The following is a 166543-nucleotide window of genomic DNA, read 5'->3' as shown; positions in this document are numbered from 1 at the left end:
GCTGTCACATACCCAATTTGCTGAAGCGAGGCCAACCGGTCACGACTCAGTACCCGAATTTCTTGACGACCATAGAGCGTTGGAACCACCTGATCCCATCCCGAACTCAGCAGTGAAACGATGCATCGCCGATGGTAGTGTGGGGTTTCCCCATGTGAGAGTAGGTCATCGTCAAGATTAAATTCCGAAACCCCTATCTGCGTATGCAGGTAGGGGTTTTGTTTTTGTCCGCCGTGTAGGAGCGAGCTCGCGATGGGCTTCAGGACGGCGCGGGGCATCAGCAAGTTAGCGTCAGCGTTGACGACCATCCTCGGAACGCCGCTCGGAGCAAGCTCACTCCTACAGCAAGTCGCCTTCAATGCTAAAGTCGTCCCTCGATTTGTGTTTTCCAAGGAAGCCTTTATGCCGGACGCGACGTTCCTCAGTGCTGGTTTTATGGTGGTTCACGGCAACCGCCTGGACGAGTTGCGCAGCCTGGTGGTCAGCTGGATGCGCCGCTACCCGCTGGCTCCCCTGGAGAATGAAATCGCGTTGGTGCAAAGCAATGGCATTGCCCAATGGCTGAAGCTGGCACTGGCGGAAGATTCTGAAGAAGACGACATGGGAGGCTGCGGCATCGCTGCCGCCATCGACGTGCAGTTGCCCGGCAGCTTCATGTGGCAGCTCTATCGCATGGTCCTTGGCCGCGACGAAATTCCGGTCAAGTCCCTGCTCGATAAAGCCCCGCTGACCTGGCGCCTGATGCGCCTGCTGCCGCAGTTGATCAACCAACCGCACTTCGAGCCGCTGCAGCGTTTCCTGACCCATGACACCGACCTGCGCAAACGCTATCAACTGGCTGAGCGTCTGGCGGATCTGTTCGACCAATACCAGGTGTACCGAGCTGACTGGCTCGAAGACTGGGCGCAAGGTCGCCATCAAACAAGAAGCGCCAGGGGCGAAGCCAAACCCCTGACCCCGGCCAATTGCTGGCAAGCAGAGCTATGGCGCGCACTCTTGCTGGATGTGGGAGCAGAAGGCATGGCGCAAAGCCGTGCCGGTGTCCATCAGCGGTTCGTCGAACGTATCAACCATCTCGAAACAGCCCCCAAGGGATTACCCTCGCGAGTGATCGTTTTCGGGATTTCTTCCCTGCCTGCTCAAGCCCTGGAAGCACTGGCGGGACTGGCACGATTCAGTCAGGTTCTGCTGTGCGTCCATAACCCGTGTCGTCACCATTGGGCGGACATCGTCGCCGATAAAGACCTGTTGCGGCATCAATACAAGCGTCAGGCCCGCAAGAGCGGCATGCCGGTAGTGATCGATCCGCAAACCCTCCACCAGCATGCCCACCCGCTGCTGGCCGCATGGGGCAAGCAGGGGCGGGACTACATCAACCTGCTCGACAGTTATGACGATCCCAACAGCTATCGTTCAGCATTCCGCGACGGGCGCATCGACCTGTTCAGTGACGGTCAGCCGCTGAACGTGCTCAACCAGTTGCAGGACGACATCCTTGAGCTGCGCCCTCTCAACGAGACAAGGGAGCGTTGGCCGGCTATCGATCTTGAGCAGGACGAATCGATCCGTTTTCACATCGCCCACAGCGCCCAGCGAGAAGTCGAGATCCTCCACGATCAACTGCTCGCGCGCTTCAGCGCCGAGCCGACACTGCGGCCCCGGGACATTATCGTGATGGTTCCGGACATCGACAGCTACGCACCGCATATTCGTGCCGTGTTTGGTCAGCTTGACCGCCAGGATCCACGCTTCATTCCGTTTACCCTGGCTGACCAGGGCCAGCGTGGTCGCGATCCATTGCTGATTGCAGTCGAGCACCTGCTCAAGCTGCCTGACAGCCGATTCCCCGTCAGTGAGATTCTCGATCTGCTGGACGTCCCGGCACTGCGCGCTCGCTTTGCTGTCGAGGAGCGTGACCTGCCGACGCTGCACCGCTGGATCGAAGGTGCCGGCATTCGCTGGGGCATGAATGCCGAGCAACGTGCCGGGCTCGGGCTGCCTGATGAACTTGAGCAAAACAGCTGGCGTTTCGGCTTGCGACGGATGTTGCTCGGTTATGCCGTTGGCGGCGCCGATGCTTATGCGGGTATCGAACCCTACGACGAGATCGGTGGTCTGGACGCTGCGCTCATCGGTCCGCTGGTTGCGTTGCTGGACGCGCTGGAAGTGGCTCACCACGAACTCTCTCAGCCTGCATCGCCGGGGCAATGGGGCTTGCGCTTGCAGGCATTGGTGCAGTTGTTCTTCCTTGCCGGTAACGAACACGATGACTACTTGCTGGCCCAGCTCGAAGAGCTGCGTGAGACCTGGCTCGAGACCTGCGATTCCGTCGGGTTGCAGGATGAGTTGCCGCTGACTGTCGTCCGTGAAGCCTGGCTTGCAGGTCTGGATCAGGGCCGTTTGTCCCAGCGTTTTCTGGCCGGTGCGGTCAACTTCTGCACCTTGATGCCCATGCGCGCGATCCCGTTCAAACTGGTGTGCCTGCTGGGCATGAATGACGGCGATTATCCGCGCGCGCAACCGCCGCTGGATTTCGATCTGATGGGCAGTGATTACCGTCCGGGCGACCGCTCCCGGCGCGAAGATGACCGCTACCTGTTGCTGGAAGCCTTGCTGTCGGCAAGGGACCAGCTCTACATCAGTTGGGTGGGCCGCAGCATCCGCGACAACAGCGAGCGGCCTGCTTCGGTGCTGATCGGCCAGTTGCGTGATCACTTGGCCAGCGGTTGGCGATTGCTGCAAGGCGACGAGGATCTGCTGGAAGCCATGACCCGCGAACACCCATTGCAACCCTTCAGTGCTCGCTACTTTCACGAAGGGGATGAGTCGTTCAGCTACGCCACCGAATGGCAGGTCCTTCATCAAGCGACAGAGCAACAGGCAAGCGCCGAAGTGCTCGGCCCCCACGTTCAGGACGAACCACTCAGTCTCGGTCAACTGCAGGATTTCCTGCGCAATCCGGTACGGCACTTTTTCACCCAGCGACTGAAGGTCTTCTTCGAGGCGGCCGAAGTGCCGTTGGCCGATGAAGAGCCTTTTGTCCTGGATGCGTTGCAGCGTTACAGCCTCAGCGACCGTTTGCTCGAAGCGGCGCTGGCAGATCCGGGAAATACCGGACAGGCATTGGAGGATCAGGCGAAACGTTTGCAGAACAGCGGGCTGCTGCCCATGGCCGGATTCGGTGAGTGCCTGCAACGCGAGTTGATCGAGCCATTACCTGACTTGCTGCAACGCCACCAACAGCTCCTGGCGTTGTGGCCAACACCGCTCAGCAGCGCGTTGCCCGTCAGTCTTGAGCTGCAGGGCCTGCACATCGAGGGCTGGCTCAGCGGCCTGCATCAGCGTGCTGATGGCGGTTTGTTGTCTGTCACAACGATCCCCAACAGTATCGGCTCGATCAAGTCGCGCAAATGGCATCGACTGACGCGCCCCTGGGTCAATCATCTGATGGCTTGTGCCAGTGGCATGGCGCTGACCACCGCATTGGTGGCCAGCGACGACAGCCTGTTGCTCGGTCCACTGGACCAGTCCACTGCGCAGACAATTCTCGGTGACCTGTTGATGGCCTGGCAGTCGGGGATGCGCCAGCCTCTGCCGATCGCGGTCAAGACAGCCTTCGCGTGGCTGGGGCAAACCGACCCGGTCAAAGCCGAGGCCGCTGCGCGCAAGGCCTATGAAGGTGATGGGCAGACGATGGACGGAGAGCGCCGCGAAAGCCCGGCACTCGCGCGTCAATTCGCCGATTACGATGCCTTGGTCGCCGACGAGACGTTTCCCCAGTGGTGTGACGCGCTCTATCGCCCGCTTCTTGAAGCACCCTGGCGTTCACTGTCCAGCGAGGAGTCGCGCTGATGAGCAAGAAGACACCTCTGGCCCTGGCATTCCCGCTGCGCGGCAGTCAACTGATCGAAGCCAGCGCCGGGACCGGCAAGACGTTCACCATTTCCGCGTTGTACCTGCGCCTGGTGCTGGGCAATGGCGGGGAGGACAGTGGCTTCGGACGTGAACTGTTGCCGCCGCAGATCCTCGTCGTGACGTTCACCGACGCTGCGACCAAAGAGTTGCGCGAGCGCATTCGCACGCGGCTCGCCGAGGCCGCGCGATATTTCCGCGATGAAACACCAGCCCCCGACAGCCTGATTGCCGAGTTGCGTGATCAGTACCTGCCCGAGCAATGGCCGGGGTGCGCAAACCGCCTGGATATCGCCGCCCAGTGGATGGACGAGGCGGCGGTGTCGACCATCCACAGTTGGTGCCAGCGCATGTTGCGCGAGCATGCGTTCGACAGCGGCAGCCTGTTTACCCAGACCCTGGAAACCGACCACAGCGACTTGCTGGGGGAAGTCCTGCGCGATTACTGGCGGCTGTTCTGTTACCCGATGCAAGGTGACGCCTTGAATTGGGTGCGCAGCAATTGGGGCGGGCCGGCGGCGCTGCTGCCGCGGATTCGTGCACTGTTCGCCAGCGAGCGGGATGCGCATGAAGGGAAAGAGCCCGCCGAAGTGATTTCGCAATGCTTGCAAGAGCGACGGGCGGACCTGATCGAACTCAAGAAGCCCTGGCTGCAGTGGGCGGACGAGTTGCTTGCGATCTGTCACCAGGGCGTTGCCGGCAAGGCGGTCGACGGTCGCAAGATGCAGGCACGCTATTTCGAGCCCTGGTTTGAAAAGATCAAAGCCTGGGCCGAAGACGAATCCTTCGAGCAACTGGATATCAGCACCGGTTTCACTCGCCTGACCCCGGATGGCATGGCTGAAGCCTGGAAAGGTGAGGCTCCTCGACATCCGGGGCTCGATGCGATGGCCGGCCTCAAGGCCTGTCTCGATGGGTTGCCAACGCCTGATGCCCCCGTACTGCAACATGCGGCCCGCTGGGTCGGGGCGCGATTCGAGGAAGAGAAACGCCGCCGCGCGGAAATGGGTTTTGACGACATGTTGCTGCGCCTTGATGCGGCCTTGCAGTCCGATGGCGGCGAACGACTGGCAACCCTGATTCGTGAACAGTTTCCGGTCGCCCTGATCGATGAGTTCCAGGACACCGACCCGGTGCAATACCGAATCTTCGAGAGCATCTACCGCATTGAAGAGAACAGCCCCGAGTGCGGTCTGTTCCTGATCGGCGACCCGAAACAGGCGATCTACGCTTTTCGCGGTGCCGACATCCATACTTACCTGCGCGCCCGCCAGGCCACCACCGGCCGCCTGCACACCCTGGGCACCAACTTCCGCTCGAGCCATGGCATGGTCAACGCGGTGAACCATGTGTTCGAGCGCGCCGAAGCCCGGGAGTCAGGACGCGGCGCTTTCCTCTTTCGGGAGAAGAATGGCGACAACCCAGTTCCGTTCACGCCGGTTGCCTCCCAAGGCCGCAAAGAAGTCTTGCGCATCAATGACCAGGCAATCCCGGCCTTGAACATCTGGCACTTGCCGGCCGAACAACCGTTGTCCGGTGCGGTGTACCGGCAACACCTGGCGGCGGCCTGCGCCAGTGAAATCACGGCATTGCTCAACGGCGGGCAGCAGGGGCAAGCGGGGTTCACCCAGGACGGCAAAGCCTTCAGGGGCCTGCTGCCGGCGGACATCGCCATCCTGGTTCGCGACGGCAAGGAAGCGCAGGCGGTTCGTGCGCAATTGGCCGCCCGTGGCGTGCGCAGTGTTTACCTGTCGGACAAGGACTCGGTGTTCGCCGCCCAGGAGGCGCATGACGTGCTGACCTGGCTCAAGGCCTGCGCCGAGCCGGATGTCGAGCGACCGCTGCGAGCCGCGTTGGCCAGCATCACGTTGAACCTTTCGTTGACGGAACTGGAGCGGCTGAATCAGGACGAGTTGGCCTGGGAATCCCGGGTCATGCAGTTCCGTGGCTATCGCGAAGTCTGGCGCAAACAGGGCGTACTGCCGATGCTGCGACGCCTGCTGCACGACTTCCGCCTGCCCCAGGCGTTGATCGCCCGCAGTGACGGCGAGCGCGTGTTGACCAACCTTCTGCACCTTTTTGAACTACTGCAACAAGCCGCCGCCGAACTCGATGGCGAGCAAGCCCTGATCCGGCATTTGTCCGAGCATCTGTCGTTGTCCGGGCAGGCTGGCGAAGAGCAGATCTTGCGTCTGGAAAGTGATGAGCAATTGGTCAAGGTCGTGACCATTCACAAGTCCAAAGGCCTTGAGTACCCCTTGGTGTTCCTGCCGTTCATTTGCTCGGCGAAACCGGTGGATGGCAGCCGCCTGCCGTTGCACTACCACGATGAATCCGGCAATGCCCAGGTCACGTTGAAGCCGACGACAGAATTGATTGCCCTAGCTGACGATGAGCGTCTGGCCGAGGATCTGCGCTTGCTCTATGTCGCCCTGACCCGGGCGCAACACGCCTGCTGGCTGGGGGTGGCCGACCTCAAGCGCGGCAACAACAATGGCTCGGTGCTGCATCTGTCGGCATTGGGTTATCTGTTGGGCGGCGGTGCACCGTTGGCCGACTCCCCTGCGTTGCAGCTTTGGTTGCGGGACCTGCAACAGGACTGCCCGGCGCTGGCCTATGCCGAGATGCCTGAAGCAACAGCAGAGCATTACCGGCCACCGCAAAACGACGCAGCGCTGCTGGTTCCGCTGGTTCCGAAACGCAAGGCCAGTGAAAACTGGTGGATTGCTTCCTACAGCGCATTGCGCATTGGCGACACCCTGAGTGTCGGCACGGACGAGGCGCCGGAGAGCCCGCAGGCGCAAAAACTGTTCGATGACGAACGCCTTGACCCGCTGGCCCCCAGGGAAGTGGTGGCCGGTGGCGGCGATATCCATCGCTTCCCGCGCGGCCCGAACCCCGGCACCTTCCTCCATGGCTTGCTCGAATGGGCGGGGGGCGAGGGTTTTGATGCGGCACCACAAGAGGTGATCGACGCCATTGCCCGTCGCTGCAACCGTCGAGGCTGGGAGGGCTGGATCAGCACCTTGAGTGACTGGCTGCAGCATCTGCTCAAGTCGCCGTTGCAACTGGGCGCCGGTCAGGCACCGGTGGTATTCAGCCAGTTGACGCAGTATCAGGTCGAGATGGAGTTCTGGTTCGCCAGCCATAAGGTCGATGTGCTCAAGCTCGATGCGCTGGTGTGCCAATACACCCATAACGGCGTGGCCCGGGTCGCCGCCGAACCGGTGTTGCTCAACGGCATGTTCAAGGGCTTCATCGACCTGACGTTCGAACATGACGGCCGCTACTACGTTGCCGACTACAAATCCAACTGGCTCGGCGTCGATGATGCGGCCTACACCGCGCAGGCCATGGAACAATCGATTCTCGACAACCGTTATGACCTGCAATACGTGTTGTACCTGTTGGCCCTGCACCGCCAGCTCAAGGCGCGGCTCGCCGATTACGACTACGACCGGCATGTCGGCGGTGCGTTGTACCTGTTTTTGCGGGGGACGCGTGCGGCCAGCCAGGGGGTGTTTTTCGCCCGGCCGCCAAGAGAGCTGATCGAGCGTCTGGACAGACTGTTCCAGGGCAAGCCAGAACCCAAGGCCGAGCCCGCCTGGGAACAGGGAGTACTGTTATGAATCGCACATTCGCCGATTTGTTGCCCACATCGCTGGCCGCCGAAAGCCTGGCCGATTTGGCGCCGCTGAGTCGTGCCGACGACTTGCTGTTGTTGCTCACGCGCTGGGTCGAGCGTGGCTGGTTGCGCGCGCTGGACAAAGCCTTTGTGGCGTTTCTGCATGAACTGGCTCCGGAGGATGATCCACTGGTCTTGCTGGCAGCCGCGCTGACCAGCCACCAATTGGGCCACGGGCATGTCTGCCTCGACCTGTTCGAAACGCTGAAAGAACCGGATTTCGCCCTGTCGTTACCACCCGAAGGTGACGTGCAAGGCGGCACGATGCTGTTGCCCTCGCAATTGCTGGGATCGCTGGACGGTGCTCATTGGTGCAAGGTGCTGGCCGCCAGCAACCTGGTCGCACTGGCCGCTGACAGTCGTGACAACGTGCGCGACCGGCCTATGGTTTTATCGGGCAAGCGCTTGTACCTGCGCCGCTATTGGGCCTACGAGCGGCGGATCGACCTTTCGTTGCGCGAGCGTTTGACGGAACACGAATCCACGCCGAATGACTTGCTCCAGCGCCTCACCGGTTTGTTTGGTCCTGCCCGCTCCGGTGAGGTGATCGACTGGCAGAAGCTGGCCTGCGCCCTGGCGACGCGCAGCGCCTTCAGCATCGTCACGGGGGGGCCGGGAACCGGCAAGACCACCACCGTCGTGCGCTTGCTGGCGTTGCTCCAGGCGCCGGCGGTCGAGGCCGGCATGCCCCTGCGCATCCGCCTCGCCGCACCGACCGGCAAGGCCGCGGCGCGTCTGACTGAATCCATCAGCCAGCAAGTCCGGACCTTGAAGGTCACCCAAGACATACGAGACAAGATCCCCTCCGACGTCACCACCGTTCACCGCCTGCTCGGCAGCCGGCCCGGGACTCGTCATTTCCGGCATCACGCGGGCAATCGCCTGCCGCTGGATGTGTTGGTGGTGGACGAGGCCTCGATGATCGACCTGGAAATGATGGCCAACCTGCTCGAAGCCTTACCGGCCCATGCACGCCTCGTGCTGTTGGGTGACAAGGATCAACTGGCTTCGGTAGAAGCCGGTGCGGTATTGGGGGATCTTTGTCGCGACGCGGAGGCTGGCTGGTACAGCCCGCAGACGCGCCAGTGGCTGGAAACCGTCAGTGGCGAAAACCTGCAGGCCAGCGGGTTGCAGGAGGACGCGCAGGGCACTCATCCATTGGCCCAACAGGTCGTGATGTTGCGCCATTCCCGGCGATTCGGTGAAGGTAGCGGCATTGGCCAACTGGCTCGCTGGGTCAACCAGCAGCAACCTGAAGAAGCCCGCAAGTTGTTGTCGGCGCGCAGCCATGACGATGTGTATTGCCTGTCCCTCAAGGGGGAGCAGGATCGGGCGCTGGAACGCTTGCTTCTCGACGGCCATGGTGAGGGGCCGCAGGGGTATCGACATTACCTGAGCGTGTTGCGCAATCAGCGGCCGCCGTTGGACAGTCCGCTGGAAGATTCGCGCTGGATTGATTGGGCTCGACAAGTGTTGCAGGCCTTCGACGCATTCCAGTTGTTATGTGCCGTGCGCAAGGGGCCGTGGGGTGTCGAGGGCTTGAACCAGCGGGTGACGGAGGCATTGCTCAGGGCGCGCCTGATCGACAGCGACCAGCAGTGGTACGAAGGTCGCCCTGTCCTGATGACCCGCAACGATTACGGGCTGGGTTTGATGAACGGCGATATCGGCATTGCCCTCAAGCTCCCGGAGCAGGAAGGCCACGGGGCTGGAAAACAGGTTTTGCGCGTGGCATTCCCACGCAATGATGGCCAGGGTGGCGTGCGATTTGTCCTGCCCAGCCGCCTGAATGATGTCGAAACCGTGTACGCCATGACCGTGCATAAATCCCAGGGCTCGGAGTTCGCGCATACCGCGCTGATTCTTCCCGATGCCTTGAATCCGGTACTCACCAAGGAACTGATCTACACCGGAATTACCCGGGCCAAGGACTGGTTCAGCTTGATCGAGTCGCGTGCAGGCGTGTTTGAAGAGGCGGTGAAACGCCGGGTCAAACGCTTGAGCGGGCTGATGCTGGAGCTAAAGGAAGCCAGCGAGCCGACAAGCTGAAAGGTCAGTAATCGGCAAACAGCATCTCCCGGCTTTCTCCCATCAGCAGGCCCTGATTCTGCTCGGTGACCTCGCGGATGTAATCCCACAACAGGGTGATCCGCTTGAGCTTGCGCAGGTCTTCGCGGCAGTACATCCAGAATTGTCGGGTGATATTGATTTCCTGCGGCAACACCGGCAGCAAGCGCGGGTCCTGAGTGGCGAGGAAGCACGGCAGGATCGCCAGTGAGCGTCCTTGCTGCGCCGCCACGAACTGCGCGATCACGCTGGTGCTGCGCAGGTTGGCACTGGCACCGGGCAATACGTTGGCCAGGTACAACAGCTCCGAGCTGAACGCCAGGTCGTCGACGTAACTGATAAACGAATGTTTGGCCAAGTCCGCCGGGCGGTGGATCGGCGGGTGGTTGTCCAGATAATCCTGGGTCGCGTACAGCTGCAATCGGTAGTCGCACAGTTTGCAGCAGACGTACGGGCCATGCTCCGGACGCTCCAGGGCGATGACGATGTCGGCCTCGCGCTTGGACAGGCTGATGAAGTGCGGCAGCGGCAGGATATCCACCGAAATGGCCGGATAGGTGTCGACGAAGTGGCTGAGTTGCGGCGTGATGAAAAAGCTGCCGAAGCCTTCGGTGCAGCCCATGCGCACATGACCGGACAGCGCCACGCCGGATCCGGAAACCTGCTCGCACGCCATGTGCAAGGTACTTTCGATCGACTCGGCATACCCCATCAACCGCTGGCCTTCGGCGGTCAGGACAAAGCCGTTGGTCCGGGATTTTTCGAACAGCAAAGTACCCAACGCGGTTTCCAGGGAACTGATGCGTCGCGACACCGTGGTGTAGTCCACCGCCAGGCGCTTGGCCGCGGTGCTGGCCTTGCGGGTGCGGGCGACTTCGAGGAAAAACTTGAGGTCATCCCAGTTCAATGAGCCGAGGGAGGTGATGTTTTTTTGCATGTTGGACCGGTTTTTATGTGCGTTCTTATTAGAAGTTTGCACATCTATACTCCAAAAACAGTCCGTTAACCAATTCGCGGCACACGCCTCATCTCAAGGCGACTTTCTCGCCTTGGCTCCCAAGATAAAAACAAAGATCTGGAGACCCACATGAACGCATCGCTCACGCCCAACGAAACCACCGTGCAAAAGGTCAAACTGTTGATCGACGGTCAGTGGGTCGAATCCAAGACCACCGAATGGCACGACATCATCAACCCGGCGACCCAGCAAGTGCTGGCCAAAGTGCCGTTTGCCACCGCCGAAGAAGTCGATGCTGCCATCAGTGCCGCTCATCGTGCTTTCCAGACCTGGAAGCTGACCCCGATCGGCGCCCGCATGCGCATCATGCTCAAGCTCCAGGCGCTGATTCGCGAGCACTCCAAACGCATCGCCGCGGTCCTCAGTGCAGAGCAGGGCAAGACCATTGCCGACGCCGAAGGCGACATTTTCCGTGGGCTGGAAGTGGTCGAGCACGCCTGCTCCATCGGCAGCCTGCAAATGGGCGAATTCGCTGAAAACGTCGCCGGTGGCGTCGACACCTACACCCTGCGCCAGCCCATCGGCGTGTGCGCCGGCATTACCCCGTTCAACTTCCCGGCGATGATTCCGCTGTGGATGTTCCCGATGGCCATCGCCTGCGGCAACACCTTCGTGCTCAAGCCGTCCGAACAGGACCCGATGTCGACCATGCTGCTGGTGGAGCTGGCGATTGAAGCGGGTATTCCGGCCGGCGTGCTCAACGTCGTGCATGGCGGCAAGGACGTGGTGGACGGGCTCTGCACCCACAAGGACATCAAGGCGGTTTCCTTCGTCGGTTCAACCGCCGTCGGTACTCATGTCTATGACCTGGCCGGCAAACACGGCAAGCGTGTGCAATCGATGATGGGCGCCAAGAACCACGCTGTGGTGCTGCCGGACGCCAATCGCGAACAAGCGCTGAATGCGCTGGTGGGTGCCGGTTTCGGTGCTGCCGGTCAACGCTGCATGGCCACCTCGGTGGTGGTGCTGGTGGGTGCGGCCAAGCAATGGCTGCCGGATCTGAAGGCGCTGGCGCAAAAGCTCAAGGTCAATGCCGGCAGTGAGCCGGGTACCGATGTCGGCCCGGTGATCTCGAAAAAGGCCAAGGCGCGGATTCTCGACCTGATCGAAAGCGGCATCAAGGAAGGCGCGAAACTGGAACTGGACGGTCGCGAGATCTCGGTTCCCGGTTACGAGAAGGGCAACTTTGTCGGCCCGACCCTGTTCTCCGGCGTGACCACCGACATGCAGATCTACACCCAGGAAATCTTCGGCCCGGTGCTGGTAGTGCTGGAAGTCAATACGCTCGACGAGGCCATCGCCCTGGTCAACGCCAACCCGTTCGGCAACGGCACGGGCCTGTTCACCCAGAGCGGCGCGGCGGCGCGTAAGTTCCAGAACGAAATCGACGTCGGCCAGGTCGGTATCAACATCCCGATTCCGGTGCCGGTTCCATTCTTCAGCTTCACCGGTTCGCGCGGTTCCAAGCTCGGTGACCTCGGCCCGTACGGCAAGCAAGTGGTGCAGTTCTACACTCAGACCAAGACCGTCACCAGTCGCTGGTTCGATGACGACAGCGTCAACGACGGTGTGAACACCACCATCAACCTGCGTTAAGGAGCCGGACATGAAAATCGCTTTTATCGGTCTGGGCAACATGGGCGCGCCGATGGCGCGCAACCTGATCAAGGCCGGCCATGCACTGCGCCTGGTGGACCTGAACAAAGCCGTGCTGGCGGAGCTGGAACAACTGGGCGGCAGTATCAGCGCATCGGCCCGTGAAGCGGCAGAGGGCGCCGAACTGGTCATCACCATGCTGCCTGCCGCGGTGCATGTACGCAGTGTGTGGCTGGGCGAAGACGGCGTGCTCGCCGGTATTGGCAAAGGTGTACCGGCCGTGGATTGCAGCACCATCGATCCGCAGACCGCGCGGGACGTAGCCACCGCCGCTGCCAAACAGGGCGTGGCCATGGCCGATGCACCGGTCTCTGGCGGCACCGGTGGTGCAGCCGCCGGGACGCTGACCTTCATGGTCGGTGCCACTCCCGAACTATTCGCCACCCTGCAACCGGTACTGGCGCAGATGGGCCGCAACATCGTCCATTGTGGTGAGGTCGGCACCGGGCAAATCGCTAAAATATGCAACAACCTGCTGCTGGGGATTTCCATGGTGGGCGTCAGCGAAGCCATGGCGCTTGGCGATGCATTGGGCATCGACACCAAGGTGCTGGCGGGCATCATCAACAGCTCCACCGGGCGTTGCTGGAGCTCGGAGATGTACAACCCGTGGCCGGGTATCGTTGAAACGGCGCCGGCGTCGCGCGGTTACACCGGTGGTTTCGGTGCCGAACTGATGCTCAAGGATCTGGGGCTGGCCACTGAAGCGGCGCGTCAGGCGCACCAGCCGGTGGTACTCGGCGCGGTGGCCCAGCAGTTGTATCAGGCGATGAGTTTGCGTGGGGAGGGTGGGCAGGACTTCTCGGCGATCATCAATGGTTATCGCAAGCCGCAGTAAAGCGATTCATTGAATGTGGTGAGAGCTGTTGTGGTGAGGGGGCTTGTCGGAACGCCGCACCGCCCCGTTGGTTCGCGTAGCGGACCCTTATCCTGCAACCGAGCTCTGTCAGGTACATCGCATTTTCTGGTTTTGCGGTTGCTGCGCAACCGAACGGGGGCAAGCCCCCTCGCCACACAAGCTCGCTCCCACAGGGTACGGCGTTTACCTATAGCATTTTTGACCGGGAGATCACGTCGGGTGATCCCCCGGTTTTTTTGTATCAGGCAAACACGAAGTATTTGCGCACGGTTTCCACCACTTCCCAGGTGCCTTTCATCCCCGGCTCAACGACGAAAATGTCGCCGGCGCGCAGGTGGATCGGCGCCATGCCTTCCGGAGTGATGACGCAGTAGCCTTCCTGGAAATGGCAGTACTCCCACTTCACGTATTCCACGTACCACTTGCCTGGTGTGCAGATCCAGGTGCCCATGATCTTGCTGCCGTCTTCGCTCGTGTAGGCATTGAGGTTGACGGTGTGCGGGTCGCCTTCGAGTTTTTCCCATTTGCAGGCGTCGAGCACGGGCAGCGGGTGGGTGTCGCGAAGAACGGTAATCGGTGCGGTCATGATGACTCCGGGCAGTGGGCTCAAGAACTGAAGTCGCACCCTATAGCGCCTGTCCAGCGATTAGTTGTCTGTGGTCGACACTGAGGTGTCCAGAAACGCGCTCCCTGCTCAATCTTCTGGCTAGGCCAACGCTTGCAGCAACGCCTTGGCGTAGCCGGGCAGCGCGGCGAAATCGCGGGCGCAGATCAAGAGCCTGCGCTGTGCCCAGGGCTCTTGCAGGCAGAGGCTCTTGAAAGACGGTTCGTTGGACCACCGATCGACCGCCGCCAAGGGCACAATCGCCAGTCCCGCCCCTCGGGCGACCATGCGCATCACGCCATCGAAGCCATCGGCACGGATGCGAATTTGCATGCGCAGGCCGGCATGCAGTGCCTGCTCTTCCAGGTACACCGCCAACGCGCTGTTGGCATTCAGGCCGACGTAGTCGTGATGCAGCGTGTCGGTGAAGCTCACTGAGGTCGCATGAGCCAGGGGATGTTCCCGGGGCATGATCAGCACCAGCGGATCATCGCGGAACGCTTGGGTCTGCAGGTCATCGGTGTCCACCGCGTCGGACACGATGCCGAGGTCCGCCGCCCCCTGGCGCAGGGCGTGGGTGATGCGGGTGCTGGGCAGTTCCTGCAGGTCGATGTCGAGGTTGGGATGGCTGTGCAGGAAATCTGCGAGCAACTCTGGCAGGTACTCGGTGATCGCCGTGGTGTTGCACAGCAGCCGCACCTGGCCTTTGACACCCTGGGCGTACTCGGCCAGTTCCTGTTGCAGGCGTTCGGCCTGTTGCAGCAGAACCCGGGCGTGTTGCGCCAAGACTTTGCCTGCGGCTGTGGGCGTGACGCCACGGCGACCCCGTTCGAGAAACTCGGTGCCCAACGACGACTCCATGGCACGGATGCGTGCACTGGCCGCTGCCAGAGATAGATGACTGCGTGCGGCGCCGGCGGTGATGTTGCCGGTGTCGAGGATATTCAGGTACAGGCGCAGGTCGGTCAGGTCGAAGTGCATTGTCATCCCCGGATTTTTGTTGTCTGGGAGGCCGCCATCGCGAGCAAGCCCGCTCCCACAGGGGATCGCATTTCTTCTGCGAGAACTCGGTCACCTGTGGGAGCGGGCTTGCCCGCGAAGAGGTCAGTCGCTTCAGCGAAATACTCAGCCTCTGTCAAAGCAAGAGACAACCTCAGTATATGGCAGATTTTCAATCGCCCCCCCGCGGGCTCACCATGGACCCATGAACACACTCTCTGCGTTTTATCAGAATCTCGGCTTAACCCTTTCGTTGCTGGTCATCGGCACCTTTGTGCTGGCCGGCATGATCAAGGGCGTGATCGGCCTCGGCCTACCGACCGTTGCCATGGGCCTGCTCGGCCTGGCTATGGCGCCGACGCAGGCTGCGGCGCTGCTGATCATTCCGGCGACCCTGACCAACGTCTGGCAACTGGCATTCGGCGGGCATCTGTCGGGGCTGGTCAAACGGCTGTGGCCGATGTTGCTGGCGATTTTCATCGGCACCGGGGCAGGTACGCTGTGGATCGGCATGAGCGGTGGCCATTGGGTGGTGCGGGGGTTGGGGGCGGCATTGTTGCTGTATGCGCTGAGCGGTTTGTTCCTGCCGACTGTGCGTGTGGGGCAGCGCAGCGAACGCTGGCTCGGTCCGCTGTGCGGCGTGCTGACAGGCGTCATCACTTCGGCCACCGGCGTGTTCGTGATTCCGGCGGTGCCCTATCTGCAAGCGCTGGGTTTGAGCAAGGACGAGCTGGTGCAGGCGCTGGGCCTGTCGTTCACCGTCTCGACCCTCGCGCTGGCCGGTGGATTGCTATGGCGTGGTGCGCTTGGCGGGGGCGAGTTGAGCGCATCGCTGTTGGCGCTGATCCCGGCCATGCTCGGCATGTGGCTGGGGCAATCGCTGCGCCAGCGGATCAGCGCCCCGTGGTTCAAGCGCGTGTTTTTCGTTGGCCTAGGTGTGCTCGGCGGCCATTTGCTGATCAGCGGTTAGCGGACGACGGGCTGATCATCTCGATGGCGCGGATCTCGAAGTCCCGTTCCAGGTATTCATCACGCTGCGCGAGAAACTGCTTCATGTGCGGCAGGTTCGAGTGCACGTCGAGGTGGGCCTGGGATTGCCAGATCTCGTAGAAGATGAACAGGGTCGGGTCCTGTTTGTCGCGCAACATGTGGTATTCGATGCAACCGGGTTCGGCTCGGCTCGCTTGCACGTGGCCGCTGAAAAACGCTTCGAAGGCGTCGGATTTTTCCGCGCGGGTCTTGGCGTGCAGGATAAAACCCTGGATTTCACTCATCTACATCTCTCCTCAAGTCAGAACTGGCGCCAGTCTAAGGCAACAATCGCCTGTTGATTCGTGCTTGTAGGTCAAATGAATTTTGCCAAATCGACGCTTACTCCGTGCGAGGTCGATCGGTACTCTGCCGCCATCCGATTCCCGACCTTCCCGAGACCTCCCATGAAAAAAGTCCTGTTGCTCAATGGCGGCAAAAAATTTGCACACTCCGACGGCCGCTACAACGCCACCCTGCACGAGGCCGCGCTGAGCGTGCTGGATCGCGGTGGTATGGATGTCAAAACCACTTTCATCGACGAGGGCTACGACATCGCTGAAGAAGTGGCCAAGTTCCTCTGGGCCGACGTGATCATTTACCAGATGCCCGGCTGGTGGATGGGCGCGCCATGGACCGTGAAAAAGTACATCGATGAAGTCTTCACCGAAGGCCATGGCAGCCTCTATGCCAGCGACGGTCGCACCCGTTCGGACGCGTCGCAGAAGTACGGCAGCGGCGGCCTGATTCACGGCAAGCAGTACATGCTGTCGCTGACCTGGAACGCTCCGCAGCAAGCCTTCGACGACCCGACCGATTTCTTCGAAGCCAAAGGTGTGGACGCGGTGTACTTCCCGTTCCACAAGGCCAACGAGTTCCTGGGCATGACCGGTTTACCGACGTTCCTCTGCGTGGACGTGATGAAGCGTCCGAACATCGAAGGTGACGTGGCGCGCTATGAGCAGCATTTGGCTGAGGTGTTTGGCCTGAAGGCGTAACTGTCAGCTACTATCGAAAGCCTGAGTCTGTGTGCGGGCTTTTGTGGCGAGGGAGCTTGCTCCCGCTGGTGCGCGAAGCGGACCCAAAACCAGCCTGCTCGGTGGTTCAAGTTGTCTGCGTCAAACCATTTACGACGGCTTCGCCGCCGAGCGGGAGCAAGGGTTCTTCTCAGCTTGGAAGAACCGGTCAGGACTATCGATAAGGGACACACGTGAAAGCCAGATCCGATGAATTGCAGGTTTTCGTCTGCGTGATTGAATGCGGGTCGATTTCCGCGGCGGCCGAGCAGGTCGGGCAAACGCCTTCGGCGGTCAGTCGTACGCTGTCGCGGCTGGAGGCCAAGCTCGACACCACGTTGATCAATCGCACCACGCGGCGCATGGACCTGACCGAGGAGGGCAAGTACTTCTTCGAACACGCCAAGCGCATTCTCGATCAGATGGATGAGCTCGAAGAGCGCCTGTCCTCGCGCCAGCAAACACCGTCCGGGCGGCTGCGGATCAACGCGGCATCACCTTTCATGCTGCACGCCATCGTGCCTTACATCGATGAATTCCGCCGGCTCTACCCCGACATCCAGCTCGAACTCAACAGCAACGATTTGATCATCGACCTGCTGGAACAGAGCACCGACATCGCCATCCGCATCGGCACCCTGACCGACTCGACGCTGCATGCCCGCTCCCTGGGTTGCAGCCCGCTGCACATCGTCGCCAGCCCGGCCTACCTGGAAAAGCACGGCACACCGCAAGCGGTGGCTGACCTGGCCCACCATACGCTGCTGGGGTTCACCCAGAACGAAGGCCTCAACCAATGGCCGCTGCGTTATGTGCATGGCGATCGCTGGCCGATCCAGGCGTCGATCAGCGCATCGAGCGGCGAGACCATCCGCCATCTCGCACTGGACGGCCAGGGCATCGCCAGCCTGTCGCATTTCATGACCATCGAAGACATTCGTGCCGGGCGCTTGAAAGTGTTGCTGGCCGAATTCAACAGCGGTTATCGCCAGCCGATCAACGCGGTGTACTACCGTAACTCGCAACTGGCCCTGCGGATTCAATGCTTCCTGGACTTTATCCAGGGCAAGTTGGTGGATTATGCGAGCGCAGACTTCAAGGGCTGATTCGTGATTCCTGCGCAAAAGTGAATTGGGTCAGAGGGCATTTTTCGGCAGTGATCGCTCCTTGATACTCCTTGCATCACTGATCAATGCAGGGAGTTTCTCCATGAATGTATTCGTTACCGGTGCCGCCGGTTTTATCGGCGGTTCCATCGCCACGGGCCTGGTCCAGGCCGGCCACAACGTCACCGGTCTGGTGCGCAGCGCCGAACAAGCCGATGAACTGCGTGCACTGGGCATCACCCCGGTAATCGGTACGCTGGACGACTGCGCCCTGTTGGCCGATCAGGCGCTTGCTGCCGACGCGGTGATCAACGCCGCCAGCAGCGATCATCGTGGCGCGGTGGAAGCCTTGCTCGATGCCTTGCGCGGTGCTGGCAAAGTGTTCCTGCACACCAGCGGTTCGAGCATCGTCGGTGATGCCTCGGGTGGTAAATCCAGTGATGTCATCTACTTCGAAGACAACCTGCCGAAACCGACAGTCGACAAGGCGGCGCGCGTGGCCATCGACAACCTGATCCTGGCGGCGGCCATGGATGGGGTGAACTCGGCCGTGATCTGTAACACGCTGATCTACGGCCACAGCCTGGGCGTCCATCGTGACAGTGTGCAGTTGCCACGCCTGCTGAAACAGGCGGGTAAAAGTGGTGTGGTGCGTCATGTCGGCCCGGGTCAGAACATCTGGTCCAATGTGCACATCGAGGACGTGGTTGCACTGTACCTGCTGGCGCTGACTGAAAACGTACCGGGCACCTTCTACTTCGTCGAAAGCGGTGAAGCGTCGTTCATCGACATGACCACCGCCATGGCCCAGGCGCTGAACCTGGGCGAGCCGCAGGACTGGGCGCTCAAGGATGCGGAAGCCGAGTGGGGCTATGAGATGGCCAACTATGGTTTGGGTTCCAACAGCCGGGTGCGCGGCAAGCATGCGCGGGAATTGTTGGGGTGGGTGCCGAAGCGCACGTCGGTGGTGGAGTGGATTCGCGACGAGATGGTGTGAGTTCGCTTAAAACCGCGTCATCGTTCTTCGTCGGAACGCCGCCCGGAGCAAGCCCGCTCCCACAATTGATCGCGCTCCGTCAGAAGGAATGCGATCGAATGTGGGAGCGGGCTTGCTCGCGAAGACTTTTTCGATGACACAGATGATGGCCGGTCGGCCCCCAATTCCGTAACATCCGCACGCTCTTTTTCGTCTCTCCCTGTGTGCGGTTCCCCATGAAAGCAAAACGTCTACGCGCCGATGTCCTGGCCGGGCTTACCACCTCCTTCGCCCTGTTGCCCGAGTGCATCGCTTTCGCGCTGGTGGCCCACCTGAATCCGCTGATGGGCCTCTATGGCGCGTTCATCATCTGCACCCTGACCGCGCTGTTCGGCGGGCGACCGGGCATGGTGTCCGGCGCGGCCGGCTCGATGGCCGTGGTGATCGTCGCGCTGGTGGTGCAACACGGCGTGCAGTATCTGCTGGCCACGGTGTTGCTGGGCGGGTTGATCATGATGGCGTTCGGGCTGCTCAAACTCGGCAAACTGGTGCGCATGGTGCCGCACCCAGTGATGCTCGGCTTCGTCAACGGCCTGGCGATCATCATTGCCCTGGCGCAACTGGAGCACTTCAAGAGCGGGGAGGCCTGGTTGAGCGGTACGCCGCTGTACATGATGATCGGGCTGGTCGCGGTGACCATGATGGTTGTCTATGTGCTGCCGCGCCTGACCCGTACGGTGCCGCCGGCGCTGGTGGCGATTCTCGGCGTGGGCCTGGCGGTGTACCTGCTTGGCCTGCCGACCCGCACCCTGGGCGATATGGCGCACATTGCCGGTGGCTTGCCGACGCTGGCTCTGCCGGACATTGCGTGGAACCTGGACACCCTGCGCATCATCGCGCCCTACGCGATCCTGATGGCGCTGGTCGGGTTGCTGGAAACCCTGTTGACCCTGAACCTCACCGACGAAATCACCGAAAGCCGTGGCTACCCGGATCGCGAGTGCGTGGCGCTGGGGGCGGCGAATGTGGTGTCCGGTGCGCTCGGCGGCATGGGCGGTTGCGCGATGATCGGCCAGACTATGATCAACCTCAGTTCCGGCGGGCGCGGGCGTTTGTCCGGTGTGGTGGCCGGGGTGTCGATCCTGTTGTTCATCCTGTTTCTGTCGCCGCTGATCGAGCGCATCCCGCTGGCCGCGCTGGTAGGGGTGATGTTCGTGGTGTCGCAACAGACCTTCGCCTGGGCCTCGTTGCGGGTACTGAACAAGGTGCCGTTGAACGACGTGCTGGTGATCATCGCGGTGACGGTGATTACCGTTTTCACCGACTTGGCAATGGCGGTGCTCTGCGGGATCATCATCGCGGCACTGAACTTTGCCTGGCAGCAGGCCCGACAGTTGTATGCCGACAGTCATCTGGAAACTGACGGCAGCAAGCTGTACCGGGTGCATGGCACGCTGTTCTTCGCCTCGACCACACCCTTTCTCAATCAGTTCGATCCGGCCAATGACCCGGCGCAAGTGACACTTGATTGCCAGCACCTGAGCTTTGTCGACTACTCGGCCATCGCCGCGCTGGGCACCTTGCGCGAGCGCTATGCCAAGGCCGGCAAGCACCTGCGGGTGCAGCATTTGTCCGAGCGTTGCAAGAAATTGCTCAAGCGCGCCCGGATGCAGCACGACTGAAATCAATCAGGCAGGCGCGATGAAAATCCGCCTGCCTGATTTTCATTATTTGCGACAACTCATACCTCTGTACGACGCGCCTTACCTCTGCACGAAAATTACTTTCACCTCGTTTGAAAATCACCTTCCGAAATGTTTTAAGAGTTTCACAAATATTTCGACGTGACCCTCTCGAGGAGTACCGCATGACCCTGTCCTTCGGCTATTGGCTGCTGGTGTATGCCGCTGTTGCCATCATCGCACTGATCGTTCTGATCGCCCGTTACCGGCTCAACCCGTTCATTGTCATCACCCTGATTTCCATCGGCCTGGCGCTGGTCGCCGGGATGCCGCCGTCCGGCGTGGTGGGGGCGTACGAGGCTGGGGTCGGCAAGACCCTGGGGCACATCGCGCTGGTGGTGGCGCTGGGCACGATGCTCGGCAAGATGATGGCCGAGTCCGGTGGAGCCGAGCAGGTGGCGCGGACCTTGATCGACCGTTTCGGCGAGAAGAACGCGCATTGGGCGATGGTGTGCATCGCGTTTCTGGTGGGGCTGCCGCTGTTCTTCGAAGTCGGTTTCGTCTTGCTGGTGCCGATTGCGTTCACCGTGGCGCGGCGCGTGGGCGTCTCGATCCTGATGGTCGGCTTGCCGATGGTCGCCGGGCTTTCGGTGGTGCATGCGCTGGTGCCGCCGCACCCGGCGGCGATGCTGGCGGTGCAGGTGTATCAGGCGTCGGTGGGGCAGACGTTGATGTACGCGATCCTGATCGGCATTCCGACGGCGATCATCGCAGGTCCCCTGTACGCCAAATTCATTGTGCCGCGCATTCAGTTGCCGGCGGAAAACCCGCTGGAACGCCAGTTCCTTGAGCGTGAACCGCGCGACAGCCTGCCGGGTTTCGGCATCACCATGGCAACCATTCTGTTGCCGGTGGTGCTGATGCTGATTGGCGGCTGGGCTAACCTGATTTCCACACCGGGCACAGGTTTCAACCAGTTCCTGCTGTTCATCGGTAACTCGGTGATCGCGCTGTTGCTGGCCACATTGCTGAGTTTCTGGACTCTCGGCCTGGCCCAGGGTTTCAACCGTGAATCGATCCTCAAGTTCACCAACGAATGCCTGGCGCCGACCGCGAGCATCACGCTGCTGGTGGGCGCCGGTGGTGGCTTGAACCGGATTCTGGTGGACGCCGGCGTCACCGACCAGATCGTCGGCCTGGCCCACGAGTTTCATTTGTCGCCGCTGTTGATGGGCTGGCTGTTTGCCGCGTTGATGCGCATCGCCACCGGTTCTGCCACTGTGGCCATGACCACCGCGTCAGGCGTGGTCGCGCCAGTGGCCATTGGTCTGGGTTATCCCCATCCGGAGCTACTGGTGCTGGCGACTGGCGCCGGGTCGGTTATCTTTTCCCACGTCAATGACGGCGGTTTCTGGTTGATCAAGGAATACTTCAACATGACCGTTGCCCAAACCTTCAAGACCTGGACCGTGCTCGAGACGTTGATCTCGGTCGTCGCCTTCGGCCTGACCATTGGCCTTTCTTACCTGATTTAGCCGGAGCCACTTGCATGGACATCCTCTACCAGATCCGCGCCCGTCAGGATTCCTTCAGCGCCGGTGAAGGACGCATCGCCCGCCTGATGCTCGACGACGTAGGATTTGCCGCCTCCGCCAGCCTCGATGAACTGGCGCTGCGGGCGGAGGTCAGCAGCGCCACGCTGTCGCGGTTCGCCCGCACGGTCGGCTGTAAGGACCTGCGTGACTTGCGCTTGCAACTGGCCCAGGCCAGCGGCGTCGGCAGCCGGTTTCTCGACCCGGCGGGCACGCCCGAGCAGTCGGCGTTCTACGGGCAGATCGTGGGCGACATCGAGTCGACCTTGCGCCAACACCTGGCAGCGTTCGATGAGTCACGTTTCGCCGATGCGGTGAAACTGCTGGGCAAGGCGCGGATGATTCACGCTTTCGGCATGGGCGGCTGCTCGACCCTGTGCAGCGATGAACTGCAGGTGCGCCTGGTGCGCCTCGGCTATCCGATCGCGGTGTGCCACGATGTGGTGATGATGCGCGTCACCGCCGCCAGCCTCAGTGCCGAACAGGTGGTGATTGTCTGTTCGCTGACCGGGATCACCCCGGAGCTGATTGAAACGGTGGAGCTGGCGCGCAACTACGGCGCACGCATTCTGGCCATCACCCGGGCAGACTCGCCGCTGGCGCAACTGGCCGACATCGTCCTGCCCCTGCAAAGCGCCGAAACCTCGTTCATCTACAAACCCACGGCAGCGCGCTACGGCATGCTGCTGGCCATCGACGTGCTCGCCACCGAGCTGGCCCTGGCCAATCCTGAAGACAATCAAGAACGTCTGCGGCGGATCAAACTCGCCCTCGACGAATACCGCGGCGGCGACGATCACTTGCCGCTGGGAGACTGACATGCAGTACGACACGCTGATCCGCAACGCCCTGATCATCGACGGCAGCAACAGCCCCGGATACCCCGCCGACGTGGCCATTCTCAACGGGCGCATCGAGCGTATCGGCGACTTGCGCGATGCCCACGCCAGCGAGGAAATCGACGCGCAGGGCCATGTGCTGGCGCCGGGTTTCATCGACGTGCACACCCATGACGACACCGTGGTGATCCGTCAGCCGCAGATGCTGCCCAAGCTCAGCCAGGGCGTGACCACGGTCATCGTCGGCAACTGCGGGATCAGTGCGTCACCGGTGATTTTGCGCGGCGATCCGCCGGACCCGATGAACCTGCTGGGCACGGCCGCTGCGTTCGTATATCCGACCTTCCACGACTACCGCGCGGCCGTCGAAGCGGCGAACACCACGCTGAACGTTGCTGCGTTGGTCGGCCACACAGCGTTGCGCAGCAATCATCTGGACGACCTGTTCCGCACAGCCACAGTGGACGAAATCAGCGCGATGCGTGAGCAATTGCGCGAAAGCCTTGAGGCTGGCGCCTTGGGCCTGTCCACCGGCCTTGCCTATGCCAGCGCCTTCTCGGCGTCCACCGAGGAAGTGATGCAGCTGACTGAAGAGTTGACCGCGTTCGGGGCGGTCTACACCACCCATTTGCGCAGCGAGTTCGAACCGGTGCTGGAGGCCATGGACGAGGCGTTCAAGATCGGTCGCCATGCGCAAAGCCCGGTGATCATTTCCCACCTCAAATGCGCCGGCGCCGGTAACTGGGGGCGTAGTCCGCAGCTGCTGGCATCCCTCGAAGAGGCGGCGAAGACTCACCCGGTGGGTTGCGACTGTTATCCATACGCCGCGAGCTCTTCGACCCTGGACCTCAAGCAGGTGACCGATGCCCATCGCATCACCATCACCTGGTCGACGCCGCACCCGGAGATGGGCGGCCGCGACCTGATGGACATTGCCGCCGAATGGAATGTGCCGTTGCTGGAGGCCGCTCGCCAACTGCAACCGGCCGGTGCGGTGTACTACGGAATGGATGAGGCGGATGTCCGCAGAATCCTCGCGCATCCGCTGTCGATGGTCGGCTCCGACGGCTTGCCGGAAGACCCGTTTCCGCACCCACGCTTGTGGGGCGCATTCCCCCGGGTGCTCGGACATTTCAGTCGTGATGTAGGACTGTTCCCGTTGCACACCGCCGTGCACAAAATGACCGGGCTGTCGGCGGCACGCTTCGGTTTGAAGGAGCGCGGTGAAATACGCGAAGGCCATTGGGCCGACCTGGTGTTGTTCGATCCGGCGACCATCCGTGATGTCGCCGATTTCAACGACCCGCAGCGGGCGGCGCAAGGTATCGAGGGCGTATGGGTCAATGGTGTGTTGAGCTACCGCGATGGCCAGGCCAACGGGCGCAGGGAAGGGCGGTTCCTGGCCCGGGAAGGGGATTTGCGCACGGGTTTTCAGTGAGTTTCGAGGACTGCGTCACAGTGATGGCACTTTGAGGCTAAAGGATGGCATTTTCGCGCCGAAGGACTGATATCAAACCCGACTACCTAACGCTGTTCAATCATGTAGGAGCGAGCCTGCTCCGGGCGGCGATCCGACGATGGAGTCAAAGGCGCCGCGTTTAGCCAGTCAAAACGCGTTATCGTTAACGACCATCGCGAGCAGGCTCGCTTCTACAGGGAGCAACCCGATGAGCTTCGGCAAAACCACTCCGATCCTGCGCATTTTCGACGAAGCCAAGGCAGTGGAGTTCTACGTCGACTTCCTCGGTTTCAAGATCGACTGGCAGCATCGTTTCGAAGCCAGCCTCCCGTTGTACCTGCAAGTCTCGCGGGGTGAGTGCGTGCTGCACCTGTCCGAACACAACGGCGACAGTACGCCGGGTTCGGCCTTGCGCATCGAGACCGATGAACTGGAAGCCTTCCAGGAGCAATTGCTGGCCAAGTCGTATGCGTTTGCGCCTCCACAGATCCAGGCCATGCCATGGGGTAGCCAGGATATGACCATCAGTGATCCGTTTGGCAATCGGTTGGTGTTTACCAATGCGATTTGTGTCTGAGGTTTAGCCAGCCATTGATTCATTCCCACGCATTGCGTGGGAACTGGCCTTGCCCATATCCAGGCTGATGCCACCCACCTGCAACGCCATCCAGTGTTGCGCCAGCACTCGCGCCCCCTCTAGAACTCGACGATATCCAGGTTCCACCAGCAATCATCACTAACAATTGCGTGGGGGCTCAAGGGTAGTCGGAGGTCGGCTGAAATTCGTACAGTCATTCCCTTGAGGTTATATTCCTTGGGTGGCATATTTGTATGAAGTGGGACGTTGAATACACGGATGAGTTTGAGACCTGGTGGGATCAACTCAATGAAGCCGAGCAGGACTCGGTGCAGGCCACGGTCATGTTGTTGGGGGATGACGGACCGCACTTGGGCTTTCCATACACGAGTGATATCAAAGGCTCGCGGCATGGCAATCTTCGTGAGCTACGAGTGCAACACGCCGGCAAACCGCTCCGTGTGCTGTATGCCTTTGATCCACGGCGTTGCGCGATCCTGCTGATAGGCGGTGACAAAACCGGACAGGAACGTTGGTATCAGGTTCATGTTCCGTTGGCCGAACGCTTGTACGACGAGCACTTGGAAACATTAAAGAAAGAGGGCTATGACAATGGCTAAGAAATTTGCTGATTTAGTGGCACGTCGCTCTCCCGAGTCTCAAGCACGTGTCGAGGCCTTGCACAATAAACTAAGAGAAGAAATGCCGCTGCACGAGCTTCGTCAGGCGCAAGCGTTGAGCCAGGAAACACTGGCCAAAGCACTTCACGTCAACCAGGCGGCGATCTCGAAAATGGAACGTCGCACAGATATGTACATCAGCACATTGCGCAACTACATCCGTGCGATGGGTGGCGAGTTGGAAATCATCGCCACCTTTCCTGAAGGCCAGGTAAAGATCGAAAACTTCGCCAAATAAGCAGTTCGACTGCCTGAAATGAGAGAAGCCCTTTATTCAAAGGGCTTCCTGGCAACTCGCTGAAGTGTTCAGCCTAGACTCTGAAGTGACTCACCATCATCTGCAACTGATTGCCCAACCGCGCCAGTTCAACACTCGACGCAGCCGTTTCATCACTCGCAGCAGCAGTCTGTTCAGACACGTCGCGCACGTTGATGATGCTGCGGCTGATCTCTTCGGCCACGGCGCTTTGCTGTTCGGCAGCGGCGGCGATCTGCTGGTTCATCGACTGGATGCTGGACACCGTGCGGGTGATGTTCTCCAGTGACTCGCCGGCCTTGCGGGTCAGGGCCACGCTGCTGTCGGTGAGGACGCGGCTGTTGTTCATCACCGCCGACACTTGTTGCGTGCCGTTCTGCAGGCCGGCTACCAGGCCCTCGATTTCCTCGGTGGATTTCTGCGTGCGCTGGGCCAGGCCGCGGACCTCGTCGGCCACCACGGCAAAACCACGACCGGCTTCACCGGCACGGGCCGCTTCGATGGCGGCATTGAGCGCCAGCAGGTTGGTCTGCTCGGCGACGGACTTGATCACATCCATGACGCTGCCGATCTTGTCGCTTTCCTGTTGCAGCACGCTCATGGCCTCGGTGGAGCGCACCACTTCGCTGGCCAGACGCTCGATCTGGGCGATGGCTTCGTTGACCACCTTGTCACCTTCACGGGCTTCGCCGTCCGCCGCCGCAGCGGCTTGCGAGGCTTCTTCGGCGTTGCGCGCGACTTCCTGCACGGTGGCTGTCATCTCGTGCATGGCGGTGGCCACCTGATCGGTCTCGACTTTCTGGCTGTTGACCCCGGCGCTGGTCTGCTCGGTCACGGCCGACAGCTCTTCAGCGGCGCTGGCGATCTGGGTCACGCCGTCGCGGATACCGCTGATCAAGTCGCGCAGGGTCACACCCATTCGCGCGATGCCTTGCTGCAACACGCCGAGTTCGTCGCGACGGGTGACCAGCACATTGTGGGACAGGTCACCGCTGGCGATGCGATCGACCACCGCCAGGGTTTCGCGCAAGGGGCGGGTGATCTGGCGGGTGATGACCACGGCGGCAATGATGCCCACCAGCAACGCCAGCAAGGTGCTGATCATTTGCAGGGTGCGTGCCTGGGCGCTTTCGGCGTCACGGCGGTCGAGCTGGATCTGGTACAGCTGATCGCTCTGGGACACGATGGCGGCGCCCTGGTCGGTCATTTCCTTGCGCGATTGCACCGCGTCATTGCTGGCGGCCTTGTAGGCCTGCAAGGCGTTGCGGTAGTTGCCCAGCGCAGTTTCCAGCTGACGCAGGGCGTCTTGTTGGGAATCGGCGAAATGCACGTTCAGCGGTTTCAGGCTGGCGATGGCGGCGTCCAGTTGGTTGACGGCTTTTTGCTCGGTCTTGGCATTGGTACTGGCGGTGTAGCCGCGCACTTCGTAGCGGGACAACAGGAACGCTTCCTTGGCCGCGGTGATGGCCTGGAACTGTTCGAAGCGCTGGTCGCTCAACGGCATTTGCTGCACGCGGGTATTGATGTCATTGATCAGCGTGTTGGCGGTTTCGGCGTTGGCACTCATGGCGTCGCGGGCGCTGTTGCCGGCGCGATAGGCGCTGCGCATCTTGCCCAGGGACGTCTTGTAGGCGTCGATAACGGCGCCTTGCTCTCGCAGCAGCTTGAGGTTTTCCGGGCTCTTGAACTTCGCCAGCAGGGCTTGCTGCTGGGCCGAGAAGGCGTCGAGGGTGGTCTGCACGCTCTGTGCGGCGGTTTCGTCGCCGTTGGTCAGCATGTATTGCAGGCGCACCACGCGCAGCTTGGCCAGGCCGGCGTTGAGCTGGGTGATGTCGCTCATCCAGTTGCTACGGTCAATCAACCCGCCCAGGCTGGTCCAGCCGGTCAGGGCGAGGACGCAGGTCAGTGCCAGGACCAGGCCAAACCCCAGGCCCAGTTTCAGGTTCACGCTGATGTTGCCGAACCAGCTATTCATCACATTCCTCCAGGAACTTGGTACTTCTTTATCGTCGGTTGGCTGGAAGATTGTTTTTTTTGGAAGCCGCCAAGCTGTGTAAGCAGGATGTATCGGCAGCAATCCCGGGAGCTGAAAGGTTTTTGTGTGGCGGATTCTGTAACAAGGTTTTTGCAATGCTTTAAGCTTTTTTTCACATGTCTTTCACCCGCCGGCAACGCACGTTTCTTTAGCCTTTCGGGATCTAATGAGGTGTTGTGTGCCGGTGAGGCGGCTTGATGTGGAATTGAGACTGAGTCTTTTCGGGAAAAAACGCTCGATCGATCTGAACCGCTATGCTCGCTATCGCAATACCGCCGTGGTGTTGGCCTCGGCGCTGCTGGTCATCCCTCTGACCGTATTTTTGTTGCGTCCCGCCACCGCACCGGACCTGGCTCACGGCAATGTAGCCGGTGCACAGGCTTTGATGACGGGATGGGCCAAGGGCGACATGATCGTGCTGGTGCGTCACGTCGAGCGCTGCGATCACTCCTCGGCGCCTTGCCTGATCGGCAACGATGGCATTACCGAGCGCTCTCGCAGTGTTGCCGAGAGCCTCGGGGCACAGTTCAAGCACCTGGGCCTGGACAAGGCTGATATCTACAACAGCCCGATATTGCGTACAGCGCAGACCGCCAACTTCATGTTCAACAAGGTTGGCACGGGTGAAAACTGGCTGATCAGTTGCAAGGGCACCATGTTGCGCGACTCCCTGGCGCACAAAGTGGCCGGGCGCAATCTGATTCTTGTCACTCACAGCGAGTGCATGGAGCAACTGGAAAAAGACCTCAAGTTGCCGGCATCGACGCTGGGTTACGGCGCCTCACTGTTTATTTCCGCCGAAACCCCGCAGACTCCGCGCATGCTTGGCTTCATCGAAGCTTCCGACTGGAGCTCGGTGACCACTCGTTGAGCTTTTCCTTCATCTTTCTGAATCAGGATTCACAATGCTGACCGCTTCTCGCTACCGCTTTTACTGGGTGAACTTCGGTATTCCGCTGGCCTGCGCGGTCGTGGTGTTTCTGATGTTCGACATGACCAGCATCGACATCGCCTTCAATAATTACTTTTTTGATCCGGTGACGCAGACGTTCCCGTTGGACCATGTCCATCTGTTCGAAAAAATTACCCATAAATGGGCGCGGATCATCCCGAACTGGACGGGCGAGATCGCGATTATCGGTGCCTTGCTGTCATTTCTCTGGCCGCGCCTGAAGGCTGAAAAGCACTCGAAAATCATCGCCTTCCTGGAAAAAATCAAAGTCGCACCGGTGCTGCGCTTTGCCACCCGGCACCGTCGCGATTTTCTCTACGTGGTGTTCGCGTTCTCCATCAGCACCGGGGTGATTCACTACCTCAAGGGCCACACCAGCGTGTATTGCCCGATCGAGACCACCCAGTACGGCGGCAAAAAGGAGCACGTTGAGTGGTATGAGAATTTCGACCTGCTGAAAGTCGCCGGTAACGGTCGCTGCTGGCCGGGCGGACACGCATCGGGCGGTTTCACCATGCTGGCGTTGTACTTCGTGGCTCGCCGTTATCGCTGGCGCTATTCGAAAGCGATCATGTACGGCTCGCTGACCCTCGGCTTCATCTACGGTACAACGCGGGTGCTGCAAGGCTGGCACTACATGTCCCACACCTTCTGGGCCGGGATCTTCGTGTGGCTGGCGTGTTTACTGACGGCGCTGGCGTTTTACGGACGAGCGAGGCTGGAACAGCCGGTGCTCTCCAAAGCGCAACAACCGGTACCGGCGACTCAGACTCAACCTGTGAATTGAGTTGGCGTTGAACTGAAAAACCCGCAACCCGAAAGGGCTGCGGGTTTTTTTTTGCCCGGGGAAACCTTCAGAAAGCTCAGGGTTTGTGTGCGACTGCGATCAACGGTGCAGCAGGCTCAGCATCAAGCCACAGGCTCAGAGGCACTTTTTCCAGAAACGGTTCGCTGAAAAGCCGCAGGCAACACAGTGCACGACATGACTTCTGGCTACCGGAAAAGGAAGGCCGAAAAAACAGGCTGGAAAAAGTCTAAAGAACGATTTCTTAACAAATCGTGAACAAATGCTGTGATCTATTGGGGGGGTAGATTGATCTTCATTTCGCCACCCTGTCTGGCTTTCCAGGCCCAGTGAGTCCCTGAGTGAAACGCACAAATTCCACCTCGATTTCTGCAAAACGTTTGGTGCTCCGAAGGATCGTACTTGGCTCGGGCATTGCCTTCGCTCTTTTATTGGCGACCGGTGGTTACTGGCTGTTTACGCCACCATCGCCGTACGTTCCGTTGAGCGGTCTGGACCCTGCATCGGTGTCGATGATCGCGGTGGGCGATCAGGGTAGCGGCGACTTGCAACAGTGGCGGGTGGGACAAGCCATGGAGTGGGTTGCGTCCAGGGAGGGGCGCCTGGACATGGTGGTTTTCCTCGGCGACAACTTCTATGGCAAGCCATTGACCAGCACCCACGATCTCCACTGGGAAACCCGATTCGAGCGTGTCTATCGGGGCCATTGGCTCAGCCATGTGCCGTTCTACGCGGTGCTGGGCAACCACGATTACCCGGTGTCGCAAAAATACGAGATCGAGTACGGCCAACAGCACAAGGGATCGGGCCGTTGGCAGATGCCGGCGAATTTCTACGTCAAGGATTTCGGTGACGTTGACGGGCGGCCATTGGTGCGGATGGTGTTCCTCGACACCTCGGCGCCACGTGAGAGTTTGCAGCAGCAAATCGACTTGATCGATCAGGCGTACCAGGCACCCGGACCGGCACCGGTATGGCGAATAGCCGCGTCCCATCACCCGGTGCGCAATCAAGGCAAGCATGACGAGGAGTCGAATCTGCTCACATGGCTCTTGCCAGTGTTGCAACGCAACCACGTCGATCTGCTTTTGTCGGGTCATGATCACAACCAGCAATTGCTGTTGCGTGCAGGCGAACCCGCTTGGGTGATTTCCGGGGCGGGTGGTAAGAGGCTGTCTGCCTTGCAAACGCCAACACCGGATAGCACCTTTACTGACTCGCGGGCTGGTTTTGCCAAACTCGACCTGAGTGCCACTCAACTCAGGCTGGGGTATTACAACGACCGCGGCGATCTGGAGTCCGGCTATCGCTGGGTCAGAGACTGCCAGTGGATGGCCAAAGGCTGTTTGCTACCCGAGCCATCGCCAGGGAGCGTCGCGCAGGTGGCACAGTGATGGGCGCAAACCCGCAGGCAAAAAAAAGCCCGCGGGAGAGCGGGCAAACCGTAGTTTCTTGAATGAGCGAGCGAAATGTACAGGCTCGCGCGGGGTGGTGGGGTGAAGAAAAATTCATCTCGCTCAATGCCCCGTACCAGAGCTTGCGACACCGCTACGGCAAATGATCCGCGGCAAAGTCGGCTTCCGACCGGGCACGCAAGCGGCCCTTGCGGCAGGCTTGCTGGAACTGCTCGAAATCGCGCTCGTTGTGCTCGGTATAGCCTTGGGCATATTTATAGAGCGCATCGGCCAGTGCGTCGCTCTTGCCGATGTAGCCGCTGATCACCGCCGCGTGCCCGGAAGACTTGGCATGGGCGCGAGCCAGGGCCCGGCCGCAGAGCCGGCCATAGGCGGCGAATGCGTCGCCATCGAAGGTCTCGAGTTCGGCGGAGATTTTCATGTCGCGCAATTGCCGCACATAGAAATGTCGCCCGCTGGGGCCGGTGGTCCAGCCGAGGAACAGGTCGCTGGCCGATTGCATCAACCGCTGGCCGTCGACCACCCGTTGCCCCTCATGCCGTATCCGCGACCTGGTCTTCACGTAGCCGGCGAGCACCGAGCGTCGTGCCTCCTTGAATTGCAGGAATAGCGGGAACTCCTGATCGTCGGTCAGCAGCGCCACCAGGCAACGGGTGCCGACACTGCCCACGCCCACCACTTTGAACGCCATGTCCTGAACGTGAAAACGCGACACCAGATCACGGCGGTCCGCTTGCAGGGTGCCGCGATAGTCGCGCATGAAGGTGTCGTAGAGCGGACGCCAGTCCGAGAGGCGTAACCAGTCGTCATCGGCGTCCAGCAGCGTGGTGTTTTTGTGCAGATGGAAAATTTCCGGCAGGTCATCGCGAATGATCAGACGGCCATGGGCGTCGCGTTCGCTGATTTTTGGCAGCAGTTCGGCGTGGGTGCGACGTTCGGCTTTGGCGATGGCGCGTTCCACATGGTCCAGGGTGCTTTTGTTGGCCTGCGCCAGCAGGTCGTCATAGCTGATGGATTCGTACCAGGTTTCCAGCGCACTCTGTTCGGCGCACTCCAGCATGGTCTGCTGATAGGCGTGCACCACTTCGTGGCAGATCGTTTCCTCAACGGATTCCCCATGGCGCAAGTCGCGGGCGGCCACCAGGAAGCTCGCGACCAGGCGTTTCAAATCCCACTCCCACGGCCCGGGATGGGCTTCATCGAAGTCGTTGACGCTGAACAGCAGGTTGCGTTCAGGCGTTGCGAAACCACCGAAATTCATCAGGTGGCAATCGCCGCAAATCGGCGATACCAGCCCCATGTTCGAGGTGCCCGCCAGATCGTGGGCCTGCAGCAGCGCATTGCCGCGATAGAAGGTGAAAGGTGACACCAGCATGCGTCCGTAACGCAACTCCACCAGCGATTTGACGCGTCCTTCACTCGACGCCTTGATCAGCGGTATTGGGTCGCGGTCGACATTGCCCAAGGCTGCTTGCGAACTGCGGGAACACTTCTTGCGCGCATCCTTGCCTTGCTTCAAACGGTCGGTGAGGGTGGTCATGGGGGCCTATTCGACAGGGGTTGTAGGGCGATTGCGAAATGAGTGTAGAAGGGCTTTGCGGGTTCATCCGAAGTGTTTGCCCAGCGACTAATCTGTCTGTCAGGCATCGACTCGCTGCCATCACCCGGAAACAAGGAGCCCCGTGTTTTCATTGCCGGTTTCACTGCTGCTGGCGTTCCTCATTGGCTGGGTGTCCCAGCGCATGGGCATGTGCCTGGTCAATGCCATGGGGCTGCTGCTCAAACGCCGGCCGACCCTGTTCGTGTCGCTGGTCAGTTGCGGTCTGTTCGGTTTGTTGCTCGCACCGCTCTACGCCTTGTCTGGCGTCAGCCAGCCGTTGTTCATTCCCGAGGTCGGCTACTTGTCGCTGGTCGGTGGCGGGCTCTTGTTCGGCCTCGCCTCGGTGCTCAACGACGGGTGCAGCGTCGGCACCCTCACCAAGCTCGCCAGCGGCAACCTCAACAAGGTCTTCACCGTCCTCGGCTGGGTGCTGGGCATCGTACTGTGGCATCACCTGAACATGCTGCCCGAACACCGGGCGCTGCAAATGCCGATGATCACCAGCCGTCATTACTGGCTGGTCATTGGCATCGTGTTGCTGATTTTGCTGTTCCTGATGCGGATTCACGGCGACAGACACCTGGTGCTGTCGAGCCTGCTCCTGGGGGCTTTGACCAGTGCCCTCTACACCTTCGAACCGCTGTGGACGCCCAGCGTATTCTTCTACGATCTCTCGCAAAGGTTCTGGAGCCCGGGCGACACATCATTGACCACCCAGCGTGTGACGGTGTTCGCCATGCTGATGCTGGGCATGCTCTGTTACACCTTGCATCGCCGCACGTTCAACTATCAGCGGTTTGCAGCGATGACAGCGGGCAGGCATTTGCTCGCGGGCGTGTTGATGGGGACCGGTGCATCGATGATGCTGGGTGGGAATGACTCGCAGATTTTGTTGGTGTTTCCGACGCTGACCTGGGTGGGGGCGGTGCCGTTGGTGTCGATTGTGTTGGGGATATTGGTGGGGGTTGGGGTTAAGCGGCTGCGTGCTTGATGATCGCGGCTCTGGAGTTGGACGACCTCAATGAGACCGTCCATTTTTCAAGGATCAAACCTGCATCCGCAACCGCCGTCCAACCACATCCAGCAAATCGCAACCATCGCGCAGGGACGTGACCAGCACCCGCGCCAGTTCGCTGTAAGCACCCTCGTCAGCCGCGAAACTCTCCAGCAATTGCGTCGCGGTTCGAATGCGATAAGCGGCTGTTTCGTGCAGCACATCCAGCGGTGCTTCGGTGTCGATCAGCAGCGAGGCGATGGTGCAGTCGATGCCGGTCATCGGCATGTATCGATCCATCTCAAGCCTCCACTTCGTCGAGTGGCGCAATGTTGTCCAGTGCCCGGTTCACCAGCAATTGCGCCAGCACGGCCAACTGCTGGATCGCCAGGGCGATGTTGCTTGCGAACTCTCAAGCTCGCAAGCAAGGTCAGTGCTCATGACGTTGAGTGAGGCGAGGGTTTCACTGGCGTGGGTGAGCAGGGACGGTGTGTCGATGTTTGGGCGGAGGGTGAATACGTGGCTGATGGGATCGAGGTGATTGGGGTTGCGGAGGCGGGCGCTGATGGTGGGTTCGGTGGTTTTGGAGAGGTTGGATAAGTTGGGTGTTTCGGTAGTTGTATCGGGTGAAGAGTCTTGCGGGGTGGGGCTGTGTCTTTTCATGATGGAGATCCTGGTCTGTTTATAGGAGCTGCCCCGGTTTTCAGCCTGTCAAAGCCGGTCGCTGATGTGCAGCGACCCCTGAAGGCTATCGTCGAGAAGTTGCATCCGCCAGTTCATGAAAGGCGACGCGTTTTGCGGGAAATGTCCTAGGACGCGGTGAAGTCGTTGCACCGATCACAGGTCACTCGATCTCACCGTGTGCTTGAAATGATGCTCCCAAAGCCTGACCCCCAACCCGCCCGTCCGGTCCAGCGAAGACCCCACCGTCAAATCCGTGATCAACGTCGGCTGCAAACCCGCATCAAACAGCGCAAACCCCGCCGCCAGGCAACAGGTTTCGGTCTGCAGGCCGCACACCAGCACGCGTTCGACGTTGAGGCTTTTCAGGTAGTCGATGGTTTCTGGTGTGGGCGCATAGCCGTGCTTGATAAAGATGCGGTCGGCCGGGATCAGGCTGTCATCGTCCGGCGCGGGGTGCCAGCCGAGCTGTTTTTCGAAGGGGGTTATGGATTCGTCATGGCGCTCGACCGTGGCAACACTGGGCAGGGTGCCGATGAGCGCCTGGATACCGTCGATCAGCCACTGCGGCGGGGCGAAGCCGGGTTGTACGTCGATGATCAGGAGGGCTTGGCGCATGGGCTTCTCCGAGGGGATGGCAGTGATAGGGGCGACCGTGGATGCAAAATATTCTGGAGGGTCTCGCTGGCCTCTTCGCGGGCAGGCAGCTGCAAAGCTTAGTCGTTACCGATGCCCATATTGCAACCATGCACATAACAGCCTAGCGCGACTGCCCATGTGACCCTATCGTCAGAATTCACGTACCACAAAGTGCTTTTGTGAGTTGTGAGCGTACGATGTAACTCACGTTTTCGCTGAATTCCTGGGGGCGCGAACGAAGCGACCAAGCGATATGGGATTGGAGAAAAATCATGATTCGCAAGCACTACTTGAAAGCCCTGGCGACGCTGCTCATCGCTGCTGGCGTGCAGTGGGTGACGCTACCCGTCTACGCAACCGAGCAGGGTCAACAACGGCGTGAAGCTCGCGATACCAGGCAGGAAGGGCGCTCCACTGCCCGGCAAACCAAGGATGATTGTAGAAAGGGCAATGACAAGAGCAACGTAGAATGTCGCCAGGACAAGCGCAGTACCAAGCAGGATACCCGTCGCACAGCTCGGGACATCAAGTACTGATCGTTAGCGTGGGTTCTGTTTCAGCCTGGACGGGGATCATCGAAACTCACTGAGTCGCCGTGCCTTGGCTGTCCCTGCTTCAGACTGTTGGAGGACTTGCGATATAGCCAGAAACAAGAAAGCCCGCACTGGGCGGGCTTCGTTGGTGTCTCGATTGGTGGGCCGGGGTAATTTGAATCAGTTCAGTAAGATATTGATTTATAACATTAATATCTGTTTTTATTTTTAGTTGGAATACCAATTGGAATACTGCACTCCACTTGACCACCCGTTTGCATTTGATCTGACCACCGATTGCATCGGAGTTGACCAGCACGCTTCGTAACCATGATAGGCAGAGAACTGCCCGAAGCGGACATCCCGGTGGCATGCTTAGTGTGAGATTACGTCGTCTATTTCCCGAACTTCGCCCGGTCCCTCCCCAGTGATGCGTTTGGTCATGTGGGACCGGGTGCAGTCTTTAGGTCCCCGTCGCGTCATAGTGCTCCTTGATCAACACCAACATCTGCGCCTGGTGCCGGTCGATAGCAGGCGCATCCCATTCCATCTCGGCTTTGCCACTGAAGATGTGAGCAAGTTTGAGCGAGTCGTAACGGGGCTTGCCCTTGAAGTCTTCTCGCTTCTTACCGACGCGCTGGTTGCTATAGGACGAGTTTTCGCCAGGACTCAGCAGCACCAGGTTGCCAAAGCTGTCGAGGTGAACCTTAGCCAACTCAACGCCGAACTCCTCCCGCTGGGGATGGACATGCTCCACAGAGTTCTTCGAGGTGATTCGGTAGGCCGCCAGCTTGGACGCGTCAAAGAAACCGAAACGGCTGCGCTCTCGCCAGAGAATGTATTCCAGTTTCTGGAACCAGTAATGCTCGAAGCGAGTGCCGTTGGGCTCGTTCAAGTCATCGATAACTGTGTCGATGCCCCGCATGGCGAAGTCATGACCGGCCAACAGCGCAAAACTGGCTTCCTTCTGACTGTCTTCGGCCAGGGACAGTTGATTGTCAATGCGCTCCAGCAGCGCCACGACCTGCGCTTGCGTCTTTGCCTCGCCAGCCACCAACGCCCCGAGATACGGCGTCAACCAATACTGCGCGCTTCGCTCGCCGGTGAAGTTGCGCACACTCTGCAACTGGCTCAGGTCGCTGCTTTCCAGCCGGGTGCGGGCAAGCCGCCAGCCGTTGTCGGAGCGGCTTCGGCTGACGCTGGTTTGACGCAGATTCCAGACCTGGCTGTCAGCCTCTGGCAGCCATTTTACTACCCACAGGTCGAACTGATAACGCACCGCCCACAGGCATTCGATGAAGGCCTTAGCCTGTCTTTCGGTGGCGTGGGCGATGAAGTCGGCAAAGTAGTCGTTGAGCCGACTGTCATGCAGGCGCACCTCGACATCGTCCTGGCGGTGCTCCTTGAGATAGATGCGGTAGGCGTGCATCAGCAGGAGGCCAAAACTGATAATCGGGCGACAATAACGCACGGGCTCTTGCCGTGCTTTGGACTCGTCGGATTCGACCACTGACAGTTTGGCTAACTGTGCAATGGTCTTACCCTGCACATCCCCGGCGGGGACGCGTTTGAGCGGGAAGGTCGTCACACAATGCCTGGACAGGTCATCCTGTTTCAGGCGCTTCCAATCCGCGTCCGGGAAGACCTTGCGCAGATTGCGCTCGAAGAAGTCTTCCATGTTTTCACAGGCCTGCCAGATAGCATCGAAGCGCAGCTTCTGCGTCTCGATCACAGCCAGCAGACGCGACTTGAGAATGTCACTGTGCTCCAACTGCACGCCGCTGTTGTTCATGGTCGAAAACAGTCGGTTCAGGTCCATGCCCGGGGGCATGATGTTGTTCACCCATCGCACCTTCGCATACAGGTACTCGGCCACCTCGGCCAGATACGCCTCCCCTCGCAGGCTGCGCAACGCGCCCAACCGATCGGCAAGCGCCTTGCGGGCAGCGGCCAGGTGCTTGATATAAGCTTCGTCCGACTCAGAGGTCCTGCCCCTATTTTCCTCGACTCCAAGCCCGGCCCACGCCGCAAACAGTCGCTGCACTTCGTCACGAATGGCAAAGGTCAGCCGGGGCTGCTTGTTCCATACGATGAACTTCGTCAGCGCGTTGTCGGGCACCACCGCCGTCAGCGCGAGGGCGAGCAGCATCAAGGTGGTCATGCGCTGCTGACCGTCGATCACTTCATAGCGGGTGTGGGTGTGCCCTGAGTCGCGTGTGGTGACGGCAGACGTCAGTACCGTGCCGATATAGTAATGCGGCGCGTCGGTGTCGCAGGCCACCATGATCTGCTCCAGCAGACCAACAACATCCTCGCTCGGCCAGACATAAGGGCGCTGGTAGCTGGGGATGATCAGCGTGATCTCTGCAGCGCACAACAAGGCTGGGGCCTGGACATAGGAACGGACACTGGCACTCATTGCACACCTGCCTGGTTGGAAGAGCGTTTTTCGAGCATGTGGCTGATGACCTGCTTGAGCTCAACATCAAAGTCCGCCTGCAGCGCTTCGCCCGGCTTGCTCAGGCCCATCGAAAAGTACGCCTGCACAGTACGCACGAACCGGTACTTCACACTATTCTTGTCCAGTCGCTCGGCAATGGAATAACTGAACCTCTGCAAAATCTCGATCAGCTCGTCATGGGTGTAGCTGTAGGCGATCCAGTCCAACACCGGATTGTGCTCGGCAAAACTTTGCGCTGTGCTTTCACGCACGGCCTTTTCATTGCTCAGCCGCGGAGAGAAGATCACCCTAAACAACCAGCACCCCGCCTCCAACAGCCCTTGTCGACCAAACTGGCTGACATACAGCAACACCGCACAGTCAAAGAGCTTGCGTAAAAACTCGCTGCCGTTGGCCTTAACCACCAACTCGTCGTAGAGCTGATGAAAAGGCGCAAGGCTATCGTCATCACGCCTGATCAATACCGTCCGACGCAGTTCATGGAAGTAATCGAAGTAGTGAATGGCATTGGTACCGGCATTGATTGGCTGACGCATCGCGTATCCACTGTCCACCTGCAAAGCCTGGCCCTGGCCAAAATGGCTGACCCGCGCGGTGCGATACGCCACATCCAGGCCCTGCCCGGTGCGCTCGGCCAACTCCGCGACGATCTCCTCACGCATCTGCAGCGGCTGGCGGTGGCTCGAGAGACTGCGCCACTTCAGCTGTTGCCAGTGACGCGCCTTCATCAGCGCATCCATAGTGTCGTCCAGCTTGCCCCAGGCCTCCCAGAGCCGTGCGTGCTTGTCCTGCTCCTGCCGCGATACCCCACGCAAGTGATGCGCCTTGAGGATCGCCGGGCCGTCCAGTCGGACCCCGCCGGTGTTCTGCGTCTCGAAAAAGCGGTAGGCGTCATCCTCACTGTGGGTGACGACCAAGGTGATGTTCATCCGAGAGAAGTCCACCGATGGCAACGGCTGTTGCTCAAGCCAGCGCAGATTGCCCAGGGCGCGGGTCTGGGACTCTGGAGAGGCCAATTCGATGCCTTTGGCGAGATCTCGTTGTTTCAGCACATGCGCCAGCAATGCCAGGGTAATCAGGCGCTGCTGGCCATCTATGATGTTCAAGACGTCGGTGCGCATCCTTGGCGGGCGCGATTGGTGGACGATGATGCTGCCCAGATAGAAGTCGTGCTCAGGCGGCGATGCACCCACAGACGGTGAGAAGTATTCGGTGAGATCGTTCAGTAGGCGTTGCAGGTGTTTGATCTGCCAGCGGTAAGGGCGCTGGTATTCGGGAATGGTCAACCGGCCTACTATGTGGCGGTCGTCGCTGCCGCGGATCGACTCGCCACCTAGCAAGGCGGCAACGGAGGTGCTGGCTACGACGATATCGGATGTGACGAGGCCGCTTAGCAGCGTTTGAAGCTCGTCCTTGAGGGGCTGCGTCATGTGTAGCGTTTTCCCTGGAGTTGGCGGAACCTGCGGTAGGGGTGGAATGACAAGTCTCATCCCAAGTGATGGCTTGATGATGTCAGCGAGGCGAGGTGGAAACAAGCAGGCGATGCACGCAGGGGGGGACGCAGCCAGCAAGGGCCAACAAACGTCGACAACATTTTCCGGGGCAGTGCTGCCTCTATGCGTTTGGGCCCATTTGCCAGTGTCTGCCTCAAGCCGATTCTGTTGAAAAAGTCGGCTTGTGGTTAGCTTTTAATCGATCTATGTTTTTTAAAAAAACAATGATTTAGGTGTTGTGGAAAACGCACTGGTCCCCCCTTTTTTTCCCCGCTTTTTGTGTGTACGGCATTTGACCGGCTTTTTTGTCGCAAAACCCGTAGCGTCCTCGTTGGGCGTTTGTGCGTGGCTACGTTTATCAATTATCGGCGCAGGCTGATTATCTGTGCACCAGTATTTGGCTGGCAGATCATCATCCGTTTAGGTGAAGGAAAGGCCGAATTGAAGGGGTTAAGGTGCAGCAGAGACCTTATTGGAGCTGGAGGTCGGCTTTTTGGCCTTGATCGTAGGCCGTTTTGACTTGGCCTTTTTCACCGGAGGCTTCGGCGTCAATTTTTCGATGATTTCCTTACGGACGTTCATTCCAGTGCGTCTAAGCCTGTCGCAGGCGGCCATTAAACTGACCTTACTGAAAAACGGAATGCCGATAGTACCGTCAACATACTTGTGACGCATGATCCCATAAACAACGGTGTACTCGCCCCGATCTACCTCTCGCTTGCGCCCGTCCGGCAGGGTTCCGACGAAGGCAAATCCGCCTTTCGTCGCCGCGACCGTATCCTTTAGCTTTCGGCGAAACTCGCTGTCGGCAACAAAAGCCTCGGCGCTGACGACACCCTGCATCCACAAGTGACTGATCGGCCCAGATGACTCCCCATCTTTAAGATGAATGAAGTGTTTATCGTTTGAATAGAAGTCGCAGGGCTCCAGGTTGGCGGCGACAACGCTTTCCGGATTGATTTTTGTACGATCAAGCTTGATCAGATCTGACCGATTTTTTAACAGGTCTTCGATTAGCTCTTCTTCGTTCAGGCAGTGGGTCGGCCCAATGACTACGATGTCCTCAATACTGTCAAAGTGCTCATCGACCCTGTCCTTGAATTTTTTTGAAATTTTGTACCATTTGCCTGCGAACAATACGTAGTTTGTAGGCGTTGGTGCTGGCAGGGTCGCCTCCCAATTGAGGCAATCATAAACCTTCCATCCGGGCTCAATAGCTCCGGTCTTCAGGTTTTCAGTGCGGATTTTGTGAGAAGTTTTTATCTCCTGAATCGTGTGTGTGCAACCCAGTCGATTAAGCTCGGCGGCGTAATCCTCGATCGAAAGCTTAGTGAATTCAGGCTTGCGGCTGTTGAAGCCCGAATATTGGAGGGCGGCCCCCTCAACGTAGTTTTGGATCTCGGGAGGGGACATATGCAGTAGGCTGATTGAGCCGCTCCGGATGGCTTGAATTTCCTGGAAGAGAAGCCTGTCCAAGCGTCTAAGGCGAGATGGGTTAGTCTCAACTTTGACGTTGTCAAACCAAGCATAGTCTTTCTTATATGCCTTCGATTTGAAGGCATTCAGGATCTCGACGCACTTGCTGTGGAACTGCGACGGCGTGAGGGGAGTGTCCAGGCTGAGGGCATCTTTTCCTGCAACGAATTTGGCGAAAGCGTCGTCTTCGGGTTTGCCTCCTGCAACCCTTGCGAGATCTCGCAGGGTGTCTACCCCGAATTGGCTAAAGTCGGAAAGCTTACTGGCTTGAACCCGCCGCTGAAACGTGACCGCATCCGGAGTCGCGAGGTCGAGACTCAGAAGACTCCCTCGTCTTACAGTATTTAAGGCAACCTTCAGGCCGAATTGATGCACGAAAGCATCCTCGTTCAGCGCGATATGTGCATATCCAAAGCACAGCGCCATCCACCTCTGCTTAACGCTCAAGAACAAAATCGCCGCTGAACCACTCGAATGCAGAGCGTCGAAAGGATCGCTGACAAAGCCCTGAAGGAGGCTCAGCCACTCAGGTACAGTGTCGTAGACTTGGCCATAGTAGACGATGCCTTCACCGTCGCCATCCCAGTCCTGATCTTTCAGCGCTCGCGCGCCACCTGGCCCATAGGTGGAGCTGATTGCATCTGCCGGTATTTTTGTAGGCTTGAGTAGCCTGACGGTGATCGAGTTAACAGCGTTCCGTGCCATCTTGGATCTCTACTGAAGCGTCAATGCCAATATCTTGCGGTGGATCAGATTCTGATGGCCGTGATGGCGAATTGCAATGCAGTTTCATGTGTGTCACGTGATCACTGAGTCCGACAAATCTTGATTTCCCATCGGTAGATGCCCACGTCGCAAAGCTGTGGCGCATTGAGTGTTGGCATCCCTTTGTCGATGACGTGCGCCTTCAAGGGGCTCAATCTGTAAGCGTCCGTCCAACATATTTGCGTGGTTAAACAGGCGCCACTTCTGGGGGAACTGAACGATCAGTTTTTTAGGGGGTAGAAGACGACCTAAGACCAAGCTTTCTAATAAGTGTAGGGGGATTTACTGACCAATCGTCGAGGAAATGGGGATTTGTTCGGCGTCAAGGCACTTTGCCTTTACCTTGCTCCGAGTGCTGGATATTGTGACATCCATCAATCTCCAGGCAGACCGCTGTTTCCCAAGGATGGCATCTTGAGCGCACTGAAAAATCGGCAGCGCCCCTACAAAGCCTCTCTTGTTATCGCGGCCAGCCGAAGCTGAGCATCGGTTTACCGTGCGCAGAAAAAACTCATCAGGCAGTTGCCCCAAAAATTAGCGGTGATCGACGTGAACTCAGGCCCTGAAGCATTGGCTATCCAGCGGTATGAACTTGTTCTGCAATGGATACTGGAACTGGTCCCCGCAGACGGGACGGCCGTTGGCAACAAGTCACTCAGGGACCGGATCGATCGGCGAGCTGAGCTTCAGAATTTTGCCGTCTCTGAGGAAGAGTACTGGAGCCTGCGCGACGAGCTCATTACCCAGGGACTGCTCAATAAAGGCGGCGGCCGGGGAGGGTCGGTTTATCGGTTCGATACCGAGTCCAAGGGCCGTTCAAAGTCCATTGATCCAGCGCCTCTTACCGATTGGGATGACCTTGATACCCCCCCAAGCGAGATACCGGAAAGCCTAGAGAAGCTGAGAAGCAGGCTTCTCGACCTCAGCGCCCGCAATCGGCTGCTAAACTTTTCACATGCGCGCTCCAAACGTTTCGTACGGATTATTGATGAGTTGCCGGATCACCTGTTCGATACCTTGGCAGATGAAAAATCCATGCGATTTGCTGCTGTTCCTGAACCAACGGAAAGGCAGCTACTTACCCACGGCTTTTTGAAACTGGACGAAAAGACAGGCGCAGTTGTTGAGTTAAAGAAACAGCCTACGGCAGAAGTCTGGGCGCAGATCCTTGGTATAGCGACCAGCTATGAGCTACCACTGCCCCCTGAAAGCGGGCAAACAGGTAAGCATTCTGACGACGCGATTCAGACGCTCTATTACCCCGCGGAGATGGAGTCGCGGCTACAGATTCTGTATACCCAGTCGCGATCGGCTCTCGAGGAAACGGGTGCGAACATTCTTTATCTTGCGCTCGGGTTCCTGGAGTGGGATGACTCAGTCGCAGGTAAAGACAGCACCCGCCTAGCGCCGCTGATGCTGGTGCCAGTGAATCTGGAGAAAGGCAAGCTCAATCCTCAAACCGCGACGTTCGAATACCGCGTACATCCTACTGGCGAAGACATTCTTACGAACCTGTCATTGCGGGAAAAGCTTCGCGTCGATTTTGGTATCGCGCTACCGCGGATAACCGACGACAGCACGCCCGAGGAATACTTCGAGCGCATTGTTGAAACGGTGCTGAAGGTTAAACCTGACTGGAAGGTGCATCGTTACGCATCGCTTGGCTTGTTCGAGTTTGGCAAGTTGATGATGTATCTCGACCTTGATCCAGGTCGTTGGAAAGACCAATCATTGCTGGATCACGGTCTGGTTAAACGGCTTACAGGGATGGACGGTTTGCCGGCCGATTCGTCAGGAAAGCAAGGCGCATTTTGCGTCGAGCATTCAATAGACGACATTGAGCAGGTTCACCTGCAGTTTCCTCTAATCGATGACGCCGACAGTTCTCAGCACAGCGCATTGATAGACGTGATTCGCGGGGATGATCTTGTGATCGAGGGGCCGCCCGGTACCGGTAAGTCTCAGACCATCACCAACATGATTGCGGCGGCGCTGGCCCAAGGCAAAAAAGTGTTGTTCGTCGCGGAGAAGCGCGCAGCGCTTGAGGTGGTCAAGACTCGACTTACGAGAGCAGGCTTGGGCGATTTTTGTCTGGAGTTGCATAGCCATAAGAGTCAAAAGAGCGCTGTTATCGATAGCATCCGGCAGCGAATTCAGAACAGCGGTGGCTTTCGCTCGCCCAAGCAGCTTACGGATCTGATTGCCAACTATGAGCGATTGAAGCAGCAACTCAACAAGCACGTGCATCACTTGCATGCCCAGTTCGAAGAGTCGGGAATGAGTGTTCACGAGGTGCTAATGCAGGCAACCCGTTTGCGTGAGGCATTGTCGATTAAACCTTCCGATCTGCATCCGCAGTCGGAGGCGCGAATCGATAAAACGCATTTGCAGGAGCAGGCCGGCTTTTATGCACACATCTATCGCAAGACGGCTGAGGAAGCTGGTCACGCTGGCAAACTTGAAACGCACCCATGGTTTGGTAGCACAAAAACTCGTGTGACTGGCGCTGAGCGCTCCGCACTTCTAGAAAGTCTCTCCCAGGCTCAGCAGGCGCTGCATCGTCTAGCCGCTTTCCGTCCTCGATTAGCAGAACAGCTGCAGGTATCTGTTCTGGAAGCCTACAGCCCAGATCAGCTGCGAAGCTTAGCAGCTTCAATTCCGGTACTTGCATTACCTAAAGGTGATGAGGACTGGGATCTGTTGGGGCGACTGGATATCGAGTCCTGTGAGGCGTTGAAACTGTGGCTGCAAGGTATGGACTCCTTGTTGGACGAGCAAGGCGTACTAGCTCGATCGTTGCGCGCGGATGTCATTAGCTCTGGGCACGCGATAGCCTCTATCAAAAAAGCCTGCGCGGCCATACGTCTCCATAACGGCGATGAGGCCCTATCCCTCAATGCCTTGCTGGATGTGATCGAGGAGGCTGAGGAGTTACTGGAACTGGCCCCACGCGTTCAAATGCTAATTCGGCTGTTAGCGGAAGGGGCTGCGGTTCAAGGCTTACGAAGCGATTTTATCGGTATTGAGCAAGTAGTGCTCTTTCTGCAAATGCTCGCGGCGATGCCTGAGGATTTGGCATCTCTTCGCCATAAACGCTTCGAAGACGAGACCTTGGACAGTTTGCTCGTAGAGTTGGACAACGACATTCCTGTCATCAGGCAGTTGCAGGAGCTGGCTGCGAACCATTTCACTCTGGATCGATTGCCTGGTCATACGCGACTGGAAGACTTGAGTCGGGTTCTGGCAGATAAATCACTTTTTCGCTGGTTCAAGGGACAATGGCGCTCTGCTAAAGCCGAGATCTTGGCTATGGCGCGACCAGGGCTCAAGTTGAACCAGCTTCTGGTGGTCTTGCCAGATGTTATCGCTTATCTGAAAAAACACAGTCAACTGAATGAAAGCAAAGTGCTCACCGAGAAGCTGGGTGAACACTTCCAAGGGCTTGATACTCCGATCGACGCACTCAAGCGCTTGCGGGGCTGGTACAAGTTCCTGCGTACAGAATGCGGACGTGGATTCGGTGCAAAAGTATGGGTTGCGGAGTACCTGCTTAAGACAGATGGGGCGCTACTGGCCGGCATTTCGAGCGATAGCGCAGAGCTCGAGCCCTACCTGTTGGATGTTCTGGAGCATCGACTGGACCTGGAAGAACTGTTGCCCTTTGACAGTCATGATTTGCGTTCGGAAGATTTGCTCGCTCCAGAGGGGCTGTATGCTCGCCTTATCAACGACATCGGAACTGCGCTGTGCTCGTTGTTACCCGTAATCAGCGAAGAGAAGCCCACGATGGGGCAAATACTGCAGCTGATTCAGTCGGTGGAGAGCTGGCAGGCCCGCTCGGCAGCACTGCAAAGCGACTCCGTGCTACAAACCTGCTTGCTGGGTGAAGAGCTTCCTCGGATAGACAATCTTTCAGCGGCCCGACCTCGTTTGACGACCTGGCGGCATACCGTTGCCTTCGTTCAACCCATTTTGGCGTTGCCGATTCGGGATATTCTTATTCCGCAGTTGACCGCGTGCATGCCAAAAGAAGCCGAGGCGCTGATTCTCCATTGGCATCAACAAGGTGCTGCGCTCGCTCTAGCGGTAGAGGCCTGGGAGCAGTCCTTGGAAGCGTTTTTCCAAGGTGCTGCGGTTATTTCCGGTCAGTGGTGGCAGTCCATTGAGAAAGCAGATTTCGAGCCCATGGACAACCGTCTGGCCTGGGCCGCTCAGAACCCCGATCTACTCGACCACTGGTTCGAGTACCGCCGCTTGCGCTTGCACCTGGTCGAGTTGGGGTTCGAGACAGTCGTCGAAGCAATCGAAATGCAAAGATTGGTGTCTGAGCGCTGTATTGATGCCTGTCTGCTCGGGCTTCTTGACAGCTGGGCCTTGCAAATTCTTGAGCTGGATCCCGCGCTGGGTCAGTTTTCGGGCAAAGAACAGGAGGCCATCCGCGCTCGGTTTGCTGATATCGATGAGCAGCTCAAGCATCTTCAGCGTGAGCAGGTTTCGTCACGTATCAGTCAGAACAATATTCCTGTTGGAAATAGTCATGGAGCGGTCAGAGACTTTACGCAACTGGCTTTGCTGCAGCGTGAGGCTGAGAAAAAGACACGGCATGTTCCGATCCGCAGCTTGATGAACCGTGCAGCTGAAGCGCTACAGGGCCTCAAACCCTGCTTCATGATGTCGCCAATGGCCGTCGCTCAATATTTGCCAGCTGGCCACGTCGAGTTCGATTTGGTTGTCATGGACGAAGCCTCTCAAATGCGCCCGGAAGAAGCATTGGGTAGCATCGCCCGAGGTAAACAGTTAGTGGTCGTGGGTGACCCGAAACAGTTGCCGCCGACGAACTTCTTCTCCCGCAACGGTGGCGATTCGGACACCGATGAAGCTGATGTTTCATTGGCCGAGGACTCGGAAAGCATTTTGGAAGCCGCCATGCCGCTGTTCAAACTGCGACGTCTGCGTTGGCACTACCGTTCCCGTCACGAGAGCCTGATTGCCTTCTCCAACAAAGCCTTCTATGAAAGCAACCTGGTGGTGTACCCATCTCCGCACCGTGAGTCCGCAGAGTTCGGCGTCAAGTTTGTCAGAGTGCCCCGCGGGCGTTTTGTCGAACAACGCAACATTGAAGAGGCCGAGGTTGTCGCCAAGGCCATTGAGCACCACGTAATTCACCGCCCTGATGAGTCGCTGGGCGTGGTGGCCATGAACGTCAAACAGGCTGATCAGATCGAGCGGATGCTTGAACAGCTGGCCAAACAAAGCCCGCAACTGCAAGTCGCATTGGACCGTAATCAAAGTCAGGATGAGCCACTGTTCATCAAGAACCTGGAAAACGTCCAGGGTGACGAGCGAGATGTTATTTACATCTCCGGCACCTACGGCCCTATGGAAGTAGGCGGTACCGTTCCTCAGCGCTTCGGCCCGATTAACGGTGCCAGCGGATGGCGACGTTTGAACGTGCTGTATACCCGCGCCAAGAAACGCATGCAGATATTCTCCTCGTTTAGCTCGACCGATGTAGTGGTGACTGGTACTTCCAGCAGAGGAGTGCAGGCACTGCGTGATTTTCTACATTTCGCCGAGTCCGGCCGCATGCCGCACATTAAGGAATCCGAGCGTGTTCCCGACAGTGATTTCGAGGTGGCTGTCATTGAGATGCTGTCTCGCCATGGCTATCAATGTGAACCGCAGGTCGGTGTTGCAGGTTTCTTCATTGATCTGGCTGTGCGTGATCCAGGACAGCCCGGCCGCTACCTGATGGGGATTGAATGCGACGGTGCGGCCTATCATTCGGCTAAGTCAGCGCGTGACCGTGATCGTCTCCGTCAAAGCGTGTTGGAGCAATTGGGCTGGAATATTCGCCGCATTTGGTCGGTGGACTGGTTCCGTAATGCCCGTGTGCAAATCGAACCCATCCTTCAGGAGCTTGCGCGGTTACGAACTGAGCCGGTCGAAGAGGCCGAAGAGCTGATTGAGAAGCCTGAAGAGCTGGCAATCCAGCAGGTAGCCGACGAGCAAAACGAGCATGCCGAGCGCATCACCGCAGACGGTAGCCATAGCCTGCGTGAAAAGCTTATCTGGTTGGACCAGAAGGTAATTCGCCCTGAGCTGCCTCACATACCGGATAATCAGCGCTTGCTTCGCTCCGCCATGATGGAAGCCTTGCTGGAGTTCATGCCAGAGGATCGGACCGAGTTTCAACAACTGATCCCTGGCTATCTGCGTACGGGAACCAATCCGGCGGAAGGCAAATACATTGACGACGTGCTCACCTTGATTAGTGAGCACGAATAATTCGAAGTCCCTGCAACGCGGGGGCCGTTGGAGTAGTAAATGACGGATCTCACCACCCTTCGCGAGGCACTCCTGGCGGCAGTGCCTGCCGATGGCAACACCATTGGCAACCAATCACTTCTAGAGCGTCTGCATGGACAGTTTCCGCTGATGACCGAGGAGGAGTTTTGGATTGCTCGCGATGGGTTGATCGAAGAAGGCGTGCTGGCCAAGGGGCGTGGTCGTGGCGGTGCGGTGAAGCGTGCACAGCAGCCGGCTGGCGGCGTGGTGAGTCTGGCCGAGCAGGCATTGAGCAAGGCGCGGGAGCGTTTCGATCTGGCCCAGCTCGAAGATGTTTCGGTAGCGCAGGTTATTGAGACGATCAAGAAGCCCAAGGTTCAGGCCAGCATGACCCTGCAAGACCTGGAGAAAACCCTCTGGGCCACTGCCGATAAAATGCGCGCCAATATGGATGCCGCCGAGTACAAGCATATTGTTCTCGGATTGATCTTCCTCAAGTACATCTCCGACAGCTTTGCTGGTCGCCGCAGTGAGCTGGAAAGCAAATTTACCGACGAAAGCGACGACTACTACCTGGGAGCAGACGCCTCCGAGCTGCTTGCTGAAGAGCTCGAAGACCGGGACTACTACCGCGAAGTCAACGCCTTCTGGGTGCCTGAAGTTGCTCGCTGGGAGTCGATCCGCGCTGCCGCCAAGCAGGTCGATATTGGCAAGCGCATCGATGATGCCCTGAGCGCGATTGAGGCGGAAAACCCCAAACTGAAGAACATCCTCGACAAGCGCTATGCCCGTGCTCAGCTGCCGGACGGTAAGCTCGGCGAGCTGGTTGACCTGATCTCCACCATTGGTTTTGGTAGTGACGCCAACAAGGCCCGCGACTTGCTCGGTCAGGTCTACGAATACTTCCTCGGCCAGTTCGCCAGCGCCGAAGGCAAGAAGGGTGGGCAGTTCTATACACCGGCCAGTATCGTCAAAACCTTGGTCGCAGTGCTTAACCCTCATCATGGCAAGGTCTACGACCCTTGCTGCGGTTCGGGAGGCATGTTCGTCCAGTCGGAAAAATTCATCGAAGCCCATGGCGGCAAACTCGGTGACGTTTCCATCTACGGCCAGGAGTCTAACCCGACCACCTGGCGTCTGGCGGCGATGAACCTGGCCATTCGTGGCATTGACTACAATCTTGGCCGTGAGCCAGCCGACACTTTTATCCGCAATCAGCACAGCGATCTGCGTGCCGATTTCGTCCTGGCCAACCCGCCGTTCAATATCAGCGACTGGTGGCACGGTAGCCTCGAAGGCGACCCTCGCTGGGTCTACGGCACGCCGCCGCAAGGCAATGCCAATTACGCCTGGCTGCAGCACATGCTGTTTCACCTCAAGTCCAGCGGTCGTGCCGGCATCGTCCTGGCTAACGGCTCGATGAGCTCCAGCCAGAACACTGAAGGTGACATTCGCCGCGCCATGGTCGAAGCGGATGTGGTGGAAGTGATGGTCGCATTGCCCGGTCAGTTGTTCTTCAACACCCAGATCCCGGCCTGCCTGTGGTTTTTGACCAAGCAGAAAGTCGCCCGTCCTGGCGAAGTGCTGTTTATCGACGCCCGTAAACTGGGTACCAATGTCAGTCGGGTGCAGATCGAACTGCTCGACAGCGACATCGAGCGCATTGCGCAGACCGTGGCTAATTGGCGCGGCGAACCGTTGGATGTCGGCGGCGAGATTACTGAGTATGTCGATGTGGCCGGTTTCTGCCACAGCGTGCCCCTCGCGGAAATTGCCGAGCATGGCCATGTGTTGACACCAGGCCGCTATGTCGGTGCCGAAGCCGTTGAGGATGATGACGAAGCCTTTGCTGAGAAGATGCAGAACCTCACCGCCTTGCTGGGCGAGCAGATGGCCAAGGGCGCGGAACTCGATCAGTTGATCCGCCAGAAGCTGGGGGGGCTGGGCTATGAGTTCTGAGTGGCAGCCTTATCAATTGGATGAGCTGTGCGAGTTCATCAATGGTTTTGCATTTAAAAGTACCGATTATGTTGCCTCTTCAGCTGAAACAGTTGAAGTCTTTCGGATGGGTTACATCAGCCGTGGCGGTGGATTTAAAGAGGATAGCACTCCGGTCTTTGTACCAAGAAAATACGGACGTAATCTTGATAAATACTTTTTGAAACCGAATGACGTCGTCATTGCTATGACGGACATGAAGGATAAGGTTGCCATCCTTGGTAATACTGCTTGGATTTCTCACGCGGACAGGTTTGTACTGAACCAGCGAGTAGGTTGCATAAGGGTGAAACGCCCGGATCTATTGAATTCAAGATTTTTTTACTTTTATTCGAACTCGCGCCCGCACGTCACATACCTTCGTACACGAGCAAATAGTGGTGTCCAAGTCAATCTGTCGACTTCGGCTATAAAAGAATCAATGATTCAAATCCCCCCATTACCAGATCAAATTTTTATAGCCGATCTGCTGGGCGCTCTCGACGACCGCATCACCCTGCTACGTGAAACCAGCACCACCCTGGAAGCCATCGCTCAGGCGCTGTTCAAATCTTGGTTCGTCGATTTCGATCCGGTGCGGGCCAAGGCTGAAGGGCTTGAGCCGGAAGGCATGGATGCGGCCACCGCGGCGTTGTTTCCCGATAGCTTTGAAGAGTCCGAGCTGGGGTTGGTACCGAGGGGGTGGCAGATCTGCTCAATACTCGATATTGCAAATCTATTAAGCGGAGGCACTCCAAAGACAGATCATGCTGAATACTGGGGAGGGGATATTCCGTGGGCTAGTGCGAAAGACGTCTCTCAAGCGCCTAACTCAATTCTGACGGGTACGGATCGCACCATTACGGCCCTCGGGCTTCAAAAAAGCGCTACCAGAATGATTCCGGCATTCAGCACTGTGGTTGTAGCGCGAGGCGCTACAACGGGGCGCATGGTTATGTTCGGTATGACAATGGCTATGAATCAAACTTGTTATGCATTGGAATCTAAGGCCGGAACACCAGTTGCCCTCTATTTAGTCTTGAAGAAAGAAATTGATGCGCTTACACAGAAAGCGCATGGGTCCGTATTTGACACGATTACAACGAGTACCTTTTCCGTGTCAAAAACGTTGCAGATCCCGGATGCGTTATTGGCGTGCTTCGAGAGGATTGCTGGCCCTTTATTCCACCGCATCCTCGCGGGCACCCAACAAGCCAACACCCTCACCCAACTCCGCAACACCCTACTGCCTCGCCTGATTTCTGGCCAGTTGCGCCTAGCAGAAGCGGAAGCTAACGTCGAAAACGCCCTGTCGGAGGCTATCTGATATGGCTCTGAATCTGCGCCAACGCGTAATCGAACGCCTGCAAAGGCTGCCCGATACCCAGCAGACCGCCCGCGAACTAGCGCAATGGATATTCGAGCAGTTTCCTGCAGAATGCGCGGTCAAGAAAGCGGGCAGTGCTAGTTACATCCAGACTGACAATGACCTGGTACAGCAACTGGTGGCGGAGATCTCTGGTTCCCGCCCGCGATGGCAGCAGATGCACTCTCAACTGAAAACGACCGAAGGACGGCCACGTCATTATTACTGGTCGGAGATGGATGCCAACGCTGAAGTGGCGGCGGCAGAAGGGGTAATACTCTTCCCGTCAGACCTGCCTGAGCCCTCGCCGTTGCGTGAGCATGCTCTCTATCCGTTCCTGGCGAAATACCTGCTGACTGACGAGCAGCGGGTGTACGCCATGCGGATCAACGAAAAACGTTCGTCCAACCGTGCTGGTAGCGGTGGCAACGAATGGTTGCATCCGGATCTGGTAGGCCTGGAAGACCTGACTGCCGACTGGACGCTAGATTTGCGTGACTGCGTCCGCGTGCTGGGCGAGCGTCGTGCTCGACTGTGGTCATTCGAGGTCAAGCTGCTGCTCAATCGTTCCAATGCACGCAAGAGCTTCTTTCAGGCAGTGTCCAACTCATCTTGGGCGCATTTCGGCTACCTGGTGGCAGCCACGGTGGAAGGCGACGGCACGCTCAAAGAGTTACGCATGCTCGCCGCAGCTCATGGCATTGGTGTGATTCAGCTCGACGTACAGAGTCCCACGGAGAGCCAGATTCTGATCCCTGCTCGCGAGCGCAGCGAAATCGACTGGGATATGTGTAACCGACTGACTGAAGAGAATGGCGACTTCGCCGAGTTCATCGGCCGCATACGTCGCTTCCACCAGACCGGTGAACTATCAACCAGGGAGTGGGAGGCCGGCGAGTGATGACACTAGAGTTATTGCTCGACGGGTTGGCAGGCGGCCCTGAGCCAGAGGCCTTTGCTAAGGAGGCTAGCGTATGAGCAAGGGAACTATTCCCGCACTGCCTGAGGGCTACGCCGACTGGCTGACTCAGCTTAAAGGCGACATTACTCAGGCCCGGCATCGGGCGGCGCTGGCAGTCAATGCCGAGTTAGTGCAGCTGTATCACCGCCTCGGCGGCGAGATTCAACAGCGCCAAGAGGCCCATGGGTGGGGCGCCAAGGTAATTGAGCGCCTGGCCCGCGACCTCAAGGATGCTTTTCCGGATATGAAGGGCTGGTCAGCCAGCAACCTCAAGTACATGCGCTTCTTCGCTCAGCATTGCCCTGATCGCCAATTTGGTCAGCAGCCTGCTGACCAATTGCCCTGGTTCCATGTAGTGACCCTACTGACTAAGCTGGACAGCCCTACCGAGCGCGAGTGGTATGCGCAACAAACTGTCCTGCATGGCTGGTCACGCAGTACATTGGAGCTGAACATCAAGAGCCGACTGCAGCAACGCCAGGGCTCAGCGGTCACCAACTTTGTCGCCCGCCTGCCCGCCGCTGATTCGGCATTGGCCCAGGAAACCCTAAAAGATCCGTACCTGTTCGATTTTCTTGGCCTGGGCCATGACGCTCAGGAACGCGAAATCGAAGACGGGCTGATTCGTCATATCACCCGTTTCTTGCTGGAGTTAGGGGCCGGTTTTGCCTTCGTCGGCCGGCAGTTTCGCCTTGAAGTCGGTGGTGATGAATTCTTCATCGACCTGCTGTTCTATCACATTCGGCTCAAACGCTATGTGGTGGTGGAACTCAAGGCTACGGCGTTCAAACCTGAACATGCCGGCCAGTTGAATTTCTACTTGGCTGCCGTTGACGCGCAGATCAAAGCCGAGGATGACAATCCCACCATCGGGCTGTTGCTGTGCAAGCAGCAGAACCGCTTGGTTGCCGAGTACGCCCTGTCAGGCATCGACAAGCCTATTGGCGTGGCTGAATATCAACTGTTGCGTGATTTGCCCGAAGCTCTGGGCGGCAAACTACCGAGCATCGCTGAGATCGAGGCGGAGCTGGCCGGGGAAATGGACACAGGAAGTGAACTGGAATGACCGAAGACCAGCTTGAAAAAGAAGCCCTTGGGTGGCTAGGTGAGTTGGGATACGCCCATGTCTATGGGCCGACTATTGCCTATGACGGCGACAGCCCCGAGCGCGATAACTACCATCAGGTCATCCTGGTGAAGCGGTTGCGCAGTGCTATCGCCAGACTCAACCCCAAGGTGCCCCTGGCTGCGCGCGAAGATGCATTGAAGCAGGTGCTGGAGTTGGGCGTTCCTGTGCAAATGTCGGCAAACCGAGTGTTTCATCGACTGCTGGTCAGCGGCGTGCCGGTGCAATATCAGAAAGAGGGCGAAACCAGAGGTGACTTCATTCGCTTGATCGATTGGGCTGAGGTGAAGGCCAACGATTGGGTCGCGATCAATCAGTTCAGCATCCAGGGGCCTAAACATACCCGGCGACCGGACATCATCTTGTTCGTTAACGGGATGCCACTGGTATTGCTGGAGTTGAAGAACCCCGCCGACGTGAATGCCGATCTGTGGCAAGCGTTCAAGCAAATTCAAACCTACAAGGAGCAGATCCCTGACCTGTTCCATTACAACGAAATCCTGGTGATTACCGACGGCAGTGAAGCGCGCATGGGCTCGCTGTCGGCGGATGCCGAGCGGTTTATGAACTGGCGGACCATTGATGGTCTGGACCTTGACCCGTTGGGGCAGTTCAACGAGCTGGAGACTATGATTCGTGGTGTATTGGCTCCGGAGATGCTGCTCGACTACCTGCGTTACTTCGTATTGTTCGAGGACGACGGTCGTCTGATAAAAAAGATCGCCGGCTATCACCAGTTCCATGCTGTGCGAGCGGCAATCCAACAGGTCGTCAGCGCATCGCGCCCTGGCGGGACGCACAAAGGTGGCGTGGTTTGGCATACGCAGGGGTCTGGTAAAAGCATCACCATGACCTGTTTCGCCGCCCGGGTGATGCAGGAAGCGGCCATGGAGAACCCGACCATTGTGGTGATCACTGACCGCAATGACCTTGATGGTCAGCTGTTCGGGGTGTTTTCACTCTCTCAGGATCTACTGCGCGAGCAGCCTGTACAGGTAGAGACCCGCGGTGACTTGCGCACCAAACTGGCTAATCGCCCAAGTGGCGGTATCGTGTTTGCCACTATCCAGAAGTTCATGCCTGGGGTTGATGAAGACAGTTTCCCGGTGCTGTCCCTGCGCCCAAACATCGTGGTAATCGCCGACGAAGCCCACCGCACTCAATATGGATTCAACGCCGAACTGAAAGCGCCTAATGGACTTCAGGTCGCCGAAAGTCGGGCTCGCTACCAGGTAGGCTACGCACAGCACCTGCGTGATGCGCTGCCGAACGCCACGTTTGTCGCGTTTACCGGCACGCCTGTGTCTAGTGAAGATCGTGATACTCGCTCAGTGTTTGGCGAGTATATCCACGTCTACGACATGCAGCAGGCTAAGGAAGATGGCGCCACCGTTGCTATCTATTTTGAGTCACGCCTGGCGAAGTTGTCGCTGAAGGCCAGTGAACTTCCGAACATTGACGATCAAGTCGACGAGTTAGCCGAAGACGAAGAAGAGGATCAGCAATCACGCTTGAAGAGCCGTTGGGCGGCCTTGGAAAAAGTGGTCGGTGCTGAACCCCGTATTCAAAGCGTAGCAAAAGACTTGGTTGCTCACTTTGAAGAGCGTAATCAGGCGCAGAGCGGTAAGGCCATGATCGTGGCAATGAGCCGAGAGATCTGCGTTCACTTGTATAACGAAATCGTGGCGTTGCGCCCGGACTGGCATGACGAAGATCCGGAGAAGGGCGCGATCAAAGTCGTGATGACTGGTAGTGCTTCGGACAAGGCATTGCTGCGCCCGCATATTTATCCAGGCCAAGTGAAGAAACGGCTGGAGAAGCGCTTCAAGGATCCCAAGGATCCGCTCAAGCTGGTGATTGTTCGTGACATGTGGCTGACTGGCTTCGACGCGCCCTGCGTGCACACCCTTTACGTGGACAAACCCATGAAGGGCCACAACCTCATGCAGGCCATCGCACGCGTCAATCGGGTGTTCAAGGACAAACAGGGTGGCTTGGTTGTCGACTACATCGGGATCGCCAACGAACTCAAGGCCGCACTCAAGGAATACACCGCAAGCAAAGGCAAAGGCCGTCCGACGGTTGATGCCTATGAGGTCTACTCAGTATTGGAAGAAAAGCTCGATCTGCTCCGTAGCTTTCTGCACGGCTTTGATTACAGCGACTTTCTAATTGGAGGCCACAAGCTGTTGGCGGGCGCCGCTAACCATGTGCTGGGCCTCAAAGACGGGAAAAAGCGATTTGCTGATGCAGCATTAGCAATGAGCAAGGCGTTCTCCTTGTGCTGCACCCTCGACGAGGCAAAGGTTGTACGCGAGGAGGTTGCTTTCCTTCAAGCGATCAAAGTGATTTTGATCAAGCGCGACGTAAGCCAGAAGAAAAAGACCGATGAAGAACGTGAACTGGCGATCCGTCAGATTATCGGTAACGCGGTAGTTTCGGGGGAAGTGGTGGATGTGTTCCAGGCAGTGGGCCTGGACAAACCCAACATAGGATTGTTGGATGACGACTTTCTCGCCGAGGTCCGGAACCTGCCAGAAAAAAACCTGGCGGTAGAGCTGCTTGAGCGCTTGCTTGAGGGCGAGATCAAGAGCCGCTTCAGTACCAATTTGGCGCAAGAGAAAAAATTCTCTGAGTTGCTCGATAACGTTATCAAGCGCTACCAGAATCGCTCGATCGAAACCGCACAGGTCATCGAAGAGCTCATTGAAATGGCCAAGAAATTCGCCTCAGCCAGCAATCGCGGAGATGAGCTCGGTCTGAATGATGACGAATTGGCGTTCTATGACGCCCTGGCGAACAACGAGTCTTCGGTGCGCGAGTTGGGCGACGAAATATTGGCCAAAATCGCTCATGAGTTGACTGACAGCCTTCGGAAGAGTGTCACGGTGGATTGGAGTAATCGAGAAAGCGTTCGGGCTAGACTTCGATTGCTGGTTAAACGCATCTTGCGTAAATATAAGTATCCGCCGGATCAGCAAGAGGAAGCGACCAAGCTGATTCTGGCGCAGGCAGAAGCGCTCTGTGAGACGTGGATGTAGGTTTTTCGGAGGCGATGCTAATACGAAACCGCTAAGCGCGATCTGCCGCTATCGGACAGGAAAGGACACTCAAAGCTTGAAAATAAATCTGTCTCATATTGCCACTATGCGTAGAGAGGGCCGTTGCATGCCCCTCGCGGCAATAGACAACCGATTAGTACAACGATGACGACTAAGTCTTACAGCGTTGGATTCGTCTACGTGCTTACCAATCGCGCAATGCCTGGCCTTGTGAAGATCGGTTTGACGGGGAATTTGCCAGAAGATAGGGCAAAGGATCTATACACGACGGGTGTACCAGCAGCCTTCGACATCGAGTTTCGTACTACAACTTCGCGACCTCGTGACGTTGAATATAGGGTTCATGAGCTTCTGGAAAAGCACCGATACAACAAGGCGCGAGAGTTTTTTCAGGTCGGAGTCGAGGCGGCGATTGAAGCTGTCCGTCGTGCTTTGATCGACGCATCCGGCGTCGATAGTTGGCATAGCCAGAAGCCGCACGTGTTAGCAGATGGGGATCGCCTCTCCTTAGCGCTGAAGGCAGGACAGATATTTGTATTGATCGGCTATAGAAATTTCACGCAAGTCATGGCAGGTAACGCAGAAATTCTCGACCTGTGGCAGGTTCATTCTGAAGGCGATTTTCTTGAGATTTATGCGACCGGGTCATCTAGCCAAGTCGCGGGGTTTAGTGACGGCGATCACGGTAGCACCGACGATCCCGTTCCCTATCTAGACCGTAACAAAACTGTTGCAAATGGGGTGATCAACGGGCGCGAACGGTTGATACCCGGTGAACGGCTCTTATGGCTTCCTGCGCCTGAAGACGCGGATAACTCGGCACACGTAGTTTTCGAGGCAGGCAGCTTTTGCCAGGTTGTCAGCAGAACATGGCGCCCGTTAATTGCTCCCCATGGCCTTCCTCTTCTGATCAACGACTTTCTGTATGAAGGCTCGTGGCCGGCGGCTTCTAATGCAATACGCAAGGCTCTCTCTCTTCCCGCGCCGCGGACCTGGGTTGATGGCAGATCCGATCCGACATTGATTCAAATAGGCACTGAAACTTCGAATCCTGATCACTGGTTGCCACAACTCAAGTCACGCCAGCGGAGACGGTAGCTAATAAACATAAATGGTGGACCACGATCGCAATGCGGGACGTTCAGTCTCTTATGTCCTTACGGCAGCGGCCATGATCTTCCAAGTCGAGACATGATCAACTGGACTGTAAGGCGGTAGTAATAACGTGTCGCTTCACTATGGTTGTCCAAGTAATGTTCCAGAAACCATGCCAGATGTTTTCGCTGCCACGTCCACGGATTGTTTCGTTGCCAGCGATCACTAATAGCTGCCTGGATGATCTTTGCCTGCCGAAGATGCCGAAGGCGGGTGGTATGTGAGCCGACCAGAATTCCATTAAGGAACAGCTTCATGTCGAATGGTTTGCTCATCTCCTTCCCCCTATGTAGGCAGAGACCACATCGATCCGGCCATGCCCCAACTCGTGGCTGATTTGTTGACGAGCTTTTTTATCGAGGGCTCGGTCTTGTTGGTAGCAGTCGCCACCATTGATTGGGGCTAGATAACCGGTGATTCGTTCATAGCGTTCACAGGCATAGACTGCGCGCAGTTCGTGAAAGCCCTTGAGATCTAAGTCATGCAGGATGTCTCGCGCCGGACGCACCGTTTGCCGCATGAACTGCACGTAGCTTTCATCACGGTCCAACAGATTGCGACTACCAATAGGGGAGGCGCTGTGAGCGATCTGCAGCGCAGCTTTGACCTGTTCAGTCGCAATTACCCAGCGCGGTGCTAATGCACCGGACCGACCGCCTTTCGTGCCGTCTTGAATGTTGATACGGCCAAGATTTTTCGCCTCACACTGCAGCCTTGGCAGATTAGCCAAAATCGCTTCACGAAGGCGCATGCCTGTTTCACGAGCCAAGTGCACGATGGCGCAGGCACGGTGTAGCTGTTGAGCGCTGAGCGCCAGAGTAATGCGCTCAATGTGCTGTCGATCCTGTCCTTGTGGCGCGACGGTGCGGATCGTCGAGCGCTGCCGCCCTAACGTCTGGCTCGGGCTCGGGACTTTCACATACTGATCACCGCGCAGCGCCGCCAGCGTTCGGTTGACGCTGGACAATCGGTTTTGCGCGGTGGCGATGCTGAGGTCGCCGTGGTCGATTTGCTGACGCAGGTATTGGGTATAGTCGAGCAGCGTCTGCCGATCGATCTGCCTCGCATCGTTGTAGCCAGGGCCTTGCTCAGACCGGCACCACTTAACGAACGCCTGCCAACGATCACTGTGGGCTTTGACCGTGGCGAAATGGCCGCCGCCGAACAGATCCTTGAGCGCCTGCGGACCGGCGTAGCTCAGTTGGCGACCATAACCAAAGTTGCGACCGTCACGCCTGCTGACCAGGGCCATCCTGGAGCTCCTTCGCCTGTTGGCATAGGTAAGCCAATAGCTCGCGCCACTGGCTGTTCACGGGGGAAAGTTGGCCCCAGTCACTGGGACGAAAACACAGCCGGTTGTCCAGGCAGAACAACTCGGCACCCTCCTGGTGTAGGCGCTCAATCAGATCGCTGATGTGTGAGCTGTCCCCTTGGTATTTGGCGACAGCGGCGACAGTGGCGACAAGCCCCGTGGTATCTGGCTTGGAGCGTGGCGACAAAGTGGCGACAGCAGTGGCGACAAGTTGTAAATGTTGAGTGTTTTTCGCCTGGGCGCGCCGGTTGCGCAGCGCTTCATTGAGTCGAAACATGGCGCACCTCGAACGAGTGGCCGTCGGTGCCCAGCCATTGATGAGTGATCAACTCGACCAGCAGGGCCAACGTGTGATGGCTGCTTTTGCGGGCGAAGCGCGGGCCGTTGCGCAACAGATCTCGAACCGTAAAAGGCGGCCACTGTTTTTCCTGCAGCCAGCGCAGCAGCCGATCAGCTTCTTCCCGCTGGGTGTTGATCGGTTCCTGCTCGGTCAGCCGTTGGATCTCGGTCAGGTAGTAATCCATCAGCGAGGAAGCGCGCTGGATGTGGGTGACCTCGATCAGGTCGCGGTCTTCCAGTACTGCAAAGACGCCGGCGATCCGTAGCAGATTGTCCGCGGCCTTGGAGGCGCTGGGGCGCACGTTGGCCAACTCGTCGAACTCGCCCAGTTGGGCTTCGATGGTGTCGTGCAGGTTGATCCAGGTATGTCGGGCCAGGCTTCTGAGGGGCAGGGCTTTGGGGTGTAACGCGCCATCGCTGCCGATTGCCCAAGGACGTTGCAGCAGGTCGGTGATTCGTTGGGTGTAGCGTTTGAGGCTGATGTCTTTGGTGAGATCCACCGACTGATAAAAACGCTGTCCGACCAAGCTCTGTGGCCAGGTGATTAGGCAACGGGCGAAGATGCCTTGGCCATTGAGCAGCGGGTCCTTGAGCAATTGTCCCGCCAAATAAGGTTGCAGCATCAAGTGCAGGCTCAAGCGTCGGTCATAGGCGCGCAAGCTTTCCCCTGCCATGGACCGAGAGCGATCGATGGGGGTGCCGTCCCAAAGGCACGACAAGGTGGCCACCGCCTTGAGGCGATTGTCCCGGCTCATGGTGCTGCTGCCGAGGAATTGGCCGCCCTCGTCGCTGAACAGCCCCATGCTGGGTAGACCCAAACACAGGCTTTTGGTCAGGGCCTCGATAGTCGGTTCACTGCTGATCAGTCGTGGTGCTACGGGCTCTGGTTCTATCTGGATTGGCGTGTCGGTGTGGCTATCGGTCGTTGCCATCTGCTTCTGCGATTGCGCAAGTGTGGCGCGATAGCGACTGAGTTTTTCGCGGTAGGCCTGCCATTGCAGGCGTTCCCATTCGCGGGCTGGCTGCAAGGCCAGCCTATCCACCGCCGTCTTGCGATCACCGGAAGCCGCAATAGTGAGCAGGTACAGTGACAGCGGATAGACCCGGCCATCCAAATGCACATTGGCATGCCCCTGAGTGGCCAAGGCCGAGGTAGCCAGCACCGATTGCGCCGCCATGGCCTGCGGCACACCCATCACTTCGGCCATGCGCTCGACGGCCGGTCCCAGCAGATCACCGAGGGCAGCCACCGGATAATCTAATGGCGTCGGGTTGGCCTCCAGCAAGGGTTGCGGCGGCAAGCTCCAGGTTGATTGCAGCATCATCTGTCTCCTGTTCAGCAGTTGTTTTCCTCACGCTCCCGCCACGGATGTTGAGTGTTATCAGGGATAAAGGCCCCTGCGACCTGTGAGGGTGTTCACTGACGCGGAACGGACGGCTCTGTACGCCCAAGAGCGCGGGCATTTCCCATCGATCTGGCCTCCTGAACGCATCCGAAGAGGCGGGCGGGTGGAGGCTGCACCGGTTGACGAATCCGGCACCGCGAGATCATGGGCGGGAGGAGGGCATCATCGTCGCGAGCGGGGCATGCCTGACTGTCAGTCTGGTGCAGCCTGTCCTGGGCTGCGGCACCGTCGCCAGCGTTAATGCGAGATGTGTCGAATCGGTTTTGTCACGCCGATTGTCACGCGGTGAGTTGTCGCAGAGCCCGATCAGACGTGGGCTGCAGCAGGGTGATGAGCGCCCGTCTCTTTCCAGAAGAAAGAGACGGGCACAGGTTGGCGCAGTGAAATGGCCAAGCGGATAGGTTGCTGCAGGGCAGCTGGGGAGAGGGATGTATTTGCCGCAATGGCAATGATCTGAAGTGGGCATCCATCACTCGGTGAGTGACCGTGCGAGCCGCCGGACGCTAATCGCATTTTGGGAGAACCACCACGATGTGGCGTAACCTCAAAGGTTCTGGCTACCTGGGTGCTGTCGAGGACCGCGCTTGTACGGTTCTGTTTTAGCGCTCGTTCTGCTAGCGATCAACAGCATTTTGGGGGCGACTCTTGCGCCAATCGGTAGCGCTGGAAGACCTTGGAGACCGATGGCTTTCCATGGCAGGGTGGTCGTTCGTCGGTTTTTAATGTGAGCCCATGCGGGCGGGAATGCGGAGCCTTCCCGCCCGCATGGGCTTAGCCGAAAAGGTCCCAAGAGCGAGGCTTCCAACGGCGACAGTCGCCACCTCTGTCGCCATGCTGCATACCACGGACTACGTGGGTTGTCGCCGGTGTCGCCACTGTCGCCAAAAGAACTATCACTCCATCTGGGGGCGTCATTTTTCGGCTGCCGGCGGCGTTTGGTGAATGCTTAGCGTATCGGCAAGACGTAGCTGTCTCTGATTGATCGCAGATGCCGAGAGGCTACCCGTAGCTGCCTTCTGAATATGCTCACTCCACCAAGCCATCATTGGGCGTCGGCGTTCAATGTAGTCCGCACGGTTATAGGCGCTTCGAACTTCGTCTTTATCGACATGCGCCAGCGCGACTTCGATTAGCTCCGGATCCCACCCATGCTCGTTCAGGATTGTGCTGGCCATGGAGCGCATGCCGTGGCTGACCAAGCGGTCCTGAAAACCCATTCGTTTCAACGCCATGTTGGCGGTCTGGCTATTCGCGTGGGTGTGCGGATTTCTATCTGACGGGAACACATATTCCCTGTGGCCGCTATGGGGCTTAAGCGTTTCCAATAACGAGAGTGCATGTTCGGTCAACGGGATCGTATGCGGACGACGCTTTTTCATTCGCTCCGGAGGGATGGTCCAGATGCGTTTGTCGAAGTCGATGTCTGCCCATCGAGTGGTGGCCGCCTCGACAGGGCGGGTCATGGTATGAAGTTGCCATTCGATCAGGCAGCGGGTCGTCCGCTTGATGCTGGCATTCGCGATTTCCATCATGAGCTCCGGAAGCTCATCAGGTGGTAGCGCGGCCATATTCTCTTTCTTGGGTTTCTTGAATACCGCTCGAATGCCGCTGAGAGGATTGGCAAAGATCATTCCGGAGTTGACCCCGTAGGTCATGATCTCGTTAAGGCGCTGGCTCACTCGCTTAACCGTCTCGAGGCTGCCTTTGGCCTCAATCGGACGAAGCAGCTTGATGACCATCGGGGCGTTCACTTCTGATAACGGCGTTGATTTCATGCTTGGAAAAACATGCAGTGTGAGGGAGCGCCAGATGTCTTCGGCATACGCTGGTGTGACGGAATCCTTCTTCAATTCGAACCAGGCGGTGGCCACGTTCTCGAACGTATGTTCCGTTTCCGCTCGTTTGGCTTCGTCCTGTGCATTGCGTTGCACCTTGGGATCAATGCCTTGTGCAAGCAGCTCGCGCGCTTCCACCACTTTTTTCCTGGCGTTCGCTAGTGAGAGCTCTGGGTACGTGCCCAGCCCCATATTGATACGGTTTTTGGTTACCGGCTCGCGGTAGTTGAAGTTCCACAGCATCGAGCCATTGCTCCTGACTCGGAGCTGAAGGCCATCACCATCGCTGAGGACGTAATCCTTGTCTTTTGCCTTGACTGCCTTGAGCTGGCGGTCGGAGAGGCGAAGGGCTAGAGCAGGCATGAGCGCTACCTCTGACACCGTTTTGGTATTCCAAAAAATAGCACCGGAAGGCTTGGAATACCATTTGGAATACCCAAACGGCTGGAACTCAAAAAACCTCTGCAGAGCCCAGTAGTGCTTAAACCCTTGATTTCACTGGATTTCAGGCACAAAAAAAGACGCCCGTGGACGTCTTTAGATGATGAAGTGGTGGAGCCGGGGGGATTTGAACCCCCGTCCGCCAGTACTCCGCTGTCGGTACTACATGCGTAGCCGTGTCTATTAAGTTAACCCTCAGCGACCCGACGGGCAGGGTGCTTTGGGCGAGTTGTGTAAGTTTTAGCCGCTTCGTCCACAACGTACTGCACGGCGATTCTGTTCTATATGACAATCATTTTGGGTTTACAGACATCCCCTGATGATTGCTGGACCCGAAGGTACCAGGAGGGAAGGGCTAAGGCTGCTTACGCAGCGAGAGCGTATTCCCCGTAGGTTTCGTCATTGGCAACTATAGGAAGTTGCAACAGTGGATTTACGAGTTCTGTTACCAACTCGGCATGCACCTAAAGTTTCGCAACCGGCGTCGAATCCTAAACGGCCCCGAGCCTGGTGCTCTTTGAATCAAGTGAGCAACAAGCCTGTACAGTGTACGCCAACGCGAGCCGGAAGGCCAACCCGAAGGTTGGCCACCACAGATCATGGGTTGGGTTCGTTGCTCTGTTTGTCAGCGAGTGCCAATGCCTGGGTGGCTTCGGTGACGCATTTTTTGTCGTCTCCGGAGGCTTGTGAGGCTTCGGCGCTGGACATCAGTCTTTTGATCTCCATCGTGGTGTTTCCAGAGCTCGCCGGCAGTGCATTCACTCTGCCTTTGAGCTCTTGCAACTTGCTCGTACAAAGGTTGTTGTCCGCTGCAAATACAGGAGAGGCCAACATTGCAGCAGAAATGAACAGACCAGCGAGTGCGGTACGTTTCATGGATATCTCCTTGAGCTGATGGTCTCGATGCTGCCGTATTGGCGGACGGCCAAGCCGAGCCCGAAAAATCAGCCACGATCTGATGTGGCCTACCTCAAAGACTACGATTCAACGCAAGAATTCGGTTTTTTCAGAAAAGGTGTCGAGCTTTTCCAGCGATGCGGACGGTTACACATTTCCAGACCCCGGATGCAACAAAACCCGCAATTGGCGGGTTTTGGTTTGCTTCGTATCGGATGCTGCCGGGCTTTGAACTCCCGGCTGCCAGTACACGGTTGTTGATGTACGCCAACAAGGCCGGGAAGGCCAGCCCGAAGGCTGGCCCTGAGCTGAGCGTTATTTCCCGCCTTTGTGCGCGTTCGTGACGTCCATAATGGTTTGGTTGGTCTCGGCGATGCAATCATCAATACCTGCCTTGGTGCCTTTTGCCTGGTCGGCTTTGGCTTTCTTGATGGAGGCCTCCACCTGGTCAAGCATTTCCCCGGGAATCTGTGCCTTGCCGTTTTCGATGGTTTGCAGGTTGACCGCGCATTGGTCTTTTTCGGCCGCAAACGAAGTGGAAGCCATCATGGAAGCAACAACGAACAAACCTAACAGCACAGAACGATTCATGTGTATCTCCTTGGACTGAAGGACCAGGCATTGCTGGCCATCAAAACGGTCTACCGAGTTTTAGGAGGTCCCACATTAGCGGGACTTGATCAGTGGACTGCGGCGGCACGTCAGGGTTCTGCTTTTCTACTGTAGAGCTGTCGATTCCGGCAAGTAGCGTTAAGGAATGCACGTCTATGCACCTTCCTATAGATCCTGCTATGAGGGCACCCTAGCCTGGGTAACGCGGTCCACCAGATAGACTAGTCCGTGGTAGTCAATGCCGCCATGTTGCGTCAGACCGATCTCACAGGTGCGGCTGGTCGATATCCCCTCGCTGCACTGCTGCACCGCGTCCTTGAGCGTGCGCAGCGAATGGGCGTTCAACTCCGGCGTGGTGAAACCCTTGTCGCCAGCGAAGCCACAGCAGTGAATGCCTTCGGGAATCACCACGGTTTTGCTGCACTTGCGCGCCAGATCGATCAGCGCCTGGCTTTCCCCGAGGTGCTGCGTACTGCACGTCACGTGCACGGCAATCGGTGCGTCCTGTGGCGTGAACGTCAGGCGATCCATCAAGTGTGTGCGGATGAACCGCACAGGGTCGTACAGGTCCAGACGGACTTCACCGAGGTCTTGAACCAGGCGCAAGGTGCAGGGGCTGGTGTCGCAGTAGATCGGGTCGAGACCGCCGCGGCTGGCGTGCAGCAGGGCGCCGATCAGTTCCTGTCGTTTGTGCTCGGCTTGTTCGACATAGCCTTTGGAGGCGAACGGCTGACCACAGCAAAGGCTGTCCAGGTTGTCCGGGAACACCACTTGATAGCCGGCCTTTTCCAGCAGGCCACGGGTCTTGTCGTGCAGCGACATTTGCTCCGTGTCGCCCGCCGCCGGCCCCATGGCGCGGGATACACAGGCCGCAAGATAGACCACGCGCGGGCGCGCGTCCGTCACCGCCGGACTGAAGCGAATGGCTTTTTCCGGTTGCGGCATCGCGTTGGTCCACTGCGGGACCTGACCCTTGGACAGGCGCGTCAACGTCGCCGACAATTTCGCCAATCTTGGTGCCCCCAGCAACATCCGCGCGCCATTGGCCACGTGCAGGGTGAAGCGCGCACCTTGCAGTGCCGTGGCGAAATGTCCTTCAAGCCAGTTGGCGGTTTTCGTATGCGTCGCCTTCCGGCTACGCAGCTTTTTCACCAGCTCGCCGGTATTGATGCCGACCGGGCAACGTTGCGCGCAGAGGCCGGTGGCGGCGCAGGTATCGATACCTTGATAGTCGTAGGCGGCTTCGAGTTCGGACGTATCGATGCCCGCGCGTTTCTTCGCCTGAATGTCGCGCCAGATCACGATGCGCTGGCGCGGGCTCAGGGTCAGGCCTTTCGACGGGCAGACCGGTTCGCAGAAGCCGCATTCGATGCACTTGTCCACAATCTCGTCAGCGGCAGGCAAGGGCTTGAGGTGCTTGAGGTGGATCTGTGGATCTACGCTGAGCACCACGTCCGGGTTGAGAATGCCGTTGGGGTCGAGCAGTCGTTTGAGCTGCCACATCAACTGGTAGGCATCGCTGCCCCATTCCAGTTCAACAAATGGCGCCATGTTGCGCCCGGTGCCGTGTTCGGCTTTCAGCGAACCGCCGAACTCCACCGCCACCAGTTGCGCCACGTCGTCCATGAACGCCTGATAGCGTGCGACTTCTTCTGGGTTGTTGAAGCCTTGGGTGAAGACGAAGTGCAGATTGCCTTCCAGCGCGTGTCCGAAAAGGATCGCTTCGTCGTAGTGATGTTTGTCGAACAGTTCGATCAGGCGGTTGACGCCGATGGCCAGCTGTTCGACCGGGAAGGTGACGTCTTCGATGATCACCGTGGTGCCGGTCTTGCGCACTGCGCCTACGGCCGGGAAGGTGTCTTTGCGGATGGCCCAGAGACGGGCGTTTTCCTGCGGGTCTTCGGTGAAGTCGACTTGTTTCTCCACCGGAAACGGGCTTAGTGAAGCCATGATTTGCGCCAGTTGCTCGTGCAGTAATGTCGACGATGCGGCGCGGGATTCGATGAGCAGGGCGCAGGCATTGTTCGACAGATGCTGTACGAAAGCCGGCATGCCGGGTTTGTCCTGCACTGAACGCAGACTGCGCCGGTCCAGCAGTTCCACGGCCGACACCGGTTGGCTTTTCAGCACTGTCACTGCGTTGCAACAGGTTTCCACGTCCGGGAAGACGATCAACGCCGAGGCTTTATTCGGGTGGTCGATCACGGTGTCGTAAGTCACGGCACTGATGAACCCGAGCGTGCCCTCGGAGCCCACCAGCAAGTGGCTCAAGATATCCACAGGCTCGTCGAAATCCACCAGGGCATTGAGCGACAGGCCGGTGGTATTTTTTAGACGGTATTTGTGGCGGATTTTCGCAGCCAGTTCGGCGTTTGCGCGGGTCTCGCGGCCCAGGGTCGCCAAGCGCTCCAGCAGGGCGGCGTGGCTTTGGCGAAACGCTGCGAGGCTGGCGGTATCTTCAGTGTCGAGACGACTGCCGTCGGCCAGCACCAGGCGAATCCCGGCCAGGGTGTGATAGGTGTTTTGCGCGGTGCCGCAGCACATGCCGCTGGCATTGTTGGCGACGATGCCGCCGATCTTGCAGGCGTTGATCGAGGCTGGGTCCGGGCCGATCTTGCGCCCGAACGGTGCCAGCCAGGCGTTGGCCTGAGCGCCGATCACGCCCGGTTGCAAGCGGATTTGCGTGCCATGGCCGCGGATCTCGCGACCGTTCCAGTTATCCCCCAGTACGATCAGCACCGAGTCGCTGATGGCTTGGCCGGACAAACTGGTGCCGGCGGCGCGGAAGGTCACCGGCACCTGATCACGTTGCGCCAGTTGCAGCAGTGCCACCACTTCGTCTTCGGACTCGACGCGGATCACCAGTTGCGGAATCAAGCGATAGAAGCTGGCGTCGGTGCCGAAGGCCAGGGTCGACAACGGGTCGTCGAAACGTCGCTCTTGAGGAATCAGTTGCTGTGCATCACGCAGGAAAGCGGCCGGTAGACTCATTGGTCCTCCAGGATCAGTACCACCAGGTCCTTCGGACCGTGGGCGCCGTACGCCAGCACTTGTTCGATGTCGGCGGTCTTCGATGGGCCGGATACCAGCAGCGCGTTGGTCGGCATGCCCTGGGCCCATTCGAATTCCTGTTGCACCTGATAGAAGTTGTCGCGGATTTCACTGGCCTTGAGCAAGGCGAAATGCACCGGTGGCGCGAGGCTCATCAGGCGTGGTTCTTCCCGGGTCGGCCAGAGAATCAGGCTGCCCGTGGCAGCGATGGCGCCGAGGGTTCCAGTGATGCTCGCCGGGGTGTCGTTGAACAGCTCGGCTTTCCATTCTTCAACCGGGCGGTCGTAGGCCTTGAGCATTGGCAGGCCGGGATTATTCGCCCAGTGCTGTGTGATCCGTTGACCGTGGGGTGTCGTCGGTGCGATCAGCAGACTCGGCAACTGGCGGTCCCGCAGCAAGTGCGCGAGTAGCGTCGGCCACTCTTCGCCGGACGTCAGATGAATTTCCGTGTGCACCGCTTCCATCAGTTTGCGCAGTTGCGCAATGCGCTGCTCAGGAGCGTAGGTGTAAGGCTGGGTCACCAGGTCGACATCGAAGTTGTCAGCCACCGGCGTGGTGCCTGTCAGGCTTTTGCGCAGTTTGGCGAGGATATTTTGCTTGGCGCTCATCAACGGTCTCCCTGTTTGGCCAAATGTTCGCGGGCCATGTCATGCAGCGAGCGGGCAGCGGGTTTCGGTGCGCTGTGGTTTTGCGTCCACGGGCCGACGTTGCTCGGCGTGAGGGCGCGCAAACGGGTGGCGAAGAAACCGAACAGGCGATAGAGCGTCGGCGAGCTATTAAGCTTCGCCCAGGCATTCCAGATGAACCGCTCCTTGCGCGAATACTTGCTACCCTGACCGCGCATCACTTGATGGGGGCTGTCCGGGGCCTTGACGTTTTCTTCCCGCAGGCGCCGCAGCAAAGCAGGGATCGGGATTTTCACCGGGCAAACTTCACCGCAAGCACCGCACAGTGAAGAAGCGCTCGGGTGATCTGGCACTTTCGCCAGGCCAACCATGTGCGGGGTAATGATTTTTCCGATAGGCCCGGGGTAAACCTCCCCATAGGCGTGACCACCGATTCGGGTATACACCGGGCAATGATTCATACAGGCGCCGCAGCGAATGCAGTTCAGGGTCTGGCGCAGTTCGCTGTCGGCAAAGGCCTGGCTGCGGCCGTTGTCGAGCAGTACCAGGTGTACTTCCTGCGGGCCGTCGAGTTCATGTTCCTTGCGCGGGCCGGAGATCATGTTGACGTAGGTAGTGATTGGAATACCGAGGGCTGAGCGGGTCAGCAGCGACAGCAGCGGCACCACATCGCGTAGGTTTTCCACAACCTTTTCGATACCGGTAACGGCGATATGCACGGGCGGCACGGTAGTGGTCATGCGACCGTTGCCTTCGTTTTCTACCAGCAGCAGGGTGCCGGTTTCGGCCACGGCGAAGTTGACACCGGAGACACCGATGTCCGCTTCGAAGAATTTCTGCCGCAAGACCTTGCGACCGATCTGAATGAGTTGGTCAACGTCCTTGGTATATTCCACCCCAAGTTTGTCGTGGAACAAGGACGCGACCTGACCGGCATTCTTGTGGATCGCCGGCATAATGATGTGTGAAGGCTTCTCGTGGTCGAGCTGGACGATGTATTCCCCCATGTCGGACTCCAGGCATTCAATGCCTTGAGCCTCGAGGAAATGGTTCATCTCCATCTCTTCGCTGACCATCGATTTGCCCTTGATCACTTGCCGCCCCTCGTGAGCGCGGATGATCGAGAGGACGATGCCGTTGGCCTCGTCCACCGTTTCCGCCCAGTGCACTGTCACACCGTTGCGGGTCAGGTTCTGTTCAAGTTGTTCGAGCAGCTCGGGCAACTTGGATAACGCACGGGCGCGGACAGCATTGCCCAGCGCGCGCAAATGTTCTCTTTCATGGGCATCGCTGAACGCCGCTGCCCGTTTGGTCATTAGTGAATCCATCGCCTTGCGAAAGTTGCCTCGCAATTGCGCGTCACCCAGCGCTTTGTGGGCGCGGGTGCGGAAATCTTCTTCTATGGCGACCGTAGGAATAATCGTCGAGGTGCTCATTGACCACCTCCGGTACGTTGCCAGAGGAAGCTAGCCAGATGTTGGCCGCGCAACGCTTCCTGCTGTTTTTCCAGCGAGCCGTTGATGTTCATCAAACAGCCGCAGTCGGCACTCAATACCTTGTGTGCGCCGGATTCCTTCAGCGCCCGGGTCTTGTCAGCCACCATCGCGCCGGAAATCTCTGGCATACGGACGCTGAATGTCCCACCAAAGCCACAGCATTCACTTTCGTGATCGTGATTGACCCGTTCCACGTTGCTCAACTGCGCCAATAATTCGCGACCGTGCAGGTGGGTGTTCATCTCGCGGCGTGCCGAGCACGAGGTGTGCAGCGCCACTTTTACGGGCTCGCCGCTGTCCTTGAGCTGCACCTTGCAGACAAACAACAGGAACTCGGCCAGTTCGTAGGTTCTGGCCGCCAGGGCTTGAACCTGTTTCAACGTGTCCGGCTCGTCCTTGAACAAGTCGGCGTAATGTTCGCGCAGCATGCCTGCGCAAGAACCTGACGGCACCACCACCGGATAATCCCCGGCAAACAGCGCCAGTTGTGAGCGCGCCACGGTCCGTGCCTGTTCGGTGTAACCGGAGGTGTAGGCCGGTTGGCCGCAGCAGCTTTGCCCTTGCGGGTATTCGACACGAATGCCTTCGCGCTCCAGCAGGTGGATCGCGTCCATCCCGGCTTCCGGGTAGAACAAATCGACCACGCAGGTCCCGAACAGGTAGACCCGTGACGGTTTCTCGCTGGGGTATTGCCGAGGCTCGGGCAGTGGCGGGGCGACACGGGTCGCATTCGGCACGGCGTTGTAATAAAGCTCGCTCATCAGGCGGTCTCCGGGTGGTCCCGGTTATTCGTCTGTTGAGGCTGCTGAATATAGAGCCGGAAGCTTTCAGCAGCCTTACAGACCGGGGGGTGAATAGCGGACGCCGGGGGCGTGGCCCGGCGTCGGTTTTTATCGTGTTGCTTGTAGTCCTCAGTGCACCAGCATGCCGGTGAACCAGTAGGCCTGGGCCAACGTGATCAAGCCGACAATCGTTGCAAAGAATAGGCTGTGCTTGAGGGTGAAGCGGAACAGATCCGATTCTTTGCCCACCAGGCCGGTCGCGGCACAAGCCACGGCGATCGATTGTGGCGAGATCATCTTGCCGGTCACGCCGCCGCTGGTGTTCGCCGCCACCAGCAAGGTGTCGTTGACACCGATCTGATGCGCGGTGGTCGCTTGCAGCGAGCTGAACAGGGCGTTGGACGAGGTATCGGAACCGGTGAGGAACACGCCCAGCCAGCCAAGGAACGGCGAGAAGAACGGGAACGCCGCGCCAGTCGCAGCCAGTACCAGGGCCATGGTCGAAGACATGCCCGAGTAGTTGGTGACGAAGGCAAACGCCAGCACCATGCCGATGGACAGGATTGGCCAACGCAGTTCGTAGAAGGTCTCTTTAAAAGTGGTAAGACCAGTTTTGAGATTGACCTTCAGGACCAGCATCGAGATCAGTGCCGAGAAGAAAATCGCTGTGCCAGTGGCGGAAATCGGGTCCAGTTTGAATACTGCCGGAATGGCGGTTGGCGCGGCCACGATGGGTGCGACCTTGACTACCATCTGGTCCAGGTGCGGGATGGCGAAGTTGAATACGAAGCTGTACATCGAACCGCCGGCGGCGAACATCGCCTTGAACGGCTTCAGGGTCCAGATGGTGACCAGTACGGTCAGGATCAGGAACGGCGACCAGGCCTTGAAAATTTCCCCAAGGCTGTAAGGCGAAGCCACGGTTGTGCGCTTCTGGCCGAAACCACCGACGCTGGCGCTCACCACGGAGGCCGAGACAGCGCCCACGATGTGTTGGCCGGCGGCGCGTTTTGGTTGCCAGACTTTCAGGAACAGGGTCAAGGAAATCAGGCTGGCCAGAGCCGAGGTGATGTCCGGCAGTTCCGGGCCGATGAAGTTCGAGGTGAAGTACTGGGTCACGGCAAAGCTCAAGCCGGCCACCAGGGCTGCCGGCCAGGTTTCCCGCACGCCGCGCAGGCCGTCCATCATGAACACCAGCCAGAACGGCACGAACAGCGACAGCAGCGGCAATTGGCGGCCGGTCATGGCGCCGATCTTGAACGCGTCGATGCCGGTGACTTGCCCGGCAACGATGATCGGAATGCCCAGGGCGCCGAAGGCCACCGGCGCGGTGTTGGCGATCAGACACAAGCCAGCGGCGTACAGCGGGTTGAAGCCAAGACCTACCAGTAGTGCAGCGGTAATCGCCACGGGTGCGCCAAAGCCGGCCGCACCTTCGAGGAAGGCGCCGAAGCAGAAACCGATCAGCAGGACCTGCAGGCGCTGGTCATCGGTGATCGACAGAACCGAACTGCGGATGACTTCAAACTGGCCACTCTTGACCGTCAGTTTGTAGAGGAACACCGCTGCCACGATGATCCAGGCAATCGGCCACAGGCCATAAGCGAAGCCATACCCGGCGGCGGCGAACGCCATATCGACCGGCATCTGGAAAGCGAAGATCGCCACCAGAATCGACAAAGCCAGGGTGATGCTGCCGGCCACATGCCCTTTGAGGCGGAATACGGCCAAAGCCAGGAAGAAAAACACGATGGGGATGACGGCGGCGAGTGCGGACAGGCCGAGGCTGCCGAGCGGGGTATAGAGCTGTTGCCAGGTTTGCATATGGGGTGGCCCCTAATTGTTGTTGGTCAGGCACTGATCAGCGTTTTTGGATAATTGGTAAGACCAATTTACAATCGCTGTTGGCTAGGGTAAAAGCCTTGTAGGCGGTGTGTCAATTTGCCGCCCTAAAACTTTTGTCGAATGCAAAGTGCGCAGGTCGTCTGTCTGGTATGACCAAATGCGTTGTGGCAGGTGCTGGCACGGCGCCGATAGGCCAGAATAGAGCCCCGGCGAGCCGTCGGATCGTGGAGTAATCGAGTTATGGGGTTTGATCAGATTCGTCAGCGCCGTTTGTCAGACGATATTGTCGAGCAGCTTGAGGGCATGATCCTCGAGGGCACGCTGAAAGCGGGCGAGCGCTTGCCGGCCGAGCGCGCGTTGGCCGAGCAATTTGGCGTGTCACGTCCTTCGTTGCGCGAAGCCATTCAGAAGCTGACCGCCAAGGGCCTGCTAGTCAGCCGCCAGGGTGGCGGCAACTACGTGGTGGAGTCGCTGGGTAGCACCTTCAGTGATCCCTTGTTGCATCTGCTGGAAAGCAATCCCGAGGCGCAACGCGATCTGCTGGAGTTTCGCCATACGCTGGAAGCGTCTTGCGCCTACTACGCGGCGCTGCGTGCCACGGAGGTGGATCGCGAGCGGCTGACCGCGGCATTCAACGAATTGCAGGACTGTTATTCGCGTCACGAAGAGGTGAGTCGTGCCGAAGAGGGTGCGGCGGACGCCAAATTTCATCTGGCGATCGCCGAGGCCAGCCACAATGCCGTGTTACTGCACACCATTCGCGGGTTGTTCGACCTGCTCAAGCGCAACGTGGTGACCAACATCGGTGGCATGTACAAGCAGCGCACCGAAACCCGCGACATGTTGATCACGCAGCACCGGGAGTTGTATCAGGCGATTATCGAAGGGCGGGCGGAGCAGGCGCGGGAAGTTTCCAGTCGGCACATTCTGTATGTGCAGGAGGTGCTGGAAGAAGTGCGTCAGGAAGTGCAGCGCATGGCCCGGGCGGAGCGGCGCAAGGGGATGTGAGGCGGTAGCTTGATTGTGGCGAGGGAGCTCGCTCCCGTTCGGCTGCGCAGCAGTCGTCAGCAGAAATAGTGATGGACGCCGTCAAGCGAAGGGGTGCTTCGCACCCCAGCGGGAGCAAGCTCCCTCGCCACAAAGTCGCGTCAGGACAGGAGAATTACTCTTCCTTGCCCTTGTTGCGCACCGCGCGCTGCAACTCGCGACTGGCGTCGCGTTCGCGCTCGGTATCGCGCTTGTCGTATTCCTTCTTGCCCTTGCCCAGAGCAATCTCGCACTTGACCATGTGCTTGCTCCAGTACCAGGACAGGCACACGCAGGCGTAACCCTTTTGCTGCACGGCAGCAGCCAGCTTTTCCAGTTCGCGCCGGTTGAGCAGCAATTTACGGGTGCGCACCGGATCCGCGATGACGTGGGTACTGGCGGTCGTCAGGGGCGTAATGTGGCTGCCGAGCAGCCAGGCTTCGCCATCCTTGAGCAGTACGTAGCTGTCAACCAGCTGCAGCTTGCTTGCCCGCAGACTTTTTACTTCCCAGCCGGCCAGGACCAGACCAGCCTCGAACCGATGTTCGATGAAGTAATCGTGTCGCGCCTTTTTATTTTGCGCGATGGTCCCTGTTGGGTGTTTCTTCTGTTTAGCCATAGGGGCGGCATTATAGGGAGTTACAACAGAGTCGGCTATGGGGTTGCTACGTGCTTGAGCAGGTTGATTGAATCCCGGACAATGCGGCCTCTTTTTTGAACGCTTGGGCGTGATAACGATGTCGACAGACAAGGTTTCTGTCCACGGCAGTTGGGCTAGCCGCTGGGTCTTCATACTCGCCGCGACCGGTTCGGCCGTGGGGCTGGGTAGTATCTGGAAATTCCCGTACATGGTCGGCGTCTATGGCGGCGGTGCCTTCGTGCTGATGTTCCTGGCCTGTATCGCATTGATCGGCGTGCCGGTCATGCTGGCGGAAACCCTGATCGGCCGGCGTGCCCGGCAGAGCCCGGCCAATGCCTTGAAGGTACTGGCGGTCGAGGCGGGGCACTCGGCCAAATGGTCCTGGGGCGCATTTGCCGGGATGATCACGGCATTGCTGATCCTGTCTTTCTACAGTGTGGTTGGCGGCTGGTCGCTGGATTACATCATCGACATGGGGCATGGCGACTTCCAGGGTGTGACGCCGGATCAGGTGGGGGCTTACTTCGGCAATGTGATCGCCGATCCTTGGCGCCTGACACTTTGGCACACGATTTTCATGCTGTTGTCAGCGGTGGTGATCGCCAGGGGCGTGGTTGCAGGGCTTGAACGCAGTTTGCGCATCATGATGCCGCTGCTGTTCGTGATGATCCTGGTGCTGCTGGGCTACAGCATGACCACCGGGCATTTCATGGAAGGCGTGCATTTCATGTTCGACTTCCACCCGGAAAAGGTCCTGGACGGCTTGTTGCCCGCGATGGGGCATGCGTTCTTTTCCCTGAGCGTGGGCGTCGGCTCGATCATGATCTACGGCGCCTACATGCCAAAGAACTCGTCGATTTCAGGGACGGTCGTCGGCGTGGCGCTGCTCGACACCTTCGTTTCCCTGGTGGCCGGCCTGGCATTGTTTCCGATTGTGTTCGCAGCGGGCCTGAATCCGAGCGAAGGGCCGGGGCTGATGTTCGTCAGCTTGCCGTTTGCCTTCGGTAACGTGGCGTTCGGGCAATTGATGGGTGTGGTGTTCTTCGTGCTGGTGGCGGTCGCTGCCTGGAGTTCGGCGATTTCCCTGCTTGAACCGATGGTGGCCTACCTGGTCGAGCGCACCAAAGTGAGTCGTGCCTGGGTCACCTTCTGGTTGGCTTTCAGCTGCTGGTTTGTCGGCCTGGGTACGGTGTTCTCCTTCAATATCTGGAAGGAGGCCAAGTTTTTCGTGAACGAAGGCGGGATGTTCCACCTCTACCAATGGGGAGCAACCGGTGGTCTCGACTTCTTTGGCGTGATCGATTTCTTCACCTCGCGACTCATGTTGCCGCTTGGCGGTTTGTGTTTCGTGGTGTTTGCGGGCTGGATCATGGGGCGTGAAGCGGTGCGCGACGAGTTGTCGATCCGTAACCCTGCGCTGTTTGGCCTGTCCTTGTTCTTGATGCGCTATGTGGCGCCCATCGGCATTCTCGTAGTGTTTGCCGCCCAGCTGTGGAAGTGACGCTGACATGACGACACACATTTCACGTTCGGCCTTGCTGCCGTACCCGGCGCAGGCGCTGTATGACCTGGTCAACGACGTGGCACGCTATCCGGAGTTTCTGCCGTGGTGCTCGGCGGCCGAAGTCCTGGAGAGCTCGCCTGAGCATATGCGGGCGAGCGTTGGCGTGGCGAAGGGTGGCCTCAGTCAGCATTTCGTGACGCGCAACACCCTGGTTCCCGGTCAGTCGATTGAAATGAACCTCGAGGAAGGCCCGTTCAATCAGTTGCATGGCGTGTGGGTGTTCAAGCCGCTGGGCGAGAAGGCCTGCAAGATCAGTCTTGATCTGTCGTTCGATTATGCCGGGCCGCTGGTTCGCGCCACTCTGGGGCCACTTTTCAACCAGGCGGCCAATACCCTGGTGGATGCATTCTGCCAGCGCGCCAAGCAGATACATGGTTGAGGTCATGATTGAAGTCGAGGTGGTCTACGCGGCCGTAGACCGTCAGGTGCTACTGACGCTGGCGGTGCCGGTCGGGACGAGCGTGCGGGCAGCCTTGCTCAGGTCTGCCGTGGCTGAGGAGTTTCCGGAGCTGGATCTGGCCAATTGCCCTGTGGGGATCTTCGGAAAGGTTGTAGCCGATCCAGAGCGTCGGTCTGTCCAGGCAGGGGACCGTATCGAGATTTACCGACCACTGCTGGCCGATCCGAAAGAGGTGCGCCGACTGCGCGCGGCAAAAGCTGCCGAGGCCAAAGCGCGGAATCAGTGAGTGGCTTGAGCACCAGGCAATAAAAAACCCGGACATGCCGGGTTTTTTATTGCGTCGCAAATTATTGCGGCGAGGTTTCCAGCGGTTGCGGCGTCGGGACCGGAACGGCTTCTACGCCGTCGACGTCCTTCTGGATCTGATCCAGCAACGAACCTGGCTTGACCGGTTTTTCCGGTTTTGGCTTCTCGACGTTTTCTGCCGGGGCAGCCACTGTCGTGCCGCTGTCCTTGCCGAGAATGGCTTCGTCACGGCTCACGCCTGGCATGAAATCACCGGAGAGGCTGACAAGCTGATCATTTGGGTTGAAGATAACGCTAATGCGTTCTTGTTGGCGTTCACCGCCACCCGGTTGCAGGCTATACAGATAATCCCAGCGATCGGCATGGAACGTGTCGGTGAGCAGAGGGTTGCCCATGATAAACCGTACTTGCTTACGGGTCATTCCCGGGCGTAACTGGTCTATCATGTCCTGCGTGACGACATTGCCCTGCTGGATGTCGATTTTGTAAACCCCGGGGAATGAACAACCGGCGAGTGCGAGCAGTCCCACAAAGGTGAAACTGGTTAGCAAGAGCTTGGTGTTTTGCATCGGTGGGCGACTTCCACTATCTTGGCTGGGACAACGTAAACGCCGATCATACCCGCATTAAGAGAAGCTGCGAAGCAGCATCGCGAGAAAGCTGACCATGGTTGAAAATAGCGAACTACGCAAAGCCGGCCTCAAAGTGACCCTGCCACGGGTCAAAATTCTGCAAATGCTCGATTCCGCCGAGCAGCGCCACATGAGTGCCGAGGATGTCTACAAGGCCCTTATGGAGGCTGGTGAGGACGTCGGTCTGGCCACGGTTTACCGTGTTCTGACCCAGTTCGAGGCAGCTGGCCTTGTGGTGCGGCACAACTTCGACGGAGGCCATGCGGTCTTCGAACTGGACGACGGAAAGCATCACGACCATATGGTCAACGTCGAAACCAGCGAAGTGATCGAATTCTTCGACGAAGAAATCGAGCGGCTTCAGAAAGCAATCGTCGACAAGTATGGCTTCGAGATGGTTGATCACAATCTGGTGCTGTACGTGCGCAAGAAAAAGTAAGCATGTCGCGCGAACTTGAGGTTCGCGATACGAACGAAGGCGACCCCAGGGTCGCCTTCGTGCTTTCTGCCTTTATTCAGGCTTTTGCGCCCACCACCATTTTCCTGGCGTGAGCCAGTGACTCCTTGGTGAGATCGATGCCGCCCAGCATTCGTGCGACTTCTTCGACGCGGTCGTTTTTGCTCAATTTGGAAACGGCCGTGCGGGTGGCATCTTCGCCGCGCACTTTATGCACGAATAGATGCTGATGACCTTGCGCTGCCACTTGCGGCAAGTGGGTCACGGTCAGTACCTGCCCGCGCTCGCCGAGCCTGCGCAGCAACTGGCCGACGATTTCTGCAGTCGGACCACCGATACCAACGTCCACTTCGTCGAACACCAGAGTGGGAACGCGAGATGTCTGCGCGGTGATGACCTGAATCGCCAGGCTGATCCGCGACAGTTCGCCTCCGGATGCGACTTTTGCCAACGCTTTCAATGGTTGGCCCGGGTTGGCGCTGACCAGTAATTCAACCTGTTCAAGTCCATTCGGCAGCAGTTCGTCACTGCTGTTTGGGCGCAACTCAATGGTGAAGCGCCCGCCAGGCATGCCCAGGCGCTGGATCTCCAGTTCCACGGCGCTGGCCAGGCTGCTTGAGGCTTGATGACGCAGATCGCTCAGCTCACGAGCCTTTTCTTGATAATGGCGAGCGTATGAAGACAGCTCATCGCTTAGCCGCTCGATGGATTCGTCGTTGGCGTTGAGGGTTTCGATTTCATCCAGCAGTTTCTGTTGCATCTCGGCGACTTCGGTCGGCCGGATGCGGTGTTTGCGCGCCAGGGTGTAGATCGCGTCGAGGCGCTCTTCGAGGTATTGAAGGCGCGACGGATCGGCGTCGAAGTTGTCGAGGAAGCGGTTCAGTTCACCAACGGCCTCTTCAACCTGGATTTGTGCACTGGTCAACAAGCTGCTGGCTTCGCCCAGCGCACCGATCGAACTGTTCACGCTCGACAGGCGGTTGAGGCTGGCGGTGAGGGCATTCAGTACATTCCCGGAATCACTTTCACTGCATTGCTCGACGACTTGTCGGCAGATGCCGAGCAAGGTCTCGGCGTTGGTCAGGTTCTTGTGTTCCTGCTCAAGCTGCTCCAGCTCGTTGTCGCCAAGGCCAAGGTTTTCCAGTTCTTCGAGTTGATAGCTGAGCAACTGATGGCGGGCGCGTTGCTCGTCGCCGGAGTTGGAGAGTCGCTCCAGTTCCTGGCGGGTCTGGCGCCAGCGTTGGGCGGCGAGCTGAACCTGGCGGGCCAGGTCGGTCGCGCCGGCATATTCATCGAGCAGGCGACGGTGGGTATCGGTCTTGAGCAGGGATTGGTGCTCGTGCTGGCTGTGAATGTCGATCAGCAGCTCGCCCAGCGCCTTGAGGTCGCCAAGCGGGCAGGGCGTGCCGTTGATGTAGCCGCGCGAGCGCCCTTCGGATGTGATCACTCGGCGCAGGATGCACGGGCCGTCGTTTTCGAGGTCGCGTTCGGCCAGCCAGGCGCTGGCTTCCGGAATGTCGACCAGATCGAAGGTGGCCAGGATGTCGGCTTTGTCGGCGCCGGGGCGGACCACGCCGCTGTCGGCGCGATCGCCCAGGGTAAGGCCCAGCGCGTCGAGCATGATCGACTTGCCCGCGCCGGTTTCCCCGGTGATAACGCTCATCCCGCGATCGAGTTCGAGATCGAGATGTTCAACGATGGCGTAGTTGTGTACGGACAGGTGCACCAGCATATGGGCCGCTCCCAGGTGTTAGGTCTGGTTATTTATACAGTGTTTTGTTTCTGGCTGACAATGCCCCTCGTTAGCTCGATTCGCTCGGTCCGACGAAAGCCTTATCGCGACCGGGAATGACAAAGCAGTTGTTATTTGTAGGGTTAATCGTCGGCGCCCCTTGAAGCCGGATTTTGCGGCCCCATATAGCTGGGCAGAAGCGCGAGTTGAGCTCGCGGACGAAATTGAAAGGAGAAATCTATGGCTGACGAACAGACAGTGGATACGCAAAACCCAGACGCCAACCAGGCGCCCGAGGCTTCGGGTGATGACCTGGCGGCTCGTGTACAAGTGCTCGAAGAGCAACTGGCAGGCGCTCAGGATCAGGCTTTGCGTGTAGCCGCCGATCTGCAGAACGTCCGCCGTCGCGCCGAGCAGGATGTGGAGAAGGCTCACAAGTTCGCGCTGGAAAAATTCGCCAGCGACCTGCTGCCGATCGTCGACAGCCTGGAGCGCGGCCTGGAACTGTCCAGCCCGGACGACGAAAGCATCCGTCCGATGCGCGAAGGCATCGAGCTGACCCTGAAAATGTTCCACGACACTCTCAAGCGTTATCAGCTTGAAGCGATCGATCCGCATGGTGAACCGTTCAACGCCGTTCACCATCAGGCAATGGCCATGCAGGAAAGCGCCGATGTCGAGCCGAACAGTGTTCTGAAGGTGTTCCAGAAGGGCTATCAGCTCAATGGTCGCCTGCTGCGCCCGGCGATGGTCGTGGTCAGCAAGGCGCCTGCGCCGGTTTCGCCTTCGATTGACGAGCAGGCTTGAAATCCGCCGCAAGGCCCCCATTTATAAGTCAAGCGTTTAAGTGCTACCGCAGTTAGCCACCACTGCTGCGGCAACCAAATCCAAAGTTTCGGGAGAGTGAACATGGGCAAAATTATCGGTATCGACCTGGGGACTACCAACTCCTGCGTCTCCGTGCTGGAAAACGGCAAGGCAAAAGTTATTGAAAACGCTGAAGGCGCGCGTACCACGCCGTCGATCATCGCTTACGCCAACGATGGCGAAATCCTGGTTGGCCAGTCGGCCAAGCGTCAGGCTGTGACCAATCCGCATAACACCCTGTATGCGGTGAAGCGTCTGATCGGTCGTCGTTTCGACGAAGAAGTCGTGCAAAAAGACATCCAGATGGTCCCTTACAAGATCGTCAAGGCTGACAACAGCGACGCCTGGGTTGAAGTGAACGGCCAGAAAATGGCACCGCCACAAATCTCGGCTGAAATCCTGAAAAAAATGAAGAAGACCGCCGAAGACTACCTCGGCGAGACCGTGACTGAAGCGGTGATCACCGTTCCGGCCTACTTCAACGACAGCCAGCGTCAAGCCACCAAGGACGCCGGCCGCATCGCTGGCCTGGACGTAAAACGTATCATCAACGAACCAACCGCAGCCGCTCTGGCTTACGGCATGGACAAGGCCAAGGGCGATCACACCGTGATCGTTTACGACCTGGGTGGTGGTACTTTCGACGTTTCCGTGATCGAGATCGCTGAAGTCGATGGCGAGCACCAGTTCGAAGTACTGGCCACCAACGGTGACACGTTCCTGGGCGGTGAAGACTTTGACATTCGTCTGATCGACTACCTCGTCGACGAATTCAAGAAAGAAAGCGGCATGAACCTCAAGGGCGACCCGCTGGCCATGCAGCGCCTGAAAGAGGCCGCTGAAAAAGCCAAGATCGAACTGTCCTCAAGCCAGTCGACCGACGTGAACCTGCCGTACATCACTGCAGACGCCACCGGTCCTAAGCACCTGAACGTGAAGATCTCCCGCGCCAAGCTCGAAGCGCTGGTGGAAGACCTGGTTCAGCGCACCATCGAACCTTGCCGCATCGCAATGAAAGATGCCGGTATCGAGGTTGGCGCGATCAACGACGTGATCCTGGTGGGCGGTCAGACCCGTATGCCGCTGGTTCAGAAGCTGGTGACCGAGTTCTTCGGTAAAGAAGCTCGTAAAGACGTCAACCCGGACGAAGCGGTTGCCATGGGTGCTGCCATCCAGGGCGCGGTATTGGCCGGTGACGTGAAAGACGTTCTGCTGCTCGACGTCAGCCCGCTGACCCTGGGTATCGAAACCATGGGGGGCGTGATGACTGCGCTGATCGAGAAAAACACCACGATTCCTACCAAGAAATCGCAAGTGTTCTCGACTGCCGACGACAACCAGGGCGCCGTGACCATTCACGTGCTGCAAGGCGAGCGTAAGCAAGCCGCACAGAACAAGTCCCTGGGCAAGTTCGACCTGGCCGACATTCCACCAGCTCCACGTGGTGTGCCGCAGATCGAAGTGACCTTCGACATCGACGCCAACGGCATCCTGCACGTAGGTGCGAAGGACAAGGCTACCGGCAAGACTCAGTCGATCGTGATCAAGGCCAACTCCGGTCTGTCCGACGAAGAAATCGAGCGCATGGTGCGTGATGCCGAGGCGAACGCCGAGGAAGACCGCAAGTTCGAAGAGTTGGCCACTGCCCGTAACCAGGGTGATGCACTGGTTCACTCGACGCGCAAAATGGTTGTCGATGCCGGCGATAAAGTGACCGCTGAAGAGAAGACTGCAATCGAAGCGGCCGTAGTTGCCCTGGAAGCTGCCGTCAAAGGCGACGACAAGGCTGCTATCGACGCCAAGGTTGAAGAGCTGTCGAAAGTCTCCGCTCCAGTGGCGCAGAAGATGTACGCCGAACAGGCTCAGCCTGCTGAAGGCGCGGCACCGCACGACGACAAGGCGGAAAAGGCTGACGACGTTGTCGACGCCGAGTTCGAAGAAGTCAAAGACCACAAGTAAGTTGTTGGTCGGCCGGTTGACTGCCTTCAGGCGGTGACTGGTAGGATGTCGCCGCGCGGGAGCTTGCTCCCGCGTTGGCGTATCTGGAATACGCGAATTTTTACAGCATGCGACAGCGGCGGATTGAGTGGCTTGTTCGTTAGAGCAAGTTCGGATGACTGAACGCCATAACCAAGGCGCTGCGACGACTCATAGCGCGCTATGGGGAGGAGCGGCAACGCAGGGTATGGTGCTCAGGCGCCGGAGTTGCCTAACGAACAAACCATTCAGTCCGCCCCAGCATGTTGGTGGTATGGCCGGAAATGCTCCTGCTTTTCGCGCCGCAAGTACCGCAAGAATCAAAGACCAGGATCGTTGAATTGACGTGAGTTGGGTCCGGGCCTGTATTGGGGCTCAACGAGTTCGGCAAGCTCAGGAGGGTTTTGTCGGACGTCCTCAAGAGTGCAAAGACTTATGGCAAAGCGTGACTATTACGAAGTGTTGGGTGTTGAGCGTGGCTCAAGCGAAGCGGACCTGAAGAAGGCTTACCGTCGCCTGGCGATGAAGCACCACCCGGACCGTAATCCCGATGACAAAGCGTCGGAAGATATGTTCAAGGAGGCCAACGAGGCCTACGAAGTGCTGTCCGATTCCAGCAAGCGCGCGGCATACGACCAGTATGGCCATGCCGGTGTCGACCCAAGCATGGGTGGTGGCGGTGCCGGTTTCGGCGGTCAGAACTTCTCCGACATCTTTGGCGATGTCTTCAGTGACTTCTTCGGTGGCGGTCGCGGCGGTTCCCGTGGCGGCGCTCAGCGCGGCAGTGACTTGCGCTACACCCTGGAACTGGACCTCGAAGAGGCGGTGCGCGGTACGACCGTGAATATTCGCGTTCCGACGCTGGTCAACTGCAAGCCTTGCGACGGCTCCGGCGCCAAGAAAGGTTCTGCGCCGGTGACCTGCCCGACGTGCGGCGGTATCGGCCAGGTGCGCATGCAGCAAGGTTTCTTCTCGGTGCAGCAGACATGCCCGCGCTGCCATGGCCAGGGCAAGATCATTTCCGATCCGTGCGATTCCTGCCACGGCGAAGGTCGTGTCGAAGAGTACAAGACCTTGTCGGTGAAAGTGCCGGCCGGTGTCGATACCGGTGACCGCATTCGTCTGTCCGGCGAAGGCGAGGCGGGCGCTCACGGTGGCCCGACGGGCGACCTGTACGTGGTGATCAATGTGCGCGAGCACTCGATTTTCCAGCGCGATGGCAAGCACCTGTTCTGCGAAGTGCCGATCAGCTTCGTCGATGCGGCGCTGGGTGGCGAGCTGGAGATTCCGACCCTTGATGGCCGGGTCAAGCTGAAGATCCCTGAGGGGACTCAGACCGGCAAGCAGTTCCGTGTGCGTGGCAAGGGTGTCGCGCCTGTGCGTGGTGGTGGTGCTGGCGACTTGATGTGCCGTGTTGCGGTCGAGACTCCGGTCAACCTGAGCCGTCGCCAGCGTGAAATGCTCGAGGAATTCCGTAGTTCGTTGGCGGATGACAACAGCCACTCGCCGAAAACCACTGGTTGGTTCGAAGGCGTGAAGCGCTTCTTCGGCGATTTGTAAGGAGGCAGGCATGCGACGTATTGCAGTGATGGGCGCCGCCGGGCGCATGGGCAAGACCCTGATTGAAGCGGTGCAGCAAACTCCGGGCGCCGGTCTGACGGCGGCGGTGGATCGTCCCGACAGCACGTTGGTCGGCGCGGATGCCGGCGAGCTGGCTGCGCTGGGTCGTATCGGTGTGCCTCTGTCCGGTGATCTGGATCGGGTGGTCGACGAGTTCGACGTGCTGATCGACTTCACGCACCCGACGGTGACCCTGAAGAACCTGGCTTTCTGCCGTAAACACGGCAAAGCGATGATCATCGGTACCACCGGTTTCAGCGTTGAAGAAAAGCAGTTGCTGGCGGAAGCGGGCAAGGACATTCCGATTGTCTTCGCGGCCAACTTCAGTGTCGGGGTCAACCTGTGCCTGAAGTTGCTCGACACAGCCGCTCGCGTATTGGGTGACGATGTCGATATCGAAATCACCGAAGCTCACCATCGGCATAAAGTCGATGCGCCGTCCGGCACTGCCGTGCGCATGGGTGAGGTGATTGCCGATGCTCTGGGTCGCGATCTGAAAAAGGTGGCGGTGTATGGTCGTGAGGGCCAGACCGGCGCTCGTGATCGCGAGACCATTGGTTTCGCCACTGTGCGCGCTGGCGACATCGTTGGTGATCACACTGTGCTGTTCGCCGCCGACGGCGAGCGTGTCGAGATCACTCACAAGGCGTCCAGTCGCATGACCTTCGCCAAGGGCGCGGTACGTGCTGCTTTGTGGCTGGACGGGCGCGAGCCTGGCCTTTACGACATGCAAGACGTGCTCGATCTGCGTTAAGATGCACCCGAAATCGGGCTCGCGCACAGCGTTTGAGCCCGGTTTTGTTCCGCCAAGCGACGTCCTGTCGCATTCTCCAGCCTTTAAGGCTCATTGGCGGTAGACCAAAAATGCCTTTTTCTGTAAGCTACAGCTTTAGTGTGTCCACTAAAAGCGCGCAGAATAATTCAGTGAAGAAGCGGGGTGACGTGTCCATACGTCACTCCGCTTTTTTACAACCTGCGATCGCCCTTTCAGGCTTTATTTACGGGAGGTCTTCTTGACTAAGCCAGCCATACTCGCCCTTGCTGATGGCAGCATTTTTCGCGGCGAAGCCATTGGAGCCGACGGTCAGACCGTTGGTGAGGTGGTGTTCAACACCGCAATGACCGGCTATCAGGAAATCCTTACCGATCCTTCCTACGCCCAACAGATCGTTACCCTGACTTACCCGCACATCGGCAACACCGGCACCACGCCGGAAGACGCCGAGTCCAACCGCGTCTGGTCTGCCGGCCTGGTCATCCGTGACCTGCCACTGGTGGCGAGCAACTGGCGTAACACGATGTCCCTGTCCGACTACCTGAAGGCCAACAATGTTGTGGCCATCGCCGGTATCGACACCCGCCGCCTGACGCGCATCCTGCGTGAAAAAGGCGCGCAGAACGGCTGCATCATGGCCGGTGACAACATTTCCGAAGAAGCCGCCATTGCCGCCGCGCAGGGTTTCCCTGGTCTGAAAGGCATGGACCTGGCGAAAGTTGTCAGCACCAAGGACACCTACGAATGGCGTTCGACTGTCTGGGATCTGAAAACCGACAGCCACGCGACCATCGAAGCCTCCGAGCTGCCGTACCACGTGGTTGCCTACGACTACGGCGTCAAGGTGAACATCCTGCGCATGCTGGTCGAGCGCGGTTGCCGCGTGACTGTAGTCCCTGCACAGACTCCAGCGTCCGACGTTCTGGCGCTGAAGCCGGACGGCGTGTTCCTGTCCAACGGCCCTGGTGATCCGGAGCCTTGCGACTACGCGATCCAGGCGATCAAGGACGTGCTGGAAACCGAGATCCCGGTCTTCGGTATCTGCCTCGGTCACCAGCTGCTGGCCCTGGCCTCCGGCGCCAAGACCCTGAAAATGGGTCACGGCCACCACGGTGCCAACCACCCCGTCCAGGACCTGGACAGCGGCGTGGTGATGATCACCAGCCAGAACCACGGTTTTGCCGTAGACGAAGCGACCCTGCCGGCCAACGTTCGCGCGATCCACAAATCGCTGTTCGACGGCACCCTGCAAGGTATCGAGCGTACCGATAAGAGCGCCTTCAGCTTCCAGGGTCACCCGGAAGCCAGCCCTGGCCCGAACGACGTAGCGCCATTGTTCGATCGCTTCATCACCGAGATGGCCAAGCGACGCTGATCGCTCGCCCTGATGTAGCAAAGCTTGAGGGTGGTCCCGACACCGGCGGCCCCCTCAAGGCTTCAGAGATTGAACAAGACGGCTTGCCGACTGACCTGCGGATTTGAGTGACAAACCCATGCCAAAACGTACAGACATTAAAAGCATCCTGATTCTTGGTGCTGGCCCGATCGTGATCGGCCAGGCCTGCGAATTCGACTACTCCGGCGCCCAGGCCTGCAAAGCCCTGCGCGAAGAGGGCTACCGCGTCATCCTGGTGAACTCCAACCCGGCCACCATCATGACCGACCCGGCCATGGCCGACGCCACCTATATCGAGCCAATCAAGTGGCAGACTGTTGCCAAGATCATCGAGAAAGAGCGTCCGGACGCTCTGCTGCCGACCATGGGTGGCCAGACCGCTCTGAACTGCGCCCTGGACCTGGAGCGCGAAGGCGTTCTGGAGAAGTTCGGCGTAGAGATGATCGGTGCTAACGCCGACACCATCGACAAGGCTGAAGACCGTTCGCGTTTCGACAAGGCGATGAAATCCATCGGCCTGGCGTGCCCGCGTTCCGGTATCGCCCACAGCATGGAAGAGGCCAATGCGGTCCTCGAGAAGCTCGGCTTCCCGTGCATCATCCGTCCGTCCTTCACCATGGGCGGCACCGGTGGCGGTATCGCTTACAACCGTGAAGAGTTCGAAGAAATCTGCGCCCGTGGTCTGGACTTGTCGCCGACCAAAGAGCTGCTGATCGACGAATCGCTGATCGGCTGGAAAGAATACGAAATGGAGGTTGTCCGCGATAAGAAGGACAACTGCATCATCGTCTGCTCCATCGAAAACTTTGACCCGATGGGTGTGCACACCGGTGACTCGATCACCGTGGCTCCGGCACAGACCCTGACCGACAAGGAATACCAGATCCTGCGTAACGCCTCCCTGGCGGTACTGCGCGAGATCGGCGTGGAAACCGGCGGTTCCAACGTTCAGTTCGGTATCTGCCCGAACACCGGCCGCATGGTCGTGATCGAGATGAACCCACGTGTATCGCGTTCCTCGGCACTGGCTTCGAAAGCCACCGGCTTCCCGATCGCCAAGGTCGCGGCCAAGCTGGCTGTGGGTTACACCCTCGACGAGCTGTCGAACGACATCACCGGCGGCAAGACCCCGGCGTCCTTTGAACCGTCCATCGACTACGTCGTCACCAAGCTGCCACGCTTCGCTTTCGAGAAGTTCCCCAAGGCTGACGCGCGCCTGACCACTCAGATGAAGTCGGTGGGTGAAGTCATGGCCATCGGCCGTACCTTCCAGGAATCCCTGCAGAAAGCCCTGCGCGGTCTGGAAGTGGGCGTTTGCGGTCTGGACGAGAAGGTTGATCTGGCCAACCCGGAAAGCATGAGCGTACTCAAGCGCGAGCTGACCGTGCCGGGCGCCGAGCGTATCTGGTACGTGGCCGACGCAATGCGCGCCGGCATGACCGTCGAAGACATCTTCGGCATGACCATGATCGACCCTTGGTTCCTGGTGCAGATGGAAGACCTGATCAAGGAAGAAGAGAAGGTCAAGACCCTGGGTCTGACCAGCATCGACCACGATCTGATGTTCCGCCTCAAGCGCAAAGGCTTCTCCGATATGCGCCTGGCCAAGCTGCTGGGTGTGACCGAGAAGAGCCTGCGCGCTCACCGTCACAAGCTGGAAATCTTCCCGGTCTACAAGCGCGTCGACACCTGCGCTGCCGAGTTCGCCACCGATACTGCCTACCTCTACTCGACGTACGAGGAAGAGTGCGAGGCGGCGCCATCGGGTCGCGACAAGATCATGATCCTGGGTGGCGGTCCTAACCGCATCGGCCAGGGCATCGAGTTCGACTACTGCTGCGTACACGCGGCACTGGCCCTGCGCGATGACGGCTACGAGACCATCATGGTCAACTGCAACCCGGAAACCGTTTCCACCGACTACGACACTTCCGATCGCCTGTACTTCGAACCGGTGACCCTGGAAGACGTGCTGGAAATCGTCCGCGTCGAGAAGCCGAAAGGCGTGATCGTCCAGTACGGCGGCCAGACTCCGCTGAAACTGGCGCGTGCCCTGGAAGCCGCCGGCGTGCCGATCATCGGCACCAGCCCTGACGCCATCGACCGTGCCGAAGACCGTGAGCGCTTCCAGCAGATGGTCCAGCGCCTGAACCTGCGTCAGCCGCCAAACGCCACCGTGCGCAGCGAAGACGAAGCGATTCGTGCCGCCAGCAAGATCGGTTATCCGCTGGTAGTGCGTCCGTCCTATGTACTGGGCGGCCGTGCGATGGAAATCGTCTACGAAGAAGAAGAACTCAAGCGCTACCTGCGCGAAGCGGTTCAAGTGTCCAACGACAGCCCGGTGCTGCTGGACCACTTCCTCAACTGCGCCATCGAAATGGACGTGGATGCGGTTTGCGACGGCAAGGACGTGGTAATCGGCGCGATCATGCAGCACATCGAGCAGGCCGGTGTTCACTCCGGTGACTCCGCGTGCTCGCTGCCGCCGTACTCGCTGCCTGCGCACATCCAGGACGAGATGCGCGAACAGGTCAAGAAAATGGCCCTGGAGCTGGGCGTGGTCGGCCTGATGAACGTTCAGTTGGCGCTGCAAGGCGACGACATCTACGTCATCGAAGTCAACCCGCGCGCTTCCCGTACTGTGCCGTTCGTGTCCAAGTGCATCGGTGTTTCCCTGGCAATGATCGCGGCTCGCGTCATGGCCGGTAAGACCTTGAAGGAAATCGGCTTCACCAAGGAAATCATCCCGAACTTCTACAGCGTGAAAGAGGCGGTGTTCCCGTTCGCCAAATTCCCTGGCGTTGACCCGATCCTCGGCCCAGAGATGAAGTCGACCGGTGAAGTGATGGGCGTTGGCGACACCTTCGGTGAAGCGTTCGCCAAGGCCCAGATGGGTGCCAGCGAAGTGCTGCCGACCGGCGGTACTGCGTTCATCAGCGTACGTGACGACGACAAGCCACTGGTTGCGGGCGTGGCCCGTGATCTGATCAACTTGGGCTTCGAAGTGGTCGCCACTGCCGGTACTGCCAAGCTGATCGAGGCTGCAGGCCTGAAAGTGCGCCGTGTGAACAAGGTGACCGAAGGTCGTCCGCACGTGGTCGACATGATCAAGAATGACGAAGTCACGCTGATCATCAACACCACCGAAGGTCGTCAGTCGATCGCTGATTCGTACTCCATTCGTCGTAATGCCCTGCAGCACAAGATTTACTGCACCACCACCATTGCTGCTGGCGAAGCCATCTGTGAAGCGCTGAAGTTCGGTCCCGAGAAGACTGTGCGCCGCTTGCAGGATCTACACGCAGGATTGAAGGCATGAGCATAACGAAGTACCCCATGACCGTTCAGGGCGCTCGCGCCCTGGAAGAAGAGCACACTCACCTGACCAAGGTCGTTCGTCCGAAGCTCAGCCAGGACATCGGTACGGCCCGCGAGTTGGGTGATTTGAAGGAAAACGCCGAATACCACGCTGCTCGTGAGCAGCAGGGTATGGTCGAGGCGCGCATTCGTGACATCGAGGGCCGGATTCAGAATCAGGTCATCATTGATGTCACGAGCATTCCTCATACCGGCAAAGTGATTTTCGGCACCACCGTCGAGATTGCCAATGTCGAGACGGATGAGCGCGTTACATACCACATCGTGGGTGAGGATGAGGCTGACTTCAAACTCGGCAAAATTTCGGTCGGCTCTCCACTGGCCCGCGCCTTGATTGCCAAGGAAGAGGGTGATGTGGTCGCCGTGAAAACGCCTGGCGGCGTTATCGAGTACGAGATTGTCGAAGTTCGCCACATCTGAAGGCTGGCGCCCGTTTCGTGCGGGCGCCATGCTTTGGCAGCTGACCCAGATGTTGTGGGTCGGCGGCTTGTGGCTGTTGCAAATCGGTCTGTTGCCGGTGCTGGGACGAATTGGCCTGGCGCCGCTGCTGATCGATGAAATCGCAGGCACGCTCAATACGTTGGTAGTGGGATTCGCTACGGCGTGTGTGATTTTTCAGGCTTTGGTGCTGGTTAAGGCCGAGGGCCTTGTCAGTCTATGGCGGGATATTCGCGGGCAACTGCTGTTGATGGCGCTGTATGCGTGCGCGATGTACTTCGCGGTGCGTTTCGGCTGGCCGGATGCCGATCGTTGGCAGGCGTTCAGCTATCTTGTTCTGGGCTTTTCCGGGCTGGTGCTGGTGTTGCAGCCGGTGCCGGGATGGAGTGGCAGGGTGCGCGAAGCACACCCTTGACCCTTGCCATCACTTGAAGCGATGGACGTTCGACAGCTGCTTGTTGACGCTGAAGTTCTTGCGGTAGATCAGTGCCATCTTGCCGATGACCTGAACCAGATCCGCTTTGCCGACCTTGCAGAGCTCTGCAATGGACGCCAGGCGCGATTCGCGATCGAGGATGTTGAGCTTGATTTTGATCAGCTCGTGATCCGCCAATGCGCGTTCGAGTTCGGCTAACACACCTTCAGTCAAACCATTGTCTGCCACAATCAAAACTGGTTTCAGATGGTGGCCAATGGATTTGTACTGTTTCTTCTGCTCTTGAGTGAGCGGCATAATCTGACCCCTGCGTCTGATCTTGTAAAAAGCGGCGGCCAGTTTACCCGAGCGAGTCCGGGACCGCCCAGTTAATCACGACCCGTTTTATTTCCGAGGTATCCCGTGGCCCGTTCCAAGACAAGCCTTAACTGGCTGAAAGAACATTTCAACGACCCATTCGTCAAAATGGCACAGAAAGACGGGTACCGTTCCCGCGCCAGCTACAAACTGCTGGAGATCCAGGAAAAGGATCGTCTGATCCGCCCGGGCATGAGCGTAATCGACCTTGGTGCGGCCCCCGGTGGGTGGTCCCAGGTGACCAGTCGTCTGATTGGTGGACAGGGCACACTGATCGCTTCTGACATTCTGGAAATGGACAGCATCCCGGACGTGACCTTCATTCAGGGCGACTTTACCGAGGATGCTGTGCTGGCTCAGATCCTCGATGCCGTCGGAAATAAGGAAGTAGACCTTGTGATTTCCGATATGGCCCCCAATATGAGTGGATTACCGGCCGTAGACATGCCGCGAGCGATGTTCCTGTGAGAGTTGGCACTGGATCTCTCGACTCGGGTGCTTAAGCCCGGTGGTGATTTTTTGATCAAGATCTTCCAGGGTGAAGGCTTCGACGAGTTCCACAAGAGCGTTCGCCAGCAGTTCGAGAAGGTGCAGATGCGCAAGCCGACCTCGTCGCGCGACCGTTCTCGCGAGCAGTACCTGCTGGGCCGCGGTTTCCGCGGACGCAGTGAGGGTTGAGTGAATTTTCGATCGGGGTGATAGGATTTTTGTATTACGCCTTGTCAGAATTAGCGAATATTGTGTAGGAAGTGTTTCACAAAGGGTTACAGACGGCGCCTGCCAAGTCGTAGGTAATGTAGTAAGTTAGGCCGGTGAATATCATGCGAAGCGCGCGTCAGTAGCGGAGCTTGCTTCAGAGGGTAGTTAATTGAACGATATGGCAAAGAATCTGATCCTGTGGTTGATCATCGCGGCTGTCCTGGTGACGGTGATGAACAACTTCTCCAGCCCTAACGAGCCGCAGACCCTCAACTATTCCGACTTCATCCAGCAGGTCAAGGATGGCAAGGTCGAGCGCGTGGCGGTTGATGGCTACGTGATTACCGGCAAGCGCAACGATGGCGACAGCTTCAAGACCATTCGCCCGGCGATCCAGGACAACGGCCTGATCGGTGACCTGGTGGATAACCACGTCGTGGTCGAAGGCAAGCAGCCTGAACAGCAAAGCATCTGGACTCAGCTTCTGGTCGCCAGCTTCCCGATCCTCGTGATCATCGCCGTGTTCATGTTCTTCATGCGGCAGATGCAGGGCGGTGCAGGTGGCAAGGGTGGGCCGATGAGCTTCGGCAAGAGCAAGGCACGCCTGCTCTCCGAAGATCAGGTCAAAACCACTTTGGCTGACGTTGCCGGTTGCGACGAAGCCAAGGAAGAAGTTGGCGAGTTGGTTGAATTCCTGCGTGATCCGGGCAAGTTCCAGCGTTTGGGCGGCCGCATTCCTCGTGGCGTGCTGATGGTCGGTCCTCCTGGTACTGGTAAAACCTTGATTGCCAAGGCGATTGCCGGCGAAGCCAAAGTGCCGTTCTTCACCATTTCTGGCTCCGACTTCGTCGAAATGTTCGTCGGTGTGGGTGCCAGCCGTGTTCGCGACATGTTCGAACAGGCCAAGAAACACGCTCCATGCATCATCTTCATCGACGAAATCGATGCGGTCGGTCGCCATCGTGGTGCTGGCATGGGTGGTGGTCACGACGAGCGCGAGCAGACGCTCAACCAGTTGCTGGTCGAGATGGACGGCTTCGAAATGAATGACGGCATCATCGTGATCGCCGCAACCAACCGTCCTGATGTACTGGACCCTGCGCTGCTGCGTCCGGGCCGTTTCGACCGTCAGGTTGTAGTCGGTCTGCCGGACATCCGTGGTCGCGAACAGATTCTCAAGGTCCACATGCGCAAAGTGCCGATGGGCGACGACGTTGCTCCGGCCGTGATCGCTCGTGGTACTCCAGGCTTCTCCGGTGCTGACCTGGCCAACCTGGTGAACGAGGCGTCGTTGTTCGCTGCCCGCGCCGGCAAGCGCATCGTCGAGATGAAAGAATTCGAACTGGCCAAAGACAAAATCATGATGGGCGCCGAGCGCAAATCCATGGTCATGTCCGAGAAAGAAAAACAGAACACGGCTTATCACGAAGCGGGTCACGCCATTGTGGGGCGTGTCGTGCCTGAGCATGATCCGGTGTACAAGGTGTCGATCATCCCGCGCGGTCGTGCGCTGGGTGTGACCATGTTCCTGCCGGAAGAAGATCGTTACAGCCTGTCCAAGCGTGCGTTGATCAGTCAGATCTGCTCGTTGTACGGCGGTCGTATCGCTGAAGAAATGACCCTTGGCTTCGATGGCGTGACCACCGGTGCCTCCAACGACATCATGCGCGCCAGCCAGATTGCGCGGAACATGGTGACCAAGTGGGGTCTTTCGGAAAAACTCGGTCCGTTGATGTATGCCGAAGAAGAGGGTGAAGTGTTCCTCGGTCGCGGCGGTGGCGGTCAGAGTGCAAGCTTCTCTGGTGAGACAGCCAAGCTGATCGACTCCGAAGTGCGCAGCATCATCGATCAGTGCTACGGCACGGCGAAGCAGATTCTCACGGACAACCGTGACAAGCTCGATGCGATGGCCGATGCCTTGATGAAGTACGAAACGATCGATGCCGAGCAGATCGACGACATCATGGCGGGTCGTACGCCTCGCGAGCCACGCGACTGGTCGGGTGGCACGGGTACTTCCGGCACCCCTCCGGTGGTGCAGGATGAGCGTCCGGAAACACCGATCGGTGGTCCTGCTGCTGACGTATAAGGTTTGAAATGACTTCTGTTCAGTCCTCGACCCGGTTGCCTTGCGGCAACCGGGTTCTTGATTTGGCCCAGACGCATGTCATGGGTATTCTCAATGTCACTCCTGATTCTTTCTCCGATGGTGGCCAATACAGCCAGCTCGACGCGGCCATGCGCCACGCCGAAGCCATGGTGGCAGCCGGCGCGACGCTGATCGATGTCGGTGGCGAATCTACCCGTCCAGGTGCCAGGGCGGTGTCGCCACTGGAGGAGTTGGAGCGCGTAGCGCCCATTGTCGAGCGCATCAGTCGCGAACTGGATGTCATCATCTCGGTCGACACCTCCACGCCAGCCGTCATGCGTGAAACTGCACGTCTGGGTGCCGGGTTGATCAATGACGTGCGTTCGTTGCGTCGCGATGGTGCCCTGGATGCTGCGGCGGCCACCGGGCTACCGGTTTGCCTGATGCATATGCTGGGAGAGCCAGGCTATATGCAGGACAATCCGCAGTATCAGGACGTTACAAGGGAAGTCGGTGAGTTTCTCGCCGAACGCATGCATCAGTGTTCATTGGCGGGAATTGCGGCTGAGCGGATCATTCTTGACCCCGGCTTTGGCTTCGCCAAAACCTTGCAGCACAATCTGAGTTTGTTCAAACATATGGAAACCCTGCATGCCTTGGGGCGACCCCTGTTGGTCGGGGTTTCGCGAAAGAGCATGATTGGTCAGGCGTTGAATCGTCCGGTGGGGGACCGACTGTATGGTGGTTTGGCGCTCGCGGCGCTGGCTTCGGTGAAGGGTGCGCGTATATTGCGCGTCCATGATGTAGCCGAAACAATGGATGTGGTGCGGATGATCGCCGCAGTGGAATCAGCCGAATAAGAATGATGGAGCACTTATGAGCAAAAAATATTTTGGCACCGACGGTATTCGTGGGCGTGTCGGTGAATACCCGATTACTCCTGATTTCATGCTCAAGCTCGGCTGGGCTGCAGGTATGGCGTTCCGCAAGATGGGCGCCTGCAAGGTATTGGTAGGTAAGGACACCCGGATCTCCGGCTACATGTTCGAGTCTGCGCTTGAGGCAGGGCTGACGTCGGCAGGTGCTGATGTGATGCTCCTTGGGCCTATGCCGACCCCGGCTATTGCCTACCTGACGCGTACCTTTCATGCCGAAGCTGGCATCGTGATCAGTGCGTCGCACAATCCGCATGATGACAATGGCATCAAGTTCTTCTCCGGCAATGGCACCAAGCTGCCGGATGAAGTCGAGCATATGATCGAAGAGTTGCTCGATACGCCAATGACTGTGGTTGAGTCGAGCAAGATCGGCAAGGTGTCGCGAATCAATGATGCGTCGGGTCGGTATATCGAATTCTGCAAGAGCAGTGTGCCGACCGGTACCAGCTTTACCGGTCTCAAGATTGTGATCGACTGCGCCCATGGTGCGACCTATAAAGTGGCGCCGAGTGTGTTTCGTGAGTTGGGTGCCGAAGTCGTGGTCTTGTCCGCGCAGCCCAACGGTTTGAATATCAATGATAACTGCGGCTCGACCCATATGGGGCAACTGCAGGCCGCTGTGCTGGCTGAACACGCCGATCTGGGTATCGCCTTCGATGGTGATGGTGACCGGGTGTTGATGGTGGATCACACGGGGGCCATCGTCGATGGTGATGAGTTGCTGTTCATCATTGCTCGCGACCTGCATGAGCGAGACAAGCTGCAGGGTGGTGTAGTCGGTACACTGATGAGCAACCTGGGATTGGAGTTGGCCTTGGCCGACCTGGCGATTCCATTTGTCCGCGCCAATGTTGGTGATCGTTATGTGATTGCTGATCTGCTGGAGCGCAACTGGCTGGTCGGTGGCGAAAATTCGGGTCATATCGTTTGCTTCAATTACACCACCACTGGTGATGCGATTATCGCCGCGTTGCAGGTACTGAAGGCGTTGAAAGCCCGTGCGCAAGGTTTGGCTGAAGCGCGTCAGGCGCTGCGCAAATGCCCTCAGGTGCTGATCAATGTTCGTTTCGGTGGCGGCGCAAACCCACTCGACCATCCGTCGGTCAAGGAAGCCAGCGAGCGTGTGACCAAGGCCATGGCGGGTCGGGGGCGTGTGCTGTTGCGCAAGTCCGGAACCGAACCGCTGGTGCGTGTGATGGTCGAAGGCGAAGACGAAACGCAGGTTCGTGGCTACGCCGAAGAGCTGGCAAAACTGGTTACTGAAGTTTCTGCCTGAATTCGGCTTGCCAGCCATGATTGTGTTGGGTAACATCTGCGCCCACTTTGACCGACGAGGTACAGCATGCGTCGCCCTATGGTAGCTGGTAACTGGAAGATGCACGGTACCCGCGCCAGCGTCGCTGAGCTGATCAACGGCCTTCGTGACTTGGCCTTGCCGAGCGATGTTGATGTTGCGGTATTCCCGCCTTGCCTGCATATCAATCAAGTGATTGATGGTCTGGAAGGAAAGTCGATTTCGGTCGGCGCGCAGAATTCTGCGGTGGAATCCGGACAAGGTGCGTTGACCGGTGAAGTTGCACCGAGTCAGTTGGTGGATGCAGGTTGTTCCCTGGTGCTTGTCGGGCACTCCGAACGCCGCCAGATTATGGGCGAGCAGGACGGAATGCTGATCCGCAAGTTCGCAGCGGCACAGGCATGTGGCTTGATTCCGGTGTTGTGCATAGGGGAAACCCTTGAGCAGCGTGAAGCCGGAAAGACTCTTGAGGTTGTCTCGCGTCAGCTGGGCAGTATCATTGAGGAGCTGGGTGTCGGTGCCTTTGCCAAGGCAGTGATCGCTTACGAACCGGTCTGGGCCATTGGCACCGGGCTGACTGCAACGCCACAACAGGCGCAGGATGTGCACGCAGCCATTCGCGCCCAGTTGGCGGCAGAGAATTCTGAGGTCGCACAAGGTGTGCGGCTTCTATACGGCGGCAGCGTGAAGGCGGCCAATGCGGTCGAACTGTTCGGCATGCCGGATATCGATGGGGGTCTCATTGGTGGGGCTTCCCTGAATGCAGATGAGTTCGGTGCGATTTGTCGCGCCGCGGGAAACTGAAAAAATGCTGGAAACAGTCGTAGTCGTTTTTCATCTGCTGGGTGCATTGGGCGTAGTAGCTCTGGTTTTGCTGCAGCAGGGTAAAGGTGCGGATGCTGGCGCGTCTTTCGGAGCAGGTGCTTCAAATACTGTGTTCGGAAGCCAAGGTTCCTCTACCTTTCTTAGTAAGTTTACTGCTATACTTGCCGCAGGTTTTTTCATAACCAGCTTGGGGTTAGGTTACTTTGCTAAAGAGAAGGCTCACCAGCTGACTCAAGTAGGTCTCCCAAATCCAGCGGTACTGGAAGTTCCAAAGCAGCAACCGGCTTCTGATGATGTCCCGGTGCTTCAAGAGCAAAAGTCGGCTACTCCAGCGACTGACGTGCCTCCAGCTCAAGAGCAGAAGTAAGAAGGGTTTTAAACGTAGTATTGCCGAGGTGGTGGAATTGGTAGACACGCAACCTTGAGGTGGTTGTGCCCATAGGGTGTAGGGGTTCGAGTCCCCTTCTCGGTACCAATTAGTCAGGAGAGCCCGCTGTTGCGGGCTTTCTTGCAGGTGGAAGGTTACATTGACCCTGTAGGGGATCGGTCGTATACTTCCGCCCCAGCTTTGTCGCGGGGTGGAGCAGTCTGGTAGCTCGTCGGGCTCATAACCCGAAGGTCGTCGGTTCAAATCCGGCCCCCGCAACCAGTTTAAGGAGCCCCTTTTCAGGGGCTTTTTGTTAGCTGGACACTTTCAACGCCGCTGTTCAACGGCGTTTCAAGGATGGGCGTTTCGCCCATTTTTTTATTTTGCATAGCATGCACATACATGCACTAGGGGGTTCAGGTGTCGAGCAAGCTAGAAGAGTTGCAGGCCTTGCTGGCCCCGGTGGTCGTGGCCCTAGGCTATGAATGCTGGGGTATCGAGTTTTCGGCTCAGGGTCGTCACTCGATGTTGCGCGTTTATATCGATAAAGAAGGCGGCGTGCTGGTGGACGATTGCGCCATCGTCAGCCGTCAGATCAGCGGTGTGCTGGATGTTGAAGATCCAATCTCCGTTGAATACACCCTTGAAGTTTCCTCGCCTGGCATGGAACGCCCGCTGTTCACTCTTGAGCAGTTTGCAAAATTTGCCGGTGAACAAGTGAAGATCAAGCTGCGCTCGCCTTTTGAAGGACGACGCAACTTTCAGGGCCTTCTGCGCGGCGTAGAAGAGCAGGATGTCGTGGTGCAGGTAGAAGACCATGAGTTCCTGTTGCCGATCGATATGATCGACAAGGCCAACATTATTCCCAGTTTTGACTGAGGCGTGCCAGATACTGCGGATCCCGCGGATCCAATGGCTTGCGAAAGGCGAGGCGTACGATGAGCAAAGAAGTACTGCTGGTTGTTGAGTCGGTATCCAATGAAAAGGGCGTACCGGCAAACGTTATTTTTGAAGCGCTGGAGCTGGCTCTGGCCACTGCTACCAAAAAGCGTTTCGAAGACGAAGTTGATCTGCGTGTGGAAATCAATCGCCACACGGGTGCATACGAGACATTCCGTCGCTGGACGGTCGTCGAAGAAGCAGACCTGGACGATCCGGCCATCGAAACCTGGCCGAGCAAGGTTGCTGAAACGCATCCTGGCGCCAAGGTCGGTGATGTCGTAGAAGAGAAAATCGAGTCCATCGAGTTCGGCCGCATTGCTGCACAGACTGCCAAGCAAGTCATTGTGCAGAAAGTTCGCGAAGCCGAGCGCGCTCAGGTTGTTGACGCTTACCGCGAACGCCTGGGTGAAATCATCTCCGGCACCGTGAAAAAAGTCACCCGCGACAACGTGATCGTTGATCTGGGCAACAACGCTGAAGCGTTGCTGGCCCGTGAAGACATCATTTCTCGCGAAACTTTCCGGGTTGGCGTGCGTCTGCGTGCGCTGCTCAAGGAAATCCGCACCGAGAACCGCGGCCCGCAGTTGATCCTGTCGCGCACCGCGCCGGAAATGCTGATCGAGTTGTTCCGCATCGAAGTGCCGGAAATTGCCGAAGGCCTGATCGAAGTAATGGCTGCGTCCCGTGATCCGGGTTCGCGCGCCAAGATCGCCGTTCGCTCCAAGGACAAACGCATCGACCCGCAAGGCGCTTGCATCGGTATGCGCGGTTCGCGCGTCCAGGCAGTGTCGGGTGAGTTGGGCGGTGAGCGTGTTGACATCGTTCTGTGGGACGACAACCCGGCTCAGTTCGTGATCAACGCCATGTCCCCGGCCGAGGTTGCGGCAATTATCGTTGACGAAGATGCCCACGCAATGGACATCGCCGTTGGCGCAGACAATCTGGCTCAGGCCATCGGTCGCGGTGGTCAGAACGTGCGTCTGGCTAGCCAGTTGACTGGCTGGACCCTGAACGTGATGACCGAATCGGACATCCAGGCTAAACAGCAAGCAGAAACCGGCGACATCCTGCGCAACTTCATCGACGAGCTGGAAGTCGACGAAGATCTGGCGCAGGTGCTGGTGGACGAAGGCTTTACCAGCCTGGAAGAGATTGCCTACGTACCGTTGGAAGAAATGCTCAACATCGACGGCTTTGACGAAGACACCGTCAACGAGCTTCGCGCTCGGGCCAAGGATCGCTTGTTGACTAAAGCCATCGCTACTGAGGAAAAGCTGGCAGACGCCCATCCGGCCGAAGACCTGCTCTCGCTTGAGGGTATGGACAAGGATTTGGCGATGGAACTGGCGGTGCGCGGCGTAATTACCCGCGAAGACCTGGCCGAGCAGTCTATTGACGACCTGCTCGACATCGACGGCATTGACGATGATCGTGCCGGCAAGTTGATCATGGCCGCCCGAGCCCACTGGTTCGAGTAATTAGGCGCGGCCTGAGGAGAGAAGTGCATGACGCAAGTCACGGTGAAACAACTGGCCGATGAGGTCAAAACACCGGTAGAGCGCCTGTTGCAGCAGATGCGTGAGGCAGGTCTGCCGCACACCGCCGCCGAAGAACATGTGACTGACAGTGAGAAGCAATCGTTGCTGACTCACTTGAAAAGCAGCCACAAGGCGAAAGTGGAAGAACCACGCAAGATTACGCTGCAGCGTAAAACCACCAGCACCCTGCGTGTTGCTGGCAGCAAAAGCATCAGCGTTGAAGTACGCAAGAAGAAAGTCTTCGTACAGCGCAGCCCGGAAGAAATCGAAGCCGAGCGCAAGCGTGAACTGGATGAACGTCGCGCAGTAGAAAATGCTGCTCGTCAGAAGGCTGAAGAAGAAGCCAAGCGTCGCGCCGAAGAAGAAGCGCGTCGCCAGCCTGCTGCTGCATCGACCGCTCATGCCGTACCTGTTGCAGCGCCTGCTGCGGTGGCCGAGCCAGTTCGCGAAAGCGCACCGGTTGTGGCGGCCGCTCCGGCTCCTGCGGCCGATACCCGCAAGCGTGACGAACAGCGCCGTCCGGACAAGCCACGTGCCGACGACAACAGTCGTCGCGGTAGCGGCGATGGCGAGCGCAAAAACGCTCCGCATCGTGCTTCGGTCAAGGAAAAGGCGCCGGCTCCACGCGTTGCCCCACGTACTACCGACGAAGAAAGCGATGGCTTCCGTCGTGGTGGTCGCGGCAAGGCCAAGCTGAAGAAGCGCAACGCCCACGGTTTCCAGAGCCCGACCGGCCCTGTCGTGCGCGAAGTGAAGATCGGCGAAACCATCACTGTTGGCGACCTCGCCCAGCAGATGTCGGTGAAGGCTGCTGAAATCATCAAGTTCATGTTCAAACTGGGTACTCCAGCGACCATCAACCAGGTACTGGATCAGGAAACTGCTCAACTGGTTGCCGAAGAGCTGGGCCACAAAGTGACCCTGGTCAGCGACACCGCCCTGGAAGATTCCCTGGCCGAGTCCCTGAAGTTTGAAGGCGAGGCAGTTTCCCGTGCACCAGTCGTGACCGTAATGGGCCACGTTGACCACGGTAAGACTTCCCTGCTCGACTACATCCGTCGTGCCAAGGTTGCTGCTGGCGAAGCCGGTGGTATCACCCAGCACATCGGTGCTTACCACGTTGAAACCGACCGTGGCATGGTGACGTTCCTCGACACCCCTGGTCACGCTGCGTTTACCGCAATGCGTGCCCGTGGTGCCAAGGCGACCGACATCGTGATCCTGGTGGTTGCAGCGGACGACGGTGTGATGCCGCAGACCATTGAAGCCGTACAACACGCAGTAGCGGCCGGTGTTCCACTGGTTGTTGCAGTGAACAAGATCGACAAGCCGGGCGCCGATCTCGATCGCATCCGTAGCGAACTGTCGGTTCACGGCGTGACGTCGGAAGAGTGGGGTGGTGACACTCCGTTCGTACCGGTCTCGGCGAAGATGGGTACTGGCGTCGACGAACTGCTCGAAGCTGTTCTGCTGCAAGCCGAAGTCCTGGAACTGACCGCAACTCCGTCGGCTCCTGGCCGTGGCGTCGTGGTTGAATCCCGTCTGGACAAGGGCCGTGGCCCGGTGGCTACCGTTCTGGTTCAAGACGGTACCCTGCGTCAGGGCGACATGGTCCTGGTCGGTTCGAACTATGGCCGCGTTCGCGCCATGCTCGACGAGAACGGCAAGTCAATCAAGGAAGCCGGTCCGGCCATCCCTGTCGAGATCCTCGGCCTGGACGGTACCCCGGATGCTGGCGACGAGATGAGCGTGGTTGCCGACGAGAAGAAAGCCCGTGAAGTGGCTCTGTTCCGTCAAGGCAAGTTCCGCGAAGTCAAACTGGCTCGTGCTCACGCCGGCAAGCTGGAAAACATCTTCGAAAACATGGGTCAGGAAGAGAAGAAGACGCTCAACATCGTCCTCAAATCCGACGTCCGTGGATCGCTGGAAGCGTTGAACGGTGCCTTGAACGGCCTGGGTAACGACGAAGTGCAAGTGCGTGTAGTGGGTGGCGGTGTCGGTGGTATCACCGAATCCGACGCCAACCTGGCACTGGCCTCCAACGCTGTACTGTTCGGCTTCAACGTGCGTGCCGATGCTGGCGCGCGCAAGATCGTCGAGCAGGAAGGTCTGGATATGCGTTACTACAACGTGATCTACGACATCATCGAAGACGTCAAGAAAGCCCTGACCGGTATGCTCGGCAGCGATGTTCGCGAGAACATCCTGGGTATCGCCGAAGTGCGTGACGTGTTCCGTTCGCCGAAGTTTGGCGCGATCGCCGGTTGCATGGTTATCGAAGGTGTTGTGCACCGTAACCGTCCAATCCGTGTACTGCGTGAAGACATCGTTATCTTCGAAGGCGAGCTGGAATCCCTGCGCCGCTTCAAGGATGACGCTTCCGAAGTACGTGCCGGCATGGAATGCGGTATCGGCGTGAAGAGCTACAACGACGTTAAAGTCGGTGACAAGATCGAAGTCTTCGAGAAGGTGCAGGTTGCTCGCAGCCTCTAACTCGCGCACTTCAGGAGCCGTGACGGGTAGCCGCATGCAAATGCGCAGCTCGTCACAAGGACTCTAAACGCAACGCCCGGTCTGGCTTTTGTCAGGCCGGGCGTTTGCCGCTTTCAGACCTCACGGGTTTCACCGTGGGGCAGTAACAGGTAACAAGACATGGCAAAAGAATATAGCCGTACCCAACGTATCGGCGATCAGATGCAGCGCGAGCTGGCACAACTGATCCGTCGTGAAGTCAAAGATCCGCGCGTCGGCCTGGTCACCATTACCGCTGTGGAAGTCAGCCGTGACGTCGGTCACGCCAAGATTTTCATCACCGTGATGGGGCAGGACAGCGCCGAAGAAATCGCACAAAGCATCAAGGTGCTCAACTCCGCCGCCGGTTTCCTGCGCATGCAGCTGGCTCGCGAGATGAAGCTGCGTAGCGTTCCACAGCTGCACTTCCACTACGACGAAAGCGTCGTGCGTGGTGCGCATCTGTCGGCATTGATCGAGCGCGCAGTGGCTGAAGACAATCAGCATCCGGTTGCGGCAGAAGCCGAAGACACCAAGGAGTAATCGGTGGCTCAGGTCAAACGTATCCGTCGTAACGTCAGCGGCATTATCCTTCTCGACAAGCCGCTGGGGTTCACCTCCAACGCGGCCTTGCAGAAGGTTCGCTGGTTGCTGAACGCCGAAAAAGCAGGTCATACCGGCAGTCTCGATCCCTTGGCCACCGGCGTGTTGCCGCTGTGCTTCGGCGAGGCCACCAAGTTCTCGCAATACCTGCTCGATTCCGACAAGGGTTATGAAACCCTGGCGCAACTGGGCAAGACCACCACCACGGCGGATGCCGAAGGTGAAGTTTTGCAGGAACGCCCGGTGACCGTTGGTCGCCCCGATGTCGAGGCTGTACTGCCGAAATTTCGTGGGCAAATCAGTCAGATACCGCCGATGTACTCGGCACTCAAGCGTGATGGCCAGCCGCTGTACAAGCTGGCTCGTGCAGGCGAAGTAGTGGAGCGCGAACCGCGTTCTGTTACTATTACGCGCTTGGAATTGCTGGCCTTCGAAGGTGATACTGCGCGGCTGGCGGTGGATTGCACTAAAGGCACCTATATCCGCACCCTGGTGGAGGATATCGGTGAGCAACTCGGTTGTGGCGCTTACGTTGCAGAACTGCGACGTACCCAGGCCGGGCCATTCACCCTGGCGCAGACGGTTACCCTCGAAGAGCTGGAAGCGGTACATGCCGAAGGCGGCAACGAAGCGGTCGATCGCTTCCTGATGCCATCGGACAGCGGCCTGCTGGATTGGCCACTGTTGCAGTTCTCGGAAGCGAGTGCGTTCTACTGGCTCAACGGCCAGCCGGTACGTGCCCCGGATGCTCCGAAGTTCGGCATGGTGCGGGTACAGGATCACAATGGTCGCTTCATCGGTATCGGTGAAGTGAGCGAAGACGGGCGCATCGCGCCGCGTCGTTTGATTCGGTCAGAGTGACCGAAACCAGTCTGTGTAACAGCAGGCTGGCGAGGGTGGCTGTCAACAGGCACGGTCACTACTCATTTTTAGATACAGGGATTTGTCCCTGGCCTGTTGAAACTGTTTTTCTGAAACAGTTTCCTGATAAAAGGATTGCCTCATGGCTCTCGACGTTCAAGAAAAAGCTCAAATCGTAGCTGACTACCAGCAAGCTGTTGGTGACACTGGTTCGCCAGAAGTGCAAGTTGCACTGCTGACCCACAACATCAACAAGCTGCAAGGTCACTTCAAGGCCAACGGTAAAGATCACCACTCCCGTCGTGGTCTGATCCGCATGGTTAACCAGCGTCGTAAGCTGCTGGACTACCTGAAAGGCAAGGATCTGGGTCGCTATCAGACTTTGATCGGTCGCCTGGGTCTGCGTCGCTAATAAGCGATTGCGCTAGAGGTTGGTTGTCTGTCGTGCACCAGCGGGTTTCCCGCCGGCGCATGGCAGGCTCCCAGCCTCAAGTTTTATCTGGATACCTGCTTTGCCTGAGTAACACCTGGACAAGCCAGTCGGGCCGATTCCCGACATTGCCCAAGAATTTCGCAAGAAACCAGTTCCCCCAAGAGCCACAAAGAAGGTAGGACACCGTGAACCCGGTAATCAAAAAATTCCAGTTCGGTCAGTCGACCGTTACCCTCGAGACTGGCCGTATCGCCCGTCAGGCCTCCGGCGCAGTATTGGTCACCGTTGACGACGACGTCAGCGTATTGGTGACCGTAGTCGGTGCAAAACAAGCCGATCCAGGCAAGGGCTTCTTCCCTCTGTCTGTTCACTACCAGGAAAAGACTTACGCTGCCGGTAAGATCCCTGGCGGTTTCTTCAAGCGCGAAGGCCGTCCTTCGGAGAAAGAAACCCTGACTTCCCGACTGATCGACCGTCCGATCCGTCCGCTGTTCCCGGAAGGCTTCATGAACGAAGTGCAGGTTGTCTGCACCGTCGTTTCCACCAGCAAGAAGACCGATCCGGACATCGCTGCGATGATCGGTACCTCGGCTGCGCTGGCGATCTCCGGTATTCCTTTCGATGGCCCGATCGGCGCTGCCCGCGTTGCCTTCCACGAAAGCACCGGCTACCTGCTGAACCCGACTTACGAGCAACAGGCTGCTTCGAGCCTGGACATGGTCGTTGCCGGTACTTCGGACGCCGTGCTGATGGTTGAATCGGAAGCCAAAGAGCTGACCGAAGACCAGATGCTGGGCGCGGTACTGTTTGCTCACGACGAGTTCCAGGTTGTGATCAACGCCGTCAAAGAACTGGCCGCTGAAGCTGCCAAGCCAACCTGGACCTGGGCTCCTGCGCCAGAAGCCACCGAACTGCTGGGCGCTATCCGTGCCGAGTTCGGCGAAGCGATCTCCCAGGCCTACACCATCACCGTCAAGGCCGACCGTTACGCTCGCCTGGGCGAGTTGAAGGACCAGGTCGTTGCCAAGCTGTCCGGTGAAGAAGGCCAGCCTTCTTCCAGCGAAGTCAAAGCGGCTTTCGGCGAAATCGAATACCGCACCGTTCGCGAAAACATCGTAAACGGCAAGCCACGTATCGACGGTCGCGACACCAAGACTGTACGTCCATTGAACATCGAAGTCGGCGTTCTGCCAAAGACTCACGGTTCGGCTCTGTTCACCCGTGGCGAAACCCAGGCTCTGGTCGTTGCAACTCTGGGTACTGCCCGTGATGCACAGCTGCTCGATACCCTGGAAGGCGAGAAGAAAGACCCGTTCATGCTGCACTACAACTTCCCTCCGTTCTCGGTAGGCGAGTGTGGTCGCATGGGTGGTGCTGGTCGTCGCGAAATCGGTCACGGCCGTCTGGCCCGTCGTTCGGTTTCGGCCATGCTGCCTGCCGCCGACGTGTTCCCGTACACCATCCGCGTGGTTTCGGAAATCACTGAATCCAACGGTTCGAGCTCGATGGCTTCCGTTTGCGGCGCTTCCCTGGCCCTTATGGACGCCGGTGTGCCGATGAAGGCGCCGGTTGCCGGTATCGCCATGGGTCTGGTTAAAGAAGGCGAGAAATTCGCCGTCCTGACCGACATCCTGGGTGACGAAGACCACCTGGGCGACATGGACTTCAAGGTAGCCGGTACCGCCAAAGGCGTAACCGCGCTGCAGATGGACATCAAGATCAAGGGCATCACCGAAGAGATCATGGAAATCGCTCTGGGCCAAGCCCTGGAAGCGCGCCTGAACATCCTCGGCCAGATGAACCAGATCATTGGCCAGTCGCGTACCGAACTGTCGGCCAACGCTCCGACCATGATCGCGATGAAAATCGACACCGACAAAATCCGTGATGTCATCGGTAAAGGCGGCGCGACCATTCGTGCGATCTGCGAAGAGACCAAGGCTTCGATCGACATCGAAGACGACGGTTCGATCAAGATCTTCGGCGAAACCAAGGAAGCCGCTGAAGCAGCACGTCAGCGCGTTCTGGGTATCACCGCTGAAGCCGAGATCGGCAAGATCTACGTTGGTAAGGTTGAGCGCATCGTCGACTTCGGCGCATTCGTCAACATCCTGCCGGGCAAGGACGGTCTGGTTCACATCTCCATGCTGAGCGACGCTCGCGTTGAGAAAGTGACCGACATCCTGAAAGAAGGCCAGGAAGTGGAAGTACTGGTACTGGACGTGGACAACCGCGGCCGTATCAAGCTGTCCATCAAAGACGTAGCAGCAGCCAAGGCTTCGGGCGTTTAATTACGCCTCACGCCTGACCGCTTCAACGTTATAAAAATGCCCCGCCGTGAAAACGGTGGGGCATTTTTTTGTCTGTAGATCACAGAGATGACTGGCGACGTTGCCGGAGTCGAAACTCAGTGCTAGGTTTAGCCCACCGCCCGTGTAGCTCAGCCGGTAGAGCAGCGCACTCGTAACGCGAAGGTCGCAGGTTCGATTCCTGTCTCGGGCACCATATCCCCCCCGGTTATTTCACCTTTCTGCTCAGGTCCTCGACGGTGCGCTTGAGGCTCTCGAGTTCGTGGTCCTGATCGCTGTCTGAATTTATGTTCCCGCCGTCATCAAAACATCGTGTGCACAACTTTTTGTGGGGAGATGCAAAGAGACGTGTAAATCCGCAGCCAAACGTCCTATATTCGGAGCCTGCCTGAGCACCGCCCAGCAGTTTTCAGATGATCCAGAATGGTTCTGAAGGCCAGATAAACCGGGCTTGATCCGGTTTTTGTGTCAGAGAGATCCTTGAAGATCCAGATCCATCTTCCATTCCCAGATCAGCGAGAACGCCATGACCGATAAAGAGATGACCCAGCAAGCCCGACACGAAGAAGCGCTGAAGAAGTACGTGCTGGATAATCACGAACTGATGGACGAGATCAAGGACCTGAGTCCCGATGATCAGAAAGACCAGATTCAATGGGCGTTCGAGGACGAGGCGGAAGCCCAGGGCTTGCAGCCATGGGAACTGACGCTCAAGTACACCTCAACGCCGGAAGAGTACGAGGCAGAACGTCTGAAGCTGCATAAAGAAGCTGCCGAAGTGTTGGGCGTCGAGTGGGAAGAGTACTGCGAGATGAACAATCTGGTGGTTTGACAGCAGCTTCAAGCGGCAAGCTACAAGTCAAAGCAGATCCGCTTGAAGCTTGCAGCTTGTCACTTGTAACTGCTCCTCAGAGACTCAAGCGCATCGACAGATCGACCGCCTTCACATCCTTGGTCATCGCACCGATCGAAATGTAATCCACCCCGGTCTGTGCAATCGGCAGCAACGTGCTTTCGTTGATCCCGCCGCTGGCCTCCAGCTTGGCCTTGCCGGCATTCAGGCGCACGGCTTCGCGCATGTCGTCCAGGCTCAGTTCGTCGAGCATGATGATGTCGGCACCGGCCGCCAGCGCTTCTTTCAGTTCATCCAGACTTTCCACTTCAATCTCGACCGGTTTACCTGGCGCGATCTTGTGCGCGGCGGCGATGGCCTGCGCGATGCCGCCACTGGCGGCGATGTGGTTTTCCTTGATCAGGAAGGCGTCATACAGGCCGATGCGGTGGTTGTGGCAGCCGCCGCAGGTCACGGCGTACTTTTGCGCCAGGCGCAGCCCCGGCAAGGTTTTGCGGGTATCGAGCAGCTTGACCTGAGTCTCGGCCACGAAGTCCGCCAGGTATTGCGCGCGGGTCGCCACGCCGGAGAGCAATTGCAGGAAGTTCAGGGCGCTGCGCTCGCCGGTCAGCAGCGAGCGCGCGGGGCCTTCAAGGTGGAACAGCACCTGATTGGGCGTTACCCGTTCACCGTCGGCAACCTGCCAGTGCACCGCCACCCTTGGGTCCAGTTGCCGAAACACGGTATCCACCCAGGCGGTGCCGCTGATGACGGCCGCGTCGCGGGTAATGATGGTGGCTTTGGCCAGGCGTTCGGCCGGGATCAACTGCGCGGTGATGTCGCCGCTGCCAATATCTTCACGCAACGCACGGCGCACGTTGGCTTCGATTTCGGCGGTCAGATCGGCGAGACGTAGATTCGGCATAACGGACTCCACAAACAAAGTGGCTCGATTATAGGGCCATGGCGCCGACCAACCCAAGGCATCAGAGCGTTACGTTGGCACTGGCGCCTGTATTTGGTCGATTCCCTGACGTCGTCGGCGTTGACCGTCGATTCCGAACAAACGCCTGTTTGAGATCGGCAATCTCCAGCGCCTCAATCGCGGCAAGTGATCGCGCCCCGGGGGATTATCACGGCATACTGTGCCCACACAGTCGACGATTGAAGGAGTCGGTATGCAGTTGGACCCCGCGAACGGTTGGATTCAGGGTGTGCATGTCTGCCCCTCACCCAACTTCAATGCGCGCCCCGCAGGCGAAGTTTCCCTGCTGGTGATCCACAACATCAGCCTGCCGCCGGCGCAGTTCGCCACCGGCAAGGTGCAGGAGTTTTTCCAGAATCGTCTGGATGTCACCGAACATCCCTATTTTGAAGGGATCGCGGATTTGCGGGTGTCCGCGCACTTTCTGATTGAACGTGACGGTAACGTCACCCAGTTTGTTTCATGTCTTGAGCGTGCGTGGCATGCGGGTGTCTCGAGCTTCGAGGGGCGGGAAACCTGTAACGATTTTTCCGTGGGCATCGAGCTCGAAGGCACGGATGATCTGCCGTTCACCGATGCGCAGTACAGCGCATTGACAGCCCTGACCCGCCAGTTGCAGCAGGCGTTCACGGCGATCACTACAGAGCGCATCTGCGGGCACAGCGACATTGCTCCGGGGCGCAAAACCGATCCAGGGCCGGCGTTCGACTGGGCACGCTATCGTGCCGCTCTGGCACAAGAGGAAGGACGATGAATTTTCTGGTGTTGCTGTTGGCGGTGTGGGTCGAGAAGTTCTCGGCCTTGCGTCATCGGGTTCAGCGGGACAGCGGCTGGATACACAAACTGAACAAGCTGGAGGCCAGCCCGCGACTTTCTGGCCAGCCATGGCTGGTGTTGTCGGTAATGGTCTTGTTGCCAGTGGCGTTGCTGGGTTTGCTGCTGCTGGTCATCGAACCGGTGGCCTACGGGTTGCTGGCGTTGCCGATCCATTTGCTGGTGGTGATTTACAGCCTCGGACGCGGTGATCTGTTGGGCGATCTCGGGCCGTTCCGCGATGCCTGGCGTCGGGAGGACCTGCAAGCGGCGGCCCATGTCGCCAAGCGCGATCTGGATATCTGCGCAGACAGTGGCGAGCAGCTGCTGGAACAGGTCGAAGGGCATTTGTTGTGGGAGGCCTACCAGAGCTTTTTCGCGGTGATTTTCTGGTACTTCCTGCTGGGTCCGGTCGCGGCGCTGAGCTATCGGCTGCTGGCGCTGGCCGAAGAACACGGGAAAAGCCCTGCGCTGGTCGAGCGCGCCGGGCAACTGCGTCACGCCTTCGACTGGGTGCCGGTGCGCCTGCTGGCGGCGAGCCTGGCGTTGGTCGGAAATTTTGTCGCGGTCAGCCGGGTCATGCTGCATGAGCTGCTGAACTGGAACATCAGCGCCGCGCAACTGATCGAGAAAGTCGGGATGGTGGCCGGTGAAATTCCGGCACCGGTGGCCGGTGCAGAGGGTATCAACAATCTGGACCGCATCTGGGCGCTGCTGTTGCGTGCGGCGGTGCTCTGGTATGCCGGGTTTGCGTTGTGGACGGTCCTGCATTAGTCCAGCAGCTAATGCCCTTGTGGCGAGGGGGCTTGTCGGATCGCCGCATCGCCCCGTTGGGTGGCGAAGCCGCCCTAGGCGATTTGACAGTTGAAACGGGGATCTACGACCTACGACAGCTGCGCAGCCGAACGGGACGGTGCGGCGGCCCGACAAGCCCCCTCGCCACAGGGCGATCACTTGTCCGAAGTGCTTCGCCCTGTCGTTAACCTTAAGTTACAAAACCTCCTGCCGATTTAAGTTATACAGAGATAGCGCTGAATAGTGGCTATCTGCCGCCTGTCTGCGCCTGCCAATAAGAAAAATAAGAAATCGAAGGGAGACATCCAGTGAAGAGCTTGCTCTATCCCGCTGTCGCGCTGATGAACCGCCTGAGCTTCGGCATGAAGTTCAGCCTGATCAGCGTACTGTTCCTGGTGCCGATGCTGGTGACCAACTTCTATCTGGTGCGTGACTCCTACCGCGAATTCCAGGGCACGCGCATCGAACTACAAAGCCTCGACCTGTTGGGCAGCAGCCTGACGTTGCGGCGCGATCTGGAAACCCTGAACAACCTGGTGCAGATCAATGTCAGCCTCGGCCAATCCGGCAAGGCCGGCAATGTCGAATCGAAAATCAGCACCCTTGAGCAGAATATTCTGACTCGTCTGCAAGGGCTGACGGCGATGACCAGTGACCCGGAGCAGGTCGCGGTGTTTGATGGCAAACGCGATGAAATGATCGCCGCGTTCAAGGCCCAGCAAACGGAAAACTCCCTGCAAAGCAAAAGTGCCTTGATCGGCAAGCTGGTGGGCAGCGCGCAGATTTTCAGCCAGCTCATCACCAGCCAATCCGGCCTCAGTCGCGACAACCAGAGCGACATGCGCCAGTTGAGCGAGCTCGTCACCCTCGTCACTCCACGGGTCACCCAGATCCTGGGCGAAGGTCGGGCAATGGGTTCTTATTCGTTGGGGCAGGGATTCATCAACTCGGCTTCGAGTACCCGTTTCGATGAATTGCTGGCGCAGATTGAAAAGCTCCAGGCCGAGTATGGCCTGAAGTTGCAGGATGCCCTGGGTTCCAGCAAAGCCGCACGCGATACCCTGGCCGCTCAGGCCGATAGCAGCCGGGCATCCCTGAAAAAAGCCAGCGAGCTGTTCGAAGAACAAGTGGTCATGGCCGATACCCTCGACGCACCGTGGCAGGGTTTTTACGATCAGGTCAGCGGCCTGATGGACCAGACCTACCAACTCAACGAAGCAACCCTGAAGTATCTGGGCCCGCAGTTGCAGCAACGCCTGGACCAGAACCGCACGCACATGGTCTTGCAGGCCGTGGCGCTGTCAGTCGTGTTTGTGTTGATCTTTTATCTCTACGGCGCTTTCTATGCCTCGACCCGCACCACGCTCAAGCGCCTGGGGGCGGTGATGGACAAGGTGGCGGCCGGCGACATGACCGTGACCTTCAGCGCCCACAGTCGCGATGAGCTGGGGGAGTTGGGCGAGGTGTTCAACGGCACGGTGAAAAAAATCCATGACCTGATCGAGCGGGTGGGGCAGACCGTCAGCGAAGTCGAGCGTCAGGCCGGGCAAGTGGAGAACGTTTCCGCGCAAAGCAACCAGGCTGTCGCCGGGCAGCGCACGCAGATCGAACAAGTGGCCACGGCGATGAACCAGATGTCGGCCACTTCCCAGGAAGTGGCGCGCAGTGCTGCCGCCGCGGTGAGCAGTGCCCACAGCGTCAACGACGAGACCATCAGTGGTCGCGGTCTGGTGGAATCGCAGCAAGGCAGTATTGCCGCGCTGGCCAGCGAGATCGATCAATCTGTACTGGTGATCAACCAACTGGCCAGCGACAGCCAGTCCATCAGCCGCGTGCTCGAAGTGATCAAGAGCATCGCCGAGCAAACCAACCTGCTGGCGCTCAATGCCGCCATCGAAGCCGCACGGGCCGGTGAACAGGGCCGTGGTTTCGCCGTGGTGGCCGATGAAGTCCGGACCCTGGCCAAACGAACCCAGCAATCGACCGAAGAAATCGAGCAGATGATCGCCAGGCTCCATGGCGGTGTCGGCGCGGCGGTCAAGGCCATGGGCACCAGCCATGAAATGGCCAACGGCACGGTGGGGCAGTCGGAGAAGGTCCAGCGGGCGCTGGAAAACATTCTGGGAGCGGTCGGCATGATCGTCGACCAGAACCAGCAGATTGCCGCCGCCGTGGAGCAGCAAACCGCCGTGGCCCACGACATCGACCAGAACATCGTCGAGATCAATCGCGCCGGCGAGCGTACCGCTGAAGGTGCGCATCAGACCGAAGATGCCAGCCGGGCGTTGTCGGCTCAGGTCGTGGAGTTGAAACAGTTGATCAGTGCATTCCGGGTCTAAAGGCGTCCAGGGACCCTGTGGGAGCGGGCTTGCTCCGGGCGGCGATCCGACGAAAGCGGTCTTTCAGTCACATTGATTTTGTATGTACCTCCGTCTTCGCGAGCAAGCCCGCTCCCACAGGTTTTGGTGTGCTGTCGGAAAGTTTCGTAATACTTTTTCCCTTTCCAGGTGGGAGTTATCCTGATTCTCTTCGTGCGCTGGCATTTGGAGTTCAATCAAGGAAGATTAACGAGGCTTACCGCCTGGAGGAGGCTTGCTCATGTCTGCTGCAACAATAGGAGTCCAGGGACGCTGTGCGCATTGTCAGCGCACGTTGCTGCTTCAACCCTGGCAACTCAATGCCATTGCGATCAATGAGGCGTTTGCCTGTGCCCACTGCCAGAAACACGTTCAGTTACGTTGTCCGGAACAGATCAGGCGCTTCAAGTCGCTCGACTCTTTTTCGCTGTTGCGCGCCAGCCTGCGGATGATGGTCTGCATCGCCTTGCTGGTGGCGTTGGTGATGGAGTGGGTGGGAATGCTCAGCGTCATCGAACAGCTGAATGCTTCGCTGATCGTCATATTCGTGTACTTCGCGGTGATCCGTTATTTCCGCCGGCGCCAGCACCTGACGCTGATCCTGGAAGCTGCCAGGGTTCACGTCGACTGATTACCAGCCGAACACTTCACAGCTGTTGGCGGTGCTGGCCGCCGCCAGTCGTTCCGGGCTGATCGCCATCCATTGCGCGAGTGCTGTGCAGATCGCCGGCAAGTGTGCCGGGCTGTTGCGCTGGCCGGGGAACATGGCAGGGGCCATGTCCGGCGAGTCAGTTTCCAGCACCACCGAATCCAGTGGCAGTCCGCCGAGCACGCGGTGCATGCGTAGCGCCTGCGGCCAGGTCGGGGCACCACCAAGGCCGAGTTTGAAACCGAGCTTGATGTATTCCCGCGCTTCTTCCTGGCTGCCGGCGAAGGCATGGATGATGCCGGCCCGTTTCAGGCGAAAGCGTTTGAGCGTAGCAATCACCGCCGCATGGCTACGCCGCACATGGATCAAGGCCGGAAGGTCGAAGTCCGCCGCCAGTTGCAATTGCGCGTCGAACAACGCCTGCTGGCGGTCGCGGTCCAGGGTTTCGATGAAGTAATCCAGGCCGATCTCGCCGACCGCACACAGTTGCCGATGGCCAGCCAGGCGGGTCAACCAGTCAGCGAGTTCGCTCAGGTGTTGCGGGCGATGATCGTCCAGATACACCGGGTGCAATCCGAACGCGGCGTGCAGGTCGGGATCACTCTGCACCAGCTCCCAGACTCGCTGCCAATTGGCCTGATAAACCCCCAGCACCACGATCCGCCGCACCCCGAGGGCGCGGCTTTCGGCCAGCAGCGCCTGGCGGTCGGCGTCGAAGTCTGGAAAATCCAGATGGGTGTGAGTGTCGATCAGCTCCACGGTTCAATCCTGGCGAATACGCTGCTTGAACGTGCGCGCGATGGCTTGCACGCCGGGCCGGTAATCCGACTGCTCGATGGCTGCCAGGGCCAGTACGAGGGCCTTGTCGGCAATCAACTGGTGTTGCTGGGCCATGGCATTGACCGGCAGCGGCAGGAAGTCCAGCAACTGGGTGTCGCCGAACGTGCCGAGGCGTAGCGGGCGGTTTTTCAGCGGGAAGTCGTGCAGCGCATCGAACACGCCCTGAAGCAGCACGTAGGATGTGGTCACCAGGGCTTCGGGCAAATGGCCTAGGCGCTGCAGCAACTCTTCCATCAATTGTTTGCCACACTCGCGACTGAAGGACTCGCCTTCTTCGATCAGCACCTCACCGTTGAACCCGACGAGCGCCTCTTTGAAGCCCGCGGAGCGTTCCTGGCTGATGCTCAGCTCCGGGCGGGCACCGATCAGTGCGATCTGTTTGGGCAAGGGATCGAGCAGGCTGCGGGTCAGTTGCAGGCTGGCTTCGCGGTCGTCACTGATCACCGAACAGAAATGCTCGGGTTCCATGACCCGGTCGATGGCGATGATCGGAATGCCCTTGGCCTGCAATTGGCGATAGCTGTCGTCGCCGGCCGGCAGGCAGCTGGCAACGATCAGTGCGTCGCAGCGCCGGGCGCGGAACAGTTGCAGCAATTGCCGTTCGCTGTCCGGTGCATCGTCGGAACTGGCGATCAGCAACTGATAACCCCGGGCTCGCGCACCTTGCTCCAGCAATTTGGCGATTCGCGCGTAACTGGGGTTTTCCAGATCCGGCAGAATGAACCCCAACGTGCGGGTGTGTCGGCTGCGCAAACCGGCAGCCTGTGGGTTAGGCGTGAAGCCATGTTGTTCGACGACCGCGCGCACGCGTTCGACGGTGGCGCTGCTGATGCGCTGTTGTTCGGCCTTGCCATTGATGACATAGCTGGCGGTGGTGACGGACACACCGGCCAACTGGGCGATATCACTGAGTTTCAACCCGCTGTTTCCTTGTTTTTTCGAGATTGCCTCGACATTTTCGTCAATCCTAACCGATTAAGGCAGGCGACCATTGTCGCAACGCATCCGACAAGTTGGACTTCTAGGATGGGCCAATATCGGGTAACGTGCCAATCGATCTAGATTAAACGTTTCAGCAGGCGTATTTTCTACGTTTTAGACGCCTTTGGCCGGTTCTGCCGTGAAACCGCCAAAAGCGATGACCAAGCGCCTAAGCTGACTCATTCAAAACAATACCTGGTGCCCCAAGGCGCCAAAAAGGAGAAAGCATGCTCGAGCTCACTGTAGAGCAGATTTCCATGGGCCAATCGGCTGTGGATAAGTCCGCAGCGCTGCAATTGCTGGCCCGGCATCTGGTCGCCGACGGCCTGGTTGCCGAGGGGTATCTCGCCGGTTTGCAGGCGCGGGAAGCCCAGGGCTCGACCTTTCTCGGTCAAGGTATTGCCATCCCCCACGGTACGCCCGAAACCCGCGACCTGGTGTTCACCACCGGTGTGCGCCTGATGCAGTTCCCTGACGGCGTGGACTGGGGCGATGGTCATATCGTTTACCTGGCGATCGGTATCGCCGCCAAATCCGATGAACACCTGCGCCTTTTGCAATTGCTCACCCGCGCACTCGGCGAGACTGACCTGGGCCAGGCCCTGCGTCGCGCCGGTTCCGCCGAAGCCTTGCTGAAGTTGCTGCAAGGCGCGCCGCAGGAGCTGGCGCTGGATGCGCAGATGATCGGCCTCGGTGTGGCGGCCGAAGATTTCGAAGAGTTGGTCTGGCGCGGCGCACGTCTGTTGCGGCAGGCCGACTGCGTGAGCAACGGTTTCTCCGCCGTGCTGCAGCAGGTTGAAGCGCTGCCCCTGGGCGATGGCCTGTGGTGGCTGCACAGCGAGCAGACGGTGAAGCGCCCGGGCCTGGCCTTCGTCACCCCGGACAGACCGCTGCGCTATCTCGGCCAGCCACTCAATGGACTGTTCTGCCTGGCCAGCCTCGGTGAGGCCCATCAAGCCCTGCTCGAACGCCTGTGCGCGTTGTTGATCGAAGGGCGTGGCCATGAACTGGGGCGCGCCACCAGCAGCCGCAAGGTCCTCGAAGTGCTCGGTGGTGAAGTGCCCGCCGACTGGCCCAGCGCGCGAATTGCGCTGGCCAACGCCCATGGTTTGCATGCGCGGCCGGCGAAAATCCTCGCGCAACTGGCAAAGAGTTTTGACGGTGACATCCGCGTGCGGATCGTCGATGGCCACGACAGCGCGGTGTCGGTAAAGAGCTTGAGCAAGTTGCTCAGCCTCGGCGCCCGTCGGGGGCAGGTCCTGGAAATCATCGCCGAACCGGGCATCGCGGCTGATGCGTTGCCGGCCTTGTTGGCCGCCATCGAAGAAGGCCTCGGTGAAGAAGTCGAACCGCTGCCGCCGGTAAGCCAGGCGCGCGAAGTCGTCGCCGATATGGCCGAAGTGGTGCTCGCCCCGGTGTCAGGCAGTGTGGTCCAGGCGATTGCCGCCGCGCCGGGGATCGCCATCGGCCCGGCGCATATTCAAGTGCTGCAAACCATCGATTACCCGATGCGCGGCGAGTCCGCTGGCATCGAACGTGAGCGCCTCCAGCAAGCCTTGGCGCAGGTACGCCGTGACATCCAGGGCCTGATCGAGCGCAGCAGGAGCAAAGCCATCCGCGAAATCTTCATCACCCACCAGGAGATGCTCGACGACCCGGAACTGACCGATGAGGTCGATACGCGCCTCAAGCAGGGCGAAAGCGCCGAGGCGGCGTGGATGGCCGTGATTGAAGCGGCGGCCCGGCAGCAGGAAGCGTTGCAGGATGCCTTGCTCGCCGAGCGTGCGGCCGACTTGCGCGACATCGGGCGTCGGGTGTTGATGCAGCTCAGCGGCATCGAAACCCCGAGCGAACCGGATCAACCGTACATTCTGGTGATGGACGAGGTCGGCCCGTCCGACGTCGCGCGTCTCGATCCGGCTCGCGTGGCGGGGATTCTCACCGCCCGGGGTGGCGCTACGGCGCACAGTGCGATTGTTGCCCGGGCCCTGGGCATTCCGGCACTGGTCGGCGCCGGCCCCGGCGTGCTGCTGCTGGCGCCGGGCACGCCGTTGCTGCTCGATGGCCAGCGTGGTCGCCTGCATGTGGACGCTGACGCGGCGACCTTGCAACGCGCCACGGCCGAACGCGATACCCGCGAGCAACGCTTGAAGGCGGCTGCGGAGCGGCGCCATCAACCAGCGCTGACCACCGATGGCCACGCTGTCGAAGTGTTCGCCAACATTGGTGAAAGCGCTGGTGTGACCGGCGCGGTCGAGCAGGGCGCCGAAGGCGTTGGCCTGTTGCGCACCGAACTGATTTTCATGGCCCACCCACAGGCGCCCGACGAAGCGACCCAGGAAGCCGAGTACCGCCGCGTCCTCGACGGTCTGGCCGGGCGGCCGTTGGTGGTGCGTACCCTCGATGTCGGTGGCGACAAACCGCTGCCGTACTGGCCGATTGCGAAGGAAGAAAACCCCTTCCTCGGCGTGCGCGGCATTCGCCTGACCTTGCAGCGCCCGCAGATCATGGAAGCGCAACTGCGCGCCTTGCTGCGGGCTGCCGACAACCGGCCGCTGCGGATCATGTTCCCGATGGTGGGCAGCGTCGACGAGTGGCGCCAGGCCCGTGACATGACCGAACGCCTGCGCCAGGAAATCCCGGTCGCCGATCTGCAGCTGGGGATCATGATCGAAGTGCCGTCGGCGGCATTGCTGGCGCCGGTGCTGGCCAAAGAGGTCGACTTTTTCAGCGTCGGTACCAATGACCTGACCCAATACACCCTGGCCATCGACCGTGGCCATCCGACGCTGTCGGCCCAGGCCGATGGCTTGCATCCGGCGGTGCTGCAACTGATCGACATCACCGTGCGCGCGGCCCATGCCCACGGCAAATGGGTCGGTGTGTGCGGTGAGCTGGCGGCCGACCCGCTGGCGGTGCCGGTGCTGGTCGGCCTCGGGGTGGATGAGCTCAGCGTCGGGGCGCGCAGCATTGCCGAAGTCAAGGCGCGGATTCGCGAACTGGGCTTCACTCAGACTCAAACCCTTGCCCGCCAGGCACTGGCCTTGGGCAGCGCCAATGAAGTGCGCGCATTAGTGGAGGCCCTGTAATGGCCCGGATTCTTACCCTGACCCTCAACCCGGCGCTGGACCTGACCGTCGAGTTGCCGCGCCTTGAAGCCGGCCAGGTCAACCGCAGCGATGTGATGCACACCCACGCCGCCGGCAAAGGCGTGAACGTGGCGCAAGTGCTGGCGGACCTCGGGCATCAGCTGACCGTCAGTGGCTTTCTTGGCGAAGACAACCTGCAAGCGTTCGAAACATTGTTCGCCAAACGCGGTTTTGTCGATGCCTTCATCCGTGTTCCGGGCGAGACCCGCAGCAATATCAAACTGGCGGAAAGCGACGGCCGCATCACCGACATCAACGGGCCGGGGCCGCAGGTCAGCGAAGCGGCGCAGCAGGCCTTGATGGATCGACTGGAGCAGATTGCCCCGGGGCACGATGCGGTGGTGGTCGCTGGAAGCTTGCCGTTGGGCGTCAGCGCGCAATGGTTGCAGGCGTTGATCTTGCGCTTGAAGAGCCTGGGCCTGAACGTCGCCCTCGACACCAGCGGCGAGGCGTTGCGTGCAGCGCTCAAAGCGGGGCCGTGGCTGATCAAACCCAACACTGAAGAGCTGGCCGAGGTGCTGGACTGCGAGGTCGTGTCGGTCAGCGCCCAGGCCACAGCGGCGGAGCGATTGCACGCCCAAGGCATCGAGCATGTGGTGATTTCCCATGGTGCCGAGGGTGTGAACTGGTTCAGCGTCGGCTCGGCGCTGCATGCCACGCCACCCAAGGTCAGCGTCGCCAGCACGGTGGGCGCAGGTGATTCGTTGCTGGCGGGGATACTCCACGGTTTGCTCAGTGCCGATACGCCGGAGCAGACCTTGCGCACCGCCACGGCGATTGCCGCGATGGCAGTGACCCAGATCGGTTTCGGCATTGGCGATGCAGCGCAACTTGCGCAGCTTGAACAGGGTGTGCGCGTGCGTCCCCTGACAGAACAATAAGAGGGTTTGTCATGAAGTTAGCCATCGTTACGGCCTGCCCGAATGGCATGGTCACCAGTGTGCTGTGTGCCCGGCTGCTCGATGCCGCGGCCCAGCGTCAGGGCTGGAGCACCAGTGTCGAAGTCACCGATGCCGCGCATCCCGAAAAACAACTGTCGGCGGCCACCCTCGACTCGGCCGAGTGGGTGCTGCTGGTGACCAGCGCGCCGGTGGACATGTCGCGCTTTGTCGGCAAACGGCTATTCCAGAGCACTCCGGCCCAGGCCCTGCAGGACGTGGAAGCCGTGCTGCGGCGTGGAGCGCAGGACGCTCAGGTTTACGCCGCTGAAGAGACCGTTGTCGAACCGGTGGCGGTTGTCCAGAACACGCCGCGACTGGTGGCGGTCACCGCCTGCCCGACGGGCGTAGCTCACACGTTCATGGCTGCCGAAGCCTTGCAGCAAGCGGCCAAGCGCCTGGGCTATGACTTGCAAGTGGAAACCCAGGGCTCGGTCGGCGCGCGCAATCCATTGAGCGCACAAGCGATTGCCGAGGCCGATGTGGTGCTGCTGGCGGCCGATATCGAAGTCGCCACCGAGCGTTTCGCCGGCAAGAAAATCTATCGCTGTGGCACCGGCATTGCCCTCAAGCAAGCCGAAGCGACCTTGAAAAAGGCCTTGGCCGAAGGCCAGCAGGAAAGCGCATCGAGCGCTGCCAAAACAACGGGCAAACAGGAGAAGACGGGCGTCTATAAACACCTGCTGACGGGCGTGTCGTACATGTTGCCGATGGTGGTGGCCGGTGGCTTGATGATCGCTTTGTCGTTCGTGTTCGGCATCACCGCGTTCAAGGAAGAGGGCACGCTGGCGGCGGCGTTGATGCAGATTGGTGGCGACAGCGCGTTCAAGCTGATGGTGCCGCTGCTGGCAGGCTATATCGCCTATTCCATCGCCGACCGTCCGGGCCTCGCGCCGGGGATGATCGGCGGGTTGCTGGCGAGCACCTTGGGTGCCGGTTTCATCGGCGGGATCATTGCCGGTTTTCTTGCCGGTTATACAGCCAGGGCGATCAATAAATATGCGCGTTTGCCGCAGAGCCTTGAGGCGCTGAAGCCGATCCTGATCATTCCGCTGCTGGCGAGTCTGTTCACCGGTCTGGTGATGATCTATGTGGTCGGCAAACCGGTCGCCGGGATGCTTGCCGGGCTTACGCATTTCCTCGACAGCATGGGCACCACCAACGCGATTCTGCTTGGGGTGCTGCTGGGCGGCATGATGTGCGTCGACCTCGGTGGGCCGATCAACAAGGCGGCCTATGCGTTCTCGGTGGGCTTGCTGGCGTCGCAGAGTTACGCGCCGATGGCGGCGACCATGGCGGCCGGCATGGTGCCGCCGATCGGCTTGGGCATCGCCACGTTCATTGCCCGGCGCAAGTTCGCCCAGACTGAGCGCGAAGCCGGTAAAGCGGCGCTGGTGCTGGGGCTCTGCTTCATTTCCGAAGGGGCGATTCCTTTTGCGGCGAAAGATCCGCTGCGGGTGATTCCGGCGAGCATCGCCGGCGGTGCGCTGACCGGTGCGTTGTCGATGTATTTCGGCTGTAAATTGATGGCGCCCCACGGTGGGTTGTTCGTGCTGGCGATCCCGAATGCGATCAACCATGCGCTGCTTTACTTGTTGGCGATTGTGGCGGGGAGCCTGTTGACGGCGGTGGTGTATGCGCTGGTCAAGCGGTCGGAGGCAGTGGAGTTGGCACTGGAGCCGGCCAGGGCCTGACACCATTAACTGTGGGAGCGGGCTTGCTCGCGAAAGCGGAGTGTCAGCAAAGCGTATTTCGGCTGACACGACGCCTTCGTCGGAACGCCGCCCGGAGCAAGCCCGCTCCCACAAGGGATCTGTGGTGTTGGGAAGATTTTTGTCATGCCAGGGTCATAGGTCCATGCTTTAGTTTTCCATTTCAGGGAGAACACCATGAGCGATTTCAACCTCGGGCGCCGTCGTGTCATGCAAGCGGTTGGCGCCGGGCTGTTGTTGCCGGGGCTGGCGCCGGCGGTGATCGCTTCGGTCAAGGATCGGCCGCAACTCACCGACGGCGTGCAGTCCGGCGACCTGCTGGGCGACCGGGCGATCATCTGGAGCCGCTGCGACCGCCCCGCACGGATGGTGGTGGAGTGGGACACCCGCAGCCTGTTTCCCAACCCCCGGCGATTCGTCTCGCCGCTGGCCGATGCGCGCACCGATTTCACTGCCCGGGTCGAACTCACCGGGCTGCCCGCCGAGCAGGCGATTTTCTATCGCGTGCAGTTTGAAGACGCCCAGAGCGGCGTCGCCAGCGAGCCCTGGTTCGGTCACTTGCGCAGCGTGCCGCAGGCCCGCCGTGACATCCGTTTTGTCTGGAGCGGCGACACCGTCGGCCAGGGCTTTGGCATCAACCCGGACATTGGCGGCATGCGCATCTACGAAGCAATGCGCCTGCGTCTGCCAGACTTTTTTATCCACAGCGGCGACACCATTTACGCCGACGGCCCGATCCCGGCACAGCTCACCACAGAAGGCGGCCGGGTGTGGCGCAACATCACTACCGAGGCCAAGAGCAAAGTCGCCGAAACCCTCGATGAGTATCGCGGCAACTATCGCTACAACCTGATGGACGAAAACATCCGTCGCTTCAACGCCGAGGTCCCGCAGATCTGGCAGTGGGACGACCATGAAGTGGTGAACAACTGGTCGCCGGGCAAGCAGCTGGATGCGCGTTACCAGGACAAAGATATCCACAGCCTGGTGGGCCGCGCACGCCAGGCCTGGCTCGAATACGCGCCGATGCGTTTGCAGAGTGGCGATGGCGGCGGGCGGATCTATCGCAAACTCGGTTACGGGCCGCTGCTCGATGTTTTTGTGCTCGACATGCGCAGTTATCGCGGGGCCAACGATGACAATCTGGGCGCTGAAAAACCCTTCCTCGGTCGTGAGCAACTGGACTGGCTCAAGCGCGAAATGCAGGCCTCGAACGCGCAATGGAAAGTCATCGCCGCCGACATGCCTATTGGCCTCGGCGTGCCCGACGGTGAAGTCAGCCCCGGTGTTGCGCGCTGGGAAGCCGTGGCCAACGGTGACCCCGGCCCGGCCCAGGGGCGCGAACTGGAGATCGCCGAATTGCTCGGCTTTCTGCGGGCACAACAGGTGCGCAATTTTCTGTTCCTGACGGCGGATGTGCATTACTGCGCGGCCCATCATTACCACCCGGATCGGGCGGCGTTTCAGGATTTCGAACCGTTCTGGGAATTCGTCGCCGGACCATTGAACGCCGGCAGTTTCGGACCGAACCAGTTGGACAAAACCTTCGGCCCTGAAGTGGTGTTCGAAAAAGCGCCACCTGCGCAGAACGTCTCACCGTTTGCCGGGTTTCAGTTTTTTGGCGAGGTGAATATCGATGGGCAAACGGGGGAGTTGAGCGTGGTGTTGAGGGATCTGGACGGGGTGTCCGTATTCGAGCAGAAGTTGCAGCCGGTTTGACCAGCACACGACCCCCTGTGGGAGCAAGCCCGCTCCCACATTGGGATGTGGTGAATCAGTACACGTCGCGGCGGTAGCGGCCCTGTTCGATCAGGCGCTCCACTTCGGCGGTGCCCAGCACTTCGTTGAGCACCTGGTCCACGCCCGACGCCATGCCTTGAAGGCTGCCGCAGATGTAGATCACCGCACCGTCCGCCAGCCACTTCTTGAGCTCGGCTGCCGATTCACGCAGGCGATCCTGTACGTAAATCTTTTCGGCCTGGTCGCGGGAAAACGCCAGGTCGAGGCGCGCCAGATCACCATTGATCAGCCACTCCTCCAGCTCCTTTCGGCACAGGTAGTCGTGCTCGCGATGGCGCTCGCCAAACAACAGCCAGTGACGTTGCTGACCATCGGCAATCCGGGCCTTGAGCAGGCTGCGCAACCCGGCCAGCCCCGTGCCATTGCCCAGCAGGATCATCGGCACCGGTTGGGCCGGCAGATGGAAACCACTGTTGCGCCGAACGCGCAAGCTAACGGAGCTGCCCACCGGCGCGTATTCGGTCAACCAGCCGGAGCCGACGCCGAGGTTGCCGTCGGCATGCACTTCCTGGCGCACGATCAATTCCAGTACGCCATCGGCCGGGATCGACGCAATGGAATACTCGCGCATGGCCAACGGCACGAGGGCTTCTGCCAGCGCTTGGGCGTGCAGCCCGACCAGATGGGCGCGGTTCTCCGGCAACTGGCGGCTGGCCAGGGCCTGTTCGAGGGTTTCTTCCAGGCCGTTGAGTTGCACCTTGGTTTCACCGTGGATCCCCAGGCCGTCGAGGAAATGTTCGATGGCCCAAGGGCAATTGCGCGGCATCACTTCCACCAGGTCGCCCGCCAGCCAGCTGCTGGTGGAAGGAGGCTTGAGGCCCAACAAGTACACCGGCGAACCACTGCTGTCCGGGTTGAGCAGTTCACGACGCAGCAGGGTCCAGTTGTCGTAGCTGGGCGCTTGCCAGGTATCCACGGGGGCCTGTCCGGTCAACAGGCCCAGTTGCTGCTGCCAGTGACGCAAGGCATAAGGGTCACCGCTGTCGACCTCCACCGGGGCGAACAGGGTCTTTGCGCCATGTTCGCCCAGCCAGGCGTGCAGGCGTTTGGCGAAACCGCAGAAGTGTTGATACTGCCGGTCGCCCAACCCAAGGACGGCGTAATTCAGGCGTCCCAGGCTCGGTGTCCGATCCAGTACCTTGCGCTCGAACCCGCGGGCGCTGTCCGGTGCTTCGCCGTCGCCGAAGGTGCTGACCACGAACAAGGCATTGTTCGATTCATGCAAGTCCTGCTCGCTGACATCTGCCAAAGGCTGCACTTTCACGGGCAAGCCAGCGGCCTGCAATTGCCCGGCGGTTTGCCATGCCAACTGTTCGGCAAAACCACTTTGGCTGGCGAAGCCGATCAGCCACGCCGGTGCGTCGCTGGCGGTTTGCACGAGATCTTTGCGCGCATCCTTGATCTGGCGTTTTTTGCGCCGACGATCCAGGTACAGCATCCAGCCGGTGACGAAGAACAGCGGCATGGTCAGCGCGGTGAGAGTCAGGATGATGCGCCCGACGATGCCGAAGTAACTGCCGACGTGCAGCGCATAGATGCTAGTCAGCAGCTGCGCCTTGAGGCTCTTGTCGCTGTAGCGATCAACCCGTTTGACCACGCCGGTGGCCGGGTCAAGGGTGATCTGGTTCAGGGCGCGGTCGTGAGGCGAAGTTTTCAGCAGGAAGTAAACGGTCGCTGGTTGGCCGGCCACTGGTGGCATGCGCACGTTATAGGAACTGAGTTGCGGACCGGCCGCGCTGTAGATGCTGCTCCACATCGCCGCGTAATCGGCCGTCGGTGCCGGACCGCTTGGCGCAGGGCCGCGTCCGCCGCGAACGTGTTCGCTCTGCGGTGAGTCGGAGAGCAACCGGGTCAGGCCCTTGTTGTACCACTCGTAGGACCAGGACAACCCGGTCAGTGCCGCTAGGAGGTAAAACACCAGGCACCAGGTGCCGGCCACCGAGTGCAGGTCCCAGTTGAAGCTGCGGCCCTTTTTCTTCCAGTCCAGGGTCAGCCAGGCACGCCAGCTTCTCCACTGGCGAGGCCAGCGCAGGTACAGGCCGGACAGGCAGAAGAACACCAGAATCAGCGTGCACGCGCCGGTGATCTGCCGACCCGTGTCGCCCATGGCGAGGAAGCGGTGCAATTGCAGCATCAGGCCGAAAAAGTCCTGGCCGGTAGCATCGCCGAGGAACTCGGCCGTGTACGGATTGAAGTAACGCATTTCGCCACGGCGTTCACCCGGCGGCGGGGTGAACCACACTTTGGCGGCGTTGCCGCTGTCGGTTTCCACCGTGAGCATCGAGACTTTTTTGCCCGACACGGCTTCGATTCGCTCCACCAGTTCGGCAGGCGGCAGCACACCGGCGACCTGTTTTTCGACCTGCAATACTGAAGGGTTGAGTGTGCTCAGGATTTCATCCTGAAACGACACCGCCGCCCCGGTGATGCCCATCAGGGCCAGGACCAGCCCGGCGCTGATGCCGAAAATCCAGTGCAACTGGAACAGGGTTTTCTTCAACACGTCGCTCGCCTTGTTCGTTCAAATTGATTCACCACGGCGCGCATTATGCCGTGGGGTTGTCGAGAAGCATTCTTTTTTACACACAAAAGCCCCGTTCATGTGGATGAACGGGGCCCGACCCACTGCCAATATCTGTAGGAGCCAGCTTGCTGGCGATGGTCGTCAACGATAACGCGGTAAACCTGATTCACCGCGTCGTTCTCGAGTCTCCCGCGAGCAATCGAGCGTCGACCGGCTGCTCCTACAGTTAGAAGTGGAAGTTGGTGCTCAGCAATGCGGTACGACCGGCCGCCTGGTTGGCGAAGTGAGTCGAGAACGCCTTGTCGTAGTAGGTTTCGTCGGTCAGGTTCTGCACGTTCAGTTGCAGGTCGACGTTTTTGCTCAGCTTGTAGGCTGCCATTGCGTCGTAACGAACGTAGGAATCAACCATGGTGGTGTTGGCAGCACTGCCGAACACGTCATCGACATAGAACGCACCGCCACCGATGGTCAGCCTTGGCGTGACCTGATAGGTCGTCCACAGGCTGGCACTGTTTTTCGGTGTGTTAGGCAGTTCGTTGCCGTTGTTGGCTTTGTTTGCCGGCAGGTCACCACCATCGATTTGCTCGCTGTCCATGTAGGCGTAGCCGGCGAAGACTTGCCATTTGTCGGTGAGCTTGCCGCTGGCCGACAGTTCGATACCTTGAACGCGGGTTTTGCCGACGTTTTCGAAGGTGGTGGTGTTGGTCTGCACACGAGCATTGTCTTTCTCGGTGCGGAAGATATCGGCGGTCAACGACAGGCGATCGTTCAGCAGATCCCACTTGGTGCCGATTTCGTAGTTCTTGGTGGTTTCCGGCTCCATGTCGCTGCTCAGCAGGTTGCCGTTGCGATCCGTAGTGCCATTCTGCGGGTTGGTTTCTACGCCTTCACCGAGGGTGTTGCCCGGTGGGGTGGCGGATGTTGCGTAGGAGGCATAGATGCTGCCGTTTTCCGCTGGCTTGTAGACCACGCCGAACTGGCCAGTGACGAATTCGCTGGTGTCCTTGCCTTTGGCGGCGGTGCCTTTGGTCACGACCGTGGCGCCGGAACCGTCAAAGGTGCGGTAATTGGTGTCGAAGTGGTCGTAACGCAGGCCCATGTTCACCAGCCACTGCTCGGACAATGTCAGGGTGTCGAACACATACAGCGCATAGGTGTTGGCCTTGGTGTCGGTGCCAGCGTAGTTGCGCGAGATGGCGCCGTTCCACGGATCATTCTGGTTCGGGTTGGACAGCGAGGTGCAGTTGTAACCGCTTGGCGCGCCGATCAGGGCCGGCGAGCAGTTGGTGGTCGCTGCTGCCGTTCCCGGGGTGGTGTCCGTGTTGACGTTGTACGAGGATTTTTCACTTTCCTCGTGGGTGTATTCGACACCGGTGGAGAAGCTGTTCTTGAACCCGGCGATGTAGACATCACCAAACAGGTCGGTCTGGTTGGTGGTGGTCTCAGTGTTGCTCACGCGGGTGTTCGCCCGACGCCAGACGCTGCCGTTGTTGACGTTGCCTTTACTGTCGTCAGGCTGGGTCAGGATGTAATCCTGCATGCTGGTGCCGTGACGCAGGGTGTTCTTGATGGTCAGCGAGTCGCTCAGGTCGTGCTCGATGGCGAAGGTCGCCGTGTCGGTGCGGGTCTTGCGGAAGTCGCGGTCGGTCAGGCCATAGAAATTGCTGCTGTCGCCGCCGTCATTCGGCTTGTCCGGGTTGGCCTTGGTACGCGCCGCCGAGCCTCCGGTCGGGATGCTGTACGGAATACCCGAGTCCGGCAGGTCGTTGCTTTCGAGATGGTAGTAGTCGAGGTTGACGCGGGTGTCGGTGCCCAGGCCGAAGGCCAGGGACGGTGCAACACCCCAACGATCGTAGTTGACGCTGTCACGTCCGGCGACGTTGCTCTCGTGGCTCAGCAGGTTCAGACGGCCGGCGGCGGTGTCGGTGAACTGGTAGTTGCCGTCGAAGGTGTAGCGCTGGGTCTGGTCGGAGCCCCAGGTGAAACCACCGTCGAGCGAATCGCCCAGGTGAGCTTTCTTGCTGACCAGGTTGATGCTGCCGCCGGCAGCGCCACGACCGCCGATGGCGGAGTTCGGGCCTTTGCTGACTTCGATCGATTCAACGGCGAAGATCTCGCGGCTCTGGGAACCGGTATCGCGCACTCCGTCCAGGTAGGTGTCGCCCTGGGCGTCGAAGCCGCGGATGAACGGACGGTCGCCCTGGGGGTTGCCACCTTCACCGGCACCGAAGGTGATGCCTGGAACAGTGCGCAGCGCGTCCTGCAAGTTGAGCGAGCCGGTGTCTTTCAGGACCTGTTGCGGAACAACGGTCACCGAGCGCGGCGTGTCGATCAGCGGGGCGGTGTACTTGGGCGAGGAGGCTTTCTCGACGTTGTAGGTTGTCTCGTCCTGGGCTTCGCCGGTGATGGCGGTGGCGCCCAGCGAAATCACATTGTCCGGTGCTTTTTTGTCGGTTTTTTCCGCCGCGAAAACCATGTGGCCCGCAGACCCGGCAGTAATCGCCATGCCGATGGCGGATGCGAGCAGACGTGGTGAACTGACCGGTACTTGTGGTTGTTGACGCGACATTTGAATTCCCCTCCCCAAGGATTTGAGGCCGCGGAATATAGGGTAAATAGGTATTCGTAACAATTGCGAAATATTACTATTCGCACTGAATTTACAATCTTTACAATTTAACCTTACGGTTTCTGCTGACTCATTCGTCAGATGTGTTTTACATAGGCAATAAGAATCAATACCATTGGCTCCCCTTTGTTTTCAGGTGCCTTTGTCATGCTGCTGCACATTCCCGGTCTGTTTGAAAAAGACGAGGTGCAGCGCATTCGCGAGGCTCTGGAACAAGCCGATTGGGCTGATGGCAAGATCACCGCCGGCTACCAGTCGGCGAAGGCCAAGCACAATTTGCAGCTACCTGAAGGGCATCCGCTGGCCAAGGAGATCGGTGCGGCGATGCTGGAACGACTGTGGAAGAATCCGCTGTTCATGTCGGCAGCGTTACCGCACAAAGTCTTTCCTCCGTTGCTGAACTGTTACACCGCCGGTGGCAGTTTCGACTTCCATATCGACAATGCAGTGCGTCAGCCCAAAGGCGGCATCGAGCGGGTACGTACGGATTTGTCTGCCACTCTGTTCTTCAGCGAGCCCGAGGATTACGACGGCGGCGAGCTGGAAATCCAGGACACCTTCGGCACCCAACGGGTGAAGCTGCCAGCCGGCGACATGGTGCTGTACCCCGGCACCAGCCTGCACAAGGTCAACGCGGTGACGCGCGGAACACGACTCGCCTCGTTTTTCTGGACGCAAAGCCTGGTGCGCGAGGACAGCCAGCGTGCCCTGTTGTTCGAGATGGACGGGGCTATTCAGCAACTGACCCGCGATGTGCCCGATCATCCATCGCTGATCCGTCTCACTGGCACGTATCACAACCTTCTGCGTCGCTGGGTCGAGGTGTAAGTGGCGGATTTTCGTTTACGCCGCGAGGAAATGCTCGACAGTGAGCGCCTGCGCTCCATGCTCGACGAAAGCCCGGCCCGCGCTGCCCAGGCCATCCTGATTGCCGCACGTGAAGGTGAGGTAGAGGCCCAGGCCTTGCTCGGGCAGATTCTGCTCGACGGGCAGGGCATCGCGCAGGACCAACCGCTGGCGCTGAGCTGGTTCGGCATCGCCGCGCGCCAGGGGCACCTGATGGCGCGCAACATGCTCGGTCGTTGCCATGAACATGGTTGGGGTTGTGTTGCTGATGCCTTGATTGCGGCGCGGCATTATCGGATCGCAGCTGAAGGAGGGCTGGATTGGGCGATGTACAACTTCGCCAATCTGCTGGCCACCGGGCGCGGTGTAGCCGAGGATCAGGCGCTGGCGCTTAGCTGGTATCGGCGTGCGGCGGACCTTGGCCATGCGAAGTCGATGAACCTGTTGGGGCGCTATCTGGAGGAAGGCCGATTTTGCCAGGCCGACCCGGATGCCGCTTTCGGGTGGTATCGACGTTCTGCCGAGGGTGGAGATTTCCGCGGGCAGTTCAGTTTTGCTGCCGTGTTGGCCTATCAGGGCAAGACCAATGAGGCTGTCCTGTGGCTGCGTCAGGCACTAACGGGTGGCAATCTCAGTTTTTTGCAAGTTTCACATAAAGCTTTGCGCAACGCTGAGCATCCTGATATTCGATCTCTGGCTGAAGCATACTCTCAGCGAATTGATCAACTTCGTAATTGAAGTAACCCGTTGTCGGATCATTGAGAGCGGGTGCGCTGTATTCTTTGCAAATAAATATATAACTGATTTGGTTTGACAGTAATTGGATTGCTGTTTTAGCTTTTGATTACGCGGCATTCTGTCGTATGGCTTAAAAGTCATGATAGGTATTTTATAATTAATGGAGTAATTATGAGCGATGGTGATTTGTGGGAGAAGTCTTTAGATGGTGCGAACTATGAAAAGATTTCTGAGTTTGCAGCCAATGTTCCGAAAGTGTTGAATGATGCTTCGATGGGTGGAGGAGATGGTTCTGGTCGTGATACAGGTCTGATATTAACAAAAAAACAGATTATTGATCTGCGCAAGTATGAGGCGGCAGGCCTGGCACTTCCCTATAAACTGGCGGATGTTGTCAACTATCTGAACTTTGGCGTTGGGGAAGATGGTGGTGCTGGGCTTAGAGTTGATGAATTTTTGGAAACATTTCTCCTGACGCGGAATCATGCAAAGCGCTGGTCGCCGCTGCGAGAGCGGATCATGCTAACGGGCGCAGAATTGAACCTGTTCGGTGCCAGCATGGAGATCTATGGCAATAGCGTCGAAGAACTCTATGAGGACGTTAAGGCTGGCAAAATACTCGATAAATATAATGTCCAAACATTGGCTGAGCTTAAAAAGGTTCAGTTGGATCTGGGTGATAAATTCCCAGGGCTTGAACTTGAGCCGAATACAGTTCTGGAGCTTGGATACTATCTTGGCAAGATCTTCGATAAAGTTAACAGGAATTTGCGAAGTGTCGAAGATATCAAAAAAGACCTTGATTTCTTCGATGGCGATCTGCGCTTGAAGGTTTTGCCCAGTATAAAGCTTAGGGTGGAACTGATTAAAAGGAATCCTTATTCCAGTGAAATTAAAGCGTTAGATGATGCCATTGCTCGTCGTGCAGATCAAATCACAGAAAAAAATGCTCAGTATAAAGCTCTGGTGGAGAAATCATTGGCGGCTGCTGCCGGACTGAATATTTTTGGTCTGGGTATGGCGATCTATTACGGTGTTGAGGCGGAAAAAATAAGGGCTGAGCGTAATAAACTCAATCAAGAACAAGACCGGGATATTGAGCTGATCAGGAATAAAAATCAGACGCTGGGTTCTTTGAGACGAGTGGAGCACGATCTTCAGAGTCTTGATTTCATTGCAGTCGAGGCGGAGGTGGCCACGCGAAATCTCGTATTCGTCTGGAATACGATCTATCGATATATTAAAGAGTCGCAGAGTGTTGTTGCGAGCATTAATGATGCGTTGAGCCTGCGCCAATTCATGACTGCTTTCAGGGAGGTGGTTTCTCCGTGGGTGAAAATTCAACATGATGCCGACGCGCTGATTGGGGTATTCAAGGATGCCGACGAGGAGTACGACCGAGAAGCTGTTAACTCGTCAGAGAAGGTGCTATCCATGCTTAGTATTTCAAATTACCCGCAACTGAATATGAAGTTATTGCAAAAGACCAATGATGCAATGCGAAGCACAGGCGTGGTAGCTGAAGCGCTGTTTATAAAATTTAGTTACTTGCCTGGGGTGTTTGATCAGTTCCAGCGATTGGTGAAAGATACCGATGCTTGCACCGTTACCCTGCGTGAGAACAGCATCAGCAGCAAGGTCGAACTGGATGCCAGAATTCGTCGATTACTCAATCTGCAACAGGAGTTGAACAAGAGTGCGATCGATTCAAAAGAGCATGCAGAGATTGAGGGAGATATAGCGGATGAGCTTGATAAGCCAGTCAGCAGTACTCGCAATGCGGCTGGATTCATCAGCAATAGATTTGCCAACATTAGCGGTGAGTTTAACCGCGGTGAGACGCTAGGATATCTCACCGGATTAAAGTCGGATCAGTCGAGTCTCAGTGAAACCAAAGAGCGCTTGAATGTACGGCTGGCTGAGCGTCAGAAAGAAAAAGAAGTTATCCTGAAGGCAATTAACTTGATAGAAAAGACTGCTATTGAGGATCTCGGGAAGGATGTCAATTTGACGATTGATAAGTTGCAAGGTCTGGGTATGGCACCGCCAGAAGTGCAGGTGGTGAAGTTCGCTATTGAACAGATCAAAAAGTCTATCGGCGATATTGCCAAAGGAGTAACGTTTACTCTTATGATTAAAGAGTACGATGCATTGCAGTCACAAATAAATGATCTTTACAACAAACTCGCGGAGGGAGATCGAAAGAATACTGTCCTGGCGGGGAAAATTGAATTCATTGAAGCGATTCACACGCTGGATGATCAGCGGGTTGAATATGCTTCCGAGTATAAGGGGGCCGATACGGCGTTCAGGAAATTTATCGAGTTTTTAGAGGGTAACCTGCAGGGAGGTGTAGGTGAGCGTTGTGCCAGATTTGTCAGTGAGGCCAGAAGTTTTTCTGCTTTCTTGTCGGTGTCCGAGCGACCGTAAGTTTATAGTTGCTGGATGAATGCGGCCAGTATCCTTTTCTTTAAATGGGTGCTGGTCGAGCCAGTTTGGCCGAAGACGGCTGTATACTTGATCAAGTAGCGATCGATGTATGAATTTTTGCTTGGTCGGCGGTATTTAGACAGGTTGAATGACTATTTGGCATTTCTTAACGTTCTCCCGCAAGCATTGGAGGGTATTAAGGCGTTCTCTGTTAACTGGGCGCGTCAAGGGCATGTGTTGAACGCTTCCCCTGATATTGAACGGTTGATCGTATTGTCTTCATTTGGTCGTGATTGTATTGAACGGTTGGGCGTTACTGTTTCAAGTGCTCGGCACGTGTTAGAAGAGAATTTTGGTGGTGTTTTGATCTTCTTGGAAGAATGTATTGATATTTCCAATCTCACGCCAGAGTCGAAAAGGAGGGGGGTCAGCAATCTGGATTGCCAACAGTTTACTTTTTCAAAACAACAGTTTATATATTTTCCACCCACTGAGGTTCGCGGGTTAACTCATGAGCTTTATCTGCGACTGTTCAAGGTTCGTCAAGAAGTAATAGATCTGAAAATTAGTATGCGAGAGCTAGATGAGGATATTCATACGCTTGTCTCTCGTTTTGTATGCTTTTTGAGTATGAGTGCCTGTAGGTGTCATTCACAGCAGTCTCAGCTTGAGACTGTTTATTCGTCCGGCGTGGGAGTCTTTAGTGGGAAGTTTCTGTGCAGGGCTAGTCACTTGGAATACGTCAATGTTATTCAGGCCAAGCAACATTTGCACCAGATCAGGTTGATGTATGCGGCCGCCAGTTCTGCTATCCATAATTTGAACGATTTTTTCTTTGCCGTGATTCGTCTGCTCGATATGGCGCAGCATGAGTTATTGACTGTGAGATCATCAATGACGTTGTCACAGCTGATTTTGTCTATGACAGAGGCTATGAGCAGGCTTCAGGACGTTATGTCGATGGCAGGAGTGGTCCGTGCAAATAAAAAGCCCATGACATGGCATGGGCTTTATTTGCAGCGAACTGACGTCTTTAAACGTAGAACGACTTCAGCGGCGGAAAGCCATTGAACTCGACGGCGCTGTAACTGGTGGTGTACGCACCAGTCGATAGCCAGTACAGGCGATCACCGATGGCCAGGTTCAGCGGCAGGCCGTACTTGTAGTTTTCGTACATGATGTCGGCGCTGTCGCAGGTCGGGCCGGCGATGACCACTTCTTCCATCTCGCCTTTCTTCTCGGTCCAGATCGGGAATTTGATGGCTTCGTCCATGGTTTCGATCAGGCCGGAGAACTTGCCCACATCCGTGTACACCCAACGCTCTACCGCGGTACGGGATTTACGTGCGACCAGCACCACTTCGCTGACCAGGATGCCGGCGTTGGCGATCAACGAACGGCCTGGCTCGAGGATGATTTCCGGCAGGTCGTCACCGAAGTCTTCCTTCAGGAAGCGAATGATTTCTTCGGCGTAGGTTTCCAGGCTGTTGGTGCGGGTGATGTAGTTGGCCGGGAAGCCGCCGCCCATGTTGATCAGCTTCAGGTGGATGCCGTCTTCTTCCTTCAGACGTTCGAAGATCACTTTGACCTTGGCGATCGCCGCGTCCCAGACGCTGATGTCGCGCTGCTGCGAGCCGACGTGGAACGAGATGCCGTAAGGCACCAGGCCCAGGTCGCGTGCAAGGATCAGCAGGTCCATGGCCATGTCGGTCTGGCAGCCGAATTTGCGCGACAGTGGCCAGTCAGCGGTGGTCGAGCCTTCGGTCAGGATGCGTACATAAACTTTTGCACCCGGGGCGGCCTTGGCGATGTTGCGCAGGTCGGCTTCGGAGTCAGTGGCAAACAGACGCACGCCCTTCTCGTAGAAGTAGCGGATGTCCTTGGACTTCTTGATGGTGTTGCCGTAGCTGATGTGGTCGGCGCTGACGCCGCGATCAAGCACTTTGTCCAGTTCATAGATAGAGGCGATGTCGAAGCTCGAGCCTTTCTCTTTGAGCAGGTCGATGATCTCGACGGCCGGGTTGGCCTTGACCGCGTAGTAGACCTTGGCGAATTCGAAACCGGCGCGCAGGTCGTCATAGGCCTGGCTGATCATCGCGGTGTCGATCACCACGAACGGGGTTTCCTGTTTGTCGGCGAACGCCTTCATTTTCTGAAAGGTTTCACGCGCGAAATAGTCTTCGACCTGGATCGACATACCTGGGAGCTCCTAATGGCAAACGAGTAAAAACAATGGGTGCAAATGAACGTCCTCCGTATCCCCACTTTGGTTCGCCTACTTCCCAAGGCATGTCGCCGAAAGCAAAAAGGCCATGGGAGCGCTGCGCCCTTGGCCTTGCTGTCTCGTCGTCAGTACTTGAGCCGGATGGATCGTTTCCAGCATGGACGTTCGGCGCGAACTTTAGGGCGTGAGGGGCTTGAGATCAACAAAAAATGTCGCGTTTTTGCACTCTTCTGACGCGCGTTACGTGCATGACTCTTTGTAACCGACTCAGATGACAGTCGGATGTTCCCGAAGAATTTTGAAGTGTTAAACATACCTGCACGTTCGACGCTTTTGTGTGCCAAGTCACTGATAACTACGATGGCGTCAAAATCGGCGACGTTGGCTGCGAGAAGGTGAGCTGAGAGGGGGTTTGGCTATTTCAGAAGGTATTTCTGGATAGCTTTTGCAGGCGCTACTGTTGATATTTTTTTCCGGCCTGTGAGTCTCTGAAAAAACGCACAGAACCTGTGGGAGCGAGCTTGCTCGCGATAGCGTAATGTCAGTCAACGACGTTGTTGGCTGTGAAAATGCCATCGCGAGCAAGCTCGCTCCCACAGGTTTTGCATTTTTACCGAGCCATATGAGCTGTCAGGCGACTACGGCTGCTGCGCTCCCGAACAAGAGCAAGGTCGATCAGAGTGACACTAATCGACCGCGAAATACGGGAACGGTCGCCGATCAATAGACATTAAGCCTAAGGCTTACGCTCTTGCGAATGGCTGGGTACTGCTGCGTGGTAACGGTAAATTGAATAATGGTGTTTTGTTGCACATTGTTTAACGTGAATGTCCCGTTCATGTTTCCAGGACCTCGATTGATAGTGGCGCCAGCTGTAGTTGTCGTCCACGCGGAGGTAACGCCTGGAATTTCCCTGCCGTCTTTATCGACGAGTTTTGCCGCGATCACCAATCTGAAGTTTCCCCCTTTTTTGACAAGTTGCGGGTCTGCTAGACCTCCTATGATGATTTGTGTGGGTGGACCAGCCGTGACCTTTGGCTCCACGGAGTTGGCCTCGGGTGTCGGTGTGGCAGGTGATGTCGAATCGTTGGTTTTCATGGGTGACCTCTATAACCTGGTAAGTTTATTTGTGAGAGCGTGTAGCTGTGCTCCCGATTGAGTAGAACTTTTTCCAGGCAATAGCGGACCTATCACTTTTGACGGTCTTTAATATTCGTTTGTTAATGATTGCAAATTTACATAGCACCAGCACTTGACCCTATCTCCGTTTTTCCTCTTGAAGTGGTGATGGGCCAAGCGAAATGGACTATGGAAGATAATCTATCAAGTGAGTGCTACTTCAGCCGGTGAAACAATACTGGTCTTGGCGCCGCGGGAGCGACCGGAGCTCAAGTAAGCCGCAATCGACTCCTGCGTGACCTCGCCAAGAAACACCCGCTCGGCATCCATCACCGGCAGCCACGCCCGATTGAACTCGTACATGCGCGACAGCAGGATGCGCAAATGTTCGTCGTACGCCGCCGTGGCATTGAACTCGCGTTGGTACTGTGCGCAGGTGCCGGTCTGACGGTGCAGGTCACGACGTCGTACATAACCCAGGGCTTTATTCTCGGCACAAGTCACCACCACGTAGCGTCGGTCATGCTCGTCCATCAACTCCAGCGCTTCGGCCACCGGGGTATGCGGGCTGACGGAGGGCGCGTTGTCCGCCGCATCTTCAGCTTTCACCAACAGCAGACGCTTGAGCGTGCTGTCCTGGCCGACGAAGTTGCTGACAAACTCATCCGCCGGATGCGCGAGCAGAGTGTCCGGGTGATCGATCTGCAATAGCTTGCCGGCGCGGAAGATCGCGATCTTGTCGCCGAGCTTGATCGCCTCGTCGATGTCATGGCTGACCATGATCACGGTCTTGTTCAGCGCCCGCTGCATTTCGAAGAATTCGTTCTGGATCATCTCGCGGTTGATCGGGTCGACCGCACCGAAGGGTTCGTCCATCAGCAACAGCGGCGCATCGGCGGCCAGTGCGCGAATCACGCCGATCCGCTGTTGTTGGCCACCGGACAATTCTCGTGGATAACGATGCAGATACTGCTTGGGTTCGAGCTTGATCATGCTCATCAACTCGCGGGCGCGGTCGTGGCATTTCTGCTTGTCCCAGCCGAGCAGTTTCGGCACCACCACGATGTTCTCCTCGATGGTCATGTTCGGGAACAGACCGATCTGCTGGATCACGTAGCCGATGTTGCGACGCAGGGTCACTTCGTCGAGGCCGGTGGTGTCTTCGCCATTGATCAGGATCTTGCCCGAGGTCGGTTTGATCAGGCGGTTGATCATTTTCAGCGTGGTGCTTTTGCCGCAACCCGATGGCCCGAGGAACACGCAGATTTCGCCTTCATTGACGGTCAGGCTTACCGAGTCCACGGCTTTCACATCTTTGCCGTTGCTTTGGAAGGTCTTGCTGAGGTTTTGAAGTTCGATCATTTGAGCAGTCCTTTTGGAGTCAGCGAACGTTGCAGCCATTGCAGAAGCAGGTCAGCGAAGATGGCCAGCACACTGACCAGCACAGCGCCGACAATCAGCATCGACATGTCGCTGCGGCTGATGGAAGCGAGGATGAGTACGCCCAGGCCACCGGCGCCGATGGTGGCGGCGATGGTCATGACGCCGATGTTCATCACCACGGCGGTGCGCACACCGGCGAGGATCACCGGCACGGCGATGGGCAACTCGACCATGCGCAGGCGCTGACCGAAGGTCATGCCGATGCCGCGCGCGGCTTCGCGGATGCCCGGCTCGACGCTGGTCAGGGCCAGGTAGGTGTTACGCATGATCGGCAGCAGCGAATAAAGGAACACGGCCGTGATCGCCGGCATTGGCCCCAGGCCCTGGCCGAACTTGGAATAGAACGGTAGCAGCAAGCCGAACAGGGCAATCGACGGTACGGTCAGCAGCACCGTGGCGCTGGCTTGCAACGGACCGGCGAGGCTCGGAAAACGTGTCATCAGAATGCCCAGCGGCACGCCAACCAGAATCGCCAGGGTCACGGCGACACCGACCAGCGTGATGTGCTGCCAGGTCAAGTGAAGCACTTGTGCCCAGTCGGGATGGGAAAAGGCGTTGAGAAAATTCATAACGTCTGCTCCTCAGTTCAACGGATGCTGGCGCAGGAAATCTGCGGCAACGGATGAAGGGCTTTGGTGATCGACATCAACCCGCGCGTTGAGCTGGCGCATGGTTTCGTCGTCGAACAGGTCCGCCAATGGTTTGAGCTGTTCGGCGAGTTTCGGATGGGCATCGAGGTAGGCCTGGCGGACAACTGGCGCGGCGGTGTAGTCGGGGAAGTAGTGCTTGTCGTCTTCCAGCAACTTGAGCTTGAACGCGCTCAAGCGTCCGTCAGTGGTGTAGACCAGACCCGCAAATACCTGGCCGTTGCGCAGGGCGGTGTAGACGAGGCCGGCGTCCATCTGCCGGATGTTTTTACGGGTCAGGTCCATGTCGTAGCGCTTGACCATGCCAGCCAGACCGTCGGAGCGGTTGGCAAACTCGGTGTCCAGCGCCACCAGCGGATTGTCCTTGGCCTCGGCGCGCAATGTGCGATTGAGGTCGCTGATGGTGTGGACCTGCGGGTACTCGGCGGCGATGTTCGCCGGCAGCGCCAGCGCGTAGGTGTTGCTGAACTTCGACGGCGAGAGCCAGGTCAGGCCTTTCTTCGCGTCCAGCTCGGTGACCCGTGCCAATGACTGCTGGCTGTCGAGTTTTTCCGTGACGTGGTTGTAGGAAACCAGCGATACGCCGGTGTACTCCCAGACCATGTCCAGTTGCCCGCTTTCCTGGGCACTGCGGGCCAGGTTGCTGCCTAATCCACCGGTGACCTGAGCGTCGTAACCTTTGCTACGCAGGTATTGGGCGGTGATCTCCGCCAGCAGGGTCTGTTCTGTGAACACCCGGGCGCCGATGCGGATCAAGGGTTTGTCAGCGGCTTGGGCAAATCCTGCGAACAGCAGGACGCAGCCTAGTAAAAAGCTTGATGTTTTCATGATGATTCCTTTGCCGAGGCTTAAGACGGGCGCAAGCCGCGTTCGAGCCAGAGGCGACTGCCGAGTGTGACCACGCCGTCCAGCAACAAGGCCAGCAACGCGGTGCACGCAGCACCGAGCAGTAGCTGCGGCTGATTGTTCAGGGCAATGCCGGGGAATATCAGGCTGCCGAGACTGTTGGCGCCGATCAGGAACGCCAGCGGCGCCGTTCCGACGTTGATGGCCAATGCCACGCGCACACCACCGATGATGATCGGCACCGCGTTGGGCAACTCGACTTTCCGCAGCACCTGGAGCGGGGTCATGCCGATGCCGACGGCGGCTTCCTTGAGCGAACCCTGAACGTTTTTCAGGCCTTCATAGGTATTGCGCACGATGGGCAGTAGCGAGGCGAGGAACAGGGCGAAGATGGCCGGGCCGCTGCCAATGCCGAGGATACCGAGGGCTATGGCCAGAACGGCGAGGGGCGGAACGGTGTTGCCGATGTTGAAGAACTGCATGAAGCGTTCGGCGCGCCCGACCATGGACGGGCGGCTGAGGAGAATACCGGCAGGAATGCCCACGACAAGGGCGGCCAGCATGGAAGCGAGGACGAGAACCAGATGAGCTTGCAGGTAAAACAACAAATCGTCGCGGTAGTGTTCGATCGTGTTGATGCCGATCCATTGGATCAGCAGGGCCAGAAGGGCGAATACCAGCGCGCCTCCTATCAGCCCTTTGCCATAGTGGATAGCCACAGGCGGACTCCTTTTTTCAGTCGGCGAACACTTTTTCGTGTGGCAACGCCTTGCTTGGCTGCCGAAAAAATGTCGCGATAAGCAGCTCGAACAGGCCGGCAAAGCAGCGTGCAATCGAGCCATGAGCACAGCCTCGTCAGGCCGAATTGCAGGTGTTTCAGGCCCCCGACGAGTGGTCGTAACGGGGGAGTGGACGTCTCCGTGCTTTAAAATGTTCCCATCTGCGGCAGCATTTGGCCACCCCTAATATGCTCAACGGTTCGGTTCTTGGATCAACTTGGGCTATAATCTGCGCCCTTTTTTGAATCACCTGCCAGGCGATTTCCCATGACCAAACAGGCCGCCGAAGTCGCGAAACGCCGCACTTTCGCCATTATTTCCCACCCCGATGCCGGTAAGACCACCATCACCGAGAAGCTCTTGCTGATGGGCAAGGCGATTGCGGTAGCCGGTACGGTGAAATCTCGTAAATCCGATCGCCATGCCACCTCCGACTGGATGGAAATGGAAAAGCAGCGTGGTATCTCCATTACCACGTCGGTCATGCAGTTCCCGTATCGCGAACACATGATCAACCTGCTCGACACCCCGGGCCACGAAGACTTCTCCGAAGATACCTACCGCACCCTGACGGCGGTGGACTCGGCGTTGATGGTGCTCGACGGCGGTAAAGGTGTAGAGCCACGGACCATCGCCCTGATGGACGTCTGCCGTCTGCGTGACACGCCGATCGTCAGCTTCATCAACAAACTCGACCGTGACATCCGCGACCCGATCGAACTGCTCGACGAAATCGAAGCCGTCCTCAAGATCAAGGCCGCGCCGATCACCTGGCCGATTGGTTGCTACCGTGACTTCAAAGGCGTGTATCACCTCGCCGATGACTACATCATCGTGTACACCGCCGGTCACGGCCACGAGCGCACCGAAACCAAGATCATCGAGAAGCTCGACTCCGATGAAGCGCGCGCCCACCTGGGCGACGAGTACGAGCGCTTCATCGAGCAGCTGGAACTGGTGCAGGGCGCCTGTCACGAGTTCAACCAGCAGGAGTTCCTCGACGGTCAACTGACCCCGGTGTTCTTCGGTACGGCACTGGGCAACTTCGGTGTCGACCACGTCCTCGACGCCGTGGTCGATTGGGCTCCGCGCCCACTGGCACGCGTGGCCAACGAGCGCACCGTGGAGCCGGTGGAAGAGAAGTTCTCGGGCTTCATCTTCAAGATCCAGGCGAACATGGACCCGAAACACCGCGACCGTATCGCCTTCATGCGTATCTGCTCCGGCAAGTACGAGAAAGGCATGAAGATGCGCCACGTGCGCACCGGCAAGGACGTGCGTATCGGCGACGCGCTGACCTTCTTCTCCTCCGAACGTGAGCAACTGGAAGAAGCCTTCGCTGGCGACATCATCGGTCTGCACAACCACGGCACCATCCAGATCGGCGACACCTTCACCGAAGGCGAAGTCCTGGGCTTCACCGGTATCCCGCATTTCGCCCCGGAACTGTTCCGCCGCGTACGCCTGAAGGATCCGCTGAAATCCAAGCAACTGCGTCAGGGCCTGCAACAGCTCGCCGAAGAAGGCGCGACCCAGGTGTTCTTCCCGGAGCGCAGCAACGACATCATCCTCGGCGCCGTCGGTGTGCTGCAGTTCGATGTGGTCGCCAGCCGTTTGAAAGAGGAATACAAGGTCGAGTGCTCCTACGAGCCGATCACTGTTTACTCGGCACGCTGGATCGAATGCAGTGACAAGAAGAAGCTTGAGGAATTCTCCAACAAGGCTGTGGAAAACCTGGCACTGGACGGCGGTGGTCACCTGACCTACCTGGCACCTACGCGGGTCAACCTGGCCCTGATGGAAGAGCGCTGGCCGGACGTGAAATTCCGTGCTACCCGTGAGCATCATTAAGCGTTGAGTTGAAATACCCAAAACCCCGTTTGCGAAAGCAGCGGGGTTTTTTATTGCCTGGCGCGTTCTCCTGTGGGAGCAAGCTCGCTCCCACAGGGTTCTTCGGTGTTAGCTGAAACGGGAATAACCCCTATTCCAAACCAATCTCCCAACCCACTGCATTTTCCCCCGCTCGACAGCGTCCAATCTGGAGAACCCGGCTGATCGGAACTAGATTTGACTCAGCGCCAGACAGGCACTCAACGAAAGGAAGGAATCGGCTATGAACAGGTTGTTTCGCGTTTTACTGCTGTTGAAGGTGTTGGTGATGCTCTCGCTCGGGACTTCGATGGCGTGGGCCGAGTGCACCAACCACGGTGAGCAGGCTTCGAGCGGGCAGGCGGGTTATGCGGGGCTGATGCTCGCCAAGTCCGAATCGGAACCGGGAGATCAGGGGCAGGGTGGTGCTGACAACGACGATGACTCGACCACCGACGAGCCGGACTCCGATGAGGAAGAGGGCGACAGCCAGACGTAGTCGCTCGATGGCGGGCAAAAGAAAACCCCTTCTACCTGACTGATGCGCAATCGAGGCGGAAGGGGTCGGGTTAACGCATCAGGATTTTGAGCAACTCAATCCCTGTGGGAGCGGGCTTGCTCGCGAAGGCGTCATTCCAGTCAACATCAATGTCGACTGACAGATCGCTTTCGTCGGAACGCCGCCCGGAGCAAGCCCGCTCCCACATTTTTTATGCCGCGCCGTCGAGGAATTGCTCGGCGTAGTGGCAAGCCACCTGGCGGCCAGCGAGCAGGCGCAGGGCCGGCTCTTCAGTGCTGCAACGCTCGGTGGCATATGGGCAGCGCTTGTGGAAGGCGCAGCCGGACGGTGGGTTCAGCGGGTTGGGCAATTCGCCGACGATCTTGATTTTCGGCTTGTTCGGATCCGGGTGGATGGCCGGCGTCGCCGACAGCAGCGCCTGGGTGTAGGGGTGCAGAGGACGGGAGTAAATGTCCTCTTTCGTGCCCATTTCCACCGGGCGACCGAGGTACATCACCATCACATGGTCGGCAACGTGGCGTACCACCGCCAGGTTGTGGGAGATGAACACGTAGGCGGTGTTGAACTCTTGCTGCAAATCCATGAACAGGTTGAGCACCTGCGCCTGAATCGACACGTCCAGCGCCGAGGTCGGTTCGTCCGCCACCAGCACTTTCGGTTGCAGCATCATCGCCCGGGCCAGGGCGATCCGCTGGCGCTGACCGCCGGAGAACATGTGCGGATAACGCTGGTAGTGCTCGGGCCGCAAGCCCACCTGCTTCATCATCGCCTGGACTTTCTCGCGACGTTCCGCGGCGCTCAGGTTGGTGTTGATCAGCAACGGCTCGGCGAGCTGATCACCGACTTTCTGCCGTGGGTTCAGCGAGGCGTACGGGCTCTGGAACACCATCTGCACGTCTTTGCGCAGTTGTTTGCGCTGGGCCTTGTCGGCGCCGGCAACTTCCTGCCCGGCGATTTTCAAGGAGCCGGAGGACGGCTCTTCGATCAGGGTCAGGGCACGGGCCAGGGTGGATTTGCCGCAACCCGACTCGCCGACGACAGCGAGGGTCTTGCCGGCTTCCAGTTCGAACGACACGCCGTTGAGGGCGCGCACGGTGGCGTGACCCTTGAACAGGCCACGGGACACCTCGTAGTGACGGGTCAGGTCGCGGGCGGTAAGAACGACGGCCATTACGCCACCTCCTGGTTCAGCGGGTAGAAGCAGCGAGCGAGGCTGTTGCTTTTCTGGTCAAGGGCCGGACGTTGTTGACGGCAGTTGTCTTTCACGTACGGGCAGCGCGGCGACAGCAGGCAACCCTGCGGACGGTCGTAGCGACCGGGAACGATGCCCGGCAGGGTCGACAGGCGCGAGGCGCCCAGGCTGTGTTCCGGAATCGCCTTGAGCAGCGCTTCGCTGTACGGGTGCGCCGGGATGTCGAACAGTTGCGGCACCTGACCGACTTCGACCGCTTGGCCTGCGTACATCACGCACACGCGCTGGGCGGTTTCGGCCACGACGGCGAGGTCGTGGGTGATCAGCACCAGGCCCATGTTCTGCTCTTTCTGCAATGCCAGCAGCAGATCCATGATCTGCGCCTGGATGGTTACGTCCAGTGCGGTGGTCGGTTCGTCGGCGATCAGCAGTTTCGGTTCACCAGCAATCGCCATGGCAATCGCGACACGCTGGCTCATACCGCCGGACAGTTGATGCGGGTAGGCGTCCATACGGCTGGCGGCACCCGGGATCTCAACTTTTTCCAGCAGTTCGATGGCGCGCTTGCGGGCCGCCTTGCCGGACATTTTCAGGTGCAGGCGCAGCACTTCTTCGATCTGGAAGCCAACGGTGTAGCTCGGGTTCAGCGCGGTCATCGGATCCTGGAAAACCATGGACAGGTCTTTACCGACGATCTGCCGACGCTGGCGATTGTTGAGCTTGAGCATGTTCTTGCCGTCGAAATTCAGGGCGTCAGCAGTGACGATCCCCGGATGCTCGATCAGGCCCATCAGCGCCATCATGGTCACGGACTTGCCGGAACCCGATTCGCCAACGATGGCCAGCACTTCGCCCTTGTCCACTTGCAGGTCGAGGCCATCGACCACTGGCGTGGCGTTTTTGTCGCCGAAGCGAACGTTGAGATTCTTGATTTCTAACAGTGACATGGGAATCTCCTCAGGCGGCGTTCTTGAGTTTCGGGTCCAGCGCGTCGCGCAGGCCGTCACCCATCAAGTTGATTGCCAGCACGCTGAGCAAAATGGTCAAACCAGGCAGGCTCACGACCCACCAGGCGCGTTCGATGTAGTCGCGAGCCGAAGCCAGCATGGTGCCCCACTCAGGGGTTGGCGGTTGTACGCCAAGGCCGAGGAAGCCCAGTGCGGCGGCATCGAGGATCGCCGAAGAGAAGCTCAGGGTGGCCTGAACGATCAGCGGCGCCATGCAGTTAGGCAGCACGGTAACGAACATCAGGCGCCACAGGCCGGCACCGGCCAGGCGCGCGGCGGTCACGTAGTCGCGGTTCAGCTCGCCCATCACCGCAGCGCGGGTCAGACGAACATAGGACGGCAACGAAACCACGGCGATGGCAATGATGGTGTTGATCAGGCCAGGGCCGAGGATGGCGACAATCGCCACGGCCAGCAGCAGCGACGGCAGGGCCAGCATGATGTCCATCAGACGCATGATGGTCGGGCCGAGAATCCGCGGGTAGAACCCGGCGAACAGGCCCAGGAGAATCCCCGGGATCAGCGACATCACCACCGACGACAAACCGATCAGCAACGACAGGCGCGAACCATTGATCAGACGCGACAGCAGGTCGCGGCCCAGTTCATCGGTGCCGAGCAGGAACTGCAACTGTCCACCTTCCAGCCAGGCTGGCGGGGTCAGCAGGAAATCGCGGTACTGCTCGCTCGGGTCGTGGGGGGCAACCCACGGGGCGAAGATCGCGCAGAAAATCACCAGCAGCATGAACATCAGGCCGGCGACGGCACCTTTGTTCTTGGAGAACGCTTGCCAGAATTCTTTGTACGGTGACGGGTACAGCAGGCTTTGATCGACTGCTACCGATGGAATTGGAGTGGTCATGTTCATGATCTCAGCGCTGATGACGGATGCGTGGGTTGGCAAAGCCGTAGAGGATGTCCACTACGAAGTTGACCACAATCACCAGGCAGGCGATTAACAGGATGCCGTTTTGCACGACGGGGTAATCCCGGGCGCCAATGGCTTCGATCAGCCATTTGCCGATGCCCGGCCACGAGAAGATGGTTTCGGTCAGGACCGCACCGGCCAACAATGTGCCGACTTGCAGGCCAACCACGGTCAGTACCGGAATCAACGCGTTACGCAGACCGTGCACGAACACCACGCGCGACGGCGACAGGCCCTTGGCCTTGGCGGTGCGGATGTAGTCCTCGCGCAGTACTTCGAGCATCGACGAACGGGTCATCCGCGCGATCACCGCCAGCGGGATGGTACCCAGCACGATGGCCGGCAGGATCAGATGGTGCAGGGCGTCGAAGAAGGCGTCCGGCTCGCCGGCCAGCAGGGTGTCAATCAGCATGAAGCCGGTGCGTGGCTCGATGTCGTAGAGCAGGTCGATGCGCCCGGAAACCGGGGTCCAGCCCAGGCTCACCGAGAAGAACATGATCAGGATCAGGCCCCACCAGAAGATCGGCATCGAGTATCCCGCCAGGGAGACACCCATCACCCCATGGTCGAACAGGGATCCTCGCTTGAGTGCCGCGATCACTCCGGCCAAGAGGCCCAGGACACCGGCGAACAACAGCGCGGCCGAGGACAGTTCCAGGGTCGCGGGGAATAGGGAGGTGAACTCGCTCCACACGCTTTCACGGGTTCGCAGGGATTCACCGAGATCGCCGTGGGCCAGTTTGCCGATGTAATCCAGGTACTGGGCATACAGGGGTTTGTTCAGACCTAGGCGTTCCATTGCCTGAGCGTGCATTTCCGGGTCGACTCTGCGTTCGCCCATCATGACTTCCACGGGGTCGCCAGGGATCATGCGAATCAACGCGAAAGTCAGCAAAGTGATGCCGAAAAACGTGGGGATCAGTAACCCCAGTCGGCGGGCAATAAAACTAAACATCGTGTGTTGTACCTCATCAGCCGGTTAGGCGTGCCCGGCATGCCTGGGTCAGGAATGCCGGGAGTTTTCTTATTACTTCACCTGGGTGGTGGCGAAGTTATTGGTGGTGAGTGGGCTAATGTTGTAGCCCTCTACGTTGTTGCGCATTGCGGTAAACATTCTAGTGTGTGCCATGCTGATCCACGGCTGGTCCTGGTTAAAAATAACCTGGGCCTGTTCGTAGAGCGCTGCGCGCTCGGCCGGGTCGGTTTTTTCGCGAGCCTGGTCGATCAGGGCCTGGAACTTGTCATTGCACCAGCGTGCGTAGTTTTCGCCGTTCTTGGCCGCCTCACAACTGAGCATAGGCGTCAGGAAGTTATCCGGATCGCCGTTATCGCCCGCCCATCCGGCGGAAACCATGTCGTGCTCGCCGTTTTTCGCGCGCTTGAGCATTTCGCCCCATTCCATCACGCGAATGTCGATCTTGATCCCGACCTTGGCCAGGTCGGCCTGCATCATCTGCGCGCCGAGCATCGGGTTCGGGTTGGTCGGACCGCCACCATTACGGGTGAACAGGGTGAAGGTGGTGCCTTCCGGTACGCCGGCTTCCTTGAGCAGGGCGCGAGCCTTGTCCAGGTCATGGGTCGGGTTCTTCAGGCTGTGGTTGTAGCCCAGCAGGGTGTCCGGGTACGGATTGACCGCAGCGGTTGCATTGCCTTTACCGAACAACGCATTGACGTATGCCTCTTTGTCGAAGGCGATGTCGATGGCTTTGCGCACCCGCACGTCACTCATGTACTTGTGGGTGGTGTTCATGGCGATGTACGAAACGGTCATCGCGTTTAGTTCATCGACTTTCAGCTTGTCGTCTTTCTTGATGCTCGGAATGTCATCCGGTTTCGGATACAGCGCGACCTGGCATTCGTTGGCCTTCAACTTCTGCAGGCGCACGTTGTTGTCGGTGGCGATGGCCAGGATCAGCGAGTCTGCCGGTGGCTTGCCACGGAAGTACTCCGGGTTGGCCTTGAAGCGAACCTGGGCGTCCTTGTTGTAGCGCTGGAAGACGAACGGACCGGTGCCAACTGGCTTGTTGTTGAGGTCGGCGGTCTTGTTGGTCTTGAGCAGCTGGTCGGCATACTCGGCGGAATAGATCGAGGAGAACGCCATGGCGATGTCGGCCAGGAACGGTGCTTCGCGACGGGTCAGGGTGAACTTGACCGTGTTGTCATCGACTTTCTCGACGCTCTTGAGCAGTTCCTTGAAGCCCATGCTTTCAAAGTACGGGAAGCCCACGCTCGACAGTTTGTGCCATGGATGATTCGGGTCCAGTTGGCGCTGGAAGCTCCAGACCACGTCGTCGGCATTCATGTCGCGGGTCGGCTTGAAGTAGTCGGTGGTGTGGAACTTGACGCCTTTACGCAGATGGAACGTGTAGCTCAGGCCGTCTTCGCTGATGTCCCAGGAGTCGGCCAGTGCCGGAATCACGTCGGTGGTACCGGGCTTGAAGTCTGCCAGGCGATTGAAGATGGTTTCGGCCACGGCATCGGCGGTGACTGCAGTCGTGTACTGGACCATGTCGAAGCCTTCAGGGCTGGCTTCCGTGCAAACCACCAGGGGTTTGGCCGAAACGCCGACAGCGACACTGAGCAACGCGGCCGCGATGGCCGCACGTAGGGGAAGCATTTTCATCAAGAACCCTCTGCAATCAGTTAAAGGACAAAAGTCTAACGGCCGATTCGTCATTGAATCAGCCGTCAGGCGCGCGCATTACAGGATGTTGAACGGAACCGTGGTCACGAGACGGAACTCGTTGATGCTGCCGTCAGCCTGGTTTTCGCTGGCACGGTGAGCGGTGTAGGTGCCGCGGATCGTGGTGGCCTTGAGCGGGCCGCTCTGCACGGCGTAGGTCGCGCCGATGCCGTATTCATAGTGGTGTTCGCCATCCTGGGACTGGATGCCGTCGTAACCCTTGCCTGCCACGCCGCCGTTGCCGGTGTAGTGAGTACCGTCGATACCCCAGCCGCGAGCCTGGTAGATGTTGAACTTCAGGCCTGGCACGCCGTATTCGGCCATGTTCAGACCGTAGGCAACCTGGAACGATTTTTCGTTCGGGCCGTTGAAGTCCGACAGCAGGGAGTTGGCCAGGTAGATGCCGTTGGTTTCGTGCAGGTAGTCGAAGTACTCGTTACCGTTCACTTCCTGGTACGAGAAGGTCAGGGTGTGGGCTTGGTGGGTCAGGCCGAACGACAGCGAGTAGGTGTCGTTGTCGATATCGCCGATCAGGGCTTTACCGGTTTCCTTGGTTTTGTAGTAGTTCAGGCCGGTGGTCAGGCTCAGTACCTGGCTATCGCCCAGTACGTGGGAGGCGCCGAAGTAGTACTGGTTCCAGATGTCTTCAGCCTGGGTCGCCCAGAGGCTGGTGGTCAGGCTGGCGAGCGGGTTGTAGGTGATACCGCCGGTGTAGACGTGGTCGGTTTCGACGATGCCGTTGGCGTATTCGGTGCGGAATTTGCGCTGGCTTTCTTCGGTACGCGGTGAGTTGCGGTCGAAGGTGGCCAGGTCGAAGGCCAGGTTGTTCAGCTCTTCGCTGTGGATGGCCACGCCCTGGAAGCTCGAAGGCAGCGCACGGTTACCGATCACGTCGACCATCGGGCTGCTGAAGTTCATGCGGCCGGCGGTCAGGGTGCTGTTGGAGATACGGGCCTTGACGTTGGCCAGGCCCAGTTTGCTCCACTGGCCTTGAGCGTCGCCGCCTTCCTTGGTCAGGGTACGGTTGTTGCCCGCGCCTGGACGAGAGCCCGGCGCGCCACCGTTGTTGGACGCCAGGTCTTTGCGGTCCCGGTCCAGGGCAACGGCGTTGTAGGCGGCGACTTCAGTACTGAAACCGACAGTGCCTTCGGTGAAGCCCGAGTTGTACTTGAGGATGGTGCCCTGGACCCAGTTGATCCGGCGATCGGTCGGGGTCGAAACGCCGTCCTTCTTGTAGGCGAACTTGGCGCCGCGTTGCAATTGCTCGTTGGCGTACCAGTTACGCGTGGTGCCGGTGATCGACTGGCCTTCGACAAAGCCGGTGGCTTCGCTTTGGGCGCTTTTCTCGTTCACGGTAACCGGGGTGAAAGCCTGGCTTTGGGTTTCTGCGTAAGCCGTGGCGGTTACGCTGCTTATGGCCAAGGCCAATAACGCGGTGCTGCTCAGTTTCATGGGTAAAGCTCCTTACTTTCTTTTTTTATGCCGGTCTTTTTTTGTGATCCGGCTATTGGTTTAGAACTCATTCACGGCATCGCAAACGTTTGCTGTCAGCCAAATTGGCAAAAGACGGCAAAGCGTCTGCGTGAGGGCGGAAAATCCGCCCCCCGGCATTTCTGGCTAATCGGTTATTTTTCTATGCTGACACCCGAGAAAACGTTGCGACCGAACGGGCTCACTTTGAACCCTTCGATTTTGGCGCTCAGCGGCTGGTTGACCGTTGAGTGGGCGACGGGCGTGATCGGCACTTGCTGCTTGAGCAACTGCTGCGCCTGTTTGTAGAGCAGGGTGCGCTGGTCGCGGTCGGTGACGACCTTGGCCTGCTTGATCAGCTTGTCGTAAGCCGGATCACACCACATCGAGTAGTTGTTACCGCCAATGGCATCGCAGCTGTAGAGGGTGCCCAGCCAGTTGTCCGGGTCCCCGTTGTCACCGGTCCAGCCGATCAGGCTGATGTCGTGCTCGCCATTCTTGGTGCGCTTGATGTACTCGCCCCACTCATAGCTGACGATCTTGACCTTGAGGCCGATTTTCGCCCAGTCAGCCTGGAGCATCTCGGCCATCAACTTGGCGTTGGGGTTGTACGGACGCTGGACCGGCATGGCCCAGAGGGTGATTTCAGTGCCTTCCTTGACGCCGGCAGCCTTGAGCAGCTCCTTGGCTTTTTCCGGGTTGTAGGCGGCGTCCTTGATCGTGTCGTCGTAGGACCATTGCGTCGGCGGCATGGCGTTGACCGCCAGTTGCCCCGCGCCCTGGTAGACGGCATTGAGAATGCCTTGCTTGTTCACTGCCATGTCCAGCGCCTGGCGCACTTCGAGCTGGTCGAACGGTTTGTGGCGCACGTTGTAGGCGATGTAGCCGAGGTTGAAACCAGGCTTCTCGATCAGTTGCAGGGCCGGGTCGTTCTTCAGTGCGGTCACATCGGCAGGGCGCGGGTGCAAGGTGATCTGGCACTCGCCGGCCTTGAGTTTCTGCACGCGTACCGAGGCGTCGGTGTTGATGGCGAAAATCAGGTTGTCGAGCTTGACCCGGCTCGGGTCCCAGTAATGCTTGTTACCGGTGTAACGGATGTTCGAGTCTTTCTGGTAGCTCTTGAACACGAACGGCCCGGTGCCGATCGGCTTCTGGTTGATGTCGCTCGGCTTGCCTTCGGCCAGCAGCTTGTCGGCGTATTCGGCCGAAAGGATGGCGGCGAAGCTCATGGCGATGTTCTGGATGAACGCGGCGTCCACGCTATTGAGCGTAAAGACCACGGTCAGCGGCCCGGTCTTTTCGACCTTGGCGATGTTCTTGTTCAGGCTCATCCCGTTGAAGTACGGAAATTCTGTCGGATAAGCCTTACGGAAAGGTTGTTGCGGGTCGAGCATGCGATTGAAGGTGAACAGCACGTCATCGGCGTTGAAGTCGCGGGTCGGTGTGAAGTACTTGGTGGTATGAAACTTCACCCCTTCGCGCAGGTGAAAGGTGTATTTGAGGCCGTCCTCGGAAATATCCCAGCTCGTGGCCAGGCCCGGTACGACGTTGGTCGCACCTTTTTCAAACTCTGCCAACCGGTTGTACAGCGGCTCGGCAGCGTCGTTGTCGGTCGCAGTGGTGTACTGCGCCGTGTCGAAACCGGCGGGACTGCCTTCGGAGCAGAACACCAGGCTGTTGTTGGCGGCCTGGCTGATGGAAGTGGCAGCCAATAGGCCGGTGCCCAGCAATGCGGATAAAACCAAGGTATGGCGCATAACGCTCCCTTTTCTCTCAAAGTGTTGTCAATGAGCCGCCGTCCCGTACGCAGACGTAGAGGCATCACTTATTTCAAGCCACGCACGCAGCAGTAACCGATGACCCACGCATGCACTGGTCGGATCCCGACGGTATGAGCCACGGGTCCGGCAGTAAATGCGTAGAGTCCTAAAGACTCGTAGGAAATGGCAACGCGTCCTCGCCCGATGCTGTAGTCAGCTGCGGATTTGGATGTAGGCGAATTCCTGCTTTCTCGGTAGATAAAGCAACGGCGACGTCAGAAACGTCGCCGTTGCAAAACCTTATTTGCTGACGCTGACGCCGTAGAAGGAGTTCAAGCCAAATGGGCTGATCTTGAAGTCCTGCACGTTGGCGCGCATGGGTTGGAACACCGTCGAGTGAGCGATAGGTGTCATCGGCACAGCATCCTTGAGGACGTGTTGCGCCTGCTTGTACAGTTCGGTGCGTTTGCCTTGGTCCGAAGTGCGCTTGGCTTGCTTGACGATGTCGTCAAACTTCTTGTCGCACCATTTGGAGAAGTTGTTGCCTTCCAGCGAGTCGCAGCCGAACAGCACGTTCAGCCAGTTGTCCGGATCACCATTGTCGCCGCTCCAGCCAATCAGCATCGCCTGGTTCTCGCCACCTTTGGAGCGCTTGATGTACTCGCCCCACTCGTAGCTCTGGATCTTGACCTTGAGGCCGATCTTGGACCAGTCGGACTGCAGCATTTCTGCCATCAGTTTGGCGTTCGGGTTGTATGGACGCTGTACCGGCATCGCCCACAGAACGATCTCGGTGCCCTCTTTCACGCCGGCTTCCTTGAGCAGCGCTTTGGCTTTCTCAGGGTTGTACGGCGCATCCTTGATGGTGGTGTCGTAGGACCACTGGGTCGGCGGCATGGCGTTGACGGCCAGTTGACCGGCACCCTGGTACACGGAGTCGATGATCTGTTGCTTGTTGACCGCCATGTCCATTGCCTGACGCACCTTCAGGTCGGCCAACGGGTTCGCATCCGTTTGCCCCTTGACCTTGGGCATCACGTTGTAGGCGATGTAGCCCAGGTTGAAACCGGCCTGGTCAGGCAGTTTCAGGTCCTTGTCTTCCTTGAGCGCCTTCAGGTCGGCCGGACGAGGGAACAGGGTGACCTGGCACTCGTTCTTCTTCAGCTTCTGGATACGTACCGACGGGTCGGTGGTGATGGCGAAGATCAGGTTGTCGATCTTCACGTCGTCAGGCTTCCAGTAGTCCTTGTTCCCGGTGTAGCGGATGTTGGAGTCTTTCTGGTAGCTCTTGAACACGAACGGGCCGGTGCCGATCGGCTTCTGGTTGATGTCGGCGGTCTTGCCTTCCTTGAGCAGCTGGGCAGCGTACTCGGCGGACTGGATCGAGGCGAAGCTCATGGCCATGTTCTGGATGAACGCGGCATCAACGTCTTTGAGGGTGAACTTGACCGTGTGGTCGTCGACTTTATCGATCTTGGTGATGTTGGTATCCATCCCCATGTCGGTGAAGTACGGGAATTCGGTCGGGTACGCTTTGCGGAACGGGTCATCCTTGTTAATCATGCGATTAAAGGTGAACAGCACGTCGTCGGCGTTGAACTCACGAGTCGGCTTGAAATACGGGGTGGTGTGGAACTTGACGCCTTCACGCAGGTGGAAGGTGTAGCTCAGGCCGTCATCGGAGATGTCCCACTTGGTCGCCAGCCCAGGAATAACGGCGGTGCCGCCGCGCTCGAACTGGGTGAGGCGGTTGAACATGGTTTCTGCTGAGGCGTCGAAGTCGGTTCCGGTGGTGTATTGACCTGGATCGAAACCGGCCGGGCTCCCTTCGGAGCAGAACACCAGGTTAGTCGCTGCTTGGGCGAACGGTGCGCTGGCTAGCAAGCTTGCGCCAACTAAAAACGGAATGACCGCGTGTTTAAGCATGGTGGCCTCATGATTTGTTGTCATTTTTGGAATTAGAGGACGACCTCGTGAGTCGTGCCTGCGGATACTTATGCAGGGGCCATACCCAATGCAAGATCCAGAGTGACTACAAGCCTTAAACGGTGGTACGAACGTACCTTAATGTCGCATTTGTATAAATTCTGCCGCATTTAACCGTTTGCGCGGCATTTTTACGGTGCAAACGACGCACTTTCACGGTGCGTCCTGAGCGCTGGGTGCTCCCGATCAGGGCGGGGTGTTACTTATTTATACCCCGTTTTGTGCGGTGGGTATGGCGTGAATAAGAGTGGTTATTGTTGCACCGATAGTGGCCAATCAATCTCAGTTGCACCCGGTGCAACTGCCGGCTTTTCCCGGTGGACTCTCCAGTTATAGCTCATGCCTGAAAACTACCCAAAAAAAACGGCGATCATCTGAGTGATCGCCGTTTTTTGTTCAGGGCCTATCGACTCAAGGCATCAGCACTTCAATCGAGCCATCCGCGGTCATGCTGACCTGGCTGGTGCCGGCTTCGATATCCGGCGTCACCGGTGCGCTGTCCATGGCGGCGGCTTTCATCATCATCGGCGCGCGCAGGTAAGGTTGTGGATAACCGTTGCTGTTGAGGTTCAGGTTGACGATTTTGTAGCTCTTGCCGCCAAGGGCGTCGGTGGCCAGTTGGGCGCGGGCCTTGAAGGCGGTCACGGCGTCCTTGAGCAGGGCGTCTTCGCTGGCCTTGCGGGTCGGGGTGGCGATGGCGAAGTCCATGCCGCCCATTTTCAGGTCGGTGAGCAGTTCGCCGGTCAGCTTCGACAGCACGGCGAAGTCCGAGCTTTCCAGGCGCAATTCGGCACGCTCGCGCCAGCCGGTGATTTTCTGGCCCTTGGTGTCGTAGATCGGGTAGCTGTTGCGGCTGCCCTGACGCAGGGTGATGTCCTTGACTTGCTTGGCCCGGGCCAGCGCCTTGTTCATGGTGGTGCTGACGTCGGCGGCGAGTTTGGCCGGGTCGCTGTTCTGTTCTTCGGTGTAGAGGGTCACGATCATCAGGTCGCGGGCCACTTCCTGATTGACTTCAGCGCGCAGGGAAATCTGGTTGTAATGAAGCTCGTCGGCGGCCAGGGCCGGGAGGCTGGCGACGGTGCCAACACTCAGGGCGAGGAGGGCGGCGCTGCGGCGGAATGTGTGCATGAAGGCTCCTTGAAAGGTGCGCAGGGGTATGGTCCGGGCCTGCGTGAAACCATCAGACTCTATGGAGCAGCGGCAAGTTTCAAGCTGCAAGCCACAAGCTACAAGCTACAAGCTTTTATCTTGTGGCTTGCAGCTTGAAACTTGTAGCTGCTTCTCTGTGTCCTTTTGCCGCACTTTTGCCTGTCAGCCCCCGCGCTTGGTTATACTCCCTGCGATCCGCCTGGAGCGCTCATCAGGAGAGCTCATGCTCGCCCCCGTTCAAATCACTTCCGCCACTCGCCAGAACCTCTGGCGGCTGACGTTCATCCGCACGTTGGTGCTGGCCGCCCAGGCCGGTTCCGTTGGCCTGGCCTACTGGCTCGAATTGCTGCCGCTGCCCTGGTTTCAACTGGCTGCGACCCTCGGTTGTTCAATGCTGCTGTGCGTGTTCACGGCCATTCGCCTGCGCACCTCGTGGCCGGTGACCGAGCTTGAATACGCCGTGCAACTGGCCTGCGACCTGTTTATCCACAGTGCCTTGCTGTATTTCTCCGGTGGTTCGACCAACCCCTTCGTCTCCTATTACCTGGTACCGCTGACCATTGCCGCAGTGACGTTGCCATGGCGTTATTCGGTGATCCTGTCGGGTATCGCACTGACGATGTACACGCTGTTGCTGGCGCAGTTCTATCCGCTGCAAACCTTCCCGATCGCTCGGGAAAACCTGCAGGTCTACGGGATGTGGTTGAGCTTCGCCCTTGCCGCCGCAGTGATCACCTTCTTCGCCGCACGCATGGCCGAAGAGCTGCGTCGCCAGGAAGAGTTGCGCGCCATTCGTCGCGAAGAAGGCCTGCGCGATCAGCAACTGCTGGCCGTCGCCACCCAGGCCGCCGGTGCGGCCCATGAGCTGGGCACGCCGCTGGCGACCATGAGTGTGCTACTCAAGGAAATGCGCCAGGATCATCATGATCCGATGTTGCAGGACGACCTGAGCGTGCTGCAGGATCAGGTCAAACTGTGCAAGCAAACCTTGCAGCAACTGGTGCGCGCCGCCGAGGCCAATCGCCGGTTGGCGGTGGAGATGCAGGACGTCACCGATTGGCTTGATGAAGCCCTCAATCGCTGGCACCTGATGCGCCCGGAAGCCAGTTATCGCTTCCAGCGCCTTGGCCAGGGCGCAGTACCGCGCATGGCGCCGCCGCCAGACCTGACCCAGGCTTTGCTGAATCTGTTGAACAACGCTGCCGATGCCTGCCCCGAAGGGCTGCAAGTGACGCTGGACTGGGATTGGGAAAACCTCACCATCAGCATTCGTGACCATGGCGCCGGTGTGCCGCTGGCCATCGCCGAGCAAATCGGCAAGCCGTTTTTTACCACCAAGGGCAAAGGCTTCGGCCTGGGCCTGTTTTTGAGCAAGGCCAGCGTGACACGCGCCGGCGGCTCAGTGAAACTCTACAGTCATGAGGAAGGCGGCACGCTCACCGAGCTGCGCCTGCCCCGTGTCGCCCGAGGAGACGAACATGAGTGAAGAGATCCAAGTCGAAGGCGAGGAACTGCCGCATTTGTTGCTGGTCGATGACGACGCCACATTCACCCGCGTCATGGCCCGCGCCATGGCTCGCCGCGGTTTTCGCGTCAGCACCGCCAGTTCCGCCGAGGAAGGCCTGGAGCTGGCCAAGGCCGATCTGCCGGATTACGCCGCCCTGGACCTGAAGATGGACGGCGACTCCGGCCTGGTGCTGCTGCCCAAGTTGCTGGAAATGGACCCGGAAATGCGCGTGGTGATCCTCACCGGTTATTCGAGCATTGCCACCGCGGTCGAGGCGATCAAGCGCGGTGCCTGCAACTACCTGTGCAAGCCGGCGGACGCCGACGACGTGCTGGCGGCGCTGCTGTCCGAACACGCCGACCTCGACAGCCTGGTACCGGAAAACCCGATGTCCGTGGACCGCCTGCAGTGGGAGCACATCCAGCGTGTGTTGACCGAGCATGAAGGCAACATCTCCGCCACGGCCCGAGCCCTGGGCATGCACCGCCGCACCCTGCAGCGCAAACTGCAGAAGCGTCCCGTTCGCCGCTGAACCTGCGCTGAACGAATGCGGGCCGTATCTCACGACAAACCGAACCGATCATCTATGATCGGTTCGTGCGTGTACTTTTCTCTATCGAGCCTTATCCATGAATCAGAACGCTGAGTATTCCGCGGTCAACGACGCCGTGCGCGGGCAGTTTTTTCGCAAAGTGTGGGCGATGATCACGCCTTACTGGCGCAGTGAAGAGAAGGTCAAGGCCTGGACGCTGCTGATCGCGGTGATTGCGCTGTCGCTGATCAGCGTGGGGATCTCGGTGTGGTTCAACACCTGGTACAAGGACTTCTACAACGCCCTGCAAAAGAAGGACGAGGCAGCGTTCTGGCAACTGATCCTGTACTTCTGCGCGATTGCGGCGGTGGCGATCGTCGGCGCGGTGTACCGTCTGTACCTGACGCAGATGCTGACGATCCGCTGGCGGGCGTGGCTTACTGAAAAGCACTTTGCACGCTGGCTCGCCGACAAGAATTACTACCAGCTGGAGCAGGGCGGTTACACCGATAACCCGGACCAGCGGATTTCCGAAGACCTCAATAACTTCACCTCCAACACCCTTGAGCTGGGTATCGGGCTGCTGCGCAATATCGTCAGCCTGGTGTCGTTCTCGATCATTCTGTGGGGCGTGTCGGGCAGCATTGAAGTCTTCGGCATCACCATTCCCGGCTACATGTTCTGGTGCGTGCTGGTTTACGCGGTGGTAGGCAGCTGGTTGACGCATTTGATCGGTCGTCGCCTGATCGGCCTGAACAACCAGCAACAACGCTTCGAAGCCGACCTGCGTTTCTCCATGGTGCGGATTCGTGAAAATGCCGAAAGCATCGCGTTGTACAACGGCGAACCGAACGAAAATCGTCGGTTGAGCGGCCGCTTCGGGATGGTCTGGCATAACTTCTGGGACATCATGAAGGTGTCCAAGCGCCTGACGTTCTTCACCGCCGGTTACAGCCAGGCCGCCATCATCTTCCCTTTCATGGTTGCCGCGCCGCGTTACCTTTCCGGCAAGATCGAACTGGGCGAGCTGATGCAAATCAGCTCGGCATTCGGCAATGTGCAGGAAAGCTTCAGCTGGTTTATCAGTGCGTACCAGAGCCTCGCTTCCTGGCGCGCCACCTGCGATCGTCTGCTGAGTTTCCATCAGGCCATGCGCGACAACGAAGAGCGTGCGCCGGCCATCGACGTACAGAATTCGGGCTCGATGCTGAAGGTGCACAACCTCGGCCTCGACCTGGCTGAAGGTCGTCACCTGCTGACCAACGCCGACATGACCGTGAAGGAGGGCGAGCGTGTGATGCTCAGCGGTCGCTCCGGCAGCGGCAAGTCGACCCTGCTGCGGGCGATGGGGCATCTGTGGCCGGCCGGTCACGGCAGCATTCGCCTGCCATCGGCGCGCTACCTGTTCCTGCCGCAAAAACCGTATTTGCCGATTGGCACCCTGCGCGATGTCCTGAGTTATCCACAGCCCGGCGATACCTATCCGAACGAGCGCTACGCGCAGGTGCTGGAAACCTGCCGCTTGCCACACCTGATTGCCCGTCTCGACGAAGCCAACCACTGGCAGCGCATGTTGTCGCCGGGTGAGCAGCAGCGCCTGGCCTTTGCCCGTGCGCTGCTTTATGCACCGCAATGGCTGTATATGGACGAAGCGACCTCGGCGATGGACGAAGAGGATGAAGCGTCGTTGTACCAGGCGCTGATCGATGAGTTGCCGGGGCTGAGCATTGTCAGCGTCGGCCATCGCAGCAGCCTGAAGCGCTTCCACCCGCGGCACATTCGTATCGAGAATGGCCATCTGGTGGACCAGGCTGTGACTGCATAAACACCACAAATCCCAATGTGGGAGCGGGCTTGCTCGCGATGCGGAGTGTCAGACATTTAAATATTGAATGTCGTACCGCTATCGCGAGCAGGCTCGCTCCTACAAGGTGATCGTACAACCGCGTTGCGCTATGATGCGCTTTCAGCCGCCGAATTTTTCGAGACAGATGTTCACCATGGAAAACCCGAACGACGCACCACGCCTCCCACGCAAGCGCCGCAGCCTCGCTCAGGAACTGGTGACGGTGCTGTCCGAGCAGATCCGCGACGGCCATCTCAAGCGTGGCGACAAGTTGCCCACCGAGTCGGCCATCATGGATGCCCATGGCGTCAGCCGCACGGTGGTGCGCGAGGCGATTTCCCGTTTGCAGGCGGCAGGGCAAGTGGAAACCCGCCACGGTATCGGCACCTTCGTGCTCGACACGCCGAGCCCGAGCGGTTTCCGAATCGACCCGGCGACCGTGGTGACCTTGCGCGATGTGCTGGCGATCCTGGAATTGCGCATCAGTCTGGAAGTGGAGTCCGCTGGGCTGGCGGCGCAACGTCGCAGCCCGGAACAGTTGGCCAACATGCGCGCCGCCCTCGATGCGTTGAATGAAAGTGCCGCTCACGCCAGTGACGCCGTGGCTTCGGACTTCGCCTTTCACCTCGAAATCGCGCTGTCTACCGGTAATCGCTATTTCACCGACATCATGACCCACCTGGGCACCAGCATCATTCCGCGCACACGGCTGAACTCCGCGCGCCTGGCCCATGACGACCAGCAGCACTACATGAGTCGCCTGAGCCGTGAGCACGAAGAAATCTACGACGCCATTGCCCGTCAGGATTCCGATGCGGCGCGGGCCGCCATGCGTTTGCACCTGACCAACAGCCGTGAGCGGTTGCGTCATGCCCATGAAGAGGCTGAGGCGCAGCGGGGGTAAGTAATCTGCCCTTGTCCTCCATCGTCTGACCTACCGCTATCGCGAGCCATAAAACAAATCCAGTAGCTTTCCCGCATCTTCCGACAACGTATCTCTCAATCGACCGTTTATCACGGTGCTCGCAACTGTCCTTCCCTCGTGGAAACCCGCTAAAACTCAGGCCAACAGCCTTTCTTGTCGAACAATTTTCACCCCCGGCGATGAAATGCAGTTGACGGTTGTATTTTAAGTTGTACGATAACCTACAACTTCAGCGCGGGCTGAACGGTTTTCTCACACAACGTCGCTATCCAGGGTGTTCGAATAATGAATCCACAAGAACTGAAGTCCATCCTCTCAGCCGGTCTGCTGTCTTTCCCGGTCACCGATTTCAATGCTCAGGGCGACTTCAATCGCGCGGGTTACATCAAGCGTCTCGAATGGCTGGCCCCATACGGCGCCTCGGCGCTGTTCGCCGCGGGCGGCACCGGTGAGTTCTTCTCTCTGGCGGCCAGTGAATATTCGGAAATCATCAAGACTGCGGTCGACACTTGCGCCACCAGCGTGCCAATCCTGGCCGGTGTGGGCGGTTCGACCCGCCAGGCCATCGAATACGCTCAGGAAGCCGAGCGTCTGGGCGCCAAAGGCCTGTTGCTGCTGCCGCACTACCTGACCGAAGCCAGCCAGGACGGCGTTGCCGCCCACGTTGAAGCCGTGTGCAAATCGGTCAACATCGGCGTGGTGGTCTACAACCGTAACGTCTGCCGCCTGACCGCGCCGCTGCTGGAACGTCTGGCCGAGCGCTGCCCGAACCTGATCGGCTACAAGGATGGCCTGGGTGATATCGAGTTGATGGTGTCGATCCGCCGCCGCCTCGGTGATCGCTTCAGCTACCTGGGTGGCTTGCCGACCGCCGAAGTCTACGCCGCGGCCTACAAGGCACTGGGCGTGCCGGTCTACTCCTCGGCGGTGTTCAACTTCATTCCGAAAACCGCGATGGATTTCTACCACGCCATCGCTCGTGAAGATCACGCCACCGTCGGCAAAATCATTGACGACTTCTTCCTGCCGTACCTGGACATCCGTAACCGCAAGGCCGGATATGCCGTGAGCATCGTCAAGGCCGGGGCAAAAATTGCCGGCTACGACGCAGGTCCTGTGCGTGCACCGCTGACCGATCTGACCGGCGAGGAGTATGAAATGCTCGCTGCGTTGATCGACAAGCAGGGTGCGCAGTAACACATCCGATTAAGTAAGGCCGCTGAGCAATCAGCGGCCTTTTGCGTGAGGAGATCTTCAAGTGGCTGATTCAAAGCGTTTCGATAACTACATCAACGGCGAATGGGTTGCCGGTGGCGACTATTCGACCAACATCAACCCGTCCGAACTGAGCGACGCCATCGGCGACTACGCCAAGGCTGATCTGGTTCAGGTCCGCGCCGCCATCGACGCCGCCCGTGCCGCGTTCCCGGCCTGGTCCACTTCCGGCATTCAGGCGCGTCACGATTCCCTGGACAAAGTCGGTACTGAGATCCTCGCCCGTCGCGAAGAGCTCGGCACCCTGCTGGCCCGGGAAGAGGGCAAGACCCTGCCTGAAGCCATCGGCGAAGTGACCCGCGCCGGTAACATCTTCAAGTTCTTCGCCGGCGAATGCCTGCGCCTGTCCGGCGACTATCTGCCGTCGGTGCGTCCGGGCGTCAACGTTGAAGTCACTCGCGAAGCCTTGGGCGTGGTCGGTCTGATCACCCCGTGGAACTTCCCGATTGCCATTCCTGCGTGGAAAATCGCCCCGGCCCTGGCCTACGGCAACTGCGTCGTGCTGAAACCCGCGGACCTGGTTCCGGGTTGCGCCTGGGCCCTGGCCGAAATCATCTCCCGCGCAGGCTTCCCGGCCGGTGTGTTCAACCTGGTGATGGGCAGCGGTCGTGTGGTTGGCGATGCACTGGTCCACAGCCCGAAAGTCGACGGCATCAGCTTCACAGGTTCCGTGGGTGTCGGTCGTCAGATCGCCGTCAGCTGCGTATCGCGTCAGGCCAAGGTCCAGCTGGAAATGGGCGGCAAGAACCCGCAGATCATTCTCGACGACGCCGACCTCAAGCAAGCGGTCGAGCTGTCGGTACAGAGCGCGTTCTACTCCACCGGCCAGCGTTGCACCGCTTCCAGCCGCTTTATCGTCACCGCTGGCATCCACGACCAGTTCGTCGAAGCCATGGCCGAGCGTATGAAGTCGATCAGGGTCGGCCATGCATTGAAGGCGGGTACCGATATCGGGCCGGTGGTCTCGCAAGCGCAGCTTGAACAGGACATGAAGTACATCGATATCGGCCAGTCCGAAGGTGCGCGTCTGGTCAGCGGCGGTGGTCTGGTGACGTGCGACACCGAGGGTTACTTCCTTGCGCCAACCCTGTTTGCCGACAGCGAAGCTTCGATGCGCATCAGCCAGGAAGAGATCTTCGGCCCGGTGGCCAACATCGTCCGCGTAGCCGATTACGAAGCCGCGCTGGCCATGGCCAACGACACCGAGTTCGGGCTGTCGGCGGGCATTGCCACCACCTCGCTGAAGTACGCCAACCATTTCAAACGCCACTCCCAGGCCGGGATGGTGATGGTCAACCTGCCGACCGCCGGTGTGGACTACCACGTTCCGTTCGGTGGGCGTAAAGGTTCATCCTATGGATCACGTGAGCAAGGTCGCTATGCGCAAGAGTTTTACACGGTCGTAAAAACTGCCTACATCGGATCGTAACCCCGCTGCACCCGCGCAAGGCCCTTGCCTAAGGCCTTGCGCGGCATATGAATCTTGAATGTTTTACCCGCATAAAAATAATCAGTGGGAGTACATCTACATGCAATCGACCAAGCCGACTCACGTCCGCTATTTGATCCTGCTCATGCTGTTTCTGGTGACCACGATCAACTACGCCGACCGCGCAACCATCGCAATCGCCGGCTCCAGCCTGCAGAAAGACCTGGGCATTGATGCCGTTACCCTCGGCTACATCTTCTCCGCATTCGGTTGGGCTTACGTGGCCGGGCAAATCCCCGGTGGCTGGCTGCTCGACCGTTTCGGTTCGAAAAAAATCTACGCACTGAGCATCTTCACCTGGTCGCTGTTCACCGTGCTGCAGGGTTATGTCGGCGAGTTCGGCATGTCCACCGCAGTGGTTGCGCTGTTCATGCTGCGCTTTTTGGTGGGGCTGGCCGAAGCGCCATCCTTCCCCGGTAACGCGCGTATCGTGGCGGCCTGGTTCCCGACCGCTGAACGCGGCACTGCCTCGGCTATCTTCAACTCCGCGCAGTACTTCGCCACAGTGCTGTTCGCACCGCTGATGGGCTGGATCGTCTTCACCTTCGGCTGGCAGCACGTGTTCATTGTCATGGGCGTGATCGGCATTGTGTTCTCGCTGATCTGGCTGAAAGTTATCCACAGCCCGCGCCAACACCCGATGATCAACGATGCCGAGTTCAAGCACATCGCCGACAATGGTGGCATGGTCGACCTGGATCAGGACAAGGCCAAAGGTTCGGCCAAACGCAGCGAAGGTCCGAAATGGGACTACGTGCGCCAGTTGCTGACCAACCGCATGATGCTGGGCGTGTACCTGAGCCAGTACTGCATCAACGCCATCACTTATTTCTTCCTGACCTGGTTCCCGGTGTACCTGGTGCAGGAACGCGGCATGACCATTCTCAAGGCCGGTTTTATCGCGTCCTTGCCGGCGATCTGCGGCTTCATCGGTGGTGTGCTCGGCGGGGTGATTTCCGATTACCTGCTGCGCAAAGGCCATTCCCTGACCTTCGCCCGTAAAGCGCCGATCATTGCCGGCCTGCTGGTTTCCAGCAGCATTGTGGCTTGCAACTATGTGGACATTGAATGGATGGTCGTGGGCTTCATGGCCCTGGCGTTCTTCGGTAAAGGCGTGGGCGCGCTGGGCTGGGCCGTGGTCTCCGACACCTCGCCGAAGCAGATCGCCGGTCTGAGTGGCGGCCTGTTCAACATGTTCGGCAACATCGCCTCGATCACTACCCCGATCGTCATCGGCTACATCATCAGCTCCACCGGTTCGTTCAAGTGGGCGCTGGTGTTCGTCGGTTGCAACGCTTTGGTCGCGGTGTTCAGCTATCTGGTCATCGTGGGCCCGATCAAACGCGTGGTGCTCAAAGAGCCACCAGCGAACGGTACTGAAGCCCCTGGCAAATTGTCTCAAACGCATTCCTGAGGAGCGGCGTCATGCAGTTGATTGAACATTCCGACTCGCCGCGCTACATCCGCCTTCACGAGCGGGATAACGTAGTGATCGTCGTCAATGATCAGGGCGTACCGGCCGGTACCGAGTTTGCGGACGGCCTGGTTACCGTGGACTTCGTGCCACAGAGCCACAAGGTCACCCTGGAAGACATTCCCGAAGGTGGCCAGGTGATTCGTTACGGCCAGGTCATTGGCTATGCCTTGCAGCCGATTCCCCGCGGCAGTTGGGTCAAGGAAGATCAACTGCGCATGCCGACCGCGCCACCGCTGGACAGCCTGCCGCTGTCCACCGACGTGCCGGCCGCGCAAGCACCGCTGGAAGGCTTCACCTTCGAGGGTTATCGCAACGCCGACGGCACCGTCGGCACGCGCAACATTCTCGGCATCACTACCACCGTGCAGTGCGTGACCGGGGTGCTGGATCATGCGGTCAAGCGCATCAAGGATGAGTTGCTGCCCAAGTACCCGCACGTCGATGACGTGGTGGCGCTGACCCACAGCTACGGCTGTGGCGTGGCGATCACTGCGACTGACGCGTACATCCCGATCCGCACCGTGCGCAACCTGGCACGCAACCCGAACCTGGGCGGCGAAGCCTTGGTGATCAGCCTGGGCTGCGAGAAATTGCAGGCCGGGCAGGTGATGCACGACAACGACAGTTCGGTGGATCTCAGCGAGCCTTGGTTGTACCGCTTGCAGGATTCCAGTCACGGCTTCACCGAAATGATCGAGCAGATCATGGAACTGGCCGAGACACGCTTGAAGAAGCTCGATCAACGTCGCCGGGAAACCGTGCCGGCGTCCGAGCTGATCCTCGGCATGCAATGCGGCGGCAGTGATGCGTTCTCCGGCATCACCGCCAACCCGGCGCTTGGTTATGCCTCGGACCTGTTGCTACGGGCCGGTGCGACGGTGATGTTCTCCGAAGTCACCGAAGTGCGCGATGCCATCTATCTGCTGACCTCCCGTGCGGAAAACCAGGACGTCGCCCAGGAACTGGTGCGGGAAATGGACTGGTACGACCGCTACCTGGCCAAGGGCGAGGCGGATCGCAGTGCCAACACCACGCCGGGCAACAAGAAGGGCGGGTTGTCGAACATTGTCGAGAAGTCCCTAGGCTCGATCGTCAAGTCCGGCAGCAGCGCGATCAACGGCGTGCTTGGCCCTGGCGAGCGTTTCAAGCGCAAAGGCCTGATCTTCTGTGCGACCCCGGCCAGCGATTTTGTCTGCGGGACCTTGCAACTTGCGGCAGGGATGAACCTGCATGTGTTCACCACCGGTCGCGGCACGCCTTACGGGTTGGCCATGGCGCCGGTCGTAAAGGTATCGACCCGGACCGAACTGGCGCAACGCTGGCCGGACCTGATCGATATCGACGCCGGGCGCATTGCCACCGGCCGCGCATCGATCGAGGAACTGGGTTGGGAGCTGTTCCACTACTACCTGGACGTGGCCAGCGGCAAGAAACAGACCTGGGCCGAGCAGCACAAGCTGCATAACGACATCACCCTGTTCAACCCGGCGCCGATTACTTAAGACCGAGTCGCCTGCTTCGCGAGCAAGCCCGCTCCCACACTGGATTGTCGTCGCGCACAAATTTTGTGTTCGACACTGATCAAATGTGGGAGCGGGCTTGCTCGCGAAGGCGATCTAGCAGGCGCCGAAGTCTTCAGTGGCTTATCATTAGCCCCCTAACGACGCCCACCCCAAGGTCCTCCCGGTATGCTGGCAATTTTCCTCGAAACCCTGGATATCACTGCGCCGGTATTCGCCATGCTGTTCCTGGGTGTGCTGCTCAAGCGCATCGACTGGATCAACGACAACTTCATCCATACTGCGTCGTCCCTGGTGTTCAACGTCACCATGCCGGCGTTACTTTTTCTGGGCATCCTGCATGCCGACCTGCACGCGGCGTTGCAGCCGGCGCTGCTGATCTACTTCTCCGTGGCGACTCTGGTGTGTTTTGCCATCGCCTGGGGCTGGGCGATCTGGAAGTGCCCGCGGGAAGATCGGGGGATCTACACCCAGGGTGCGTTTCGCGGTAACAACGGGGTCATCGGCCTGGCGCTGGCGGCAAGCATGTACGGCGACTACGGGATTTCCCTTGGGGCGATCCTGGCGGCGCTGGTGATCCTGTTCTACAACACCCTCTCGACCATCGTGCTGGCGGTGTACAGCCCGGTGATCAAGTCCGATCCGTGGAGCATCTGCAAAAGCGTGTTCAGCAATCCGCTGATCATCAGCGTGATTGCGGCTGCACCGTTCGCCTATTTCAAGATCGGCTTGCCGGGCTGGCTGGAGACCTCTGGCCGGTATCTGGCGCAAACCACCTTGCCACTGGCGCTGATCTGCATCGGCGGCACGCTGTCCCTGGCGGCACTGCGTAAAAGCGGCAACATGGCGCTGAGTTCAAGCCTGGTGAAGATGATCGGCTTGCCGGTACTGGCGACGCTGGGGGCGTGGTTGTGGGGTTTTCGCGGGGCGGAACTGGGGATTCTGTTCCTGTACTTCGGCAGCCCGACCGCCGCTGCCAGTTTCGTCATGGCCCGGGCGGCAGACGGCAATCACGAGTTGGCGGCGGCGATTATCGTGATCACCACGCTGATGGCGGCGGTCACCACCAATATCGGGATCTTCTTTTTGCAGTGGGGTGGGTGGATCTAGCCTGACTCAGGCAGTGTTCTTTAGAACCATTCGCGAGCAGGCTCGCTCCCACATTTGGAATGCATTCCCCTGTGGGAGCGAGCCTGCTCGCGAAAGCGTCAGATCAGTCACTCTGGCTTCTGGTAACTGTCGATCACTTCCTGCGCCGCCCTGAACGCATCGATCGCCGCCGGCACGCCGGCATACACCGCGCAATGTAGCAGCGCCTCGCGAATCTCATCCACAGTGCAGCCGTTGTTCAGCGCACCGCGCACGTGACCTTTCAACTCCTGCGGGCACTTCAGTGCAGTCAGGGCGGCAACAGTGATCAGGCTGCGGGTCTTCAGCGGCAGGCCTTCGCGATTCCACACACCGCCCCAGGCGTGTTCATTGACGAAATCCTGCAGCGGCTGGGTGAATTCGGTGGCATTGCCCAGTGCGCGGTCGACGAAGGCGTCGCCCATCACTTGGCGGCGGACTTCAACGCCGGTTTTTTTATTCTCGGTCATGGGACTTCCTTCTTATGGTGTTGGCGATGCCAGGCGCGTAGTGACGTGAACAGCAAAAACGCCACCAACGCCGGCAGGACGAAAAACAGCATCAAGTGTTCCAGCTTGCCGGCCAGTGGCATGCCGGTGGTGAACGACACCACGTGCAGCCCATACGCCAGGTACAAACCCAGAAACAGCAGGCCTTCGGCGCGAGTCACCCGGTAACCGGAATAGAATACCGGCAGGCACAGCGCCGCGACGCTGAGCATCACCGGCAGGTCGAAATCCAGGGCGTTGGGCGACACCGACAGCGGCGACGGCGCCACCAGCGCGGTAAAGCCGAGCACGCCCAGGAGGTTGAACAGGTTGCTGCCAATCACGTTGCCCACGGCAATCTCGCGCTCGCCGCGCATTGCCGCGATCAACGAAGTGGCGAGCTCAGGCAGTGATGTGCTGACGGCGACGATGGTCAGGCCGATGATCCGCTCCGACAACCCAAGATCGGTGGCGACCGCAACCGCTGCACCCAGCAGCAAGTGCCCGGCGTACACCAGCATCGCCAGCCCGGCGATGATCATCAGCACGCTGCTCAGCCATGACGCTTGCACGTTGTGATCATGGCTCGATACCGGGCGTGCCGAATGTCGCGACTGGCGCAGCAACAACCGCAGGTAAATCGCCAGTGCCGTCAGCAACATCACGCCGTCGGCACGGGTCAGTTCTTCATTCCAGGCGAGTACGAACACCAACAGGCTGGCGCCGATCATCAACGGAATATCCAGGCGCACCAATTGCCGGGAAACTCGCAAAGGAATGATCAGCGCAGACAACCCGAGGGTGACGAGGATGTTGAAAATGCTGCTGCCGATCACACTGCCAACGGCGATGTCGGCATTGTGCGCCAGGGTCGCTTGCAGGCTGACCGCCATCTGCGGTGCGCTGCTGCCGAGGGCGACGATGGTCAGGCCGATGATCAGCGGGCGTATGTGCAGCCGCGCGGCGATGCGTACGGCGGCGCGCACCATCAATTCGGCGCCGACAATCAGCAGGAGCAACCCGCTGAGCAATTCGATCACGCTGATCAGGGGTAAATCGGCTAATCCGAAAATGGTCGGGGCTCCATCGGTCAGTCGTCGAGGGCTTGTACGCGAACCCGTGCGGTGCCGCTTTTGAGCATGCCCAGGCGTGCGGCAGCTTCATGGGATAGGTCGATCAGACGGCCACGGGTGTGCGGCCCGCGATCATTGATACGGACCACGCAGGATTTGTCATTATTCAGATTGGTGACCTTCACCCGTGTACCGAAGGGTAGCTGGCGATGGGCGGCGGTCATGGAATTCTTGTCGAAGCGCTCGCCGTTGGCGGTGCGTTTGCCTTGGTGTTTGGCGCCGTAGTACGAAGCCACGCCAGTTTTGTCGTAGCCGTGTGGATCGACGGTGTCGGTGCTGGCGCAACCGGCCAGGAGCGAGAGGAGGGCGCAGGCGCTCAGTAGACGCTTCATTTGGGCGTTCCAAAAAACAAATGTGGGAGCGGCGGTGCGACGATTCGACTTGCTCGCGAATGCATTCTGACAGTCAACATTGAATTGAGTGCCGAACCGCATTCGCGAGCAAGTCGAATCGTCGCACCGCCGCTCCYACATCTATGGTTACCCCCTTTTCTGCAATACTGTTGTTGATGTCGTGTTTGGCTTGCTTTCATCTATCCGGCGTCTGAGTTGGGGTTGTCGCCCCGCGCCTCGATGAGAATCGATGCCCAACGACCCTAATTAGTGGAACGGCCTTTCAGCCGTGTGAGAGCCCAGGGTTGTCGTCAGGCCGGTTGGCCGTTCACGTCATCAGTTATCCAGCATCGCAAAACCAGGTGGGTGGTGCTTGGGCAAAACCAGGTGGGTGGTGCTTGGG

At 58.7% G+C, this 166543-nt stretch carries 127 protein-coding genes, 3 tRNA genes, 1 rRNA gene, 1 other RNA gene and 3 pseudogenes; 83 read left to right on the top strand and 52 right to left on the bottom strand.

Features of this window, described 5'->3' with window-relative positions; all coding sequences use genetic code 11:
* Positions 1-61 precede the first annotated feature (61 nt).
* The 4 genes from rrf (at position 62) to recD (ending at position 9646) form a co-directional block, all read left to right on the top strand.
* Positions 62-177, top strand: a 5S ribosomal RNA gene (gene rrf, locus AC1DVE_RS14465).
* A gap of 225 nt (positions 178-402) precedes the next feature.
* Entirely contained in the window at positions 403-3852 is a 3450-nt protein-coding gene (gene recC / locus AC1DVE_RS14460) for an exodeoxyribonuclease V subunit gamma (protein WP_477784004.1), read from the top strand.
* Positions 3852-7541, top strand: coding sequence for an exodeoxyribonuclease V subunit beta (recB, locus tag AC1DVE_RS14455; RefSeq protein WP_223459907.1), 3690 nt, complete (start codon positions 3852-3854; stop codon positions 7539-7541). Before recC ends, recB begins: the two co-directional genes overlap by 1 nt.
* Positions 7538-9646, top strand: a complete 2109-nt coding sequence (gene recD / locus AC1DVE_RS14450; RefSeq protein ID WP_223459905.1) for an exodeoxyribonuclease V subunit alpha — start codon at positions 7538-7540, stop codon at positions 9644-9646. Before recB ends, recD begins: the two co-directional genes overlap by 4 nt.
* A gap of 4 nt (positions 9647-9650) precedes the next feature.
* On the opposite strand, the gene AC1DVE_RS14445 is transcribed toward recD, so the two are convergent.
* Positions 9651-10601, bottom strand: a complete 951-nt coding sequence (locus tag AC1DVE_RS14445) for a LysR family transcriptional regulator (RefSeq protein WP_223459903.1) — start codon at positions 10599-10601, stop codon at positions 9651-9653.
* A 150-nt stretch (positions 10602-10751) separates the two neighbouring features.
* On the opposite strand from AC1DVE_RS14445, the gene AC1DVE_RS14440 reads away from it, so the two are divergent.
* Positions 10752-12278, top strand: coding sequence for a CoA-acylating methylmalonate-semialdehyde dehydrogenase (locus tag AC1DVE_RS14440; protein WP_046038615.1), 1527 nt, complete (start codon positions 10752-10754; stop codon positions 12276-12278).
* Positions 12279-12288: 10 nt separating this feature from the next.
* Entirely contained in the window at positions 12289-13176 is an 888-nt protein-coding gene (gene mmsB, locus AC1DVE_RS14435; RefSeq protein ID WP_008047570.1) for a 3-hydroxyisobutyrate dehydrogenase, read from the top strand.
* 262 nt (positions 13177-13438) lie between these two features.
* Here mmsB and AC1DVE_RS14430 read toward each other — a convergent pair whose 3' ends face one another.
* Positions 13439-13783 carry a cupin domain-containing protein gene (locus AC1DVE_RS14430; RefSeq protein ID WP_028624747.1) on the bottom strand — a complete coding sequence of 115 codons (345 nt, stop codon included), beginning with the start codon at positions 13781-13783 and terminating at the stop codon, positions 13439-13441.
* 120 nt (positions 13784-13903) lie between these two features.
* Positions 13904-14782 (bottom strand): LysR family transcriptional regulator, encoded by an 879-nt coding sequence (locus AC1DVE_RS14425; RefSeq protein ID WP_223543436.1) that lies wholly within the window; start codon positions 14780-14782, stop codon positions 13904-13906.
* A 223-nt stretch (positions 14783-15005) separates the two neighbouring features.
* On the opposite strand from AC1DVE_RS14425, the gene AC1DVE_RS14420 reads away from it, so the two are divergent.
* Positions 15006-15770 carry a sulfite exporter TauE/SafE family protein gene (locus tag AC1DVE_RS14420; RefSeq protein WP_223459902.1) on the top strand — a complete coding sequence of 255 codons (765 nt, stop codon included), beginning with the start codon at positions 15006-15008 and terminating at the stop codon, positions 15768-15770.
* Here AC1DVE_RS14420 and AC1DVE_RS14415 read toward each other — a convergent pair.
* Complete coding sequence (locus tag AC1DVE_RS14415; protein WP_223459900.1) at positions 15760-16074, bottom strand: putative quinol monooxygenase; 315 nt, start codon at positions 16072-16074, stop codon at positions 15760-15762. The two genes, AC1DVE_RS14420 and AC1DVE_RS14415, sit on opposite strands and share 11 nt — an antisense overlap.
* A 162-nt stretch (positions 16075-16236) precedes the next feature.
* Between AC1DVE_RS14415 and mdaB the strand changes: the two genes are divergently transcribed.
* The 10 genes from mdaB to AC1DVE_RS14365 all read left to right on the top strand — a co-directional run bounded on the left by mdaB (position 16237) and on the right by AC1DVE_RS14365 (position 25994).
* Positions 16237-16827 (top strand): NADPH:quinone oxidoreductase MdaB, encoded by a 591-nt coding sequence (gene mdaB, locus AC1DVE_RS14410; protein ID WP_223459898.1) that lies wholly within the window; start codon positions 16237-16239, stop codon positions 16825-16827.
* Between the two features lie 212 nt (positions 16828-17039).
* Complete coding sequence (locus AC1DVE_RS14405; RefSeq protein ID WP_223448192.1) at positions 17040-17951, top strand: LysR family transcriptional regulator; 912 nt, start codon at positions 17040-17042, stop codon at positions 17949-17951.
* Positions 17952-18054: 103 nt separating this feature from the next.
* Entirely contained in the window at positions 18055-18948 is an 894-nt protein-coding gene (locus AC1DVE_RS14400; protein WP_223459897.1) for an NAD-dependent epimerase/dehydratase family protein, read from the top strand.
* A gap of 215 nt (positions 18949-19163) precedes the next feature.
* Positions 19164-20609, top strand: a complete 1446-nt coding sequence (locus tag AC1DVE_RS14395; protein ID WP_223459895.1) for a SulP family inorganic anion transporter — start codon at positions 19164-19166, stop codon at positions 20607-20609.
* Positions 20610-20794: 185 nt separating this feature from the next.
* A complete protein-coding gene (locus AC1DVE_RS14390) occupies positions 20795-22144 on the top strand; it encodes a GntP family permease (RefSeq protein WP_223459894.1) in 1350 nt (449 codons plus the stop codon).
* Between the two features lie 14 nt (positions 22145-22158).
* The gene (locus AC1DVE_RS14385; protein WP_223459892.1) at positions 22159-23019 is read left to right on the top strand and encodes a MurR/RpiR family transcriptional regulator; all 861 of its coding nucleotides are present in this window, start codon (positions 22159-22161) and stop codon (positions 23017-23019) included.
* Between the two features lies 1 nt (position 23020).
* Entirely contained in the window at positions 23021-24478 is a 1458-nt protein-coding gene (locus tag AC1DVE_RS14380; protein ID WP_223459890.1) for an N-acyl-D-amino-acid deacylase family protein, read from the top strand.
* A gap of 229 nt (positions 24479-24707) precedes the next feature.
* Positions 24708-25076, top strand: coding sequence for a glyoxalase superfamily protein (locus tag AC1DVE_RS14375; protein WP_223459888.1), 369 nt, complete (start codon positions 24708-24710; stop codon positions 25074-25076).
* A gap of 254 nt (positions 25077-25330) precedes the next feature.
* On the top strand, positions 25331-25696 hold the full coding sequence (locus AC1DVE_RS14370) for a type II toxin-antitoxin system RelE/ParE family toxin (protein ID WP_223459886.1): 366 nt from the start codon (positions 25331-25333) through the stop codon (positions 25694-25696).
* Positions 25689-25994, top strand: coding sequence for an XRE family transcriptional regulator (locus AC1DVE_RS14365; protein ID WP_223459884.1), 306 nt, complete (start codon positions 25689-25691; stop codon positions 25992-25994). Before AC1DVE_RS14370 ends, AC1DVE_RS14365 begins: the two co-directional genes overlap by 8 nt.
* A 73-nt stretch (positions 25995-26067) precedes the next feature.
* Here the strand turns inward: AC1DVE_RS14365 and AC1DVE_RS14360 are convergent, their stop codons facing one another.
* Positions 26068-27987 carry a HAMP domain-containing methyl-accepting chemotaxis protein gene (locus tag AC1DVE_RS14360; protein WP_223459882.1) on the bottom strand — a complete coding sequence of 640 codons (1920 nt, stop codon included), beginning with the start codon at positions 27985-27987 and terminating at the stop codon, positions 26068-26070.
* A gap of 259 nt (positions 27988-28246) precedes the next feature.
* Between AC1DVE_RS14360 and pmrG the strand changes: the two genes are divergently transcribed.
* The 3 genes from pmrG to AC1DVE_RS14345 all read left to right on the top strand — a co-directional run bounded on the left by pmrG (position 28247) and on the right by AC1DVE_RS14345 (position 31198).
* Complete coding sequence (gene pmrG / locus AC1DVE_RS14355; RefSeq protein WP_223459880.1) at positions 28247-28918, top strand: lipopolysaccharide core heptose(II)-phosphate phosphatase PmrG; 672 nt, start codon at positions 28247-28249, stop codon at positions 28916-28918.
* Between the two features lie 34 nt (positions 28919-28952).
* Positions 28953-29786, top strand: a complete 834-nt coding sequence (locus AC1DVE_RS14350) for a phosphatase PAP2 family protein (RefSeq protein ID WP_223459878.1) — start codon at positions 28953-28955, stop codon at positions 29784-29786.
* Positions 29787-30145: 359 nt separating this feature from the next.
* A complete protein-coding gene (locus AC1DVE_RS14345) occupies positions 30146-31198 on the top strand; it encodes a metallophosphoesterase (protein ID WP_223533876.1) in 1053 nt (350 codons plus the stop codon).
* Between the two features lie 154 nt (positions 31199-31352).
* On the opposite strand, the gene AC1DVE_RS14340 is transcribed toward AC1DVE_RS14345, so the two are convergent.
* On the bottom strand, positions 31353-32759 hold the full coding sequence (locus AC1DVE_RS14340) for a DUF2252 domain-containing protein (RefSeq protein WP_223459874.1): 1407 nt from the start codon (positions 32757-32759) through the stop codon (positions 31353-31355).
* 142 nt (positions 32760-32901) lie between these two features.
* Here AC1DVE_RS14340 and AC1DVE_RS14335 point away from each other — a divergent pair, with 142 nt between their 5' ends.
* A complete protein-coding gene (locus tag AC1DVE_RS14335; RefSeq protein WP_223537639.1) occupies positions 32902-33810 on the top strand; it encodes a YeeE/YedE thiosulfate transporter family protein in 909 nt (302 codons plus the stop codon).
* Positions 33811-33864: 54 nt separating this feature from the next.
* Here AC1DVE_RS14335 and AC1DVE_RS14330 read toward each other — a convergent pair whose 3' ends face one another.
* The 3 genes and pseudogenes from AC1DVE_RS14330 to AC1DVE_RS14320 all read right to left on the bottom strand — a co-directional run bounded on the left by AC1DVE_RS14330 (position 33865) and on the right by AC1DVE_RS14320 (position 35112).
* Positions 33865-34113 carry a hypothetical protein gene (locus AC1DVE_RS14330; protein WP_223454225.1) on the bottom strand — a complete coding sequence of 83 codons (249 nt, stop codon included), beginning with the start codon at positions 34111-34113 and terminating at the stop codon, positions 33865-33867.
* A 1-nt stretch (position 34114) separates the two neighbouring features.
* Positions 34115-34476, bottom strand: a pseudogene (locus tag AC1DVE_RS14325) (DUF6124 family protein).
* 174 nt (positions 34477-34650) lie between these two features.
* On the bottom strand, positions 34651-35112 hold the full coding sequence (locus AC1DVE_RS14320) for an isochorismatase family protein (protein ID WP_223454223.1): 462 nt from the start codon (positions 35110-35112) through the stop codon (positions 34651-34653).
* A gap of 293 nt (positions 35113-35405) precedes the next feature.
* Between AC1DVE_RS14320 and AC1DVE_RS14315 the strand changes: the two genes are divergently transcribed.
* Positions 35406-35669, top strand: a complete 264-nt coding sequence (locus AC1DVE_RS14315; protein ID WP_223454221.1) for a hypothetical protein — start codon at positions 35406-35408, stop codon at positions 35667-35669.
* Positions 35670-36129: 460 nt separating this feature from the next.
* Here AC1DVE_RS14315 and AC1DVE_RS14310 read toward each other — a convergent pair whose 3' ends face one another.
* The 3 genes from AC1DVE_RS14310 to AC1DVE_RS14300 form a co-directional block, all read right to left on the bottom strand.
* Positions 36130-38085, bottom strand: a complete 1956-nt coding sequence (locus AC1DVE_RS14310; RefSeq protein ID WP_477784003.1) for a DUF262 domain-containing protein — start codon at positions 38083-38085, stop codon at positions 36130-36132.
* The gene (locus AC1DVE_RS14305) at positions 38082-39557 is read right to left on the bottom strand and encodes a DUF262 domain-containing protein (protein WP_477784002.1); all 1476 of its coding nucleotides are present in this window, start codon (positions 39555-39557) and stop codon (positions 38082-38084) included. Before AC1DVE_RS14305 ends, AC1DVE_RS14310 begins: the two co-directional genes overlap by 4 nt.
* Positions 39558-40070: 513 nt before the next feature.
* On the bottom strand, positions 40071-41801 hold the full coding sequence (locus AC1DVE_RS14300; protein WP_477784001.1) for a DUF6119 family protein: 1731 nt from the start codon (positions 41799-41801) through the stop codon (positions 40071-40073).
* A 600-nt stretch (positions 41802-42401) separates the two neighbouring features.
* Here AC1DVE_RS14300 and hhe point away from each other — a divergent pair.
* The 7 genes from hhe (at position 42402) to AC1DVE_RS14265 (ending at position 57739) form a co-directional block, all read left to right on the top strand.
* Complete coding sequence (hhe, locus tag AC1DVE_RS14295; RefSeq protein WP_477784000.1) at positions 42402-48149, top strand: DUF4011 domain-containing anti-phage protein Hhe; 5748 nt, start codon at positions 42402-42404, stop codon at positions 48147-48149.
* A 39-nt stretch (positions 48150-48188) separates the two neighbouring features.
* Entirely contained in the window at positions 48189-50108 is a 1920-nt protein-coding gene (locus AC1DVE_RS14290) for a class I SAM-dependent DNA methyltransferase (RefSeq protein WP_477783999.1), read from the top strand.
* Positions 50098-51453: a restriction endonuclease subunit S gene (locus AC1DVE_RS14285; RefSeq protein ID WP_477783998.1), complete on the top strand. Its 1356-nt coding sequence runs from the start codon at positions 50098-50100 to the stop codon at positions 51451-51453. The genes AC1DVE_RS14290 and AC1DVE_RS14285 overlap by 11 nt, the downstream gene beginning before the upstream one ends.
* Position 51454: 1 nt before the next feature.
* Complete coding sequence (locus tag AC1DVE_RS14280) at positions 51455-52393, top strand: COG2958 family protein (RefSeq protein ID WP_477783997.1); 939 nt, start codon at positions 51455-51457, stop codon at positions 52391-52393.
* Between the two features lie 73 nt (positions 52394-52466).
* Complete coding sequence (locus AC1DVE_RS14275) at positions 52467-53519, top strand: PDDEXK nuclease domain-containing protein (protein WP_477783996.1); 1053 nt, start codon at positions 52467-52469, stop codon at positions 53517-53519.
* A complete protein-coding gene (locus AC1DVE_RS14270; RefSeq protein WP_477783995.1) occupies positions 53516-56620 on the top strand; it encodes a type I restriction endonuclease subunit R in 3105 nt (1034 codons plus the stop codon). The genes AC1DVE_RS14275 and AC1DVE_RS14270 overlap by 4 nt, the downstream gene beginning before the upstream one ends.
* 201 nt (positions 56621-56821) lie before the next feature.
* Positions 56822-57739 carry a GIY-YIG nuclease family protein gene (locus tag AC1DVE_RS14265; protein ID WP_477783994.1) on the top strand — a complete coding sequence of 306 codons (918 nt, stop codon included), beginning with the start codon at positions 56822-56824 and terminating at the stop codon, positions 57737-57739.
* A gap of 59 nt (positions 57740-57798) precedes the next feature.
* On the opposite strand, the gene AC1DVE_RS14260 is transcribed toward AC1DVE_RS14265, so the two are convergent.
* The 13 genes from AC1DVE_RS14260 to AC1DVE_RS14200 all read right to left on the bottom strand — a co-directional run bounded on the left by AC1DVE_RS14260 (position 57799) and on the right by AC1DVE_RS14200 (position 72417).
* The gene (locus AC1DVE_RS14260; protein WP_477783993.1) at positions 57799-58071 is read right to left on the bottom strand and encodes a hypothetical protein; all 273 of its coding nucleotides are present in this window, start codon (positions 58069-58071) and stop codon (positions 57799-57801) included.
* Positions 58068-59048 carry an integrase domain-containing protein gene (locus AC1DVE_RS14255; RefSeq protein ID WP_477783992.1) on the bottom strand — a complete coding sequence of 327 codons (981 nt, stop codon included), beginning with the start codon at positions 59046-59048 and terminating at the stop codon, positions 58068-58070. Before AC1DVE_RS14255 ends, AC1DVE_RS14260 begins: the two co-directional genes overlap by 4 nt.
* Entirely contained in the window at positions 59026-59385 is a 360-nt protein-coding gene (locus AC1DVE_RS14250) for a hypothetical protein (RefSeq protein ID WP_477783991.1), read from the bottom strand. The genes AC1DVE_RS14255 and AC1DVE_RS14250 overlap by 23 nt, the downstream gene beginning before the upstream one ends.
* Complete coding sequence (locus AC1DVE_RS14245) at positions 59369-60769, bottom strand: YfjI family protein (protein ID WP_477784005.1); 1401 nt, start codon at positions 60767-60769, stop codon at positions 59369-59371. The genes AC1DVE_RS14250 and AC1DVE_RS14245 overlap by 17 nt, the downstream gene beginning before the upstream one ends.
* Before the next feature lie 995 nt (positions 60770-61764).
* Positions 61765-63051 (bottom strand): integrase domain-containing protein, encoded by a 1287-nt coding sequence (locus AC1DVE_RS14240; protein ID WP_477783990.1) that lies wholly within the window; start codon positions 63049-63051, stop codon positions 61765-61767.
* A gap of 187 nt (positions 63052-63238) precedes the next feature.
* Positions 63239-63632, bottom strand: a transfer-messenger RNA (tmRNA) gene (gene ssrA, locus AC1DVE_RS14235).
* 94 nt (positions 63633-63726) lie between these two features.
* Entirely contained in the window at positions 63727-64005 is a 279-nt protein-coding gene (locus AC1DVE_RS14230; protein WP_223454199.1) for a hypothetical protein, read from the bottom strand.
* Positions 64006-64341: 336 nt separating this feature from the next.
* A complete protein-coding gene (locus AC1DVE_RS14225; RefSeq protein ID WP_223454197.1) occupies positions 64342-64617 on the bottom strand; it encodes a hypothetical protein in 276 nt (91 codons plus the stop codon).
* Between the two features lie 198 nt (positions 64618-64815).
* Positions 64816-67629, bottom strand: coding sequence for an FAD-binding and (Fe-S)-binding domain-containing protein (locus AC1DVE_RS14220; protein ID WP_223454195.1), 2814 nt, complete (start codon positions 67627-67629; stop codon positions 64816-64818).
* Entirely contained in the window at positions 67626-68297 is a 672-nt protein-coding gene (locus tag AC1DVE_RS14215) for a LutC/YkgG family protein (RefSeq protein ID WP_223454194.1), read from the bottom strand. The genes AC1DVE_RS14220 and AC1DVE_RS14215 overlap by 4 nt, the downstream gene beginning before the upstream one ends.
* The gene (locus AC1DVE_RS14210) at positions 68297-69751 is read right to left on the bottom strand and encodes a LutB/LldF family L-lactate oxidation iron-sulfur protein (RefSeq protein ID WP_223454192.1); all 1455 of its coding nucleotides are present in this window, start codon (positions 69749-69751) and stop codon (positions 68297-68299) included. The genes AC1DVE_RS14215 and AC1DVE_RS14210 overlap by 1 nt, the downstream gene beginning before the upstream one ends.
* The gene (locus AC1DVE_RS14205) at positions 69748-70572 is read right to left on the bottom strand and encodes a (Fe-S)-binding protein (RefSeq protein ID WP_223454190.1); all 825 of its coding nucleotides are present in this window, start codon (positions 70570-70572) and stop codon (positions 69748-69750) included. Before AC1DVE_RS14205 ends, AC1DVE_RS14210 begins: the two co-directional genes overlap by 4 nt.
* A gap of 150 nt (positions 70573-70722) precedes the next feature.
* Positions 70723-72417, bottom strand: coding sequence for a lactate permease LctP family transporter (locus AC1DVE_RS14200; RefSeq protein ID WP_223454189.1), 1695 nt, complete (start codon positions 72415-72417; stop codon positions 70723-70725).
* A 261-nt stretch (positions 72418-72678) separates the two neighbouring features.
* Here AC1DVE_RS14200 and AC1DVE_RS14195 point away from each other — a divergent pair, with 261 nt between their 5' ends.
* On the top strand, positions 72679-73446 hold the full coding sequence (locus AC1DVE_RS14195; RefSeq protein ID WP_223454187.1) for a GntR family transcriptional regulator: 768 nt from the start codon (positions 72679-72681) through the stop codon (positions 73444-73446).
* Between the two features lie 154 nt (positions 73447-73600).
* Here the strand turns inward: AC1DVE_RS14195 and smpB are convergent, their stop codons facing one another.
* Positions 73601-74083: an SsrA-binding protein SmpB gene (gene smpB, locus AC1DVE_RS14190; RefSeq protein WP_223454227.1), complete on the bottom strand. Its 483-nt coding sequence runs from the start codon at positions 74081-74083 to the stop codon at positions 73601-73603.
* Between the two features lie 118 nt (positions 74084-74201).
* On the opposite strand from smpB, the gene AC1DVE_RS14185 reads away from it, so the two are divergent.
* Genes AC1DVE_RS14185 through AC1DVE_RS14175 form a run of 3 tightly spaced genes read left to right on the top strand, consistent with a single transcriptional unit; the run spans position 74202 to position 76354 of the window.
* The gene (locus AC1DVE_RS14185; RefSeq protein ID WP_223454185.1) at positions 74202-75605 is read left to right on the top strand and encodes a sodium-dependent transporter; all 1404 of its coding nucleotides are present in this window, start codon (positions 74202-74204) and stop codon (positions 75603-75605) included.
* Positions 75606-75612: 7 nt separating this feature from the next.
* A complete protein-coding gene (locus AC1DVE_RS14180) occupies positions 75613-76047 on the top strand; it encodes a type II toxin-antitoxin system RatA family toxin (protein ID WP_007988702.1) in 435 nt (144 codons plus the stop codon).
* Positions 76040-76354 (top strand): RnfH family protein, encoded by a 315-nt coding sequence (locus AC1DVE_RS14175; protein WP_223454183.1) that lies wholly within the window; start codon positions 76040-76042, stop codon positions 76352-76354. Before AC1DVE_RS14180 ends, AC1DVE_RS14175 begins: the two co-directional genes overlap by 8 nt.
* 61 nt (positions 76355-76415) lie before the next feature.
* Here AC1DVE_RS14175 and AC1DVE_RS14170 read toward each other — a convergent pair whose 3' ends face one another.
* Positions 76416-76943 carry an outer membrane protein assembly factor BamE gene (locus tag AC1DVE_RS14170; RefSeq protein WP_150727496.1) on the bottom strand — a complete coding sequence of 176 codons (528 nt, stop codon included), beginning with the start codon at positions 76941-76943 and terminating at the stop codon, positions 76416-76418.
* Between the two features lie 97 nt (positions 76944-77040).
* On the opposite strand from AC1DVE_RS14170, the gene fur reads away from it, so the two are divergent.
* Complete coding sequence (fur, locus tag AC1DVE_RS14165; RefSeq protein WP_003197684.1) at positions 77041-77445, top strand: ferric iron uptake transcriptional regulator; 405 nt, start codon at positions 77041-77043, stop codon at positions 77443-77445.
* 76 nt (positions 77446-77521) lie between these two features.
* Here fur and recN read toward each other — a convergent pair whose 3' ends face one another.
* Entirely contained in the window at positions 77522-79195 is a 1674-nt protein-coding gene (recN, locus tag AC1DVE_RS14160; protein ID WP_223454181.1) for a DNA repair protein RecN, read from the bottom strand.
* A gap of 240 nt (positions 79196-79435) precedes the next feature.
* On the opposite strand from recN, the gene grpE reads away from it, so the two are divergent.
* The 8 genes from grpE (at position 79436) to AC1DVE_RS14120 (ending at position 90061) form a co-directional block, all read left to right on the top strand.
* Complete coding sequence (gene grpE / locus AC1DVE_RS14155; protein ID WP_056728221.1) at positions 79436-80002, top strand: nucleotide exchange factor GrpE; 567 nt, start codon at positions 79436-79438, stop codon at positions 80000-80002.
* A 102-nt stretch (positions 80003-80104) separates the two neighbouring features.
* A complete protein-coding gene (dnaK, locus tag AC1DVE_RS14150) occupies positions 80105-82021 on the top strand; it encodes a molecular chaperone DnaK (protein ID WP_223454179.1) in 1917 nt (638 codons plus the stop codon).
* 453 nt (positions 82022-82474) lie between these two features.
* A complete protein-coding gene (dnaJ, locus tag AC1DVE_RS14145) occupies positions 82475-83599 on the top strand; it encodes a molecular chaperone DnaJ (RefSeq protein ID WP_223454177.1) in 1125 nt (374 codons plus the stop codon).
* A gap of 10 nt (positions 83600-83609) precedes the next feature.
* Positions 83610-84413, top strand: coding sequence for a 4-hydroxy-tetrahydrodipicolinate reductase (dapB, locus tag AC1DVE_RS14140; protein ID WP_057716481.1), 804 nt, complete (start codon positions 83610-83612; stop codon positions 84411-84413).
* A 259-nt stretch (positions 84414-84672) separates the two neighbouring features.
* Entirely contained in the window at positions 84673-85809 is a 1137-nt protein-coding gene (carA, locus tag AC1DVE_RS14135) for a glutamine-hydrolyzing carbamoyl-phosphate synthase small subunit (protein WP_223454175.1), read from the top strand.
* Between the two features lie 118 nt (positions 85810-85927).
* A complete protein-coding gene (gene carB, locus AC1DVE_RS14130) occupies positions 85928-89149 on the top strand; it encodes a carbamoyl-phosphate synthase large subunit (RefSeq protein ID WP_223454173.1) in 3222 nt (1073 codons plus the stop codon).
* Positions 89150-89151: 2 nt separating this feature from the next.
* Positions 89152-89628, top strand: a complete 477-nt coding sequence (gene greA, locus AC1DVE_RS14125; RefSeq protein WP_108218328.1) for a transcription elongation factor GreA — start codon at positions 89152-89154, stop codon at positions 89626-89628.
* Between the two features lie 28 nt (positions 89629-89656).
* A complete protein-coding gene (locus AC1DVE_RS14120) occupies positions 89657-90061 on the top strand; it encodes an MFS transporter (RefSeq protein WP_150727522.1) in 405 nt (134 codons plus the stop codon).
* Between the two features lie 9 nt (positions 90062-90070).
* Here the strand turns inward: AC1DVE_RS14120 and AC1DVE_RS14115 are convergent, their stop codons facing one another.
* The gene (locus tag AC1DVE_RS14115; RefSeq protein ID WP_007942889.1) at positions 90071-90379 is read right to left on the bottom strand and encodes a YhbY family RNA-binding protein; all 309 of its coding nucleotides are present in this window, start codon (positions 90377-90379) and stop codon (positions 90071-90073) included.
* A 105-nt stretch (positions 90380-90484) separates the two neighbouring features.
* Between AC1DVE_RS14115 and rlmE the strand changes: the two are divergent.
* From rlmE to AC1DVE_RS14030, 17 genes and pseudogenes are all read left to right on the top strand, one after another.
* A pseudogene (gene rlmE, locus AC1DVE_RS14110) lies at positions 90485-91117 on the top strand (23S rRNA (uridine(2552)-2'-O)-methyltransferase RlmE).
* A gap of 199 nt (positions 91118-91316) precedes the next feature.
* Positions 91317-93227, top strand: a complete 1911-nt coding sequence (gene ftsH, locus AC1DVE_RS14105) for an ATP-dependent zinc metalloprotease FtsH (RefSeq protein WP_057716478.1) — start codon at positions 91317-91319, stop codon at positions 93225-93227.
* 8 nt (positions 93228-93235) lie between these two features.
* Positions 93236-94087, top strand: a complete 852-nt coding sequence (gene folP, locus AC1DVE_RS14100; RefSeq protein WP_223454171.1) for a dihydropteroate synthase — start codon at positions 93236-93238, stop codon at positions 94085-94087.
* 16 nt (positions 94088-94103) lie between these two features.
* Entirely contained in the window at positions 94104-95441 is a 1338-nt protein-coding gene (gene glmM, locus AC1DVE_RS14095; RefSeq protein WP_108218140.1) for a phosphoglucosamine mutase, read from the top strand.
* 66 nt (positions 95442-95507) lie between these two features.
* Positions 95508-96263 carry a triose-phosphate isomerase gene (gene tpiA / locus AC1DVE_RS14090; protein ID WP_150727489.1) on the top strand — a complete coding sequence of 252 codons (756 nt, stop codon included), beginning with the start codon at positions 95508-95510 and terminating at the stop codon, positions 96261-96263.
* 4 nt (positions 96264-96267) lie between these two features.
* Positions 96268-96651: a preprotein translocase subunit SecG gene (secG, locus tag AC1DVE_RS14085; protein WP_017336473.1), complete on the top strand. Its 384-nt coding sequence runs from the start codon at positions 96268-96270 to the stop codon at positions 96649-96651.
* Between the two features lie 22 nt (positions 96652-96673).
* Positions 96674-96759: transfer RNA gene (locus tag AC1DVE_RS14080), tRNA-Leu, on the top strand.
* 97 nt (positions 96760-96856) lie between these two features.
* Positions 96857-96933, top strand: a tRNA-Met gene (locus AC1DVE_RS14075).
* Positions 96934-97071: 138 nt separating this feature from the next.
* A complete protein-coding gene (gene rimP, locus AC1DVE_RS14070) occupies positions 97072-97530 on the top strand; it encodes a ribosome maturation factor RimP (RefSeq protein ID WP_007973115.1) in 459 nt (152 codons plus the stop codon).
* 59 nt (positions 97531-97589) lie between these two features.
* The gene (gene nusA / locus AC1DVE_RS14065) at positions 97590-99071 is read left to right on the top strand and encodes a transcription termination factor NusA (RefSeq protein ID WP_008057419.1); all 1482 of its coding nucleotides are present in this window, start codon (positions 97590-97592) and stop codon (positions 99069-99071) included.
* 27 nt (positions 99072-99098) lie between these two features.
* A complete protein-coding gene (infB, locus tag AC1DVE_RS14060; protein ID WP_223454169.1) occupies positions 99099-101624 on the top strand; it encodes a translation initiation factor IF-2 in 2526 nt (841 codons plus the stop codon).
* A 159-nt stretch (positions 101625-101783) separates the two neighbouring features.
* Positions 101784-102185: a 30S ribosome-binding factor RbfA gene (gene rbfA / locus AC1DVE_RS14055; protein WP_007973108.1), complete on the top strand. Its 402-nt coding sequence runs from the start codon at positions 101784-101786 to the stop codon at positions 102183-102185.
* Positions 102186-102188: 3 nt separating this feature from the next.
* On the top strand, positions 102189-103106 hold the full coding sequence (gene truB / locus AC1DVE_RS14050) for a tRNA pseudouridine(55) synthase TruB (RefSeq protein ID WP_046038714.1): 918 nt from the start codon (positions 102189-102191) through the stop codon (positions 103104-103106).
* 142 nt (positions 103107-103248) lie between these two features.
* Positions 103249-103518: a 30S ribosomal protein S15 gene (gene rpsO / locus AC1DVE_RS14045; RefSeq protein WP_003177875.1), complete on the top strand. Its 270-nt coding sequence runs from the start codon at positions 103249-103251 to the stop codon at positions 103516-103518.
* A 206-nt stretch (positions 103519-103724) separates the two neighbouring features.
* A complete protein-coding gene (pnp, locus tag AC1DVE_RS14040; protein ID WP_007915263.1) occupies positions 103725-105830 on the top strand; it encodes a polyribonucleotide nucleotidyltransferase in 2106 nt (701 codons plus the stop codon).
* 138 nt (positions 105831-105968) lie between these two features.
* A tRNA-Thr gene (locus AC1DVE_RS14035) sits at positions 105969-106044 on the top strand.
* A gap of 330 nt (positions 106045-106374) precedes the next feature.
* Positions 106375-106680, top strand: a complete 306-nt coding sequence (locus AC1DVE_RS14030) for a DUF6388 family protein (RefSeq protein WP_223454167.1) — start codon at positions 106375-106377, stop codon at positions 106678-106680.
* A 76-nt stretch (positions 106681-106756) separates the two neighbouring features.
* On the opposite strand, the gene nadC is transcribed toward AC1DVE_RS14030, so the two are convergent.
* On the bottom strand, positions 106757-107605 hold the full coding sequence (gene nadC / locus AC1DVE_RS14025) for a carboxylating nicotinate-nucleotide diphosphorylase (protein WP_008047437.1): 849 nt from the start codon (positions 107603-107605) through the stop codon (positions 106757-106759).
* A 253-nt stretch (positions 107606-107858) separates the two neighbouring features.
* Here nadC and ampD point away from each other — a divergent pair, with 253 nt between their 5' ends.
* From ampD to AC1DVE_RS14000, 5 genes and pseudogenes are all read left to right on the top strand, one after another.
* Complete coding sequence (gene ampD, locus AC1DVE_RS14020) at positions 107859-108419, top strand: 1,6-anhydro-N-acetylmuramyl-L-alanine amidase AmpD (RefSeq protein ID WP_223454165.1); 561 nt, start codon at positions 107859-107861, stop codon at positions 108417-108419.
* Positions 108416-109252: a regulatory signaling modulator protein AmpE gene (ampE, locus tag AC1DVE_RS14015; protein ID WP_223454163.1), complete on the top strand. Its 837-nt coding sequence runs from the start codon at positions 108416-108418 to the stop codon at positions 109250-109252. Before ampD ends, ampE begins: the two co-directional genes overlap by 4 nt.
* A gap of 362 nt (positions 109253-109614) precedes the next feature.
* Positions 109615-110706 (top strand): annotated as a pseudogene (locus tag AC1DVE_RS14010) (methyl-accepting chemotaxis protein); the annotation flags it as partial.
* Positions 110683-111612, top strand: a complete 930-nt coding sequence (locus AC1DVE_RS14005; protein ID WP_411741646.1) for a methyl-accepting chemotaxis protein — start codon at positions 110683-110685, stop codon at positions 111610-111612. The pseudogene AC1DVE_RS14010 and the gene AC1DVE_RS14005, both read left to right, overlap by 24 nt.
* A 259-nt stretch (positions 111613-111871) precedes the next feature.
* Positions 111872-112261 carry a hypothetical protein gene (locus AC1DVE_RS14000; protein WP_223454159.1) on the top strand — a complete coding sequence of 130 codons (390 nt, stop codon included), beginning with the start codon at positions 111872-111874 and terminating at the stop codon, positions 112259-112261.
* Here AC1DVE_RS14000 and AC1DVE_RS13995 read toward each other — a convergent pair whose 3' ends face one another.
* Positions 112262-113038, bottom strand: a complete 777-nt coding sequence (locus AC1DVE_RS13995) for a TatD family hydrolase (protein ID WP_223454158.1) — start codon at positions 113036-113038, stop codon at positions 112262-112264.
* 3 nt (positions 113039-113041) lie between these two features.
* Entirely contained in the window at positions 113042-114037 is a 996-nt protein-coding gene (cra, locus tag AC1DVE_RS13990; RefSeq protein WP_223454156.1) for a catabolite repressor/activator, read from the bottom strand.
* Positions 114038-114327: 290 nt separating this feature from the next.
* On the opposite strand from cra, the gene ptsP reads away from it, so the two are divergent.
* The 4 genes from ptsP (at position 114328) to AC1DVE_RS13970 (ending at position 121618) form a co-directional block, all read left to right on the top strand.
* A complete protein-coding gene (gene ptsP, locus AC1DVE_RS13985) occupies positions 114328-117189 on the top strand; it encodes a phosphoenolpyruvate--protein phosphotransferase (RefSeq protein ID WP_223454154.1) in 2862 nt (953 codons plus the stop codon).
* The gene (gene pfkB / locus AC1DVE_RS13980) at positions 117189-118130 is read left to right on the top strand and encodes a 1-phosphofructokinase (RefSeq protein ID WP_223454152.1); all 942 of its coding nucleotides are present in this window, start codon (positions 117189-117191) and stop codon (positions 118128-118130) included. Before ptsP ends, pfkB begins: the two co-directional genes overlap by 1 nt.
* Before the next feature lie 11 nt (positions 118131-118141).
* Positions 118142-119881 carry a PTS fructose-like transporter subunit IIB gene (locus AC1DVE_RS13975; RefSeq protein WP_223533530.1) on the top strand — a complete coding sequence of 580 codons (1740 nt, stop codon included), beginning with the start codon at positions 118142-118144 and terminating at the stop codon, positions 119879-119881.
* Positions 119882-120076: 195 nt separating this feature from the next.
* The gene (locus AC1DVE_RS13970; protein ID WP_223454147.1) at positions 120077-121618 is read left to right on the top strand and encodes an alkaline phosphatase D family protein; all 1542 of its coding nucleotides are present in this window, start codon (positions 120077-120079) and stop codon (positions 121616-121618) included.
* Positions 121619-121673: 55 nt separating this feature from the next.
* On the opposite strand, the gene AC1DVE_RS13965 is transcribed toward AC1DVE_RS13970, so the two are convergent.
* Positions 121674-124202, bottom strand: a complete 2529-nt coding sequence (locus AC1DVE_RS13965) for a PepSY domain-containing protein (protein ID WP_223534471.1) — start codon at positions 124200-124202, stop codon at positions 121674-121676.
* Positions 124203-124449: 247 nt separating this feature from the next.
* Entirely contained in the window at positions 124450-126792 is a 2343-nt protein-coding gene (locus AC1DVE_RS13960; protein ID WP_223454143.1) for a TonB-dependent receptor, read from the bottom strand.
* A gap of 207 nt (positions 126793-126999) precedes the next feature.
* Here AC1DVE_RS13960 and AC1DVE_RS13955 point away from each other — a divergent pair, with 207 nt between their 5' ends.
* The 4 genes from AC1DVE_RS13955 (at position 127000) to AC1DVE_RS13940 (ending at position 131937) form a co-directional block, all read left to right on the top strand.
* A complete protein-coding gene (locus AC1DVE_RS13955; protein WP_223448123.1) occupies positions 127000-127680 on the top strand; it encodes a Fe2+-dependent dioxygenase in 681 nt (226 codons plus the stop codon).
* Positions 127681-128436 (top strand): tetratricopeptide repeat protein, encoded by a 756-nt coding sequence (locus AC1DVE_RS13950; RefSeq protein WP_317848684.1) that lies wholly within the window; start codon positions 127681-127683, stop codon positions 128434-128436.
* 171 nt (positions 128437-128607) lie between these two features.
* On the top strand, positions 128608-130866 hold the full coding sequence (locus tag AC1DVE_RS13945; RefSeq protein ID WP_223534467.1) for an alpha-xenorhabdolysin family binary toxin subunit A: 2259 nt from the start codon (positions 128608-128610) through the stop codon (positions 130864-130866).
* Positions 130867-130971: 105 nt separating this feature from the next.
* Positions 130972-131937, top strand: coding sequence for a hypothetical protein (locus AC1DVE_RS13940; protein ID WP_477783989.1), 966 nt, complete (start codon positions 130972-130974; stop codon positions 131935-131937).
* Here AC1DVE_RS13940 and AC1DVE_RS13935 read toward each other — a convergent pair.
* From AC1DVE_RS13935 to AC1DVE_RS13910, 6 genes are all read right to left on the bottom strand, one after another.
* On the bottom strand, positions 131900-133063 hold the full coding sequence (locus AC1DVE_RS13935; RefSeq protein ID WP_095942382.1) for a type III PLP-dependent enzyme: 1164 nt from the start codon (positions 133061-133063) through the stop codon (positions 131900-131902). The genes AC1DVE_RS13940 and AC1DVE_RS13935 overlap by 38 nt on opposite strands.
* A gap of 747 nt (positions 133064-133810) precedes the next feature.
* Positions 133811-134188 (bottom strand): hypothetical protein, encoded by a 378-nt coding sequence (locus AC1DVE_RS13930; RefSeq protein WP_477783988.1) that lies wholly within the window; start codon positions 134186-134188, stop codon positions 133811-133813.
* Between the two features lie 225 nt (positions 134189-134413).
* Complete coding sequence (locus AC1DVE_RS13925) at positions 134414-135571, bottom strand: osmoprotectant ABC transporter ATP-binding protein OsmV (protein ID WP_223534452.1); 1158 nt, start codon at positions 135569-135571, stop codon at positions 134414-134416.
* Positions 135568-136221: an ABC transporter permease gene (locus AC1DVE_RS13920; protein ID WP_223533527.1), complete on the bottom strand. Its 654-nt coding sequence runs from the start codon at positions 136219-136221 to the stop codon at positions 135568-135570. The genes AC1DVE_RS13925 and AC1DVE_RS13920 overlap by 4 nt, the downstream gene beginning before the upstream one ends.
* A 12-nt stretch (positions 136222-136233) precedes the next feature.
* Positions 136234-137127: a glycine betaine ABC transporter substrate-binding protein gene (locus AC1DVE_RS13915; RefSeq protein ID WP_223454132.1), complete on the bottom strand. Its 894-nt coding sequence runs from the start codon at positions 137125-137127 to the stop codon at positions 136234-136236.
* Between the two features lie 20 nt (positions 137128-137147).
* Positions 137148-137864 (bottom strand): ABC transporter permease, encoded by a 717-nt coding sequence (locus tag AC1DVE_RS13910; protein WP_223454130.1) that lies wholly within the window; start codon positions 137862-137864, stop codon positions 137148-137150.
* Between the two features lie 327 nt (positions 137865-138191).
* On the opposite strand from AC1DVE_RS13910, the gene AC1DVE_RS13905 reads away from it, so the two are divergent.
* Positions 138192-139775, top strand: a complete 1584-nt coding sequence (locus AC1DVE_RS13905) for a peptide chain release factor 3 (RefSeq protein ID WP_033040112.1) — start codon at positions 138192-138194, stop codon at positions 139773-139775.
* Positions 139776-140037: 262 nt separating this feature from the next.
* Positions 140038-140292, top strand: coding sequence for a hypothetical protein (locus AC1DVE_RS13900; RefSeq protein ID WP_223454129.1), 255 nt, complete (start codon positions 140038-140040; stop codon positions 140290-140292).
* 211 nt (positions 140293-140503) lie between these two features.
* On the opposite strand, the gene AC1DVE_RS13895 is transcribed toward AC1DVE_RS13900, so the two are convergent.
* From AC1DVE_RS13895 to AC1DVE_RS13855, 9 genes are all read right to left on the bottom strand, one after another.
* Complete coding sequence (locus AC1DVE_RS13895) at positions 140504-141484, bottom strand: peptide ABC transporter ATP-binding protein (protein ID WP_046043945.1); 981 nt, start codon at positions 141482-141484, stop codon at positions 140504-140506.
* A complete protein-coding gene (locus AC1DVE_RS13890) occupies positions 141484-142452 on the bottom strand; it encodes an ABC transporter ATP-binding protein (protein ID WP_057716450.1) in 969 nt (322 codons plus the stop codon). Before AC1DVE_RS13890 ends, AC1DVE_RS13895 begins: the two co-directional genes overlap by 1 nt.
* Before the next feature lie 10 nt (positions 142453-142462).
* Positions 142463-143374: an ABC transporter permease subunit gene (locus tag AC1DVE_RS13885; RefSeq protein WP_223454127.1), complete on the bottom strand. Its 912-nt coding sequence runs from the start codon at positions 143372-143374 to the stop codon at positions 142463-142465.
* A 10-nt stretch (positions 143375-143384) separates the two neighbouring features.
* Positions 143385-144395: an ABC transporter permease subunit gene (locus AC1DVE_RS13880; protein WP_223454125.1), complete on the bottom strand. Its 1011-nt coding sequence runs from the start codon at positions 144393-144395 to the stop codon at positions 143385-143387.
* A gap of 72 nt (positions 144396-144467) precedes the next feature.
* Complete coding sequence (locus AC1DVE_RS13875; protein ID WP_223454123.1) at positions 144468-146063, bottom strand: ABC transporter substrate-binding protein; 1596 nt, start codon at positions 146061-146063, stop codon at positions 144468-144470.
* A 78-nt stretch (positions 146064-146141) separates the two neighbouring features.
* Positions 146142-147575, bottom strand: coding sequence for an OprD family porin (locus tag AC1DVE_RS13870; protein WP_223454122.1), 1434 nt, complete (start codon positions 147573-147575; stop codon positions 146142-146144).
* 173 nt (positions 147576-147748) lie between these two features.
* Positions 147749-149350, bottom strand: coding sequence for an ABC transporter substrate-binding protein (locus AC1DVE_RS13865; protein ID WP_223454120.1), 1602 nt, complete (start codon positions 149348-149350; stop codon positions 147749-147751).
* A gap of 303 nt (positions 149351-149653) precedes the next feature.
* A complete protein-coding gene (locus tag AC1DVE_RS13860; RefSeq protein ID WP_223454118.1) occupies positions 149654-151279 on the bottom strand; it encodes an ABC transporter substrate-binding protein in 1626 nt (541 codons plus the stop codon).
* Between the two features lie 471 nt (positions 151280-151750).
* Complete coding sequence (locus AC1DVE_RS13855) at positions 151751-152467, bottom strand: SIMPL domain-containing protein (RefSeq protein WP_223454116.1); 717 nt, start codon at positions 152465-152467, stop codon at positions 151751-151753.
* Positions 152468-152711: 244 nt separating this feature from the next.
* On the opposite strand from AC1DVE_RS13855, the gene AC1DVE_RS13850 reads away from it, so the two are divergent.
* The 9 genes from AC1DVE_RS13850 to AC1DVE_RS13810 all read left to right on the top strand — a co-directional run bounded on the left by AC1DVE_RS13850 (position 152712) and on the right by AC1DVE_RS13810 (position 164169).
* Positions 152712-153974 carry an ATP-binding protein gene (locus tag AC1DVE_RS13850; protein WP_223454114.1) on the top strand — a complete coding sequence of 421 codons (1263 nt, stop codon included), beginning with the start codon at positions 152712-152714 and terminating at the stop codon, positions 153972-153974.
* Complete coding sequence (locus AC1DVE_RS13845; protein ID WP_007981466.1) at positions 153967-154527, top strand: response regulator transcription factor; 561 nt, start codon at positions 153967-153969, stop codon at positions 154525-154527. The genes AC1DVE_RS13850 and AC1DVE_RS13845 overlap by 8 nt, the downstream gene beginning before the upstream one ends.
* Positions 154528-154624: 97 nt before the next feature.
* Positions 154625-156352, top strand: a complete 1728-nt coding sequence (locus tag AC1DVE_RS13840; protein ID WP_223454112.1) for an ABC transporter ATP-binding protein/permease — start codon at positions 154625-154627, stop codon at positions 156350-156352.
* Positions 156353-156527: 175 nt separating this feature from the next.
* Positions 156528-157277 carry a FadR/GntR family transcriptional regulator gene (locus AC1DVE_RS13835; RefSeq protein WP_008018739.1) on the top strand — a complete coding sequence of 250 codons (750 nt, stop codon included), beginning with the start codon at positions 156528-156530 and terminating at the stop codon, positions 157275-157277.
* A 306-nt stretch (positions 157278-157583) separates the two neighbouring features.
* A complete protein-coding gene (gene kdgD, locus AC1DVE_RS13830; RefSeq protein ID WP_007981458.1) occupies positions 157584-158495 on the top strand; it encodes a 5-dehydro-4-deoxyglucarate dehydratase in 912 nt (303 codons plus the stop codon).
* 61 nt (positions 158496-158556) lie between these two features.
* Positions 158557-160002, top strand: a complete 1446-nt coding sequence (locus AC1DVE_RS13825; RefSeq protein ID WP_223454109.1) for an aldehyde dehydrogenase family protein — start codon at positions 158557-158559, stop codon at positions 160000-160002.
* A gap of 100 nt (positions 160003-160102) precedes the next feature.
* Positions 160103-161476, top strand: a complete 1374-nt coding sequence (locus AC1DVE_RS13820; RefSeq protein ID WP_223454108.1) for an MFS transporter — start codon at positions 160103-160105, stop codon at positions 161474-161476.
* Positions 161477-161487: 11 nt separating this feature from the next.
* On the top strand, positions 161488-163041 hold the full coding sequence (gene garD, locus AC1DVE_RS13815; protein WP_223448107.1) for a galactarate dehydratase: 1554 nt from the start codon (positions 161488-161490) through the stop codon (positions 163039-163041).
* 186 nt (positions 163042-163227) lie between these two features.
* Positions 163228-164169 (top strand): AEC family transporter, encoded by a 942-nt coding sequence (locus AC1DVE_RS13810; RefSeq protein WP_223454104.1) that lies wholly within the window; start codon positions 163228-163230, stop codon positions 164167-164169.
* Positions 164170-164276: 107 nt separating this feature from the next.
* On the opposite strand, the gene AC1DVE_RS13805 is transcribed toward AC1DVE_RS13810, so the two are convergent.
* Genes AC1DVE_RS13805 through AC1DVE_RS13795 form a run of 3 tightly spaced genes read right to left on the bottom strand, consistent with a single transcriptional unit; the run spans position 164277 to position 166140 of the window.
* Entirely contained in the window at positions 164277-164657 is a 381-nt protein-coding gene (locus tag AC1DVE_RS13805) for a carboxymuconolactone decarboxylase family protein (protein ID WP_223454102.1), read from the bottom strand.
* Entirely contained in the window at positions 164654-165715 is a 1062-nt protein-coding gene (locus tag AC1DVE_RS13800) for a calcium/sodium antiporter (protein ID WP_223454100.1), read from the bottom strand. The genes AC1DVE_RS13805 and AC1DVE_RS13800 overlap by 4 nt, the downstream gene beginning before the upstream one ends.
* A 50-nt stretch (positions 165716-165765) precedes the next feature.
* The gene (locus AC1DVE_RS13795; protein WP_218429275.1) at positions 165766-166140 is read right to left on the bottom strand and encodes a septal ring lytic transglycosylase RlpA family protein; all 375 of its coding nucleotides are present in this window, start codon (positions 166138-166140) and stop codon (positions 165766-165768) included.
* Between the last annotated feature and the right edge of the window lie 403 nt (positions 166141-166543).

The organism is Pseudomonas sp. P4_B4 (assembly GCF_056402255.1).
The sequence above is the reverse complement of the archived record's forward strand: the minus strand, read 5'-3'. Positions and strand labels throughout refer to the sequence as shown.

What these genes read in the sequence shown, in the direction of transcription:
- recC (WP_477784004.1), top strand. Translation starts at nt 403, where the DNA reads ATGCCGGACGCGACGTTCCTCAGTGCTGGTTTTATGGTGGTTCACGGC.
- recB (WP_223459907.1), top strand. Translation starts at nt 3,852, where the DNA reads ATGAGCAAGAAGACACCTCTGGCCCTGGCATTCCCGCTGCGCGGCAGT.
- recD (WP_223459905.1), top strand. Translation starts at nt 7,538, where the DNA reads ATGAATCGCACATTCGCCGATTTGTTGCCCACATCGCTGGCCGCCGAA.
- AC1DVE_RS14445 (WP_223459903.1), bottom strand. Translation starts at nt 10,601, where the DNA reads ATGCAAAAAAACATCACCTCCCTCGGCTCATTGAACTGGGATGACCTC.
- AC1DVE_RS14440 (WP_046038615.1), top strand. Translation starts at nt 10,752, where the DNA reads ATGAACGCATCGCTCACGCCCAACGAAACCACCGTGCAAAAGGTCAAA.
- mmsB (WP_008047570.1), top strand. Translation starts at nt 12,289, where the DNA reads ATGAAAATCGCTTTTATCGGTCTGGGCAACATGGGCGCGCCGATGGCG.
- AC1DVE_RS14430 (WP_028624747.1), bottom strand. Translation starts at nt 13,783, where the DNA reads ATGACCGCACCGATTACCGTTCTTCGCGACACCCACCCGCTGCCCGTG.
- AC1DVE_RS14425 (WP_223543436.1), bottom strand. Translation starts at nt 14,782, where the DNA reads ATGCACTTCGACCTGACCGACCTGCGCCTGTACCTGAATATCCTCGAC.
- AC1DVE_RS14420 (WP_223459902.1), top strand. Translation starts at nt 15,006, where the DNA reads ATGAACACACTCTCTGCGTTTTATCAGAATCTCGGCTTAACCCTTTCG.
- AC1DVE_RS14415 (WP_223459900.1), bottom strand. Translation starts at nt 16,074, where the DNA reads ATGAGTGAAATCCAGGGTTTTATCCTGCACGCCAAGACCCGCGCGGAA.
- mdaB (WP_223459898.1), top strand. Translation starts at nt 16,237, where the DNA reads ATGAAAAAAGTCCTGTTGCTCAATGGCGGCAAAAAATTTGCACACTCC.
- AC1DVE_RS14400 (WP_223459897.1), top strand. Translation starts at nt 18,055, where the DNA reads ATGAATGTATTCGTTACCGGTGCCGCCGGTTTTATCGGCGGTTCCATC.
- AC1DVE_RS14395 (WP_223459895.1), top strand. Translation starts at nt 19,164, where the DNA reads ATGAAAGCAAAACGTCTACGCGCCGATGTCCTGGCCGGGCTTACCACC.
- AC1DVE_RS14390 (WP_223459894.1), top strand. Translation starts at nt 20,795, where the DNA reads ATGACCCTGTCCTTCGGCTATTGGCTGCTGGTGTATGCCGCTGTTGCC.
- AC1DVE_RS14385 (WP_223459892.1), top strand. Translation starts at nt 22,159, where the DNA reads ATGGACATCCTCTACCAGATCCGCGCCCGTCAGGATTCCTTCAGCGCC.
- AC1DVE_RS14380 (WP_223459890.1), top strand. Translation starts at nt 23,021, where the DNA reads ATGCAGTACGACACGCTGATCCGCAACGCCCTGATCATCGACGGCAGC.
- AC1DVE_RS14375 (WP_223459888.1), top strand. Translation starts at nt 24,708, where the DNA reads ATGAGCTTCGGCAAAACCACTCCGATCCTGCGCATTTTCGACGAAGCC.
- AC1DVE_RS14370 (WP_223459886.1), top strand. Translation starts at nt 25,331, where the DNA reads ATGAAGTGGGACGTTGAATACACGGATGAGTTTGAGACCTGGTGGGAT.
- AC1DVE_RS14365 (WP_223459884.1), top strand. Translation starts at nt 25,689, where the DNA reads ATGGCTAAGAAATTTGCTGATTTAGTGGCACGTCGCTCTCCCGAGTCT.
- AC1DVE_RS14360 (WP_223459882.1), bottom strand. Translation starts at nt 27,987, where the DNA reads ATGAATAGCTGGTTCGGCAACATCAGCGTGAACCTGAAACTGGGCCTG.
- AC1DVE_RS14350 (WP_223459878.1), top strand. Translation starts at nt 28,953, where the DNA reads ATGCTGACCGCTTCTCGCTACCGCTTTTACTGGGTGAACTTCGGTATT.
- AC1DVE_RS14340 (WP_223459874.1), bottom strand. Translation starts at nt 32,759, where the DNA reads ATGACCACCCTCACCGACCGTTTGAAGCAAGGCAAGGATGCGCGCAAG.
- AC1DVE_RS14330 (WP_223454225.1), bottom strand. Translation starts at nt 34,113, where the DNA reads ATGGATCGATACATGCCGATGACCGGCATCGACTGCACCATCGCCTCG.
- AC1DVE_RS14320 (WP_223454223.1), bottom strand. Translation starts at nt 35,112, where the DNA reads ATGCGCCAAGCCCTCCTGATCATCGACGTACAACCCGGCTTCGCCCCG.
- AC1DVE_RS14315 (WP_223454221.1), top strand. Translation starts at nt 35,406, where the DNA reads ATGATTCGCAAGCACTACTTGAAAGCCCTGGCGACGCTGCTCATCGCT.
- AC1DVE_RS14310 (WP_477784003.1), bottom strand. Translation starts at nt 38,085, where the DNA reads ATGAGTGCCAGTGTCCGTTCCTATGTCCAGGCCCCAGCCTTGTTGTGC.
- AC1DVE_RS14305 (WP_477784002.1), bottom strand. Translation starts at nt 39,557, where the DNA reads ATGACGCAGCCCCTCAAGGACGAGCTTCAAACGCTGCTAAGCGGCCTC.
- AC1DVE_RS14300 (WP_477784001.1), bottom strand. Translation starts at nt 41,801, where the DNA reads ATGGCACGGAACGCTGTTAACTCGATCACCGTCAGGCTACTCAAGCCT.
- AC1DVE_RS14290 (WP_477783999.1), top strand. Translation starts at nt 48,189, where the DNA reads ATGACGGATCTCACCACCCTTCGCGAGGCACTCCTGGCGGCAGTGCCT.
- AC1DVE_RS14285 (WP_477783998.1), top strand. Translation starts at nt 50,098, where the DNA reads ATGAGTTCTGAGTGGCAGCCTTATCAATTGGATGAGCTGTGCGAGTTC.
- AC1DVE_RS14280 (WP_477783997.1), top strand. Translation starts at nt 51,455, where the DNA reads ATGGCTCTGAATCTGCGCCAACGCGTAATCGAACGCCTGCAAAGGCTG.
- AC1DVE_RS14275 (WP_477783996.1), top strand. Translation starts at nt 52,467, where the DNA reads ATGAGCAAGGGAACTATTCCCGCACTGCCTGAGGGCTACGCCGACTGG.
- AC1DVE_RS14270 (WP_477783995.1), top strand. Translation starts at nt 53,516, where the DNA reads ATGACCGAAGACCAGCTTGAAAAAGAAGCCCTTGGGTGGCTAGGTGAG.
- AC1DVE_RS14260 (WP_477783993.1), bottom strand. Translation starts at nt 58,071, where the DNA reads ATGAGCAAACCATTCGACATGAAGCTGTTCCTTAATGGAATTCTGGTC.
- AC1DVE_RS14255 (WP_477783992.1), bottom strand. Translation starts at nt 59,048, where the DNA reads ATGGCCCTGGTCAGCAGGCGTGACGGTCGCAACTTTGGTTATGGTCGC.
- AC1DVE_RS14250 (WP_477783991.1), bottom strand. Translation starts at nt 59,385, where the DNA reads ATGTTTCGACTCAATGAAGCGCTGCGCAACCGGCGCGCCCAGGCGAAA.
- AC1DVE_RS14245 (WP_477784005.1), bottom strand. Translation starts at nt 60,769, where the DNA reads ATGCTGCAATCAACCTGGAGCTTGCCGCCGCAACCCTTGCTGGAGGCC.
- AC1DVE_RS14240 (WP_477783990.1), bottom strand. Translation starts at nt 63,051, where the DNA reads ATGCCTGCTCTAGCCCTTCGCCTCTCCGACCGCCAGCTCAAGGCAGTC.
- AC1DVE_RS14230 (WP_223454199.1), bottom strand. Translation starts at nt 64,005, where the DNA reads ATGAAACGTACCGCACTCGCTGGTCTGTTCATTTCTGCTGCAATGTTG.
- AC1DVE_RS14225 (WP_223454197.1), bottom strand. Translation starts at nt 64,617, where the DNA reads ATGAATCGTTCTGTGCTGTTAGGTTTGTTCGTTGTTGCTTCCATGATG.
- AC1DVE_RS14220 (WP_223454195.1), bottom strand. Translation starts at nt 67,629, where the DNA reads ATGAGTCTACCGGCCGCTTTCCTGCGTGATGCACAGCAACTGATTCCT.
- AC1DVE_RS14215 (WP_223454194.1), bottom strand. Translation starts at nt 68,297, where the DNA reads ATGAGCGCCAAGCAAAATATCCTCGCCAAACTGCGCAAAAGCCTGACA.
- AC1DVE_RS14210 (WP_223454192.1), bottom strand. Translation starts at nt 69,751, where the DNA reads ATGAGCACCTCGACGATTATTCCTACGGTCGCCATAGAAGAAGATTTC.
- AC1DVE_RS14205 (WP_223454190.1), bottom strand. Translation starts at nt 70,572, where the DNA reads ATGAGCGAGCTTTATTACAACGCCGTGCCGAATGCGACCCGTGTCGCC.
- AC1DVE_RS14200 (WP_223454189.1), bottom strand. Translation starts at nt 72,417, where the DNA reads ATGCAAACCTGGCAACAGCTCTATACCCCGCTCGGCAGCCTCGGCCTG.
- AC1DVE_RS14195 (WP_223454187.1), top strand. Translation starts at nt 72,679, where the DNA reads ATGGGGTTTGATCAGATTCGTCAGCGCCGTTTGTCAGACGATATTGTC.
- smpB (WP_223454227.1), bottom strand. Translation starts at nt 74,083, where the DNA reads ATGGCTAAACAGAAGAAACACCCAACAGGGACCATCGCGCAAAATAAA.
- AC1DVE_RS14185 (WP_223454185.1), top strand. Translation starts at nt 74,202, where the DNA reads ATGTCGACAGACAAGGTTTCTGTCCACGGCAGTTGGGCTAGCCGCTGG.
- AC1DVE_RS14180 (WP_007988702.1), top strand. Translation starts at nt 75,613, where the DNA reads ATGACGACACACATTTCACGTTCGGCCTTGCTGCCGTACCCGGCGCAG.
- AC1DVE_RS14175 (WP_223454183.1), top strand. Translation starts at nt 76,040, where the DNA reads ATGGTTGAGGTCATGATTGAAGTCGAGGTGGTCTACGCGGCCGTAGAC.
- AC1DVE_RS14170 (WP_150727496.1), bottom strand. Translation starts at nt 76,943, where the DNA reads ATGCAAAACACCAAGCTCTTGCTAACCAGTTTCACCTTTGTGGGACTG.
- fur (WP_003197684.1), top strand. Translation starts at nt 77,041, where the DNA reads ATGGTTGAAAATAGCGAACTACGCAAAGCCGGCCTCAAAGTGACCCTG.
- recN (WP_223454181.1), bottom strand. Translation starts at nt 79,195, where the DNA reads ATGCTGGTGCACCTGTCCGTACACAACTACGCCATCGTTGAACATCTC.
- grpE (WP_056728221.1), top strand. Translation starts at nt 79,436, where the DNA reads ATGGCTGACGAACAGACAGTGGATACGCAAAACCCAGACGCCAACCAG.
- dnaK (WP_223454179.1), top strand. Translation starts at nt 80,105, where the DNA reads ATGGGCAAAATTATCGGTATCGACCTGGGGACTACCAACTCCTGCGTC.
- dnaJ (WP_223454177.1), top strand. Translation starts at nt 82,475, where the DNA reads ATGGCAAAGCGTGACTATTACGAAGTGTTGGGTGTTGAGCGTGGCTCA.
- dapB (WP_057716481.1), top strand. Translation starts at nt 83,610, where the DNA reads ATGCGACGTATTGCAGTGATGGGCGCCGCCGGGCGCATGGGCAAGACC.
- carB (WP_223454173.1), top strand. Translation starts at nt 85,928, where the DNA reads ATGCCAAAACGTACAGACATTAAAAGCATCCTGATTCTTGGTGCTGGC.
- AC1DVE_RS14120 (WP_150727522.1), top strand. Translation starts at nt 89,657, where the DNA reads ATGCTTTGGCAGCTGACCCAGATGTTGTGGGTCGGCGGCTTGTGGCTG.
- AC1DVE_RS14115 (WP_007942889.1), bottom strand. Translation starts at nt 90,379, where the DNA reads ATGCCGCTCACTCAAGAGCAGAAGAAACAGTACAAATCCATTGGCCAC.
- ftsH (WP_057716478.1), top strand. Translation starts at nt 91,317, where the DNA reads ATGGCAAAGAATCTGATCCTGTGGTTGATCATCGCGGCTGTCCTGGTG.
- folP (WP_223454171.1), top strand. Translation starts at nt 93,236, where the DNA reads ATGACTTCTGTTCAGTCCTCGACCCGGTTGCCTTGCGGCAACCGGGTT.
- glmM (WP_108218140.1), top strand. Translation starts at nt 94,104, where the DNA reads ATGAGCAAAAAATATTTTGGCACCGACGGTATTCGTGGGCGTGTCGGT.
- tpiA (WP_150727489.1), top strand. Translation starts at nt 95,508, where the DNA reads ATGCGTCGCCCTATGGTAGCTGGTAACTGGAAGATGCACGGTACCCGC.
- secG (WP_017336473.1), top strand. Translation starts at nt 96,268, where the DNA reads ATGCTGGAAACAGTCGTAGTCGTTTTTCATCTGCTGGGTGCATTGGGC.
- nusA (WP_008057419.1), top strand. Translation starts at nt 97,590, where the DNA reads ATGAGCAAAGAAGTACTGCTGGTTGTTGAGTCGGTATCCAATGAAAAG.
- infB (WP_223454169.1), top strand. Translation starts at nt 99,099, where the DNA reads ATGACGCAAGTCACGGTGAAACAACTGGCCGATGAGGTCAAAACACCG.
- rbfA (WP_007973108.1), top strand. Translation starts at nt 101,784, where the DNA reads ATGGCAAAAGAATATAGCCGTACCCAACGTATCGGCGATCAGATGCAG.
- rpsO (WP_003177875.1), top strand. Translation starts at nt 103,249, where the DNA reads ATGGCTCTCGACGTTCAAGAAAAAGCTCAAATCGTAGCTGACTACCAG.
- AC1DVE_RS14030 (WP_223454167.1), top strand. Translation starts at nt 106,375, where the DNA reads ATGACCGATAAAGAGATGACCCAGCAAGCCCGACACGAAGAAGCGCTG.
- nadC (WP_008047437.1), bottom strand. Translation starts at nt 107,605, where the DNA reads ATGCCGAATCTACGTCTCGCCGATCTGACCGCCGAAATCGAAGCCAAC.
- ampD (WP_223454165.1), top strand. Translation starts at nt 107,859, where the DNA reads ATGCAGTTGGACCCCGCGAACGGTTGGATTCAGGGTGTGCATGTCTGC.
- ampE (WP_223454163.1), top strand. Translation starts at nt 108,416, where the DNA reads ATGAATTTTCTGGTGTTGCTGTTGGCGGTGTGGGTCGAGAAGTTCTCG.
- AC1DVE_RS14005 (WP_411741646.1), top strand. Translation starts at nt 110,683, where the DNA reads ATGACCGTGACCTTCAGCGCCCACAGTCGCGATGAGCTGGGGGAGTTG.
- AC1DVE_RS14000 (WP_223454159.1), top strand. Translation starts at nt 111,872, where the DNA reads ATGTCTGCTGCAACAATAGGAGTCCAGGGACGCTGTGCGCATTGTCAG.
- ptsP (WP_223454154.1), top strand. Translation starts at nt 114,328, where the DNA reads ATGCTCGAGCTCACTGTAGAGCAGATTTCCATGGGCCAATCGGCTGTG.
- pfkB (WP_223454152.1), top strand. Translation starts at nt 117,189, where the DNA reads ATGGCCCGGATTCTTACCCTGACCCTCAACCCGGCGCTGGACCTGACC.
- AC1DVE_RS13975 (WP_223533530.1), top strand. Translation starts at nt 118,142, where the DNA reads ATGAAGTTAGCCATCGTTACGGCCTGCCCGAATGGCATGGTCACCAGT.
- AC1DVE_RS13970 (WP_223454147.1), top strand. Translation starts at nt 120,077, where the DNA reads ATGAGCGATTTCAACCTCGGGCGCCGTCGTGTCATGCAAGCGGTTGGC.
- AC1DVE_RS13960 (WP_223454143.1), bottom strand. Translation starts at nt 126,792, where the DNA reads ATGTCGCGTCAACAACCACAAGTACCGGTCAGTTCACCACGTCTGCTC.
- AC1DVE_RS13955 (WP_223448123.1), top strand. Translation starts at nt 127,000, where the DNA reads ATGCTGCTGCACATTCCCGGTCTGTTTGAAAAAGACGAGGTGCAGCGC.
- AC1DVE_RS13945 (WP_223534467.1), top strand. Translation starts at nt 128,608, where the DNA reads ATGAGCGATGGTGATTTGTGGGAGAAGTCTTTAGATGGTGCGAACTAT.
- AC1DVE_RS13940 (WP_477783989.1), top strand. Translation starts at nt 130,972, where the DNA reads ATGTATGAATTTTTGCTTGGTCGGCGGTATTTAGACAGGTTGAATGAC.
- AC1DVE_RS13935 (WP_095942382.1), bottom strand. Translation starts at nt 133,063, where the DNA reads ATGTCGATCCAGGTCGAAGACTATTTCGCGCGTGAAACCTTTCAGAAA.
- AC1DVE_RS13930 (WP_477783988.1), bottom strand. Translation starts at nt 134,188, where the DNA reads ATGAAAACCAACGATTCGACATCACCTGCCACACCGACACCCGAGGCC.
- AC1DVE_RS13925 (WP_223534452.1), bottom strand. Translation starts at nt 135,571, where the DNA reads ATGATCGAACTTCAAAACCTCAGCAAGACCTTCCAAAGCAACGGCAAA.
- AC1DVE_RS13920 (WP_223533527.1), bottom strand. Translation starts at nt 136,221, where the DNA reads ATGAATTTTCTCAACGCCTTTTCCCATCCCGACTGGGCACAAGTGCTT.
- AC1DVE_RS13915 (WP_223454132.1), bottom strand. Translation starts at nt 137,127, where the DNA reads ATGAAAACATCAAGCTTTTTACTAGGCTGCGTCCTGCTGTTCGCAGGA.
- AC1DVE_RS13905 (WP_033040112.1), top strand. Translation starts at nt 138,192, where the DNA reads ATGACCAAACAGGCCGCCGAAGTCGCGAAACGCCGCACTTTCGCCATT.
- AC1DVE_RS13900 (WP_223454129.1), top strand. Translation starts at nt 140,038, where the DNA reads ATGAACAGGTTGTTTCGCGTTTTACTGCTGTTGAAGGTGTTGGTGATG.
- AC1DVE_RS13895 (WP_046043945.1), bottom strand. Translation starts at nt 141,484, where the DNA reads ATGGCCGTCGTTCTTACCGCCCGCGACCTGACCCGTCACTACGAGGTG.
- AC1DVE_RS13890 (WP_057716450.1), bottom strand. Translation starts at nt 142,452, where the DNA reads ATGTCACTGTTAGAAATCAAGAATCTCAACGTTCGCTTCGGCGACAAA.
- AC1DVE_RS13885 (WP_223454127.1), bottom strand. Translation starts at nt 143,374, where the DNA reads ATGACCACTCCAATTCCATCGGTAGCAGTCGATCAAAGCCTGCTGTAC.
- AC1DVE_RS13880 (WP_223454125.1), bottom strand. Translation starts at nt 144,395, where the DNA reads ATGTTTAGTTTTATTGCCCGCCGACTGGGGTTACTGATCCCCACGTTT.
- AC1DVE_RS13875 (WP_223454123.1), bottom strand. Translation starts at nt 146,063, where the DNA reads ATGAAAATGCTTCCCCTACGTGCGGCCATCGCGGCCGCGTTGCTCAGT.
- AC1DVE_RS13870 (WP_223454122.1), bottom strand. Translation starts at nt 147,575, where the DNA reads ATGAAACTGAGCAGCACCGCGTTATTGGCCTTGGCCATAAGCAGCGTA.
- AC1DVE_RS13865 (WP_223454120.1), bottom strand. Translation starts at nt 149,350, where the DNA reads ATGCGCCATACCTTGGTTTTATCCGCATTGCTGGGCACCGGCCTATTG.
- AC1DVE_RS13860 (WP_223454118.1), bottom strand. Translation starts at nt 151,279, where the DNA reads ATGCTTAAACACGCGGTCATTCCGTTTTTAGTTGGCGCAAGCTTGCTA.
- AC1DVE_RS13855 (WP_223454116.1), bottom strand. Translation starts at nt 152,467, where the DNA reads ATGCACACATTCCGCCGCAGCGCCGCCCTCCTCGCCCTGAGTGTTGGC.
- AC1DVE_RS13850 (WP_223454114.1), top strand. Translation starts at nt 152,712, where the DNA reads ATGCTCGCCCCCGTTCAAATCACTTCCGCCACTCGCCAGAACCTCTGG.
- AC1DVE_RS13845 (WP_007981466.1), top strand. Translation starts at nt 153,967, where the DNA reads ATGAGTGAAGAGATCCAAGTCGAAGGCGAGGAACTGCCGCATTTGTTG.
- AC1DVE_RS13840 (WP_223454112.1), top strand. Translation starts at nt 154,625, where the DNA reads ATGAATCAGAACGCTGAGTATTCCGCGGTCAACGACGCCGTGCGCGGG.
- AC1DVE_RS13835 (WP_008018739.1), top strand. Translation starts at nt 156,528, where the DNA reads ATGGAAAACCCGAACGACGCACCACGCCTCCCACGCAAGCGCCGCAGC.
- kdgD (WP_007981458.1), top strand. Translation starts at nt 157,584, where the DNA reads ATGAATCCACAAGAACTGAAGTCCATCCTCTCAGCCGGTCTGCTGTCT.
- AC1DVE_RS13820 (WP_223454108.1), top strand. Translation starts at nt 160,103, where the DNA reads ATGCAATCGACCAAGCCGACTCACGTCCGCTATTTGATCCTGCTCATG.
- garD (WP_223448107.1), top strand. Translation starts at nt 161,488, where the DNA reads ATGCAGTTGATTGAACATTCCGACTCGCCGCGCTACATCCGCCTTCAC.
- AC1DVE_RS13810 (WP_223454104.1), top strand. Translation starts at nt 163,228, where the DNA reads ATGCTGGCAATTTTCCTCGAAACCCTGGATATCACTGCGCCGGTATTC.
- AC1DVE_RS13805 (WP_223454102.1), bottom strand. Translation starts at nt 164,657, where the DNA reads ATGACCGAGAATAAAAAAACCGGCGTTGAAGTCCGCCGCCAAGTGATG.
- AC1DVE_RS13795 (WP_218429275.1), bottom strand. Translation starts at nt 166,140, where the DNA reads ATGAAGCGTCTACTGAGCGCCTGCGCCCTCCTCTCGCTCCTGGCCGGT.